Source organism: Hymenobacter sp. BT491 (assembly GCF_014349165.1).
Taxonomy (GTDB): Bacteria; Bacteroidota; Bacteroidia; order Cytophagales; family Hymenobacteraceae; genus Hymenobacter; species Hymenobacter jejuensis.
The window spans coordinates 922,741-1,153,426 of record NZ_JACSJJ010000002.1 but is presented as its reverse complement, the minus strand read 5'-3'; the positions used below and the strand labels follow the sequence as shown (position 1 = coordinate 1,153,426).

General features: G+C 56.9%; 193 protein-coding genes, 1 tRNA gene and 1 pseudogene (1 of these 195 cut by a window edge). 95 read left to right on the top strand and 100 right to left on the bottom strand.

Annotation, left to right across the window (positions count from 1 at the left end; genetic code table 11):
- Both H9I52_RS10645 and H9I52_RS10640 read left to right on the top strand, forming a co-directional pair.
- Window positions 1-293, top strand: partial view of a 2'-5' RNA ligase family protein gene (locus H9I52_RS10645; protein ID WP_187453826.1) — the 3' portion only. It extends 274 nt beyond the left edge of the window; the window shows 293 of its 567 coding nt (coding positions 275-567); its start codon lies off the left edge, out of view; its stop codon occupies window positions 291-293.
- 173 nt (window positions 294-466) lie between these two features.
- Window positions 467-775, top strand: coding sequence for a hypothetical protein (locus tag H9I52_RS10640; protein WP_187453825.1), 309 nt, complete (start codon window positions 467-469; stop codon window positions 773-775).
- Window positions 776-869: 94 nt separating this feature from the next.
- Here H9I52_RS10640 and H9I52_RS10635 read toward each other — a convergent pair whose 3' ends face one another.
- Complete coding sequence (locus tag H9I52_RS10635) at window positions 870-3,455, bottom strand: M1 family metallopeptidase (RefSeq protein WP_187453824.1); 2,586 nt, start codon at window positions 3,453-3,455, stop codon at window positions 870-872.
- Between the two features lie 169 nt (window positions 3,456-3,624).
- On the opposite strand from H9I52_RS10635, the gene pxpB reads away from it, so the two are divergent.
- Genes pxpB through H9I52_RS10615 form a run of 4 tightly spaced genes read left to right on the top strand, consistent with a single transcriptional unit; the run spans window position 3,625 to window position 7,334 of the window.
- On the top strand, window positions 3,625-4,368 hold the full coding sequence (pxpB, locus tag H9I52_RS10630; protein WP_187453823.1) for a 5-oxoprolinase subunit PxpB: 744 nt from the start codon (window positions 3,625-3,627) through the stop codon (window positions 4,366-4,368).
- Window positions 4,358-5,368, top strand: a complete 1,011-nt coding sequence (locus H9I52_RS10625) for a biotin-dependent carboxyltransferase family protein (RefSeq protein WP_187453822.1) — start codon at window positions 4,358-4,360, stop codon at window positions 5,366-5,368. The genes pxpB and H9I52_RS10625 overlap by 11 nt, the downstream gene beginning before the upstream one ends.
- On the top strand, window positions 5,365-6,147 hold the full coding sequence (locus tag H9I52_RS10620; RefSeq protein ID WP_187453821.1) for a LamB/YcsF family protein: 783 nt from the start codon (window positions 5,365-5,367) through the stop codon (window positions 6,145-6,147). Before H9I52_RS10625 ends, H9I52_RS10620 begins: the two co-directional genes overlap by 4 nt.
- A complete protein-coding gene (locus tag H9I52_RS10615) occupies window positions 6,144-7,334 on the top strand; it encodes an NRAMP family divalent metal transporter (RefSeq protein ID WP_187453820.1) in 1,191 nt (396 codons plus the stop codon). Before H9I52_RS10620 ends, H9I52_RS10615 begins: the two co-directional genes overlap by 4 nt.
- Before the next feature lie 109 nt (window positions 7,335-7,443).
- Here H9I52_RS10615 and H9I52_RS10610 read toward each other — a convergent pair whose 3' ends face one another.
- From H9I52_RS10610 to H9I52_RS10590, 5 genes are all read right to left on the bottom strand, one after another.
- On the bottom strand, window positions 7,444-7,668 hold the full coding sequence (locus tag H9I52_RS10610; protein WP_187453819.1) for a hypothetical protein: 225 nt from the start codon (window positions 7,666-7,668) through the stop codon (window positions 7,444-7,446).
- A gap of 642 nt (window positions 7,669-8,310) precedes the next feature.
- Window positions 8,311-8,871, bottom strand: a complete 561-nt coding sequence (locus H9I52_RS10605; protein ID WP_262386005.1) for a hypothetical protein — start codon at window positions 8,869-8,871, stop codon at window positions 8,311-8,313.
- Between the two features lie 11 nt (window positions 8,872-8,882).
- Window positions 8,883-10,037, bottom strand: a complete 1,155-nt coding sequence (locus H9I52_RS10600; protein ID WP_187453818.1) for a zinc-dependent alcohol dehydrogenase — start codon at window positions 10,035-10,037, stop codon at window positions 8,883-8,885.
- 222 nt (window positions 10,038-10,259) lie between these two features.
- Window positions 10,260-12,824 (bottom strand): ABC transporter permease, encoded by a 2,565-nt coding sequence (locus tag H9I52_RS10595; RefSeq protein WP_262386004.1) that lies wholly within the window; start codon window positions 12,822-12,824, stop codon window positions 10,260-10,262.
- The gene (locus tag H9I52_RS10590; RefSeq protein ID WP_316248023.1) at window positions 12,821-13,522 is read right to left on the bottom strand and encodes an ABC transporter ATP-binding protein; all 702 of its coding nucleotides are present in this window, start codon (window positions 13,520-13,522) and stop codon (window positions 12,821-12,823) included. The genes H9I52_RS10595 and H9I52_RS10590 overlap by 4 nt, the downstream gene beginning before the upstream one ends.
- A 150-nt stretch (window positions 13,523-13,672) precedes the next feature.
- Here H9I52_RS10590 and H9I52_RS10585 point away from each other — a divergent pair, with 150 nt between their 5' ends.
- Entirely contained in the window at window positions 13,673-14,398 is a 726-nt protein-coding gene (locus tag H9I52_RS10585) for an arylesterase (RefSeq protein WP_187453817.1), read from the top strand.
- A 112-nt stretch (window positions 14,399-14,510) separates the two neighbouring features.
- On the opposite strand, the gene H9I52_RS10580 is transcribed toward H9I52_RS10585, so the two are convergent.
- The 8 genes from H9I52_RS10580 to H9I52_RS10545 all read right to left on the bottom strand — a co-directional run bounded on the left by H9I52_RS10580 (window position 14,511) and on the right by H9I52_RS10545 (window position 26,328).
- Window positions 14,511-16,112 (bottom strand): amidase family protein, encoded by a 1,602-nt coding sequence (locus H9I52_RS10580; RefSeq protein WP_187453816.1) that lies wholly within the window; start codon window positions 16,110-16,112, stop codon window positions 14,511-14,513.
- Between the two features lie 75 nt (window positions 16,113-16,187).
- The gene (locus H9I52_RS10575; RefSeq protein WP_187453815.1) at window positions 16,188-17,009 is read right to left on the bottom strand and encodes an aldo/keto reductase; all 822 of its coding nucleotides are present in this window, start codon (window positions 17,007-17,009) and stop codon (window positions 16,188-16,190) included.
- 31 nt (window positions 17,010-17,040) lie between these two features.
- Window positions 17,041-17,778, bottom strand: a complete 738-nt coding sequence (locus tag H9I52_RS10570) for a 3-oxoacyl-ACP reductase family protein (RefSeq protein ID WP_139517382.1) — start codon at window positions 17,776-17,778, stop codon at window positions 17,041-17,043.
- A gap of 8 nt (window positions 17,779-17,786) precedes the next feature.
- On the bottom strand, window positions 17,787-19,295 hold the full coding sequence (locus H9I52_RS10565) for a M28 family peptidase (protein ID WP_187453814.1): 1,509 nt from the start codon (window positions 19,293-19,295) through the stop codon (window positions 17,787-17,789).
- 125 nt (window positions 19,296-19,420) lie between these two features.
- Window positions 19,421-21,097: an amidohydrolase gene (locus H9I52_RS10560; RefSeq protein ID WP_410403026.1), complete on the bottom strand. Its 1,677-nt coding sequence runs from the start codon at window positions 21,095-21,097 to the stop codon at window positions 19,421-19,423.
- Between the two features lie 163 nt (window positions 21,098-21,260).
- Complete coding sequence (locus H9I52_RS10555; protein ID WP_187453813.1) at window positions 21,261-23,720, bottom strand: M1 family metallopeptidase; 2,460 nt, start codon at window positions 23,718-23,720, stop codon at window positions 21,261-21,263.
- Between the two features lie 164 nt (window positions 23,721-23,884).
- Entirely contained in the window at window positions 23,885-24,931 is a 1,047-nt protein-coding gene (locus H9I52_RS10550) for an LLM class flavin-dependent oxidoreductase (protein WP_187453812.1), read from the bottom strand.
- Window positions 24,932-25,119: 188 nt separating this feature from the next.
- A complete protein-coding gene (locus H9I52_RS10545; protein WP_187453811.1) occupies window positions 25,120-26,328 on the bottom strand; it encodes a parallel beta-helix domain-containing protein in 1,209 nt (402 codons plus the stop codon).
- Window positions 26,329-26,855: 527 nt separating this feature from the next.
- On the opposite strand from H9I52_RS10545, the gene H9I52_RS10540 reads away from it, so the two are divergent.
- Window positions 26,856-29,060 carry an ATP-binding protein gene (locus H9I52_RS10540; protein WP_187453810.1) on the top strand — a complete coding sequence of 735 codons (2,205 nt, stop codon included), beginning with the start codon at window positions 26,856-26,858 and terminating at the stop codon, window positions 29,058-29,060.
- Between the two features lie 105 nt (window positions 29,061-29,165).
- On the opposite strand, the gene H9I52_RS10535 is transcribed toward H9I52_RS10540, so the two are convergent.
- Window positions 29,166-30,047, bottom strand: a complete 882-nt coding sequence (locus H9I52_RS10535; RefSeq protein ID WP_187453809.1) for an inositol oxygenase family protein — start codon at window positions 30,045-30,047, stop codon at window positions 29,166-29,168.
- A gap of 296 nt (window positions 30,048-30,343) precedes the next feature.
- On the opposite strand from H9I52_RS10535, the gene H9I52_RS10530 reads away from it, so the two are divergent.
- On the top strand, window positions 30,344-31,210 hold the full coding sequence (locus H9I52_RS10530) for a universal stress protein (RefSeq protein ID WP_187453808.1): 867 nt from the start codon (window positions 30,344-30,346) through the stop codon (window positions 31,208-31,210).
- A 78-nt stretch (window positions 31,211-31,288) separates the two neighbouring features.
- Here H9I52_RS10530 and H9I52_RS10525 read toward each other — a convergent pair whose 3' ends face one another.
- On the bottom strand, window positions 31,289-32,299 hold the full coding sequence (locus H9I52_RS10525) for a hypothetical protein (RefSeq protein WP_187453807.1): 1,011 nt from the start codon (window positions 32,297-32,299) through the stop codon (window positions 31,289-31,291).
- Between the two features lie 124 nt (window positions 32,300-32,423).
- Window positions 32,424-33,017: a helix-turn-helix domain-containing protein gene (locus tag H9I52_RS10520; protein ID WP_187453806.1), complete on the bottom strand. Its 594-nt coding sequence runs from the start codon at window positions 33,015-33,017 to the stop codon at window positions 32,424-32,426.
- A gap of 193 nt (window positions 33,018-33,210) precedes the next feature.
- Here H9I52_RS10520 and H9I52_RS10515 point away from each other — a divergent pair, with 193 nt between their 5' ends.
- Complete coding sequence (locus H9I52_RS10515) at window positions 33,211-33,564, top strand: hypothetical protein (RefSeq protein ID WP_187453805.1); 354 nt, start codon at window positions 33,211-33,213, stop codon at window positions 33,562-33,564.
- Between the two features lie 61 nt (window positions 33,565-33,625).
- Complete coding sequence (locus H9I52_RS10510) at window positions 33,626-35,767, top strand: hypothetical protein (RefSeq protein WP_187453804.1); 2,142 nt, start codon at window positions 33,626-33,628, stop codon at window positions 35,765-35,767.
- A gap of 87 nt (window positions 35,768-35,854) precedes the next feature.
- Here H9I52_RS10510 and H9I52_RS10505 read toward each other — a convergent pair whose 3' ends face one another.
- The 8 genes from H9I52_RS10505 to H9I52_RS10470 all read right to left on the bottom strand — a co-directional run bounded on the left by H9I52_RS10505 (window position 35,855) and on the right by H9I52_RS10470 (window position 42,388).
- Window positions 35,855-36,265 (bottom strand): DUF6691 family protein, encoded by a 411-nt coding sequence (locus H9I52_RS10505; RefSeq protein WP_187453803.1) that lies wholly within the window; start codon window positions 36,263-36,265, stop codon window positions 35,855-35,857.
- A gap of 13 nt (window positions 36,266-36,278) precedes the next feature.
- Window positions 36,279-36,839, bottom strand: a complete 561-nt coding sequence (locus H9I52_RS10500) for a YeeE/YedE family protein (protein WP_187453802.1) — start codon at window positions 36,837-36,839, stop codon at window positions 36,279-36,281.
- A gap of 33 nt (window positions 36,840-36,872) precedes the next feature.
- Window positions 36,873-37,208 (bottom strand): rhodanese-like domain-containing protein, encoded by a 336-nt coding sequence (locus H9I52_RS10495; protein ID WP_222940450.1) that lies wholly within the window; start codon window positions 37,206-37,208, stop codon window positions 36,873-36,875.
- Window positions 37,209-37,250: 42 nt separating this feature from the next.
- Window positions 37,251-38,606, bottom strand: a complete 1,356-nt coding sequence (locus tag H9I52_RS10490) for an MBL fold metallo-hydrolase (RefSeq protein ID WP_187453800.1) — start codon at window positions 38,604-38,606, stop codon at window positions 37,251-37,253.
- A gap of 54 nt (window positions 38,607-38,660) precedes the next feature.
- On the bottom strand, window positions 38,661-39,479 hold the full coding sequence (locus H9I52_RS10485) for a sulfite exporter TauE/SafE family protein (protein WP_187453799.1): 819 nt from the start codon (window positions 39,477-39,479) through the stop codon (window positions 38,661-38,663).
- A gap of 67 nt (window positions 39,480-39,546) precedes the next feature.
- The gene (locus H9I52_RS10480) at window positions 39,547-39,867 is read right to left on the bottom strand and encodes an ArsR/SmtB family transcription factor (protein ID WP_262386003.1); all 321 of its coding nucleotides are present in this window, start codon (window positions 39,865-39,867) and stop codon (window positions 39,547-39,549) included.
- A gap of 873 nt (window positions 39,868-40,740) precedes the next feature.
- On the bottom strand, window positions 40,741-41,475 hold the full coding sequence (locus tag H9I52_RS10475) for a DUF92 domain-containing protein (protein WP_187453798.1): 735 nt from the start codon (window positions 41,473-41,475) through the stop codon (window positions 40,741-40,743).
- Window positions 41,476-41,575: 100 nt separating this feature from the next.
- The gene (locus H9I52_RS10470) at window positions 41,576-42,388 is read right to left on the bottom strand and encodes an OmpA family protein (protein ID WP_187453797.1); all 813 of its coding nucleotides are present in this window, start codon (window positions 42,386-42,388) and stop codon (window positions 41,576-41,578) included.
- A 127-nt stretch (window positions 42,389-42,515) separates the two neighbouring features.
- Here H9I52_RS10470 and H9I52_RS10465 point away from each other — a divergent pair, with 127 nt between their 5' ends.
- From H9I52_RS10465 to H9I52_RS10455, 3 genes are all read left to right on the top strand, one after another.
- Complete coding sequence (locus tag H9I52_RS10465; RefSeq protein WP_187453796.1) at window positions 42,516-44,399, top strand: S8 family serine peptidase; 1,884 nt, start codon at window positions 42,516-42,518, stop codon at window positions 44,397-44,399.
- Window positions 44,396-45,118, top strand: coding sequence for a hypothetical protein (locus H9I52_RS10460; RefSeq protein WP_187453795.1), 723 nt, complete (start codon window positions 44,396-44,398; stop codon window positions 45,116-45,118). The genes H9I52_RS10465 and H9I52_RS10460 overlap by 4 nt, the downstream gene beginning before the upstream one ends.
- A gap of 238 nt (window positions 45,119-45,356) precedes the next feature.
- The gene (locus H9I52_RS10455; protein ID WP_139517362.1) at window positions 45,357-45,953 is read left to right on the top strand and encodes a hypothetical protein; all 597 of its coding nucleotides are present in this window, start codon (window positions 45,357-45,359) and stop codon (window positions 45,951-45,953) included.
- Between the two features lie 243 nt (window positions 45,954-46,196).
- Here the strand turns inward: H9I52_RS10455 and H9I52_RS10450 are convergent, their stop codons facing one another.
- Window positions 46,197-47,549 carry a M23 family metallopeptidase gene (locus tag H9I52_RS10450; RefSeq protein ID WP_187453794.1) on the bottom strand — a complete coding sequence of 451 codons (1,353 nt, stop codon included), beginning with the start codon at window positions 47,547-47,549 and terminating at the stop codon, window positions 46,197-46,199.
- A gap of 204 nt (window positions 47,550-47,753) precedes the next feature.
- Here H9I52_RS10450 and H9I52_RS10445 point away from each other — a divergent pair, with 204 nt between their 5' ends.
- Both H9I52_RS10445 and H9I52_RS10440 read left to right on the top strand, forming a co-directional pair.
- The gene (locus H9I52_RS10445; protein ID WP_187453793.1) at window positions 47,754-48,599 is read left to right on the top strand and encodes a hydroxymethylglutaryl-CoA lyase; all 846 of its coding nucleotides are present in this window, start codon (window positions 47,754-47,756) and stop codon (window positions 48,597-48,599) included.
- 122 nt (window positions 48,600-48,721) lie between these two features.
- Window positions 48,722-49,453: a (Fe-S)-binding protein gene (locus H9I52_RS10440; RefSeq protein WP_187453792.1), complete on the top strand. Its 732-nt coding sequence runs from the start codon at window positions 48,722-48,724 to the stop codon at window positions 49,451-49,453.
- 75 nt (window positions 49,454-49,528) lie between these two features.
- On the opposite strand, the gene dapA is transcribed toward H9I52_RS10440, so the two are convergent.
- The gene (gene dapA, locus H9I52_RS10435; RefSeq protein ID WP_187453791.1) at window positions 49,529-50,398 is read right to left on the bottom strand and encodes a 4-hydroxy-tetrahydrodipicolinate synthase; all 870 of its coding nucleotides are present in this window, start codon (window positions 50,396-50,398) and stop codon (window positions 49,529-49,531) included.
- Window positions 50,399-50,527: 129 nt separating this feature from the next.
- Here dapA and H9I52_RS10430 point away from each other — a divergent pair, with 129 nt between their 5' ends.
- Window positions 50,528-51,430, top strand: a complete 903-nt coding sequence (locus tag H9I52_RS10430; protein WP_187453790.1) for a polysaccharide deacetylase family protein — start codon at window positions 50,528-50,530, stop codon at window positions 51,428-51,430.
- A 235-nt stretch (window positions 51,431-51,665) separates the two neighbouring features.
- Here H9I52_RS10430 and H9I52_RS10425 read toward each other — a convergent pair whose 3' ends face one another.
- Both H9I52_RS10425 and H9I52_RS10420 read right to left on the bottom strand, forming a co-directional pair.
- Window positions 51,666-53,558, bottom strand: a complete 1,893-nt coding sequence (locus tag H9I52_RS10425) for a T9SS type A sorting domain-containing protein (RefSeq protein ID WP_187453789.1) — start codon at window positions 53,556-53,558, stop codon at window positions 51,666-51,668.
- 565 nt (window positions 53,559-54,123) lie between these two features.
- Window positions 54,124-56,646: a glycosyltransferase gene (locus H9I52_RS10420; RefSeq protein WP_262386002.1), complete on the bottom strand. Its 2,523-nt coding sequence runs from the start codon at window positions 56,644-56,646 to the stop codon at window positions 54,124-54,126.
- A gap of 291 nt (window positions 56,647-56,937) precedes the next feature.
- Here H9I52_RS10420 and H9I52_RS10415 point away from each other — a divergent pair, with 291 nt between their 5' ends.
- The gene (locus H9I52_RS10415) at window positions 56,938-58,209 is read left to right on the top strand and encodes a glycoside hydrolase family 2 TIM barrel-domain containing protein (protein WP_187453788.1); all 1,272 of its coding nucleotides are present in this window, start codon (window positions 56,938-56,940) and stop codon (window positions 58,207-58,209) included.
- A gap of 87 nt (window positions 58,210-58,296) precedes the next feature.
- Here the strand turns inward: H9I52_RS10415 and ligA are convergent, their stop codons facing one another.
- The 3 genes from ligA to H9I52_RS10400 form a co-directional block, all read right to left on the bottom strand.
- Complete coding sequence (gene ligA, locus H9I52_RS10410; RefSeq protein WP_187453787.1) at window positions 58,297-60,438, bottom strand: NAD-dependent DNA ligase LigA; 2,142 nt, start codon at window positions 60,436-60,438, stop codon at window positions 58,297-58,299.
- A gap of 174 nt (window positions 60,439-60,612) precedes the next feature.
- Window positions 60,613-61,119 (bottom strand): DUF4920 domain-containing protein, encoded by a 507-nt coding sequence (locus tag H9I52_RS10405; protein WP_187453786.1) that lies wholly within the window; start codon window positions 61,117-61,119, stop codon window positions 60,613-60,615.
- 61 nt (window positions 61,120-61,180) lie between these two features.
- Window positions 61,181-62,014, bottom strand: coding sequence for a hypothetical protein (locus H9I52_RS10400; RefSeq protein ID WP_187453785.1), 834 nt, complete (start codon window positions 62,012-62,014; stop codon window positions 61,181-61,183).
- A gap of 198 nt (window positions 62,015-62,212) precedes the next feature.
- Between H9I52_RS10400 and H9I52_RS10395 the strand changes: the two genes are divergently transcribed.
- The 3 genes from H9I52_RS10395 to H9I52_RS10385 all read left to right on the top strand — a co-directional run bounded on the left by H9I52_RS10395 (window position 62,213) and on the right by H9I52_RS10385 (window position 63,569).
- Window positions 62,213-62,458: a hypothetical protein gene (locus H9I52_RS10395; RefSeq protein ID WP_187453784.1), complete on the top strand. Its 246-nt coding sequence runs from the start codon at window positions 62,213-62,215 to the stop codon at window positions 62,456-62,458.
- Window positions 62,451-62,789, top strand: coding sequence for a hypothetical protein (locus tag H9I52_RS10390; protein WP_139517350.1), 339 nt, complete (start codon window positions 62,451-62,453; stop codon window positions 62,787-62,789). The genes H9I52_RS10395 and H9I52_RS10390 overlap by 8 nt, the downstream gene beginning before the upstream one ends.
- A 135-nt stretch (window positions 62,790-62,924) precedes the next feature.
- The gene (locus H9I52_RS10385; protein ID WP_187453783.1) at window positions 62,925-63,569 is read left to right on the top strand and encodes a heme-copper oxidase subunit III; all 645 of its coding nucleotides are present in this window, start codon (window positions 62,925-62,927) and stop codon (window positions 63,567-63,569) included.
- 98 nt (window positions 63,570-63,667) lie between these two features.
- Here H9I52_RS10385 and H9I52_RS10380 read toward each other — a convergent pair whose 3' ends face one another.
- Complete coding sequence (locus H9I52_RS10380) at window positions 63,668-65,905, bottom strand: gliding motility-associated C-terminal domain-containing protein (RefSeq protein WP_187453782.1); 2,238 nt, start codon at window positions 65,903-65,905, stop codon at window positions 63,668-63,670.
- A gap of 147 nt (window positions 65,906-66,052) precedes the next feature.
- On the opposite strand from H9I52_RS10380, the gene H9I52_RS10375 reads away from it, so the two are divergent.
- Window positions 66,053-68,035 carry a M1 family aminopeptidase gene (locus H9I52_RS10375; protein ID WP_187453781.1) on the top strand — a complete coding sequence of 661 codons (1,983 nt, stop codon included), beginning with the start codon at window positions 66,053-66,055 and terminating at the stop codon, window positions 68,033-68,035.
- Between the two features lie 82 nt (window positions 68,036-68,117).
- Here H9I52_RS10375 and H9I52_RS10370 read toward each other — a convergent pair whose 3' ends face one another.
- A complete protein-coding gene (locus tag H9I52_RS10370; protein WP_187453780.1) occupies window positions 68,118-68,750 on the bottom strand; it encodes a hypothetical protein in 633 nt (210 codons plus the stop codon).
- A gap of 126 nt (window positions 68,751-68,876) precedes the next feature.
- Between H9I52_RS10370 and H9I52_RS10365 the strand changes: the two genes are divergently transcribed.
- Window positions 68,877-69,344: a hypothetical protein gene (locus tag H9I52_RS10365; protein WP_187453779.1), complete on the top strand. Its 468-nt coding sequence runs from the start codon at window positions 68,877-68,879 to the stop codon at window positions 69,342-69,344.
- A gap of 86 nt (window positions 69,345-69,430) precedes the next feature.
- On the opposite strand, the gene H9I52_RS10360 is transcribed toward H9I52_RS10365, so the two are convergent.
- The 3 genes from H9I52_RS10360 to H9I52_RS10350 all read right to left on the bottom strand — a co-directional run bounded on the left by H9I52_RS10360 (window position 69,431) and on the right by H9I52_RS10350 (window position 71,720).
- A complete protein-coding gene (locus H9I52_RS10360) occupies window positions 69,431-69,877 on the bottom strand; it encodes a DUF2147 domain-containing protein (RefSeq protein ID WP_187453778.1) in 447 nt (148 codons plus the stop codon).
- A gap of 129 nt (window positions 69,878-70,006) precedes the next feature.
- Window positions 70,007-70,447 (bottom strand): DUF2147 domain-containing protein, encoded by a 441-nt coding sequence (locus tag H9I52_RS10355; protein ID WP_139517343.1) that lies wholly within the window; start codon window positions 70,445-70,447, stop codon window positions 70,007-70,009.
- A gap of 706 nt (window positions 70,448-71,153) precedes the next feature.
- Complete coding sequence (locus H9I52_RS10350) at window positions 71,154-71,720, bottom strand: C40 family peptidase (protein WP_187453777.1); 567 nt, start codon at window positions 71,718-71,720, stop codon at window positions 71,154-71,156.
- Between the two features lie 201 nt (window positions 71,721-71,921).
- Here H9I52_RS10350 and H9I52_RS10345 point away from each other — a divergent pair, with 201 nt between their 5' ends.
- Window positions 71,922-73,763 carry a M61 family metallopeptidase gene (locus tag H9I52_RS10345; RefSeq protein WP_262386001.1) on the top strand — a complete coding sequence of 614 codons (1,842 nt, stop codon included), beginning with the start codon at window positions 71,922-71,924 and terminating at the stop codon, window positions 73,761-73,763.
- An 85-nt stretch (window positions 73,764-73,848) separates the two neighbouring features.
- Here H9I52_RS10345 and H9I52_RS10340 read toward each other — a convergent pair whose 3' ends face one another.
- From H9I52_RS10340 to H9I52_RS10320, 5 genes are all read right to left on the bottom strand, one after another.
- On the bottom strand, window positions 73,849-75,783 hold the full coding sequence (locus H9I52_RS10340; protein ID WP_139517341.1) for a KUP/HAK/KT family potassium transporter: 1,935 nt from the start codon (window positions 75,781-75,783) through the stop codon (window positions 73,849-73,851).
- A 122-nt stretch (window positions 75,784-75,905) separates the two neighbouring features.
- The gene (locus H9I52_RS10335) at window positions 75,906-76,505 is read right to left on the bottom strand and encodes a hypothetical protein (protein WP_187453776.1); all 600 of its coding nucleotides are present in this window, start codon (window positions 76,503-76,505) and stop codon (window positions 75,906-75,908) included.
- 16 nt (window positions 76,506-76,521) lie between these two features.
- On the bottom strand, window positions 76,522-77,154 hold the full coding sequence (locus H9I52_RS10330; protein WP_187453775.1) for an FKBP-type peptidyl-prolyl cis-trans isomerase: 633 nt from the start codon (window positions 77,152-77,154) through the stop codon (window positions 76,522-76,524).
- A gap of 223 nt (window positions 77,155-77,377) precedes the next feature.
- Window positions 77,378-77,515 (bottom strand): hypothetical protein, encoded by a 138-nt coding sequence (locus H9I52_RS10325; RefSeq protein ID WP_165699464.1) that lies wholly within the window; start codon window positions 77,513-77,515, stop codon window positions 77,378-77,380.
- A 226-nt stretch (window positions 77,516-77,741) separates the two neighbouring features.
- Entirely contained in the window at window positions 77,742-78,572 is an 831-nt protein-coding gene (locus tag H9I52_RS10320) for a class I SAM-dependent methyltransferase (protein WP_187453774.1), read from the bottom strand.
- A gap of 353 nt (window positions 78,573-78,925) precedes the next feature.
- Between H9I52_RS10320 and H9I52_RS10315 the strand changes: the two genes are divergently transcribed.
- Window positions 78,926-79,471, top strand: a complete 546-nt coding sequence (locus tag H9I52_RS10315; RefSeq protein ID WP_187453773.1) for an SgcJ/EcaC family oxidoreductase — start codon at window positions 78,926-78,928, stop codon at window positions 79,469-79,471.
- Window positions 79,472-79,612: 141 nt separating this feature from the next.
- Here H9I52_RS10315 and H9I52_RS10310 read toward each other — a convergent pair whose 3' ends face one another.
- Both H9I52_RS10310 and H9I52_RS10305 read right to left on the bottom strand, forming a co-directional pair.
- Window positions 79,613-80,434: a polysaccharide deacetylase family protein gene (locus H9I52_RS10310; RefSeq protein ID WP_187453772.1), complete on the bottom strand. Its 822-nt coding sequence runs from the start codon at window positions 80,432-80,434 to the stop codon at window positions 79,613-79,615.
- Window positions 80,435-80,607: 173 nt separating this feature from the next.
- A complete protein-coding gene (locus tag H9I52_RS10305) occupies window positions 80,608-81,477 on the bottom strand; it encodes an aldo/keto reductase (protein ID WP_187453771.1) in 870 nt (289 codons plus the stop codon).
- A 173-nt stretch (window positions 81,478-81,650) separates the two neighbouring features.
- Between H9I52_RS10305 and H9I52_RS10300 the strand changes: the two genes are divergently transcribed.
- On the top strand, window positions 81,651-82,391 hold the full coding sequence (locus H9I52_RS10300; protein WP_187453770.1) for a hypothetical protein: 741 nt from the start codon (window positions 81,651-81,653) through the stop codon (window positions 82,389-82,391).
- Window positions 82,392-82,457: 66 nt separating this feature from the next.
- On the opposite strand, the gene H9I52_RS10295 is transcribed toward H9I52_RS10300, so the two are convergent.
- The 9 genes from H9I52_RS10295 to H9I52_RS10255 form a co-directional block, all read right to left on the bottom strand.
- Window positions 82,458-83,516, bottom strand: coding sequence for an OmpA family protein (locus tag H9I52_RS10295; RefSeq protein WP_187453769.1), 1,059 nt, complete (start codon window positions 83,514-83,516; stop codon window positions 82,458-82,460).
- Window positions 83,517-83,752: 236 nt separating this feature from the next.
- Window positions 83,753-85,537 carry a peptidoglycan D,D-transpeptidase FtsI family protein gene (locus H9I52_RS10290; protein WP_187453768.1) on the bottom strand — a complete coding sequence of 595 codons (1,785 nt, stop codon included), beginning with the start codon at window positions 85,535-85,537 and terminating at the stop codon, window positions 83,753-83,755.
- A 203-nt stretch (window positions 85,538-85,740) separates the two neighbouring features.
- The gene (locus tag H9I52_RS10285; protein WP_187453767.1) at window positions 85,741-86,919 is read right to left on the bottom strand and encodes an MFS transporter; all 1,179 of its coding nucleotides are present in this window, start codon (window positions 86,917-86,919) and stop codon (window positions 85,741-85,743) included.
- Window positions 86,920-87,053: 134 nt separating this feature from the next.
- A complete protein-coding gene (locus tag H9I52_RS10280) occupies window positions 87,054-87,830 on the bottom strand; it encodes a DUF1349 domain-containing protein (RefSeq protein WP_187453766.1) in 777 nt (258 codons plus the stop codon).
- A 145-nt stretch (window positions 87,831-87,975) separates the two neighbouring features.
- The gene (locus H9I52_RS10275) at window positions 87,976-88,320 is read right to left on the bottom strand and encodes a hypothetical protein (protein ID WP_187453765.1); all 345 of its coding nucleotides are present in this window, start codon (window positions 88,318-88,320) and stop codon (window positions 87,976-87,978) included.
- Between the two features lie 97 nt (window positions 88,321-88,417).
- On the bottom strand, window positions 88,418-91,888 hold the full coding sequence (locus H9I52_RS10270) for a methylmalonyl-CoA mutase family protein (protein ID WP_187453764.1): 3,471 nt from the start codon (window positions 91,886-91,888) through the stop codon (window positions 88,418-88,420).
- A 412-nt stretch (window positions 91,889-92,300) separates the two neighbouring features.
- The gene (locus H9I52_RS10265; RefSeq protein WP_222940449.1) at window positions 92,301-92,900 is read right to left on the bottom strand and encodes a Uma2 family endonuclease; all 600 of its coding nucleotides are present in this window, start codon (window positions 92,898-92,900) and stop codon (window positions 92,301-92,303) included.
- Window positions 92,901-92,996: 96 nt separating this feature from the next.
- Window positions 92,997-93,350: a hypothetical protein gene (locus tag H9I52_RS10260; protein WP_187453763.1), complete on the bottom strand. Its 354-nt coding sequence runs from the start codon at window positions 93,348-93,350 to the stop codon at window positions 92,997-92,999.
- Between the two features lie 121 nt (window positions 93,351-93,471).
- A complete protein-coding gene (locus H9I52_RS10255; protein WP_187453762.1) occupies window positions 93,472-93,879 on the bottom strand; it encodes a GlcG/HbpS family heme-binding protein in 408 nt (135 codons plus the stop codon).
- A 355-nt stretch (window positions 93,880-94,234) separates the two neighbouring features.
- Here H9I52_RS10255 and lepA point away from each other — a divergent pair, with 355 nt between their 5' ends.
- From lepA to H9I52_RS10220, 7 genes are all read left to right on the top strand, one after another.
- Window positions 94,235-96,022 (top strand): translation elongation factor 4, encoded by a 1,788-nt coding sequence (gene lepA, locus H9I52_RS10250; protein WP_187453761.1) that lies wholly within the window; start codon window positions 94,235-94,237, stop codon window positions 96,020-96,022.
- 111 nt (window positions 96,023-96,133) lie between these two features.
- Complete coding sequence (locus H9I52_RS10245) at window positions 96,134-96,313, top strand: hypothetical protein (RefSeq protein ID WP_139517319.1); 180 nt, start codon at window positions 96,134-96,136, stop codon at window positions 96,311-96,313.
- A gap of 10 nt (window positions 96,314-96,323) precedes the next feature.
- Window positions 96,324-97,238, top strand: coding sequence for a bifunctional 5,10-methylenetetrahydrofolate dehydrogenase/5,10-methenyltetrahydrofolate cyclohydrolase (locus H9I52_RS10240; protein WP_187453760.1), 915 nt, complete (start codon window positions 96,324-96,326; stop codon window positions 97,236-97,238).
- A gap of 174 nt (window positions 97,239-97,412) precedes the next feature.
- Window positions 97,413-98,033: a 7-carboxy-7-deazaguanine synthase QueE gene (locus H9I52_RS10235; RefSeq protein ID WP_187453997.1), complete on the top strand. Its 621-nt coding sequence runs from the start codon at window positions 97,413-97,415 to the stop codon at window positions 98,031-98,033.
- An 11-nt stretch (window positions 98,034-98,044) separates the two neighbouring features.
- The gene (locus H9I52_RS10230) at window positions 98,045-100,000 is read left to right on the top strand and encodes an OmpA family protein (RefSeq protein ID WP_222940447.1); all 1,956 of its coding nucleotides are present in this window, start codon (window positions 98,045-98,047) and stop codon (window positions 99,998-100,000) included.
- A gap of 301 nt (window positions 100,001-100,301) precedes the next feature.
- Window positions 100,302-100,676 carry a hypothetical protein gene (locus H9I52_RS10225; protein ID WP_187453759.1) on the top strand — a complete coding sequence of 125 codons (375 nt, stop codon included), beginning with the start codon at window positions 100,302-100,304 and terminating at the stop codon, window positions 100,674-100,676.
- A gap of 207 nt (window positions 100,677-100,883) precedes the next feature.
- Window positions 100,884-101,249, top strand: coding sequence for a hypothetical protein (locus tag H9I52_RS10220; protein WP_187453758.1), 366 nt, complete (start codon window positions 100,884-100,886; stop codon window positions 101,247-101,249).
- Window positions 101,250-101,402: 153 nt separating this feature from the next.
- Here H9I52_RS10220 and H9I52_RS10215 read toward each other — a convergent pair whose 3' ends face one another.
- The 3 genes from H9I52_RS10215 to H9I52_RS10205 all read right to left on the bottom strand — a co-directional run bounded on the left by H9I52_RS10215 (window position 101,403) and on the right by H9I52_RS10205 (window position 104,384).
- Entirely contained in the window at window positions 101,403-102,278 is an 876-nt protein-coding gene (locus tag H9I52_RS10215) for a helix-turn-helix domain-containing protein (RefSeq protein WP_187453757.1), read from the bottom strand.
- 95 nt (window positions 102,279-102,373) lie between these two features.
- Complete coding sequence (locus tag H9I52_RS10210) at window positions 102,374-102,658, bottom strand: hypothetical protein (RefSeq protein ID WP_222940446.1); 285 nt, start codon at window positions 102,656-102,658, stop codon at window positions 102,374-102,376.
- Window positions 102,659-103,097: 439 nt separating this feature from the next.
- Window positions 103,098-104,384, bottom strand: coding sequence for a citrate synthase (locus tag H9I52_RS10205; protein ID WP_139517313.1), 1,287 nt, complete (start codon window positions 104,382-104,384; stop codon window positions 103,098-103,100).
- Between the two features lie 298 nt (window positions 104,385-104,682).
- On the opposite strand from H9I52_RS10205, the gene H9I52_RS10200 reads away from it, so the two are divergent.
- A complete protein-coding gene (locus H9I52_RS10200; protein ID WP_187453756.1) occupies window positions 104,683-105,579 on the top strand; it encodes an aldo/keto reductase in 897 nt (298 codons plus the stop codon).
- Between the two features lie 71 nt (window positions 105,580-105,650).
- On the opposite strand, the gene mnmE is transcribed toward H9I52_RS10200, so the two are convergent.
- The 4 genes from mnmE to H9I52_RS10180 all read right to left on the bottom strand — a co-directional run bounded on the left by mnmE (window position 105,651) and on the right by H9I52_RS10180 (window position 110,203).
- The gene (mnmE, locus tag H9I52_RS10195) at window positions 105,651-107,042 is read right to left on the bottom strand and encodes a tRNA uridine-5-carboxymethylaminomethyl(34) synthesis GTPase MnmE (RefSeq protein ID WP_187453755.1); all 1,392 of its coding nucleotides are present in this window, start codon (window positions 107,040-107,042) and stop codon (window positions 105,651-105,653) included.
- 102 nt (window positions 107,043-107,144) lie between these two features.
- Entirely contained in the window at window positions 107,145-107,804 is a 660-nt protein-coding gene (locus H9I52_RS10190) for a metal-dependent transcriptional regulator (protein WP_187453754.1), read from the bottom strand.
- Window positions 107,805-107,948: 144 nt separating this feature from the next.
- The gene (locus H9I52_RS10185; protein WP_139517309.1) at window positions 107,949-108,959 is read right to left on the bottom strand and encodes a 3-oxoacyl-ACP synthase III family protein; all 1,011 of its coding nucleotides are present in this window, start codon (window positions 108,957-108,959) and stop codon (window positions 107,949-107,951) included.
- Between the two features lie 98 nt (window positions 108,960-109,057).
- A complete protein-coding gene (locus H9I52_RS10180) occupies window positions 109,058-110,203 on the bottom strand; it encodes a glycosyltransferase (protein ID WP_187453753.1) in 1,146 nt (381 codons plus the stop codon).
- A gap of 279 nt (window positions 110,204-110,482) precedes the next feature.
- Between H9I52_RS10180 and H9I52_RS10175 the strand changes: the two genes are divergently transcribed.
- The 4 genes from H9I52_RS10175 to H9I52_RS10160 all read left to right on the top strand — a co-directional run bounded on the left by H9I52_RS10175 (window position 110,483) and on the right by H9I52_RS10160 (window position 116,788).
- Window positions 110,483-113,626: a SusC/RagA family TonB-linked outer membrane protein gene (locus tag H9I52_RS10175; RefSeq protein ID WP_187453752.1), complete on the top strand. Its 3,144-nt coding sequence runs from the start codon at window positions 110,483-110,485 to the stop codon at window positions 113,624-113,626.
- Between the two features lie 19 nt (window positions 113,627-113,645).
- On the top strand, window positions 113,646-115,139 hold the full coding sequence (locus H9I52_RS10170; RefSeq protein WP_187453751.1) for a SusD/RagB family nutrient-binding outer membrane lipoprotein: 1,494 nt from the start codon (window positions 113,646-113,648) through the stop codon (window positions 115,137-115,139).
- 35 nt (window positions 115,140-115,174) lie between these two features.
- Window positions 115,175-115,774: a hypothetical protein gene (locus H9I52_RS10165; RefSeq protein WP_187453750.1), complete on the top strand. Its 600-nt coding sequence runs from the start codon at window positions 115,175-115,177 to the stop codon at window positions 115,772-115,774.
- Between the two features lie 189 nt (window positions 115,775-115,963).
- A complete protein-coding gene (locus H9I52_RS10160; protein WP_139517304.1) occupies window positions 115,964-116,788 on the top strand; it encodes a 2,3,4,5-tetrahydropyridine-2,6-dicarboxylate N-succinyltransferase in 825 nt (274 codons plus the stop codon).
- Window positions 116,789-116,949: 161 nt separating this feature from the next.
- On the opposite strand, the gene H9I52_RS10155 is transcribed toward H9I52_RS10160, so the two are convergent.
- The 3 genes from H9I52_RS10155 to H9I52_RS10145 form a co-directional block, all read right to left on the bottom strand.
- Window positions 116,950-117,873: an isoaspartyl peptidase/L-asparaginase family protein gene (locus tag H9I52_RS10155; protein WP_187453749.1), complete on the bottom strand. Its 924-nt coding sequence runs from the start codon at window positions 117,871-117,873 to the stop codon at window positions 116,950-116,952.
- A gap of 174 nt (window positions 117,874-118,047) precedes the next feature.
- On the bottom strand, window positions 118,048-118,590 hold the full coding sequence (msrA, locus tag H9I52_RS10150) for a peptide-methionine (S)-S-oxide reductase MsrA (protein WP_187453748.1): 543 nt from the start codon (window positions 118,588-118,590) through the stop codon (window positions 118,048-118,050).
- Window positions 118,591-118,868: 278 nt separating this feature from the next.
- Window positions 118,869-119,759 (bottom strand): 3-hydroxybutyryl-CoA dehydrogenase, encoded by an 891-nt coding sequence (locus tag H9I52_RS10145; RefSeq protein ID WP_187453747.1) that lies wholly within the window; start codon window positions 119,757-119,759, stop codon window positions 118,869-118,871.
- A 344-nt stretch (window positions 119,760-120,103) separates the two neighbouring features.
- Here H9I52_RS10145 and H9I52_RS10140 point away from each other — a divergent pair, with 344 nt between their 5' ends.
- Complete coding sequence (locus H9I52_RS10140; protein WP_139517300.1) at window positions 120,104-120,259, top strand: lmo0937 family membrane protein; 156 nt, start codon at window positions 120,104-120,106, stop codon at window positions 120,257-120,259.
- A gap of 125 nt (window positions 120,260-120,384) precedes the next feature.
- Here H9I52_RS10140 and H9I52_RS10135 read toward each other — a convergent pair whose 3' ends face one another.
- Entirely contained in the window at window positions 120,385-121,215 is an 831-nt protein-coding gene (locus tag H9I52_RS10135) for a hypothetical protein (RefSeq protein WP_139517299.1), read from the bottom strand.
- A gap of 15 nt (window positions 121,216-121,230) precedes the next feature.
- Window positions 121,231-122,853, bottom strand: a complete 1,623-nt coding sequence (locus H9I52_RS10130; RefSeq protein WP_187453746.1) for an ABC-F family ATP-binding cassette domain-containing protein — start codon at window positions 122,851-122,853, stop codon at window positions 121,231-121,233.
- Between the two features lie 353 nt (window positions 122,854-123,206).
- Here H9I52_RS10130 and H9I52_RS10125 point away from each other — a divergent pair, with 353 nt between their 5' ends.
- A complete protein-coding gene (locus tag H9I52_RS10125; RefSeq protein ID WP_139517297.1) occupies window positions 123,207-123,680 on the top strand; it encodes a DUF4199 domain-containing protein in 474 nt (157 codons plus the stop codon).
- A 275-nt stretch (window positions 123,681-123,955) separates the two neighbouring features.
- Complete coding sequence (locus H9I52_RS10120; RefSeq protein ID WP_187453745.1) at window positions 123,956-124,357, top strand: hypothetical protein; 402 nt, start codon at window positions 123,956-123,958, stop codon at window positions 124,355-124,357.
- A 100-nt stretch (window positions 124,358-124,457) separates the two neighbouring features.
- On the opposite strand, the gene H9I52_RS10115 is transcribed toward H9I52_RS10120, so the two are convergent.
- On the bottom strand, window positions 124,458-124,835 hold the full coding sequence (locus tag H9I52_RS10115) for a hypothetical protein (RefSeq protein ID WP_139517295.1): 378 nt from the start codon (window positions 124,833-124,835) through the stop codon (window positions 124,458-124,460).
- 138 nt (window positions 124,836-124,973) lie between these two features.
- Between H9I52_RS10115 and H9I52_RS10110 the strand changes: the two genes are divergently transcribed.
- Window positions 124,974-125,795, top strand: coding sequence for a murein L,D-transpeptidase catalytic domain family protein (locus H9I52_RS10110; protein WP_222940445.1), 822 nt, complete (start codon window positions 124,974-124,976; stop codon window positions 125,793-125,795).
- Between the two features lie 85 nt (window positions 125,796-125,880).
- On the opposite strand, the gene H9I52_RS10105 is transcribed toward H9I52_RS10110, so the two are convergent.
- Window positions 125,881-126,075: a hypothetical protein gene (locus H9I52_RS10105; RefSeq protein ID WP_139517294.1), complete on the bottom strand. Its 195-nt coding sequence runs from the start codon at window positions 126,073-126,075 to the stop codon at window positions 125,881-125,883.
- Window positions 126,076-126,261: 186 nt separating this feature from the next.
- Between H9I52_RS10105 and H9I52_RS10100 the strand changes: the two genes are divergently transcribed.
- Entirely contained in the window at window positions 126,262-127,071 is an 810-nt protein-coding gene (locus tag H9I52_RS10100) for a M48 family metallopeptidase (RefSeq protein WP_187453744.1), read from the top strand.
- 77 nt (window positions 127,072-127,148) lie between these two features.
- The gene (locus H9I52_RS10095) at window positions 127,149-128,093 is read left to right on the top strand and encodes a diacylglycerol/lipid kinase family protein (protein ID WP_262385999.1); all 945 of its coding nucleotides are present in this window, start codon (window positions 127,149-127,151) and stop codon (window positions 128,091-128,093) included.
- Here the strand turns inward: H9I52_RS10095 and H9I52_RS10090 are convergent.
- The gene (locus H9I52_RS10090) at window positions 128,038-129,282 is read right to left on the bottom strand and encodes a metallophosphoesterase (RefSeq protein ID WP_187453743.1); all 1,245 of its coding nucleotides are present in this window, start codon (window positions 129,280-129,282) and stop codon (window positions 128,038-128,040) included. The genes H9I52_RS10095 and H9I52_RS10090 overlap by 56 nt on opposite strands.
- 73 nt (window positions 129,283-129,355) lie before the next feature.
- On the bottom strand, window positions 129,356-129,988 hold the full coding sequence (locus tag H9I52_RS10085) for an LON peptidase substrate-binding domain-containing protein (protein WP_187453742.1): 633 nt from the start codon (window positions 129,986-129,988) through the stop codon (window positions 129,356-129,358).
- 115 nt (window positions 129,989-130,103) lie between these two features.
- Here H9I52_RS10085 and mtgA point away from each other — a divergent pair, with 115 nt between their 5' ends.
- Complete coding sequence (gene mtgA, locus H9I52_RS10080; RefSeq protein ID WP_262385998.1) at window positions 130,104-130,868, top strand: monofunctional biosynthetic peptidoglycan transglycosylase; 765 nt, start codon at window positions 130,104-130,106, stop codon at window positions 130,866-130,868.
- A 27-nt stretch (window positions 130,869-130,895) separates the two neighbouring features.
- A complete protein-coding gene (locus tag H9I52_RS10075; protein WP_187453741.1) occupies window positions 130,896-131,333 on the top strand; it encodes a YybH family protein in 438 nt (145 codons plus the stop codon).
- Between the two features lie 15 nt (window positions 131,334-131,348).
- On the opposite strand, the gene H9I52_RS10070 is transcribed toward H9I52_RS10075, so the two are convergent.
- Both H9I52_RS10070 and H9I52_RS10065 read right to left on the bottom strand, forming a co-directional pair.
- Window positions 131,349-132,515, bottom strand: coding sequence for an App1 family protein (locus H9I52_RS10070; RefSeq protein ID WP_187453740.1), 1,167 nt, complete (start codon window positions 132,513-132,515; stop codon window positions 131,349-131,351).
- Window positions 132,516-132,687: 172 nt separating this feature from the next.
- Complete coding sequence (locus H9I52_RS10065) at window positions 132,688-133,497, bottom strand: M48 family metalloprotease (RefSeq protein ID WP_139517288.1); 810 nt, start codon at window positions 133,495-133,497, stop codon at window positions 132,688-132,690.
- 436 nt (window positions 133,498-133,933) lie between these two features.
- Between H9I52_RS10065 and H9I52_RS10060 the strand changes: the two genes are divergently transcribed.
- Complete coding sequence (locus H9I52_RS10060; protein ID WP_187453739.1) at window positions 133,934-135,046, top strand: DNA topoisomerase IB; 1,113 nt, start codon at window positions 133,934-133,936, stop codon at window positions 135,044-135,046.
- Window positions 135,047-135,124: 78 nt separating this feature from the next.
- Here the strand turns inward: H9I52_RS10060 and H9I52_RS10055 are convergent, their stop codons facing one another.
- The gene (locus H9I52_RS10055) at window positions 135,125-136,717 is read right to left on the bottom strand and encodes a hypothetical protein (RefSeq protein ID WP_187453738.1); all 1,593 of its coding nucleotides are present in this window, start codon (window positions 136,715-136,717) and stop codon (window positions 135,125-135,127) included.
- A 153-nt stretch (window positions 136,718-136,870) separates the two neighbouring features.
- Here H9I52_RS10055 and H9I52_RS10050 point away from each other — a divergent pair, with 153 nt between their 5' ends.
- Window positions 136,871-138,481, top strand: a complete 1,611-nt coding sequence (locus tag H9I52_RS10050; RefSeq protein WP_187453737.1) for a hypothetical protein — start codon at window positions 136,871-136,873, stop codon at window positions 138,479-138,481.
- 30 nt (window positions 138,482-138,511) lie between these two features.
- Here H9I52_RS10050 and H9I52_RS10045 read toward each other — a convergent pair whose 3' ends face one another.
- The 4 genes from H9I52_RS10045 to H9I52_RS10030 all read right to left on the bottom strand — a co-directional run bounded on the left by H9I52_RS10045 (window position 138,512) and on the right by H9I52_RS10030 (window position 142,651).
- Window positions 138,512-138,937: an STAS/SEC14 domain-containing protein gene (locus H9I52_RS10045; protein ID WP_139517284.1), complete on the bottom strand. Its 426-nt coding sequence runs from the start codon at window positions 138,935-138,937 to the stop codon at window positions 138,512-138,514.
- A 326-nt stretch (window positions 138,938-139,263) separates the two neighbouring features.
- Complete coding sequence (locus H9I52_RS10040) at window positions 139,264-140,748, bottom strand: exonuclease domain-containing protein (RefSeq protein ID WP_187453736.1); 1,485 nt, start codon at window positions 140,746-140,748, stop codon at window positions 139,264-139,266.
- 161 nt (window positions 140,749-140,909) lie between these two features.
- On the bottom strand, window positions 140,910-141,380 hold the full coding sequence (locus H9I52_RS10035; protein ID WP_139517282.1) for a PA2169 family four-helix-bundle protein: 471 nt from the start codon (window positions 141,378-141,380) through the stop codon (window positions 140,910-140,912).
- A gap of 92 nt (window positions 141,381-141,472) precedes the next feature.
- Window positions 141,473-142,651, bottom strand: coding sequence for an AI-2E family transporter (locus H9I52_RS10030; protein WP_262385997.1), 1,179 nt, complete (start codon window positions 142,649-142,651; stop codon window positions 141,473-141,475).
- A gap of 243 nt (window positions 142,652-142,894) precedes the next feature.
- Between H9I52_RS10030 and H9I52_RS10025 the strand changes: the two genes are divergently transcribed.
- The 9 genes from H9I52_RS10025 (at window position 142,895) to rplT (ending at window position 154,714) form a co-directional block, all read left to right on the top strand.
- Window positions 142,895-144,796, top strand: coding sequence for a DNA topoisomerase IV subunit B (locus tag H9I52_RS10025; RefSeq protein WP_139517281.1), 1,902 nt, complete (start codon window positions 142,895-142,897; stop codon window positions 144,794-144,796).
- 137 nt (window positions 144,797-144,933) lie between these two features.
- Window positions 144,934-145,629 (top strand): TMEM175 family protein, encoded by a 696-nt coding sequence (locus H9I52_RS10020; protein ID WP_187453735.1) that lies wholly within the window; start codon window positions 144,934-144,936, stop codon window positions 145,627-145,629.
- Window positions 145,630-145,904: 275 nt separating this feature from the next.
- Complete coding sequence (locus H9I52_RS10015) at window positions 145,905-148,640, top strand: DNA gyrase/topoisomerase IV subunit A (protein ID WP_410403028.1); 2,736 nt, start codon at window positions 145,905-145,907, stop codon at window positions 148,638-148,640.
- Between the two features lie 210 nt (window positions 148,641-148,850).
- A complete protein-coding gene (locus H9I52_RS10010; RefSeq protein WP_187453734.1) occupies window positions 148,851-149,720 on the top strand; it encodes a tetratricopeptide repeat protein in 870 nt (289 codons plus the stop codon).
- Window positions 149,721-149,794: 74 nt separating this feature from the next.
- Window positions 149,795-150,907, top strand: a complete 1,113-nt coding sequence (locus H9I52_RS10005; RefSeq protein WP_187453733.1) for a tetratricopeptide repeat protein — start codon at window positions 149,795-149,797, stop codon at window positions 150,905-150,907.
- 266 nt (window positions 150,908-151,173) lie between these two features.
- Window positions 151,174-153,117, top strand: coding sequence for a threonine--tRNA ligase (thrS, locus tag H9I52_RS10000; protein WP_139517277.1), 1,944 nt, complete (start codon window positions 151,174-151,176; stop codon window positions 153,115-153,117).
- 251 nt (window positions 153,118-153,368) lie between these two features.
- Window positions 153,369-153,992 carry a translation initiation factor IF-3 gene (gene infC, locus H9I52_RS09995; protein WP_174805816.1) on the top strand — a complete coding sequence of 208 codons (624 nt, stop codon included), beginning with the start codon at window positions 153,369-153,371 and terminating at the stop codon, window positions 153,990-153,992.
- A 91-nt stretch (window positions 153,993-154,083) separates the two neighbouring features.
- A complete protein-coding gene (rpmI, locus tag H9I52_RS09990) occupies window positions 154,084-154,278 on the top strand; it encodes a 50S ribosomal protein L35 (protein ID WP_139517275.1) in 195 nt (64 codons plus the stop codon).
- Between the two features lie 91 nt (window positions 154,279-154,369).
- Window positions 154,370-154,714: a 50S ribosomal protein L20 gene (gene rplT, locus H9I52_RS09985; RefSeq protein ID WP_139517274.1), complete on the top strand. Its 345-nt coding sequence runs from the start codon at window positions 154,370-154,372 to the stop codon at window positions 154,712-154,714.
- Between the two features lie 96 nt (window positions 154,715-154,810).
- Here the strand turns inward: rplT and mgrA are convergent, their stop codons facing one another.
- The 4 genes from mgrA to H9I52_RS09965 all read right to left on the bottom strand — a co-directional run bounded on the left by mgrA (window position 154,811) and on the right by H9I52_RS09965 (window position 158,618).
- Window positions 154,811-155,803 carry an L-glyceraldehyde 3-phosphate reductase gene (gene mgrA / locus H9I52_RS09980; protein WP_187453732.1) on the bottom strand — a complete coding sequence of 331 codons (993 nt, stop codon included), beginning with the start codon at window positions 155,801-155,803 and terminating at the stop codon, window positions 154,811-154,813.
- 98 nt (window positions 155,804-155,901) lie between these two features.
- Complete coding sequence (gene rpiA / locus H9I52_RS09975) at window positions 155,902-156,651, bottom strand: ribose-5-phosphate isomerase RpiA (protein WP_187453731.1); 750 nt, start codon at window positions 156,649-156,651, stop codon at window positions 155,902-155,904.
- A gap of 118 nt (window positions 156,652-156,769) precedes the next feature.
- Complete coding sequence (locus tag H9I52_RS09970) at window positions 156,770-157,507, bottom strand: sterol desaturase family protein (RefSeq protein WP_187453730.1); 738 nt, start codon at window positions 157,505-157,507, stop codon at window positions 156,770-156,772.
- Window positions 157,508-157,544: 37 nt separating this feature from the next.
- Window positions 157,545-158,618 (bottom strand): fatty acid desaturase family protein, encoded by a 1,074-nt coding sequence (locus H9I52_RS09965; protein WP_187453729.1) that lies wholly within the window; start codon window positions 158,616-158,618, stop codon window positions 157,545-157,547.
- Window positions 158,619-158,936: 318 nt separating this feature from the next.
- On the opposite strand from H9I52_RS09965, the gene H9I52_RS09960 reads away from it, so the two are divergent.
- Window positions 158,937-159,938 (top strand): helix-turn-helix domain-containing protein, encoded by a 1,002-nt coding sequence (locus H9I52_RS09960; protein WP_187453728.1) that lies wholly within the window; start codon window positions 158,937-158,939, stop codon window positions 159,936-159,938.
- A 196-nt stretch (window positions 159,939-160,134) separates the two neighbouring features.
- Here H9I52_RS09960 and H9I52_RS09955 read toward each other — a convergent pair.
- Window positions 160,135-160,208, bottom strand: a tRNA-Met gene (locus H9I52_RS09955).
- Window positions 160,209-160,339: 131 nt separating this feature from the next.
- Here H9I52_RS09955 and H9I52_RS09950 point away from each other — a divergent pair.
- The 8 genes from H9I52_RS09950 (at window position 160,340) to bshB1 (ending at window position 169,176) form a co-directional block, all read left to right on the top strand.
- Window positions 160,340-160,753 (top strand): START-like domain-containing protein, encoded by a 414-nt coding sequence (locus H9I52_RS09950; protein WP_187453727.1) that lies wholly within the window; start codon window positions 160,340-160,342, stop codon window positions 160,751-160,753.
- A gap of 115 nt (window positions 160,754-160,868) precedes the next feature.
- A complete protein-coding gene (locus H9I52_RS09945) occupies window positions 160,869-162,302 on the top strand; it encodes an LptF/LptG family permease (protein WP_139517267.1) in 1,434 nt (477 codons plus the stop codon).
- 164 nt (window positions 162,303-162,466) lie between these two features.
- Window positions 162,467-162,742 (top strand): 30S ribosomal protein S15, encoded by a 276-nt coding sequence (rpsO, locus tag H9I52_RS09940; protein ID WP_139517266.1) that lies wholly within the window; start codon window positions 162,467-162,469, stop codon window positions 162,740-162,742.
- A gap of 183 nt (window positions 162,743-162,925) precedes the next feature.
- Window positions 162,926-165,085 carry a polyribonucleotide nucleotidyltransferase gene (pnp, locus tag H9I52_RS09935; RefSeq protein ID WP_187453726.1) on the top strand — a complete coding sequence of 720 codons (2,160 nt, stop codon included), beginning with the start codon at window positions 162,926-162,928 and terminating at the stop codon, window positions 165,083-165,085.
- Between the two features lie 111 nt (window positions 165,086-165,196).
- Window positions 165,197-166,060 carry an RNA polymerase sigma factor RpoD/SigA gene (locus H9I52_RS09930; protein ID WP_022823752.1) on the top strand — a complete coding sequence of 288 codons (864 nt, stop codon included), beginning with the start codon at window positions 165,197-165,199 and terminating at the stop codon, window positions 166,058-166,060.
- Between the two features lie 127 nt (window positions 166,061-166,187).
- Complete coding sequence (gene trxB, locus H9I52_RS09925) at window positions 166,188-167,132, top strand: thioredoxin-disulfide reductase (protein ID WP_187453725.1); 945 nt, start codon at window positions 166,188-166,190, stop codon at window positions 167,130-167,132.
- A 145-nt stretch (window positions 167,133-167,277) separates the two neighbouring features.
- The gene (locus H9I52_RS09920) at window positions 167,278-168,378 is read left to right on the top strand and encodes a M23 family metallopeptidase (RefSeq protein WP_316248020.1); all 1,101 of its coding nucleotides are present in this window, start codon (window positions 167,278-167,280) and stop codon (window positions 168,376-168,378) included.
- A 78-nt stretch (window positions 168,379-168,456) separates the two neighbouring features.
- Window positions 168,457-169,176 (top strand): bacillithiol biosynthesis deacetylase BshB1, encoded by a 720-nt coding sequence (bshB1, locus tag H9I52_RS09915; RefSeq protein WP_187453724.1) that lies wholly within the window; start codon window positions 168,457-168,459, stop codon window positions 169,174-169,176.
- A 188-nt stretch (window positions 169,177-169,364) separates the two neighbouring features.
- On the opposite strand, the gene accC is transcribed toward bshB1, so the two are convergent.
- Window positions 169,365-170,873, bottom strand: coding sequence for an acetyl-CoA carboxylase biotin carboxylase subunit (gene accC / locus H9I52_RS09910; protein ID WP_187453723.1), 1,509 nt, complete (start codon window positions 170,871-170,873; stop codon window positions 169,365-169,367).
- A gap of 254 nt (window positions 170,874-171,127) precedes the next feature.
- Here accC and H9I52_RS09905 point away from each other — a divergent pair, with 254 nt between their 5' ends.
- A complete protein-coding gene (locus H9I52_RS09905) occupies window positions 171,128-172,366 on the top strand; it encodes an aminotransferase class I/II-fold pyridoxal phosphate-dependent enzyme (RefSeq protein ID WP_139517261.1) in 1,239 nt (412 codons plus the stop codon).
- A 253-nt stretch (window positions 172,367-172,619) separates the two neighbouring features.
- Window positions 172,620-172,790, top strand: a pseudogene (locus H9I52_RS23235) (histone H1); the annotation flags it as partial.
- 228 nt (window positions 172,791-173,018) lie between these two features.
- On the opposite strand, the gene tyrS reads toward H9I52_RS23235, so the two are convergent.
- The gene (tyrS, locus tag H9I52_RS09895) at window positions 173,019-174,317 is read right to left on the bottom strand and encodes a tyrosine--tRNA ligase (protein ID WP_222940482.1); all 1,299 of its coding nucleotides are present in this window, start codon (window positions 174,315-174,317) and stop codon (window positions 173,019-173,021) included.
- Window positions 174,318-174,510: 193 nt separating this feature from the next.
- On the opposite strand from tyrS, the gene holA reads away from it, so the two are divergent.
- The 13 genes from holA (at window position 174,511) to H9I52_RS09830 (ending at window position 189,002) form a co-directional block, all read left to right on the top strand.
- Window positions 174,511-175,560: a DNA polymerase III subunit delta gene (gene holA / locus H9I52_RS09890; RefSeq protein WP_187453721.1), complete on the top strand. Its 1,050-nt coding sequence runs from the start codon at window positions 174,511-174,513 to the stop codon at window positions 175,558-175,560.
- A gap of 88 nt (window positions 175,561-175,648) precedes the next feature.
- Window positions 175,649-176,110: an MbcA/ParS/Xre antitoxin family protein gene (locus H9I52_RS09885; RefSeq protein WP_262385996.1), complete on the top strand. Its 462-nt coding sequence runs from the start codon at window positions 175,649-175,651 to the stop codon at window positions 176,108-176,110.
- A 3-nt stretch (window positions 176,111-176,113) separates the two neighbouring features.
- Window positions 176,114-176,572, top strand: coding sequence for an RES family NAD+ phosphorylase (locus H9I52_RS09880; RefSeq protein ID WP_187453720.1), 459 nt, complete (start codon window positions 176,114-176,116; stop codon window positions 176,570-176,572).
- 246 nt (window positions 176,573-176,818) lie between these two features.
- Window positions 176,819-177,238 (top strand): BLUF domain-containing protein, encoded by a 420-nt coding sequence (locus H9I52_RS09875; RefSeq protein ID WP_187453719.1) that lies wholly within the window; start codon window positions 176,819-176,821, stop codon window positions 177,236-177,238.
- A 275-nt stretch (window positions 177,239-177,513) separates the two neighbouring features.
- A complete protein-coding gene (locus H9I52_RS09870; protein ID WP_187453718.1) occupies window positions 177,514-180,705 on the top strand; it encodes a tetratricopeptide repeat protein in 3,192 nt (1,063 codons plus the stop codon).
- A gap of 77 nt (window positions 180,706-180,782) precedes the next feature.
- Window positions 180,783-182,528, top strand: coding sequence for a hypothetical protein (locus H9I52_RS09865; protein WP_187453717.1), 1,746 nt, complete (start codon window positions 180,783-180,785; stop codon window positions 182,526-182,528).
- Between the two features lie 169 nt (window positions 182,529-182,697).
- Window positions 182,698-183,873, top strand: a complete 1,176-nt coding sequence (locus H9I52_RS09860) for a hypothetical protein (RefSeq protein ID WP_139517252.1) — start codon at window positions 182,698-182,700, stop codon at window positions 183,871-183,873.
- Window position 183,874: 1 nt separating this feature from the next.
- Window positions 183,875-184,582, top strand: a complete 708-nt coding sequence (locus H9I52_RS09855) for a MotA/TolQ/ExbB proton channel family protein (RefSeq protein WP_139517251.1) — start codon at window positions 183,875-183,877, stop codon at window positions 184,580-184,582.
- Window positions 184,583-184,597: 15 nt separating this feature from the next.
- On the top strand, window positions 184,598-185,011 hold the full coding sequence (locus H9I52_RS09850) for an ExbD/TolR family protein (RefSeq protein WP_139517250.1): 414 nt from the start codon (window positions 184,598-184,600) through the stop codon (window positions 185,009-185,011).
- A 106-nt stretch (window positions 185,012-185,117) separates the two neighbouring features.
- Entirely contained in the window at window positions 185,118-186,008 is an 891-nt protein-coding gene (locus tag H9I52_RS09845) for a hypothetical protein (RefSeq protein WP_139517249.1), read from the top strand.
- Window positions 186,009-186,146: 138 nt separating this feature from the next.
- On the top strand, window positions 186,147-187,457 hold the full coding sequence (locus H9I52_RS09840) for a bifunctional folylpolyglutamate synthase/dihydrofolate synthase (protein WP_187453716.1): 1,311 nt from the start codon (window positions 186,147-186,149) through the stop codon (window positions 187,455-187,457).
- Window positions 187,458-187,465: 8 nt separating this feature from the next.
- Window positions 187,466-188,128: a tRNA (guanosine(46)-N7)-methyltransferase TrmB gene (gene trmB / locus H9I52_RS09835; protein ID WP_139517247.1), complete on the top strand. Its 663-nt coding sequence runs from the start codon at window positions 187,466-187,468 to the stop codon at window positions 188,126-188,128.
- Window positions 188,129-188,162: 34 nt separating this feature from the next.
- Window positions 188,163-189,002: a maleylpyruvate isomerase N-terminal domain-containing protein gene (locus H9I52_RS09830; protein WP_187453715.1), complete on the top strand. Its 840-nt coding sequence runs from the start codon at window positions 188,163-188,165 to the stop codon at window positions 189,000-189,002.
- Between the two features lie 15 nt (window positions 189,003-189,017).
- On the opposite strand, the gene H9I52_RS09825 is transcribed toward H9I52_RS09830, so the two are convergent.
- Complete coding sequence (locus H9I52_RS09825) at window positions 189,018-189,641, bottom strand: hypothetical protein (RefSeq protein WP_139517245.1); 624 nt, start codon at window positions 189,639-189,641, stop codon at window positions 189,018-189,020.
- A gap of 175 nt (window positions 189,642-189,816) precedes the next feature.
- On the opposite strand from H9I52_RS09825, the gene mnmA reads away from it, so the two are divergent.
- The 5 genes from mnmA to H9I52_RS09800 all read left to right on the top strand — a co-directional run bounded on the left by mnmA (window position 189,817) and on the right by H9I52_RS09800 (window position 197,021).
- Complete coding sequence (mnmA, locus tag H9I52_RS09820; RefSeq protein WP_187453714.1) at window positions 189,817-190,965, top strand: tRNA 2-thiouridine(34) synthase MnmA; 1,149 nt, start codon at window positions 189,817-189,819, stop codon at window positions 190,963-190,965.
- Window positions 190,962-191,714 carry a hypothetical protein gene (locus tag H9I52_RS09815; protein WP_187453713.1) on the top strand — a complete coding sequence of 251 codons (753 nt, stop codon included), beginning with the start codon at window positions 190,962-190,964 and terminating at the stop codon, window positions 191,712-191,714. Before mnmA ends, H9I52_RS09815 begins: the two co-directional genes overlap by 4 nt.
- A 240-nt stretch (window positions 191,715-191,954) precedes the next feature.
- Window positions 191,955-193,616, top strand: a complete 1,662-nt coding sequence (locus tag H9I52_RS09810) for a S8 family serine peptidase (protein ID WP_187453712.1) — start codon at window positions 191,955-191,957, stop codon at window positions 193,614-193,616.
- Between the two features lie 154 nt (window positions 193,617-193,770).
- Window positions 193,771-194,472, top strand: a complete 702-nt coding sequence (gene rpe / locus H9I52_RS09805; RefSeq protein ID WP_139517241.1) for a ribulose-phosphate 3-epimerase — start codon at window positions 193,771-193,773, stop codon at window positions 194,470-194,472.
- 50 nt (window positions 194,473-194,522) lie between these two features.
- The gene (locus tag H9I52_RS09800; RefSeq protein WP_187453711.1) at window positions 194,523-197,021 is read left to right on the top strand and encodes a carboxypeptidase-like regulatory domain-containing protein; all 2,499 of its coding nucleotides are present in this window, start codon (window positions 194,523-194,525) and stop codon (window positions 197,019-197,021) included.
- 137 nt (window positions 197,022-197,158) lie between these two features.
- Here H9I52_RS09800 and H9I52_RS09795 read toward each other — a convergent pair whose 3' ends face one another.
- The 13 genes from H9I52_RS09795 to H9I52_RS09735 form a co-directional block, all read right to left on the bottom strand.
- Entirely contained in the window at window positions 197,159-197,458 is a 300-nt protein-coding gene (locus H9I52_RS09795) for a hypothetical protein (protein ID WP_187453710.1), read from the bottom strand.
- A 283-nt stretch (window positions 197,459-197,741) separates the two neighbouring features.
- Complete coding sequence (locus H9I52_RS09790) at window positions 197,742-199,436, bottom strand: tetratricopeptide repeat protein (protein ID WP_187453709.1); 1,695 nt, start codon at window positions 199,434-199,436, stop codon at window positions 197,742-197,744.
- A 461-nt stretch (window positions 199,437-199,897) separates the two neighbouring features.
- A complete protein-coding gene (locus H9I52_RS09785) occupies window positions 199,898-200,866 on the bottom strand; it encodes a type IX secretion system membrane protein PorP/SprF (protein ID WP_139517237.1) in 969 nt (322 codons plus the stop codon).
- 54 nt (window positions 200,867-200,920) lie between these two features.
- Window positions 200,921-205,777 (bottom strand): gliding motility-associated C-terminal domain-containing protein, encoded by a 4,857-nt coding sequence (locus H9I52_RS09780; RefSeq protein WP_187453708.1) that lies wholly within the window; start codon window positions 205,775-205,777, stop codon window positions 200,921-200,923.
- Between the two features lie 488 nt (window positions 205,778-206,265).
- A complete protein-coding gene (locus tag H9I52_RS09775; protein ID WP_187453707.1) occupies window positions 206,266-207,195 on the bottom strand; it encodes a DUF2911 domain-containing protein in 930 nt (309 codons plus the stop codon).
- A gap of 291 nt (window positions 207,196-207,486) precedes the next feature.
- Complete coding sequence (locus H9I52_RS09770; protein ID WP_187453706.1) at window positions 207,487-209,256, bottom strand: sensor histidine kinase; 1,770 nt, start codon at window positions 209,254-209,256, stop codon at window positions 207,487-207,489.
- 161 nt (window positions 209,257-209,417) lie between these two features.
- Window positions 209,418-210,782 (bottom strand): sigma-54-dependent transcriptional regulator, encoded by a 1,365-nt coding sequence (locus H9I52_RS09765; protein WP_187453705.1) that lies wholly within the window; start codon window positions 210,780-210,782, stop codon window positions 209,418-209,420.
- Between the two features lie 104 nt (window positions 210,783-210,886).
- Complete coding sequence (locus tag H9I52_RS09760; protein ID WP_187453704.1) at window positions 210,887-211,711, bottom strand: ATP-binding cassette domain-containing protein; 825 nt, start codon at window positions 211,709-211,711, stop codon at window positions 210,887-210,889.
- 32 nt (window positions 211,712-211,743) lie between these two features.
- Window positions 211,744-212,520 carry an ABC transporter permease gene (locus tag H9I52_RS09755; RefSeq protein WP_139517231.1) on the bottom strand — a complete coding sequence of 259 codons (777 nt, stop codon included), beginning with the start codon at window positions 212,518-212,520 and terminating at the stop codon, window positions 211,744-211,746.
- 164 nt (window positions 212,521-212,684) lie between these two features.
- On the bottom strand, window positions 212,685-214,463 hold the full coding sequence (locus tag H9I52_RS09750; protein ID WP_187453703.1) for an OmpA family protein: 1,779 nt from the start codon (window positions 214,461-214,463) through the stop codon (window positions 212,685-212,687).
- A gap of 187 nt (window positions 214,464-214,650) precedes the next feature.
- Complete coding sequence (locus H9I52_RS09745; RefSeq protein WP_187453702.1) at window positions 214,651-215,640, bottom strand: PspA/IM30 family protein; 990 nt, start codon at window positions 215,638-215,640, stop codon at window positions 214,651-214,653.
- Window positions 215,641-215,645: 5 nt separating this feature from the next.
- Window positions 215,646-216,377: a hypothetical protein gene (locus H9I52_RS09740; protein ID WP_187453701.1), complete on the bottom strand. Its 732-nt coding sequence runs from the start codon at window positions 216,375-216,377 to the stop codon at window positions 215,646-215,648.
- A gap of 231 nt (window positions 216,378-216,608) precedes the next feature.
- Window positions 216,609-217,160 (bottom strand): hypothetical protein, encoded by a 552-nt coding sequence (locus H9I52_RS09735; protein ID WP_187453700.1) that lies wholly within the window; start codon window positions 217,158-217,160, stop codon window positions 216,609-216,611.
- 771 nt (window positions 217,161-217,931) lie between these two features.
- On the opposite strand from H9I52_RS09735, the gene hisG reads away from it, so the two are divergent.
- The 9 genes from hisG (at window position 217,932) to H9I52_RS09690 (ending at window position 225,984) form a co-directional block, all read left to right on the top strand.
- The gene (hisG, locus tag H9I52_RS09730; protein WP_139517226.1) at window positions 217,932-218,783 is read left to right on the top strand and encodes an ATP phosphoribosyltransferase; all 852 of its coding nucleotides are present in this window, start codon (window positions 217,932-217,934) and stop codon (window positions 218,781-218,783) included.
- A gap of 109 nt (window positions 218,784-218,892) precedes the next feature.
- Window positions 218,893-220,188, top strand: coding sequence for a histidinol dehydrogenase (hisD, locus tag H9I52_RS09725; protein ID WP_139517225.1), 1,296 nt, complete (start codon window positions 218,893-218,895; stop codon window positions 220,186-220,188).
- Window positions 220,189-220,279: 91 nt separating this feature from the next.
- Window positions 220,280-221,335 carry a histidinol-phosphate transaminase gene (gene hisC, locus H9I52_RS09720; protein WP_187453699.1) on the top strand — a complete coding sequence of 352 codons (1,056 nt, stop codon included), beginning with the start codon at window positions 220,280-220,282 and terminating at the stop codon, window positions 221,333-221,335.
- A 104-nt stretch (window positions 221,336-221,439) separates the two neighbouring features.
- Window positions 221,440-222,540 carry a bifunctional histidinol-phosphatase/imidazoleglycerol-phosphate dehydratase HisB gene (hisB, locus tag H9I52_RS09715; RefSeq protein ID WP_187453698.1) on the top strand — a complete coding sequence of 367 codons (1,101 nt, stop codon included), beginning with the start codon at window positions 221,440-221,442 and terminating at the stop codon, window positions 222,538-222,540.
- A gap of 143 nt (window positions 222,541-222,683) precedes the next feature.
- On the top strand, window positions 222,684-223,271 hold the full coding sequence (hisH, locus tag H9I52_RS09710; RefSeq protein ID WP_187453697.1) for an imidazole glycerol phosphate synthase subunit HisH: 588 nt from the start codon (window positions 222,684-222,686) through the stop codon (window positions 223,269-223,271).
- A gap of 13 nt (window positions 223,272-223,284) precedes the next feature.
- Complete coding sequence (gene hisA / locus H9I52_RS09705; RefSeq protein WP_187453696.1) at window positions 223,285-224,004, top strand: 1-(5-phosphoribosyl)-5-[(5-phosphoribosylamino)methylideneamino]imidazole-4-carboxamide isomerase; 720 nt, start codon at window positions 223,285-223,287, stop codon at window positions 224,002-224,004.
- Window positions 224,005-224,034: 30 nt separating this feature from the next.
- The gene (gene hisF, locus H9I52_RS09700; RefSeq protein ID WP_187453695.1) at window positions 224,035-224,793 is read left to right on the top strand and encodes an imidazole glycerol phosphate synthase subunit HisF; all 759 of its coding nucleotides are present in this window, start codon (window positions 224,035-224,037) and stop codon (window positions 224,791-224,793) included.
- A gap of 58 nt (window positions 224,794-224,851) precedes the next feature.
- Window positions 224,852-225,493, top strand: a complete 642-nt coding sequence (hisIE, locus tag H9I52_RS09695) for a bifunctional phosphoribosyl-AMP cyclohydrolase/phosphoribosyl-ATP diphosphatase HisIE (RefSeq protein ID WP_139517219.1) — start codon at window positions 224,852-224,854, stop codon at window positions 225,491-225,493.
- A gap of 212 nt (window positions 225,494-225,705) precedes the next feature.
- Complete coding sequence (locus tag H9I52_RS09690) at window positions 225,706-225,984, top strand: hypothetical protein (RefSeq protein WP_139517218.1); 279 nt, start codon at window positions 225,706-225,708, stop codon at window positions 225,982-225,984.
- A 446-nt stretch (window positions 225,985-226,430) separates the two neighbouring features.
- On the opposite strand, the gene H9I52_RS09685 is transcribed toward H9I52_RS09690, so the two are convergent.
- Genes H9I52_RS09685 through H9I52_RS09675 form a run of 3 tightly spaced genes read right to left on the bottom strand, consistent with a single transcriptional unit; the run spans window position 226,431 to window position 230,457 of the window.
- Window positions 226,431-228,779 carry a xanthine dehydrogenase family protein molybdopterin-binding subunit gene (locus tag H9I52_RS09685; protein WP_187453694.1) on the bottom strand — a complete coding sequence of 783 codons (2,349 nt, stop codon included), beginning with the start codon at window positions 228,777-228,779 and terminating at the stop codon, window positions 226,431-226,433.
- A gap of 41 nt (window positions 228,780-228,820) precedes the next feature.
- Window positions 228,821-229,804 (bottom strand): FAD binding domain-containing protein, encoded by a 984-nt coding sequence (locus tag H9I52_RS09680; protein ID WP_187453693.1) that lies wholly within the window; start codon window positions 229,802-229,804, stop codon window positions 228,821-228,823.
- A gap of 5 nt (window positions 229,805-229,809) precedes the next feature.
- Window positions 229,810-230,457: a (2Fe-2S)-binding protein gene (locus H9I52_RS09675; RefSeq protein WP_187453692.1), complete on the bottom strand. Its 648-nt coding sequence runs from the start codon at window positions 230,455-230,457 to the stop codon at window positions 229,810-229,812.
- Between the last annotated feature and the right edge of the window lie 229 nt (window positions 230,458-230,686).

Here is a 230,686-nt window from a genome sequence, read left to right as displayed (position 1 = left end):
ACCAACCTGCTGGCATACAGGCTTTTCAGGCGCAGCTTGAGGCATGGTGCGCCACTCATTTGCCCGAGGTGCCCCGCGAAAAGCGGTCTTTCACCCCACACATGACCTTGGCCACGCGCGATTTGTCTTCGACACAAGTACCCGAACTACGCACGCTTTTTGCAGCCCGGCATTTCGAAGCGGAATTTTCGGTTCAGGCCTTCCAACTCTTTCGCCACGATGGTCGGGCGTGGCACGTAATAGAGGAGTTTGGTTTAAACGGCCCGACAAACCAATTAAGTAGGGAAATCTGATAGTAAGAAAGAATATATTTAGCGCTATGTATTAATTTTACTTGTTGAGCTTTAGTGTACTTCGTGCCTTTTATCAGGATAGTGATAACAATTCTTTCGGATAGGAGTATTAAATAAAAATGATTGTAAATCAATCGTATTCCCAGTTTGTGCTGCTATAAAGTCGCATCGTTATGAGTGAACGATATATTTTCCATGTGCCAAAGGTATATGCAACGATTATAAGCAAAGCTATATTCTTAGTAAATACAAAGGATGGCTTGCAAACGACTGAAAATGAGCAAGTTATGTCTGATTTGCGAAAGTTATATGATACATTGCAGCGTCAGGAAAGCATTAGTCTTTCAAAGGCGGAATTGTTGAGCTTAATTGACATTCTACAACCGGCTTTGTCGCCAGAATTGACTTTTGAGCAAATAGGAATCACTCGGCTATTTTTGCAGGATGTAATGGTCGAGCAGATGGCGTTTGCTCGGCTTTAGAATTTAATTGCGAATTTTATTACTTGTATATTTTTTAGTTTTATCGACTGAATGTAAATCTGGTAATCTGAATTATTATTGGCAGTTATATTACCTATAACATTAGTTTTTCGGCACGGAAAAGATCATCGGTGGCCTGTAGTATTTTGGCACGCAGCTTAGGATTGTAGTCGGGGTGTTGCTGCAGAAAAGTGCGAACCGTAGCGGCTGCCGTAGGGCTTTGGTAAGCCCCAAATGTGGCTTGCAGCCACGAATACGGAAAGAAAATATCGCCCGTCAGCTGAATTTCTTCCAGCAAAGCCAAACTTTTGGGTAGGTATTTTTCGGAAGTCGCGAGGCGCAACGGATGATGCAAGTAGCCCAAAGCCGCCACGACCCACGCTTCCTTTTCCCGGTTTTGGGCATCCTGCAACGAAGCAAAAAACGCATCGCGGGTTTTCTCGTCTGCCGAGAGTGCGGGCATCAGAAACTCCATGCGCTTACGCCGGTCGGGGTTTTTGATGCGGGCCAATTGCTTGGTCAGGAGTTGCCCATCGGCGGCATAATCGCGCACGGCTAGGGCCAGGGCCAGGGCAGTGTAGTCGTCCTCCGTTAGCTTCACGCCGGCCGGCGCCTGCTCTTTCTCCCACACCCGATACAACTGGCTTTGAGCCGCCGCGGTGAGCGCTACGGATTGGTAAGCCTTGAATAACAGCTTCTTGGAGTTGGGGGCTGCCTGTTGCTGCATGGTTTGCCAAAGCTCTTTCTCCAGACTCGGAGCGAGTGCTACGCGAGCGGGCGGCGGCAAAAACTTCCAGAAAATATCGCTGATTTGCCCGGTTAGCAGTTTCAGGTTCAGTTCTTCGGTCTCGCTGGTTAGCGCCTGCCGGTACACGGCCAGCAACTGCGCCGGAGCCAAAGCCCGGCGGTTGAGCATGTTTTCGTAGAGGTTGATGTAGACCGAAGCCCGCGCCACCGGATTTGACAATGCCGCCATGCCAGCGGCCATGGGCTTTTCGACCGGGAAAACGCCGTAGCCCAACCCCGACGAGTTGAATAAAATGTACGAAGGCGCCGGCGCGCCCGCCGCGGAAGGAACTGTTACCTGCCGCTGGTTCATGTTCACAGTTAGCTCTTTAGCGCCGTTGGGGTACACCAAGGTAACCTCAAATAGTTGGGGCCAGATTCGGTCGGAACCGTCTTCGGCCTTTTGCGTGAGGGTGAGCTCGGTAATGTGGCCGCTTTGCGTTTTTAAGCTGTAATCGAAGACGGGGCGGCCGGGCTCGTTGACCCACACCTGATTCCAGGCCTGCAAATCGGCGGGTGTGCGGGCATCCAGAATCGCGATCAGATCGGGCCAGGTGGCGTTGCCGTGCGCGTACTTCTTTAGGTATTCCTGCAAGCCTTGCTTAAAGGCTTCCGCGCCCATAAGCCGTTCCAGCTGCCGCATCATGATGGGCGCTTTGTGGTAGATAATGTTGCCGTAAAGCGAGCCTGCATCTTGTAAGTTGTTGAGCGGCTGGCGAATAGCGTTGGCCCCGCTGGTGCGGTCGATACCGTAGGCGGCGGGGTAATGGTCGATGACGAACTTGAGGTCGTAGTTGGAATTAGCCACGGCCACCTGCGTGATTTTGTCGGCCATGAAATTGGCGAACACCTCCTTCATCCACACGTCGTTGAACCACTGCATGGTTACGAGGTCCCCGAACCACATGTGGGCGGTTTCGTGGGCGATCAGGTTGGAGCGCGCAATCTTTTGGTCCTGCGTCGCGCCTTCGTCCAAAAACAGCGTGGAGGCCATATAATCGATGGCGCCCACATGCTCCATGCCGCCGTACTGAAAATCAGGAATCGCGACGAAATCGAATTTGCGGAACGGATACGGAAGGCCGGTATACTGCTGCATAAACGCCAGCGCATCTGCATGAATCTGGAAGATGGGGTCCAGGCTCAGGCGCAGCTTGTCCTGGTCGGTTTCGCGGTGCAAAAATTGCATTTGGCGGCCGGCCATCGTGCGGGAAACCCGCGTAAACTTGCCCGCCACAAACGAAAACAAGTAAGTGCTGATCGTATCGGACGGGGCGAAGCGGTACGTTTTGGTACTGCCAACGACTGCCGAATCTTGCAGTGGTCCGTTCCCAACGGCTTGCCAGTCAAGCGGTAAGGTTAAGGAAAGCCGGAACGTCGCTTTCAGGTTAGGTTGATCGAAAACGGGAAATACCGTGCGAGCGCGCTCCGGCACCAATAAGGTATAGAGATAGTCGTCGCTGCGGTTGAGCGACAGATTGCCGGCGATAAAGTCAATTTTTACCTCATTTTGGCCGGTTTTGAGCGCCGCCGCGGGCAATACCAAGTGTTCGTTGCGGTGATCAATGGTAACTTGCTTCTGATTGATAGTCAACAACTTAACATGATCAGCTTTTTCCTTGAAATCGAGCTGTACCGGAGTTTGAGAATCGCGCAGGCGGAACGCCACCGTTTCAGAAGCGAGAATTGGGTCGTCTTTGCGGGCCGGAACCGTAAACTGAAGCGCATACGCTATGTCGCTGATCCGTTGCTTGCGGCTGTCGGCCAGTTCCTTGGAGACGCCGTTTTCAACCGGCTGATTATCAGTTATAATCATTTTCTTGCTGCAAGCCGCAGTACCAAGCGCCAAACCAAGAAACCCGGCTTTGGCGTACGCAAATTGGCTGTTTTTCATTCTGAACCGGAGTTGATCACTGAATAGCAGTGCAGTCTTTGTGTCGAATCGTGGTATACTTGTAAACTGCACGTCGGGTGGTCGGTGCGCCGCTTTTGCCCGTTATTTTAGGCCCAAGATACCAACGCCAGCTTTCGCAGCTAACCCCCAACTCCGAACGGACGCAAGAATGGAAAACCCGCAGCGGAACCCGAGCCGCGCACCAGCCGCGCACCTAGCGCCCGTAGGTGATTCGGGGCTGGTAGTGCAGTTTGGCGACGCCATCGAGCTACCGACGCACCTGCGGGTGCAGGCCTTCAGCGCCTGCCTGCGCGAGCACCCTTTTCCGGGCCTCATCGAATATGTGCCGGCTTTTGCGAGCGTCACGGTTTACTATGATCCGTGGGTGCTGAGCCAGGCGGGCCGCTACAATCCGTACGAAGAAGTAACGCGCTTTATTCATGATCTGCTGCGCCAGGCCGAATTGCGGAAGGAGAAGTTGCGATCCAAAGTGGTAGAGATTCCGGTGTGGTACGGGGGCAAGTTTGGGCCCGATCTGGAGTTTGTAGCAGATTACGCCCAACTATCTGTCAAGCAAGTAATTAGCTTGCATACGCATGGCGAATACCTGGTGTACATGATCGGGTTTGCGCCCGGCTTTCCGTACATAGGTGGGCTGAACGAGAAGATTGCGGTGCCGCGTAAAGACAAGCCGCGCACCAAAGTGCCGGCCGGCTCAGTCGGGATAGGCGGGCTGCAAACGGGCGTTTACCCGATTCAGACGCCCGGCGGCTGGCAGCTCATTGGTCGCACGCCGCTTCAGCTATTCAATCCGCAGGCTGCGTCGCCGAGCTTGTTGCAGGCCGGCGACCGGGTGCGGTTTGTGGCCATCACAGAAAAGGAATTCGAACGCCGCCGCGAGTATGAGTTTTAACATTCTTAGTCCGGGGCTGCTGACCACGGTGCAGGACTTGGGCCGGCACGGCTACCAAAAGCAGGGCATTTTGGTAAGCGGCGCCATGGATGCCGTGGCCCTGCGCGTGGCCAACCTGCTGGTGGGCAACCCGGAAGACAGCGCCGGCCTGGAAATCACTTACTTAGGTCCACGCATTCGCTTCGAAGCCGATCATTTGATTGCCCTCATGGGCGCCGATTTGTCGCCGGTGCTCAACGGCGAACGCGTAAAAATGGGCCGGCCCGTGTGGGTCCGGCGCGGCAGTGTGCTGGAATTTAGCACCCCGCGCTCGGGCATCCGGGCGTATCTGGCCGTTGCCGGAAGCTTCGCCATTCCGAAGGTGCTGGGCAGCTATTCTACCTACCTGCGCGCCGAAATCGGTGGGTTCAGAGGCCGCGCCCTGAAAACCGGTGATCTGCTGCCTTGCGTTGGCCTTTCGCCGCAGGGGCAGAAGCTCTGGCGGGTCTTAGCCGGCGCTTATCCCGCCAAAGATTGGGGGCAGGCCAAGTGGACTCCCGACCCGCAGCTCTACCCGCAGCCCGTGGCGAGCCCGGTTATTCGGGTTTTGCAAGGCCCTGATTACGAATTGTTTACCGAAAGCAGTCAACACGCTTTCTGGCACCAGGAATTCACCGTTACCTCCGACTCCGACCGCATGGGCTACCGGTTGCAAGGGCCGGCCTTGTTTCGGGACGAGCCGCGCGAGCTGCTGTCCAGCGCCGTTACTTTTGGCACCATTCAGGTGCCGCCCGAAGGCCACCCCATTGCGTTGCTGGCCGACCATCAAACGACCGGTGGCTACCCGCGCATTGCGCAGGTGATCACGGCCGATTTCTCGCGCTTGGCACAGGTGCCGCTGGGGCAAAAAATCCGGTTTCAGAGGATTTCACTGGAAGATGCACAGTACCTGTACATCAAGCAAGAGCAAGATATTCAGCAGATTAAGAAGAGTTTACAGTTTAAAATCGAGAATGCATGACACCACCCTTGCAGGTTGACCTCAACTGCGACATGGGCGAGAGCTACGGCGCTTACCAGCTTGGGCACGACGCGGCTATTCTGCCTTTTGTGACCTCGGCCAACATTGCCTGCGGCTTCCATGCCGGCGACCCGGCCGTAATGAAAAAAACCGTTCGGCTGTGCCTGCAACACAACGTAGCGATCGGGGCGCACCCCGGTCTGCCCGATCTGGTGGGGTTTGGCCGCCGCGAAATGGCAGTTTCGCCGGAAGAAGCTTTCGACATGGTGGTCTACCAATTAGGGGCATTGGCTGGGTTTGTAGCCTCCGAAGGCGGCACCTTGCACCACCTGAAACCCCACGGCGCCCTCTACAACATGGCCGCCGTAAATGTGACCCTCGCCGAGGCCATTGCGGAAGCCCTGTATCGCGTCAATCCGGAATTGGTGCTGTATGGGCTGGCCGGCAGCGAACTGATCAGGGCCGGGCAAAAGCTGGGCCTTCGGACGGCACAGGAGGTTTTCGCCGACCGCACGTATCAGCCCAACGGCACCCTGACTTCGCGCCGGCTGCCCCAGGCGCTGATCACCGACCCCAACGAAGCCATCCGGCAGGTGGTGCGCATGGTAAAAGAAGGAAAAGTCCGGACGCTCCCCGGAGAAGATCTTACGATTCAGGCCGATACGGTATGCATTCACGGCGACGGCGCACACGCATTGGCGTTTGCCCAGCAAATTAATCAAGTGCTTGCAGATGAAGGAGTTGTGCTAGAGGCTGCGTTGCTTACAAAGCCTGTATGAAGCAACGAAAAGATTGGAGCGTACTGCTCGGAGCCGCGTTTCTGATGGCGACATCGGCAGTCGGGCCCGGCTTCCTCACCCAGACCACCGTTTTCACCCAATCCTTGGGGGCCAGTTTTGGCTTCGTTATTCTGGCCTCCGTGCTCATCGACTTGGGCGTCCAGCTGAATATCTGGCGCATCATTGCCGTAGCCGAGAAGCGGGCGCCTGACATTGCCAACATTGTGCTGCCGGGGCTGGGGAGCTTGATCGCGGTGCTCATTGTGCTCGGCGGGTTGGCCTTCAATATTGGCAATGTGGCCGGGGCAGGGTTGGGCTTGGAAGTGCTGTTTGGCATCACGCCCCAAACGGGCGCCCTGCTTACAGCGGCTATGGCCATCGCTATTTTTCTGGTGAAGGAAGCCGGCAAAGCCATGGACCGGTTTGCGCAACTCATGGGCCTGCTCATGATCATAAGCATTGTGTATGTGGCCGTTACGTCGGGTCCACCGGTGGGCGAGGCGCTGGTGCGCACGGTGGCACCTATCAAAATCGACTTTATGTCCATCATCACGTTGGTGGGGGGCACGGTGGGCGGCTACATCACGTTTGCCGGCGGGCATCGGCTGCTTGATGCGGGCGTGAAAGGGCAGACCGCCTTGCCGCAGGTTACGTCGAGCGCCGCGTCGGGCATTACGGTGGCCTCTATTATCCGGGTGTTCCTGTTTTTGGCCTCACTCGGCGTGATCAGCCAAGGGCTTGCCATCGACGCCGGCAACCCAACGGCTTCGGTATTTAAGTTGGCTGCCGGGCAGATAGGCTATAAGCTTTTCGGAGTGGTAATGTTCTCAGCCGCAATCACTTCGGTGATTGGGTCGGCTTACACTTCCGTAACGTTTCTCCGGTCCTTTCATCCCGGCATTGGTCGCAACGAAAACCGAATCATCATCGGATTTATCCTGTTGTCGACACTCATTTTCGTGCTAGTTGGCAAGCCAGTAAGCCTGCTGATTCTTGCTGGAGCGCTCAACGGCTTTATTTTGCCCATTACCCTCGGCACAATGCTGGTAGCGGCCCACCGCAAATCGGTGGTAGGCGAGTACCGGCACCCGTTGTTCCTGACTTTTTGCGGCCTGTTGGTCGTGCTGGTGATGGCTTGGATGAGCAGCCGGGTTTTTATCGAACAGGCGCATACTCTGTTCGCGTAGCCTCCGTATTGACTTGTTTATATCTATTTGATAATTAGATAGATATAAATTAAAAATCCCCAATTCGCAACGAAGCGGATTGGGGATGAAGCTTAAGTCAGGAGCGGATTTAGTACCCAGCCGTTACCAACATGGTGTGCATGTGGTCTTCGTTGACGGGGTTGCCGACTACAATGCCGCCCGGCCCTTCGATAAACAGGCCGCGGGTCGGGCTGTTGTCGCTGCGGTGAACGCTGATTTTTCCTTTAGTCGTGACCTGGCAATAGACATTCGTGGCAGGGTCCACGTTGAAACCCAGGCGCATTAGCGCCTGCTGAATTTGCGTAAGGTGCATGAGGTAGAGTTGTGGCAAATAGTTGTGGAACGGTGAAAGACAAACATACAAAATATTGCTTCTACAATATGTATTTTTTTATTGTTTTTCCACGAGGCTAGAAGTGTAATTTGTACCTATGCACTTATACAAATGATGTATCATGATAGCACGGCATTTATATAACATATTGAATTTCAATTAGTTGTGTAAAAAAATATTTTGTAATATATTGACTATCAATCCAATGTGGTGAATTGTATTGGAATGGATAAGATACAAAATTGTTCATTGCTAACTAAGACGCTTGATAAATTAGGACGCCTACTGAACCTTAGTATATATATTTACTAATGTTTTTTATTGTAAGTTGTTGATTTACTTATGATTATGCGTAAGTTTGATGTAAACAACAAATCTTTGAATCAGTAATAGCTATAACTATACTAACAAAAGAACTTTAAAGCTCAAGTATAATACTATACTTGGTATTGCTTCTACCGATTACGGATTTTGAAGGTGTTTTCTGGCTTTAGCTCTTCCTAGCTGCGTCAGGTCCAAGATGCCTTAGAGATATTCAGTACTGGCAACAAAAAGCCCTGCATCACGCTTTGCGGATGCAGGGCTTTTGCTTGCCAGTACTGTTGTTGTTGCTATCGCGATTTAAGAAGGATAGACGGTCCTGGATTTTGGCTTTTTGCCCCGCTTATTCTTAGGCCACGCCAAGTAAGCCAAGCCGGCCGTTATCGCTAGGGTAGTCCCAAGAGAGACAATCAGACCTTTGCGGTCGTGTTGCCAAGAAGCTTTGTAGCCTTTCTCCTTGAAGATGTTGGGCACATGGCCGCTGGCCAAATCGTCGAGGACGCATTCAACCACGTTGATCTTGTCGGCTAGCACGAGCGTGAACCAGTGCCGGTTGTCGTTTTCGCTGTAGTTGGCGTAGGCATGGCGACGAAGCATGCCACTCAAACCGCTAGGCGGCGTGGACGTGCCGAACACAGCTGTCAGGTTGGGCCGTTCCATCGACTTAAGCACTTCCACGTCAGGCTGTTGCAAAGTGGGTCTTTCCCAACTGATGCCCGTGTGCTCCGCGTCGGTGCGTTGCTTCATGGGGTAGGTAGGGTCATTTTTGGGGTCCGCGTCGATGCCCCAGCCGGGCAGGTCAGTCGGCGGAGTTTGGGTGCGCGCGCGAGATGGCTTGCTGTTGTTGGTAGTCGGTTCCATGGTTGTGGGAGTTATCTGGCGGATGGGGGAATCAGGACAGGCTTGATGCAATTGTCGAGCTTGTCGGAAAAGATGCGGTAGCCTTCCGCAACTTCTTCCAGCGGAATCCGGTGCGTGATCAGGGCCTTGGGGTTGAGTACACCGTTTTGGACGTGCTCAATCAGGCGGGGTAGCAGGCGCTTCACGGAGGTTTGGTTACCGCGCATTGTCAAGCCTTTGTTCATGAAGTTACCCAGCGGAATCAGGTTGTCCGTGGGGCCATAAACGCCAACTACGGAAATGATGCCGCCTTTTTTCACCGAGTTGATGGCCCAGTGCATTGCCGTAGCCGAGCCGCCTTGCAGCAGAAGCTTGCGGCCCGTGATGGTCTGGGCTGTGTTGCCGGCGGCTTCCGCGCCCACGGCATCGATGCAACAGTCGGCGCCTAGCCAGTCGGTCTGTTTCTTGATGAACATGGCTACGTCGTCCATGTCCTTTTTGAAGTTGTAAGCCTCGCACTTGGCGTAGTTTTTTACAAACTCCAAGCGGTAGTCGTACTCGTCGAGCACGATGACGCGGCCGGCCCCAAACAGCCAGGCGCACCGCGCCGCCATGATGCCGACCGGGCCGGCTCCGAATACCACTACCGTGTCGCCGGGCTGAATGCCAGCCATTTCGGCGGCTTGGTAGCCTGTCGGAACTACGTCGGTGAGCAGCACCGCGTCGTCGGGGTCCATGCCTTCCGGAATTACCGTTGGGCTGACGTTAGCGTACGGAACGCGGGCGTATTCGGCCTGACCGCCGTCGTAGCCGCCCCCCACGTGGGCGTAGCCGAAAAAGCCGCCCACAGCTGTTGCTTCGGGGTTGGCTTCGTGGCAGTTGCCGAACATGCCTTGTTTGCAAAAATGACACCGACCGCAAGCCACGTTAAATGGCACGATTACCATGTCGCCCACTTTGAGCTTGGTAACTTCCGAGCCGATTTCTACAACTTCGCCAATGAATTCGTGGCCAAAGGTCATGCCTACGCGGGTGTCCGGGACGTTGCCGTTGTATAAATGTAAGTCGGAGCCGCAGATGCAGGAGCGCGTTACCCGTACAATCGCATCCTCCGGATGCTTGATCTCGGGCATGGGTTTCTGCTGTACGCGGACCCGCTGCGGGCCGCGAAAACTCATTGCTAGCATATATTCGTTGCTTTAAAGGGTGAGGAGAAAGTAACCCGATTCCCAGCACTTTTCTTAAGTGATAAGCCACGTCATGTGGCAACACTCAAATGCCCTCCGAACCTGAGTCATTTACTGTCCCTCACCCGCAAGGTTGTAGCATGACGCGCAATTGCCGGTAAACCCGTATTCGCCCGAAAATTATCGGTGATAAATACGTAGTATGAAGCAGATTTCCCGTATTTATCCCGCTTCGCCGCGCAACACCTCCAGCGGCGGGCGCGTGAGCACCTCTCGGCTGTTAAGCAATCCGATCAGGACGGTAAGAATCGTTGTGAAGGCGGCCAGCAGCAATAGTGGCCCCGGCTCGGGAGCAAAATTGACCTCAAATACCCAGTAGGCCAGCGCCCACGCTGCCGCACTCGCCAGCACCAAGCCTGCCGAAGCGGCCAAGAGCCCCAATACCGCGTATTCGACCAACGTAATGCGCAAAATCTGGCGCCGGCTGGCGCCCAGCGTGCGCAGCAACACGCTTTCCTGTACCCGCTGGTAGCGACTCACAACCACCGAACTGGCCAGCACCAGCAACCCCGTAGCGATGCTGAACAGGGCCATAAAGCGGATAACGAAGGAGATCTTGCCCAGAATGTCGTCCAGCGTTTGCAGAATCAGGCCCAGGTCGATGGCCGACACGTTGGGATAACGGCTTACCAGCGCGCGCTGCACCGAGCCTAGTACGGCGTTGTTGGGAACGCGGGTCATAAGGGCGTAGAACTGCGGTGCCGCTTCCAACACCCCGCTCGGAAACACAACTAAAAAGTTGGTTTGAATCTGCGTCCAGTCGACGATGCGCGTGCCGCCAACGATGGTGGTAATGGGCACACCCTGCACGTTAAACGTCAGCGTGTCGCCGAGCTTGAGCTTGAGGCGTTTGAAATAGCCATCTTCAATGGAAATACGCGGCGTTCCATCTGCCGCCAGCGCTGGGCGCTGCCCAGCTTCCAACTTCTCCGACGTGATGAGCTTGTTGCGGTACGTGACGCGGTATTCGCGGCTAAAAGCCCATTTGGGCACACCCCGGGCGCTGTCTTTCTGAAAATAGGCTCCCGAGCGTCCGTTGATGGCGGTCAGCCGCATGGTCACCACGGGCACTTGCTGCAGAATGGGCAAGTGCTGGTTCTGAATGATTTGGTTGACGCCCACCCGCTGCTCCGGCTGAATGTCGAACAATACTAAGTTGGGTTGTTGGCCACCGCCGGCCAACTGCACCCGGCCCAGCAGCAGACCTTGGAGCATGTACAGCGTCGCCAGCAGGAACACGCCAAGCCCAATCGAAACAGTTAAAGTAATCGTCTGATTATTAGGGCGATATAAATTGGCTAGTCCTTGCCGCCAGACGTAGCTCCAGGAGGTAGGGAAGTAGCGGCGCACCAATAAGCGCAACCCCTGCGCCAAGCCTGCCAGCGCCCCGAAGGCCACTACCAGCCCGGCCGCAAACCCTAGCGCTTGCTTCCACTCGCGGGTTTGCAGGTACGCGAAGCCCGTAATGAAGACCGCAATCAGCAGGAACACCGCCAGGCGCAGCGGATCGGGGCGGGAGGAGTCTTCCTCAAACGACGCCCGCAGCGTCCGCAACGGCGACACGCGCCGGATGCTCAACAGGGGCAGCAGCGCAAACAGCACCGCCACCAGCACGCCGGTCAGCACGCCTTGCAGCACCGCCGACCACGAGATGGCCACCCGCACCGCCACCGGTAAAAATCCGGCAAACACCTGGGGCAGAAGTAGTTGTACGGCGGTGCCCAATGCCGCACCTACCACAGCGCCCAGCAAGCCCATGAGAGCCGTTTGGAGCAGATAAATCAGCAAAGCCTGCTGGCCGCTGGCTCCTAGGCAGCGCAGTATCGCCACAGCGGACACTTTTTCGCGCACGTACAGGCTCACGGCGCTGGCCACGCCCACGCACCCCAGCAGCAGTGCCACAAACGCCACCAGATTCAGAAAGCGCGTCAGGTCGGCGAAGGACCGGCCCGTTTGCTTCTTGCGGCTGGCCACGGTATCGGTGTCGATGTTGGCCTTGTCGAAACGAGCTTCGAAAGGTTTGATGAGGCGATCGACATCAGTGCCTGCTGCAAACTGGTAGTAGGTGCGGTATTGAATACGGCTACCGCGCTGCACCAGACCGGTTTGGCTGAGCAAAGAACCCGGAATGAAAACCGTCGGGGCTACGGCCGCGCTGAAACCCGACTGCCCCGGTGTTTTGCGCACGCGTCCCGCAATCAGGAAGGTCAGCTTCCCAACTTTAATGGAATCGCCGGGCTGGGCGCCAAACTGAACCAACAGCGCATCATCGACCAACGCCACGCGCTGCTGCGAAGCCGACGCCTGCCGGAAGGCCGCTACCGCTGCTGCGGGCTCCAGCACCCAGTCGCCGTAGTAAGGAAAGCCGCCCGTAAGCGCCCGAATTTGCGCTAAGCGAACTCCTTGTCCCTTAGGGAATTGCACCATCGAGGCAAAAGCTACCTCGTTGCTGCGCGTCGGGCTCAGCTTGCGCAGCGTGGGTTGCAGGCCGGGTTCGAAGGGTTGCGTCGACGATACCACTAAGTCGGCGCCCAGCAGTTCGCGTGCCTGCTCATCGATGCTGCGGGCAAGGTTGTCGCCGAAGCCGTTGATGCCTACCAGCGCCGCAATGCCCAGCACAATGGCCGAGATAAAGAGCAGCAACCGCGAGCGGCTGCGGCGGCTGTCGCGCCAGGCCATGCGCCAGAGCCAAGCTACGCCGGGGCGGGCCGAAGGTAGGTTACTCATGAGGCCGAAACAGGCGCAACTGCCTGCTGGACAAGTGAATCGGAAACTACCGCGCCGCCCTTAATGCGCACGACGCGCTGGGTTTTGGCGGCCAGTTCCAAGTCGTGCGTGACGAGTACCAGCGTTGTGCCGGCCTCGCGGTTTAGCTCAAACAGCAACTCTACCACCGTGGCGCTGGTGTCGGCGTCGAGGTTGCCGGTGGGCTCGTCGGCAAACAGAATCTTGGGCCGATTGGCGAAGGCCCGCGCCAGGGAAACGCGCTGTTGCTCACCGCCGGAAAGCTGAGTCGGGTAGTGGTGGCCGCGGCCGCCCAACCCCACGCGCTCCAGCAGCGCCTGCGCCGTGTTGGCGCCGCCCTTCACGCCGCGTAACTCCAAGGGTACCAGCACGTTCTCGAGGGCAGTAAGGGTGGGCAGCAACTGGAAATTCTGAAAGATGAAGCCCACATGTTCGTTGCGCACGGCTGCCCGTTGGTCTTCGCTGAGGTCGTCGAGCCGAATGCCGTTTAGCCACACGCTCCCCGACGAGGCCCGGTCGAGGCCGGCGCACAAGCCCAGAAGCGTGGTTTTGCCGCTGCCGCTGGGGCCCACAATGGAAAAGGTGTCGCCGGGTTGCAGCTCGAAGCTGACGGACTCCAGCACGGTCAGGGAACGGCCGCCGCTGGTGTATGATTTGGTGAGGTTTTCTACTTTCAGCACGAATGAGGAAGGAATAAACCGCTGCGAGGCGGTGCTAAAACAAAGAATAAGAGCGAGATAACGGGTTGATCAAACGGTAACTTACAAGACGTTTCAACCTTTGGGATACTTTCCACCGTTACGCATATACCCAAAAAAATCGTTGTCCGCATGAAAACAGTTCCGTCCATACTTAGTTGCGGGTTGCTGCTCGCCCTTTGCATTAGTTGCGGCAGCAACAGCTCCCAGCCCGCCGCCGATGTAGTCACCGCACCGGCCGAAAACGCAGCTCCACCGCCTGCGAAGCCGGCGTCCGCCTCAGCCAAGCAAACCATTCTTTTCTTCGGCAACAGCATCACGGCTGGCCTCGGCGTGGAGCCCGAACAGGCTTTTCCGGCGTTGGTGGGACAAAAAATTGATTCGGTCGGCTTGGGCTATACCGTCGTGAACGCGGGCCTGAGCGGCGAAACCACGGCCGGGGGGCGAAGCCGCGTGGGATGGGTGCTGCGCCGCCCGGTGGCCGTATTTGTGCTCGAATTGGGTGGCAACGACGGCCTGCGCGGCCTGCCACTTTCCGCGACCCGCCGCAACCTGCAAGCCATCATCGATACGGTGCGCCGTCGCAGTCCGCAGGCGCGTATTGTGCTGGCTGGCATGCAGATACCGCCCAACTTAGGCGCCGACTACGCCGCCGATTTCAAAAAGCTCTACGGCGATTTGGCCCGCGAAAACAAGCTCACCCTGATCCCATTTCTGCTAGAAGGCGTCGGTGGGGTGGCGCGCTTAAACCAGCGCGACGGCATCCATCCCACGCCGGCGGGGCACCGACTGGTCGCCCGCACCGTTTGGGGCGTATTGCAGCCGCTGTTGCGCCAGCCGGTGCCGGCAACTCCCTAACGCAGACCTAAGTGCGCCGCAGTTACTTCGGCGTTCGGCGTTTGCACAGCACATTCGCGCTCTTCAGATAGCCCTTAGGCAAGTATTTGACAATCAAATACTTGCCTAAGGGCTATCTTTTTTGTTTATCCGGCGCCTCAGCAGGCAATGCGGGAAAGAGTTTGGGCGCTTGGCGGTGGTGGGTGGCTTGTTCGTAGGCGAAGGTGTACTTGATAAGCGTGGGCTCGTCGAACGGGCGCCCTAAAAATTGCAGCCCGGCCGGCAAATTATCGTAGGTAAATCCCATCGGCACGGTGAAAGCGGGCTGGCCGGTATGCGGCGCAATAAGCTGACTGTTATCGCCTTTGTAGCCTTTGAAATCGCCTACTTTGGCGGGCGGGTTGTTCCAGGTGGGGTAGATGAGCGCGTTCACTTTGTAGCGGTCCATCACGTCGGTAATGGCTTTGCGGAAGGCAATGCGCTTGGGATCGGTGTAGGCATCGGCGCAGGAAGTGCCCTGCTGCACCTCGGCGTGCTGCTGATGGTAGGTGAGGTTTTCGGCGATGTACGGCGCGAATTTGCCGGAAGCAATGATCTCGTTTAAGTTCTTAACCGGCACGTTTGGCCCCAAAGACGCGAGGTATTCGTTGATGTCGTGCTGAAAAACCGAGCACCACTGATCCTTGCTTACGCTGGCGAAGTCAGGAACCTCGATGGGGTCGATGATGTCGGCGCCGGCTTTCTTCAAATCGGCGATTGACTGCTCAAACAGCGCTTTTACCTGCGGATCGGGGTTGCGTTCGCTGAGCGTGCGCAACACCCCGATGCGAGCGCCTTTCAGGCCGTTTTTGTCGAGAAACTGCTGGTAGCTTTTCGGAATTTTGCCCTCGCTGTACTTGGTGAGCGGGTCGGCTGGGTCGAAGCCGGCCATCACTTCCAGCAGCCGCGTGGCGTCGGCGACGGTGCGGGTCATGGGGCCGCCGGTGTCGTTGCGCAAATAAAGCGGCGCGATGCCCGCCCGGCTAACCAGCCCCAGCGTCGGCCGAAACCCAACCAGCGCGTTGTGCGACGATGGCCCGCGGATGGAATTGCCGGTGTCGCTGCCCAGGCCTGCCGTACCGAAATTGGCTGCCACCGCCGCGGCCGTGCCGCCGCTGGAGCCCGCCGGTACGTGCAGCAGGTTGTATGGGTTGAGCGTTTCGCCCGCAATCGAACTGATCGAAACCATTGGGCTAAAGGCCCATTCGGCCATGTTGGATTTGGCCAGCACAATGGCTCCGGCCGCCTTCAACGACTTGACGACGGTAGCGTCTTCGGCGGGTTCAAAGCCCTTGAGAGCCAACGAGCCCGCCGTAGTTTGCAAACCCGCCGTGTTGTAGTTGTCTTTGACAATGAGCGGGATACAATGCAGCGGCCGCAGCTTTTTGGTTTTTTGATACTCCGCGTCCAGCTGCCTGGCCGTCGTGAGGGCCTGCGGGTTGGTCAGGATAATGGCGTTGAGCTTGGTCGGTTGGTCGTAGGCGGCGATGCGCCGGAGGTATTCCGTCACCAGCTGCTCGCAGTTGCAATCGCCTTTCCGAAACGCCTGATGGATGTCGGCGATGGTCGTTTCCAGAAGCGGAAATTTTTCTTTCAGGAGCGCCGGGGCGGAGTGTGGCCGACTGTAGCTGTTGGGCACCAAAGTGCTGAGTAACAGCAGAAAAAAGCAAACAGGAAACTGTAGAATTCTGCTCATGCCGAACGGGAAAGTAAACTTGAGGTTCTAAATTTGAGACCAGATTATCTTTATAATTGATTGATTATCAATTAATTATAAAGCCTGCACAAATGCCGCCATTCGCTCGCGCGTCTTTTCATCGGGCAGCTCGCCTTCGCCTGCTTTCAGGTTGTCGGCCAAATGCGCTGGGTCGCGGGTGCCGGGGATGACGCACGTAACGGCCGGGTGGGAGAGGATGAATTTCAGGAAAAACTGCGGCCAGCTGCTGATTCCCAGCTCATTGGCCCACGCGGGCAGCGCCTTGCCTTTCACGCGCGCCAGCAGGTTGCCTTCGGTAAAAGGCCGGTTGATGAGCGTGGCAACGCCACGATCTGCGGCGGCCGGCAACAGGCTTTTCTCGGCGTGGCGATCCAGGATGGAGTAGTTAAACTGCACAAAGTCAACGGGTTCTTTGCGTAGGATGCGCTCCAGTTCGGCGTGCATGGAATCGGTGTAGTGCGTCAGGCCGATGTACCGGATTTTGCCCGCCTCCTTCCAATCGCGCAGGGTGTCGAGGTGGGTTTTCCAGTCCGTGAGGTTGTGGATTTGCATCAGATCGAGGCGGGCGCGCCGCATTTTGCGCAGCGAGGCTTCCATTTGCTGAATACCTGCCTGCCGGCCCGTCGTCCAGACTTTGGTGGCGTAAAAAAACGAATCCCGCGCTGCCAACTCCGCCGTAAGATCACCAATAACTTCCTCCGACCGCCCGTACATCGGCGACGAGTCGATAACCGAGCCGCCAGCAACGTGCAGTGTGTCAAGCGTTTGGGAAAGCTGCGAATAAGCGGCTTTGCCGGAGGCATCGAACGTCTGCCAAGTGCCGAGGCCGATCACGGGAAGTGGCTCTTGGCTGGAAGGAATGAGGCGGGTAAGCATGACGCAGAAGTAGATGACGAGCGAATTGGAGCTAGCTCATGTACAAGCCGCCGTTCACGTTGAGGGTCTGGCCGTTGATGTAGCCGTTGGTAGCCAGCAAAAGCACCGCGTCGGCAACTTCCTGCGGCTGGCCGAAGCGCTTCATCGGAATCAGATCGGGCGTGATCTTGGGGTTGTCTTTGATCATGTCCGTCTCAATAAGGGCCGGTGCCACCGCGTTGGCCGTGATGCCGTGCTGCGCCAGCAAGGAAGCGTACGAGTGCACCAACCCAAGCAGGCCTGCTTTGGAAGCCGTGTAATGCGGCCCGATGACGCCACCCGTTTGGGCTGCCGTCGACGAGATCATGATGAGGCGCCCGAAACGTTTGGCCATCATGGCCGGAATTGCGGCCTGGCTAACCAGGAAAGCCGACGTCAGGTTGGTTTGCAGCACCTGCTGCCAATCGTCGAGCGTGACTTCCAGAAACGGCTTTGGCACGCCAATTCCTGCGTTGTTCACCAGAATATCCACGGCCCCAACCCGTTCCCGGATCTGACGAAAAAGCCTTTCTACGGCCGCGGTGTCGGCTACATCGGCCTGAATAGCAAAGGCTTGGCCCTTGTGGCGCGTAATGTCCTGCACTACGGCGTCGGCTGCTGCCGGGCTGCTGTGGTAATTGACGATGACGGTGGCGCCGGCCTGGGCCAGCGTGCGTGCGATACTGTGGCCCAGGCCGCGGCTGGCGCCCGTCACCAAGGCCACTTTCCCGCTGAGAGGTTGGGTTTCCATCCGACTGGCTAGCGTTCCAGCTTGAAATCTTTGTCCGGCGTGGGGCGCTGATCGCGGTTGGCTACGGCCCATCCCGTGAGGTAAATCCAGCGGGTGACGTTGGCCATTTTGGCGATGTTGATGCGGTCGGGCTCGTCTTTGGGCGTGTGGTAGTCCTTGTGCAACAGCGTGGTATAGCAAATGGCGGGGATGCCCAGGCGCGCATAAGGCAGGTGGTCGCTGCGGAAATACCAGCCTTCGGGGTGCGTGGCCTTGTCCCAGAGCGTGTCGAGCTTAAACTTCGGGCCGGTTTGGTTGGCGGTCATCGCCAGGTTTACCAAATCCTGGGAGTTGCGGTGGGGGCGTTGCGAGCCCAGCAGCGCGGCGCTGTCGGGTGCGTTGCGACCGATCATCTCGGCGTTCAGCACGGCCACAATGGATTCTTTGGGCACCGTCGGCGTGGCCGAATAGTAGCGCGAGCCCAGCAAACCCCGTTCTTCGGCGCCGTGAAACACAAACAGCGCCGTGCGGCGGCCGGGCTTTTTGACAAAAGCGCGCATCACGGCCAACGTGCCCGCGCAGCCGGTGGCGTTGTCGTCGGCGCCGTTCCAGATGGAGTCGCCGGCCACGGCGCGGCGCACGCCGTCGTGGTCTTGGTGGGTGCTGAAGAGCACGTTTTCGGCCTTCAACTTGGCGTCGGTGCCAGGCACTTTGGCCACGATGTTGACGGACGGATAGCTGAAGCTTTCCACGTTGATGCTGGCCACCAGTTGCTGGCCGGCCTGCTGCACCCAAGAAAGCGCGGATTCTGGCAACCAGATAGTTGGCGCCTGCTCCGCTACTTTGGTATTGGGGCCGCCGGGCAGGTCGTAGCGGCCGCGCTCGTAGATGGTGCCCCAGCGGTTAAAAATCTCCTGTGCCCGCGCATCCGATACATACACCACGGCCACCGCGCCAGCCTTCACCAGTTCGGCCGAGCGGGTGCGCATGGTCGTGTTCAGGAAGTAGCGAAAAATTGTGCTGGCCGGCGGCGTGCCCGAAAACACCAGCGCCACGGCTTTGCCTTTGATATCGACTTTGGCGACTTCCTCCGGTGTGCCGGTGCCCACAAACACCATGGGTGCATTCACCGAGGAAATGCCTGGTACCGTGATGATTGCATCTTCATTCACCTTGAGCTGGTGGTTGCCGATGCTCAGGCGGCTGCCCTTGGTGATGCGGGTGCGCTGGATGTGGAAAAACTGAAAATACGTGCCGTCGTCGCCGGCGGGTTGGGCCCCGATGGCGCGCATCTGCTCGGCAATCCAGGCGGAAGCGCGCAATTCGTCGAGCGTGCCGCCTTCGCGGCCGCGGTAGTGATCGCCGGCCAGCGCAAACAAATCGCGCTTCAGGTCGCTCTCGCGGATGGCGTCGCGCGCATCGGCGGAGGTTGTTTTTTTGGGTGCCGGCTTTTTCTGTTGGGCCGATCCGCTCAGCGGCATCGCGATTGTCAGGCCCGACACCAGCAGGCCAATTGTGGTTCTGTACACTTGGTTCATGCGGAAGAATACGTGACAAGTTGAGCGCTCGGCGTCGTGCGGACGCTTTTTAGATGTACTTGATAACCAGTTGATTTAAAATATTCTCATAACTATTTTACAATCAAATAGTTATGAGAAATAGGTTATTCGCCGCCGGCACCAGCGGCTGGCACATTATCCGTGCGGATGGTCGGGTACTTGATACCCAACTGCTCTAGGTAGGTTTTGTATTTACTGGGATTGTAGTAGTACTTCTTCATCTGCGGCCGGTATTCCGCCATGATGCTCTTGTTCAGGGTGATAGCGGGCTTATCGGTCTTGGAAACCAGCGGCGTGTACTTGACTTCCTTAGTCTGAACATCCTTGAAATACGTCCAAGCGTCCTTGATGATCTCCGGCTTCACCAGCATGTCCAAAAGCGTCAGGGCTTCGGCTTTGGCGCCCGCCGTGACCCCCTTGTGGGCGATGGGCGTGGCCATGGCAATTGCGTTGGCCCAGTGGTGGCCGGGCAAACCGGGAATGTTGGCCGGGTAGCTCAATACCACCGTAGGCACGTTCCAGGAGATGTCCGCGATGTCATCGGAGCCGCCGCCGATGGAGAACGTTTCGGGCTTTTTGAGCGAATCCAGCTGGGTAGCCAAGCCGTCGATGGGCTTGTTGCGGCGGTCGGTTTTGGGCGCTTTGGTTTCTTTCTGGGCAGCTCGGGCCAGAATCTGATCGGCCTCGCTCCAAGTGGGCAGCCCCACCGTTTGGATGTTTTTGTACATCGCCTCCGCGATCGGTTTGTTCATATGGCCCGGCCACGCGCTACCCAGTACTTCGTAAGTCATTGTGGTATTGGTCATTAGCGTAGCACCTTCGGCCATTTTGATGCCGTCTTGGTACATCTGCTGAATCTTGGGGTAGGTACGGTCGCGGAAATAATACCACACCGACGCCTTCGAGGGCACGACGTTGGGCTGGTCGCCGCCGTCGGTGATTACGTAGTGCGAGCGCTGCGTGACCTCCATGTGCTCGCGGTGGTAATTCCAGCCGATGTCCATCAATTCCACGGCGTCGAGGGCGCTGCGGCCCCGCCACGGCGCGCCGGCCGCGTGGGCAGCAGCCCCTTCAAAATTGAACTTGACCGAAACCAGCCCGTTGTTGCCCGCGTCGCCGTACGCCACGCTCAGGTTATCGCCGACGTGGGTGAAAATGCAGGCATCCACGTTTTTGAAGTAGCCATCGCGGACGAAGTAGGCTTTCGCGCCCACCAATTCTTCGGCCACGCCCGGCCAGAGCATCAGCGTGCCGGGAATTTTCTCGCGCTCCATGATTTTCTTGAGCGCCAGCACGGCCGTGATGTTGAGGGGCACGCCCGAGTTGTGGCCTTCGCCGTGGCCCGGCGCCCCCACGATAATGGGGTCGTGGTACGCGACGCCCGGCTTTTGCGAGGCTTTCGGAATGCAGTCGATGTCGCTGCCCACGGCGATCAGCGGCTTGCCCGAACCCCAGGTGGCCGTCCAGGCCGTGGGGATACCCGCAATGCCCTGTTCGATTTTGAAGCCGTTTTTCTTCAGAATATCGGTCAGGTAGCGCGAGGTTTCTACTTCCTGAAAGCCCAGCTCGCCAAAGCTGAAGACCATATCCACCATCTGCTGCGTCGACTTCTGCTGCTTGTCGATTTCGGCGGTCAGCTCTTTCTTGAGGGCTTCCAGCTTAGCGGGCGACATGCTGGTTTGAGCGGCTGCTGGGCTGGGTGCCACGGCGAGCAAGCCCAACATACAAGCCGCGGCACCAGACAACAGCGGACGGCGAAAGGAAGTAGAGGGTTTTGTCATGAGAAGCGGAGTTAGGCGAAACAGAATGCCGGAAGCAGCTTGTAATAATCCGGATAATATATTGGGTTTCACTGGGATTGGCATAGCCCGTTTGTGCATTGCCCAAATAATTCCGTTTCCTACTGCTCCTCAGAGCTTGCTATTAGCCGAAACCCAACCGCCGCTACTTGGCCGCCTGAATCTCTGCCACAGCCTGCTCGACTAGCGTAGTTGTTTCGGCCGCATTGGGGCGAGTAGCTTGGTGCTGTTGCAATTCGCGCAGCAACGCGATGAGGCGGGCATCCACACCGTAAGGCTTGTAGCGCACCGCCAAGTCTTTGATGCGCGTAATGCCTTGGCGTAAAGCCGTTGGGTCGTCGAGGCGTCCGAGCAGTGCAGCGAATCCCGACAGCATGTTGAAGCGCCCGTTTGCGTCGGCCGCGTCGAACTTGGCCAAGACCAGCGGCCACTTCGCCGGGCCGCCGGCCTGGCCGTACACTTCCACCAAAGCCACCGTCAAGGCGCCCTTGTTGTCAGCCTCGAAGGCCGTGGCGCGCGCTAGCGCTTGCTTCGGATCCAGAGGCAACATCGCCTGCAACGCCGCGCCCTGCACCCGGTACGATTTGCTTTCCAGCGCTTTACCAAACAGCTTGGCGTAGCGTTTCTCTTTCAGCGTACCCAACGCTAGCAGGGCCGCCGCTTGCACCTGCACCACTGAATCGTTGGTCGCCAGTTTCGCCAAAACGGGTGCCGCGGCTTTGCGCAGGGCTGGGTTCTGAAGGTCGAGCTGGTCGATGGCCAAGCTGCGCAGCGCGGGCGACTTGTCGAGCAGACCTGCTACTAAAATCTTCTGTGCCAATGGGTTGGCTATTTGGGCTTTGGCGGCTGCTAAGGCTTCGCGGCGGTCGAGGTAGCGGGGCGCGTGGCGAAATTGATAGGCAAATTCTGCCAGCGATTTATTGTCCTGCTTTTGCCAGAGCAGCACTTTTTCGGCGTCCACGTTCACCAGATCAGGCCTAGTGGCCGACGGGAAGTAAAGCGTATCCACGGCACGGCGCAGCGTGACGGGGTAGTGCTGCGTGCGCCCGCCGGCATAAACATCCACCGTAAGCGGAAGGATAAACGGCTCGCCGGCCTGCGTCTGATGCACGATCACGGCTTGCTGCTTTCGAGTCGCATCCCATTGGTAATCAAGGGTTACGGTAGGGTGGCCGGCGCGGTAATACCACTGATTGAAAAACCAGTTGAGATCCTGGCCCGAAACTTCTTCCAAGGCCAGCCGCAGTTGGTGGGGTTCGCCGGTGCCGAAAGCATTTTGCGTCAGGTAGCGCTGCAAGCCCTTGAAAAACACGTCCTCGCCCAAGTAGTGCCGCAGCATGTTCAGGATGGTGCCGCCCTTTTGGTAGGTCACGGCATCGAACATGTCCTCTTTGTCGTCGTAGTGAAAGCGGACTAGCGGCTTGGTGTAGTTGGCGGGGGTGCGCAGGTAAGTGCTTTGGCTGCGCTCGGCCTGGGCGGCGCCGGCGTCGGGACCGTATTCGTGCTCGGCCCACACCACTTCGCAAAAGTTGGCAAACGACTCGTTCATCGTCAGGTTGCTCCAGCTTTCGGCCGTTACGTAGTCGCCAAACCAGTGGTGAAACAGCTCGTGGGCAATTTCGCGCTCCACGCCGGCGTATTCCCAATCCAGCAGCTCGCGGGCCGTGCCCTGGGCCTGCTCGCCAAACAGAGAAGCCGTGGTGTTTTCCATGGCCCCACTCACGTAGTCGCGGGCGACTATTTGGGAATATTTATTCCACGGAAACGCTACGCCAAGGCGCTCGGAAAAGAACTCGAGCATGCGGGGCGTCTTGCCAAAAACCTGCCGGGCCTGGGCCGTATACCGGGGTTCGAGGTAATACGCCACTTCCTTGCCGCGCCACGTATCCTTGGTGATGCGGAAGTCGCCGATGGCCATCATGACCAGATACGGCGCATGGGGCTCGTCCATTTTCCAGGTATCGGTGCGCAGACCGGGGCCGGCTGCCGCTTGGCCCACTAACTTGCCGTTGGAGAGCGTGACGTACTTGCTCGGCACGGTTAGGCTGATTTCGGAGGTCGTTTTCTGGTTAGGCTTGTCGATGGTCGGAAACCAGGCCGAGTTGGCCTCCGATTCGCCCTGCGTCCAAATCTGGACCGGCTTGCCCGCCACCGCGCTGTCGGGGTTGATGAAATACAGGCCTTTTGCGCCCGTAATGGCCGCGCTGCCTTTGGCCTTGAGCTCGTCGGGCTTGGCGGTGTATTCAATATAGATGGTGTACGCCTCGCCGGCCGGTACTATCCGCCCCAAGTGCACCAGCAGTTGCTGCTGATTGTAGTCGTATTTCAGGGGCTGCGATGCATTGCCCTGCACCAACGCAATCGCCTTGATATCCATGCCCTTGGCATCCAGGCGCAGCGAATCGGTGGGGTAGCCGTGGGGCTTGAGCGTCACCCATTCCTTGCCGTAGAGGTAGCGCTTGGCGTAGTCGAAGCGCACATCCAACTTGGTATGCACCAAGTCGTTGACTTTGCGCTGGGTGGCGCGGTAAAGGGTGTTGGGTTGCTGGGCCAGCACCGGGGCAGCGGTAAGCAGGCCGAGGGTCAGCAGGAGAAGGGTTCGCATAGGAGCACAAGGTAGGGAGCCTTGGCGTTGCCGCAATTCATCCTGCACAGACTCGCCAAGCGGCAAGCTGAAATCGGTGGGGTTTGTATTTATATCAATGCATAAAAAACATAGCTATAAACACTTGATTATCAAGTATTTATAGCTATGTTTTTTATGTTATTCTAGTTCAGCTGAGACGCGGCAACGGGCATTGTGGCAGCTGTTTCGACTTTCGTAAGATCTTTGAGAATCTCGTAGGAACGGAGGCGCGCTGCGTGGTCGTAGATGTGCGAAACCACCACCAGTTCGTTTACTTGCGTACCCTTCACGAAGGCTTCGAGTTGCTTCTGTACCGTGGCCGGTCCGCCTACAAACGAGTAGGCCATCATCTGTTCGACGGCTTCTTTCTCCATCTCGCTCCAGAGGCCGCGCATGCTATCGACCGGGGCCTGCAAGGGTTTGGTCGAACCGCGGATAACGCCCAAGGCAAACTGATGAAAGGAAGTTGTGAGACGTTTGGCTTCGGCGTCCGTATCGGCGGCAATGACGTTCACGCACGCAGCCGCATACGGCTCGGACAGGTATTCAGAAGGCTGAAAATGAGCCCGGTAGAGGTGCAGCGCCGCCTGCAAATGCGTGGGTGCGAAATGGCTGGCGAAGGCAAAGCGCAAGCCCAGCATGCCGGCTAATTGCGCGCTGTACGTGCTGGAACCCAGCAGCCAGATCGGAATGTCCAGCCCCTCACCGGGAATGGCGCGTACTTTACTGCCACGGTTTTCGGCCGACAGATAAGCTTGCAGCTCCTGCACGTTCTGCGGGAAGTCGTTTACCGAACCCTGCAAATCGCGCCGTAGGGCCATGGCCGTGAGCTGGTCGGTTCCGGGCGCGCGGCCCAGGCCCAGGTCGATGCGGCCAGGATACAGCGTGGCTAGGGTGCCAAACTGCTCGGCCACCACCAGCGGCGCGTGGTTGGGCAGCATCACCCCGCCCGAGCCAACCCGAATGGTGGACGTGCCCCCGGCGATGTACCCGATCAGGACGGACGTGGCGGAGCTGGCAATGCTGGCCATATTGTGGTGCTCGGCCAGCCAAAAGCGTTTGTAGCCCCATTGCTCGGCGTGCTGTGCCAAATCGAGGCTGTTGCGAAATGTATCGGCAGGCGTTTTTCCTTCTAAAATGGCTGCCAGGTCGAGGACCGATAAGGGCAGCGCAGCAAGTGGTGTTGACATAGTATTGAGAGCTAGCCGGTAAAACAACCTGCTAAGGGCGGTTGTTCGCTTTGCTATCGAATACTGTCACAACTAATTGCGAGTGAGGTGTTTACCTGCAATGTTTCTGAAAAAGGGTGGTTTGAGCATACCAGTGGTAGCTCAAACCACCCTTTTTCGTTTTGCATCTGGTCGTGCGTCTTTTTGACTTACCGCCCTTGGGCGTAGGCGTTTCCGGCGCACGCCGGCAATGCTGCAGGGTAGCTGGTGGCGTAGGCATTGTCGCGCCAGCAGTTGTCGGCACCGGTACCGTCCCAGAGCAAGTCGACGCCGGGCAGCGGAATGCCGGCGGGCGGGGCCATGCCGTTGTGCACCAACCGGTTTCTGACAATCTGCGCGCCATCCGGGTCGGGGTTGATGAGCGCGAAAGCCTCATCCGGCAAGCCCGCCAAACCGCCCAGCAGCTTCGTGCTGACCACCGCAATGCCCAGGAAATTGTTGTCCTGCACCCAGTTTTGCGCCACGCGGGTGCCATCAGTACCCACGACCAAAATGCCGGAGCCACTAGGCACAAAGCTCTCAAACCCCGCGCCCGGCTCGGCAAAATTGATGTGGTTGTTTTTGTACACGCGGTTCTTTTCCACCACAATATCCGCGGAAGTTGTCACGCGTAGGCCCGGCAACAGCACCACCAATATGCCCGCTACGTTGTCGTAGCACTGGTTGTTGGTGGCCACCACATGCGAGCAGTTTTCGATTTCGAGGCCGTTGACGTTCGCAAAAGCCTTGTTGTTGCGCATTTTTATGTTCTCCGACTGGCCCACGTAAATGCCCGTATCGGTGTGGCCGCTGGCCGTGCAAAACTCAATCAGGCCGCCGTTGCTGAACAGCGGAAAAAGGCCGTATTCGCCACAGTTGATGGTAGTTACGTGGCTGAGCACAAAGTCATTCACCCGAATTAAGATCACGCCGTTTTCCTCAAACCCACGCAGCGTCACGTTGTACAGCTCGAAGCCATCAGCGTTGCTGGGTTCGGGGCTGCGGCCGCCCACGAAAATGCCATCCTCGGCCTCGCCGGGGTTTTCAATGACCACAAACGGGCTCCCGACGATCTTGATATGGGGCTTATTGACCTGAAAAGATTCGCGGTAGGTGCCGGGCAAAATCAGGATCAGATCGCCGGCTTCGGCCTTGTCGATGGCCGCCTGAATGGATTTGCCGGGCTTCACTATCAAGTCGGGCTTCTTCAGCTTCAGGTCGCTTTGCGCTTCCAGTTGGTACGTGTCGGGCGCTATCTCGTGCTGGGCGCCGTCTTTGCAACTTGCTAATAATAAAATGCTTAGCCAAAGTAGGATGCTGGCTGGCTGGTCGCAAAGAACGCTAAGGGCCGTGGGCAGATTGCCAATAAATTTTTTCATAAAAATTTATTCGAATGGGGTGAGCGGCATGGGTCGGATACATCTGGCGAATGAATTATTCGGACACGCTAGCTCGTTCCGGCGCTTGGCAACATAGTAGCCGCCCGGTCGGGTAAAGGACTGGTAGGCAAGTGCTTGTTGCAAGCAAGGCGGCCCGCCATCTTAGCTGCCAGATGGCCAAAGGGCCTGTCGGAAGAACAAAGGGTGCCAACCGAAGCATTTTCGGCACAACAGGGCAGTTTTCCGGCAGCACCAACTGTTGTGGGCCCATCGGCGCTGCCTTCTAGCGCCACAACCGGCTGCTCAGCAGCAGCGCGCACAGGAGGAGTTGGGCATAGGCAAAGTGCGTTAGGGAGATGAATATTAGAAAGTACGAATTTATGTGCAGACGGCCAAGAGCGCGGGTTTTGGCCCTGCATCCAAGTTCCGCAGTAGGCGCGCGGGCGGCAATCCGAGCTTTTTTTGTTTAGCAAATAATTTATAATCAATATCTTATTAGTGAGTTGCCTCCTAACGTGCTGCTCCCTATGAAAACCCTGTGGCTCTTTTGCTGGCTTAGCTTCCTGACTGTGCAGGCAGGTATGGGAGCGCAAGACCCGGCGGCCGAGCGGTTGCAAGCGGCTGTACAGGCCAATTCACAGCCCGATACGGCACGTGTAAACCTCCTCAACAAATTGGCTTTTGCGTTGCGGGCTAACGCTTCCAAGCGCAGTCTGGCGGCTTACCAACAGGCCCTGAGCCTGGCGCGCAAGCTGGGCTACATGGAGGGCGAGGCCACGGCGCTGCTGGGGCTGGGCTTTTACTATCGGTTTCGCAACGAGTACGGGCTGGGGCTGACGTACACCAAGCAGGCCCAAAAGCTGTTTCAGGAGCTCGGCGACGAGCTTAGCCAGATCGCGTGCCTGTATAATTTGTCGTATGCGGTGTCGGGGCAGGGGCAGTTTTCCCAAGCTATGGCCTACAGCCTCGAAGGCCTGCACATCGCGACGGCCCTGCACAGCCAGAAATGGATCACGTTGCTTAACAGCCAGTTAGGCAACACCTGCCTAACCGTAGGCGAATACGGCAAAGCCGAGCAATACCTGCTGCACGGCCTGCGCCTGGCCCAGCAAGCCGGCGACCAAGACGGTATCGTGCATTGCCTGTCGGGGCTGGGCGAGCTGTACGGCCGGCAGCGGAAATGGCCCGAAGCCCTGCGGTACCAAGAGCAACAACTAGCCCTTGCTGAGCAGGCTGGCAACCAAGGCTGGATCACCATTGCCCAGTTGGCCATTGCCGAAGTCAATGAGCGCATAGGCGACTACCCGAAGGCTTTCGCCGGGTTGTTTCAGTGTCTGAAGCGGTTGCGGAAGCTCGATGCGGTCGGGAGCCTGCCGCGGGCGCACCTCATCCTGGCGCGGGCCTATCTGCACACCGATCGCCCGGACAGCGCCCTGATTTACGGTCAGAAGAGTTTGCAAGCCAGCCAAAGCAACGGCACCAAGAGCGTAAGCCGCGATGCCAGCTCGGTGCTGGCCGAGGCAAACGCCCGGTTGGGCCGCTTCCCTGAGGCCTACCGCTATCATGTGCTGTTCATGTCTTACAAAGACAGCCTCAACAGCCAGGACTTGCTGCGCCGCACGGCCGCCTTGCAGTACACCTACGAGCTCGACAAGCAGCAGTCGCAGATTCGGCTGCTCACGCGCAACGAGCAGCTCAGCCGCCAACGCGCCAACCAGCAGCGGCTGCTGCTCTTCGGCTCGCTGGCTGCCCTCACGATTGTGGCCGGCTTGAGTGTGCTGCTGTGGCGCAACAACCAGCAAAAGCAGCGCGCCAACGCGTTGCTTAGCCAGCAGAAAGAGGAAATGCAGGCCCAGCGCGACCAGATTCACCAAGCCCTTACCGAGCTTCGAGCCACGCAGGCGCAGTTGGTGCAACAGGAAAAAATGGCGTCACTGGGCGAGCTGACGGCCGGTATTGCCCACGAAATGCAAAACCCGCTCAACTTCGTCACCAACTTCTCCGAAGTAAGCGCCGAGTTGGTAGCCGAGCTCCGAGCCGCCCACGCCAACGAGGCCGCGCCGGCGCAGGAAACGGACCTGTGGGCCTCCCTGACCCAAAATCTTTACAAGATCAAACAGCACGGGCAACAGGCGTCGCGCATTGTGCGGGGCATGCTCGAACACGCTCGTCGGCCAGGCGGCGTGCGTCAGCCGACCAACCTCAACACGGTCTGTATCGAGTATTTGCGCCTGGCCTATCACGGCTGGCGCGCCCACGGCCCGGCGTGTTCCGTGGAAGTCCGGACCGAGTGGGCACCGACCCTTCCGCCCGTGCCTATTGTCGTGGCCGAGCTAGGGCGGGTGTTGCTTAATATTTTGGCCAATGCGTTTTACGCCGTCGAGCAGCGCAAACTACAGGAGGGAGCCGGGTACGAACCGTGGGTGCGGATCAGCACGCACTGGGTTGGCGATCAGGTGCTTATTAAGGTGCGCGACAACGGCGTAGGCATCCCGGAGTCCATTCAGCGCAAGATCTTCCAACCCTTCTTCACGACCAAGCCGCCGGGCGAAGGCACGGGCCTGGGCCTGTCGCTCAGTTATGACATTGTTACTCAAGGCTATGGCGGCTCACTCACCGTTGAGAGCCAAGAAGGCGAGTACACCGAATTCACAATCGCCCTGCCTCTGACCGTATTGGATAACGCCCCGTTGCGCTACCAAGCCCAACCCGAAACGACCGAAGGAAACTGAGCAGTATACGCCGGTACACCCGCATTTATAAAAAAAAAGCCATATAAATAACTAATTGATTATCAATTAGTTATTTATATGGCTTTAAAGCTTTAATCTGCTCTTTTAGAACTTCAGCGTGGGCGGCAAATACTTGGCAACCAACTCCTCATAATACGGTCGAAGCTCAGACCAGTTGGGCGGTGTGGGGCTTTTCGAGTAGAGGTCGTAGGGGTTAAACAGATCGACCCACTTGAACATTGCGCGGTCGTGGGCGTCGAGTAGGTGCGCGTAGGCGTTTTCGCGGTGCTGCGGGTAAAAGGAGTGGTAGCGCAGCATGTACAGGGCCGGCTCGGGCAGGTAGTCCTTCACCATATGGTACACGTATTCGTCGTGGCCCCACGACATGTGCACGTTGCGCAGTCCGTAATGTCGCTCATACACACCAAGTTGCGTGTTGTAGCGCGGGTCGTGCGCGTCGGGGTTGTGTTGGAAGAATTCCGCATACACGATTTTATCGGAGAAAGCGCAGCCCACTGGAAACGTGTCGCCCACCACGGCCCACTGCGCTTCGCCAAACAGGCACAGCACCTTGCCCATATCGTGCAGCAGCCCCACCAGCACAAACCAGTCGGGATGCCCGTCCTGCCGAATCGCTTCCGCAGTTTGCAGCAAGTGCTGAAACTGGTCGAGGTCGGTGTCGGGGTCCGAGTCGTCCACGAGCTGGTTCAGGAACTGAAACGCATCCCACACCGGCATTTCGCGCTTGTCGAAGCCCAGAAACTCCTGGCGCTTGGCCTGCACAAAGTCGTAGGTCTGGTGCAGGTGGTTGAGGCGGTAAAACTCCCGTACCGAATCGCGGGCGGGCTCCGCGTAATTGCGGTACGCCTCCTTAGCGCGGCCTTGTGCAATCGCGTCCGGGTCGGGGTAGCGGTTCAGCAGGTCGTCTTCCCAAAGCTCGAGGCTTTCGAGTGGGGTTTTGTCGGGTGAGCTGGGGCTGTTTTTCATAGAGCGTCAACTACTTAGCACCGGTGCGGCGCCACTTAGTAAAAATGCTCATTCTCGGGCAGCTTTGCTTGGAAAGGGCTGACTTTCTTTACGCAAATGCTTTCGTAATCAGCGAGTTTGCTTTCAAATCCGAGGCCTTTGCACCCCAGCCGCTAGTAGCCGCGCATCTGTGAGAGAACGTCGCAGCAGTACAAGTAATATAAACACGGTTTTACAACAATATTTTCGTAAATTATCCTGCCGGCGTTACCGAGGCAGGCCGCCTGGGTACGGCTTACTTTACACCAGCCCCAGCCATGCAAAACATCCTTGTTCCTACCGATTTTTCGCCCGAAGCGCACAACGCGTTTGAAGTAGCTACGCAGTTGGCCCACCGCACCGGCGGCCACATCACCCTGCTCCACGTGGTGGATGCCCCCGCGGCTTCCGGCATGATCACGACCGGCGGGGTAGTGGGGGGCTCGTCGCGGCATGGTGTGTACATGGTGCAGCTGCTGCAACAAACCAAGCGGCGCATGCACGAGCTGATGTATGAAGTAGCCCGCAAGTTTCCGGAGGTGCAGGTGCAGGATCGCATTGCTACCGGTCACATCGACGACTCGATTCTGGAGGTGATTCAGGAGCACCAGATTGATTTGGTGGTGGTAGGGGCGCAGGAGCACCACGCCGTAACGCACTTATTCACGCCCGACTCGCACGCCGAGCGCCTAGTGCGGCTTTCGCCTTGCCCGGTGCTGACGGTGAAACACCCGGCGCCCAATTTCGACGTGCACTCGATTGTTTTCGCTTCCGATTTCGCCGCCGAAGCCGATTTGGCTGTGCCCAGCCTGCGGCAAGTGTGCACGGCGTTTCCCGAAGCCGAGCTGCATCTGCTCGACGTGGTGACGAGCGCCGAACAGGCCGATGCCGCCCTCGAGCGCATCAAAGCCTTTGCCCAGCGCCACCAACTAGCTGCATATCAACCCGATGTGTACAATGCTCCAAAAGTGCGCGCCGGCATTCCGCGCTACGTCGAGCAAGCCCATCCCGACCTGGTTGTGATGCTGAGCCACGGCCACACGGGCCTGCGGCATTTTCTGCAAGGCAGCGTGGCCGAAGCCGTAGCGGTAGAAACCGCAGCGCCGGTTCTGACCTTTCACCCTCCGGTTGAGGTAACTCGTTAATTGTCAAATGATTAACAAGGACCGGAAAGGTGTAGATTAGCGCACCTTTCCGGTCCTTGTTCTATCTATATTATAACATTATAACCCGCCGGAGATTGGCGTTGCGGTATCGGGCTGCGGGATAATGCCAAATCGAGCGCCCCGGACATCCACAATAACGGTGTGGTCGCGGAAGACCTCATTGCCGAGCATGCCGCCCATGCCCGAGAAGCGCATTAAGGTGCTCTGCCACAGGCTCATGCCTTCAACATAGGTGACGGTGCGCAACGGTACGGCCGTATTGCCCAGCTGCAAAGCCGCCGCCGTTGAGATGGTGTGGTTCGTCAGGGTTTTGCCCCACGAATTGACGGCATCGGTGCGTTCGGTGGCGGCGGGTTTCGCCAGCGCCTGCCAGATCGTTTTGCTGGTCAGGAGGGCAAAAGCACTGCTGCCGGAGTCGAAGAGCAACTGCTCCGTTTTGCCTTGCAACCCGGCTTCCAGCAGGAGCCGACGACTCTTGTACGCAAGGGGCACAAACGCGGCGCGGCGCACCAGGCTATCGGGCACTTGCGGAAGGAGGCGGAATTGTTGGCGGCCGTAATCGAGCACCAGCGCCCGGCCGTCCAGCACGTCGGCTCCCAGCGTACCAATGATTATGGGGGCGGTACTATCGGCTGGTAATTCCTGAGCGCCGTAGCGCAGCACGCGCAGCCGGCGGGCCTGCACTTGGGCCTCGCCCAATGCAAAGCCGAAGTTGTGCAGCGTGTCGGCCTGGGGCAGCAGGGCTTGCTGCGTAGCTGGGTAGCGGGCCCGCAGCGCCGCCAGCGGATTAGCGTAAAGCACCGACGAAGGCGCCCCGGTATCGAACTGAAAGTAGCAGGTGCGCGGGCACCCGGTGATGCGTACAGGCACGAGCAACGCGGCGTGGGGCAGGGCAGGTTGGGCTTTCGTATCGGCCAGCCAGACGAAGTCACACGTGGCGGGGAGCCCCGTTACTACGAGCTGGTTGGGGGCCGGCTCAAACTGGTTGCGGAAGTAAAAATAGCCACCAATGCCACCCGCAACGAGCAGCAGCAACAGGGAAATCAGGACTTTGAAAAGGAGTTTCATAGGGCGCTAGCCGGGGGGGTGAAGGATTGCGTCAAAAGTAGGAGCCCCAACTGCCTCGCCCGTGCGCCATATTACCGACATTTTGCCGCCATTATGGATAAGTATTTGTGTGTCAATGAATTATCTATAGTCGGATGCGATATACGTCGATGCGGCCCCGGCGCAATTGCAGGGCGTAGTACCCAATGGTAAGCGCGTTAAGCGCATACGTGACCACCATCACGCCCACAAAAAGCCCCGGCACAACTACCTTAAAATACCGGGCTGCCACCAGCTGCCCTACCACTGCCAGCAGGAAGGCAAAGAAGCTCCCGGCTTGCCACAAAATCTGGAAGCCGAGCACGCGCCGGCCCAGGTCGGCGACGTGCGCTGTGTCGTGGCGACGGGCCCGCCACAGCAGCAGCGGCACCACCAAGTTGAGCAGCGGCACGACCAGAAAGCTCAGGGCGCTCAGGTTAAGCAATTGCAAAAATTCAGGGTCGGAGCGCAGGGCCGGCGCCGGCACGGCCGCGGGTTCGGGCGCGGCCTGCAACGCTTCGAGCGGCACGTCGAGGGCGGCGGCCAGCGCCTGTACCGTGTGGCCGCGCGGAATGGTGTGGCCCTGCTCCACGCGCTGGATGGTGCGCAGGCTCACGCCCGATTCTTCGGCCAACAGTTCCTGCGATAAGCCTTTGCTTTTGCGAAGGTCGGAGATGCGGGCGGCGGAAAACGTAGACATGAAGTAGAATTTCTATCAAAAGGAACGAGGAAAGATTACGCCGCCTGCCTGTGCCGGCTGTGCGATTTCTGCTTCTAAAGCTATCGTTTTTCGTTGCGACGGTTAGAAAAAATTACGGGCACTACTAAGCATTGGGCACGAATGTTAGAGCTGGTCGCTGTTCCGCTTGGCTGGCCTTTCGTACTTTGCCCGCATGATGAAATCTTTCGCCTTGCTGTTGGCACTCGGGACCATTTTCGGATTGGGGAACTGCCAGCAAACGCCCTCCGCGGCCGACCAGTCTGCTCAATCCACTCCGCCTTCTGCGCCTGCAGCCGTTTCGGCTGGTGCTCCTACCGAAGCCGAAGCCCGCGCCGCCGTTGCGCGCTACCTGCAAAAGGAGCCCAACGTCGCCCTTTTTCAGCTCGATTCAGCGCGGGTCGTGGACGTAGACACGCATTGGCAGGTACTCGTGCCCCGCACCGATTGGGCGAAGCGCATGCCCAATGCCGCCGCCTTCGACGTCGATAAACAAACCGGCAACGTCACGACCCTTCGCGTGAAGTAGGGAATACCCTTGCCAGCCAGTCGTTCTGCTACAGGAATAGATGTAACGATAAGTTATTGTAATGCAATACTTTACGAAAGTGCTTTCGCCGCTACTGCTCACCTTCGGTAGCTTTTCGCTGGCTGCTCAATCCACGCCCATCGACCGCAAAGCGCTGGTGGAGCGGCATAAAGTCGTGCTGACCTCCACGGATACGCTGTCTTCGCTGTCGGTGGGCAATGGGGCGTTCGCTTTTACTGTGGATGTAACTGGTTTGCAGACCTTTCCGGCATATTATGAGAAGGGCGTGCCGCTGGGTACGGAGTCGGAGTGGGGCTGGCATTCGTTTCCGAACACGAAGGGCTACAAGTTTGACCAAAGCTTGCGCGACTACCCCCTGAACGGCCGCAAAGTCAGCTATTCGGTGCAGGTGAAAACGCCGGGTGACCAAGAAGCGGTGGAGTATTTTCGGGCCAATCCGCACCGGTTGCAACTGGGCAACCTGGGGTTCGTTATTCTGAAAAAGAACGGGCAGGCGGCCGGGATCAAGGATATTCGCAATATCCAGCAGGAACTCAACCCGTGGACCGGCGAAATCAAAAGTCACTTCACGGTGGAAAATGTGCCTGTCGAGGTCGTGACCGTGGGGCATCAGCAGCAGGACGCGGTGGCCGTGCGCATCGAATCGGCGCTGCTGAAAACCGGGCGGCTGAAAGTGGCACTGCGTTTCCCGTTTCCGACCGCCGCCTGGGCCGATATGGGCACCAACTACGCCCACAGCGACCAGCACAAATCGGCCATTGCGGCGCAGCAGAAAGGCACTGCCTTGGTGTTGCACCAACTCGACACCACCAAATATTACGCCGCCCTGAACTGGCAACAGACCGCCACGCTGGCGGCAGGCCGGGCCCACGAGTTCGTCCTGACGCCAGGCAAAACCGAGCAGGTGCTGGAGGTCAGCTGCCGTTTTTCGCCCCGCCCGCGCTCTGCGGCGGCTCCGGCATTTGCGGCCACCCGCCAAAACAGCCAGCAGCAGTGGCAGGCCTTCTGGAAAAGCGGCGGGGCCGTGGATTTTGGCGGTACCACCGACCCGCGTGCCACGGAGTTGGAGCGCCGCATCGTGCTGTCGCAGTACCTGACCAAGCTTCAGGGGGCTGGCTCCGTACCGCCGCAGGAAACCGGGCTAGTGTTCAACAGCTGGTATGGGCGGCCGCACATGGAGATGATTTGGTGGCATTCGGCGCATTTTGCGCTGTGGGGCCGCTCCGCGCTGCTCGAAAAAACCCTGACGTGGTACGCCCGCCCCGACGTGCAGGCTGTGGCGCGCGGCATTGCGCAGCGCCAGGGCTACGAGGGCCTGCGGTGGCAGAAAATGACCGATCCGTGGGGGCAGGAGGGGCCGTCGTCGGTGGGGGCATTTCTGATCTGGCAGGAGCCGCACTTTATTTATATGGCCGAAGAATGCTACCGTGCGCACCCCGACGCGGCCACGCTGAAGCTGTACCAAGACCGCGTGTCAGCTACGGCCGACTTTATGGCGTCGTTCCCGTTTTTCGAGCAAGGCAAAGACCGCTACATACTTGGCAAAGGCGTAATTCCGGCCCAGGAACGCTTCAAGCCCGAAGAAACCTTCAACCCGACGTTTGAGCTGGTATATTGGAATTGGGCCCTGAATACGGCTCAGCAATGGCGTGTGCGCCAAGGACTTGCGCGCAATGCCAAGTGGGAGGCCGTGCTGCAAAAGCTCGCCAAGCTGCCCCAAGCCGACGGCGTGTACCTGGCCGCCGAGAGCGCTCCGGATTCGTACACCAACCCCGAGTTCAAAACCGATCATCCGTCGGTGCTGGCGGCGCTGGGCATGATGCCCGCCACCGGCCAGCAGGACGCCGCCACCATGCGCCGCACCTTCGACCTGATCTGGAAAGATTGGAGCTGGGACAAAACCTGGGGCTGGGACTTCCCCATGACCGCCATGACCGCCACCCGCCTCGGCCTGCCCGACAAAGCCGTTGATGCCCTGCTAATGAAAGTGCGCACCAACACTTATCTGCCCAGCGGCCACAACTACCAAGAAGGCCGGCTGCCCATCTACCTGCCCGGCAACGGCGGATTGCTGACCGCCGTTGCGCTCATGTGCGCCGGCTACGACGGCTGCAAAGAAGCTAACCCCGGCATCCCGAAAAGCTGGAAAGTAAAGTGGGAGGGCTTAAACAAAATGCCCTAGCATTACATAAGCGATTGACTATAAAGTATTTATAGGTGGGTCGCTAATTCCCGGATTGCTGCATGATGTGTTCTCTGTCGTCGGGCGCTACAGGGGCAGTTTGTCGCGCAGGGCGCTGTAGGTCCAGGTGCCGGCCAAGGCAGCTACAATTAGCACGGCGGCCGAGGTCACACCGCTGCCGAGTTGGGCAAACAGCGGGCCGGGGCAGGCGCCCGTCAGGGCCCAGCCTAGCCCGAAGATAAGGCCCCCGATCCAGGTGCCGTGGGTGAATTTTTTATCGGTGAGGGTGATGGGCTCGCCGTGGATGGTTTTGAGCCGGTTGCGTTTGATGAGCTGAATGGAGAGCAGCCCTACCACGATGGCCGAGCCGATTATGCCATACATGTGGAAGCTCTGAAATCGAAACATCTCCTGAATCCGGAACCAGCTGATCACTTCGCTCTTGGTCAGGATGATGCCGAATAACGTACCCAGTATCAAGTACTTGCTGTTTTTCATGGCGCTGCCCGAATTAAAATAACAGCGGATAAATGACCCACGTCATCAGCAGACCACCCGCGAAGAAACCAACTACAGCCACCAGCGATACCCACTGCAAATTTGATAGGCCCGAAATGGCGTGGCCCGAGGTGCAGCCCCCGGCGTAGCGCGTGCCAAAACCAACCAAAAAGCCGCCTAGCACCAGAAATACCCAACCTTTCCAGTTGGCAAGGTTCTCAATCGCAAACAGCTCCTTGGGCAGCAGGCCCGAAAAATCGGTCAGGTGCATTTGCGCTTGCAGGTCGCGGACGGTGTCGGGCGAAATGGCCACTACGTTGGGGTGCCCCAGCACGCGGTAGCCCACAAAGCCGCCAAGGGCAATGCCGAGCACAAACCACAGGTTCCAGCTTTCGGCGCGCCAGTTGTAAGTCAGAAAAGGAATGTTGGCCGGTACGCAGGCCGCGCACATGTGGCGCAGTGAGCTGCTGATACCCAACGCTTTGTTGCCAACGAGTAGCAGCGCGGGCACAGTCAGCCCGATCAGGGGGCCAGCCACGTACCAAGGCCACGGCTGGCGAAGTAAGTCAAGCATGCAATAGAAATTCGGGCAGGAAATAGGGAAAGGCTAGCGCACCAGCGGTTCGGGCCAGTCGAGCACGCCCCCGAGCAGATTGCGCACGTGCGCAAAGCCCGCCGAGCCAAGCTGGCCCGCAGCGCTGGCAGAGCGGGCGCCGCTGCGGCAGTACACATAGGTCGGCTGGGTTTTGTCGAGGGCGGCCACGCGTTGCGCAAAATCCGGGGCCGTCACGTCGAGGTTGAGGGCACCCGGCAGATGGCCCGCGGCAAACTCATCGGGGCGGCGCACGTCAAGCAGCATTGCGCCGGGTTCACGTAGTCCTTCGGCAAACTGAGCGGGTGTCAGGTTCTGGTAATTCGAAGATGATTTCAAAAAGTCAAACATGGTATGCTGATGGCGTTTTATAAATCTCAGTGAATGAGACCTTTAGTGGATGACCGCAGTCGGCTGGAAGGACTTCACCGCTTCGCCTAAGTCGAACACCCACGTGGCAGGCAGAACCGGGGCCACGATGCTAGCACCGGCGGCGGAGCGGTAGCCGCCGGCACAATGGACCACCACCGGCTTACCGGCCGGAATCTCTCCGGCTCGCTCGCGCAGTTCGGGCACGGGGATGTTCAGCGCGCCTTCAAATAAAGGCTCCGCTTTGGCTTCCGCGGCATTGCGGATGTCGACAACGGTATAGTTTTCCGGGTGCCTACGGAAGGCGTTCACGTCAAGGGGCGGCAGCGTGGCTTCGGCCGAAGGCGAGCCCACCAGCGCGCCTTTAATCAGGGCCTCGTAGCCGATTTTGGCCGTTTTCCGAATCAGGTTTTCCAGATTCTTTTCGTCAGCCGCTACCAAATAAAACGACTCTTCGGGCCCCACGATGGAGCCCAGCCAGGTTTCAAATTTGCCGCCTTGCTGAATGTTAAGCGCGCCGGCCGCGTGCCCCTGCTTGAACTCGGCTTCGGGGCGGGTGTCCACCACCAGGACACCGGGCTCTAGGGGAGCGCCAGATGCCGGGCGCTCCACCTGCTGCACGCTCGGAGCGTAGGCCGGGGCGCCGGCTTTGTTGAGGGCCACGTCGTAGCCGAAGTACTTAGGAATGAAAGGCTGATCGGCCAGCAGCTCCTGCACGAAATCCTCCTTATTCAGTGGGCGCAATGCGTAGTTGCCGGCTTTTTCAGCCCCGATGGTACTGCTGTTGGCCCCGCTCAGAGCCTTGCCGCAGAGGCTGCCCGCGCCGTGGGCTGGATACACCAACACCTCATCGGCCAGCGGCATGAGCTTCTCGCGCAGGGAGTGGTACATCTGGCGGGCGAGTTCCTCGCGCTTGGCCGTCAGGTTGCCGGCTTTCTCGCGCAGGTCAGGGCGGCCTACATCGCCAATAAACAGGGTATCGCCCGTAAACACGGCCACGTCCTGTCCCTCGCGGCTGAGCACAATGCTAATCGAGTCGGGTGAGTGGCCGGGGGTATTTAGGGCACGGAAGGTGAGTTTGCCAATAGCGAACGAATCGCCCTCGTCAAACGGTTCGTGGGCGTAGTCGGCTCCGAGTAGCTTGCTCACGCGGATGGTGGCGCCGGTCTGCCGGGCAATTTCCAGGTGGCTGCTCACAAAGTCGGCATGCGGGTGCGTTTCGATCACGCTGATAATCTTCGCGTCGTTTGCCTGGGCAAAGTCATAGTAGGGCTGCGGGTCGCGGGCCGGGTCGATGAGCACAATTTCGCGGGCGCATTCGCTCAGGATGGCGTAGGAAAAATGCGCCAGGCCCTTGTCTTCAAACTGTTCGATTTTCATGGAAACTTCCAAAGTAAAGAGTTTTGTTCGTATAAGTGCCTTGTAATCAGATAGTTACTTATGAATAAAAACTAGCTCCCGTAGCAAGATGAAAGTCCCCATAGCCAGCGTAAACCAGCCAAAAGCCGGCTTGAGCTTGGCCCCCGGAATAAAGCGGGCCAGGTAAGTGCCCAGCACAATGCCGCCCAGGGCGAAAGCCAGAAAACCCAGCAGAAATGCCCAGGCGATGGGCGTGCCCGCGCTCAAATCGCCCGTAAAGCCGATCAGGGAGTTGAAGGCAATAATGGCCAGCGACGTGCCCACGGCCAGCTTCATGGGCAGCCGCGCGCCCAGCACCAGGGCCGGAATAATCAGAAAGCCGCCGCCCGCACCTACAAAGCCCGTGAGCAGACCCACCACCAGACCGATGCCCAAAATGAGAAAGTAATTGAAGGCGTGCTTGTGGTGCAACTCTTCATCAAGTATCGTCTCGGCCTGCTGGCTGCGAATCATGGAGGTGGCCGCCACCACCATCAGCACGGCGAAGGCCACCAGCACCAGCAAGTCTTTGGTAAACACCACCTTGCCCACCGTGAACAATTCGTGCGGGATGGCGGGCAGCAAGACTTTGCGTACCAAAAACACGGCCGCTAACGAAGGCAGCAAAAACACCACGGCCGTTTTCACCGACACCATTCCTTTGCGGAAGTAGCCCGAAGCCCCCACCGCCGCCGTGGAGCCCACCACAAACAAGGAGTAAGCCGTGCTCAGCACCGGGCTCACGCCCATTAAGTACACCAGCACCGGCACCGTCAGGATGGAGCCGCCGCCGCCCATGATGCCCAGGGAGAGGCCAATAAAAATGGCGGCGAAGTAGCCGAAATAATGAAGCATGCGGGGTGGAAGAACGTATGAAATTATGAATGGGTGTTCATGTATTGCGCTAAAAAAGCCTTGCTTCTTACAGAAATGTGCAGGCGGCCAAGCACTGGATCACATCGATCACTTCGCGCATTTTCAGCGAATAAAACACGTTTTTGCCGTCGCGGTGGCTGCTCAGGATGCCTTTGAGCTTCATGCCCGAGAGGTGGTGCGAGGCCAGGCTTTGTTCCACCCCTAGCTTTTCGCTGATGTCGTTGACCGACATGCTTTCCTGCGCGGCCAGCAGTTGCACGATACCAATGCGAGTGGGGTGGGCCGTCGTTTTGAGAATGAAGGCCACCTTTTCCATCTTTTCAATGGAAAGGTTCAGGTCGATAGAAGCGGGGATGGGAGGTGTCATATTCTGCTGCAAATGTATGGTCATTTGTTCATATGTACAACTGTTCATACTTGCCTAGTTCCATGCTTGCTCACACTACTGCTTCGGTGGCCGGGTATTCGCGTTGTGTAGTAAGTCTTGGAGGGTAAGCGCGCCGAACTTTACTGGCAGTAGGGCTTCGCAGCCCTGTTCAACGTGGCGGCGGAAAAGCAGAGGGCCCACACCGCCTAATGCGGGTTGTGAATGTATAAGCAATTTAAATTCAATAAGTTATGTGGGCTTGTTTGGATTTTATGAGTTACCTTATGTTCTCGGTATGTTGACTCGAACTCGGTGAAAAGGTTCTTTTATACGTTTGTTGAAATAGGTTCACTCGCAGATGTGCGGCTGAAAACCTTCCTTCTATTTGCGCTCGCACTGGTTTTGTTTGTGTTGATGGAGCGGCGGCGGCTGCGCGAAAAATAGAAGAAAAAAGGCCCCGGCACTAGCAGGAACGGCCCGCAAACCTTTTCGGAAATTCCGCTGTATAGTATTGTGTATGAGGTACGAGCGAAGAAGGGTTGAGTATAGTCTCAAGTGGGGCACCGTACGCACTGCGTTGGTGCTGTTGTTTATTTTCCTGATGCTGGGAGCAGGTCTGGTTTGGTGGCTCCGCACGTAGGCGGTGCATCAGCAATAGAAGCAGATAGTAGGAAGGCTGGCTGAAAACGAGTTGGTAAATTCGCTTAACCCTAGTGCTATGTCCATGGCCAGAGGATATTACTTCGGCTATCGGCAAGAAGCGACTTGGCTAACCTGTTGCCAATCAAGGGAATAGTGCTGGGCGGTCCGCGCGCTACCGGTTTTAGCTTCGCCGGCAGGAAATGCCTCGCGGACCATCCATTGTTTCAGAACCTACGGGAGCCCCAGTAGCGCATATCCGACTGCAGCCGTGACGGCGCCAGTAAGAGTATTGAGCAGGTTGACCGTGTCGTTGGAAAGTATGCCACGCCGCTCGAGCGTAGCTCCCAACACCGAATCGGCTAGGTTGCCCACCGTGCCGGCCAGCGCCACTACCCAGAAGCTGTATGCTTGGGGCCAGCCAAAGCCCAAGGTGGCCACACCCGCTAGGAGGATGCTGCCTGTTAACCCCAACAGCGTGCCTTCGGCGCTGACTACGCCATCGCGGCCACGCGTATCGGGGCGCAAGGTCAGGATGTTATAAAACCGGCGGCCGTAGACGGTGCCCAGCTCCGAGGAGAGCGTGTCGGCGGTGGCTGCCGCCAGGCTACCGGCCAAAAGAAGCTGGCAGAGTGGGGCATGGGCGGGCAACACCCAACTCGCCAAGGCCGCAGCGCCAGCCACCCCGGCGTTGGCCACTACCTGGGCCGCGGTGCGCCGGCCGTGGTGCGCTTCCGCTACTCCCCAGCGTTGCTTGGTTGCGCGTTGCCAGACCGTCGCGCCTGAGCCCAGCAGGAAAAACAAAATCAGCAGCCCCAGGCCCGTATAACCGGTGCCTAGGAAAATCAATAGCCCGAGTGCCCCACCAGTGCCGGCTCCAGCGCGCGTGAGCTTGCCGGTTTGTAGGCTGTAAGTCATGCCCAAGCCGAGCAGCAACAGTACAGCACCCAAGGAAATCAACGGAGGCATTGCAGGAACTACAGGGGAGAGAAGCTGTAAGGTAGCCAAGAACCGCAAAGCCCATGCTCGATGGCTGTTTTCCTCACCATTTCTCTTGGTAAATCCTGCGCTAGTTCTGCTCCAGAATCTGGAATAGCTCGTCGAGCTTGGGCGTCAGGATGATTTCGGTGCGGCGGTTCAGGGCTTTGTTGGCGGGCGTATCGTTGGTAGCGACAGGCAAGTATTGTGCTCTGCCAGAAGGAGTTACCTGGCTGGCTGGCAAGCCTGCCGTCGTCAGGATGCGCGTGATTTCGGTGGCGCGCAGCACACTCAGATCCCAGTTGTCGCGCATACCGGCGGTGCCGCGGGCGATGGGCACGTTATCGGTGTGGCCTTCCACCAGTACGTTCACGTCTTGGTTTCCTTTGAGGGCCGTGGCCAGTTTCTTGAGTGCTTCTTGGCCTTTGGGATCAACTTTGGTAGAGCCTGATTTGAACAGCAGCTGCTCCGACAACGACACGTATACTTTGCCGTTTTTGAGATTTACCTGCAAGTCGTTGGCATTGAAACCGAGTAGCGCGTCTGCTACTTTTTGGCGTAAGTTCTTCACTGCCTGATCTTTCTGTTCGAGCACGCGCTGCATTTCGGCGAGTCGGGCTTCGCGCTCTTTCAATTGTTCCTGCGTCGAGCCAAGGTTGGCATTGAGTTGGTTTACCTGCTGATTCTTGCTGAGCAGGTTGTTGCGCAACTGTTCTTCGCTTTGGGCTTTCTCTTGCTCCAGCGCCGCTTTTTCGGCCTGCAATTGATCTCTGGATTTGGTCAGCTCGTCGCGCTGAGTTTGCAGGGCCATGTATTTCTTCTGCGATACGCACGACGGAGTGCCGGTCAGGATACCTGCGCTTAACAAAGTCAGCAGCGCGGTACGAGGGAGGTTCAGATTCATAAGGAAAGGGAGAAAGGGTTGGGGATTGGGCCTTCAAACGGACGAGCTTCCTGCCGAGTTGCCGAGGGCGCACCACCAAGAAGCCCAGCGTTGACAACCACCAAAGGTGCGGCAACTTAGCGTGGGCTTGCGAGAATTGCTATACATCTGCGACGGCCGTCGTACCTTCCGCCGCATATTGGCTGTGTTTCCCGTGTTGTTTTTCTTTCCTCGCTTACGTATTTCGTTCCGGGTCCGGCATTGGCAGCTGTTCGCATCGATTGCGAGCGCTGTATGCCTGGGTATTACTTCGCAGGCCGCGGCCGAACCGATGCCGCAAACGGCCCGTTATTGGGTGCAGTTGCGCGACAAGCGGGACGTTCGGTTTGATCCCGCTACCTACTTTTCATCCCAGGCTCAGGCCCGGCGACTGCGGCAGCACCTGCCCGCCGCCGACAGCAGTGATTTTCCGGTGCGCCCCGATTACGTGAGTCGCGTACAGGCTGGGGTCGATTCGGTGATTTTCGTAAGCCGTTGGTTTAATGCAATTTCCTGTTGGGCAACCCCCCTGCAGGCGACGAGACTGCGGCATTTGCCGGGCGTACGCGCCGTGACGCGGCAGCCCGACGCCTCCTTGTCACCGGCTGCCCGGACTGGCTTGCCTGACCTCGGCAACGAGGCAATTAGTGCGGAAGACCGACAACTGGCTCGTCGCCAAACGGCCAGCCTGGGAGCCGCTGATTTTCAGACAGCTACCCTCGATGGACGCGGCCTACGCATTGCCATTTTCGACGTGGGCTTCAACGGGGCTGACCGCCATCCGGCATTTGAACATCTGGTGCGCGACAGGCGCATTGTGGCCACCTATGATTTTGTGAAGCGCCGGAACTCCGTATTCACGGGCGGCACGCATGGCACGGAAGTGCTCTCGTGCATTGCCGGTTTGCTGCCCGATGGTACCCCTTTGGGACTAGCACCCAAGGCGGAATTCCTGTTGGCTCGCACTGAGCGGCTCCACCGGGAGATCTATGCCGAGGAAGAAGCCTGGTTGGCTGCCGCCGAATGGGCCGATCGCAACGGCGCCGACATCATTAATTCATCTTTGGGCTACACGAATCGTCGGTATTTTCCTGAGCAGATGAACGGCTACACCAGCTTGGTGGCCCGCGCGGCGGAGCTAGCCGTGCGCAAAGGCATCTTGGTAGTGAATGCCGCCGGCAACGACGGCGATAACGAAGACTGGCACACCGTGGGCACGCCTGCCGACGGCGACTCGGTACTGGCTGTCGGGGGCCTCGACCCCGATACGTTCCTGCACGTCGACTTCAGCAGTTACGGGCCCAGCGCCGACCGCCAGGTTAAGCCCAACGTCACGGCATTCGGAACGGTGCTGGCCGCCGCGCCCGGCGGGTATGTGCGCACACAGGGTACCTCGTTTGCTAGTCCGTTGGTTGTGGGCTTTGCTGCCTGCGCCTGGCAGCAAAACCGGCAACTGACGGTGATGCAGCTATTTGCCAAGATTCAGGAATCAGCCGACTTGTATCCGTATTTTGACTACGCGCACGGCTATGGTTTGCCGCGGGCATCGGCTTTGCTCCAAGAGCGAAAGCCCAGAACAGAGGCCGCGTTCGACTTGGTGCGGGAAGATTCAGTGCTTTCGGTAATCATCAGACCTACAGCTGCTTACGTGTCGGCGCGTACGTTGCCGCTTTACGCCGATTCGGTGGTGCGCGTAACGACCTTGGCCCCCAAAACGCCTTCGGTGCCCCGCGTAGGGCGCGAGGAGCTGAAGCCACCTTTGTCGGGCGAGCCCAAGCATGGCGAAGCCGCCGGGGAAGCGGCGCCGCAGCCTCCGACGCACCCCGACTACCTGTACTGGCACATTGCCGACCGCTACGGCGTATTGCGCACCTACGAAGTGCTGGAAGTCACGCAGCGAGCTGTGTTGCGGCTGCCGCTCAGCCGTTTGCGGCCAGGCGATACGGTGCGCGTGCATTACCGCGGCTTCACCCAAAGCTACTCTGTGCAATGAAGGCTTCGACTGTTCTCCTTATCGGGGCGGCGCTGGTGTTGGGGCTTACGCCCGCGGCCCGGGCCCAGCGAGTGCTCTTGCGCGCCAACGTAGCCGAAGACACCATTCGGAGCTCCTTCGGCCCTAACCGGACGTATTACAACCACTTTTATCTGGGTTATGCGGCCGTGGTTGGGGCTCCGGCCAGGGCGGGAGCCGCGTTGGAGTATGGCAAGTCGGGTGAGTTGTTTCTGGGCCTGCGCAACAAGTTTCGGCTGAGCCAGGCTGCTTCTGTCGGGCTGGATTTGCGCTATGCCCGCCTGAGCTATCACCTCAAGCAGAACAGCCAGAAGGTATTGCCCGATGCCCAAACGCATTACCGCGAATACGTGGCCTTGCCTCAGTTGCAAAGCGAAGCCTTTGTGCGACTCAACTACGGGCGGCGGGGTAACGCCATCGGGCGCTACCTCGACCTCACGGGGTGGGGCGGCTGGGTAGCAAGTTCCGTGCATCACTACGAAGATCGGGCCGGGGCTGCCGGCGCCAAGCGTACGGTAGTAAGCGAGCGCGGCCTCAGCTACGTGCGGCGGTGGACGTATGGCGTAGGTGCCCGGCTGGGTTCGGGGCGATACGCGCTGGTGGGGCGATATCGCCTCTCCGATACTTTTACCCGCGCCGCCCGCCCCGCATACCCGGAGTTGCCCCGCTGGACAGTAGGCATAGAGCTGGGCTGGCTGTAAAAAATCGTTGGAATTCAAATCTCAAGCCTTAAGCTTGCGCCGGGTACTGCAAGGGCAGATTGTAGCTCGGAATTTCGCATTCATTTTTTAGCATCAGACTATAACCTTGCGACTTATTTTCCGGTAAAAAGCCCCGAATTCGAGCTTTGGTACAAAATTAGCTGCCTGAGCGAACCCTCCCGATGGGCTGACGAGTTTACCATCTTGCCCACAAGTACTAATGGACGATTGCCCGATAATGAAGAAACTTCTCCTCCTTGCTTCTTTCGCAACCTTGTTGCAAACCACTTCCTGTATCAATACCGAGCGCGAAATGGGCACTGCCAAGAGTCCGCAGGTGTTTACGCCCACGCCGGAAGCGCAACGCAGCCGCCTCAACAGCCGCAGCGTGCTCAACGCCGTCCGGACGACGCATTATTTTTCCAATACCAAAGCCAAGGACAACTTCGTGCTGTTGCTGCAAGGGCCGAAAATCGCGACGGCCCAGGCGCGCTTCCTGATTCTGAGCAGCAAAGGCGACACGCTCCGCAACGAAGTAATTCCGGCCACTGCCCTGATGAGCGACTCCGACTTGGGGGATGCCCCCGCTACCACGGTACGCGACAAAGAGTTGGCCATTCTGAAAGCGATGAATAGCTTCTTCAAGGAAGACCGCTTTGTCCAACCCGCCGTGGCCCGCTCGGCTGCCCAACCCGCCGAAATTGACCCGCAGGCCTGGGCCTCGGTAAAAGAAGATTCCAAAGCCGTGGGGTTCGATTACATCAGCAACAACGGCCGGGAACGTCGGATTGCCTACGCCAAAAAGCTTCAGAAAGCCGTTGTGATCGCGGAATAAAGCGCTGTTTTATAAGTATTTGATTATCAAATACTTATAAAAAATATGTTTACTCAATCAACAGGAAAGGCCTTGCGTAAGCAAGGCCTTTCCTGTTGATTTTCATTTCCGCGAGGTACACATGCCCAAACAGAAAAACGCGACACAACTTCTTTTGCAAGAAGTCATGCCGCGTTTACTCCAATCACCACTGCAAACTAACGCCAGCCATATGAACGGCGGGTGAAGAATGCACAAAGTTTGCTACGAATGCGGGGCGGGCTTGGCAAGCAGCCAACCTATCTCTCCTCTAGGACTTTGCACCAGCCGAAACCCGCGAAACTCGCCCAGCACGGCCACCCGCGTCTGGGCCGGCAGCGTATCCAGTGAGGCTGCGTCGGCGGAAGGCTGGCTGTACAAATCCGTAGCAGCAGCCAGCGATTCGCGGCGCAATGGGTCGGCAGCCGCGACCACCGATTTCGCCAATACGTAGCCCATCGTGCCGTCGGGGCGCTGCACGCGGTACCAGTCGGTTTGGCTGCCTACTACCATCAGGGGCGTATTGCGGGCCAGCGCCGTTACGGTGCCAGTTCGAGGAGAAGGGGTCCGACGAAGCTCGGCGCTTTTGTCGCGCACGCGCACCCACTGGCCCAGACGCTCGGGGTTGGTGCGTGGTGCCGGTGGCGTGGCATCGGCGTGGCGTACAAACGGAAACGGATCGACGGCGCCGCGCCCGCCGCGGTAAATGCCAAAGTGCAGGTGAGGCATAGTGGTGCGGGCATTGCCCGTGTTGCCGACTAGCCCCAGCGTGTCGCCGATGCGTACCATTTGGCCGGGCTGCACAAGCTGCTTATCGAGGTGGGCGTAGTAAAGGTGTTGCCCGTGTTGGGTATCAGCCAGCCACACCACGTTGCCGCCCAGCGGCGTCACATCCACGCGCGTGATCAGGCCCGGTGCGGCAGCTACGGCGGGGGTGCCGCGCTTGGCAAATATGTCGATGCCTTCGTGGCGACGAGCGCCCCGGTCGCGGTCGGCGCCCCAGAAGCTACCCACCGCAACGTCGCTTTTGCCTCGCACCGGAAAACCCAAGGAAGGCTCGCGCTGAATGCGGAGGGTGTAGCGCCCCGAGCGCAACAATTCGGGCTGAACCCGTAGCAAATGCTGCTGGTCGTCCTCCACTACATAATTGAATGACAGGGCCGTAGTGTCGGCCGAAGCCAGAGGCTTCGGCGCCGGACGGTCGGGGCGTAGCTCAAAGGCATCCAGAAACACGCGGGCATCGGTGCCAGCACCCAGCGCCAGCGTGATGCGCACAGTTTCGCCCTCGCGCACGGCATAGCGATAGGAGGCAGCCGTGGCCCGATCGGCGCGGAAATACCCGGTTTCCTGAAAGGGAAGCGTAACCACCAGCGAGTCACGCAACGCGCGGTCAGCGGCCGCGAGCCAGTCGTGGCCCAGGGCCGTTTGGTCGAGGCCCGTTTGCCGCAGGCGGCGGGCGTAGGCCTCGTGCGGCGTCACTTTTTGAAAGATGCCTTGCAGCGTTTGTTGCTTGCCGCAAGCCGTGAGAAGAAGTAGCAGGAGTAGCCCCGAGGCGTAGGAACGAAAACCAGAAATCATTCGAAGAAAATAGAATCAAGCGCTTTATATGGCGTTATAACCTTTGACGAAAGCACGGAGTTCGTTGTCAACTTGCCGAAGTTTCAGATTGCCCGCCGCAACCTTCGTATGCAGCCTGTCGAGCTATAAGTGAGGAGCACTCCGGTTTTCGCCCTATCTTTTACTTTTGTCCGATACGCCCTCCACTTCCACGCACCTTTTTTTATGAAACTCATCGAATGCCCCCGCGATGCCATGCAGGGCTTACCCGAGTTTATCCCGACGGCTACCAAAACCGCTTACCTGAACCAATTGCTGCAAGTCGGCTTCGATACCCTCGATTTCGGCAGCTTCGTGTCGCCCAAAGCCATTCCGCAGCTTCGCGATACGGCCGAAGTGCTGGCCGGCCTAGACCTGAGCACTACCCGCACCAAACTGCTGGCCATTGTGGCCAACCTGCGCGGTGCTGAAACGGCCGCTTCTTTCCCTGAAATCAGCTATTTGGGCTTCCCACTATCGGTTTCCGAGACGTTCCAGCTGCGTAACACCAACAAGACGATTGCGGAGGCGCTTACCGAGCTGGCGCACATGCAGGACCTCTGCGAAAAAAACGATAAAACGCTCGTTACCTACCTTTCCATGGGCTTTGGCAATCCTTACGGCGATCCGTGGGGCCCCGAAACGGTTGCTGAGTTTACGCAAAACCTCGCCGACATGGGCGTGCGCGTTGTGGCCTTATCCGATACCGTTGGCGTTTCGTCGCCGGACACGATCGCGCCATTGTTCAGCCAACTCATTCCCGAGTTTCCGACCATCGAATTCGGGGCTCATTTGCACACGATCCCGACTACGTGGCAAGAAAAGGTCGAAGCCGCGTATCTGGCCGGTTGTCGCCGTTTCGACGGGGCCATTGGCGGCATCGGTGGCTGCCCCATGGCCGCCGACCAGCTGACCGGCAACATGCCCACCGAAAATATGGTGGCTTTTTTCAGCAGCCATCACGTAGATTTGGGGCTAGACCTGGAGGCTTTCGCCGCCGCCCAGTCTTACGCCCAATCTGTTTTTAACTAGTTATCTATAAGTAATTGATTATCAATTACTTATAGATATATTGAAAAATTCATCTCGGTGGATTTTTAGCTTGATTTCACTTCCCTCTGAGCTTGCTCACCGGCTACTCCCAACCGATTCTCATGCCCGCTGTCGATTTATTTATTCCTTGCTTCGTCGATCAATTGTTTCCGCAAACGGCCATGAACATGGTGAAAGTGTTGGAGTCAGTGGGGTGCGAAGTGCATTACAACGCCAACCAGACTTGCTGCGGCCAGCCAGCCTATAATGCTGGGTATAAGCAGGAAAGCCACCAGGTAGCCTGTAAGTTTTTAGACGATTTCCCCAACCAACCCGACCGCTACATCGTGAGCCCGTCGGGGTCGTGCGTGGGCATGGTGCGCAACGCCTACGCCGAGCTGTTCGACGGCACCGCCGACCAAGCGCGTTACCACGGCTTGCAGCGCCGCATTTTCGAAATGACGGAGTTTCTGGTGGATGTGTTGGGCGTGAAACAGATCGCGGGGGCGCAGCTGCCGGGCAAATACACCTACCACGATTCGTGCTCGGCCCTGCGCGAGTGCGGCATCAAGGAAGCGCCGCGGCTCTTGCTGGATGCAGTGCAAGGCCTCGAACGCGTGGAAATGAGCGAAAGCGAAACCTGCTGCGGGTTCGGCGGCACGTTTGCCGTCAAATTTGAAGCGATTTCTGTCGCCATGGCCGAGCAGAAAGTGGAAAATGCGCTGGCCACCGGCGCCGACTACGTCGTGAGCACCGACACGAGCTGCCTCATGCACCTCGACGCCTACATTCGCCGCGAGAAAAAGCCTATCAAAACCATGCACGTCGCCGATGTGCTCGCCAGCGGCTGGTAGCCAATTTGATCATCAGACATAAAAAAGCCCTGTCGGACAACCGGCAGGGCTTTTCTGTTATGGTAATTTATTGTCTTACAGCAACTTCTGAATGCGATCTTTGAGGCTTGCCGACGCTTCCAATAACGGCAACCGCGCTGCTGCCGAGCATAAGCCCAAGGCTTCTAAGGCTGCTTTCACGCCCACGGGGTTGCTTTCCTCGTACATCAGCGGGTTCAGAGGGAGGAATTCGTAGAGCAGCTTGCTGGCCTCGGCATACTGACCGTCGAGGGCCAAGCGCGTCATGTCGCTCATGCGCTTCGGAAAAGCATTGCCCAACACCGAAATCACGCCCTCGGCCCCAAAAGAAACCAAGGAAGTAGTGAGCAAGTCGTCGCCGCTGATGAGCAAGAAACCCGCCGGGCGACGTGCCGCAATGGTCATGCATTGCTCCATGTTGCCGCTGGCTTCCTTGATGCCGATGATGTTGTGGTGTTGCGCCAGCCGGAGGGTGGTTTCGGCGGTCATGTTGGAGCTGGTCCGGCCGGGTACGTTGTAGAGGATGATCGGCAACGCGCTGCTGTCGGCCAGCCGCAGATAGTGCTGAATGATACCGGCTTGTGAAGGCTTGTTATAAGCCGGGCTGGCCGACAAAATCGCAGTGATGCCGGTGAGGTCAGTTGAGCGAAAAGTGGCTTCGACGCCGGCCGTGTCGTTGCCGCCGATGCCGTACACGAGCGGTACACGGCCTGCTACGTGCTCTTTCACCACCCGCAGGATTTCGTTTTTTTCGTCGGGGGTAACGGTGGGCGATTCGGCCGTGGTGCCGTTGATGACGAGGTATTCGACGCCGCCTTCAATCGTGAAATCGAGCAAGCGCCGCAAAGCCGCATAATCTACGGCGTGGTCGGGGGCGGGAGTAAAGGGCGTAACGAGCGCAACGCCCGTGCCTCGGAGTTTGTCCATGCGGAAAAGAAGCTGTTGATTTGTAACCCGTAAGGTCAACGCGAAGGTACAAAGTCAGTCGTTGCGGCTTTTCATCACCTCTTTTTCTTTTCAAAGATTCTCTTGCGCTCGCTTTGCAGCGCCGTTCACATGGTAATAACCCGTAGTGCGTTCCTCGCTGCCGCCCTGGCCGCAACTTTTTCCATCTCTTCCTGCGAAACCAAATCCGCTACGGCTTCCGCAACGATGAGCAAATCCGCCGTTGAGTCTGCCAAAGATTCATCGGCTACCACTGCGGCTCCGGCATCCGCGTCGGCCCCCGACCCGAGCAGCATTCCGGCCGGCAAAATTGCCAGCGCCGAAACCATTTTGGGCCGCGACCAAGTACCGATTTTGTGCTACCACCAGATCCGGGACTGGCGTCCGCGCGACTCCAAAGGCGCGAAGGATTACATCGTGCCGGTAGCCAACTTCCGCGAGCAGATTAAGATGCTGGCCGACAGCGGCTATCACACCATCCTGCCCGATCAGTTGTATGCTTACTTGGCTACCGGCGCACCGCTGCCCAGCAAGCCAGTAATGCTCACCTTCGACGACACCGACCTGGATCAGTTCACGATCGCGCGCCCAACGCTGGAGAAATACGGCTTCAAAGGCGTATATTTTGTGATGACCGTTTCGCTGGGCCGCCCCAATTACATGAGCAAGGCACAGGTAAAACAGCTTTCCGACGAAGGCAACGTAATCGGTTCGCACACTTGGGATCACCACAACGTGAAGAAATACCAAGGCCAGGATTGGGTGACGCAGATCGACAAGCCCACCAAAACGCTCGAAGAAATCACGGGCAAGGACATCAAATACTTCGCATACCCATTCGGCCTTTGGAACCCAGAAGCCATTCCGGAGTTGAAAAAGCGCGGTTTTGTAGGGGCTTTTGTCCTCGCCGAAAAGCGCGATCAGCAAGATCCGCTTTATACCATCCGCCGGATCATCGCCAGCGGCTATTGGTCGCCGCGTACCTTGCATAACAGCATGGTAAATAGCTTTTAGTACATTGATAGAGAGCTCGTTGTAAAAGCTAAAAATGCACCTAGGACTTTCCAGGCGCCTTTTTAGCTTTTACACATCTTCATACTTGTTGTTTTTTAGAAGTGCATACTTCAGCGAATCAGGATAAAAAAAGAAGGCCCCAGCGCAAGCGCCGGGGCCTTCTTTGATAAATGATAAATGCTTGATATAGAATGTGTTGTAAAATATGATGTATAAACTGTTGCGTATGAGAAGCTTATAGGCTAGAGCCAATGATTACTTTTTGACCGAAACGCTGCGCACCGCTTTCAACCTGAAGGAAATAATTGCCCGCTTGCAAGTCTCTTACCGGAATGAGCAGGTCGTTAGAGCGGCCTGTGTGTGTGCGGCACAAGCGGCCCAGCCCGTCGTAAAGGCGCACCGTGATCGAGCCAGAAGCAGGGGTATTAGTCGTGATATGCAGCGCATCCTGAACAGGGTTAGGATAAGCGGAACACCAAATTGTTGGCGTTGTGGAAGAGTTGTGAGCTGCCTGTACAACGCGGTTGCTTTCGTAAGCGCCAACGTTGCCCGTCAGGCCTACCTGCGGGGTAGGCGTGCCGTAGAAGTCGCGTGGGCCGGGCGAGTAGCTAAACAGCGCATTCAAGTCAAGCGCCGCCCCGATCAGAGCCGAGGTAGGCTGTAATACATAAGCTGCTAAGGCCGAATTAGGAGAACGGTTCAGGGTGCCACCCGAGCCGGGCGCTGTGAACTTCGGGTCGATGTTGAAGCCAACTGCGTGGCCGCCAACATATTCCTGCCCAGAAGCAGTCCGCCACTCAGTGAGTGAGTTGAAAGTGCTTCCTCCCCATTGCAGCGTCAGCGCCTGGTCGGTGCCCCAGTAACAGTTGCCTTGGAAACGCACGCCTTGCGTAGTCTGGGAGCTTACGACTGAAAGACCATCAGTAGTTTGTAAGATATTATTAGTAACGGCAACGTCAGAAATCCCTCCACTTATAATCGCTACAGCCTTCGGCTTGGATCCGTCTGCACTTGGAGTAATAAAGACCGTGTTGTTGTGAATGCTAGCCCGCCGAATTCCACCGCTTGCTCCGGTTGACCAAAGCATAATGGCTCCTTGTCCTTGTTTCCGTGCATCGTTTTCGCTGATATTATAACGAACAGTCACGTCACTAAATTCCGGAGCGCCATCGTACTGGCATAGGAGATAGCCGCCGCCGTCATTATCATGCGAATAATTGTACTGCATAATAGAGTTAGTGCAGCCGCCATCCAGATCGAATCCACCGCCATCGATGGTACCCGAGCGGTTATGGTGGGACTCGCATTCTTGGATAACAAGGTTGTTGCAGCAATACGCCCAGATGCCTACGGGGCCGCCACCAGGGTTGGCATTTAGCCAGCCGTTATTATAGGCTTCGCAATGCTCGATGATTCCTCCGTCCAGTCCCGCCACTACAAGACCACTTCCCGTGTGGGTGTATGTCACTTCAGCTCGCCCAGCATTATCGTAGAACTTGCAGGTGCCAAAGTACCAGTTGCGATGGGCTTTTAGGGCTTCGGAGTACGAACAAAAGCCGGCTTCTCCGTTCTCGTGTGTTGTGCAGTTTGTGACCCGAACATTATCGTACCCGCTTGCTCCTTTCCAGCTTCCGATCGAAATTCCTGATGAGCGATAGCCCTTCACATCAAGGCTGTCTAGAACCAAATGGTTGAAGTGGGTATCGACAGAGTCAAGGTAAAAACTAACTCCTGATTCGGTATTAGAAAGGCGACCAGATCCTTCAAAATTCAGGCTCCGTAACTCAATTCCGCCGACGTTGTAGGCGTAGAACCCAGACGATTTGCCGCTGGCAATGGTGGCGCGGCTTTTACCGTAGGAACTGATCACAATAGGCTGGGCTTTCGTTCCCTGAATTTTGCTCCCTAGATAAATACTACCCGTAAAGGTGCGGTTCCCTTCAAACAGGACGCGGTCGCCAGCGTGCAAACTGGCAGTGTTTACCCGCTCAATCGTTTGCCACGCCGTCGCGACAGAAGTGCCAGCGCCCTTATCATTGCCATTTGCACTTACGTAATACGTAGTTGCTTGCGCACGGTAGGAAATAAGGCAGGTGAAAAGTAAGAGAAAATGTAGCGGTGTCTTCATGCTTGAACCCTTATTGTTTTCAGGCTCAATATTATAGCATAGCTGTCGATATTAAAATATGAACATTTTTCAAAGATTTTAAGAACAGGTTCAGAATGTTAAAATCTAATATTTGCATCATCCTATTTTGGATGATTTTTAGGTCATTGATCTTGAATTTAGCATTTAAGAAATAATTTTTGGGATACTTGTTAACGGATGCAAAGTCTTATACAGCTAAAAAGTTACATGATGAGTTTAGCGTTGTTGAGAATGCCGTATTATTAAAATCACAGTTTGTCGCTTGTATAAATTTTTTAGAAGAGAGGTAGCCGGCGTAAGCAGTTATAGTTTATTACCGAGGTAGGCGCTTATTATAGCAATTGACACTAGAAGAATATATTATTGTATTAATATAAGAATAGAGAGTTGCTAACTTCCTTGTTCTTCCGACTACAAACAGGTGGTTCAGCTTTTAAGCAGGGAAATGTGGGTGGGATAAGTTGGATAAGGATAAGATACAAGGGCGGTGGGCCGGAAGTACTTGAAGCGCCCGGCCCACCGCCCTTGAACAAGTTATTGAATATCAATTATTTATATTTCTGGCTAAGACGGGCTCAAGAATAGGGGTAGTGCCAAAAATGACAGCCTTAATTTCTGGGTAAGATTTGCCGAGGGTTTGCGTTTGCTGGGCCAACCGGTCCGGTCTGATGGCAGGACCAACTACCAGTACAGGCTTGCCATGCAAATCTTCGCATTGTGCGATGCTTGCTCGAAACTGCTCGTAGCGGGTTTGCAGGGCCGCCAGAGAATCGGAGGTAGGGCGTTCGTTGCGAAATGGTTTGGAACAGTCTATGCTCACCCAATCGACGTAGCGTTCGCCGGGGTAGTAAAACCGCATAGAATCTGGCTGGGCAGGCGCATCCCACACCCAGAGAATATTGGAGTCATTGCCGCGCCTACAGCGCTCCACCACATGGCGCCAAGCCTCAATGTTGGCTGCGGACGTAATAGAAGGGGATTGGTTGCGCAAGGCAGGGTCCCAAGCCAACCGGATCAGGACGGGCCGCTGTAGGCTTTGCAGGGCTTGCAAACAATGGTCCCAATATGCATCTAGCTGGCCAAGAGCCACAGAACCGGGAGAGATAGGAGCGGTGGCAGTGCCTAAGGAAAAGGTTAGTAATGGTACTTGCTCATTCGTAAGCTGGCTGCGCACCCAATCGGTTGGGAAGGAGGTAACGGAGTCGGGGGAAGGGGATACGGAAATAGCCAGTGCTACCACGTCGGGACGAGTTGTGACGGGTTGCCAGGCTGCTGAATGGGCTTTTAGATTTAGCGCAATCCCTGTGTGAAGCGTAGGCCCGCCATCCAAGGCCCAGTTGGTGGGCGATTCAACGTACTGATTTGCATGCCAATGCAACGCTAAGGTGCCCGTAAGCATCAACCCCATAATCATGACGGCCGAAGTTGCGGCCACTGCGGGGCGCCGCAGTAAGGCTTTCACTCCGTCGTTGGCCGCTTGCAGCAAGCCGAGCACGCGGCCAGCTATCGGTAATTCCGACACCCGGGTTGCGAGCCGCGCCAGGGAAAGGTGCACACGATGCAAGCCAAGGCCGACAGACGCAAAAATGGAAGCCGCGTTGAACAAGCAAAAGGCCGTCATAGCCAACGAATACACATTATGGCGATCCTCGTGCGTCAACGTGAGAACCACCAACAAGTTGAGCAAGCCTGCCGCAATATTGGGGGCCGAAACACGCCACTCGTTGGGCAGCGCGCTTTCCTTGGGTGTAGGAATATACGGCACCTTGATGCCCAGAATAGCATACACAAAGCCCACCGTGTAGACCCACCATGTGCCCGCTCGCAGAAATCCGCCTACTAGGTGCAGGCCCACTTCTCGCGGATCGCGTAGCCACCTTTGGGAATACAGTCTGATTACCAAGGCGATAGCAACCAGCGGTAGAAAATGCGCTGCGAAACCGGTCATCTCAATCGACCATGGAAACCGTCCGATAAGCAGCGCAATGCCCGGCACTACCAGATCGATCAGGGTAATGACCCCCGCCAAAAAATAAAGTGGCAGAGTAGCATAGTGGAGCTTCTGGCTCCAAGTAAGACGGCTGAATAAGCGTGGATAGACGCGAAACAGCAGGTCGAAGGCGCCGCGCGACCATTTGAGTTGCTGGGCATAAAACGAGGCCAGCGAAGAAGGAACTAAGCCGCGGCTGAGCACTTCGGGCACATACACGCTTTGCCAGCCGTGGGCGTGCAGACGCATCGCCGTGTGCATATCCTCCGTCAGACCGGGTGCGTGCCCACCGATGGAGTCAAGCGCAGTGCGTCGGAAAGTGCAGTTGGCCCCAATGGCCAAGGCCGTACCGAAACGATTCATCCCCATCATCAGAGGGCCGTAGAAATGGTACGTCTGCTCGGCAGCACCTTGGGCAACTAAACTATCTGCTTGATTACCATAAGCTTGCACAACCTGCGCAAAGCCCACTTTCGGATCAACAAAGTAAGGCACCACCCGGTCCAGAAAATCGGGTGTGGGCACGTGGTCGGGGTCGAGCACCACGCACAGCTCGCCCGTCGCCTGGCGCAGGGCGTTGTTGATGTTGCCTGCTTTGGCGTCAACTTTAACCTGTCGCGTGACGTGAACAACGCCCAGCTCGGCGCAAAGCCGGCGCAGCACAGGATCGTCGCCTTCGTCGCAGAGGTAGCTGGTATGCGGGTATGTAATGGCTTGCATCGCCCGCAGCGTCTTCTCGAACATTGCCAGCGGCTCGCCGGGGCAGGCCGTGGTGAGTACATCGACGGTAAAACGGTGCTGCTTCACTACGTCCGGCGCCGCGTCGGGGCGCACCAGTTCGCTTACCCCGCAGTAATGCACCCACTCGTGCACCATGCGCAGAAGCTTAAAGCCCATGGACAGGGTCAGGAGCCAGAAAAGTGGCGCATAGCCGATGTGTTGCTTATCGCAAAACCACCACAGAAAGTTGATTAGCAACAGAATCCCGGTGGCCACCAAAAAATGCATGACCCGCAAGCCCGACGCATTTCGGGATTGGATTTGAGGAACAGAAGCAAGGGGCTTTGCCAAGTTCATTCGAGCCGATAGTTCTGTTAATGGCATTGCCACGTAATTTAAAATAGCTGTTCTTCAGAGCTTTACAATAGTATTAACCACTTGATTCTCCATACATACACAGAGTAATCCGTATACAAAGTAGCGTAAAAATAGTAATAATCGAAATTAAGATATAACTTTATCAGGTTTTAATTTGCATTACTCTGCCTAAGAAGAATACTCTCCATGATAGCGCTGCATAATCTGCTCACTCTGTGTGGGATAAGCCTCAGCTTGCTGACTTGCCAAAGTGCAAATACCGTGTCAGAAGTGAGCGAAGCTGACCCCCGCGAGGTTGCAAGCAAGCAAAATTTGCCGATGGTTGTGAAAGTGGCGCGCACAGCTAAGGGCTTTCAGTTGCTGTGTAATGGAAAACCTTTTCAGATAAAAGGAGCGGCTGGTTATGAGCATTATGATTTGCTGCACAAGGCCGGCGGCAATTCGGTGCGTTTGTGGAGCACCGATTATGCCAGCACGTTGCTCGATGAGGCCGAACGCAATCAACTGAAAGTGACTTTGGGCCTGTGGATGGGCACGGGGCAGCAGGGCTTCGATTATTACGATAAGGTGGCTGTCAAACACCAACTAGCCGAACTGCGTGAGCAGGTGCTGCGGTACCGCAACCACCCCGCCTTGTTGATGTGGGGCGTCAGCAACGAGCTCGACAACACTTCGAAGGGCCGCGTGCAGGTGTGGGAGGCCGTAGAAGAAGTGGCCCGCATGGTGCACGAACTCGACCCCAACCACCCGACTGTGCTGGTGCTTTCGTCAGCGCTGCGCGACTTTGCCTTGATGCGCAAAACCTGCCCTAGTATCGATATTATTGCCACCAACGCCTTCCGGAATCTGTATAAAGTGCCGCTGAAATTTGAGCGCAACGGGTGGGATGGTCCGTACCTGATCACGGAATTTGGGGCGGCGGGCTACTGGGAATCGCAGGCGGCGGAGTGGAAGACGGCTTTTGAGCAGAGCAGCTCCGCCAAGGCCGAGTTTGTGCGCCTCAATTACGAAAACGTCATCGCCAATAATCCGCGCTGCTTGGGCTCGTACGTGTTTTACTGGGGCCAAAAGCAGGAATACACGTCGTCGTGGTTTAGCACGTTTTCGGCGACGGGGCAAAAAACTGCGCTGGCCGACGAGATGCAACACCTCTGGACCGGGCGCTATCCTGCCAACCGCGCCCCGTATATCGGGACAGTCAGCCTAAACAAAAAGATTGATACTGAGAATATTATCCTGAAGCCCAATACACCGTATCAGGCCACCATTACCGCTTTCGACCCCGAAAACGACCCGCTCACGATCCGGTGGAGCGTTGTGCCCGACTACGACCAACCTGCGCTTTCCATCGAGCCGGCGGAGCTGCATACAGCGCCCCTGCCGGTGCCCAACGCGGTGCAAGCCTCCGAAGGCTTGAGTGCTACCATCCGAACGCCGGCCAAAGCGGGCCCCTATCGTTTGATGGTGACGGTCGCGGATGACCAAGGCAGTATCGGAACGGCTAACGTGCCTTTTTACGTGGGTAAATTACTAAATAATTGATTGTCAGATATTTGCATAAAAAAGTTGCTCCGGCCATTCACGTCAAAGGTGCGAACGATCGGAGCACTCTACTTTTAAGGCAAATGCCTAGAACAACGAACCCTGCTTGCCTGGTTCGGCGGCAGAATCGGCAGGCGCAGTTAGTGTTGGGTCGCCAGTCGGGGAAAGCGCATCGGCATCAGCGCCGGCAACATCGTCTTCGGCTTCGAGGTCAGAAGGAATCATGGCCAGCAAATCGGTTTCGCTGATGATGGGCACTTTCAGTTCGGTAGCTTTCTCGCGTTTGGCAGGGCCCATTTTGTCGCCGGCTACTAAGTAACTGAGCTTCTTGCTGATAGAGCCCGTTACTTTGCCGCCGTGCTGCTGAATCAGGTGTTGCAGCTCTTCGCGGCTGTGCTGCTCAAATACACCTGACAACACAAAGGTGAGGCCGGCCAACCGGTCGCTTTGGGCACGGGGCGGCTCGCCGGTCAGGGCAAGCTGCACGCCCGCCGCGCGCAGCCGCTCAATTAGCTCGCGGTTGTTGGCGTCGGAAAACCATTCGGCCAGCGATTCGGCAATAACGCCGCCCACTTCGGGCGTAGCGGCGAGCTCACCGGCTGAGGCGGCTGCCATGGCATCGATGGTGCGGTAATGCGCAGCCAACTTTTCGGCCACCGTTTCGCCCACATAGCGAATGCCCAACCCAAACAGCACCCGATCAAACGGAACTTGCTTGCTGGCCTCGACGCCTTTGAGCAGGTTGTTGATGGATTTTTCGCCCAGCCGCTCTAGGCCCGTCAGCGTAGCGGCGGTGAGGTCATAAATGTCGGCCGGCGTCCGGACCAACCCCAAGTCGAAGAAGCGACCCACCGTTTCGGTTCCCAATCCATCGATATTCAAGGCTTTACGGGAAACGTAGTGTTCGAGCTTTGCTTTCAATTGCGGCGGGCATCCTTCGTCGTTGGGGCAGCGGAAGTGCGCTTCGCCTTCGGGGCGTATGAGCGGCGTGCCGCAAGCCGGGCACTCGGTGGGGTACTTGATCGGTTCGCTGTCGGCCGGGCGTGCGGTGAGATCAACCCCCGTGATTTTAGGAATGATTTCGCCACCCTTCTCCACAAACACCATGTCGCCGATGCGCAAGTCGAGGGCAGCTATCTGGTTGGCGTTGTGTACGGAAGCCCGTTTTACCACCGTTCCGGCCAGCGGCACGGGCGTAAGCATGGCTACTGGCGTCACGGCGCCGGTGCGCCCCACTTGGTATTGAATGGAATTGAGGCGCGTACGGGCTTTTTCGGCCGGGTATTTATAGGCAATGGCCCACCGCGGACTCTTCGAGGTGAAGCCCAAAACTTCCTGTTGGCGCAGGTCATCGACCTTGATCACGATGCCGTCGGTGGCCACGGGCAGCTCGAAACGCTTCTTTTCCCAGTGATGCACAAAGTCCAACACCTCGTTGATGGAATGGCATAGGCGCCACGTATCCGACACCGGCAACCCCCAGGCTTTCAGGGCTTCCAGCGACGCGCTGTGCGTGGGGAAGGTGCGGCCGCTGCTCAGAAAGCTGTACGCAAAAAATCGCAGCCGTCGTGCGGCCACCATCGCCGAATCTTGAAGCTTGAGGGTGCCACTAGCAGCATTGCGGGGGTTGGCCAGCAAAGCCTCGCCGTTTTGCTCGCGCTCCGCGTTCAGATCGTCGAAAACGTTAATGGGCATGAAGATCTCGCCGCGCACCTCAAACTCGGCCGGTTGGTTTGGGGCTGGGCGCAGATGGAGAGGTAAGTTCTTGATTGTGCGCACGTTATTGGTGACCACGTCGCCGCGGGTACCGTCGCCGCGCGTGACGCCCTGGGTGAGTTCGCCGTTTTCGTAGGTTAGGCTCATGGCCACGCCGTCGAACTTCATTTCGCACACGTACGTGTAGTCGGCGCCTTCCAGGCCGCGGCTCACCCGCTCGTCGAAGTCACGCAGATCGGCCTCCGAGTACGTGTTGCCCAGCGACAGCATGGGGTAGCGGTGCAAGGCCGTCGGAAACTGCTTGGTGACGGTGCCCCCAACGCGCTGGGTGGGCGAATTGGGCAGCACAAACTCTGGGAATTCTTTTTCCAAGGCCTGAAGCTCTGCCAGCATGTGGTCGAACTCCTGATCCGGAACTTCCGACACGTCGTTCTGATAGTATTGATAATTAAGGTGATGCAGACGCTGGGTGAGGGTCTTTATTCTTTCCTGCGGGGAAGTTGGGTCGGACATAACAAGTGCGTCTGAACGGCGGGTGAACAAAAGGACAAAGGAAAACGAAGATTCAGACGCTTAAAAATACGGCAGTCGGCTTGGTTTAAGCCATGCGTTTTGGCGTTGGGGCAAAAAAGAAGGCTACCGTTTCGGGTAGCCTCAGGGGAGTAGGTCGTCGGAAAAGTCGGGTGGTTACTCCTGTACCAACACGCCATCTGCCTCAAAATTAAGCTGTTGCTCAGGTTTGGTGATGGCGGCAATTTCCTTCGCCGATTTGCCGGCGTCTTTGGCGTAGTGCTGCAAATTTTCGACGGGCACTTCTTCGCGGTGCGCCCAGCCGTTGATGACCACGGTTTTGCCGGCGATGTCTTTGGGTACGAAAAAGGCGTAATTCTTAAAGCGCACGCGCATTTGCTTGCCACTGGCCGTTTGCATCGTGAGCCAGCAGCCTTTGGCTTGGCACACTTCGCTGGCTTTGCCAATCAGCTTGACCTGCGCCGAATCCTGTGTGCCGAGTACTTTGGCCAATTCGGTTGCCGGAATTGCGCCCGCGCTGGTGATGGCGGCGCCGTAGGTTTTGCCCGTTACGGCCTTTTCCGTTGTGCTTGCGGCTGCCGTCGCGCTTTGGGGCGGCGTGTTTGATTGGCAGCCCAGTAAGCCGATTAGTAATGCATTGACAATAAAGGTGTTGCGCAGCATGGGCGGGAAAGTAAGGGCGTGGTCAGAAGAACAGTCGCCCTAAAATAGCGTTTTTGCGCTACTACTGCCCGCCGCTCCGCGATACCAGCGTAAGCGTCTGCTCCAGTTTATTGTTTTTGTTATACACTTCCGTCTTCACGATGCCCACGGCGGGCGCGTAATAATCGATTACTCTGCCCACACTACGTAGCACCAGATCGGCGTGCGGGGCAGTGCCTTGCTCGCGCTCGGCTTCTACTCGGTAGCACTCAAACGTGCCAGCCGGCGTGCTGATTTTCTCGGGGCCGCTCACCACCCGCCGGTTGCGCAGGGTGGTATATACTTTCGCGATGGCCACTACCGAGCTGCTCACGTCGATGGTGACGCCGCCGCTGGGCAACTGGCTGCCGACTGTGGGCTGATTGGGCCACGCCAGCGGCACAGGCGTGTAGGCAAGGCGGCGGTCGCGGAAGGACTTCAGCGCGTCGTAGTTGATCTGGGCCATGCCATCGGTAAAGCTCGTGTCGCGGCGGCAGAAGAAGGTAAGGTCCTGAAGATGAAGAAGTTTATTTTTTTCATCATAGGTGCCGCTCTTCAGCAACACATTGTTCAGCGTCACGGTCTGCTTTTTCTCTTTGCTGGTATCAGTGCTGGGGCGCACCACGCGGTTGTGCACTTGGCCGGCGGGTTTGCCAGCGGCATCTCTGATTTCATACACAACCTCCATGTTGTCGGAGAGGCCAAAAGGGTGCGCGCAGTCGACGGCTGTGGGCAGTGCCGCTTGCGGAGTGTGGGCCGCTACCGGCTCGCTGACGGCCCGCACCTGCTCGGATGAGGTCGCGGGTTTGGTGCAGCAAACGGCACCAGTCAGTGCAAAGCCGGCAACTAAGGGGCGGAAGGAGCGGGGGCGGGGCATAACGAAAGGAAGAGGGATCGCGGCAAGGGTGCGTAAAACGCTTACGTAAGTAGAATTATTTGGATTAAGCTAAACCACGGATTTAATAATGTTGTGGGGAAAGCACCGAACATTGAAATTGTACCTACAACTTGCGCTTTTCCGTAAGCGAAAGCGCAACTTTTCTCTACCGCCACTACCCCTTACTTTTTCTCTTTCATGGCTGATTCTTCTCAACAACCCGCCGCTAACTGGGCCGACACAGCGGCCGCTTTACTTTCCAAGCTTTCGGGCAGCGTAGAACTCTCGTTTACGTTCGATCAGATGGAATTGCAAGTTCCTAATAGTCAGAATGTTAATGCAGCGCCTGCGACGTGGCGCCTCAACGGCTCGTTGCGCATCCGCACGCGCGGTGAAAATCCATCGGCGGCGTTGCCCCAAGCTACTCCTTCGTCCCTTGGCTAACGCGCTCGAAATTGAGGCGCGGCTAGTCATTTCGCACGACGGCGACGACATTCAGGTGGCGGCTTCGGGCACGTACCTGATCGTTAATATACCGAGCCAGCGCGTACTCGACAAGCTCACCAGTACGCCCAAAGGAGCGCCAAAAAAGCCCAAGGCCGCCAACGCGCCCGACCCCTTGCAGCAGCTCAACGACCTGGCCCGGCGGTTGGGCTTGGTGCTCGACTTGCGGGTGGCCGGCAAAACCTACGTGACCTTCGGCGTCGGGCGTAGTCCGAAGATTACGCTCAACGCCGTTTTGGGTAAACTAGGCTCGTTTTTTCGGGGCGAGTAACCGCGAAAAGAGCTAGCCATCCGCTCGTTTTTTGCGTACCTTGTTCAGAAGGCCTACGGTGCGGTTGGAGAGGTCCGGCTCGGAACTAAAGGCCCGTTTTTTGGTTTGCCAAGACATACGCGCCATCACCACCCGATGAATTCTGACAAAGAACATAAAGACAAAGTAGGGGCAGGCCGTCCACCCTCTGCCTTTGCCCGCATGGAGCGGGTGCCACCGCTGCTCATGCTCCTGTACCTGGGCATGATCGGCATCACCGTGCTCTTCGCCATTCTGATGGTGATGTACGTCCGGACGCGCATTTTTAGCGGCATTCCTACGGGCTTGCACCCGTTTCCGCGCTACTTTTCCATTAGCACAATCGTTTTACTAGTAAGTAGTTACACGCTCAGCCAAGCCCGGCGCCTGTACCAGCAAGACGACGTTACCAACTTGGCCCGGTGCCTGGGCGCGACCCTGATTCTGGGGCTGACGTTTGCCGGGCTGCAAGTGCTGGGCTGGCACGACCTGATGACGCAGCGTGTCCTGTTTACGGGCGAGGCCAGCGGCACGTACGTCTACATCATTTCGGCCTTGCACGTGGCTCACTTGCTAGGCGGCGTATTGTTCCTGACGGTGCTTTCCTTGCGTACCCTGCACGCCTCCCGCGACGGCGTCCGGACGTTGGTGTTTATCCGCAATCCGTACCGCCGGCTCCAGCTGCGCATGGTCAGCATCTACTGGCACTTCATCGACGGGTTGTGGGTATTGCTGTTTGCGATGTTCCTCTTCTTATATTGAAGCAAATCAACTGCATAAAAAAAGCTCCGGTGCCGACACGCTGGAGCTTTTTTATACAATTAATTCAAAGTTAAGTACTTGATATATAAGTATTTATTTTATCGCGCAATGGTGACCAAACCCTTAAAGCGTTTTTTATTCGTGTACTCAATCAGATAGAGATACGCGCCGGAGGGCAACTGACCGCCATCCCAACTGAAGGTGCGGTCGGTGGTGCGGTATACTTCGTTGCCCCAGCGCGTGAATATCCGGATGACGGCAAAGCGCGAATCGCAAAAGTCGGGGGGCAGGGCCGGCATGGTGAAAAAGTCGTTTTTGCCGTCGTTGTTGGGCGTGAACACGTTGGGCGGCAAGAAGCTGGCGGTATCCGTATTTGTGACTTCAAAGCGCACCATGCGTATCTGGGGTTTGGGCAGGCAAGTGGCTTCCTGAAGCTGAAACGTAACTTCCAGCGCACCCAGCGCAGTCACCGCATCGCAACTGGCCTGCCACCGGAAGACGCCGGTAGCACGGCCAGCCCCGTTGTGAGGCTCGAAGCTCATGCCCGCCGCGGCCAAATCGAAGTCTTTGCCGGCGGCCGTAAGCGTCAGCTGGTCGGCGTCGGCATCCAGGCCCTCCAGCGTTACTTCGTACGTCCCGCCCAGCGGCCGTCGTACCACCACGGGGGCTTCCCCGGTCAGGGCAAGCGGCTGCGAGCTGGTCAGCGTAGGGCCCACGTTCTGATAATCAATCTGGATGGGGACAACCACGCTGGCTGTTTGCTTGGTGTTGCAGGGCGATGCCGCCGCCGTAAATTCAAATTCATACAGCGACTTGCTGGCCGTTGGGCAGGGCGCGCGCCACGTAAAGCGACCCCGTAGCTGGTTGTTGCTGATGCCCTGCACCAATTGCGCGCCCAAACTAGTGGGCGCAAATCCGCGGCCGGTCATCTCCAGGGTCAGTGGGTCGTTTTCGGGGTCGGTGGCGGTTAGGTCGAAGGTGATGGTAGCGCCTGGCCGCACGTGCAGCGGAAACGTGGGGCCGGCTGTGCTGACCAGCGAGGGCGCTGCATTGGGGTCGGGCTGCGACGTAAATGCCACCTGCACCGTGTCGCGTTTGGGCAGGCTACAGCCGTCGTCGGCCACAATTACGTCCAGTAAATACACCTTGCCCTTGGTATCGAGGCAAGCCGGAAAGCACAGCTGCGAAACCAGCGTGTCGGGTGCGCCCTGCGTCCGGACGGTGCCTTGCGCAAGGGACAACTCCGGCAGTGCGCCCGTAAAATTGACCGGATGCAACGACAAACTCAGTCGTGAAGCTGGGTCGAGGTCGGTGAAACGCAGGGTTGCGCAGCGGTTGCTGGTGGTCAGCCGCAACGTATCGATGCCCTCGCGGTAGGCCCTCGTACGACCCGTCGTGCGCACCGTCAGGGAAGGCGCTTGGTTTTGCGGACAGTTGAGCACCTTCAACTGAAAATCGCGGCGCACTTCCCCAATTTTCTCTCCCTTGCGGTATTCCGAGCACCGGATGCCGAACACAAACAAGCCGAGCTGCGACGGCCGCACCTCCAAGCGCCCCGTTTGCCGGCCAATGCTGAGCGTGGGCGTACCCGGAATTTGGTTGGTAGCACTTAGGCCCGCATTCCAGGTGATGTTGCCGTAGGGGGCAGGCAGCGCCAGTGGCTTGGAGTTGGTAGGATCCGCCGTGGAGTGGCCGTTCAGCGGGGTAACCAACTCATACACAAGCGAATCGCCGTCTATATCCTGGCCGCCGAAGTTGTAGTAGAACAGCTCGCCGCGGCAGGCATAATCGCTCAGGGGCGGAAAAATGCGCGGCGTCGAGTCGATGAAGGGCTGGCCCCGGCGCGACACGGCCGGAAACTCCAGGTAAAACGTCTGGCCGGCATCGCCGGGCGCCACGATGTTGCTGATGCCGTTGTTGCGGCAGCAGCGCTCCACAGCCACGTAATAGCCCGTGCCGTTGGAGTATGAGGCAGCCGGCAAGTCAATCGCGCGACTGTAAATAAGCTGGCGGGTGCTGAGCGAGGGCGAGGTACAGGCCGGGTTGGTATAGGCCACGAACGTATTATTAGTCAGCGGCAACACGATGTCCTGCATCCGGCGGTTGGTCCCTTTTTCGAAGATGGTGGCTGTCAGGTCGTTGTCCAGCGCGCCGGGGCTGCCATTGATCGCGTCGAAATACAGCGTCAGGGTCAGCTGGTAGCTGCCGCCCGATTTGTATTGCAAGTCCAGCTCGCCGCCGACAATGTGCGTGGCGTAGGCTACTTGGCTCATTAGCAGCAAAAGCAGCAAGCCCGCGTACTTTCGGAACGAAAACCGTTGTAAAAATGCGTTCATGCAGAAGACAATAAGGTAAGTTGCGTTCTCCTTACAAGATACAAAATCGCGTTCCGACCTCGTACTTTCGTAGTCGGTATTTTGATTAAGGTAACTATCTGTAATATAAGATGTTAACTGGGGAGTGCTATACTTCCTAACGCTTGCATGAAGCCTAACCTATCCCTATTGCTGACCCTGCTGTTGTGGACGCTGATGACAGCCGCCCGCGCCCAGACGCGTACGCCAGTGCCTGTGCCCGACGCTGCCCTGATGTGTGCACAGTCTCGCTCGACTACGGCGCTGCTCAAACCCGCGACCACCGTGAGCCACCGGCGGAAGATGGACCGCTACGACGTAACCTATTACAAGCTCGACATCGCGCTCGAAAACACGTCCCGCAACGTGGCCGGCTACGCCCGCATGCAGGCCCGCGCCACGCAGGCCCTCGACTCGCTGGCTTTTGAGCTGTATCCTTCGCTGGTCATTGATTCGGTGGTGGTGAATGGCCGCCGGAGCCTGGGCGTGCGCCGCAGTGTCGGTGATGTAACGGTGGGGATGGCCCAGGCAGTGCCCGCAGCTTCGCTGTTCAACGCCTACATCTATTACCACGGCGCGGCGGTGCCCAACGGCCAACTGCCACCCGCAGTCGATTACGCGCTCAATACAGCTTTGGTGGCGCAGTACAACACCAACGTCACCTGGAGCTTGTCGGAGCCCTTTTATGCTTACGAATGGTGGCCCTGCAAGCAGGTGCTCACCGACAAAGCCGATTCGTCGGACGTGTGGGTGACCACCACCAACCCCAACAAGGTGGGCTCCAATGGCGTGCTCGACCGCGTTACACCCTTGGCCAACAACAAAAGCCGCTACGAGTGGAAGCAGCGCTATCCCATTGATTACTACCTTATTTCGGTGGCCGTGGCGCCTTATGCGGAGTATGTAAACTACGCCAACCCCGTCGGGGGCGCACGCATCCCGATTGTCAACTATGTCTACAATCAGGCGGCACTCAACGACTTTCGCGCCGAGATCGATCGCACGCCGGGTTTCATCGAAAACTACTCAAAGCTGGTTGGTCCGTACCCGTTTGCCAAGGAGAAATACGGGCACAGCATGGCGCCCATCGGCGGGGGCATGGAGCACCAAACCATGACCACGCAAAGTGGCTTCAGCTTCACCCTCACGGCCCACGAGCTGTTTCACCAGTGGTTTGGCGACAACGTAACCTGCGCTTCGTGGGAAGACATCTGGCTTAACGAAGGCTTCGCGTCCTATGGCGAGTACCTGTCGTATGAGGCATTGGGCACCCCGGCGCAAGCCCGCGCCTGGATGGACGACGCCCACAACACTACGCAACGGGTGCCCAATGGCAGCGTGCGCGTAAGCGACACTACCTTCACGAGTCGCATTTTTGATAGCCGTCTGAGTTACAAGAAAGGGGCGGCCGTTATTCATATGCTGCGCTACCTGCTCAACGACGACGCCAAGTTTTTTCACGCGCTGCGTACGTACCAAACCACCTACGGCGGTCGGACGGCGCGCACCACCGATTTGCAGAAAGTATTTGAGGCCGAAGCCGGCCGGCCGCTGGGTTACTTTTTCGAGCAGTGGTACCGTGGGCAAGGCTATCCTTCGTTTAACATCTTCTGGAATCAAGTGGGGGATAAGCTGTATGTGCGCTCCGTGGAGATTGCTTCCTGGCCCACGACCACCCCCTTTTTCGACACCGATCTTGACCTGGGCATCACCACCAGCGCCGGAGTGCAGGTCGTCCGGTTTCACCAGAATCAGCCCACTACGCAAGTCGTGTTGCCTGTCACCGGCACCGCAATCAGTCTCCAGATCGACCCAAACCAGTGGGTGCTCGAAGGGTCCTCGACGGTGCAACGAGATGAAACGCTGGGGATTCCCGTCGAGGTCGAGTTTGCTATCTATCCCAATCCCTGCTTCGATTATTTGAAGGTAGCCGGCTTGCCAGCCGCCGCACACGCCGAGGTGATTGACGCCTTGGGCCGGACAGTATTACAGCAGAATTTGCAAGTAATTGATAGTCAAATAGATACACGTAATCTTGCTTCGGGCCTTTACCAACTGCGGCTGACTACCGACGCAGGGCAAGTACTGAAGAGCCGGTTTGTGCGCCTCTAAACGCTCTTCTAAATCCAGCAAAAAGCCCGATCGACATCAGTGGATCGGGCTTTTTTAGTGTGAAAAGCAGAGTTAAAGCTGCTTACGCTTTGGCGTACTCCTTGATGCGGGCCTGCACTTCGGCGTCGGCGGGCGGCAGGTTAAACACCGCGTCCATGAGTTCATCAAACGATTTGGCCACCGTAAAAATGTTGTCTTGGTAAGGATTGCTGAAAAAGCGAATGAAGCCCGGCTGCCCGTTGATGCTCACCAGATCGACGGTAACGGTGCCGAATCGCTGGTTGCAGCGGCCCGTCACGGTGCAGTCTTTGGGCTGGGGCTTGAGGAAATGCTTCTCGATGGTTTCGGTGTAGCGCGGGTGGTGCAGCACGCGGCGGTCGGAGGTAGAGAGGTTATAACCCAGGGCCAGCACCCGATCGCGAATAAAATCGAACAAGTGGCGAAAGTTGCCCGGCCCGATGCTCGGATCGAAAAAAAACAGTGCCCCGTACCGGCCACATTCATCGGCAAGCTGCACCCGAAACCCCCGATCCGTGACGCCCGCCTTGCGGAAATGGTAGGCTTTGAAAAACGGCCCCATCCAGTTAAGGTATACGCGTTGGTGCACCCACTGCGAGTGGGCGGTCTGCTCGGCGGGGGTGCGCTCCAACGGTTGCCAGTTGGTAAAGTCAGCCCCGCGGTCAGCGGATAAGAGCTTTTTTAGAAAATTCAACAAAACGGGAGAGAGATTCGCGATCTGAGTGCAAACACGGGCCCAGCAAAATAGTTTCTAAGAAGAAAGAGCAACTTGGTTTGAGAAGGCTCGTCTTTATGACTTGATCTATCTGTTAATCAGCAACCTATGACTGTCACACAACGCACTACACTCAAACAACAACTCTTAGCCGAATGCCGCCGCGTGCAGCAGCAGAAAGCCGACACCGCCCGCCAAGCTATGCTCGACGTGCAGGAAAGCGCCAACGAAAGTCAGGGCGCCATCGAAGATAAGTTTGAGTCGTTTCGCGAGGCCTGTCATATTCAGCGCGACTTGTATGCACGCCAACTCGACGAAGCGCTTTCGGGCCTGCAAGTGTTGCAGCGCGTGCCCGAAGCCCGTCCGCCCAAAGACCAGCCGGGACTGGGCTCAGTAGTTGTCACCAACGACCAGCGCTTTTATATTTCGGTGAGCATTGGCGAAATCCAGGTCGAAGGCGAGCCGTATTGCGCCATTTCGGCCTTCTCGCCGCTCTTTCAGGCCATGTCGTCGAGCCGCACCGGGGAGTCCTTCGACTTCCGCGGCAAGCGTTATTGCATCGAGGAGATTTATTAAGCACCCAGAAGGCTATATTGATAACTATCTTATTGTCAAATAGTTATTAAATTTCCTTCTGGAATTCGATACGTCTTAGCCGCACTTCACTTCGCGACCCGCGACCAGTAGTGGGAGCGGCCGATCATGGAAAAACCGATGTATCCCTTGATTTCCAGCCGGTCTTGGCGGTCCAGGCGCAGGAAACAGGAATAGGTATGGCCGTTGTGCGGGTCGTAGATTTCGCCGCCGTCCCAGAGGTCATCGCTGGCGTTGTACGTCAGGTTTTGCACCACTACCAAGTTGAGCAGCGGTCGGCTGCGCTTTTCGGGGTCGGGGTTGCGTAGGTCGGTCTTGGGCCGCCCCGTTACGGAATCCTGTGGCTGATTCAGCCAGACGATGCGGCCGCATAGCTTCTCCCCACACCGATAAATTTCGATGTGCGATTCGGCTACGTCGTCAACCCAGATGCCAACCGGCGATGCCGATTGGGCCCAGCCCACTTGGGGCGCCGCCGCCCACCACAGCAACAACCCCACCCACAGATATTTCAACAGCGTACCGGCTTTACTACACGAATGGACTGCGCATTGGCAGGTCCCAGTATTTGCGCAAGATAAAAAAACAGCGACCACCCGAGCTGGGAAGTCGCTGTATAAATACGAGCAGAAGCCGCCGTTGGGTTACTTCACGCGCGTCCAAGATTGTGAGCGCCCGATCAGCGAAAAGCCGATGTAGCCTTTCACTTCCATCGAGTTGGCGCCCAGCATTTTCATGTAGCAGGAGTAGGTTTTGCCGCTCTCCGGATCGTAGATTTTGCCGTCGTCCCACTTGTTGTCCGAGTCGTACACAAAGTCCTTCATAAACACGAGGCCCAGGCGGGGGCGCGAGCGCAGCTTGGGGTCGGGGTTTTCCGAGTCGGTTTTGGGCTTGCCGGTTTTGGGGTCGTTGGGCACGGTCAGCGCCACGATCTTGCCGCACAGCTTGTTGCCGCACTGGTAGATCTCAAAATTGGCTTTTTTCTCGCCGTTGGTCCATACGCCCAGCGGCGAAAGAGTTTGTGCGCTGGCTACGCCAACGAAGCCTAACAGCATCGTTAGACACAGGAGCAGGGTTTTTTTCATGGGAGGGAAGATGACTGGTTTGGGGGAAAAGATAGGGGAAAACTCCTGAATCTGGATGGCTCGCGGAGGAGGCAAGCGTTGCAAGCACAATTGCAAGTTTGAGGCCAAGCCTGGAAGGCATACAGATTTAGCAATATTTGCTAGTTTGCTTGGAGAAAATGTACCTGATAATCAGCCATATGGGCCAAATAGGGCCCCTTCGCTATAAAAAATGGCCTTTTAATTTTGAACCTTCCCGCGCTCTTTTAACTTTACCCACCAGTAGTGAGTGCTACGCCCCCGACCCACGCCGCCCTAAGGTACTGGGAAGCCCGGCCGGGGTTATGTGAAACGTAAAGAAAGGAGGTACAAAATGTCTAGTAGTCCCAACCAAATCCTGCCAAGCCTGTCGAATGTAGTCCGCTTCACCGCCGGACGCGCTTAACAACAGCTTAGCGCGGATTTAGCCTTTCTTTACGGCTCTTTCCCGCATTACGGCATGGTCTTACCTATATAAGGAGATGACGGGGCTGTACCCCAGACTCGTCGCTTGGTAAGATTTGAAGGATTAGATACCCGGTTTGCCCAGCAACTCTTCTGTAGAGTGTGCATAGGCAAACCGGGTATCGCTTTTTCAGGGGTACCCATCCTCTATAACAGCAAGAGCCGCCCTTTCGGAACGGCTCTTTTATGTGCTTGATAATCAATATCTTATATTAAATCGAATTTATAGCACCCGGCGCACCCCCATAAAGCGGCGCTCGTAATCGGTGTTCTCAACGGTGCTGATCTTGACGCCCGACTCCTTGCGGGCCGACGACGAATGCACAAACCGCAGCGGCTGACCCGGCTCCGAAATCACAATGCCTGCGTGCCCGGCCGTGGTAGAAGTGGTGGCTGTGCCTGTAAATACCACAATGTCGCCTTTGCGGGCTTCTTCGCGCGGCACTGGCCGGCCCGTATTGATCAGCAGCGCCGTAGAATGAGGCACCGGCACGCCGAAATGGGCAAACACGTAATTGACAAAGCCTGAGCAATCGAAGCCCGTTTCGGGGGTGCTGCCCGCGTAGCAATAATTGGTGCCAATGTGCTGAAGCGCATACTGCACTACGCTATCGGCGCGGACCGCCGGGCGGTTGTCAACCCAAACGGCGGTACGGGCCGGCGCTTCGACGGGTATACGCTGCACCAACGGCGCCGATTTCGTCGAGCCAGCCGGATACAACCGCTGCCGGCCTAATAGTGCCAGCAACACGACCGCAAAACTCAGAAAAGCAATCCAGACGTAGCGCATAGGTGAAAATGGTGGTAGATAAACGATTGCTTCGGCCTTGCTAACGGCAGAGCTTGGCCGTGGGTTCCGCCGGGTATGCTGCGCAAGGCAGCCCTTTGCGTTGAAAACGCTGGCAAGGGGCCCATTTTCAGCCGTACCTTGCAACCTCTGCCGGCTTTTGCCGTCGGAATGAATTTACTTCTTTCACTCTTATCACTTTTCATGCCCCACTCTCGTTTCCGCCTCTTGCTGGCGGCCGTGCTGGTGTTGGCGCTGGGCCAGTTTGGGCCAGCCGTCGCGGCTTCTTCGCTGCGCTACACCCTCTCGATGCCGGCCCCACAAACCCACTATTTTGAAGTCGAAATGGCCCTCAGTGGCTTCGGCAAACAATTCACCGACGTAAAAATGCCCGTGTGGGCACCCGGCTCGTACTTGGTGCGGGAATTTGCCAAAAACGTCGAAGGCTTTCAGGCAACGGCTGCCGGTAAAGCGCTCCGCACCGAAAAAATCAACAAGAATACCTGGCGCGTGTACCACGCTGGTACGAAAGACTTTGCGGTAAAATACAGCGTCTATGCCTTCGAGCTAAGCGTGCGTACCAGCTTCATTGATGCTTCGCACGGCTACCTCAACGGTACTAGCGTATTTATGTATCCGGCTGATAGCAAGCAACTTGCAAGTACACTCACGGTAAAGCCCGCCGCGGGCTGGGGGCAGGTTTCGACCAGCCTGAAGCCGGTTTCCGGCGCCGCGCCGTTTACCTTTCAGTCGAGCAATTACGACGAGCTGGCCGATTCGCCTATCGAAATCGGCAATCAGAAAATCCTGTCGTTTGTAGCCAATGGCACCCCGCACACGGTGGCCATGTACGGCGACGCTCGCTACGACGAACAGCGCCTGCTAGGCGACATGAAGCGCGTGTGCGAATCGGCGCAGAGCGTTGTGGGACAGAACCCCTTGGATCGCTACCTATTCATTGTGCACAACATCGACCGTGGCACCGGGGGCTTAGAGCATCTTTTCTCCACCACATTGTCTGTTTCGCGCAACTCGTATGCTACTGAAGCGGGCTATAAAGGATTTTTGGGCTTGGTGGCGCACGAGTATTTCCACCTCTGGAACGTGAAGCGCATTCGGCCAATTGCCTTAGGGCCATTCGATTACGATACCGAGAACTACACGCACATGCTTTGGCTCAGCGAAGGCGGCACCAGCTACTTTGGCGACCAAATTGTGCAACGAGCCGGCTTTACCACGCCCGAAAACTACTTGGCTAGCCTCAGCAACACCATTACCCGCGTCGAAAATACGCCCGGCAACAAGGTGCAGTCGGCCGCCGAATCGAGCTTTGATTCGTGGATCAAGCAGTATCGGCCCAACGAAAACTCCAACAACATCGGCATCAGCTACTACGACAAGGGACAACTCCTTGTAGGGCAGCTTGATCTGATGGTGCTGAACGCAACCAACGGCGAAAAACGCTTCGACGACGTGCTGCGCTACCTCTACGCCGAGTATTACCAGAAGCGCAAGCGCGGCTTCACCGACGAGGAGTTTCAGGATGCCGTAGCCAAAGTGGCCGGCCGCCGTTTCGACGATTTCTTCCGCACCCGCGTCTACGGCACCCAAACGCTGGACTACAACACGGTACTGGGCTACGCTGGCCTGAAGGTGACCCAGACGCCTGCTTCGGCCGATGGCATGCTGGGGGCTACTGTCACGGCTACGGGCGCCAACGTTAGCGCATTGGGTGCCGCCACGGGTGGTAAATACATCGTAACCAGCGTAGTACGCGACGGCAGTGCCTGGCAGGGCGGCCTCAGCGTAAACGACGAGATCCTTGCCATCGACGGCAACCGCCTCGCCGACGATCCCGGCAAAGCGCTCGCAGGGCGTCCGGCGGGCACTAAAGTCACGGTGCTGGTGACCCGCGAGGGGCAGATCAAAGAGCTCACGTTCCCGCTGCTGGCCAGCACCAATCAGCGTTACCGGATCGAGCAGCTTCCGAACCCTACGGAGGCGCAACTGCGTGTCCTGGGCAAATGGTTGAAGAACAATAAGTAACGGCAACTAGCCACAGGCAACCAACAAAAAGGCCTCCCAAATCACGTTTGGGAGGCCTTTTTACAACTATTTGCTAATCAAATAATTACATAACGCGCTTGAGTGCTACATCGCGTACAGGCGTAATGACCAACGGTACCTTCTCCACTTTCACTGAGCTGGTATCGAGGCCGAAGTACTTGTCTTCGGAGGCGATGAACTGCTTGATGTAGAAATAGGCCTGCATCACGAGCTTTTCCATGAGCGGGAATTCGTTTTCGACTGACAGGAATTTCTCCAGTACCACGAAGCGGAAGTCGCCCGTAACGTGCTGTTTGCTAAGTGATTCGTAGCGCGAGGTGATGTCCACTTCCTTGTTGCGCACCAGGTCTTCGACCACTTTGCGGAAGTAGAGGTTGATGCGCTGCTCGACCCGGAAACCCAACCGGAAGGTGATGCGGAAGGCGTCGTCGGGGGCCAGCTCCACCACCTTGTACTCCATGGTATACGGCTCGTCGGTGGTGTCGACGTGCACAAACCAATAGATGTCGGCGCGCTTCGGACGCTTTTGGAAGATGGAGTAAATGATCTTGGACTCGATTTCCGAAGGCCGCTCCGCCGACGTCATGAACACCAAGTGCGTTGAATATTTTGGCACCGAGTCGTCGTCGCTGAGCTCTTTCAGCGCATCCATATACGGCTCAATCTTAACGAATTCCGTCAGGCGGCGCTTGATGTAGAAAGCCCGCAGCCACGTGTACATCACGCTCATCAGGGCCAAGCCAATAGCCAGCGAAACCCAGCCGCCATGCGGAAACTTGATGAGGTTGGCGATTAAGAAGGCCCCTTCGATAACGCCGTACACGAGGGCGAATAACACCACAACTGCCATGGGTACCCGCTTGGAGCGCAACCACATCGTGAGCAGCAGGGTGGTCATGAGCATGGTGAGCGTAATAGCCAGACCGTAAGCGGCTTCCATGTGTTCGGAGCGCTTGAAGTAGAGCACCACCCCGATGCAGCCCAGCAGCAGCAGCCGGTTCATGCTGGGTACATACAGCTGGCCCTTCACGTCGGTGGGGTAGTTGAGCTTCACTTTGGGCCACATGTTCAGCCGGATGGCTTCGGCCACCAGCGTAAACGAGCCCGTAATCAGGGCCTGCGACGCGATAATGGCCGCAATGGTGGCAATGCCAATGCCGATGAGCAAAAACCACGGCGGCATGAGTTCATAAAACGGATTGCGTCCGCTGAGCTGCTCGCCTTGGTGAGCCAATAGCCACGCGCCCTGTCCGAAGTAGTTGAGCAGCAAGCAGGTTTTCACAAACATCCAGCTGATGCGGATGTTGCCCTTGCCGCAGTGCCCCAGGTCCGAATACAAGGCCTCGGCTCCGGTCGTGCACAAGAAAACCGCACCCAGCAGCCAGAACCCACCCGGATACATCACTAGCAACTCGTAGGCATAGTAGGGGTTGGCGGCTTTCAGGATCTCCGGGTGTTTTGCAATCCAAGAGCCTCCCAGTACGGCCAACATGGTAAACCACACAAACATAATCGGCCCGAATGCTTTGCCAACTATCTGAGTACCAAAGCTTTGTAGCAAGAACAATCCCATTATAATGGCGATAACGATGGGCACCGTCGGGATGTGCGGGTACACCGTTTCCAGACCTTCAATGGCCGAGGACACCGAGATGGGAGGAGTGATGACACCATCGGCGAGCAGGGCCGCGCCGCCGACAATGGCCGGAATCGTGAGCCAGAATGCCCGGCGCCGTACCAAGGCAAACAACGAGAAAATGCCACCCTCCCCGTTGTTGTCGGCGTTCAGGGTGAGCAATACGTACTTAACGGTGGTTTGCAGCGTCAGGGTCCAGAGCACGCAGGAGATGCCACCGTACACGAGGCGCGGATCAATTTCCTTAGGCACAATGGCTTTCATCACATACAGCGGCGAAGTGCCGATGTCGCCGTAAATAATGCCCAGGGCAATGAGCAAGCCGGCAGTCGAGATGGCGGTGTGCCGATGTTTGGCGTCCATAGTAAGAAATAGAAGGAGAAATCTTCCCGGCGAAAAAGCGCCTAAAGGTAGGGTACGCAGAGCAAATCGGGGACTCCGTTTCCCAAGTGGTTTGGTAGAAAGAAAAGAGGTAAGTAAAGCTCCTAAGCAGATGGCTCGGCGCCTGGCGGCAGCTCCTCGTACGTGGGCGGAGGAAGCAAGGCCGCAGCCGCCGCAGCCGCGGCCTCGTCGTGCCGACGACGGATGCGGCGATTGGTTTCGCGGGCCAGTTGCTGCCAGCGTTCGGGCTCGCCGGGAAGCGCAAAGTGTACGGCCTCGCGCCCTAGCCTGTGCAGGCGCAAACGGTTGGTGCCGCGCTGCCCATACACGAACAATAAAGCGCTGGCCGCCAGACCTAGCATGGCTGGCATCGTGCGAAGCCAGTTTTGCAAAAAGGCTAGCGCAAAACCCGCCAGCGCAAACCCGCCCAGCAAATACCACAGCAGCCACCGCACCGGGGTTAACTCTACCGCTTCAAGCTCTAGCAACAGAAAGCGCTGGCCATTTACGGTCAGCGTATCGGCTGTGAGTTCCAGCCGCCCATCGGAGCTGCGCAGCGGAGGGAGCGAAGGCTCAAGAGGTTCGGGGGCGTTTAGCGGAACGCTTTCTTCGGAAGGCATGGGGGCAGGTGGGGCCACCGACCCGGTCGTGGACGTACGCACCCAAGTCGGGAACGTGCCGGTAGCGGTTGGGTCGGTGGTCATCCTTTGGTTGGAAGCGCTAGTTGTTGACGCGCAATAACTCTACATCAAAAATCAAGGCAGAGTTCGGGCCGATGTCGCGGCCCGCACCGCGCGTGCCGTACGCCAGCTCCGACGGAATGTAAAGGCGCCACTTCGAGCCTTCGGGCATCAGCTGAAGCGCTTCCGTCCATCCCGCGATTACGCCGTTGACTGGGAACGTAGCGGGTTCGCCGCGCTGGTAGCTGCTGTCGAACACGGTGCCGTCGATGAGGGTGCCGTGGTAGTGCGTCGTGACGGAGCTGCTGCGTGTGGGCTTTTTGCCGGTGCCTTCCGTCAGGATTTCGTATTGCAAGCCGCTGGGTAGGGTGGTCACGCCGGGCTTGTTTTGGTTTTCGGCCAGGAAAGCTTCACCGGCCTCCTTGGCATCGCCACCGCCCTGAGGCTGGCCACCACCATTTTGGGCCTCCTGCGCCTCCATCTGGGCTTGCAGTTGGGCCATGGCGTCGCGCATTTGCTCTTGGGTCAGGCGGCTGGGCTGGCCGGCAATGCCTTCTTTCAGGCTGTCAGCCAGCACGTCGATGTTTAGGTCGAGGCCCTGCTGGGCGAAGTTGCGAGCTAAATCGCGGCCAATGATGTAGCTGATTTGCTCCTTGAGGGTGTTTAGGTTCATGGGAAAAAGGAAGAGTGAGAAATACACGGGCGCGGCCCCTTCCGAGCCGTCCGTACTGTGAAGTACCGAAAACCGCTCGGAATGGATGTGGTTTTTTTCGGCCGCGCAAGGTAAGGCCCTGATTATGACGTTCAGATGGTTTTTGGGCAAAATAAAAAGGCTCCGCTGCAAAGCGGAGCCCTCCGAATAATCGCGCGGCGACCAAGCCGCTCAGCCAGAAAAACTAGCAGTAGTGAAACTCTTCTTCGTCCCGCAGGTCAAAAAACAGGTTCAGGTCCAGCACCTGAGCGGCTAGGTACCCCAGCGAGCCAAGGCCCCCCAGTACCAATAGCGACGAAACAGCGGCAGTGCTCTTTTTCATGGCAAAAATGTATGTAGTAGTGAATCAGGTTCTTGAGTGCAAAGGTACTACGCAACTGTTGTAAAATTGTTATGCAAGCATCATTTATTTGTGACCAAGTAGCTTGCACAAAGCCACGTTAACTTCTGTTTTGAAGTACAACTAAACAACCTCCGCAACGACTCAACCGCCCCGGCGGTAGCTTCGCTGCCGCGTCCCCTCCTCGGCTGAGGAGAGGAGTTTTTGTTTAGGCGCCGTTTTCCTTAGGGGCTTTGCCGGCGGTGAAATTGAGGCCGAAAAACAGGTTTTCTTTCAGGAAAGAATTGCGGCGCCACAGCTTGTTTTCGCGCTCAACCAGTTGCTGGGCGTTGTCATCCTTGAACATAAACGGCGGAAACAGCCGGATATACTGCACGTCGGCGGGGTAAATGTGCAGGCCTTGGCGGGCCAGCTCACGGCGCCAAGTGGCGAGATTGCGAATGTTTTCGTTGCCCAGCAGGATTTTTTTATCGAGCTGCGGGTCGTGGATTTCGATGATGCGCTTGTTGCCCCGGCGCAGGTATAATTTGGTGTTTTGCACCACATTGCCGCCGTTTTCCTCTACGATGATAAGCGTGCCAGCCGGTCGCAGCGCTTCCCGGAAAATGCGCAGCGCATCCTGGAGCGGTTCGAGGTGGTGGAGGGTGTCCTGAATGATGATATGGTCGTAGGAAGCCGGGGCTGGAGGCGAGTCGAAGAGGTTTTCGTAGCTGTAGGTAAAGCCCGATACGTCGCCAAACTGCGACCAGTAGCGCAGCCGCTCCGGGATGTGCTCAAAGTAAAATTCCAACGTCGTGCCGTGGACTTTGTAGCCGTTCAGAGCCAGAAAAATAGCCGTGGTGCCGTAGCCACAGCCGCAGTCCCAGATGGCGGCCTCGGTGTTGGGCAGCCGATCCAGGATGTAGTGCAGGCGCTGCGTAACATACACTTTCCGAAACTCAAAGCTGGCCGGATTGGCCAAAAACTTATAGTAGCTGGTGAGCTTGGGGTTGCTTCGTAATTCGTCCAGAAATAACGCAAAGAATTGATCAACAGTCATATCGGGAGCGGAGGAAGCCGGTTGGGTAAGACAAAACGCAGCATGCTGCTCGGCAAATGTACGGGCTTGAAAGAGTTTGGTAAAAGCCAGGCCCAGCGCCTCCCCGCCGACTCAACAAGCCTCCTGCATCGAATAACCTACCCGCGAGTGTGCCGATGGCTTGGTATCTGGCTCAATATTAGTAACTTATAATATATAAGAAAGTGGTAGTAGGCGACGCAACAGAAACGCTTCGCAGGGTGCCTGACTAGGCCGGAAAGTGGATGAGGTTGCGCGGGAGCCGAGATGCGCCGGCTGGCTTTGGTGCCCGAAGCAGGGTGCTGATGTGAATGTTTATTTTTACCTACACTCCTATGAAAACACTTCTGTTAGTCATTTTGTGCTTGATTTCCAGTCGTTTGACTTTGGCCCAAATGGCGCCGGCTCACCTCACGCCTACGGACGAAAAGGGCATCCGTGAGTCGGTTAATCACTGGGAGGCCAACCTGAACAACCACCGCTTTCAGGAAATGACCGCTTACACGACCAAAGACATAAGCTTCGTTACACCCATCGGCATGCTATGGCGCGGCCAGCAGCAGCTGGTGCAGGAGCATTTGAAGCTTTTTACCAAGATGTATAAAGGCGTGCCTTTCAAATCTTCGGAAATGACCATTCGGGCTATTGCCCCAGACGTGGCAGTAATGAACCAGATTATGGCGATCGGCGTCGCCTACCCACCCGACGGGGTCAACAGGGGGACGAACAAGATAGGCCCGACTCGTGATAGAGTAACCATGACTTTGGTGAAGCAAAACGGACACTGGCTGGTCGCGGCGGGTCAGGTTACAGCTATTGATGAAGAGGCCATCAAAGGCTCTGCTCCTAAAGTAGCCTCCGTCAAAACCAATCCGAAGTAAGCGCCGGGTCTGTTGTGCCGGTTTTGTAACCCACCAATCCCAACTGCTGCGGTAGCTGCATTAGCTACCGCAGCAGTTGGGATTGGTGGTTTTTATAAGTATTTGATTACGAAATACTTATAAACATGGCTTTTGTAAGGCTTACCCTTGTTTTTTGCCGGCACTCAGTTGGTACGCTTTGATTTTTTCGGCCACCTCGACCATCGGCGCCACCCAGATATCTTTTTCGTGGGCTTTGAGGTAGCGCAGCAACTGACGATGCGCCTTCAGATCGACATTCAGCGAGTGGCCGCCGCCTACGCCGTGAAATAGAAACACCAGAAGCGTGTGCGACTGCTGGGCCTTCTTTACCAGATCAATCAGATAATCAGCCGATTGTCCGTTGATCATGTAGCTGTCGATGTTGGTCAGGTCGACTTGCGCGGGCGTTTGCAGACCGCCGGTTACACCCCGCGCGGCCACGAAATCCTTTTGCAGTTGGTCGTAAAACTTGACGCCGCCAATGGTGAGATCGCCGCACGGGTAGGCAAAGGTGCGGGCCGTTTTGCCGTCGATGGCGCTGAGCAAGGTGTTGTTGGCGCGGGCCTCACTCACGGCCCTGCTGACGGTGTATTTGCTCAGGTCGTTGTCGGGGGTGACGAAACTGCGGCCGGGCAAGCTGCCATCACAAGGGTGCATCAGGGCGTGGTTGCCTAGTTCGTGTCCGCGTTTCGCCGCCTGTCGCCACTCGCCAAGCCGGCGCGCCACCACCGGCGAGGAGCCAATCAGGTAAAACGTGCCCCGCAGCTTGAGGGAGTCGAGGGCCGGCACCGCGTTGTCCAGGTCCACGTCGATGGCGTCGTCGTAGGTCAGCACAACGGCGCATTGTTTGTTATTCCAGGTACTGGTGGTTTGGGCGAAGCTGGTGGCGGGGCCCGCAAGCAGGAGGGCCGCGGCCAAGGAAAGTCTGCGGGGGGTATTCATCGGGTAGGAGTTACGGAATGAGCGTAAAGATGGGGCCTTTGAAACGGTGTGGGCGCACGCTTCGCACAAGGTAGGAGCCCCGTTGCCGAAAACCGTGCGTTCCCATGCTCAAGGCGCTCGGCTGAGCGTATACCGGTCTGCACGCAATTTTCTGAAGGGAAAGCGCTTTGGGCTTATCCTAGGTACTCTAAGTCTTCCTGGCTCAGCTGGATATCGGCTGCTTTCAGGTTTTCGCGCAAATGGGCCACGGAAGAGGTACCGGGAATCGGCAAAATCCAGGGTGACTTGTGCAGCAGCCAAGCCAGGTTGAGCTGTGCTTCTGAGGCGTTATGCTTCTGGGCTATTTCCGCAATTTTGGCGCTAGCTTTTGGCAGTGAGTTCACTAAGGAGAAATAGGGAATAAGCGGAATGCCGTGTTGCTCGCAGAGGGCCAGCACTTCCTCGCCGCCGCGGTCTTCGCCGTGCGGAGTCTTCACGGTGGTGCGTTGCCCGTAGCCATACATGTTCTCCACCGTAGCAATTGCCCCCATTTTGAGGCCCGCTTCTAACTCCTCGCGGCTTACGTTGCTGAGGCCCACGTGCAGAATTTTTCCTTCCCGCTGCATCTCAAACATGGCCCCCAGCGACTCGTCAAACGGCACTTCGCTGTGGGGCATGATGCGGAAGTGTACCAGCTGAATTTGCTCCTGCTTCAGGGTGCGCAGGTTGTTGTCGATGCTGGTACGCAGGTTTTCAGGGGAGTTAAACACCACCCAGCTTTTATCGGGCTTGCGGGTAGCGCCTACTTTCGTACAGATAACCAAGTCGTTTGGGTAAGGGTGCAGGGCTTCGGCGATGAGTCGATTGGTGACGTCTTCGCCGTAGTAGTCGGCGGTATCCAGAAAATTCACGCCTTCGGCAATGGCTGTTTTCAGTACTTCAAGCGCTTCAGGTCGCTTGGCGGGCTCGCCCCAAATACCGGGACCCGTGAGGCGCATGGTGCCATATCCTAGGCGGTTGACGGTAAGGGGATGCGCAGAATTTTGGGCGATGGTAATGGTCATGGTAGTGGTTTGGGGCGAATGGACTTTAAGCTTTGGTAGTAGTAACTGCTCTGTGGGCGATAGGTTATGCTCCGGCGCAAGGCCCAATGGCCCTGCTGATCACATGTAGATGTGAAACACGCTGACTATCAGCCAGGCTACATTTGCCCCGACGCTGAACTGCCCTGCCTGCTATGAAAATCCTGTTCTTTTTATGCTGCCTGCTGCCCGTAGTGGCCGCGGCCCAATCCCGCGCTGAGTACGATGTGTGCTACTCGCCACACTTGGCAAGTGAGGGCTTGGAGGTGCAAGTCAGCGTGCGCACTCCAAAGCCCGATGATTCAACGGCATTCCGTTTCTCCAACGAAGTATGGGGCGAGCACGACCTGATGCGCTGCCTAAGCGGTTTTCGCGGCGAAAACGCTCAGTATCGCTTTCGCCTGATGCCCGATAGCAACCGCATTGTGGTGTACCACCCGCGCGCCAAGTCGGTGCGCTTTGCTTACCGCGTAAAGCAGGACGCACACGAGTATTCGGAAAACAGCTCCAATCGCCCGCGCGTCACGGATACCTGCTTTCACGTGCTCGGCGAAACGCTGTTTGTAGTGCCGGAAGCCGCGATTGGCCCGTCTGGTGATTCCGACTACGCTGCGACCATTCGGCGGGTGGGCTTTCCCAAAGACTACGTGCTGCACAACGCGTTTGCCTCCGGCGCGACCTCCCAAACCTTTCGTGGCAAGCTCTGGATGCAGTTTTACTGCTCGCTGTACGTGGGCGGCGCCGACCTGCCCCTAACCCAACAGGACTTGATCGAAGGCTTCGAGTTAGATACATCGCAACCGGCGCCGGTACTCAAAGCCACTATCCCAAGTACTGCCTTGTGTGAGCGGTATTTGAACCCTAAAGCTGGAGTGAAACCTGTGGCTGTGCACTGATTAGGCAGATTAAGCGAAACCCTACTTGTGCATAAATACTTGATAATCAAATATTTGTATATTTATCTATTTTGCCTCCGATACTTCCACGCGGCGGTTACGGGCATCGGGTGCGGGGTAAAGTGGGTAGGTGTCGCCATAGCCCACGGTGCTGATACGGTCGGGCGCAATGCCCGCCTTTACAAGGTATTCCTTTACCGCCGCGGCGCGCTGCTCCGACAACGTCAGGTTTTTCTGAGGCTCGCCAATACGGTCAGTGTGGCCCGCAACCTGCAACCGCAGCGCAGGCCGCTCGCGGAGTTCTGCTGCTAGCTGATCCAGAGCCGGAATGGCCTCCGGCAACAGCTCCGGCGTACCCAGCTTGAACAGCACCGTCGGCAGCGCCACAGGCTTAGCCGATACTATGGGTGCCGGCACCGAGCGGGCGGTATCGGCTGGTGGGGGCGCGGGGGCTTGTTTGGGTTCGGCCTTGGCTACAGCTCCTTTTACTTGAATGGTGATGGGCACCACGGCGCCTTCGCGGGTAGGATAGTAGCCTTGCGTCAGGTAGAAGGTAGTGGCTTTGCTGAGCTTGGTGCGGTACTCGTTGCCGCTGTTTACCGGTTGTTTCAGGTCCGCGTCGGCGTACCAGCGCACGTTGCGGCCCGATACACGAAGGGTGGTTTCGGTGCCTGCCAGCACAGTAGGCGCCGATTTTAGTTTGATGCGGTAAAGCGTGTAAGTGCCTTTGTCGCAATTGCCGACGGGGTCGTAGTCAGCGCGGCCGGTCAGCTTTTCCAGTTTGGGGTCGTAGGTGAACACGATGATGCCTTCGCACCAGTAGGTGAAGGGGGTGGCCCCGGTTTCGTTTAGCTTACGCACGTGTTCGAGGCGCATGCCGCCGGGAGTTTGGGTGGCCCGAACCTGAAACGTTACCGTAGCGTCCGGCCGCTCCGTTGCCTCCTGATACATCACGCCAAACAAGCCCGTGCCCTTGCCGTTCTGCACCCGCAGCACCGACGGCCAGGTGGCTCCCGGCTCATCAGGGTCTGTTTCTACACCTTGCCAAATGCCTGCCAGGCCTTGGGCTTTCACGGATCCCGCCAGCAGCAGGGCCGCCACGCCGAGCCAAATGCTACGTTTCATGAAGCTATGCAAAGCTGATTTCAACGAAAAAGCGAATGTGCCACTCAGAATGTAAGTACAACGAACAATTTCTGCTGGTATTGGCTAGATAATTTTTCTAGAAACGTATGGCGGCGAGGAGCGCGTAAATGCGTCGAGAAATATCCATTTCTTCCAAACTGGATCTGCTTTACTTAACTGATCGCGCTGGGCTCAGTTCTGACACCCGCTTCCTGCTGATCTCTGGCTAGCCTCGCTTAATACCCGTTCTGCGCCCTGCGCCGAATGCGCGCTTCCCACCGCTTACGGCGCGGGGCAATGCTGCCGCGCAAGTATTTCTCCATCACCAGTACGGCACAGGGGGCAGCGGCCGTAGCCCCGAAACCTGCATTTTCGACGTAAACTGCTACGACGATCTGGGGGTTGTCAGCCGGCGCGAAGCCGACAAACGCGGCGTGATCATCGCCTTCGTCGTTTTCCACGGTACCGGTCTTGCCCGCCACCGTGATGCCCACATCGGCCAGGCTGGAAGCATCGGCAGTGCCGCCGCGCTGCATCACGGCCACCATGCCGGGCACCAGCGCGGCAAAGTTGGCGCTGTCGATGAGGGTGTGGTGCCTTTCGGTGAAGCGCGGCAGCGGTCCGCCTGCTCCGATGCTGCGTACCAGGTGGGGCGTGTAGTACCAGCCGCGGTTGGCAACGATGGCCGCCATGTTGGCCATTTGCAGGCCCGTGAGGTTAATTTCACCCTGCCCGATGCTAAGTGAATAAATGGAGCGATACGTCCAGAAGGGCGTGCGGCGAGCCTTATCGTAATAAGCCGGGGTGGGTAAGAAGCCGGGCGCTTCACGCGGGATGTCCACACCCAGTACCGAATCCAGGCCAAACGACCGGGCGTAGCGGCGCCAGAGCGCTAGATTGGCATGGCGGGCGGCTGCCGAATCCAGGGCCAGGCTGTCGGGCGTGCGGTTGATGACGTTCCGCAGCACTTGGTAGAAGTAGGGGTTGCAGCTGTACTTCAGGCCCAGCGTCAGGCTTTGGGCCTGCGGATGGCGGTGCACGCAACTGATAAGCGATTGGTCGCAGCGAAAAGAGGTAGAGGTGCTGATGGCACCCATCTGCAACGCCACGGCGGCATTTACCAGCTTAAACACCGAGCCGGGCGGATTGGCCAACATGGCCGGCCGGTTGAGCAGCGGCATGTCTTCGCTTTCCAGCAGTTTAGCTCGCACGCCCGCTTGGTCGGGCGCGGTGAGGGTGGCCGCCTTGTATACGGGCGCCGACACGAAGCACAGAATTTCTCCGGTGCGCGGGTCCAGGGCCACCAGGTACCCTTTGCGGTTTCCCAGCAGTTTTTCTGCATAGGCCTGTAGCTTCACATCAATAGTCAAGTGCAGGTCCTGGCCTTGCTGAAAGGTGGTGTCGCGGGCCCAGGTGCCGTGCTCTTTGCCCTTTGCATCCACCAAAGGGTGCAGGTAGCCCCAGTGGCCGTTGAGCAGGCCGTTGTAGTAGGTTTCGACCCCGCCGCTGCGCAGCCTATAAAAGCGGCCGCGCCGGTAGCGCTTGGCTTGGCGGAAAAAGGCCTGCGCCTCCGCACCCGTGTAGCCCAGCACCGCCGCACCCGCGCTGGTGGTGTAGGCGCGCTGGTGACGCTCGGTCAACGTTAGGTTGGGCCAGTCGGTGCTGTCGCGGCGCACACGTTTGGCTTCGGCCGCCGTGAGGCTAAGCTGAACCGGGTAACCGGCTGGGGCTTCTTCGTAAGGCAAAGCGTCGGCAATGCGGCGGTGGACGGTCACCGAGTCCCAGCCCAGCAGCTGGCCCAAGGCCAGGGTATCGAGTGGGGGGCGGCGCGGCAGCTTCAGCAGGTATTGCAGGCGGGTGTCCACCAGCACCGAGTCGTACCGGTCGAGCACGCGGCCCCGGTACAACGAGTCGGATACCACGACGCGGCGCCGGGCGTAGACTTCACCCGTGGTTGGGTCTTTAGTGGGTGCGCCATTTTGCTGTTCGGGTGATGAGCAGGCAGCCAGCGCTACTAGCACGGCTAGTAGATTCTGTCTCCAATTCCAACTATTGAAAGCCCTACGCATGGAGTAAAGCTAGACATTTACCGTTCTCTTGTGCCTAGTATCCGATCAAATGTATAGTTGTCCGAAGCAGGATGGGATCCGGAAGGCCTGTTCCAGGCGCGAACAGATGAGAACTGCTTCTGCATTTTGCTTCTCTGGCTGCATCACCACGGCCGCTACGATGCCGTTGCTTCTGCTTTGCGGCTGCCTAGCTGGGCCAGCACCCCCAGTGCCGGCCCCAAAGCGAGCATGAAGAAGAGATCATGCGTATTTACGTAGCTGGAGAGCCACCGCGTAACTTCTATGCTAACAATGGTAATCGCAAAACCCAGGCAGTTCACGATGGTCAGGGCAGTGCCACGCGATGTTTCCGGCGCGCTTTGGGCCACCAAGGTGGAGAACAAGGGAGAATCGGCGACCACCATCAGCCCCCAAAAAAACAGAAAACACAGGAGCAGGGCCGCTGAGTTGCTGCGCAGCACCAGCGGCGAGAGCAGGCAGCACGCGCCCGACAAGGCCAGCGCCGTCGTGGCTACCTTGCGCGGGGGCACCACCCGCGAAAGCAGCCCGCTACTCACGCAGGCCAAGCCGCCGGCCCCGATCAGCAAAAACGACAACAGGGACACCGGCAGCTCGGCGTTGGGGTGCGCGCGGTTGTAGGTGGTCAGGATAAGGGGCAGGAATGCCCAGAAGGTGTAAAGCTCCCACATGTGGCCGAAGTAGCCGAAAGCCGCGACCCGGAAGCTCGGCTGCCGGAACCCCGCCGCAAAGGCCGTAAGCTGCAACCGTTGCCCCTTTTTGCGGTAAGGCCCATCCGGCACGAGCAGTAGCATGGCCACGCCGCCCAGCACCGCCAGCCCCGAGGTGGTGAGCGTTACGTAGTGCCACGGCAGCTGCGCCGTGACGCTCTTGAGCAAGTGCGGAAAAGCCGTGCCCACAACCAGCGCGCCCACCAGGAAGCCCAGCCATTTGCCCAGGCCTGCCTGCACGTAATCGGCGGCGATTTTCATCCCCACGGGGTAAATACCGGCCAGGAAAAAACCAGTCAGAAACCGGAAGGCGAGCAAGTTGCCCGCTTCCAGGCTGCCCAGGTTGATGCCCAGATTGCATAGGGCCGCCGCCAGGGCGCTGAGGAAGAATACCCGCGAAGGGGAAAAGCGATCGGCAATGGCGAGCAGGGCAAAAACCAGCGTGCCGGTGATAAATCCCAATTGCACAGCGCTGGTCAGGTGCGCTACAAACGTGGGCGGCTGCTGCAACGCCGCCGCCAGATCGACCGCAATGGCATTGCCCGCAAACCAGAGCGAGGTGCAAAAGAACTGGGCCAGCACAATGACCGGTAAAATTCTGGACATGGTGGGAGAGATGACCCGGTGCATGGCTTGTGCTTGGGTGAATGGCTGAGTATTATGAATAATGAGTTTTTAAAAGTTTGTAAATGTCAGACTATCAATAAGTTGTATTTGTTTAACTCCGGCAGATCAAGGGGCTATTTCCCCATCCGAAAATCAGTGACGCTGTTTTGCGTTAGGCTTATCTGCTCAAAATGGCTTACGGTGCCCGTATCAACGGGGCACTGCGCACTAACTCCCATCCAGATTTCGGCGGGGTAGTTGTTTTTGTAGAGCCGTACCAGTTGCCAGGTTTTATTATCCAGCGAATAGTAGCTGGCCACCGTGCGCGTGTCCGACGAGATTTTCATGTACGCCGACGGGCTTTTCACCACGTCGTGGTTGTTGTCGTCGGAAGTGCCCTGGGTGCGCACCGTCACAATCCGGTGGTTGCCACGCTCGTCCTGCTCGAAGCAGTGCTTTTGCCAAAACTTATCGTTTACGTAGATGTACAGCACGCCGGCATTGTAAAGCCCTTTAGGCGTAAAGCCCGGAATCACTTTGGCTACCAGCGTAAAGGGCTTGGTGTTGTCCACTTTCGCCAGCAGGATGGGCGCCGTGTTGTTCGACAGTTTGCCGTCGTTGGGATCACAGAAAAAGTCTTTCTTCGCGCCGACCCGAAATGCCATGCGCCCCTGTTGATCCACCTTCGTCAAGGTATCGGCACCATTGATGGCCTTAGTAAAATGGATGTTATCCAGCTTGATGTCGCAAGGCTTGCCACTCACCCGTGCAGAGTCGCCGGCGCTAGCCTGGGAGGCCGCCGGAGCGGACCTGTCGTTCGTTGCCGACTCACCCTGCGTTTTGTTTTCAGAGCAGCTCCCAAACAGGAGCGTTGCTAGTACCACCTGACAAAAAGGAAGCTTTTGTTTCATGTGCGCTAGTTGACAAAAAGGGTGAGTTGCTCTGCGAAGAAACATGTGAAATAAATCAATGGATTGATAGCCAAGTTATTGTATAATGGGTGCAGCCTTTTTGTCATGTCTAGGCACGAGTTACACTGCGGCAATTTGTGGGTCCTTATGCAAGTGATTCTTCAATAAACTGTAAAGCTTCAGCGTAGGGATCTAATGCCCAAGTGCCAATTTCGTGGTGTAAACCTTTTAAATTCCAAAGGCAAATCACTTCGCAATCCGGGTCCAACTGAACGGCAAAAGATAGTTCTCCTTTTTCGTAAACGGCATACAAATCCTCCGTTTGAGAAGTGGTGGAACGGAAGAAGCGGAAAGCAGAAATTACTCCTGGAATAGTTTGTTCAAGGTGCTTAAATATGTCTTTGCCAAAACCTGAATACTGCTGCATAGCCTGACCATAATCTGTTTCGACGAACTTCCAACCATTAGGGCCTGGCAATAGGGAATGCATTTCTTTAGGATTAAGTATTAAACAATAAGTATTAAACAAATAAAAGGGTGCTGCCTCAATAAGGTAGCACCCTTTTACATTAGCATAAACGAGCTAATTACATATTCCTTCTATACTGCCCACCTACCTCAAACAGCGCATTCGTAATCTGCCCCAACGAGCAGAACTTTACCGTTTCCATCAGCTCCTCGAATAAGTTGCCATTTGCTACGGCTACTTGCTGCAAGTGCTTCAGGCGCTGCGGAGCTTCGGCTGCGTTGCGGGCGTGAAGGTTGCCGAGCATCGTAATCTGATACTGTTTTTCCTCCTCCGTGGCCCGGATAACCTCGGCCGGAATGATAGTGGGAGAGCCCTTCGACGACAGGAACGTGTTTACGCCGATGATGGGGTACTCGCCAGTGTGCTTCAGCATCTCGTAGTGCAGGCTTTCCTCCTGAATCTTGCCGCGCTGGTACATGGTTTCCATGGCGCCCAGCACGCCGCCGCGCTCCGTGATGCGGTCAAACTCCAGTAACACAGCCTCTTCCACTAAGTCCGTTAGCTCTTCGATAATGAAAGAGCCTTGCAGCGGGTTCTCGTTTTTGGCCAAGCCCAGTTCGCGGTTGATGATGAGCTGAATAGCCATAGCCCGGCGCACCGACTCCTCGGTGGGCGTCGTGATGGCTTCGTCGTAGGCGTTGGTATGTAACGAGTTGCAGTTGTCGTAGATGGCGTAGAGAGCCTGCAACGTCGTGCGAATGTCGTTGAAGTCGATTTCCTGGGCGTGCAGCGAGCGGCCTGAGGTCTGGATGTGGTACTTCAACATCTGCGAGCGGGCGTTAGCGCCGTACTTCAGCTTCATGGCCTTGGCCCAAATGCGGCGCGCCACCCGGCCGATCACCGAGTATTCGGGGTCGATGCCGTTGGAGAAGAAGAAGGACAGGTTGGGCGCGAAGTCGTTCACGTCCATGCCACGGCTCACGTAGTACTCCACAAACGTAAAGCCGTTGCTCAGCGTAAGCGCCAACTGCGTGAGCGGGTTAGCCCCAGCTTCGGCAATGTGGTAGCCCGAAATCGAGACCGAATAGAAGTTGCGAACCTTCTCCTTGATGAAGTATTCCTGCACGTCGCCCATGAGGCGCAGGGCAAACTCCGTGGAGAAGATGCAGGTGTTCTGCGCCTGATCTTCCTTCAGGATGTCGGCTTGCACCGTGCCGCGCACTTGCGAAAGCGTGCGGGCCTTGATCTGCTGGTACACATCGGCAGGCAGTACCTGATCGCCGGTAACGCCGAGCAGCATCAGGCCGAGGCCGTCGTTGCCGGTGGGTAGCTCGCCCTGGTAGTGGGGGCGGGCCGTGCCTTTAGCTTGATAAATCTCATTAATCTTGGCATCAACCTCGGCTTCCAGTCCGTGTTGCTTTATATACAACTCGCATTGCTGGTCGATGGCCGCGTTCATGAAGAAAGCTGCCAGCGTCGCGGCGGGCCCATTGATGGTCATCGAAACCGACGTCATGGGGTCGGCGAGGTTGAAGCCGGAATACAGCTTCTTGGCATCGTCGAGGCAAGCGATGCTCACGCCGGAGTTGCCGATTTTGCCGTAGATGTCGGGCCGCATGTCGGGGTCTTCGCCGTAGAGCGTCACCGAGTCGAAGGCCGTGCTCAGGCGCTTGGCTGGCAAGCCCGCCGATACGTAGTGGAAGCGACGGTTGGTGCGCTCGGGGCCACCTTCGCCCGCAAACATGCGGGTCGGGTCTTCGCCTTCGCGTTTAAACGGAAACACGCCGGCCGTGTACGGAAACTCGCCGGGCACGTTTTCCTGCAACTGCCACTTCAAAAGGTCGCCCCAGGCCGTGTAGCGCGGCAGCGACACCTTCGGAATCTGGAGGTGCGAAAGACTTTCGGTGTGCGTCTTGATGCGGATTTCTTTATCGCGCACCTTGAAGATGAACTCCGGGTCGCGGTAGGCTTTTACCTTTTGCGGCCAGGTTTCCAGGAGCTTCCAGTTCTGGCCGTCCAGCCGGAGCTTGATTTCCTGGAATGCTTTCTCCAGGCCGGCCACGATTGATCCGGCGTTTGGTTGATCGCTGCGGCTCCCGCTGCTTCCGTTAGATCCTCCGGTTTCGAGGCTGCGGACGGCGGCGATACTTTGGTCGAGTCCGAAAAGCTGCTGGGCCACTTCGGACTGTTTCTGAACCCATTGGTCATATTGGCGATTGGTTTCGGCGATTTCGGAAAGGTAACGCGTGCGGTGAGGCGGAATGATGTAAATCTTCTCCGAGTCCTCCTTGGTGGTTTCGAGGTGGGAGGCGAAAGCGATGCCAGTCTTCTGGCTAATTACCTCAATCACAGCCCGATACAGGCGGTTCATGCCCGGGTCGTTGAACTGCGAGGCGATGGTGCCATACACGGGCATCTCGTCCAGGGGCTTGTCCCAGAGCTGGTGGTTGCGCTGATACTGCTTGCGTACGTCGCGCAGGGCATCGAGAGCACCGCGCTTGTCGAACTTGTTGAGGGCAATGACATCGGCAAAATCGAGCATGTCGATCTTTTCGAGTTGCGTGGCCGCGCCGTACTCGGGCGTCATCACGTACAGGCTCGCGTCGGAGTGCTCGATAATCTCAGTGTCTGATTGACCAATACCGCTGGTTTCCAGGATGATCAGGTCGAACTGGGCCGCACGCACCACATCTACGGCGTCTTGCACGTAGCGGCTCAGGGCGAGGTTACTTTGGCGCGTGGCCAGCGAGCGCATGTACACCCGTGGCGAGTTGATGGCGTTCATCCGGATGCGGTCGCCGAGCAGGGCGCCGCCGGTTTTGCGCTTCGACGGATCGACGGAAATAATGGCGATCGTCTTGTCGGGGAAGTCATTCAGGAAACGCCGCACCAGCTCGTCCACCAAGCTTGACTTGCCGGCGCCGCCGGTGCCCGTAATTCCTAAAATCGGGGCTCTATGTGTATTTTGTTGATTATCAAGTAGTTGTGATTCATTGCTTTCGCGCTCCTGAAAATCGGCTACGAGTTGGTTCTTGACGCGCTCAAACTCCTGAGGGAAGTTTTCGGCGGCCGAAATCAGGCGGCCAATGCTGCGGGCGTCTTTCTCCTTGAGGTGCCCGGCTTCGCCGTTCAGGTTTTGGCCCGTTGGGAAATCGCAGCGCGCAAGCAAGTCGTTGATCATGCCCTGTAGGCCCATGGCGCGGCCGTCGTCGGGCGAGTACAGGCGCTCAATGCCGTAGGCTTGCAACTCGGCAATTTCGGTGGGCAGAATCACGCCGCCGCCGCCGCCAAAGATGCGCACGTGGCCGGCGCCGCGCTCGTTGAGCAGGTCATACATGTACTTAAAGTACTCGTTATGACCACCTTGGTACGAGGTAATGGCAATGGCCTGCGCATCTTCCTGAATGGCACAATCCACGATTTCCTGCACCGAGCGGTTGTGGCCCAGGTGAATAACTTCGGCGCCGCTGCTCTGGATCACGCGGCGCATGATGTTGATGGCTGCATCGTGACCGTCGAACAGCGCCGCCGCTGTCACGATGCGAATGTGGTTTTGGGGTTTGTAGGGAGCTACAGGAGCTACTTGCATAGCGGAGTGGGTGGGGTGAAAATAGGAGGGCTAAGGTACGAAAAAAGCCCCGGCGGGGTGGCGCGGGGCTTTTGTTGCAAATGATTTTAATTGAGTTGTGTAAAGTGTAGGTTCATTCTGTACATATAAATTCATAGTATATATTCTCGTTTATTGCCTCCAAGAAGTCTATGGCTAACTCGTAAGCATCGTCGGAGTGTGGGTATATTGAGGATAAATCCAGTATGTATTCAGAACTTAATTCGAGACAGCTATTTTCAATACGAACTCCGTCGATTCCCCAAATGCCTATTTCTTCGGTTCTACATGCATTTATAAATTTCAAGGCGGCTTCTTTCTGAAAAAGGAGTACAGACCCTATCGATTCGCCTAGATATCTCAGTTCTCTTTCGACCTTGTTCATTACTACTACCTACCGCAGTTCCGCTAACCGCAGGTGAAACCCCTGTAATACATTCTCTCCAAAGAGCTCATTGTCAAACCCCTGCACCACTTCCGGCTCCGTACGGTCGGGGCGGTATATATACGCGGTTTCCGTTTCGGGCACGATAAGCCACGCAAGTTGCGCCCCGTTGCGCAGCCAGTCTAGCATTTTGGCTTGCAATGTTTTTATGGAATCAGAAGCGGACTTTAGCTCAACCACGAACTCCGGGCATACCGGCGCAAATTTGTCCTGCTGCTCCGTAGTAGGCGCATTCCATTTGGCGGCCGAAACCCACGAAGCATCCGGCGACAGCATGGAGCCATCGGGGAGGATGAAGTCAGTGTTCGAGTCGAATATTTCGCCTGTTTTAGCTGTAATAAACCATGTATAAAGCTGCCCATTGAGGCGAGCATGGCGTTTGCCGGAGCGGCTGCCGGTGGGCGAAATAATTAAGATTTCGTGGTTAGCGGTGCGCTCAATGCGCAGATCGGAGTTAAGCTGGCAGAAGTCGAAAAACTCGTCGTCCGACATCTTCGCTAACACCGGGCTGCGGAGCGTAATAACGCCTTCGGTGATTGTAGGGCGCATAAGCACAAAAGGAAATACCTGCTTCAAGATACGCAAAAACGCCACAGTCGGGCGGCTCGAAAGCTGCCTAGCTGTGGCGTTTAAAGGCTTGGTTATTTACTTCGCGGCCTTCTTTTCAAGCGCTTGCAAAAGCTCGTCGGCGGCCTTTTCAATGTCGGAGTAGCCTTGCTGGGCGGCGCGCTCCTTGGCGGCAATCAGACCGTCGCGGTGCACGGTTTTGAAGTCGCCGTAGGGAAAATGGTAGCGGCCTTTGGTGTCTTCGCCCTTGCTTTTGTCGAGGCCGAGGTGCCACTGGCTATACTCGGCAATTTCGTGCTTGTCCAAAAACTTGTTTTCGGCGCTCGAATCGGGGTTGTGCTGGCCCCAATGGCCTTGGTCGTTTTTCAGTTTGCCGTCGGCAATCAGCTTTTTGGCAAACGCGACGGCATCGGGATTCAGTTGTACGCTCATGGCAGGAAGAGTTTAGGTGAATAGGAAAGAACGGCAGCTTTGCCTACGCACTGTGATGCAGGAGGTTAAAGTCCAGCTAGGGCGTCGGGGCCCGTCAATCTTGACAAACCAAACTTGCGCGTTACAGTCCCGAAATGGCCTCTACGCCGGCCTGCGCCACCGCGTAGTCGTCTTCGACGGTGCTGCCCGATACGCCAATGGCTCCGACTACGCGGCCGGTGCTGTCTTTAATCGGCAGGCCGCCGGGAAAGGTGATCAGGCCGCCGTTGGAGTGCTCGATGTTGTAGAGCGAGCCGCCGGGTTGCGACGCCTTGCCCAGATCGCCGGTAGGCATATCGAAGAAGCGGGCGGTTTTGGCTTTCCGGATGGCGATATCCACCGAGCCTAGCCACGCGTCGTCCATCCGAACAAAAGCCGTAAGGTTGGCGCCGGCATCCACAACGGCAATATTCATCTTGACGCCCATGTCGAGGGCTTTTTGGTGAGCAGCCTGAATGGCGGTTTGTGCTTGTTCGAGAGTGATACCCATGTTGGTTGTAGTTTTTAAAAAGAATGGTCAGAAGTAAGCTACGAAAGCATTGTTTTATAAATAATTGACAACCAATTACTTGTAAAATAACACTGATTTTTAAGTGATGCGGCCCTGCTGCTTTATTAGGAAAGCGGACCTTCTCAACAACGGAATTTTCCGGGTAGTGGTCGGTTTTTTCGGCGTAACCAGCATAATACAGCGCGGCAACTGCTAGAAAAAGTAACCGGGTCGGCCGGGAATCGGCCTTGTTTTGAAGCTGGGGTTGCATACCTCCTGAGCCAGTGCTTCGGTGGGTCTGCTTAGCATTTCCAGCCCGTTTTGCCTACCTTTGCAGTTGGAAAATAGCCCACTAGTGAAGAACATTCGCAATTTCTGCATCATTGCTCATATAGACCACGGCAAGAGCACCCTCGCCGACCGACTGCTGGAATTTACCAGCACGGTGGCGAAGCGCGACATGCAAGCCCAGTTGCTCGACAACATGGACCTGGAGCGCGAGCGGGGCATCACCATCAAGAGCCACGCCATCCAGATGCAGTATCAGTACAAGGGTGAGCAGTACACGCTCAACCTGATTGATACGCCCGGCCACGTCGATTTTAGCTACGAAGTATCCCGCTCTATTGCCGCCTGCGAAGGCGCTTTGCTGATTGTGGATTCTTCGCAAGGTATTGAAGCTCAGACAATTAGCAATCTTTACCTAGCCATTGGTTCCGACCTGACCATTATCCCGGTTCTCAACAAGATCGATTTGCCGCACTCCATGCCGGAGGAAGTTTCGGACGAGATTGTGGACCTCATTGGCTGCGACCGCGAAGAAATTATTCCGGCTTCGGGCAAGGCTGGCATTGGCATCAAGGAAATTCTGGATGCCATCTGCGACCGGATTCCGGCACCCAAAGGCGACCCTGATGCGCCGTTGCAGGCTCTGATCTTCGACTCGGTATTTAACTCATACCGCGGCATCGAAGTGCTTTTCCGCATCAAGAACGGCACCATGCGCAAAGGCGATAAGCTGCGCTTCATGGCTACCGGCAAGGAATACGGCGCCGACGAAATCGGCATTCTGGGTCTCAACCAGGAGCCCCGCCCCGAGATGGCGGCGGGCAACGTAGGCTACCTGATTTCGGGCATTAAGGAAGCCCGCGAGGTAAAAGTCGGCGACACGATCACGCACGTACTCAACCCCACGGCCGAAGCTATCCATGGCTTCGAGGATGTGAAACCCATGGTATTTGCCGGTATTTATCCGGTTGAAACCAGCGAATACGAAGAGCTGCGCGGGGCCATGGAAAAACTCCAGCTCAACGACGCTGCTTTGGTGTGGGAGCCCGAAACGTCGGCTGCTCTTGGCTTTGGCTTCCGTTGCGGTTTTCTGGGCATGCTGCACATGGAAATTGTGCAGGAGCGCCTGGAGCGCGAGTTCAACATGACCGTGATCACGACGGTGCCCTCGGTGCAGTTCCATGCTATTGGTAACAAAGACCAGCAACTGATCGTGAATGCGCCTTCGGAAATGCCGGAGCCGAACCTGATGAAATACATCGAGGAGCCTTTCATCAAGGCCCAGATCATCACGGCATCGGAATACGTGGGGGCCATCATCACGCTGTGCATGGACAAGCGCGGCATCATCAAGAACCAGAGCTATCTGACTTCCGAGCGAGTAGAGCTGACGTTCGAGCTGCCGCTGTCGGAAATTGTGTTCGACTTCTTCGACAAGCTCAAAACCATCAGCCGCGGCTACGCTTCGCTCGACTACGAGCTGATCGGCTTCCGCGAGTCGGATATGGTGAAGCTTGACGTGATGCTCAATGGCGAGAAGGTGGATGCACTTTCGGCCATTGTGCACCGCTCCAAGAGCTATGACTGGGGCCGGCGTCTGTGCGAAAAGCTGCGCGAGTTGCTGCCCCGCCAGATGTTCGACATTGCCATCCAAGCCTCTATCGGCCAGAAGATCATTGCTCGCGAGACGGTGAAAGCTTTGCGCAAAAACGTTATTGCCAAGTGCTACGGCGGCGACATTTCGCGGAAGCGGAAGCTGCTCGAAAAGCAGAAAGAAGGCAAAAAGCGGATGCGCCAAGTAGGCTCCGTCGAAATCCCGCAGGAAGCCTTTTTAGCCGTTCTTAAAATTGACTAAAGTCAGAAACGCGCCTCTCAAGGGCGCGTTTTTTTATGCTTGTTTCTGATTCAAATTTTCTTTTCACCTCATACAATTCTTGAAAGGGCAGCGTATGATTATTCCCAACACATGTCCAAAGAACTCACCAAGAACTGTACGAGCGAAGCACAGCTAGAAAAGATACGCAAGGGACAAGAGCGCAAGTTTCGGTGGCGCGATGATTGGCCGGAGATGGAAAAAGCCATTCTGGCTGAAGGTGCCGCTGCTATTACTTCCCACGAAGCCAAACATAAAACGGACCAAGTATAAAGCAACACGCATGACCACTACTCCCGAAGTTTCGACTACCTACCAGCTCATCGACGGCAAGAAAACGGCTGAAGATATCAAGGTTGAAATCGCTGCTGAGGTAGCGCAGCTGAAAGCGGCTGGAAAGAAAGTGCCGCACTTGGCGGCTATTCTTGTTGGGCACGACGGCGGCTCCGAAACCTACGTGCGCAACAAGGTGCTGGCCTGTGAGCGCGTGGGATTCGAGTCAACGCTGATTCGCTACGAAGACGACGTTACCGAAGCGGAATTGCTGGCGAAAGTAGAGGAGCTTAACCACGACCCAAGCATCGACGGCTTTATTGTGCAGTTGCCGCTGCCGGCCCACATCTCTTCCGAAAAAGTCATCGAAACGATTCGGCCGGAGAAAGATGTGGACGGTTTCCACCCGATGAACATTGGGCGAATGGTAGCGGGGCTGCCGGCGCTGCTGCCTGCTACGCCTTCTGGAATCGTGGAGCTGCTAAGCCGCTATGGCATCGAAACCAATGGTCGTCATTGCGTAGTGATCGGGCGTAGCAACATCGTGGGTACTCCGGTTAGCATTCTATTAGCCAAGAACTTAGAGCCTGGTAACTGTACCGTTACCTTATGCCATTCCCGTACGCGTAACTTGGCCGAAATCACCCGTACAGCTGATATCGTGGTAGCCGCGCTAGGCCGGCCCGAGTTTGTGACGGCCGATATGGTAAGCCCCGGTGCAGTAGTGATTGATGTGGGCACTACGCGAGTAGAGGATGCTTCCAAAAAGTCGGGCTTTACTTTGAAGGGCGACGTGAATTTTGCCGAAGTGGCTCCTAAAACTTCCTACATCACTCCGGTGCCGGGTGGAGTCGGGCCCATGACCATTGCTATGCTGCTGCTCAATACGTTGCGGGCAGCAAAAGGCGAAGTGTATCCCCGGTAGAGTCCTATTTTTTTGTTTCCAGGCTTTCAACTAGCCTGATTATGTGCTACTTTGTAAAGGCTAACCGGAAGTAAGGGAACTTGCTGCGGTTGGTTGGCAGTTGCTTTACTTTCGATTCGGCACATCTGTTTATTTTTTGCTTTGCTGCACGAACTTCCCGTAACGTCGACGCCCATGCTTTCCTCCGGGACAGGGGCGCTTGCACTGCCCCTTATGGAGCAGTTTTATACCATTCAAGGCGAAGGCTATAACACCGGCCGGGCTGCCTATTTTGTGCGTTTAGGTGGCTGTGACGTCGGTTGTCACTGGTGCGACGTCAAGGAGTCGTGGGACGCCGACCAGCACCCACGCGTTGCCATTCCCGAGATCGTGGAGGCCGCAACATCCTATCCGGGTCGCAACGTAGTGATTACCGGGGGCGAGCCTCTCATGCACGACTTGACCTCGCTTACGCACGCTTTGCACGAGGCTGGCTGCCAGACGTGGCTTGAAACCTCTGGGGCGCATCCGCTTTCGGGCGAGTGGGACTGGATCTGCTTGTCACCCAAGAAGTTCAAGGCCCCCTTGCCCGACGTGCTGCGTCAGGCTCACGAATTAAAGGTGGTCATATTCAACAAAAGTGACTTTGCGTGGGCCGAGGAACATGCTGCGCAGGTTAGTTCGGATTGCCGCCTGTACCTGCAACCTGAGTGGGGCCGCGCCGCCCAAATGACGCCCCTGATCGTGGATTACGTCAAGCAAAATCCGCGTTGGCAGGTATCCTTGCAGACGCACAAGTATCTTGATATTCCGTAGCTTCCCGCCCTATGCGTTGTTTGCTACCCATTCCGGTATGGCTGTTACTTGCGTTCGGTGCGTTATCTGCTTCTCAGGCGATGGCGCAAACGCAATTGTCAACTACCAACTCCAAAGCCCGCAATCTGTGGGAAAAAGCTCAGTCGCAGGCGAAGGGCCGTGACTTCAACAAGGCAATCGAAACGCTGGACTTGCTCAATCAAAAGTTCCCCTCGCTGGGGGAGCCGTATGTGCTGAAGGGGTCTCTGCTGAAGGCAATGGGGGAAAACAAGCCGGCCTTTGAAGCCTACCGCGATGGCTTGGCAAAAATGTCATTCAACCCGGCGCGCTCCAACGATTATTACACCCTAGGCGAATTGGCGATGAGCTTCGGGGAGTACCAAGTGGCTGCTGACAGCTACAAGAAATACCTCAAAACGGCCTCCAAAGCGCAACGCAGCACCGTTCGGGCCCAGCGCCAGCTCGAAAACTGCACTTTTGCGCTGAGCGCGATGGCTAAACCCGTGGGAATCACCCCGGTACGTTTGGGCGGGCCACTCAACACGTTTTATTACCAATACTTCCCAGCGCTCACGGCAGACAATCAGTTCCTGATTTTCACAGCCAAAGCCAGTCCTGATGACTCCGCCGACGAGAACATTATGGTCGCCCGGCAGAACAAAGATGGTTCGATGGGCACGCCGGCTTCGATTTCCCCCATCATTAATTCACCCTATAACGAGGGCGCAGGCTCGATTTCAGGGGATGGCAAAACGTTGGTCTTTACTTCCTGTAATCGCCCTAACTCATTGGGTAGCTGTGACTTATATATTTCACGGCGCACGGGTAATACTTGGAGTAATCCGCAAAACCTGGGCCGCAATGTGAACTCTGTGGAGTGGGATTCGCAGCCTACGCTCTCGGCCGACGGTCGTACGCTTTACTTTACCTCGACCCGACGTGGAGGAAAGGGGCAGGAAGATATTTATGTCACCACCCTTCAGGCCGATGGCACCTGGAGCCCGGCCCGCAACTTGGGCGCTCCGGTGAACACTTCCGGCAAAGACATGGCGCCTTTTATCCACGCCAGCGGCACCACGCTTTACTATGTCACCGACGGGTTAGTCGGTATGGGTGGGCTTGACGTGTATCGGTGCGAAATGCAACCCAACAAGAATTGGAGTGATCCCCAAAACCTAGGCTATCCGCTCAATACTTTTGAAAACGAAGCCTCGCTTTTCATCACTTCTGACAACCGTCGCGGATTTTGTTCGCGCTCGCGGGCCTCAGAGCCGGGCGTTAAAGCGGAGCGGGACCGACCCGTCGAGCTGTTTGGGTTTGAGGTGCCGCCAGAAGTTCGCGCCCGCGAAACCAGTACCTACACCCAAGGCCGGGTGTACGATGCCCAAACCAAAAAGCCCATTCAGGCCGATGTGCAGCTCTACGATCTGGGCACTGACGAGCTTACGCAATACGTAACCTCCGACCCGGAAAACGGCGACTATACGGTTGTGCTCAACGAAGGACGGCAATACGCCATGTACGCCGCTGCCGACAAGTATCTCATGAAGAGCTTGAGCTTCGACTACACCGATAAGCGCACGTTCGACCCGCTTACGCTGGATATTTATTTGGAGCCCATGCGCGCCGGGCGCAGTATTGTGCTCAATAACCTGTTTTTCGATACCAAGCAGTACACCTTGAAGCCGAAATCCCGCACGGAGCTGAATCGCCTTATTCAGTTTATGCAGCAGTACAAAGACGTGCAAGTGGAGATTTCGGGCCACACCGACGACGTAGGCGCCGACGCTGACAATATTGTGTTGTCGCAGAACCGGGCGCGCTCGGTGTATGATTACTTAGTGAGCCATGGGGTAGCCGCGGCCCGCTTGCGCTACAAAGGATACGGTGAGACCAAACCGCTAACCGCAAACGATTCAGACGCGCATCGGCAGCAGAACCGCCGCATTGAATTTCGAATCCTCTGAGAGAATTCTATTTTCTGTCTTATTCTAAGCCCAGCCCAATTAAAGCTGGGCTTTTTTATATTGTAGTATTCCTTCTTTATATCACTAATATCATTCTGGTAACCAGACAATTATACTGCTATTGTTCAATTTTTACTGGTAAATAGTTATAAAAAATCCTTTTTTTGTTAAAATAAAGTGTTATGTTTGAGCATTCACTAGCGATAGTGATAGAAGGCAGACGGACTTAATCCAAATGCATTCTTAGCACATTCAAAAACCGAGTTTTTAACTTTTCAAGCTTCCTCCACCGTTCTGTAATATGAAAAAAATTTACATTCTGGCTAGTCTCTTCCTGAGCTTGCAGGCGACTGTCGTTGCGCACGCCGAAACGGAACCCGAGGTTCCTACCACCATTCAAGCCCGCGCCGTTACCCTCACGCGCGCCATGGCTGATAAGATGCACTTGGATGAGGGCCAGTACGTCAAGCTGAAGCAGGTCAATATGCGGATGCTAGTAGAAATGGACGAACTCAAATCGCGTTACGCCGCCGATCCGGCTGTCTTGGATCAACAGCTGGCTACCGCTCAGGGACGTTACCAACAGGAGACTGCGGCTTTGTTGCGGCCTACGCAGCTTATCGCTTACGAGCAACTCCGCAACAGCCAGATGGCATTAAGCAGCGCCAGCAAATAAACTGAGAAAAACACACGTTGCGCAGGAACACAGCCTTCTGCGCAGCGTGAAGTTTTGCTACAGTACTTGGTTGCTGAACGAGGCTGATTTTTCTTGCTATCGTGATAAAAATCAGGATTTAACGATGATCTGAGTATTCAAATACTCGTATACATCAATTCTAGTCTCAGTCTACTTTCACTTTATCCATCCCACATTCCAACTCCTATGAAAAATACTCTTTACTCTCTTCTGTTGGTAGGTGCCTTTTTCAGCACGTCGGTGCTCGCAACGGCCGCTACGAATGACACCCCTGCAGTGGCAGCCCGCGCTAAAACGCTGACTCGCCAAATTGCCGACAAAACCCGCCTGAGCGAAGGTCAGTATGTGAAGGTAAAGCAGTTGAACCTGCGGATGTTGTCGGAAGTAGAAAACGTGAAAAAGCAACTTGCGGCCGATCCGGCTGCTCTCGACCAGCGGTTGGCCGAAGTGCAGGATCACTACGAGTGGGATTTGGCAGCTATTCTGTGGCCCCGTCAAATGGCGGTGTACTCGGAGGCAAAAGCCAGTATGACGGCTCTTAATGTTCGCTAGTAACTTATTGATAGTAAAAGCGTTACAAAATATTTTGTGCGCCTTGTCACATCATAAAAAAACGCCAGCCTTATCAGCTGGCGTTTTTTTATGTCTGTATGTTGTCGATTTGTTGAGTAGCATATATACCGCAACAGAGATGCTTGTTATTTCTCACGCTGCTTGGCGAAACGCTAGAGGCGTGGTGCCCGTGTGTAGCTTGAAAAACCGATGAAAATAGGTGGCATACTCGAATCCTAGGCGATCGGCGATGTCTCCTACGCTCCAGTCGGTGTGGTGCAGAAGCAGCTTGGCTTCGCGGGTGAAGCGCTCAGCAATATGAGCCGTAGTAGGCTTGCCGGTGACTTCTTTTACCGACCTGTTGAGGCTGTTGACATGGATTGCCAGCCGGTCAGCAAACTCCTGCGCATTTTTCAGGATGGGCTCGTGGTAGGACATAGTTACCGGAAACTGGATTTCTAACAAGCTCATAAACAGGTTTGTGACGCGCTCAGCCGCGTTGGTGGCTACGGTAGGATAGGGGCTAGCCGGCTGCAGCCGAGCTGCCTCGTGGACGAGGAGCGCGAGCTGGTTCCGCAACAGGTCGTCTTTATGTGCATAGTCGGAGTCGAAGTCTCGGCGCATGCGGGCAAAAACCTCGCTCAGGTAGCGCCGCGGCTCGTCGTCGAGGTAATACACGGGGTTGCCATCTACACGGTACAACATTGACTCCTTGAGGCTGATACCGCGCATGGCCGAGTGCAGGAAGGGTTCGGTGAAGGCGCAGATATACCCTTCCTGTTCTACCGAGCCCTGAACGGGTTCCCACGAAAAGGGCACCAAGCGATTAGTAAATACCAGCGCGGGCTGGTCGATGGCATAGCTGCGCGTGGCGTAGTGGAGCGCGTTAGCCCCTTTTACAACCAATACACACTTGAACACGTCGCGCCGGTCGTAATGCCCCATCCCACACTCCGCTTCCTGCATGGTCAGGACTGTGATTTCGCCGCCGCTGAGCGAAGAGAGCGGAAAGATATCCGGAGCTTGCATGAGGGTTCAACGTTGTTGGGTGGAGTAGCCATGAGTTGATTTACGTACGGGTATTCCGCTTCCTTGGTCCTCCAGCAGCACTAATTGCTGGCAGTTTATTGGTCGTAACCAAGAGAAGAAGACGGATCCCGGTAGGCGTCGGTTTGCTGCTGTAGATCGCGAGCTACTTGGTCGGCAGTGCCTACGGCATCAGCCCCAGCCAGAAAGCGGCGAGGAGGCGTTGATTGGCTGGCGATCGACAATAGAGCCTGGGCGAGTTTGGCCGGGTCGCCGGCCTGCTGGCCGTTATAGCCTTTCCAGAACTCCATTTGCGCTTCGCGGCGGCCATCGTAATCTGTAATGGGGTTGTTTGCGAAGTTAGTAGACTCCTCCGTCAGCAACTCAGTGCGGAAGAAACCTGGAGCGGCCGGTAGCTACTACGGCGTGGCTAGCAGCCAGCACGGCTTTCGTTATGTCGAGACCCAGGCCCCGACCCGCGCCGGTTATTAGCCATACTTTTTTGTCTGCCATGATGCTGTTTTGGGCCAATAGGCCCGCTGAGGTGGATGGTATCACGTCTTTAAGCCAAGCTAGCGCTAGCTTGGCTTAAAGACGTGATACAAAGGTCTTCAACACACTCACCAACAGGAAATAAGAATCAAACAGCTTTGTATACAAATCAAACAGGCAAGTATAATTGAGGTTAGTGCCTTTTGATTGGGTCCGGCATATTCAACCTACCCTTACAACACAAACGCCTCGGCCATTTGGCCGAGGCGTTTGCTCAAGTAGGAGTAAATACAAGTTGGGGAGCGGGTTTCTAGAACGCTCTAAACTTGCTTAACGCTTCTCTACGGGAACGTAGTCGCGCTCCAACTCACCTACATAAATCTGGCGCGGACGGCCAATTGGCTCCTTGTTCTCGCGCATTTCCTTCCATTGGGCAATCCAGCCCGGCAGGCGGCCCATGGCAAACAGCACCGTAAACATCTCCGTTGGAATGCCGATGGCGCGGTAGATAATGCCCGAGTAGAAGTCGACGTTCGGATACAGCTTGCGCTCAACGAAATAAGGATCGGTGAGAGCCGCTTGCTCTAGCTCCTGCGCGATGGTCAGCAACGGGTCGTTGATGCCCAGCGCCGTTAGTACATCGTCGGCGGCCTTCTTGATAATTTTGGCGCGCGGGTCGAAGTTCTTGTACACGCGGTGGCCAAAGCCCATCAGACGGAATGAGTCGTTCTTGTCCTTGGCTTTATCGATCCATTTCTGCGTGTTGCCGCCGTCGGCCTGAATGGCTTCCAGCATTTCCATCACTTCTTGGTTGGCCCCGCCGTGTAGCGGGCCCCACAGCGCGTTTACACCGGCCGAAACCGAACCGTAAAGGCTGGCATTGGCCGAGCCCACTAGACGCACCGTGGAAGTCGAGCAGTTTTGCTCATGGTCGGCGTGTAGAATGAGCAATTTGTTTAAAGCACTCACTACCACCGGGTTGATTTCGTACTTCTCCGTAGGGAAGGCGAACATCATGTATAGGAAGTTCGAGCAGTAGTCGAGGTCGTTGCGGGGGTAGTTGAGCGGGTGGCCCACCGAATTTTTATACGACCAAGCCGCAATCGTCGAGATTTTGGCAATGAGGCGGATGATGTTCAGGTTGGTCTCTTCCGGGCTCTGGTTCGGATCAAGGCTTTTGGGGTAAAAAGCAGTGAGCGAGCAAATTAAGCTCGAAAGGATGCCCATGGGGTGAGCCCCCGATGGAAAGCCGTCGAAGATCTTCCGTACATCTTCGTGCACCAAGGTGTGCGTCGTGATTTGGTGAGCGAAGCTATCAAGTTCAGCTTGGGTGGGCAGCGTGCCATAGATCAGCAGATACGCTACTTCCAGGAAGTTTGACTTTTCGGCTAGCTGCTCAATCGGGTAGCCCCGGTAGCGCAAAATGCCTTCTTCGCCGTCGAGAAACGTAATGGCGCTCTTGGTAGCGCCGGTGTTCTTGTAGCCCGAATCGATGGTAACATAGCCCGTTTGGTCGCGAAGCTTGGCAATGTCAATTGCCTTTTCGTGCTCGGTGCCTTCAAAAACGGGGAAGGGATAGGATTTCCCGTCGAGGATAATCTCAGCAGACTCTGCCATAAGAGTTGGTTAGAGGGTGGTTGCGGGGCGAAACTAAAGAATTACCGGCAAGCCGGAAAGCGCAAGGAGCGCTTGCACTCTATACTGTAGTTTACCCAACGGTGTTGTTAGAAAAAAGGACTGAAAAAAGGGAAGCCGTAAAATTAGGCTTGCAGTTGGTTATTTAAATGAAATCCTGAAAAACCTATGAAAATGAACTCCATTTAGCATGGCAAATCCTTATAAGTAGAGGGCTTAAAACAGGAATTAGCCATCGCCGGAGCCGTTTTCGTAAGCCTCCTTCTCAATTCAACAGCTCATGAAGTATAAACAAATAGGAAAGTCCGGCCTGCGGGTGAGTCAGGTGAGTTTTGGGTGCATGTCGTTGGGCGATGATCCGAGGGACAATGCTGCCTTATTGCATCAGGCTTTGGATCAGGGAGTTAACTTTTTTGATACGGCCGATTTGTACCAAAAAGGCGACAACGAAGTCACGGTTGGACGGGCCTTCCGCGGCCTGCGCGACCAAGTGATCATTGCCACCAAAGTGGGCAACCAATGGCGCCCCGACGGCAGCGGCTGGGACTGGAACCCGCGTAAAGAGTACATTCTCAAGGCCGTAGAGCACAGCCTGCAACGGCTCCAAACCGATTACATCGACCTCTACCAGCTGCACGGGGGCACCTTGGAAGACCCCATCGACGAAACCATTGAGGCCTTTGAACTACTGGTACATCAAGGGAAAATCCGGTATTACGGCATTTCCTCTATCCGGCCCAACGTGATTCGGGAGTACGTGCAGCGCTCGCAGATTGCCAGCGTCATGATGCAATACAGCTTGCTAGATCGGCGACCCGAGGAAACTATATTGGCGCTGCTGCAAGAGCATCAGATTGGCGTGCTGGCCCGCGGCAGCTTCGCCCAGGGGCTGCTGGTGAAGAAGCCGGCCACGGCCTACCTCGGGTATGCGCAGGAGGAAGTAGCACAGGCCGCCTCGGCCGTGCGCGCCGTAGCAGACCCTGCCCGTACTGCTGCCGAAGTGGTTATTCAGTTTGCTCTGGCCCAACCCGCCATTACGTCGGCTGTGGTAGGCATTCGAACGGAGATGCAATTGCTGGATGCCGTGCAAGCGGCTGCGGGACAGTCGCTTAACGCGGAAGAGCTGCAAGGATTACGACAGGCCGCAAAACCCAAGTTCTACGATCAGCACCGCTGAAGCACTTGCGATTAAGTAAAAAGCGCCTTCGTATAATGACTTGATTATCAATGTATTATATAAAGGTGCTTTTACTTGCCAATACAAAACTGGGTGAAGATGCTGCTCAGCAGGTCGTCGGAAGAAATTTCGCCGGTGATTTCGCCCAGCGCGGCCAGCGCGTGCCGTAGGTCAGCGGCCAGTAGCTCGGTGCCGGTGCCGTGGCTCAGACCGGCAAGCACGGCGTTGAGCGCGGCTTGGGTGGTTTCGAGGCTGCGGGCATGGCGCAGGTTGGTGACAATGGTAGACGAGCCAATCTGGTCGAGGCCTTCGCCGCGTACGCGTTGGAGCAGAATTTCGCGCAATTCATCTAAGCCATCGCCGCGGGAAGCGGCAATCAGCACGGTGTTCGTGAGGCGTTGGAAGGCTGCGATTTCGTCATCGGAAGCGACGTCGAGCTTATTGCCAATGGCCAAAACCGGTACGTGACGCGGGACTTCCAGGGCTTCGATCTCTGCTTGAATCTGAGTGGGGCTAGTGCTCGTCAAATCAAAGAGATATAACACGAATGCGGCTTGCTGCACGCGCTGCTTAGTGCGCTCGACACCAATGGATTCGACCACATCGGTGGTGTCGCGCAGACCTGCCGTATCGACGAAACGGAAGCGGATATCGTCGATGGTTACCTCGTCTTCGATCATGTCGCGAGTGGTGCCGGCGATGGCCGACACGATGGCGCGGTCTTCGTTGAGCAGCGCGTTGAGCAGCGTCGATTTGCCAGCGTTTGGCTTGCCGGCAATAACCGTTGTCACGCCGTTTTTGATCACGTTGCCCAGCTCAAAAGAGCGCAGCAGCCGCTGTACCAGCGTCTGGACTTCCTGTAGCAGCTTCACCAAACCCGTGCGGTCGGCAAATTCTACATCTTCCTCGCCGAAGTCCAGCTCCAGCTCTAGCAAGGCGGCAAATTGCACCAGCCGGGCGCGCAGATCGCGCAGCTCCTGCGCAAAGCCACCGCGCATTTGCTGCATGGCCACCCGATGCGACAGCGCCGAATCGGAAGCAATCAGGTCTGCGACGGCTTCTGCTTGGGTAAGGTCGAAGGCTCCATGTAAAAAGGCCCGTTTGGTAAATTCACCGGCTTCGGCCAGCCGGGCGCCGCGCCGCACCAACAGGGCCAGCAGTTGCTGCACGATGTAGCGCGAGCCGTGGCACGAAATCTCAACCACATCTTCGCGGGTGTAGGAGTTCGGCCCGCGAAACAGCGACACCACTACTTCGTCCAGGATCTGATCGCCGTCGCGGATGGTGCCGAAATGCAGGGTGTGGGTGGCTTGGTCGCGCAGGCGGCGGCCCGCAAAAACGGCATCCGCAATCGGAATTGCATCGGGTCCGGAAAGCCGGATGACGGCAATTGCGCCCGCACCCGACGGCGTTGAAAGGGCTACAATTGTGTCGGAAAGGGCAAGAGGCAGGGGAGAAGGCACGGCGCAACAAGTATGATTGCCGCAAAGGTAAGCAACTCTAAAGTGCGCCTGCGTGGGGGCAAAAACTGGTCAAACAGTACGAAGGCTTAGCACTGAATTGTGCTAGGCCGTCACGAAAATATTGCGGCTTACTTCCGCGGATACCAAAACGACTTGGTTTTGGTTTACTTTGATTTCCAGAGAGTTATCAAACTCTACTTTATCCAGTACTTCAAATAATGAACCTAGCCCCATCCCGACTTTGTCGAGGTATTGTAAGAACAGCGGAGAGGTGTTTTTGACGGCTACCACCGTGCCGCATTCGCCGGGCGCGAGGTCGCCGAGCAAGCGGTGCTGCGGGCGGTGCATGGCACCGTCTTCGGAAGGGATGGGGTCGCCGTGCGGATCAAGTTGCGGAAACCCCAGGAACTCGTCGAGCCGGCGGATCAGCAAGGGCGATTGCAGATGCTCCATCTCTTCGGCAACTTCGTGCACTTCGTCCCAATTGAAACCCAGCTTCTGCACCAGAAACACTTCCCACAGGCGATGTTTGCGAATGGTCTGGAGCGCCAGCCGCCGGCCTTCCGCCGTGAGCGACACACCGCGGTAGCGCTGGTAGTGCAGCAAGCCCTTCTCACCCAGGCGCCGCAGCATATCCGTAACCGAGGCGGCGCGGGTTTGCATGACGTCGGCGATACGATTGGTGCTGACTTCCTCACCCGGCGTGGCTTCGGCCAGTTTATAGATCGCTTTCAGGTAATTTTCCTCGGTATAGCTGGGCACTGTTAGAATGCTGAAGGATGTGTGCGGAATGCGTAATTCAAATCTGAAACTGCCGCTTAAAATCTAAGAAACAAGCCTCATTATCTAAGTAATTGATTGTTAATTACTTAGATAATGAGGCTTGTGCACGAAGCTCCCAAGTAATTACCAGCGAATGAGCGCCGAGGCCCACGTAAAGCCACTGCCGAACGCAGCCAGACATACCAGATCGCCGCGCTTGATTTTGCCTTCGCCAACGGCCTCGCTCAGGGCAATGGGCACGGAAGCGGCCGTGGTGTTGCCGTAGCGCTGGATGTTGCTGTACACTTTATCGTCGCTGAGACCCATTTTCTGCTGCACAAACTGCGTAATGCGCAGGTTGGCTTGGTGCGGAATCAGCATGTCGATGTCCGAAGACTTATAGCCGTTTTGCTCCAGTGCCTCGTTGATCACCTGCGGAAACCGCACCACAGCGTGCTTGAATACGTTGGTGCCGTTCATGTAAGGATACATGTCCAAGGGGTTGGCCAGGGCCACTTCCACCCGGCCTTCGCGGTTGGAGCCGGGTTCTTTCACGATCAATTCCTCGGCGTATTCGCCTTGCGCGTGCAAATGAGTGCTCAGGATGCCGTGGCCTTCGCGGGAGCTAGGGCGCAGCACCACTGCCCCGGCGCCGTCGCCAAAAATGACGGAAACGGCGCGTCCGCGGGTTGTTTTGTCGAGGCCCGAAGAATGGATTTCGGAGCCCACAACCAATACGGTGTCGTACATGCCGGTGCGCACAAACTGGTCGCCGACCGACAGGCCGTAAATAAAGCCTGAGCACTGGTTGCGCACGTCCAGGGCCGGAATGTTGTCTTTGATGCCTAACTCACGTTGCAGCAGTACGCCCGATCCGGGAAATATGTAATCGGGTGATAACGTAGCAAATACAATGAGCTGCACATCGTCGGGGGTGAGACCGGCCTGTTCGAGCGCGCGCCGGGCGGCCTGGGCGCCCATGTTGGCCGTGGTATCGACGCCTTCGGTGAAATAGCGCCGTTCGCGAATCCCCGTACGCTCCTGAATCCACGCGTCGGTGGTTTCCATGATTTGTTCGAGGTCGGCATTTTTCACCACGCGTTCAGGCACATAGTGGCCAACGCCGGCAATTTCGGAGTAGCGGAGAGTATTCATCAAGTAGGGAATTTAGCGGGCAAAAAAGAGCAGGGGAAGAGAGGCGAATGTAAAGCAAAACGGCACTTTTCTCCTAAACGGGGTGCGAAGGTCGGCAGTTACTGCAAAGAATCTACTATTGCCCACAATTTTGTCGCCTCCGATTGCCACAATACGTCGGCCGGAATTCCGTGGGGGTAAAAACGGGTTTTGGAAAGCGCCGCAGCTACGTCCTGCACGGCTTCCATCGAAGTAAAATCCCGGCAGACTACCGCAATGCCATCGTTTTGTAAATAATTGATCCATAGAGTGTTATCGGGGATGATAACAGGCAGGCCATGCGCCACATATTCAAAGAGCTTGGTCGGCAGGCAGCGCCACGTACTCGGATGCGGCCGGTAAGGCAACAGCCCAACATGCGCCCGCCGGATGGCGGAAATAATGTCTGCGTGCGGTACCAGCCGGTCGCCGCCGATGAGGGTGACGGACCCCGGTGCGTTGGCAATCGCGGCTTGCAGGCGCGCCAATAACGCCGGCTGCTGGCAGAAGCCGACAATAGTAAGGTGAGCGCCGGGCCAAATCGTGCGCAACTGACGGGTGAATTCAAGGGCCTCCAGCACGCCGTTTAGCTCCGAAATAGTGCCGGAGTATAGCAGGTGAAGCGGCTCGTGAGGTGCTGGAAGACGTTGTTTGGGTTGGGGCGCGACCTCGTGGGGTTGGGGTTGGTATTTGTTTTCCAGAATCACAGTGCGTTCCGGCAAAGCAAAAGGCAACTCCTCGGCGTAGCTGCGTTCAGCTAATATGACTTTGTAAGCCTGTCGGGCAGCCTTCGTTTCTGCCCAGCGCACCAGCTTAGCCAGCACCTGCCGAACTAGATGCGGGTACACCTGCTGCGTGAGGATGTTGAGCGCATAATTTTCGCGCACGTCATACAGAAACCGGCGACCACGGCCGAAGCGCTGCCATAGCAGCGTGAGCGGCAGCAATTCCGGGGCGTGCACCACCACCAGCGCCGGTTGCAGCGTGCGTAGCAGCTTCCAGTAGCGCCATTGGGCTGCCAGGCGCCGCCAGCTCAGGCGCGAGCCATCCAGCAGCTCGTGGGTGTGGAGGTTGCTCGGGGCGTTGCGTGGGTATGGGGCGCGGCGGCCGGCTATGTGTACCGCTAGGTCAGGTCGGCTGGCGAGGGTGCGCCCAAATTTTTCAAACATGCGCGTGTCGTCCACGGGCTTGAGTACGGAAGCTAAAAGCAGGGGAGACGACGCCATTGGTGGAGCCAAAGATGCCGGTTTTTATACTTACACAGGAGTTGGCCGGCGCAAAAAGCAGCGAAAAGCATTAGCTATTTCTGACAGGCGTTTCAACGGCGGAGCTTCGACTCGAAAAACATATCTACTTAAAACAGAACATTATAGCCTTTCGTGGTTTATGGGGAGAGAACGTCGTGTAAAATTGAGGGAGTAATTTTTTCAAGAAAAAATTTACCTCTAGCTTACGACTTGGTGCCTGTTCATTTTGCTCAATTTTCCAACCTTAACAACCTCTGCATGAAAAAAATCTTACTCATGAGTATTCTACTCATGGTCACGTTGCTACAGCAAGTGACAGCTCAAAACCGGACCGTCACTGGTCGGGTCACCGATCGTACTTCTGGTGAAGGATTGCCTGGGGTAACCGTATTATTGAAAGGCTCTACCAACGGGGTTTCTACCAATTCGGACGGGACCTACTCCTTGAGTGTGCCGGCTACCGGCGGCACTTTGGTCTTCAGCTCGATTAGCTATACTTCCGCCGAACGCGCCATTGGTACTGAGTCTCAAATTAATGTGGCGCTGGTCACCGATTCCAAGCAGCTGAACGAAGTAGTCGTGACGGCTTTGGGCATTGAAAAAGACAAGCGCACGCTGGGCTACGCCACACAGGAGCTAAAGGGAAATGAACTGGCCCAGAAATCGGAGCCTAACGTCGTGAATGCGTTGCAGGGCAAGGTTTCCGGGGTGAATATCACCGGGGCCAGCGGCCTGGCCGGCTCTTCTACCAACATCAACATCCGGGGTATTACCTCGCTTGGGGGCAGCAACCAGCCGTTGTTTGTAGTTGATGGCATCCCGATCAGCAACGATGCCGACCGCACGAACGGCGGGGCCGCCGGTACGTTGTACGGCGCCCAGACCTCAAACCGGGCAGCTGACATCGATCCCGAGAACATCGCCAGCATCAGCATTCTGAAGGGACCCGCTGCGGCTGCCCTTTACGGCTCGCGGGCTTCTTCCGGCGCTATCCTGATTACAACCAAATCGGGCGCGAACGTCACGAAGAAGCTGGAAATCAACGTTACCTCGGGTATCAACTTCCAGACTGTACTAGGTCTGCCCGATTTTCAGAACGATTATGGCCAAGGCACCGGCGGCGTAAACACGACCGCCAACGGCGCTGGCGACATCTTTACGGGTAGCGTAAACTCCTGGGGGCCACGCTTCGGTACCACTCCGACCCGGCCCAACGGCTTATTGCTTGCCGATGGTACAAACCTTCCTTATCGGGCCTACCCCGACAATATCCGTGATTTTTTTCGGCGTGGGCGCATTTTGACCAATGGCGTACAGCTAGCCGGCAACAACGGCACGTCGAACTTTTCGCTCAACGTAAACAACACCGACCAAACCGGTATTACGGCCGTTTCGACCTTGAAGCGTACCAACGTGCAGCTGGGTGGCGGCACTACCCTGCAAAACAAAGTGAAGCTGACTGGGTCGGTAAATTTTTCCCAAACCGATCAGCTGGGCCCCCAAACGGGTAACGGCGGCAGCGCCTTTGGTACCCTCTCGTCGGTGCCGCGCAGCTTCGACTTGCAAGGCCAGCCTTACCAGACGGCTACGGGCGCTAATCTGTTTTTTCCGGCCCGCGACAACCCCAACTGGAACCTGCGGAATGCTAACACTGCCAGCAACGTCACGCGCTTCATCAACGTGGCCAGCATCGGCTACGACTTCTTCCCGTGGTTGAGCGTTACGTACCGGGCCGGCCTCGACGCCTACACCGATCGCCGCAAGCAGATTGCCGCCATTAGTTCGGCACGTAACCCAAGCGGGCTGATTTTTCAGGATAACTACCAGTATGCCGAATTCACCGGCGACCTGCTGATCACGGCCAAGAAGGAGAACATCTTCATGGATCGGTTGAATGCCACGTTGCTGGTGGGTCAGCAAACCAACCAACGCCGGCGCAACCGGCAATATGTGTCGGCCTCCACGCTTTCGCAGCCCGGCTTTTACAATCCCATCAACGCGGCCAATTTCACCGGCAGCGGTGAGTTTTCGTCGGTGCGCCGGCTGTTGGGCTACTACGCCGATCTTTCCCTCGCCTACGACAACTACCTGTTTCTGGAGGGCACGGCGCGGGTAGACCAGTCTTCTACGCTGCCCAAAAGCAACAATACGTACCTGTATCCTTCGCTTTCGGCAGGCTTCGTCTTCTCCGATGCTTTTAACATCGATTCGGACATCTTCTCGTACGGCAAAATTCGGGCAAACGTAGCCCGCGTTGGCCGCGACGCCGATCCGTATGCCCTTGATAACTACTTTGTTTCGGCAGGCCAAGGCAACAACGTAGCCAACGTCACGTTCCCTTTCAACGGCGTTGTGGGTTTCACGCCCAGCACCTCCATCGGGGGCGGCAATGCCCTGAAGCCGGAATTTACCAAATCGGCGGAGGTAGGGGTGAACTTGGGGTTCTTCAACAACCGGTTTACCATCGATGCTACGTACTTCAAAACCATTAGCTCCAACCAGATCTTGCCGGTTACGCTTCCCGGTACTACGGGCTACGTGAGCTTTGTGACGAATGCGGGTCGCCTCGACAACAAAGGCATTGAATTGCTGGCCACGATCACGCCCGTAAAAACCAAGTCGGGCTTCAACTGGGACATTACGGCCAACTTTACTCGGCTCCGCAACAAAGTCGTGTCGATTTACCCGGGCGTAACGAGTTCGTCTATTGCAGGTAGCTCCTTTATCGGTTCGGTGCCCTCGTATGTAGTCGGGCAGCCGTACGGCGTTATTTTGGGGCAAAAGAAGGCTACGGCGCCCGATGGGCAGTATCTGATTAACGGCAAAACCGGGCTGTGGGTACCCGAGCTTAGCTCGCAGGTTACGGCCAACCCGAACGTCGATTGGCAGGGTGGCGTGACCAATACCATGAGCTTCAAAGGCGTTACGTTCTCGTTTTTGATTGACGCCATCGTGGGCGGCGACATCCTGTCCTTCACCCAGGCCGCTTACAAATCGGCGGGCATGCTGAAAGAAACGGGCAAAGACCGCGAGCTTCCGCGCATCATTCCGGGCGTAATTCAGAATGCCGATGGCACCTACCGCCCCAACAACATTCAGGTGGATGCGCAAAGCTTCTGGAGCAACCAAGGCTTGCAGAGCGACCTGGCCATCTTCGATGGGACGCACTACACCCTGCGGGAGGTTTCCCTGGGCTATTCGCTGCCCAAATCGCTGCTGGATCGCACGCCCTTTGGTAATGTCACCTTCTCGCTGTCGGGGCGCAACCTGTTCTACATCGCTCCGAATGCCAACTTCTTCCCGGAGGTAAATACGCAAGGCGCCGGCAACATCCGCAGCCTCGACCTGCAAGGTCCGCCAAGCGTCCGCAGCTATGGCGCTTACCTGCGTTTTACTCTCTAACGGAACCCCGAAAGCACACATGAAGAATCTATCCATTCTCCGATACTCTGCGTTTGCTGCCGCTGCCTTGGCGGCCGCCAGCTGCTCCCCCGATAAGTTTCTGGATGTAAACGCCAGTCCCAACAATCCGACCACCGTTCAGCCTTCCGTTCAGCTGCCCACCATCACCATCGGTACAGGCTTCGTACTGGGCAACACGCTGGGCCGCGACGCCGATCTGTTTGTGCAGCATTATGCTGGCCTGGCCAACCAGCCCGCCACAGAAGACCGCTACGTGATCAACGGCAACTACGACAATGAGTGGCGTAACGACTTGTATAGCAATAACTTAAACGGTGCTCAGACACTGATTGCCAGCTCGCAGGAAACCAGCCCGGCGTATGCGGGCATTGCCAAGCTGATCAAGGCGTACAACTTTGCGCTCACCACCGATCTGTGGGGCGATGTGCCGTATTCGCAAGCGTTGCAAGGGCTGGCAAACATTCATCCGGCCTTCGACAAGCAGCAGGACATTTACGAAGGCGCTTCGGGCATCCAGAGCCTGTTTGACCTTGTGCGCGAAGGCTTAGCCGACCTGGACAAAGCCAGCGTACTCAAGCCCGGAGCCGACGATTTCGTTTATAAAGGTGACCTCACGAAGTGGAAAAAAGTAGGCAACATGCTGTTGCTGAAATTTGCCAATACCGTGAGCCGCAAAGATCCGGCCCTGGCTACGAAAGTGATCAACGAAGTATTGGCCAAGGGAGCCGCCGGCAGTGCCGCCATCAACGCCAACGCCGACGACTTTGAGGTGCCTTTCGCTACGGCGGTCGGCAACACCAATCCGTTTTACTCTTACAACATCACCAACCGGCCCGACGATCAGATGGCCAGCTCGCGCTTCCTCGATTCGTTGGCGGCGTTCAGTGACCCGCGGCTGCCCAAGTACTTCACCACGACGCCCAACAACACGGCCGCTACCCAAACCACGCCGTATGGCAAGTTTTCGGGCTTCGAGAACGGAAACACCGTAACGCCGCCCGTGCGGGCCAATCGCTCGGTGTACAGCACCTACGTGCTGGGCTCGGCCGGGCAGGCTCCGGTTCGGCTGCTCACCAATTTTCAACGGGCGTTTATTCTGGCCGAGTCGGCGATAACGCTGAAAACGGCCGGCGATGCCAATGCGCTCTACCAAGAAGGCATTCGGCGCTCGATGGAAAAAACCGGTCTGACGACCACGGAAATTGATGCTTATTTCGCGGCCAACCCCAAAATTGTAACCCTGGCCGGCACCGACGCGCACAAAATCAATCAGATCATCCGGCAGAAGTGGATGGCCTGGGTTGGCAACGGTTACGAAGCCTACAACGACTATCGCCGGACGGGCTACCCACGCCTGCAACCGGCTCTGAATGTGTCGGTTACGCCAAACATTCCAAACCGGCTTCTCTATCCGCCATCCGAAGTCGCTGGCAATGGAGAAAATATTCCGTCGGTCGTTATTACCGACCGTGTTTGGTGGGATGTTGATTAACTCCCGGCCTCGTTAACTTTCACTCGCCTTGCATCATGAAAAAAATAGCCTCTAAGTTTTTCGTTCTTCTGCTTCTCGCCACCAGCTTTGCGGCCTGCAAAAAAGACTACGGCAACGTGCTGGGTCCGCTGGAAGACAGCATTGCCCCAATACCAGTTACGGTCACCAATCAAGAGTATTTCGAGCGCTTCCCGGTCGTGACTACGAAAGTGGATGCGTCGGCCAACGGCACTTTTTCCATCGTGTTCAGCATTCCGGCCGACAAAGGCAAGATTAAGGAGATTACGAAGGTGGCCACCGGTAACGGGGGCGTCGAGTACGTGCAGGATTCCAGCTACCCAAATTACCTGACCGCGCCCGTGGCCGGAAACGGCTCCAATACCATCACTTTCAACTCGGATCTGAACGCCGTACGAGACTACGCCAAGCGCCTGACGGCGGCTTTCGCCACCCTGCCGGCCAGCGCTACCAAAGCCCCGGCATTTGCCTTTACGGGCACCTCGACGGGAGGCGCGGGCACGCTGACCCCCAACACGAACCCGCAGACGCCCAATCAGTTGCGCTTCTTTTTCCTGCTTACGCTGGAAGACGGCCAGAAACTTATTCCGACCGAGGTGGACGTTCGCTTGTTGTAACGTCAGCAACTGGCAATCGCAAGCAAAAAGCCCTGGCAGTCGCCGGGGCTTTTTTGTGGTCTTGTCGGCAATGGGCAAGGGCGGCGGTCGGGGGCAGGCGTATGTTTTACCGCTTTCCGGTGCCCGCTTTTGGCCGATAGCTTAGTTTAAGGTGCTATTTTGCGGCCCGTATTTTTGAACCTTGAAGCCATGAACAACCTGCAAGCTACCATCGAAGCTGCCTGGGCCGACCGCAGCCTGCTGCAACAAGCCGCCACCACCGACGCCATTCACGCCGTCATTGAAGAGCTCGACAAAGGCCGCCTCCGCGTAGCCGAACCCGGCGCCACCGATGCCGACGAGTGGAAAGTAAATGACTGGGTGAAGAAAGCCGTCATCCTCTATTTTCCCATTCAGCAGATGGAAACCATTGAGCTGAAGCCCTTTGAGTACCGCGACAAAATGCGCCTCAAGACCGGTTACGAAGCACAAGGCGTCCGCGTGGTGCCACCGGCTACGGCCCGCTATGGCGCATACTTGGCCCCCGGCGTTATCATGATGCCCAGCTACGTGAACATTGGCGCTTGGGTAGGAGAGGGCACGATGGTCGATACGTGGGCTACGGTGGGCTCGTGCGCCCAAGTAGGTTCGGGGGTGCACCTGAGCGGCGGCGTAGGCTTGGGCGGCGTACTAGAGCCTGTGCAGGCGGCGCCCGTTATCATCGAAGACGGCGCTTTTATCGGCTCCCGTAGCATTCTGGTGGAAGGGTGCCGCGTGGGCAAAGAAGCCGTAATTGGCGCCGGCGTAACCATTACCGGCAGCACCCGCATCATAGATGTAACGGGTTCAGAGCCAAAAGAGTACCGTGGTTACGTGCCCGCGCGTTCGGTAGTCATTCCGGGTAGCTTGCCCAAGCAGTTCCCGGCCGGCGAATACCACGTGCCCTGCGCCCTCATCATCGGTCAGCGCAAGCCCAGCACCGATTTGAAGACCTCTCTAAACGATGCCCTGCGGGAATACAACGTTTCGGTCTGATCCACGAATTCGAATGGATTTTCGATTTCGAGAAATTTGCAGTCTGTTCAGCCTAACAAAAAAGCCTTTGCGCAAGCAAGGGCTTTTTTGTTAAATAACTGATTATAAGATAATTATATGAATGAGTTGAAGTTGGCCTAAAACCCCGCTGGGCCTGGGGTTCAGGCCTTCTTATCCATCCAAATGTCCACGAACGGCTCTTCCTCATTGATGCGGTAAGCGCGGCGCATGACGTTGGTGTTCGATTCTAGGGCGAAGTTGCCTTGCGGGTCGAGGGCGATGATGCCGCGGTCGCCTTCCAGCTTGTCGGCATACATACTGATTGCTTCCCGGGCGGCCTCTGCAATGGGTAGGTCTTTGTATTTGCACAGGGCGTACACCTCATGGGCTAACGCGCCGAGCATGATGATTTCGCCGTCGCCGGTGCACGAGGCCGCGCACACTTCGTTGTTGGCGTAGGTGCCACCGCCGTAAATGCAGCTATCGCCGACGCGGCCCTTGAGCTTGCCTGCGATGCCGCCGGTTGAAGTAGCCACGGCCAAGTTCCCTTCCTGATCCAAAGCCACGGCCCCGACCGTGTCGTGGCGGTCAGCGTGCTCTACCGCTTGCTCTTGCAGGATTTCCATCCATTCTTGGCGCTGCGGCTCGGTTTTGAAGTAGTGAGGCGTTTCTAACGGCAGCCCTTGGGCCAGCGCAAATTCCTGGGCACCTTCGGCCGTCAGAAAGGTATGCTTGCAGTTTTCCATCACCGCCCGCGCCAGGCTAATGGGGTTTTTTACCAGCTTAACGCAGCTCACGGCGCCGCCTTGTAAGGTGGCACCGTCCATGATAGAGGCTTCCGTTTCGACTTCCCCGTTGAGGGTAAACATCCCACCGCGGCCGGCATTGAAATCTTCGTTGTCTTCCATGGCGCGCACCGCAGCCTCCACCGCATCCAGTGCGCTGCCGCCTTTGTGCAGAATTTCCCAGCCGGCGTGCAGCGCTTGCGCCAGCCCTTCCTTAAGCTTGGCTTCCTTCTCGGGCGGAATAGTCGAGGGATCGGTTTGAACAGCGCCTCCGTGAATGATAATAACGTATTTGCCCATGCCAGTCGTAGAAATATGCGTGGTATGCGCTTCTACTCGGAACCAGCAATTTGGTTAGGTCGAGCTACGTTGTGGCCAATGCCGAAATTACTCTTAACATGTCGATGCAACGCACAAAAAAGCCGTTTCGCAGTTAAGCGAAACGGCTTTCATAAATACTTGATTAGCAAATACTTATGATTTAGCGGTGGCTTTAAGCTTCTCGCCAAATACCTGCCGCACCTTGTCGACTTTGGGTTTTACCACAAACTGGCAATAAGGCTGGTTGCCATTTTGGTTGAAGTAATTCTGATGATAGTCCTCGGCCGGATAGAATGCCTTCAGGGGCAGAATTTCCGTTACGATGGGCTTTTCGAAAGCGTGCGCGTCGTTGAGTTTTTGCTTGTACTCTTCGGCGATGCGGCGCTGCTCATCGTTGTGGTAATAAATGCCGGAGCGGTACTGCGTGCCCACGTCGTTGCCTTGCCGGTTGAGCGAGGTAGGGTCGTGGGTTTTCCAGAACACTTCCAACAACTCCTCAAAGCTGATGACGGCCGGGTCAAACGTAATCTGGGCGACCTCGTTGTGGCCCGTCAGGCCGCTGCATACTTCCTTGTAGGTGGGGTTGGCGATGCGTCCGCCGGTATAGCCCGACACTACTTTCTCCACGCCGTTGAGGTTCTGAAAAACCGCCTCGACGCACCAAAAGCAGCCGGCCCCAAATGTTGCTTGTTCCATGTTTTATAGATGCTTGAGATTCAATTAGGTATTAGGCAACCACTACATTGGCCCTTGCAGCTGAACAGTAAGGGCAGAATGTAGTACGTATTCACAAAGAGAGCCGCCTAAATGTTTTGCCACGGGCTCCGTGACGCCCTCTAGATTGCAGGATTGGCCATAGAGAGACAAGTTTATAAACACCATTTCTGGGCGTTAAGTGCGCCGGGAGGCTACGCACAAAAAGCCCCGGCATCTTAGTGAACGCCGGGGCTTTTTCTATCGGAGAGAGCAGGGCTTTATTTCCTAAACCGTTCTGCCACGACCAACTCCTTGGTGCCGTGCGTCCAGGAGTAAAAGCCTTCGCCCGACTTACTGCCCAGCCGGCCCGCCATGACCATGTTTACCAGCAACGGGCAAGGGGCGTATTTGGGGTTGCCCAATCCGTCGTGCAGCACGCGCAGGATGGCCAAGCACACATCTAGCCCGATAAAGTCGGCCAGTTGCAGCGGGCCCATGGGGTGGGCCATGCCCAGCTTCATCACCGTGTCAATTTCTTCCACACCGGCCACGCCTTCAAACAGGCTATAAATGGCCTCGTTGATCATCGGCATCAGGATGCGGTTGGCCACAAACCCCGGATAATCATTGACTTCTGTAGGCGTTTTGCCCAGTTGCCGCGAAATCTCCATGATGTGCGCCGTCACTGCGTTGGAGGTCGCGTAGCCGCGGATCACTTCTACCAGCTTCATGACCGGCACCGGGTTCATGAAGTGCATGCCGATGACCTTGTCGGCGCGCTTCGTAACGGCGGCAATTTTGGTAATAGAAATGGACGACGTGTTGGATGCCAAAATTGCCTCCTGCGGCGCGTGCTGGTCGAGGTCGCGGAAGATTTGCAGCTTCAGATCTACATTTTCCGTGGCAGCTTCGACCACCAATTCTGCTTCGCGCACGCCATCGGCAATGGACGTAAACGTGGTGATGCGGCCGAGGGTAGCCGATTTGTCGGCTTCGCTGAGGCTGCCTTTGGCTACCTGCCGATCGAGGTTTTTGCCGATGGTGCCGAGGGCCTTGTCTAGCGCGGGCTGGTTGATGTCGATGAGGGCAACTGCAAATCCGTGTTGGGCAAACACGTGGGCAATGCCGTTGCCCATAGTACCCGAGCCGATAACGGCGACGTTAGTCATGTGAGGGTGGTAAAAGTGGGTGGGAATACGAGAGCGCGCCTCTGAAAAAGCGCGTGGCTGCAAAGCTAGCGCGAAAATACCCGCCTCCAAAGCGCCGTCAATCGCAGCGTTGTCCTACAAATGAAAAAATAAGTAAAACTAAAAAAGGCCTCAATTTGCTCAAAATGGCATGTTTCAAAAAAAATAACTCCCCGGTATATCTAATTCTTTTAGTCGAATATATCCTTTTCAAAACGTTAGCGTACAAATCCGCAAATCGCCTTTCCAAACTAATCCATCCCGATTAGACCCTTCCAGGCGCTTCGTTCTCTCCCTTCCTTTCATCAAACCTAATTCCAACCACCATGGGAAATCTGCTGTATCTTATTGCCGTCATTTTAGTAATCATTTGGGCTATTAGCTTCTTCGGCGGCTTCTACACCGGCGGAATCATTCACGTTCTGCTTGTTATAGCCATTGTAGCCGTGTTGCTACGTCTGATTAGAGGCAACGCGGTGTAGCGTATTTATTTCGGCTTTTACGAGTTGAAATAAATTCTATTTAGTCTGAAAAAACGCAAATAAAAAAAGCTGCTCCAGCAATGGAGCAGCTTTTTTTATTTGTCGATTCGGGAGCCGAAAATGCGTTATCGCCCGATGTCGAATAAAAAGCTAAAGCGAATTACCGGTTGGCCGTAAGGCGACAACGGATAGCCAGCCGTATCATAACCGTCATTAAAATTATAAAGCACGGTAATATCGCCGGCGGCCCGCTGCCCAAATTGCTGACGGTAGCCCAGACCCAGCAAAGGCGTGTTGAGGGTACGCTTTACCTTCACAACTTCGTACTGCTGCTGAGGGATCACTTCGTACACGTTGTACGATTCGGCGCGGGTAACTTCGTATTCGGCATGAATGAAGAATTCGCGGTAGAACATGTACTGCGCGAACCCTTTGATACCCAAGCTGTTAAGCTGTACGCTGTTCGGGAACCCTATCGTGCGGTAATCACTCGGGAACGACACGCTGTTGAAGGCGTAGCTGATACCGGGGCCAAATGAGAACTTATCGGTGAGGCGATACCCAATGGCCGGCGCCAGACTAGCGCTAAACTGGCCTCCGCTGTACGGGTTGCTGCTGTAGCCCAGCCCGAAGTTGGTGTAAAGAAAGTACTTCGACTTGGGCTCATCAGCCTTTAGTTTAGCTCCTACCGGAAAATCGAGGCCGGAGGGGCTGTCGCTTCGCGGGGCTGTTTGCGACGGCAACGGCTGATCGACGGGCGGCGGAGCCGGCACGGGCACCGCAGGCCGGGCCGCGGGCTGATCAGCCGGGCGCGGCGCGGGGGTTGGCGGCCCGGGAGGCGCCGTATTCAGCTGCGGTTTGACGGTGGTGCGGGTCGTGTCGGTTTGGGCCGATGCCGTAGGCGCCAGCCACAGCGCCGAGCCACCCAATACCAACAGGCAGAAGAGTCGTTTCATAACGTTACAACGTGCTTAAGACACAAGTTGATACATGCGCTTGCGCTGCGTTTTGATTTGGTCGTCGGCCAGATATTCTTCGTAGTTCATGCGCCGGTCGATGATGCCGTCGGGCGTGAGTTCGATGATGCGGTTAGCTACCGTTTCAATAAACTGCAAGTCGTGTGAAGAGAAAATGAGCGTGCCCGTATAATCGCGCAGGCTGTTGTTGAGGGCCTGAATACTTTCCAGATCGAGGTGGTTGGTCGGGTCGTCGAGCACAAGCACGTTGCCCGATTCCATCATAATCTTGGAGAGCATGCAGCGGACTTTTTCCCCGCCGCTCAGTACGTTCGCCTTCTTCAAAGACTCTTCGCCCGAAAACAGCATCCGGCCCAAAAAGCCCCGGATAAAGCTCTCGTCCTTCTCGGCCGAATATTGCCGCAGCCAGTCTACCAAATTGAGGTCAGACTCGAAGAATTCGCTGTTTTCCCTCGGGAAGTACGACGGCGTAATGGTCGTGCCCCACTTGAATTCGCCGGTGTCGGGCTTGGCTTGCTCGAACAGAATGTCAAATAGGAGGGAGGCCGCCCGGTCGTCGCGACCGACAATGGCAATCTTGTCTTTCTTATCCAGCGAGAAGCTAACGTTGCGGAAAACGGTCTGCCCGTCCACCGATTTCGACAGATTCTCGACGGTCAGCAGTTGGTTGCCGGCTTCGCGCTCGGGTTTGAAGGCGATGTAGGGATACTTGCGCGACGAGGGCTTAATGTCCTCAAGGGTAAGCTTTTGTAACAACTTCTGCCGTGAGGTAGCCTGCTTGCTTTTCGAAGCATTGGCCGAAAAGCGCCGCACAAACTCTTCGAGTTCCTTGCGCTTGTCTTCGGTTTTCTTGTTGGCTTCCTGCCGCTGCTTGAGCACCAGCTGCGAGCTTTCGTACCAGAACGAGTAGTTGCCCGGATACATGGTGATTTTCGAGAAATCCAGGTCGGCCATGTAGTTACACACCGCGTCGAGAAAGTGGCGGTCGTGCGATACCACAATTACCGTGTTCTGGAAATTGTCGAGGAAGTTTTCCAGCCACAACACCGATTCGGCGTCGAGGTTGTTGGTCGGCTCGTCGAGCAGCAGCACGTCGGGGTTGCCAAACAGGGCTTGTGCCAGCAGCACCCGCACCTTTTCCGAGCCGCCCAAGTCCGACATAAGCGTGTAGTGCTTGTCTTCCGTAATGCCCAGACCACTAAGCAATTCTGCGGCTTCGTATTCGGCGTTCCAGCCTTCCAAGTCGGCAAATTCGCCCTCCAACACGGCCGCGCGCTCGCCGTCGGCATCCGAAAAGTCGGGTTTGGCGTAGAGGGCGTCTTTTTCCTCCATCACGCTCCACAGGCGCTGGTGGCCCATGATTACGGTTTGGAGTACGGGAAACTCATCATAGGCAAACTGGTTCTGCTTCAGCACCGCCAAGCGCTGCCCGGCCGGCAAATCCACGGTGCCAGTGTTCGGCTCGATTTCGCCCGAAAGAATCTTCAGGAAGGTCGATTTGCCGGCGCCGTTGGCCCCGATCAGGCCGTAGCAGTTGCCCGGCAAAAATTTGATGGTTACGTCTTCGAACAAGATACGCTTGCCGTAGCGGAGGCTTACGTTGGAAGTGCTGATCATATGATAAAGCGGAGAAACGAAAATTAAACGGAAAGCCGGCCTGAGAAACGGCGCGCGAAATTACGCAAAATGCCTCGGGGCACGTTAAATACTCTTGCGCAATTAAATAGCTGATACGAACCCAAATGAAAATTTCAGACTCATTTTCAGCGCATTGCCAAGCCGGTAAATTGAATCGGGATTATCGAAAACAAAAAAAATAAGTAGCTGCACAACATCCATTTGCTGAAAAGAGTATAGGAAATCAGCATTGAACTGCGCGCAGCCTGCGAGTCGTATAACATCGGACGGCTGGCCTGCAGTTCCTAAGTTTTCATTCTGATCCTCTTCCTAACCCCTTTTTTCTGACCTATATGGCTGACGCTCGCATTACTGCCGAAAACAATGGTTTCCGCTACGGCCTCCTGACAGCAGCAGTCCTGATTGTGTACACGCTCATTGCCGTGCTGGCCGACTTTTTTAGGAATATGAGCGCCGGAGCCCTCGATCTCGTTATTCTGGCCGTAGGGGTGATCCTGGCCATCATGAATTTGAAACGGGCCAAAGACGACCGGTTGCCGTACCTGCAGGGCTTTGGCACGGGCATTATTACGGCGATGGTAGCGTCGATTGCGCTGGGCTTCTTCTTCATTATTCTTAGCGTCATCAAGCCCGACATTTTGCAGCAACTCACACGAGCTCGCGATCTGTTCGGATCCGACCTGTCGGTAGTGATTGCTTTTCTGGCAATTATCCTGATGGGCAGTATGGGCGGGATGATCATTTCGCTGGTGGCTATGCAATATTTCAAGAGCCCTGATCACAAACCCATGGAAGGGGTTGAGTAACCTGCCTTCTTGCTGTGAAAGCCGATTCCAATCTGGAATCGGCTTTTTTTATGCCTTCTGAGGTCGCTCACGCTAGCTGTAAACTCCAAGGCTGAGTTCAGGAAATGTCTGGTTTGATAAAAATTTTCATAAAAAGTTTGCTATTACATTAATCCAATATATATTTGGACTATCAAAAAAGAGATTAATAAATAATCTAAGTTTAAGATCTTTTATTAAGCTCTTCCGTAAGAGTACCGTAGTTCTACCCCGCCAACCTTTCTACCACCGTTTTTATGAAATCTGCTTTAGTAACCTGCCTGTTCTTTCTGGGAGTTGTTGGTTCCGCTGCTGCCCAAAGAAGTGATCGCCACGCCGAACTGCCCGGCACCGGCGAGCCCGCCGAAAATCGGGTGACTTCCCTTACCCGCGATATGAGTGGCAAATTGCAACTCAATGAGGGTCAATATATTAAGCTCCGCAACATCAACCGCATCAAGCTGGCCCAGGCCGACGAGATCCAGTGGCAGTACCGCGATAACAGCTCACTGCGCCAAGCCAAAATGGCTGAGCTAGAAGCGCAATACGAAAGCGAATGCAGCCGCATCCTGACGCCTACTCAGCTGAGCTTGCTCCGCAACGAGCAGCCACAGGACGAGCAGCCCAAGTCTGACTCCGGCGAAAATGGCGTCGGCTAATTCGCACCGAAAGCTTTACTAGCCTTATAGGCAAAAAGGCGGCTCCGAGGTTCGGAGCCGCCTTTTTGCCTATAAGGCTAGTTGAAAATCGATACCCAACTCAGCGCAGGTACTGTACTTCGATCACGGTGCCGGTAGCGCTAAAGCGCAACGTGAATTTGCGGGCAGACGAGTGGAGATGAGCCGGCTCACATTGTGGGCCAGGTTCTACGTAATAGGTATACACGCGCTGGTTCTGGTCGGCTAGCTCCTCCTCGTCGGGGTGGCCCAAGATGCCGTCGATGTCGCTGGTACGGCTATCGTAAAGCTGGTCACGCGATTTTTCGAGGGCGGGCAGCAGCGCAGCGCGCTTGTTTTGGCAGGCAAAACGATCGCTGCGCCACGCGGCCGCGTCGAAGCCGGGCAGTTCGGAAAGCGAGTGACCACAGCCGGCAAACACCAAGGCTGGGAGGACTAGCAACAATCGGCGAAACAACATAACAAATTGAGGAATAGGAACTGACGCGGATACTATGACGGTTAGGAGGGCCGTTATAATGACACGAAAGTACTATTTTCGTTTTGCTTGCCCGGAGCTGCCACTACTTAAAACAACCTGTTGCGACTGCCCCAACCCATGAATTCCTTTCGAACAGCCTTTGTCAGCGCTTTTATTTCGCTGTCTTCCATACTATTACCGGCCGCGACTTCGCCGGCTGCCAACCGTCCGGCTTCCTCCTCAGGCTCGGGTGCTGCCGCGGTCCGCATCGAGAACGAAGCGCGCCGCACGTTATACCTGGCTTCGTTTGAGCAGCACGTCATGCGCAGCTACGCGCAATCGAAATTGGTAACCGCTGATTTGGCTCCCGATGTGTACCGCGAAGCTTTGGTGGGGTTTTACAACTTGCAGCAGCGCGGCGTAATATCGCCCTCGCAGCATGTGCTTACCATCATCGACTTCAACCGTTCTAGCCGCCTAAAGCGGCTGTGGGTAATTGATTTGCGTGAGCAGCGGCTGTTGTTTCACAGCTTGGTTGCCCACGGCAAAAATACCGGCGAAGAGTTTGCCACTGCTTTTTCCAACCGCGAAGGCTCCGAAATGAGCAGCCTGGGCTTTTATGTCACGGGCCACACCTACACGGGCAAGCACGGCTTGTCGCTGAAGCTAAAAGGCGTAGATCCCGGCTATAACACCAACGCCGCTACCCGCGCCGTGGTGGTGCACGGCGCCGATTACGTGAGCGAAGATTTTGTGCGCGAGCACGGCCGTTTGGGCCGCAGCCAGGGTTGCCCGGCTTTGCCTTCCAACGAAAGCTCCGACATCATCCGCGCTATTTATGGCGGCTCGGTGGTGTATGCACATGCGCCGCGGGGCGTGGCGTATCAATCGAATTGGCTCCAACTGGACCCCGCTCTGCTGGCCTTTGCCCGCAGCCAGGGAATTGATTCGCACGGCTAGCCGGCCGTACTTACAAACAAAAAAGCCTCGGCAACCGCCGAGGCTTTTTTGTTTGTAAGTATCTTGTAATCAAATGATTGTGAACTTAGGCTCTGTCGCCGGTGGCTTTCACCAAGTTGATGCCGGCGAAGAAGAAAATAAGGCCGACCGCGAAGGGTACAATGGCATTTACAGTGCTGAGCTTGACGCCGGCCACGTGCATAAAGCCGAGTGCGCCGTAAATGATGCCGATGATGCCCAAGATGGTCAGAATAGCTCCGAAGGTGCGTTTCTGGTTCATATACAAAGGGTTGTGAGTAGTGGAGAAAAGAAAAAGGAGAGGGGCCCCAAGGCCTGTTGAGCCTGATACGGTAGTTACAGAATTTTGGCTGCCTTCGGCGGGGGCAACCCTGCGCACAAGGCCGCGTTACAAGCCAATACCCCCTACTCTTACCTTTTTCAACTCCCTTTCCACACCTGACGACTCATGAGAGGAAACCTTCGTTTTATCATTGGCGGCCTGATGGCACTGTTTACCTTCCTGACTTACTACTGTAAGCGCTCGGTAAACGATGTGACCGGTGAAGTGCAGCACGTCGACATGACGGCCCAGCAGGAAATTGCGCTGGGACTGCAAGCCGCCCCCGAAATGGCCCAACAATACGGCGGCATTCACCCCGACCAGCAAGCAGGCGCCGCCGTTGAGCGTATCGGCCAGCAGATTGTGCGCAGCACCAAAGCTTCCCAGACGCCTTACAAGTTTCAATTTCACCTGTTGGCCGACGAAAACACCATCAATGCCTTTGCGTTGCCGGGCGGGCAGGTATTCATCACGGCTGGCCTGCTGAAAAACCTGAAGACGGAAGGCCAAGTAGCCGGCGTGCTGGCCCACGAAATCGGGCACGTAGTAGCCCGGCACTCGGCCGAGCAGATCGCCAAATCGCAGCTGACGCAAGGCCTGAGCGGTGCCGCCGCTATCGCCGCTTACGACCCCAACAACCCGCGCTCGGCAGTAGGCTCGGCGGCGGCCCTGATGATCGGCAAGCTTGTAACTCTGCGTTTCGGCCGCGAAGATGAGCTGGAAGCCGATAAGCTCGCCGTAGATTTTACACCCAAAGCCGGATTCGACCCGCGCTCGATGATTCAGGTAATGAACATCCTCGATCAGGAAAGCAAGGGCAGCAATCCGCCGGAGTTTTTGAGTACGCATCCGAATCCGGGCAACCGTATCGGACACTTGCAGGAAGAAATTACTGCCGAGTTTCCGGGGGGCGTGCCCGCTGGGTTGAAACCTTAAAGGATTCATTGAGATCCCTATCGCCAAAATGGCCGAGCTCTGTCGAGCTCGGCCATTTTGTTTATTTGCACGTACTAATGACCGTTTTCCCAGCCGCGCATTCCTTCGCTATGTCCACCCAAAATCCTGAAGTACTGTTTGTTCTGAATCCTGTTTCGGGCGACATCGATAAGTCAGAGCTAGAACACACCATCGCCGGCATTTGCGCGGAGCACGGGCGCCACGCGCGATTCTTTCACACCACCGGCGAGCAAGATGTGACTCAGCTTGAGCGCACGCTACAAGAAGGAAATTACCAAGCCGTGTTTGCGGCCGGCGGCGACGGTACGGCCAATTTGGTAGCGCAGGTGGCGCGGCAAGTAGCTGTGCCCATGGGGATTATCCCGTTGGGCTCCGGCAACGGCCTGTCGAAAGATTTGGGCATTACGCAGGATGTGGTGCAGGCCCTGGAACTCGTCTGGAGCCACCGCGAGCGGGCCATTGATACGTTGAGCGTCAGCGGGCACTTCTCGGTGCACTTAGCCGATTTGGGCTTCAACGCATTGGTGGTCGAGCGCTTTAGCCACGGCGACACGCGCGGGCCCGGCGCCTACGTGCGCATTGCCATGCAGGAGTTTTTGTCATACGAGCCCGCCGTGTATCGCATCGAAACCGATCAGGAAACCTTTGAGGGTCCGGCGTTTATGGTGACCATTGCCAACGGCAATACCTTCGGCAGCAACGTCATCATCAACCCCGAAGGCAAGCTGGACGACGGCTGGTTTGAAATCTGTTTGATTGAGCCTTTTCCGGGCACCGCGGCCTTGGGCATTCTCTACCAGCTCTACACCGAAAACTTCGATTCCTCGGCCTATACGCGCCGGCTGCGCTGCCAGCGGGCCAGTATTTCGGTGCCCGGCCAGCAGCAAGTGCTGGTGCAGGTAGATGGCGAACCGCTGACGGTGGCTTCCCCTGTAACGGTAGAAATCAGCTCGCGGAGCTTGCAGGTGTTGGGGCCTGATTCGGAACAAGTTGATTACTAAGTAGTTGGCGAAAGGCTTCTGGTGCCCGCTCGGTGCCATCGGTGTTGCCGGGCTCCAGGGTCCGCAGCCACACATCGCCGTTTTCGTAGTACTCGATCACAAAAAAACCCTTGTGCTCGTGCGTAAAGGTGGCTTTGCCGCCCTTGCCCACGAAGGCCGTTTTGCTGCCTGATCCGCTGACTAAGTAGTGGCCACCTTTGTAGTTGAAATACTGGAGGTTATGATCGTGGCCGGCGGCGTAAATCAGGTTCGGAAACTGCCGCAGCACCCGTAGCAAACGCTTGCGCATGGTGCGGTAGCGGGGGTGGGCCATATCTTCCTCGGCCCCCACGAGTTTGCGGTATATGGGAAACAGCGAGCCCAGGCCCGGCAGCGGCACATAGGCCTGCTTGTGCATCTGGGTAAGCGGAAAAACGTGCTGTTTGGTGGTAAACTGGCCCCCGTGCATGGCGTTGGAATACAGCGGATGATGGCCGGCAATCAACACCTGCTGGTGGCGGTTCTGCTCCAGAATTTCCTGAAGCTGCACGAAAGGCATGCGGCTGTCGGTGGCGGTGCAACCGTTTTCCTTGCCCAGTGGGCGAGGCCCGTGCTGCACCCACCACTGCGTATTGAGCACTACCAAAAGCACGTTTTCGGCGAGTTGCATCGTAACCGGGCCGGGGCAGCCGTTGGGCGGCAAGTAGTAGGCGCCCGGCAGGTGGGTCAGCACGTATTCTTCCTGACGCAGCAAGTATTCGTAGCCGTCGCGGCGGCCCTTGTTCCAATCGTGGTTGCCGCTCAAAAAGATTACCCGCCCGTCGTAGCTGCGTAAGGTATCCAACTGAATGTCAAGGCGAAACTCGGCGTTGCTGCGCCCGTGGTGCCCGACGGCGGGCAGGCCGGTTGGGTACACGTTGTCGCCGAGCACCACTACTGTGCTGGCGGGGCCGGCTTCCTGGAGCCAGCCTTGCAGCAGGTTCAGCACCGGGTCGTGGCCGTCGGTGGCTACGGCGCCCAAGTCGCCAACCAAGGCCACCCGATGTCGCACCGCAGCCGCCGGATCGGGCTGGTGGCTGGCCCAGGCGCGGGCAGTTGGCGCCACGTAGGGTTTACGACGAAAGTTGCGTTCGCGTCGGTAGCGGTAGGCAAACCAGCCACACAGCAACAAAAAAGCAACTATCAGTAAGTGAGGCAGATACGTAGGCAAGGCTTTGGAGCTTGAAGGTCAGGCTTTAGGTACGAGAAAAGGCCACAAAACGCTCAAGCCTACTTGGCCTCGGCTAAAAATTAGGGGGCGTCAGGTTTTTAAAGTGTCCGTTGAGGCGCACCCGGTCCTTGAGGCGCTCGGTTTCGAGCAGCACCGGCAGAATGTGGTCGAGGTGCTCGCGCACGATTTCCTGGCGCTCGTGTTCGCTGGTGGCCTCCAGCAGCTGGTATTCCTGATCGATATTGAAGCCTAGGTGATGGGCAATGTCGTAGATTTTGTAGTCGGGCGGCAGGTCCAGAAACAGCTTGCGCAGCCCCAGAATGTCGTAGAGCTTGCGCACCTGCTCGGTAATATGGGTTTTCAGCACCGCATCTTCCTCCGAATCGTCTACAATGTCTTCCACCTGACCCGCGGCGTAAAGCTTACCCGGCGCCTGCCGGAAAAACTCCTGCACCCGAAACACGCGCAGCCCGCGCGTCCGAATGTCCATTTCGCCGTTGTCATACACCTTCTCAACGCCCACCAAACGCACTTCGGTGCCCAGCAGGCTCACGCTGTCCTGGATATAAGGTGGGATGCCAAAAGTCATGTCTGTTTCGAGGCAGTCGTGCACTAGCTGCCGGTAGCGGGGCTCGAAGATGCGCAGATTGAGTTTCTCGCCGGGGTACACCACAATGTTGAGCGGGAAGAGCGGAAGAAGGCGCATAAGACGTCGGGGTTGGGGCTAGTAGGCTTGGTAATATAACAAGCCTCCGCCGCAGATGGCTTGGGAAGGCAACGAATCCGCTACTTTTGCGGCTTCCCTTTCTTACCTATTCCGCTTGAAGAAGGCTTTTTTACGCGTGGCGAATTACAAACAACTATGGCAGCGGACGTGGCGCATCGGACTGCAAGTGATAGCCGCGTTATTTCTGACCTCGCTGGCGTGGGTGCTTGTGTATCGGTGGGTAGCGCCCCCTGCCACCTGGATCATGCTGGAACGCCGGGCGCACCCGCCCGTGGGCAAAGGCTATTACGGCATCGTGCAGGACGGCCGCCGCATTCGCTACGATTTCAAAACCATTGGGGAGGTGACGCCGCAGCTGCCGCTGGCCCTGATCGCGGCCGAAGACCAGCGCTTTCTGCTGCACCACGGCTTCGATTTCGATGCCTTAGTGAAAGCCGCCAAGCGCAACATGAAGAGCGACGATAAGGTCGTGGGGGGCAGCACCATTTCGCAGCAGGTTGCCAAAAACGTGTTTCTCTGGCACGGCCGCAGCTACGTGCGCAAAGGCCTGGAAGCCTACTTCACGGTGCTCATTGAACTGCTCTGGAACAAGCGCCGCATCATGGAGATGTACATGAACGTGGCCGAAATGGGCGATTGCACGTTTGGGGCCGAAGCCGCTTCGCAGCGTTACTTTCACAAATCGGCCAATCGGCTCACACCGCCGGAAGCGGCCTTGCTGGCCGGCGTGCTACCCAATCCGCTGCGGTTTCGGGCCAGCAACCCCGGCCCGGCGGCGCGTGCCAAGCAGCAACGCGTCCTGCGCAACATGCGCCGCCTAGGGGGCACAACTTACGTGAAAGAGATTCTGGAGAATTAAGTATAACTAATTTATAATCAAATACTTATGAAGAAGCTTTTTTGGGTTCTCATTTGTGGCGTGCTGCTAAGCGCCTGCTCGCAGGTGCCTGCTGCCACCTCGCTGCGCCGCGACATTACCCAAGTGCTCACTACGCAAACCGCCGCCTGGAACCGCGGCGACGTGGCGGGCTTTATGCAAGGCTATTGGCAATCCGATTCGTTGGTGTTCATTGGCAAGCGCGGGCTTACCTACGGCTGGCAGCCCACCCTCGATAACTACAAGCGCAATTATCCCGACGCTGCCGCTATGGGCCAGCTGGTGTTCTCCAACCTGCGCATTACGCCCCTCGGCGACGAGGCCGCGCACGTAGTGGGCAAGTGGCACCTAACGCGCCCCAAGGCCGGCGATTTGGAAGGGCATTTTCTGCTGGTTTTTCGTAGGCTGAACGGGCAGTGGGTGATTGTCGCCGACCATTCAAGCTAGCTTTCTGTACTGCGTTTAACCTTCTTTTTGTACCTCGCCGGGGTCGTCGGGAGTGGTTTCGTCTTTGTGCTTTTCCTGCTCCACGGCCGGAATGGCTTCGGTGAAGATGAGCCCCGCGCGGGCGGCGTGCTCGGCGGCCTGCACCGTGTCCTGCACGAGCAACATTTCTACTTTGTCGGCCCGCAGCTCCTCCGACACGCTTTCCACCAACGTGGCGCGGTCGGGCCGGAGCACGTCGCGGATGTAGATGGCCAGAATGCGGCCGGGGTGACGCCGCACTACTTCACGGTAGATATTAGCGTCTTCCTGTCCGCTATCACCAATAAGCACAAAAGGAAGCTGGGGATAGGTAAGTAGCAGGTTATCAATCTCTTTGAGCTTGTGCCCATGATGCTCCGACGCATCGCCGGCTTTCTGGCGCACCAACGCCATGTCGCGCAGCAACAACGGGCCCGGCGGAATCTGATTTAGGGTCAGAAAGTCTTCCAGCAGGTCGTATAGGTTCCAGGGACTGCTGCTTACGTAGAAAAACGGGTTGTTGCGCTTGCCGTTGCGGCCCAGCTGCAAGGCCCGATAAAACTCCGCCACTCCTTTGAAAGGCAGCCGCGAGCGGGCATTGCGCAGCAGCACCGTGCGGGCCATGCGCAACATGTCGGTGGCCGAAGTCTGGATAACCGTGTCGTCGAGGTCACTGATGATGCCGTATTCCGCATCGGCTGGCGGGATAAGCACCGGCGCCTGCGTACGCAGGCCCGCCGCCATCGGGATGGGAGCCGGCACCGACTGCAACAGCACGTCCACCGGATACCACATAAAATCGATGGGTTCGGGCAGCGCCTGGGGTTCGATGTTAAGCGTAAAGTAGCCTTCTTCGTCGGTGACTACAGCGTGCTCGGTGCCGTCGGCGGGCCTGATAATGAGCTGCGCTCCGCTGATTTCGTTGCTTTCGAAGCGCCGGTACATGTTCAGCAGGTTATGCCAGCGCGAGTCAGAAGCGTCGGGCTCGCCGATGCCTTTGTCGGTCAGCAAACGGCCTTTAACATAAAGCCGTGTGGGCGTACCGTAGCTGCGATACGGCACAATTTGCAGCGGATCAAGCAGTCCCAGGCGCGTGCGGGTACGCAGAATGAGGTTGTCGGCCCGCTCGGCCCAGTCGCTGAATTTATCAAGAAAGGAAGGCATACAGGCAGGATAAAGGCCAAAGCTATGGAAATCCATACGCACGGAGCGGCCCCCGATGTTGTGGAGTCGCCTTAAGAGGCCGATGCTACTAAGTCCGGGCTAAGCTCGTCTATTTATGCAAAAAGGGCCTGCAACTTCGGTTACAGGCCCTTTCAAACGGTAAGCTATTGATTTACAGCAGCGATTTCAACTTGTCGAAATTGGTGTTGTCGACGGTGCGGCCGGTGCAGCCTTCGGTTTGGGCTTCGGTATTGATGGCCTCCACGCGCGAACCCGGATCGGGGTGGGTGCTGAGGAACTCGGGCGTACCGCCCGTTTGGCCTTCTTTCTGCGCTTTCTCAAAAAAGCCCGCCGTGCCGTTGCAGGCGTAATAGCCGGTGCCGTTGAGGTATTTCACAGAATACAAATCGGCTTCGCGCTCGAAGTCGCGGCTAAACTTCAACTGGCCCAATTCGCTGGCGATGGTAACCAGTTGGTTGGGGTTTTCGCCTAGTACTAGGCTCAGCAGCAACGAGATACCGTATTGCTGCTGAAGCTGCTTGGACGTATGGCGGCGGTCGGCATGGGCAATTTCGTGGCCCAACACCCCCGCCAGCTGCGATTCGTTGTCGAGGTATTTAATCAGCCCCGTGAATACGTAAATGTGGCCGCCGGGCGTCGCAAACGCGTTTTGGATGTTGTCGTCTTTGATGATTTTGACATCCCACGGAAACTCATTGCGGTAGGTAAGCTGACCCGAATTCAAAACCCGGTTTACCACCCCGTCGAGCAACTGGTACACCTGAGGATTGGCGCTGCGCTGAAGCAACTGGCCGCTGGCCTGATACGTGGAATCGGTTTTGGCCGCCACCTTGGTGCCGAGGGCTTTGTCGTCGTCGACGGAGAAGAGCACCACGCCATCGCCACTGCCCGAACAGGCCGAGGTAGCAAGAGAAGCAGCCAGAGATAACAGAAGCCAGGGTTTGGAAAGGAAGCGGATCATGAGTAAGGATGCAATTGGTATATAAGAAAGGGCGGGCTGAAAAGTGCAAGAGAGAAAACGGTGCCAAAACCACCGGAACCGCATACGGAAAGGCCACCAGAAGTGTTATTGATTTGCTTTAATCTTTCGTAGAGGCCAAAAAATCAGCGCATAATATTTTTGACGTTTTTAATTATTCTAATTTCTGGGGTGTTCGAGCGGCTCAATACTGCCGGTGCCTGGTCGGAAAGGAGACACTGGTACAATGAAAACGTCGGAAGTAGCTTGTTATTCTGTGGTTCTTGAATTGATTTATATAATATATTGATAATCAATATATTATGAAAAGGCGTGAATTGCGCTTGCGGCCTAGGTTGGCGAGTGCGTTACTTTCTGCCGGGTTCTGCGTAGAGAAAATCCCGCTGGCTATGTTGGTCAGCAGGCTTATCCTGTTACGATGCCCGCTACAACCCACCCACGCCCCAAAGTCAAGAAAAAGAACCTAGTCCCCGACGACGAAGCACACGTTCTCTACAAAGATCCGGCCCGCCAAGCCGAACTTGCCGGCCTGCGCTACCTCACCGATGCCAAGCCCGGCCTGACCCGCGTAGCCGGCCCCGATGGCACCTTCAACTATCTGAATGCCAAAGGGGAAGCGATCACGGATGAAAAAATCTTAAGCCGCATCAGCAGCTTTGTGATTCCGCCGGCCTGGACCGACGTCTGGATCTCGCCCTCCGCCAATTCTCACCTGCAAGTGACCGGCCGCGACGCCAAGGGCCGCAAGCAGTACATCTACCACACGGCCTGGGACCAGGCGCGCAGCCTGACGAAGTTTAGCCGTTTGCAGGCGTTCGGCGAGAAGTTGCCCGCCCTGCGGCAGCGCATTCAGCAAGACTTGAAGCACCCTAAGCTCGACCGCGAAAAAGTGATTGCCATCGTGCTCACCCTCATGGACCAGTCGTTTATTCGGGTGGGGAACAAGGAATACGCCAAGAAAAACAAAAGCTACGGCCTGACCACCCTGCGCGACCGCCACGTGCAAGTAGAAGGCGACGAGGTCAGGTTTTCGTTTGTGGGCAAAAAAGGCGTTCCGCACGACGTAACGCTGCACGATCGCCGTCTGGCCCGCATGGTGCAGAAGTGCAAAGAGATTCCGGGGCAGCACCTGTTTCAGTACTATTCTGCCGATGGCCACCGCCAGGAGCTGGAGTCGGGCGACGTAAATGCGTATCTGCAAGAAGTAACGGGTATCAATCTGTCGGCCAAGGACTTCCGGACGTGGGGCGGCACCGTGAAAATGGTGGAATGCCTCGAAAGTGTGCTGCACGAAGAACCCGACCTGCCCAAAGACAAAGTGCTGAAGCGCGCCGTGAAAAACGTGGCTGCCGGCTTGGGCAACACGCCCACCGTGTGCAGCAAATACTACATTCACCCGCAGGTGGTGGAACTTTTCAACTCCGATAAGCTGATTGACTACCTGCGCAAACACGACGTCGATCCGGAAGAAAACGACCTGCTCACACCCACCGAGCACATGGTGCTGGAAATGCTGAGCGAGATAGCTTAAGCACAAACTAAAGCAATTGCATTATTAGTAACTCACTGTCTATAAACGAGTTACTAATAATGCAATTGCTTTAGTTTGCTAGTAGCCTTCGCGGTCGTAAGCGTGCATAAGCACGCCTTTTTCGGTTTTGTCCTTGGTTTCAGAGCCTTTGGTGAGTTCGTTGCCGCGGTTGGTGTCGTAGTAGCGCGTCTTTTTGCTCCAGCCGCGTACGTGAGAGGTGTCCAGCACTGTGTCCTCGTTGGGGCCGCCGTAGATGTCGGTGCGGATGCCGCGCTTTACGTTGCCGCGCACCTCAAACACATCTTTCCCGTCGAGGCCATGCAGAACGAGACGCTTGGTTTCGTTGGTGCGGAACAGGCGCCGATAGAGCAGCGTGTCGGCGGGCGCTTTCTCACTTTCATCGGGAATGCGGTACATGCTGACTTGGGTAGTTGAGTCGCTAAGGCGCTCTACCACAAAGTGTTCGTCGGCATCGGTGCCGACCACCGTGACTTGTTCGGCCAGCAGCCGATAAAAGGTATGGGCGGCCGCGGGCAGGTTGCTACGCCGCTTTTTTAGCGCCTTTATCGTGCGGGCACCCTCCAAGGCATACACCGACGGTGGCATCCGGCGAATGGCTTTCTCAATCACGTTGTCGGTAAGGCGCTGCTGCAAATTGGTGGCAAGTTGCTGGAATTGTTGGGCGGTGACTTCGCTCAGGGCCCGCGCATCAATAAAGCGGGCATTGCGGACCAAGCCAGCAATGTCTTCATACTCCGGCTTGAAGGTGCGAAACTTGCGCACGCCCCATTTGCGGCTCGCCAGCCACGGAATCAGGCCGTCGTCGAAGCGGTAAAAAACTTGGTCGCGGTCTTTGGGGATGGGGCAGTACTGCGTGCGTCCTCCAGCCTGCTCGTACACGGCCCACTGCCATTGGCCCTCGTGCCGATCCCAGTCGCCCAGCCAGATGTCGAGCAAGCGTGCGCGCGCAAAGGCCAGCTGATCAACCTGATGCGTAGGATCGGTGTAGCGCTTGCGCAGCATGTCTTCGGTGTCCTTCAGGTCGGTGGCCTTACCGAACGCGGGGGTGAGGTTGGCAGGGCCGTTGTACTTTTCTTCCAGCATCACCACCTTGCCCCGAAAGCGCTCGGAGTATGGCCCCAAGGCTGTTTCTTTCGGACTTATATAATAAAGTTGCGGATTGGTGTGAAACACGCCGGCTGCTTCGGCCAGCGGCGGCACCACAAACGCTGCGTAGGGGTTGGCCGCAGAAGTCGCATCGCGTACCACATTGAGTACGAACGTCTTCTGAAAAATCTTGGGTAGCGTTTTGTACGGGTCTTTGTCGAGGGTACGCAGGGCGTAGGCGCGCCCGTTGTGGCCATCCAGCGTCATGCTGGTGCTCTGAAAGCCGCCACCCATCTTGCCCGCTTCCACACCGCCCGCCACGGCTGTCTGCGGATTAAAAGTAGGCACTACAACGGGCGAAGCCCACACCGAGCGGTAGTGCGCACCCATAAACACGTTGTAGAGCCTGCCATGCAAATAATGGCGTCCTGCCACCACCCGCGCGCTGTCGGTAGGGGCGGCAGGGCCGTCGGAAAGGCGGGCATCGGTTTGAAAAAACGCTTTTCGTGCGCAGCCGCTCGCCAGCAACAAGAGCAACGAGCAAGAGAGGTAGCGGTGGGGCATCAAGTGGGAATTGAGAACACAACGTCCATCCTTCAACGCAACTTTACAATAAAAGTGGACAGCTAGCTCAACACAACCCCTGCCGGGCCGTTTGCGCTATAAGTCCGGGTAACTGTTCTGGTTACTGGGTCCCGAAGCCTTACTCCCGATCACGTGCCTCTCTATTGTCTTCTTACGCCGCAAGGCCGACTGGTTTCCTGCCTCAGCGGCGCGCTGATGCTGTATTCGTGTTCGGCGCCGGCGGCTTCCAATTCTGCTCCGCCCGTCATCGCCCCCGACTCGACGGTGCAGGTGGCCGCCGGGCCGCAGTACCTGCGCGGGCCGGTGCACCAATTTTTTTGGGGCCGTCATTACCGAAAGGTATGGGCCGAGCCCGTGCGCGCGCCGGTGCTCAACCTGCGCACCGCCGTGCCCGGTGGCCTGACGCCCATCCAAGAAGGAGGCAGCTTCCAAACCAAAAACCTACGCCTCGTCGATCGCAACGGGGTGCAATACGTACTGCGCTCCGTCGATAAAGATGCGACCAAAGCCTTGCCGGCGCGCCTGCAAAATGGCCCCATCGGAAAGCTCATGAAAGACCAAACCAGCGTCATTCATCCGTATGGAGCCTACATTGTGCCGCCGCTGGCCGAGGCGGCGGGCATTTATTCTACCAATCCGCGGCTGGTGTACGTGGCCGATGATCCGGCGCTGGGGAAGTTTCGCAAGTCGTTTGCCAATGCCCTGTACCTGTTGGAGGAGCGCCCCGAAGGCGACCAAAGCCTGGTCAGTAGCTTCGGTCACTCTGCCAAAGTGGAGAGTTCGCGCAAGGTTTTTACCAACATCAGATATCGCCCTGATTACGAAATAGATACGCGCCAATACCTGCGTTCGCGGTTGTTCGATATGTGGCTGGGCGACTGGAGCCGGCGCGAAGACCAATGGCGCTGGGCCAGCTTCCTGACGCCCGACGGCACCACGCGCTACCGCGCCATTCCGCGCGACCGCGACCACGCGTTCTTTAAGTTCGACGACGGATTTCTGACCAAGATCATCAGTTGGGTGAAGTCCAACTACCAGAGCTTTCACAAGGAAATCCTCCTCAGCGACGTCGAGGGCCTCAACCGGGCCGCCGAACCCATGGACAAAACGCTGCTGGTGTACCTGACGGCCGACGATTTTCGGCAGGTGGCCGACTCGATGCGGCACCAGCTCTCGGATGCGGTCATAAAGAAATCGCTAACCGTGTGGCCCGCAAACATTTACAAATTATCCGGTGCCGAGTTTGAAGAAAAGCTGCGCAGTCGCCGTGATCAGCTGCCGGCGGTGGCGGCGAAGTTCTATGAGTTGCTTTCGCGCGACATCGAGTTGCCCGGCACCGACAAGCCCGAGCGCTTTGTGATTGAGCCAGCCGGCGAGGGCAAGGTGCGCGTACGCGTGTACCAACAGCACATGCAGCACGCCGACAGCCTCTCGGGGCAGCGCGTGTTCGACGTGAGCCAGACGCGCTCCATTAAGTTGTACGGCTTGGGTGGCGACGATATTTTTGAGCTGGAAGGCCTGCCCGACAAGCGCTTTGCCATTGGCATTTACGATGGAGCGGGGCAAGACATCATTCGTCAAAAGCTTGATACTCCGTCGGATATCGAGACGTCCGTTACCGTATTCGACAGTGGCGACGGCAACACTCTCAACGTGAGCAAAGCCATCAAAATTGAGCCGTATCAGCCCCGCGCCAACGAATTCGACGCTGCTGGCTGGCTGCTGCGCCACCGTTTGTTTTAATTACTTGATAATCAAATAATTGTGAAATAATTAAGCGCAGCACAGCCAGCGCACGGCCGCCTGCTGATCTTCGAACTGGCCTACCTCCAGTGCCAAGTGATTTATGGCATGGGTTATATGCTTGGTATACAAATAGTTGGCGGAATCCTGAGTTTGGACCACCGCGCAGCGTTTGTAGCCGCCTTCGTGCACGGCGCGGGGCGCCCAGCAGCGCGCCAGCCATTCTTTGTCCTCGGGCAGAATGGGCGGCATACTCCGATGGTCGGTCAGGACTTTGGTGTACCCTTTATTTTTGAGCAGCGCCAATACTTGCTCGTACACCATCCGAAACTCGGAGCTGCGCACGGGCACAATTTGCCATTCAATGCGCACAAACTTGGCGGGATGCTCAATAACGCTGGCTAGTTCATTATGAAAATACAGCGATTCGTCGGTAGGATATAGCAGGTCAGCCATGTGGCAGTAACGGTGGTTACATACAGGGATCGGGGTGACACGTGCAATAGGAGGGTAGATGGGGGAGCAGTATTGGCTTTTAAACGGGCAGGGCAAGCAGAAGGATAGCTTTTTTGGGCTTAAACGAGATTTTTTGTCACAAAAAAATACAGGCCGAATGTAACTGCTTGAATACTTGTGAAATAGGATAAAATCGCGGCGTAGGTAATCGAGTCTCCGAAACTAAGTAGTTCGGATAGGACTGCCTAAACTTTTCGTCCAACACAAAAAAAGCATCGCCGAAACGATGCTTTTTGTAGCTGACATAATTGGCCCGACCGGAAGAATCACCGAAAGATTTTCACTTTGTCTTTGTGCGGTGTGCGCAGGTACTGACGGATGATCTGCTGGACGTCTTTATTGTCGTTGTAGCGCGTGATCGCATCTTTAAAATCACCGATTCGCCGCGCCGAAAACTCGCCGTCGACGTAACCAAACCCCAAGTACCGGCCGTTTTCGACCAGCACGATGGATTTTTCGTCTTCGCGACGTCCTTTGCCGATGACCACAAACGAGCCGTGCTCAAACGTAAACGACTCAATGGCTTCTTCTACGCGCTTGTTGTATTCTTCGGGCGGCTCCAGGCCCACGCAGGCGCCTTTGCAGCGATGTACCTGATAATCAAAGCAGGAGCCCTGGGTTTTGTACAGATCGCAGAGCTTTTGGCAGAGCCCGAACTTCGATACTTTGTGAAACAGGAATCCCTTGGCTTTGAACTGGTTACCCAGCGCAATCAACGGATGTGACTCGGCGTGGTCGTCGGCCCGACCGTAGTAAAGGCGCAGGTAGCCGTTTTCGTCGGTGCGCAGAAAAATGCCCGCCGGAAACACCGAGCGGCGCTGAGCGCGGTTGTAGAGTGGCTTGAGGCGCTTGATTTCGTCGGATTCGTACAACAACGCAACTAGCTCAGAGCCAGTTAGATGCCAAGTAATATCCGAAATCGAGTTTTTGAATTCCAGCGACTTGCGCGACTTATAATCAACGGCAAAGTGCTGCTGAATGCGTTTGTAGATGTTGATGCTTTTGCCCACATAAATCACTTCGCCTTCCTCGTTGTGGAAGTAATACACGCCGGCTTCCTGGGGCAGCGAAGCTACTTTTTCGGGTGTGATGTTGGGTGGGAGCAAGGCCGTCTTGATGGCTTCCTGCACGGCCGAAACGCGCTTGGGGCTGGGTTGCTTAGCGGCCTTGGGCTGGCGGCCACTGGGCGCCACCGCGTCGACGGCGGCCAGCGTATCGGCTGGGCTGATGCCGGGCTGGGTCAGGGATTCGCTTTGCTGCGTGATTTTGAGCAGACGATCAAACAGGATGGCGGTAGCTTCGGCGTCGCCGGCGGCGCGGTGCCGGTTGTTCAGCGGGATGCCAATATTCTGGCACAACTTGCCTAGGCTGTAGCTCGGCTGACCCGGAATCAGGGAGCGGCTCAGGCGCACGGTACACAGGGTTTTGCGCGAGTAATTGTAGCCTAAATCGGCAAATTCCTTCTTCATGAAGGAGTAATCAAACCGCACGTTGTGGGCCACAAACACGCAGCCTTCGGTCATCTCGACGATCTTGCGGGCCACCTCATGAAACTTGGGCGCATCGCGCACCATGTCGTCGTTGATGCCGGTCAACTGGCTGATAAAGAAAGGAATAGGCCGCCCCGGATTCAAGAGGGTTTCGTACTGGTCGATGACCTGTTCGCCGTCGTGAATAAAAATGGCAATCTCGGTGATGCGGTCCTGGGTTGGCTGCCCACCGGTGGTCTCAAGGTCGATGATAGCGTACAAAAGCGAAGCGGCTGATAAGTGCTAATAAGAATGGTAACAAAGATAACCGGCCGAATGGTTGCACAAGATTTTGTCCGGCGCCGAGGAGTTTAGTGAACGCCAGCGCACAAAAAAAGGCGGCCTGCCGAAGCAAACCGCCTTTCATCGAAAGGAAAAACCAATTAATGAGTCTGACCCTTCAGCGTGGTAATCTGGTTCTTAGCCGCCAAGATTTCGCTGTGCTGCTTCTGAATTACGTTTTTAGCTTCGGCTGGCAACCCAGTGCTCATGGCCTTTTCATAGGCTTCGAGGGCTACTTTATCGCCGGTTTCGCACTCGCCCAAAATAGCCGAGTCGTCTTGGCCGGTGATGGCCGATTTGATGTTGATCCAACCGCGGTGTACGGCAGCAGCGGCATCGGCTACTACGCCTTCCACAGTGCTTTCGTTCTGCGGGCTAATGCCATATTGCTGAGCATGTTGCTCGAGGTCGGAGGCAAATTGGGCGCGCTGCTGGCTGAAGCGGCTCAGCTCCGATTTCAACTGGGGATTGCTTACGCCTTCAGCGGCTTCTTGGTAGCCCTTAGCGCCGGTTTTATTGATTTCAACGAGGTCGTTATATGCGCGGGCGATGTCTTCTGTGATAGCAGCCATTGTGTTGGGTGTTTGGTATGATGAATAGATCAGGTTAGCAAAGACCGCAGATGCAGACTCTTGGCTCTTATACTGTTCTACTTGGCGTGGGGTTACGCCTGGCCCCGCAGCCGTCCCCAGAGCCGCCCGAAAAAGCCCGGCTCATTTTTGTCCGACGGGATGGTGTCTTCCCCTTCGGCAATGTCACCGAGCAGGAAGCCCCACGGCTCCGTCGATTTGGAGGCGTCCAGTACCACTTTCAGCACGGCAATCAGCGGAATGCTCAGGATCATGCCCGGCGTGCCCCAGAGCTCGCCACCCAGAATCAGGGCGATGATGGCGGCCATCGGGTTGATGCTCACTTTAGAGCCCGTTATCATAGGCGTAATAAAGTTGCCTTCCAGAAACTGCACCACCAAAAACACGCCCACCACGCCCGCCGCCCGCAGGGGCGAACCCGTTTCCACCAGCGTCACGATGGCCGGCACGGCCGCCCCGATCATGATGCCGATGTAGGGAATGATGGCCAGCACCGAAGCAAAAATGGCAAAGAAGATGGCAAACTTCACGCCCAGTACCAACAAGCCAATGGCATTAAGCACTGATACTATGATGATTACCGTGAAAAGCCCCGTGATGTACGCCTGCACCACCACCTGAATGTTGTCGATGGTCGTCAGCACGGTGGTGCGCTTATCCGGCGCCACGAAGCGGAACATAAACTGGCGCAGGTGATCGCGGTAGAGCAGCAAGCAGAAGATGTAAATAATAACCAGCGTCAGGTTGCTAAACACCGCCGTAGTCGTGTTGAAGGTGGTGCCCAGCACCCCGCCGGCCGACTTCTTCATGGACTTTACAATAGAGTCCGTAAGCTCGTCTTTGCTAATGGGTTGAATACCAAACTTTTGGTAGATAATCTGCTGGATTTGGTTGAAGTACTGATTTAGCTGACTTTGCAGCTTCGGCAGCTCGCTCTGAAACTGAATAATCTGCGAAGCAAAGGCATACATAATGCCAGCAATGGTCAGAATCACTAGTAGCAACACCAAGATAATAGCCAGAATGCGAGGCACTTTGCGCGTTTCCAGCCACCGACACAGGGGCAGCAGCAGGATCGACAGCAAGCCAGCAAACGCGATGGGCAGCAGAATATCGTCGAGCCGATTTAGGACGAACACGAGCAACGACAAGCCAATCAGCATGAACGTGTAGTAAATCACCGGTTGCTGGCGCACCTCAGACGTTGGATTGGGATGCCGCGGCTGATTAAAATTGTTGGGAGGGGGTAACATTAGCTAATAAAATTGGGAAGTTTTGTGAGAGGAAAATAGCCGGATATTGGCTATATTTGAAGAATCGCAGATGAACTCTGAGGGCGGCGTGTGGGTTAGGCTAATACGGTTTTGCCAACCAGGTTAGTTGTGCCCGCGCCCGCCCAGATTACAACAATCCTATTGGTCGGGCTTTACGGACGGTACCGGGAAAAAGCCGATTTTCTGCGTTATTTTACATCAAATTTGACTTACCCATTTCCGATGGCTGACGAAGAACTACCCCAAGCCCCACACGCTTATACCGAAGACAGCATCCGTTCCCTCGACTGGCGCGAACACATACGCCTTCGGCCCGGCATGTACATCGGCAAGCTCGGCGATGGTTCGGCGTACGATGACGGTATATATGTGCTTGTAAAAGAGGTTATTGACAATTCCATTGACGAGCACGTAATGGGCTACGGCCGCACCATCGACATCAAGATCAGCGACAGCCGCGTGCAAGTGCGCGACTACGGCCGGGGCATTCCGTTGGGCAAAGTCGTGGACGTGGTCAGCAAGATCAACACCGGCGGCAAGTACGATTCGAAGGTGTTTCAGAAATCGGTGGGCCTGAATGGCGTTGGTACGAAAGCCGTGAATGCGCTTAGCAGCTATTTCCTAGTGCAAAGCGTACGCGAAGGCCTGATGAAAGCTGCCGAGTTTGAGCAAGGTCAGCTCAAGAGCGATCCTAAGCCGGTGAAAACCTCGCAGCGCAACGGCACGCTGATGGTCTTTCAACCCGACGAAAGCATTTTCCGCAATTACCGCTTCATTCCGGAGTACCTGGAAAACCAGATCTGGAACTACGTCTATCTGAATGCGGGCCTCACCATCAACTTCAACGGCCAGAAATACCACTCTGAAAACGGCCTGAAAGACTTGCTGGCTCGCAAAGCCGACGAGGAGAGCGTACGCTACCCGATTATCCATCTGAAAGGAGAGGACATCGAGTTGGCCATGACCCACGGCAACGACTACGGCGAGGAATACTACTCGTTCGTAAACGGCCAGTACACCACACAGGGCGGTACCCACTTGGCGGCCTTCCGCGAGGCGGTGGTGAAAACCCTGCGCGAGTTCTACCGCAAAGACTACGACGCCAGCGACATTCGGGGCAGCATTGTGGCCGCCATTTCGGTGCGGGTGCAAGAGCCGGTGTTTGAATCGCAGACCAAAACCAAGCTGGGTTCTTTCAACATGGGACCTGACGGACCCACGGTGCGCGGCTTTATTGTTGATTTCGTTAAAGAGCAGCTCGACAACTACTTACACAAAAATCCGGAAGTAGCGGAAGCGCTCAAAAAGCGCATCGAGCAAAACGAGCGCGAGCGCAAAGACATGGCTGGCGTGAAAAAGCTGGCCAACCAGCGCGCCAAAAAAGCCAACCTGCACAACCGCAAGCTCCGCGACTGCCGCCTCCACCTCGACGACCACAAACACGAAAACGAAGCCCTCACCACGCTCTTCATTACGGAAGGCGACTCGGCCTCTGGCTCGATTACCAAGTCGCGGAACGTTGAGACCGAAGCCGTGTTCAGCTTGCGCGGTAAGCCCCTGAACTGCTTTGGGTTGAAGAAAAAAGTCGTTTACGAAAACGAAGAGCTGAACCTGTTGCAGCACGCCCTTAACATCGAAGAGGGCATCGAGAACCTGCGCTACAACCGGGTGGTAGTGGCCACCGACGCCGACGTAGATGGCATGCACATCCGGCTGCTGCTGCTCACGTTCTTCCTGCAGTTCTTCCCCGATCTGGTGCGTAATGGCCACGTATTCATCCTGGAAACGCCGCTGTTTCGGGTGCGCAACAAGAAGCAAACTATTTATTGCTACAACGAGCAAGAGAAGCAACAAGCCATGCGGCAATTGGGCCGTAACCCGGAGATTACGCGCTTCAAAGGCCTGGGTGAAATCTCGCCCGATGAGTTTGGTAAGTTCATTGGCGAAAACATTCGCTTAGAGCCAGTTATCCTGCAATCGGATCGCTCGATTCAGCAAGTGCTGACGTATTACATGGGCAAGAACACCCCGGCCCGTCAGGAATTCATCATCGACAATCTTCGTTTGGAAAAAGACTTGGTAACCAGTGACGTGCTGCCCGTGGAGGAGGCAGTAGAGGTGTAAATCGCTGTGTGGCTGTGTACAGGTCCGTTTACGGCTGATGCGGCAGATTTGCGGAAGGTTGAATGGTTGTAGTGTGCAGAACTCACCCGTGCCGGGCACTGCTCTTTTGAACAGCCCGACCCTCACAATCTCTGTTTATGTTTGCCCTGCTGGACTTGTTACGCCGCGGCAATTTGCACCGCACCCGCGTGGAGGCGTTCTCCGACGGCGTCTTTGCCATCATCGTCACCCTGTTGATCTTGGAGATCAAGGTGCCGCATCTGGCGCACGGTTCCGCCGCCGAACTGCTCCACGGTCTGCGGGTGCTGGTACCGAAATTTTTGAGCTGGGCCATTAGCTTTATTGTGGTCAGTAAATTTTGGGTCAATCATTCGTACATTTTCAGCCTCGCCCGATGCTGCAGCTACGCGGCCATGTGGATCAACGCTTTGTTTTTGATGGCTCAGGCCTTCATTCCGTTTCCGACGGCGCTGCTGGGCGAGTACCCGTACAATCCGGTGGCCGTGAGCTTTTTTGGTATCGTAATGGTTGTCAATACGTTGCTGTTTGTGTGGCTGCACAGCTACATCAACGACAACTTGCTGCGCGACGCCTCGCATTACGTGCCCAAGCGCACGCTGCTGGGGCGCTCGCTGGTAGGCCCGATTTGTTACGCGTTGGGAGCCGCCCTGGCGTGGGTGAGCGTATGGGCCGCATTTGCCGTGTACCTGCTGACCCCGCTGTTTTTTGTGGTACCCCTGCAACCCAACCACGGTTTGGCCGTCGCCGAAGGCGTAGTTGACGAGCACGAGCATACCGTTAGCGCCGCTTCGGCGGTGCCTTCGCACCGATAGTTTTTTGTTTGGAAGTGGCAAGTCCGCCACACTTTATTACTGCTGTGTCAAAAGAGAATAATCCACAAGACCCGAATCCACACGCTTTGCCCGCTGATCTGTTTGCGGCCGGCGACACCATTGATTTCGGGTCAGCCCCCGCCACGGGCGACGAGGCACCTGCGGAGCAGTCCGCGACGGAAGAAACTGTTATTTATTCACAAGTATCTGATTTTGAGATACTTATTGAAGATACTAGCACCGGTGATCATGGTGCGCCTGTGGACGAAAAGCCGGTGCTTGAGCCAGCCGAAGAGTCGGAGGAAGAGCCCAAATTTGCGCCCGGCGAAACCATTCACGACGTGGCCACCGTCAACGGAATGTACCAGAACTGGTTTCTAGACTACGCTTCGTACGTGATTTTGGAGCGCGCCGTGCCCGCCATCGAAGACGGCCTGAAGCCGGTGCAGCGCCGCATCCTGCACGCGATGAAGGAAATGGATGACGGCCGTTTCAACAAGGTTGCCAACGTCATCGGCCAGACGATGCAGTTCCATCCGCACGGCGACGCCAGCATCGGCGACGCGATGGTAAACTTGGGCCAAAAGGATTTGCTCATCGAAACGCAGGGTAACTGGGGCGACATCCGCACCGGCGACGGCGCGGCCGCCCCGCGTTACATAGAGGCGCGCCTCTCGAAGTTTGCGCTCGACGTTGTATTTAACCCCGACATCACCGACTGGCAGCTCAGCTACGACGGCCGCAAGCGCGAGCCCGTGACGTTGCCGGTGAAGTTTCCGCTGCTGCTCGCGCAGGGTGTCGAAGGCATCGCTGTGGGCCTGAGCACTAAGATTATGCCCCACAACTTCCGCGAGTTGTGCAAAGCCAGCATCGACGTGCTAAAAGGGCGTGATATTGAGCTGTATCCGGATTTCCCGACCGGCGGCCTTTGCGACATCACCAACTACAACAACGGCCAGCGCGGCGCCAAAATCCGCTTGCGCGCCACCATCGAGAAGGCCGACAAGACCATGCTCGTCATTCGCGACATTCCGTACGGCACCACCACCACGGCGCTGATGGAAAGCATCGTGAAGGCCTCGGAAGCGAATAAAATCAAGATTAAGAAAGTCGTGGACAACACGGCAGCCGAAGTCGAGATTCAGGTGCACCTGCCCACGGGCGTGTCGCCGGACCTGACGATGGACGCGCTCTATGCCTTCACCGACTGCGAAGTCTCGATTTCGCCCAATACCTGCGTCATCATCGAAGACAAGCCGCGCTTCGTGATGGTGGAGGACATGCTGCGCCTGAGCACCCAGAAAACGGTGCGCTTGCTGGAGCGTGAGTTGGAAATCCGGCAGGACGAGCTGCACGAAAAATGGCACTCGGCTTCGCTGGAAAAAATCTTCATCGAGAACCGCATCTACCGCAAAATCGAGGAATGCGAGACGTGGGAAGAGATTTTGGAAACGATCGATGCCGGCCTGAAAAAGTTTGTGCGCATCGACGGCGAGAAGCAAAAGGCCAACGATACACGCATTGTGCTGCGTCGCGCAATCACGGAAGATGACCTAACGCGCCTGACGGAAATTCGCATCAAGCGCATTTCGAAGTACGACGGCTTTAAAGCTGACGAATACATCCAACGTCTCGAAGCTGAATTAACAGAAGTGGCTGATAATCTGGCAAATATCACTCGCTACGCCATCCATTACTTCGAAAACCTACTGAAGAAATACGGCGCGGGGCGCGAACGCAAAACGCAGCTGCGCACCTTCGACGTGGTATCGGCGCAGAAAGTAGCCGTAGCCAACCAGAAGCTCTACGTCAACCGCCAAGATGGTTTTGTGGGCTACGGGCTGAAAAAGGACGAATTCGTGTGCGATTGCTCCGACATGGACGACATCATTGCCATCCGGCGCGACGGCTCGTTTATGGTGGTCAAAATCGCGGAGAAAACCTTCGTTGGCAAGGACATTCTGCATGTAGGTATCTACAACAAAAACGATGACCGCTTAGTGTACAACATGGTTTACCTCGACGGCGGCTCGCAGATAAGCTATGCCAAGCGCTTCCTGGTGACGGGCATCACGCGCGATAAAACCTACGATCTTACCAAGGGCTCGAAGGGCTCGAAAGTGCTGTATCTGACGGCGAATCCCAATTCCGAGTCGGAGATTGTCAGCATTCAATTGTCGGACAAAGCACCCGCGCGGGTGAAGCAATTCGACTTCGATTTCGCGGAGCTTTCCATCAAAGGCAAAGGCTCGATGGGCAACATCGTGACCAAGCAGCCTGTCAAGAAGATTACGCAAAAAGCCTTGGGTGACAGCACGTTGGGCGGACGCGAAATCTTCTATGATGAAGTAATCGGTCGCCTCAACACCGAAGGCCGCGGTCGTTACCTAGGCTCCTTCGACACCGATAATACGATTGTGGTGGTGTACAAAGACGGCAGCTACGAACTGACCTCTTTCGATGTTGGCAACCACTACGAAACCGGCAACATTGCTTTACTGCGCAAAAATGAGCCCGATCTGGTGCTCTCAGCGGTGTACATGGAGGGCGACACGAAAGTGCATTACGTCAAGCGATTCCACATCGAAACCACCACAATTGGCAAGCGCTTTACGTTCATCTCCGAAACCAAAGGCTCGAAGCTCTTGGCCGTAACGGCGCACCCAGAACCACAAATTGAGGTGAAGCTGCAGCGGGACAAAAAGTCCGACAAAGAGACCGAGAAAATCCAGCTCCACGAGTTCATCGACGTGAAAGGGTGGAAGGCAATGGGCAACAAGCTGAATTACTTCAAGATCCACGCAATCACGCTCCTGACGGCCGAAGCGCCCGAGCCAGAACGCCGAGTTGTGGCCAAAAAGCGCGGTCCGGCCACCATTCCGCGGCCTCAAGCAACGGCAGCGCCCGAAGCTTCCCTAGAGCTGGCTGGCCCCGTCGATATTACGGCTGAAGATGTGGAGCGAGCGCAAGCGTTGCTTCGGCGACCCAAATCGCAACTAAAGTTGTTTTAAGAAATGCCCCGGACGATAAGCCGGGGCTTTTTCTTGCCAAATTGGGCGCACCTGGTCAGCTTTATGCCGCGAGTGGGCGTTGGCCTAGAAGTTTTGGTTTGGCAGATCGTTATTTGCAAAAGTCGCGAGTAATTATATTTGCATAAATATTTGATAGTCAATGTTTTATACTGAAATGCTTTCGTTAAGCGTTTTTGAGTAAGATTCGGTATGGGTTCGTCTCTGCGTGTTGGCCTTCTCTTTCTCGTTCTTCTGCTCGTAGGCAGGGGCAAGACCGCACGGGCGCAAGCTACAGGCGAGGGAACCGAAGCCAACGCCGCACAGCCGGCGCCTGTCAGCATTCCAAAACTGCTGGCCGAAGCACGCGTATTGCAGCGCGAGTACCGCGAATCGGAGGCATTGGCCAAGTACGAGGAGGTTCTGGCCCGCGATCCCCGGCGTTACGATGCGTTGTGGCAAGCCTCGCTGCTGAGTATGAAAATAGGCGGCCGTTACAGCGACGAAACCCGCAAAAACGCCTATTTCGTGCTGGCTCGCCAATATGCCGACCGCTCGCTGGCCGTCAACCCAGATGGGGCGGAAGCTAACTATGCCGTGGCACTGTCATTGGTAACTCAGGCCACGTTGCGCACGGCCTATGGGCGGCTGTACGCCTATAAGGAAATGCAACCGTATGTGTTTATGGCTGTGGCGCGCCGCCCCGATTGGGCCGATGCGTGGGCACTCCTGGGGCGCTGGCACTTTCGCGTGGATCATTATAACATCCTGGAACGCGCCTTTAGTAGTTTGTTTTTGGGAGGTATGCCCAACGGTGCCAGCAGCCGAAAAGCTGTCGATGCGTTGGTACGCGCGCATCAGCTTGACCCCAAGCGCTTGCAATTTTGCTACGATCTGGCCCGCGTGCACATCAACCGTAAGCAGTTCAGTCGGGCGTATAAAGTGCTGGAAGAGGCCAATGCCATTCAGCCTATCACGAGCGAGGATCTGGAGCTAAGCCGTCGTTGCCGCCTTCTCTACGATCAGATGCGACGCAAGCTTAAGATTTCATCTCCGGAAGCGCCCGCGGCACCCAGCCGATAAGGCACACGTGGAGCATCCGGAGCCAGACGCTTATCTTTGCAGTACTAGTATTTGCCTTCCATTTTATAGTTGCCATGCGCTTTTCCTGGCTTTTGTGGCCGCTGTCCGTTACAATGCTGTCGGCTTGCGGTTCCTCTGAACCAACCGAGCAGCCGGATGTGATGGTGAACATCGCCACTGTGCAGAGCGGGCCCAAAATTCAGGCAGATGAGCTCGACGGTGCCATTGCCCGCCAGCCCCGCAACGCAGGCCTCTATGCCCGTCGGGCCGCGTTTCGCCTCGATGCTGGCCAGACTGCCGCCGCCCTGCAGGATATTAACCAGGCGCTGGAGCTCGACGATTCGCCGGGGGAGTTTTACTTTATCAAAGCACGGGCCTTGCGGGCTCAGAATACGCTGCCGGCAGCCTTGGCAGCAGCGGAAGAAGCTTCGCGCCATGGCTATTCGTCGCCGGAACTCAACCTGCTCGTAGGCGAAACCAACTTGGCTGCTCGCCGCTACGAAGCCGCCCTCGACCACCTCGACCGCACACTTCAACAGGAGCCTGATCACCCGGCGGCGCTATTTTATAAAGGCATCGCTTACGCCGCCACCGCCGACACGGTGCAGGCGCTGAATTATTTGCGGGCCAGCCTGAGCCGCGATCCGCGCCAACCCGAGATTCTGCACCAGTTGGCGTTCCTGTCGAATGCCTACCGCTTGCCTGCTGAGGCGGCTACCTACGCTGCCCGCGGGCTACGCTTGGCGCCGGGCTATGCCGCTCTGTGGTATGATTACGGGCGTCAGTTTGAGTTACAAAATCTGCCCGACAGTGCCGCTCGCCGCTACTCCCGGGCCGTGCAACTCGATTCGACCCAGTATCGCGCCGATTATCGGTTGGCCCTTATGGCTTATAAGCAACGCAAATACGCCGAAGCAGTGCCGCATTTGCAGCGTGCTTTACGCCGTGCGCCGCGCCTGGCCGGTGCCCGCCAAATGTTGGCCGAAAGCTACGAGAGTCTCGGGCAAGTGCCCGAAGCCCAGGCACAATATCGGTTGTTGGTTGCCGACAACCCCGGCAACAAGCACTGGACCTATAAAGTCTGGAAGCTAGGTGAACATGGCCGCCAACCTGCTGCCGACGCGAACCGCCCCGCCGCGATTGAGCCGATTGCGCCCCTCTCCGGCAGGCCCCCGGCAGGTTATTAGGTAGAAGGTTGTATAACGAATGCACTGTTCTTAAATTATTGATAATCAACTACTTACAAACAATACCTCTGCGTCTGTTAAAAGATCGGTAACGGATTCGAAACTGGCTGTGTTTAGAGCTGTAACCCTGAAGAAAAGTCGTTAGTCCACGTTTCAGCGCCCGAATTCGCCTTCCGCTGCGGGGCTAATCCTATTATTTTCGCTCATCAAATCCGCCCCAAGCTGCTAACTTGCGGGCCACCGCCTCTTTTTGTAACCACTCGAACATGATTGATATTACGCTCCCCGACGGCTCCGTGCGCCAATTCGAAGCCGGAACTTCCGGTTATGATGTCGCTGCCAGCATTAGCGAAGGCTTGGCTCGCAATGCATTGGCCGTCCGCGTCAACGGTGAGGTGCGTGATCTGCACCGCCCACTCGACGAAAGCGCAAACCTTGAAATCCTGACCTGGAACGACACGGCTGGCAAGGCTACTTTCTGGCATTCTTCGGCTCACCTGATGGCAGAGGCGCTGGAAGCGCTGTATCCCGGCGTGAAGTTGGGCATTGGGCCGGCAATCGAAAACGGCTTTTACTACGACATTGATTTGGGTGAAGGCCGCACAATTTCGACCGATGACTTCCCCGAAATCGAGAAGAAAATGCTGGAACTGGCCCGGAAGAAAAGCCAGTACGAGCGCCGTGCCGTGCCCAAGGCCGAAGCCATTGCCTACTTTACCGAAAAAGCCGATCCGTATAAGCTAGACTTGCTCGAGCGCTTGGAAGATGGCAGCATCACGTTCTATACCCAAGGCGATTTCACTGATCTCTGCCGTGGGCCGCACATCCCGGATACCAGCCCGATCAAGGCGGTGAAGCTGCTGAACGTAGCCGGCGCTTACTGGCGCGGCGATGAGAAAAATAAGCAGCTAACCCGCATCTACGGCATCACGTTCCCGAAAGCCAAGGAGCTGACCGAGTACCTAGAAAAGCTGGAAGAGGCCAAGCGCCGCGACCACCGCAAGCTAGGCAAAGAACTGGAGCTATTTGCGTTTTCGGAGCGGGTAGGAGCCGGCTTGCCTTTATGGCTGCCCAAAGGCACGGCTTTGCGCGAGCGCCTTGAGCAGTTTATGCGTAAGGCACAAGTGAAAGCAGGTTATTTGCCGGTCGTGACGCCGCACATCGGTGCGAAGGAGTTGTACGTAACCTCAGGCCACTATGAGAAGTACGGCGCCGACTCCTTCCAGCCAATCAAGACGCCAAATCCGGGCGAGGAATTCTTCCTCAAGCCGATGAACTGCCCGCATCACTGCGAAATTTATAAGACGAAACCCCGCTCGTACCGCGACCTACCGCTGCGCTTGGCCGAGTTTGGTACGGTGTATCGCTACGAGCAATCGGGCGAGTTGCACGGCCTGACCCGCGTGCGTGGCTTTACGCAGGACGACGCGCATATCTTCTGCCGCCCCGATCAGGTGAAGGAGGAGTTTTTGAAGGTAATCGACATCGTGCTTTACGTATTGAAAGCACTCGATTTCCCCAACTTTACAGCTCAGATTTCGCTCCGCGATCCCGAAAACAAAGCCAAATACATCGGCTCGGATGAAAACTGGGCCCGTGCCGAAGCTGCTATTCAGGAAGCCGCTGCCGAGAAAGGACTCACCACCGTAACCGAGTTGGGCGAAGCCGCTTTCTATGGTCCGAAGCTCGACTTCATGGTTCGCGATGCTTTGGGGCGGAAGTGGCAGCTCGGCACAATTCAGGTAGATTACAACCTGCCCGAACGCTTCGAGCTGGAATATGTAGCTCCCGACAACTCGCGTCAGCGGCCCGTTATGATCCACCGTGCCCCGTTTGGCTCGCTGGAGCGCTTTGTGGCAGTTCTGATCGAGCACTGCGCTGGTAATTTCCCTCTATGGCTGTCGCCTGAGCAGTTTGCTGTGCTTCCCATTTCGGAGAAGTACCAAGACTATGCCCAGCAAGTATACGACCGACTTGTGCAGGCTGAATTACGGGGTTCACTCGACAATCGCGACGAGAAGATTGGCCGCAAAATTCGGGATGCCGAAGTAGCGAAGGTACCTTATATGCTCATCGTAGGCGAAAAAGAACAGGAAAACGGCATCGTAGCTGTGCGCAAGCACGGGGAGGGCGACTTAGGCAGCATGCCTATTGAGGCCTTTATCCGCAGCTTCCAGGCTCAGGTAGCCGAGATGATGGAAGCAAAATAAAGGTGTTCAGCACTTAGGCTTGGACGATGATTTGAACAATGTCGACGTGATAATTGTCTTCAAGGTCCGTTCAAGCCTAAGTTGCTACATCCCCGATGGCCGCAAGCAGATAGGGGATTTTATATAGCTACTTTTTTAGATTCCAAAAAAATACAGGATATTTGCCCGCTGATAGCCCTCGTGAGGTCCGCCTCACATGGGAAATCCCGGAAAATTGACTTTTTCTCACCTTTCAGAAGGAGGACCAACTCATAGCAACCCCGAATCGCCGCTACATCCCCCGTGCTCAGGTGGAGGAGCCGTTCAAAATCAACCAGAAGATCACGGCTCGCGAAGTGCGCCTCGTCGGTGAAAACATCGAACAGGGCATTTATCCAGTCGAACAAGCTCGTCGTATGGCGCAGGAGCAAAACCTCGATCTCGTCGAGATTTCTCCTACCGCCGTACCGCCCGTTTGCCGCGTCATCGACTACTCGAAATTTAAGTACGAGCAGAAGAAGAAAACCCGCGAACTGAAAGCCAAGCAAACCAAAGTCATCATCAAAGAGATCCGCTTCGGACCTAATACAGATGACCACGACTTTGCTTTCAAGCTCAAGCACGCGCAGGAATTCCTGAAAGAAGGCGCCAAGATCAAAGCGTATGTGCACTTTGTAGGCCGTTCGATCGTGTTCAAAGAGCGCGGTGAGATTCTGCTGCTCAAGTTTGCGCAGGCGCTAGAAGATCTGGCCAAAGTTGAGCAGTTGCCCAAGCTCGAAGGCAAACGCATGTTCCTGTACCTAGCTCCAAAGGCCGTTGTGGTTGCCAAACCCAAGTCTGCGGCTCCCAAGGAAGTACCGGTCGGCGCTAGCAAAGAGGGCAAAGAGTCATCGTAGCCATCTTTTGTAACTACTTGATATAGAAGTAGTTACATGCGGAAGTTTTGATGGCCCAAACCAGCATTTCATTTCTCCAATACATATTCCAATGCCAAAAGTAAAGACGAAATCCGGTGCTAAGAAGCGTTTTACGCTCACCGGCTCGGGCAAGGTGAAGCGGAAGCACGCCTTCAAAAGCCACATCCTCACGAAAAAAGGCACCAAGCAAAAGCGCAACCTGACGCACGTAACCTTGGTAAGCACGGCCGACATGTCGCGCGTGAAGGACATGCTGAACATCTAATCAGCAAGTGGTAAGTAAATTTTAAACCCGGCGTCCGGTTTTGTAAGACTTCCGAGAAAGGGAGTCGCCAGCCGCCAAAAAAAAGTAGGTTATGCCAAGAAGTGTAAACCATGTGGCTTCGCGCCACCGTCGGAAGAAAGTAATGCGTCTGGCGAAAGGCTATTTCGGCCGTCGCAAGAACGTTTGGACCGTTGCCAAAAACGCAGTTGAGAAAGGCCTTCTCTATGCGTACCGCGACCGCAAGACCAAGAAGCGTGAGTTCCGTGCTTTGTGGATTCAGCGTATCAACGCAGGTGCTCGCGAGCACGGTCTGTCATATTCGCAGTTCATGGGCGGCTTAAAGAAAGCCGGAATCGATCTGAACCGTAAGGTGCTTGCCGATTTGGCCATGAACCATCCTGCTGCTTTCAAAGGCATTGTAGAGAAAATCAAATAGATTTTCTCTTAAAAAAAAGTAAAAAAGCCCACTTCGAAAGAAGTGGGCTTTTTGTTTTACTAGATATTTCTTGCTGAGAAGGTACCGATTGGTGCGCTATTTTCCTGATTCTTTGTCGATCGCGGCTAGTTCTTCGGCGCTAAATTTAATATTGGCTAGGCAACCTAAGGAGTCCGTGAGTTGTTCGGGCTTGCTAGCACCGATGAGTACCGAGGTAATGCGCTCGTCTTTTAGAATCCAGGCCAGTGCCATTTGGGCCAAGCTTTGGTTGCGCGTTAGAGCCAAGTCATTCAGCCGGCTGATCTGGCCGAGCCGTTCGGGGGTGAGCTGATTTTCTTGCAGAAAGCCTACGCCTTTTGCCACCCGTGAGTCGGCAGGGATGCTGCCCAAATACTTGTTTGTGAGTAATCCTTGGGCCAAAGGAGAAAACGGAATGCAGCCGACACCTTGTTGATCCAGTACATCCAGAAGGCCATTTTCTACCCAACGTTCGAATACGGAGTACTTGGGCTGGTGAATTAGGCAAGGTGTGCCCAGTTCGCGCAGCAACCGGATGGCCTCTGCGGCCTGCTCTGCCGGGTAATTTGAAATGCCAACATATAAGGCTTTGCCTTGCCTGACCATTAGGTCAAGCGCCGACATGGTTTCTTCTAGCGGCGTGTCGGGGTCGGGGCGGTGGTGATAAAAGATGTCCACGTAATCGAGCCGCATGCGCCGTAGGCTCTGATCAAGGCTGGAAACCAAGTATTTCTTCGAGCCCCAGTCCCCATAGGGGCCGTCCCACATTGTGTAGCCCGCTTTGGAAGAAATGATCAGCTCATCACGGTAGCCTCGAAAATCTTCGCGCAGAATGCGCCCAAAGTTCGTTTCTGCCGAGCCGGGCGGAGGGCCGTAATTGTTGGCTAAGTCGAAATGAGTGATGCCGCTGTCGAAGGCGCGGTGCAGAATCGCACGGAAGTTCGCTAGCTGGTCTACGTCTCCGAAATTATGCCACAGCCCCAAAGACACGGCGGGTAGCTTGAGGCCGCTGCGGCCGCAACGGCGATAGATCATGTCGTGGTAGCGGGAGGGAGCCGGCAGATAATGCATAGAAATGCTTGGAAGGTTGGGTTAAAAGGAAAGGCCGAGTTAATACTTTTCTTCCGTTCAGTATTCAGCTCTTCGGGCATTAAAGCGAACTTGAATTTTTAGAGAAGTTCAGAAACCGAGGCGGCGGGGACAGGCTCGAGGCCGGGGCGCAGCAACATTACGCCTTCTTCGCGGGCTACGACCGCGGCGCGCGCCAAACCCAAAAACAGGCCGTGCTCTACAATGCCGGGGATGCGTTGCAGGTGTTCGGCAAGCTGCGCAGGGTCAGGGAGCGCGTTGAAATGGCAGTCAACTAAGAGGTTGCCTTGGTCTGACTGCACGGCCGTCTGCGCATCGTTCGGATCGGTGCGCAGGACTGGAGCCCCACCAAGTGCGTCCACGGCGTCCAGCACCCAAGGCAGCGCGAACGGCACTATTTCCAGCGGTAGCGGAAAGCGGCCCAACTGCGGCACTGCTTTGGACGAATCGGCGATGATGAGCAGGGCATCGGAAGCAGTTGCTATAATTTTTTCACGCAGCAAAGCACCGCCGCCGCCTTTTATGAGCCGCAATTGCGGGTCGAGCTCGTCGGCGCCGTCCACGGTCAGATCGAAGCGCAACCCACGGCGGGGCTCGAGCATGGCAATGCCGGCCTTGCGGGCCAAGGCGTCGCTGGCGTGTGATGTGGCAGTGGCCTGCACCTGTAACTGGCCGTTGCGCACGGCTTCCCCTAAGGAGTTGATAAAATAAGCGGCCGTACTGCCGCTGCCCAATCCTAAGAGCATACCATCGCGTATCCAGCGTAACGCGGTCGCGGCAGCAAGCTGCTTTTCCTTCTCTCGTTGGGTTTGATCTTCGGAGGCTACCATTAGCGCATGCAGGGTTGGGGTCGATCGTGTCTACGGTTTTATCCCTATACAAGTATATATTTTTGTATAAACAATTGATAATCAAATAATTGCATGGTTATACTGGGTTTCTGCCCGGCTAGCGCTTACGGGGACGTTTGTCCTGCGCAGTCTTCATCCATATATCCCAGTGCGTGAAATAGTAGCCGTAGTTCTTATTGAATAGCTGGTGGTGTAAGTTGTGGTGCGTGGAGCAGGTCAGGTGCTTGCCCAGCAGGCTGCGCCGCACTCTTTCCGGCAGAAACTCATACCCAAGATGCCCTACAATATTGGCGGCCAGCACGAGCACGAGAAAGCAGCCAAAAACATACACATGCACGGGCAAAATCAGGATTATAGGAAACACAACGGCGCCCTCCAGCAGCGCCTCAACGGGGTGAAAGGAGTAGGCCGCCCAGGGGGTGGGGTTGGTGGAGTGATGATGAACAATGTGGACGTGTCGATACAGCCACCGGGTATGCAGCAACCGATGCGACCAATAAAAATACGCATCGTGAAAAACCAGAACCAGCAGGAACGAAGCGCCGAAGTAGGCCCAGCCCTGTAGGGCAATATCGGTATATAGTGTAGTGTACCCGTGGGTAAATAGCCAGTATACCACCACTCCGAGCAAGGAAAAGATGCAGGCCGTCGAACTGGAATACAGCAGTTCGTGCTGAATGTGGCGGGCCGAAGGCTGTTTGGGCTGAATCTTAAATCGTTGTAGGGATTGGAGACCCGGCCGGTAGCACAAAGCGTAACTCAGGCCCGCCAGCAGCGCATAACGCGCGAGGGCAAAAGCTACCACGGCCAATACCATCTCTCCTTCGTCTTCCATGACTGTGTGTGGTCAAAGGGTTGTTTGATTTACTGAGCTATCTGCGGGCCGTGCTCATCTTCTTGAGCAACCGGAAATGTGAGCTAAGTGCCCCAAACAAAGAATTGTAGCGGTACCGCAAGCCGAACTCCTCGGCAGTGGCCCGCACAATCTTGGTGATGGCCGGATAATGGACGTGGCAGTAGCGCGGAAATAGATGGTGCGCTACGTGGTGGTTGAGGCCACTGAACAAAAAGCTAATTATTTGTGAATCAGGGCTGTAATCGTCGGTGGTGCGCAGCTGGTGCTCGCCCCAGCTACAATGGATGCGTCCATCGGGGTCGGGCACCACAAACACGGAGTCTTCGACGGCATGGTTGGCCAGCAGCGCAAACATGGCCACTACGCCCGAGCCCAGGTGCATGCACACAAACCCTGCGGCGATCTGCCAGAACGCGACGGGTAGCACCAAGGCCGGCACCACGAGCATGTAGAAAAAGTAAAACGCTTTGGTAGCGAACAGCGTCACCCACTGCACGACCGGATGGTGCGCCGTGACCGGCCCGATTTTTTCGCGCTGGTAGTATTTGAAATCCCGGAACAAGACCCAAAACAGGATATAAAACGGGTACAGCACCCGCATGTAGCGGTGTTGGTACTGGTGCTCCGACCGGGAGGCGGTGAAGGGCGTCACGCGCACCATGGTGCTTTGCTCCAAGTCGATGTCCAAGCCCTGAATGTTGGTGTAGGCGTGGTGCGATACGGTGTGTTTGTATTTGTACATATAGCCGTCGCCGCCGACCAAGTTGGCAAACCGCAGCAGGACCATATTAACCCAGGGCCGGGCCGAAAACACGCCGTGGGCGGCATCGTGCACAATGCTCATGGCGGCCAGAATGATGAACACACCCATCGCAAACCACAGCAGCAAAAACGGCCCTAAGGGCATTGCTACGAGCAGGAGCGTTGCGTAGCTGGCCGCAAACAATCCCGCAAACAGTATGGCTTTTCCCACGGCTCCGGCCGTAGCATATCGGGGCAGCGCCTGCTGCTCAAAATGGGCATTCACGCGGCACTTGAGCGTGTTGTAAAATCCGTTGGCCGGCTCCGGCTGAAATCTGATCCTATCCATATCCGTGGGTTGAGTTGGTGGAAGCAAAAATCTGCCGTACTGCATCGTGCTTGCGGCCAGCACAGCCCCGTGACGGGCTAAAGGAAAGGCCAGGGGAATCATCGATGGACTAGCTATGAAAAGGTACCGCCCGCGGTAAGAGGGAACTAATCGACCTCTGCGGAGTCATTTTTTTATTGCTGCTAATCCTGCGTTGCGCAGCCTACAACAGACAGCGCGTAAGTAATTAGGTGCTAGGCCAAGACCTTGGTTTTGAAATAATTGCAATTTTTACTAACTCTTGAAAAAGTGTAGCAATACCTGCTACTCGCCTTTCATATGGACGCTCCCAACGCGCAAGTGCAATTTTTCCAGCACCTCAAAGTCAAGTTGTTGCCTCACCAATCCTTAGTGGAGGAAGTGGCCGACGTGCTGGACATCAGTACCGACAGTGCGTACCGGCGAATCCGAGGCGAAAAGCCCATCGACTTGACGGAAGTGCAGAAAATCGGCTCCCACTTCAAGGTATCCATCGATCAATTTCTGTTTCCCCAAACCGAGTGGCTCCTGTTCACGGGCCGCCCCGACATGCAGCCCGAAAACCGCATGGAGCGCTGGATGCTGGACGTAGAAAAACAGCTTGTGCTGATCAATAGCTTTCCTGCTGCGCATATCTATTTCTTAATCAAGGATATACCGCTTTTCTATCACTTCCAGATTCCGGAATTAGCCGAGTTTAAGTTCTACTTCTGGATGAAGTCCATTCTCCACGACGAGAAGTTGAAAGGGGTGAAGTTCAGGATCGGCGACGAGCGCTATCGACCTTTGCACGCGATCAGTCAGCGCATCATCCGGCTATATAATAAAGTGCCCACCACTGAAATATGGAACGCGGAAAGCCTGAACAGCACCTTGCGCCAGATTACCTTTTTCAGGGACTACGGCGCATTTGCTTCCGACGATGACGTAGCCCTGCTCTACGAAAAGGTGGCCGAACTCATCGACTACATCGAAGCGCAGGCCGAGCTTGGTGCTAAGTTTATTCTGGGCAAAGGGCCGACTTCGCCCGGGCCAGCGTATCGCTTGTTTGTCAATGAGTTAATCCTGGGCGACAACACCTTCGCTGCCGATTTGGGCCCAACTCGCCTGACGTTTCTCAACCATAGCGTACTCTACTTTGTAGGCACCGCCGACAAAGGCTTCAATGACTTCATGTTTTCCAACTTGGAGAACCTCATGAAAAAATCGACCCTTATTAGCGGCACCGGCGAAAAGGAGAGGGCACAGTTTTTCAACAGCTTACGTCGCACTGTGCAGGCGCATACGGTTTCTATTCGCTAGCGTAAATCGGGGCGCACACCCCTTGTTTGATCACTTGCTTCTTCGCAAGCTTACAACGGCATGCCTACGTCTCATGGCACTTACCCCAAGCCTGCTGACAGCGCAACAATGTACAGCTTAGGGATCATAATTGGCTCAAAAACGCACATTGTCGAAAACAGAAAAGGCCTCCCTGTTGCTGGAAGGCCTTTTCTTGTAGCGGGGACGAGAGTTGAACTCGTGACCTCAGGGTTATGAATCCTGTGCTCTAACCAACTGAGCTACCCCGCCGGGTTTTTGGTGCCGCAAAGGTAGGCACAAGATTTGATGCAGCGCAACCCTTGCGCAAAAAAAATCCCGTGTATATTGGCTCCTATCTATCCTTTTGAGGACGCCTTTCCGCTCTTACCTAATTATTACCTATGCCGCTTTCTGCAACTCGTTCTAAACATCGCTTTACGGTAGAATACCCTGTAAACGCGTCGCCCAAGATTCTCTATCCTTATCTAGCTTCTGCTTCCGGCTTGTCGCAGTGGTTTTGTCAGGACGTACGCATCGACGAGGATCATCGTTACAATTTCATCTGGGACAACCAAAGTCATTTTGCGGAGATGAACTCGCATCGTACCAACCGGTCGGTACGCTTCGTGTTTCTGGACCACAACAAGCGACCCATGCCCGATGCCAATTACCTGGACTTCTCCTTAGAAGAGTCGCAGCTGACTCAGGAAGTGTACCTGCGTATAGTTGACTACTCGGAAGAAACCGACGACGAAGAGCTGCAGGAAATGTGGGAAAGCCTCATCCAGAAACTACGCGAGCAAGTGGGGGGGTAAATTTCTACACTACAATTTGGCGGGAGCGGGAGCGAAACGAGTCTTACCTTCGTTTTACTTTCGCTCCTTACTTTTTCTCGGCTACAGCCGTTAGTAGGGCTTGCGCTGAACCACCATGAAAAAACTCGATAAACTGATTCTAAAGGCCTTCGCGGGACCTTTTCTGCTCACGTTTGCGGTAGTAGAATTTATTCTGCTGACCCAGTACATGCTCAAGTATCTCGATGACTTGGTAGGTAAAGACTTGGGTATGAGCGTGATAGGCCAGTTGTTGTTTTACTTCAGCGTGCTGATGATCCCGATATCGCTGCCGCTGGCCGTATTGCTGTCGTCGCTGATGACTTACGGCACGCTCGGAGAGCACCACGAATTAACGGCGATCAAAACATCCGGCATTTCCCTGACGCGGATCTTGCGTCCGGTCATGCTGGTGAGCGTGGTGTTGTCACTGGGGGCATTTTGGTTTAATAACACCATTGTGCCCATTGCTAACCTCAACGCCTACAGCCTGTTATGGGATTTGCGGCAACAGAAGCTGGCCTTGGATATCCGGGAGGGCGTTTTCTACAACGGCATTCCGGGATACACCATTAAAGTGAATAAAAAGCTGGGCGACGATGGCGACATTCTGATGGGCGTAATGATTTACGACCATACCCAGGGCAGCGGCAACGCCCGTGTCATTCTGGCCGATTCGGGGCGGATGTTTACCCGCTTTGATGGACAATACCTTAGCTTAGAGTTGTATCGGGGCAAAACCTACGTGGAGCAACCCGACGCTCGTGACCGAGCTGGGGCTACTTTTGTTCGGCAAGCATTTGACCGCAACATGATCACGTTTTCGCTGGCTTCCTTCGACCTCAACCGGACGAAGAAGGAACTGTTTACCGAAAACAAAATGATGAAAAACATCCCCGAGTTGCACGCCTACAGCGACTCGCTGCACAACCGCCTGATGATCGAGCGCAAGCAGATGATCATGCAGTTGAATCCGTACTACACTTACGTGCGGTTTGATACGACCGGCGCAGCCGCCAACCGACGCGTTGCAGGGTGGAAGGTACACACCAAAAAATTGCCGCCGCCTCAGGCCGGGTACGTCGAGCAGGCCCTGAACCGGGCCCGCAACGTGCGCGCTTTTGCCAGCAGCAATACCGAGCGCCTCACGACATTAGCCAAAGACACTGCTGGTTATCGCATCGAGATATATCGTAAATACACGCAATCGGCGGCGATTTTGCTGATGTTTTTGATCGGAGCACCCTTAGGCTCCATTATCAAGAAAGGCGGGCTGGGCGTTCCCATTCTGATCGCTATTACCTTTTTCATTGTCTACTACGTCATCTCCATTCTGGGCGAGAAATGGGGGCGCGAAACGATTATGCCCGTAGGCCTAAGCATGTGGATGGCCAATGCAATTCTGCTCCCGATGGGCTTGTTCTTTCTGTATCAAGCTCGTCACGACTCAGGGTTGTTGGAAGTGGATTTCTGGCGCCGTCTGCCGGCTAAAATTCGCTGGCCGTTTCGCGGGTACCAGCGTTCTTCCTAACGATGGGGTTTAGCCACTATTTGCATTATTTTTGCCGGCTTATACTCTTAAACTAAGGGCTATTGGCTAACAACCAACGGCGAAATTCCTTACCTTTGCGGCCAACCCGAAATGCGGGCCATATTTTTTCACATTTAATCCAAGACGGGGAAACCTATCTGCCGATGAAACTCACTACCGAAGTAAAACAGGCTATTTTCGAAAAGAACAGCCTGCAGAAAACTGCAACCGATACGGGTTCTGCTGAATCGCAAATTGCGCTCTTCACGCACCGCATCAACCACCTCACTGAGCACCTGAAAGAAAACAAGAAGGACTTCTCGACCCGTCTGGGCTTGTTGAAGCTTGTTGGTAAGCGTCGCCGCCTGTTGGATTACCTGCAGCACCGCGAGATCAACCGCTACCGTGCAATTATTAAGGAGTTGGGCATCCGCAAGTAACCCACCCCACGAGAGTAGGGAGCCCTTCGTTAAGGGTTCCCTACTCTTTTTTTATTCGGTTCGGTCACTTTTTAGGCCTGTTCCGTTGTTTATCCTTCAGAAGTACATGAGCAAAGCAGTGTCGTAGGGCACTGTTTTTTTGGCTGCTCGCCCGCTGTCGCTTTTTCAAGCAACCCCTAGAAGATGCCCAATTACAACGCTGTTACCAAATCTATTACGCTGCCCGATGGCCGGCAAATCACGATCGAAACCGGCAAGCTGGCCAAATTCGCCGACGGCGCCGTAGTCGTACGCCTTGGCGATGCCATGCTGCTGGCTACAGTCGTGTCGCAGCCCAGCGCTCGCGGTGAGGTTGACTTCCTGCCGCTGTCAGTCGATTATCAGGAGAAATTTGGAGGTGCCGGTAATATTCCCGGTTCGTTTCAGCGCCGCGAAGGCCGCCTGTCGGACTACGAAATCTTGGTTTCTCGTCTTGTAGACCGCATTTTGCGGCCGATGTTCCCTAAGGATTATCACTACGAAGTACAAGTGATGATCACGCTGATCTCGGCCGACAAAGCCGTTCAGCCCGATGCGTTGGCAGCCCTGGCTGCTTCGGCTGCCCTTTCGGTTTCGGACATTCCTTTTGCCGGCCCGATTTCGGAAGTACGCGTAGCCCGTATCGACGGCAAGCTGCAAATTAACCCCCTGACCGTTGACATTGCCCGCGCCGACATCGACCTGATCGTAGGTGCTACTGCCGATTCGGTGGCTATGGTGGAAGGCGAGATGAACGAAGTGAGCGAAGAGGAAATGGTGGAAGCCATTGCCTACGCTCATGAAGCCATTAAAGAGCAAGTACGCGTACAGCAAGAGCTGGCCGCTGCCGTGGAGAAATCGCACGTAAAGCGCGAGTATCCGAAGTACGAAGAAAACGAAGAGCTGAAAAAGCGCGTTCTCGATGAGGTGTATCAGCAGGCATACGAGATTGCCAAATCTGGCAACACCAGCAAGTCAGGTCGTAAGGATGCTTTCGGCGCTGTGAAGAAGTCACTGACGGAGAAGCTGTTGGAAGAGCAGCCTGAGCTGGACATGAAAATGTTTGGTCGCTACTACGCTTCCGCTGAAAAGAAGGCCATCCGCGACATGATGATCAAAGAGCGCACGCGCCTCGACGGCCGCGCGCTAACGCAAATTCGTCCGATCTGGAGTGAAGTGAACTACTTGCCCGGAGCTCATGGCTCGGCTTTGTTTACCCGCGGCGAAACCCAATCGTTGACTACCGTAGCGCTGGGTACCAAACTCGATGAGCAAATCATCGATACGGCTATGCAATCGGGGTATAACAAATTCATGCTGCACTACAACTTCCCGGCCTTCTCGACCGGCGAAGTGAAGCCTAACCGCGGCCCCGGCCGCCGGGAAATTGGTCACGGCAACTTGGCCATGCGTTCGCTGAAGAAGGTATTGCCTTCGGAAGATGAAAACCCTTACACCATTCGCGTAGTTTCGGACATTCTGGAATCGAATGGCTCGTCATCGATGGCGACGGTTTGCGCGGGTTCGCTGGCGCTGATGGACGCGGGCATTAAAGTGCGGGCGGCCGTTTCGGGTATTGCCATGGGCCTTGTGCAGGACAAAGAAACCGGCGATTACGCTGTGCTTTCAGACATTCTGGGCGATGAGGATCACCTCGGTGATATGGACTTTAAAGTAACCGGCACGGAAAAAGGCATTGTGGCTTGCCAGATGGATATCAAAATCCAGGGCTTGAGCAACGAAATCATGACGGCCGCGCTGCACCAAGCCCGTGAGGGCCGGTTGCACATCTTAGGTGAAATGGCCAAGACCATCTCGGCGCCCGCTGCCGAGCTGAAGCCGCATACGCCTCGTTCGCATAAAATGCTGATTGACAAAGAGTTCATCGGTGCGGTAATTGGGCCAGGCGGTAAAGTCATTCAGCAGATTCAGAAGGATACCAACGCTACGGTTATCATCGAGGAGAAAGACGAAAAAGGCCACGTAAGCATTTTCGCTTCCAACCAAGACGATATGGAAGCGGCCATTGGCCGCATCCGGGCTATTGCAGCTCAGCCCGAAGTAGGCGAAACCTACAAAGGCAAAGTGCGCAGCATCCAGCCTTACGGCGCTTTCGTAGAAATCATGCCGGGCAAAGACGGCCTGCTGCACATTTCGGAAGTAGCCCACGAGCGTCTTGCCACGCTAGAAGGCGTGCTCGAAGTAGGCCAGGATATTGACGTTAAGCTGCTCGACATTGACAAGAAGACGGGCAAGTACCGTCTCTCGCGCAAGGCACTGCTTCCGAAGCCTGAAAAGGCCCAGGCTAATGGCGAAGCCCAGTAGCAACTAGCCGAACTTTCGCGGGTACTAAAACGTTGCTCACGATTAGTACCCGCGTATAGGTGGAATACCGATGTTAAATTTGATTCAAAACAATTTCTTTCCGCGCCCGCAATGAGACAGCTTAAAATCAGCAAGCAGATCACCAACCGCGAAAGCCAATCGCTGGATAAATACCTCCAGGAAATCGGCAAGGTCGATCTGCTCACTCCCGACGAGGAGGTAACGCTGGCGCAGCGCATTAAAGAGGGTGACCAGCAAGCTCTGGAGAAACTGACCAAAGCCAACCTTCGCTTTGTAGTGTCGGTGGCCAAGCAGTACCAAAACCAAGGTCTTTCGCTCGGTGACCTGATCAATGAAGGTAACCTGGGTCTGATCAAAGCAGCTAAGCGCTTCGATGAAACCCGTGGTTTCAAGTTCATTTCCTACGCCGTTTGGTGGATTCGCCAGTCCATTCTGCAGGCTTTGGCTGAGCAGTCGCGTATTGTGCGTTTGCCGCTGAACCGGGTAGGCTCTTTAAATAAAATTTCCAAGTCGTTTTCCGAACTGGAGCAAAAATTCGAGCGTGAACCTTCACCCGAAGAAATTGCCGAGGTATTGGAACTGACGACTTCCGAAGTCGTTGATACGCTGAAGATTTCGGGCCGCCACGTATCTGTGGATGCGCCGTTTGTGCAAGGCGAAGAAAACCGCCTGCTCGACGTGCTCGAAAACGAAGATGAAGAAAGCCCCGACACGGGCTTGATGAACGATTCGCTGCGCAAAGAAGTACAACGTGCACTCTCTACGCTCACCAAGCGTGAAGCAGACGTAATTACACTGTACTTCGGCCTGAACGGCGAGCATTCGCTGACCCTCGAAGAAATCGGGGAGAAGTTCAACCTGACGCGTGAGCGCGTACGCCAGATCAAGGAGAAAGCCATCCGTCGTCTGCGCCACACGTCGCGCTCGAAAGCCCTGAAGCCTTACCTGGGATAAATTTTTACTCCCTCGCTTTAAAAACCCCAGCCCAGCAGTTGGGGTTTTTCTTTTATGTACTGCTGCTTAGTCCGCGACTGCGGAGCCGCGGCGTACCTTTGCCCACTCAACCTGCTTTTAGTAGCAAATGAATACGACCACTGAACACGTTCATTGTTTGATAATTGGCTCAGGGCCAGCTGGTTATACAGCAGCTATTTATGCCGCTCGTGCCAACCTCAAACCTGTAATGTACCAAGGCCTGCAACCCGGCGGCCAACTGACCATCACCAACGACGTCGAAAACTTTCCGGGCTACCCGGATGGCGTAATGGGCCCGGAGATGATGGAAGATTTGAAAAAGCAAGCCGAGCGCTTCGGTACCGATATCCGTTATGGCTTGGCAACAGCTGTTGACTTCTCCGGCCATCCACACCGCGTTACAATCGACGAAAACAAAGAAATTACGGCGGATGCCGTGATTATTGCCACTGGTGCTTCGGCCAAATGGCTCGGAATCGAGTCGGAGGCCCGCCTGAACGGCATGGGCGTTTCGGCCTGCGCCGTTTGCGATGGGTTCTTCTACCGCGGTCAGGATGTGGCCATTGTAGGCGCCGGCGACACAGCCGCGGAAGAAGCCACGTATCTGGCCAACTTGTGCAACAAAGTGTACATGCTAGTGCGCAAAGGGGAGATGCGGGCTTCGAAAATCATGCAGAAACGCGTCGTTGACAACCCCAAGATCGAAGTGCTTTGGAACACGGCCACAGATGAAATTTTGGGCCAGGATGGCGTGGAAGCGGTTCGAGTGAAGAATATTCTGACGCACGAAACCCGCGAGATTCCGATCAAAGGCTTTTTCGTGGCTATTGGTCATGAGCCCAATTCCAAGATTTTCCAGCCCTATCTGCACCACGACGAGCAGGGCTACCTGAAGACTATTCCAGGCTCGGCCAAGACCAACGTCGATGGCGTGTTTGCCTGCGGCGACGTGCAGGATTACACGTATCGCCAAGCCGTGACGGCAGCGGGTAGCGGCTGCATGGCTGCCCTCGACGCAGAGCGTTACTTGGCCGCGTTAGGCGACCATTAAGCACAAAAATTTATCCCGAGCGAGAAGACAGCGTACGGTGGCCTGTGTGCACTAGCTGCCGTACCTTTCTCGTTTCGTTGGTTACCTTGCCGCGTCATCAAGCTGAAGCGCGGCTCCTCAACATCTATTGTCCTTGCTGAAATTCGTGAAATATTGGCTGGTGCCGTTCGTGCTGCTGGTGCTGTCGTTGGCGCCTGGGCGCGTACTGGCACAACAGCGCAAAGCGCCCCAGACGAAGGCCAAGTCCGGTGATGCCCGCAAGCGGAAAGATTTCTTCCGCATCAAATCACCATCCATTCGGTATGTCCGGCCAGATACGACGGTGCTGATTGAAACCGAGGAATTGCCCGACGACAACTCCGACGCGTCGAAGTCCATTTTCTTCAATCCGGCCAAAAAGCTGTCCATCGTGAGTGAGGATACGACCACGCTCAACGAAGGTGGCCAGCAGATTGTGGAGATGGCGGAACAAGTGCTAATCGACAGCTCTTGGATTCAGGTAGCGGGCTACTATTCGATTTGGGACACGCACAACATCAACCCGTATCGTGTGGATGGGCGGCGCCTGCGCGATACGCTGAGCCTGCAACTGACCGATCCACAGCGTAAGCGCTTTGCCAAGATGCCGCTTAACAGCACGCCCATCACCTCGGATTTTGGCTTTCGCGGATACCGTTGGCACTACGGCGACGACCTCGACCTGGAAACCGGCGACTCGGTAAAAGCTGCCTTCGACGGCGTAGTGCGCATTTCGAAATGGGACGGCTCGGGCTACGGCAACTATCTGTTGGTCAGGCACTACAACGGCATTGAAACTTTGTATGGCCATCTGCAGAAAGCCTTGGTCACGCCCGGTACCTTCGTGAAGGCGGGCCAGTTGATCGGGTACGGCGGCAGCACGGGCCGCAGCACGGGCTCGCATTTGCACTTCGAGGTACGCTACGAAGGCAATCCCATCGATCCTGAGAAGATGTACGACTTCCCGGATTACAAACTCTGGAAAGACAATTTTCAGATCACGTCGGCACTTTTTAGCTATTACAGCCAAGCCTTACGCGCCAAAGCCGCCGCCCGCAGCCATCCCAGCAAACCATCGGCGGCCCGCCGGGTAGTAACGCACCGCATTCGCAGCGGCGACACGCTTTCCGAAATCGCGGAAAAATACGGCGTGTCGGTTGGGCAGCTGAAGCGCCTGAACGGCAGCACCTCAACCTTGCGGCCGGGACGTGCACTACGAATCAAATAATTTAGCTTTAACCAAGCCTCAATCATAAGTAATTAGTAATCAATTACTTATGATTGAGGCTTCTTGCTTGCTGAACCTATGAAACTCGATATTCTGGCCATTGCCGCGCACCCCGACGACGTCGAAATGACCTGCGGCGGTACGTTGGCCGCCGCCGTAGCCCAAGGCAAGAAAGTGGGCATTCTGGACCTGACGCGGGGTGAGTTGGGCACCCGGGGCACGCCGGAAATTCGGGCAGCGGAAGCGGAAGCTGCGGCCAACATACTGGGCGTGCACGTGCGCGAAAACCTAGGGCTGCCCGACGGCTTTTTCCAAAACGACCGTGAGCACCAGCTGCCTATCATTGCGGCGTTGCGCCGGTTTCAGCCGGATATCGTGCTCTCCAACGCCATCCACGACCGCCACCCCGACCACGGCCGCGGTGCCCAGCTCACCTCAGAAGCGTGCTTTCTGGCGGGCCTGCGCATGATTGAAACGCTCGATGCCGCCGGCCAGCCCCAGGTCGCGTGGCGCCCCAAGTACGTCTACCATTACATTCAGGATCGCCTCATCATGCCCGACTTTGTAGTCGATGTTTCGGCGTATTGGGATAAGAAAAAGGCTTCGATTGAAGCGTTTCAGTCGCAGTTCTTCAACATCGACGGCAAAGAGCCAAACACCTACCTGACGACGCCCGGCTTTCAGAATTTCCTCGAAGCCCGCGGCCGCGAAATGGGCCACCTCATCGGCGTAGAATTCGGCGAGGGCTTCACCCGCGAGCGCATGATCGGCGTGCGTGATTTGTCTGATTTGATATAGGCACGGTAGACTTCATTACTGGACATATACCAAGCTGTCTCCAATTGTGTGGGCTTTTCCAAAGGAAAGCTCACACAATTGTAAGCCATTCGTTGGATGAGCCATGCACAATTACTAGTTGATGAACGAGCAGGTGCCACAAGCAAAAAGCCCGGCCTTAAGGCCGGGCTTTTTTCATTAAAGGGTCTTTATCTCGTTCCCAATCGGTTGCGTCGCCACTTTGATTCCGGCGCAACCGATTCAGTTGTAGCGGACGCTACCGGGAGCTTTTTCGTTTCCAGCAGCATGGCGCCGAGCACTGCAACTAGTTTGCTGGTGGCTTCGTCCAGGGGCGCAGGAGCGAGGTCGGCGGGGGTGAAGTGGTCGCGGATGAAATTGGTGTCGAAGTTGCCGCTTACGAAGGCCGGGTGCTGGAGCACGTAGCGGCCGAAGGGCAGCGTGGTTTCGATGCCGGTGATCTGGTACTCGTCGATGGCGCGGAGCATGCGCTCGATGGCCTCCGTGCGGTCTTTTCCGAAGGTGACGAGCTTGGCAATCATTGGGTCGTAATAGATTGGAATGTCCATGCCTTGCTCGAAGCCGTCGTCGACGCGCACGCCGGGGCCTTGCGGTCGCACGTAAGTCGTGAGCGTACCGATGTCGGGCAGGAAGTTGTTCTGCGGGTCTTCGGCGTACACCCGCAATTCTAGGGCATGGCCGTTGATAGCCAAATCCTCCTGCGCAAAGGAAAGGGGCTCGCCCTGTGCCACCTTGATTTGCTCTTTCACGAGGTCAAGGCCCGTAATTTGCTCCGTTACAGGGTGTTCTACTTGGAGGCGCGTGTTCATCTCCAGGAAGTAGAAATTCTTGTTTTCGTCGAGCAGGAACTCGACCGTGCCGGCTCCGGTGTAGTTGCAAGCGCGGGCCACGTCCACGGCGCAGCGACCCATGGCTTCGCGCAACTCCGGCGTGAGCACCGACGACGGAGCTTCTTCGATTACCTTCTGGTGGCGACGCTGAATCGAGCACTCGCGCTCAAATAAGTGCACGATATTGCCGTGCTCGTCGCCCAACACCTGAATCTCGATGTGGCGCGGCGAGCCGATGTATTTCTCTATAAATACGGATCCATCGCCGAATGCACTAACTGCTTCTGATACAGCTAGTTGCATTTGCTCTTCAAATTCCTCTTGGCGGTTGACGATCCGCATGCCTTTGCCGCCGCCGCCCGCGGAAGCTTTAATCAGGATGGGAAAACCGACCTCGCCCGCAATGCGCTTGGCCGCTGCCACATCGGTGATGGCTTCTTCGGTGCCGGGCACCAGCGGAATATTGTAGTTGGCCACGGCTGCTTTGGCCGCCAGCTTCGAGCCCATCAGCTCCATAGCTTCGGGCGACGGGCCGACGAAGATCAAACCGGCCTCTTTTACCATGCGCGCAAAGCCGGCATTTTCGGACAGGAAGCCGTAGCCAGGATGAATGGCATCGACGCCAAGGCGGCGGCACACGTCCAGGATCACGTCGCCGCGCAGGTAACTTTCGCTCGATTGGGGTCCGCCGACGCAGACGGCTTCGTCGGCGTAGCGCACGTGCAAGGCATTGCGGTCGGCTTCGCTGAAGATCGCGACGGTTTCAAGGCCCATCTCGTGGGCCGAACGCAGCACGCGCAACGCAATTTCGCCGCGGTTGGCGACCAGCAATTTCCGGATTTTCTTCATGGGTGGTGGGTTGGCGGGCGCCAGTCGGTGGTTTGCAGGGAATTTTTTTTGCCGATCGACCCCGGATATTTACCCAAAGAAACGCCATTCTAACGGCTCCCAAAAGCACTGCGGATGTTTTATACGGCAAGCCGAATAAGTTGGAAGCCAAGCCATGAGGGCGTACTTTTGCGGTTTCCTGTAACTTTAGCATCATAGGTAGGGTGTGCCAGCTGCATAACCGCCTGTTTCTTCAACACTTAAATCATTCCCCCGTGGATCTTTTCGAGAAGATTGCCTCTAACCGCGGCCCGCTGGGCAGCCACTCGCACTACGCACACGGCTACTTTACTTTCCCTAAGCTGGAAGGCGAGATTAAGCCCCGCATGATTTTCCGTGGCAAAGAGGTACTCACCTGGAGCCTGAACAACTATTTGGGGCTGGCCAACCACCCCGAAGTGCGCAAGGCCGATGCCGAAGCGGCGGCCGAATGGGGCATGGCCATGCCGATGGGCGCCCGGATCATGTCGGGTAACTCGAACCTGCACGAACAACTGGAAGCCGAGCTGGCCGATTTCATCAAGAAGCCGGATGTGCTGCTGCTCAACTTCGGTTACCAGGGCGTGGTATCCATCATCGATGCGCTCGTGAATCGCCATGACGTGATCGTGTACGACGCCGAGTCGCATGCCTGCATCATCGACGGCGTACGGTTGCACCAGGGCAAGCGCTTTGTGTATCCGCACAACGACATGGAGAGCCTCGAAAAGCAGCTGCAGCGCGCCAAGCGCATGACCGACGAAACCGGTGGCGGTATCCTCGTGATTACGGAGGGAGTGTTTGGCATGTCGGGCAACATGGGCAACCTGAAAGGCGTGATCGCGCTGAAGGAAAAATACGAGTTCCGCTTGTTCGTTGACGATGCCCACGGCTTCGGTACAATGGGTGCTACAGGCGCCGGAACAGGCGAAGAACAAGGCGTTCAGGACGGCATTGACCTATATTTTTCGACGTTTGCTAAGTCGATGGCAAGCATCGGCGCCTTCGTCGGCGGACCCGAGAGCGTAATTGAATATTTGCGTTACAATATGCGTAGCCAAATTTTCGCAAAATCGCTGCCTATGCCGCTTGTAGTGGGTGCTTTGAAGCGTTTGGAGCTCCTGCGTACCAAGCCGGAATTGAAAGAAAACCTCTGGACGGTGGTGCGCGCCCTGCAAAGTGGCCTGCGCGAAAAAGGCTTCAATATCGGGACAACCGAGTCGCCTGTGACACCGGTTTTCCTCAACGGCGAAATCCCCGATGCTACCCAAATAACCTTCGATTTGCGCGAGAATCACGGTATTTTCTGCTCAATCGTGGTTTATCCGGTCGTGCCAAAGGGCGTGATTATGCTGCGTTTGATCCCGACGGCGTCGCACACGCTCGAGGACGTACGCGAAACCATTGTGGCTTTCGAGACCGTAGCTGAAAAGCTGGACAAGGGCTTGTACTCAAAAACGCAGGTTCCGGCCTAAACGCCGCCTATTACGGATCTTCTCTTACCAGACGCCGGAAGCAAAAGATGCTTTCGGCGTTTTGTTTTTGTACTTTAGCTATATGAGGTGGGCTGGTGCAACTAGAGACGAAGGCAATAATTAGCCAAAAAACTGCCCGTAATAGCGCAGAAAGGGCTTTTGAAAAAAAAGTTGAACTATTGCTTGTATTTGAAATCCCTGTATATTAGAGCCGGTCAAACACATTGTTCCACACCAAACAAACCCCTCTAAAATGAGTAATTTTGGCAAATTGAAGGACCTCGTAATGTCGCTGGAAGGTGACTTCGAAAAGTTCTACGACAAGAACAACTCGGCCGCCGGCACTCGCGTGCGCAAAGGCATGCAGGAGTTGAAAAACATGGCCCAGCAAATCCGTACGGAAGTGCAGGACATGAAAAATACGGCTGGTGGTGCTGCTCCTGCGGCTGCTAGCGGTACCAAGAAAGCGGCCGGTGCTGCTGGTGGTGCCAAGAAAGCGGCCGGTGCTGCTGCTGGCGGTGCCAAGAAAGCTACTGGCACAGCCAAGAAAAAGTAATCAGATGCAGCCTCAACGCTGCATTTTGTATTACAAACGAAAAGGGAGCCCGCTTGCGGGCTCCCTTTTTAGTTGCATTTACCGACGGCTAACGCCTTAGGTTAGGGCAATGAGGTAGTAATTCTTCTTGCCTTTTTGCGCTACCAAGTACTTATCCAGCACGAGCGGCAATTCCCCAACTTGCTGGTCGGCGCCGGATACTTTCTGGCGGTTGAGGCTTACCCCGCCGCCCTGAATCATCTTCTTTGCTTCGCCCTTGGAGCTAAATATTTGATAATCAGTCACTTCGCTTAGTAGGTCGGCGGCGGTCAGCGAGGCTGCTTGGGCGCGGGTTACCTGCAATTGCGGTACGCCTTCAAAAACGGAAAGCAGCGTTTTCTCGTCTAGGCTTTGCAGCGTGGCCAGATCGCCTTTGCCGAACAGAATCTCGGAGGCCGCCACCGCAGCTTCGTACTCGGCGGCCGAGTGTACGCGCGTGGTTACGTCCTTGGCCAGCGCCTTTTGCAAGGTGCGCAGGTGCGGAGCCTGGGCGTGCTCGGTTTCGAGGGCCGTAATTTCGTCTTCCGAAAGCAGCGTAAACACCCGAATCAGGCGCGGGGCATCGGCGTCGGTGGCATTCAGCCAGAATTGGTAGAACTGATAAGGCGAAGTTAACTCCGGTGAGAGCCACACGTTGCCGCTTTCCGATTTCCCGAATTTCGAGCCGTCGGCCTTCGTGACCAGCGGGCATGTGAGCGCGTAGGCCTTGGCCTCGCTGCCCGCCAGCCGGCGGATCAGCTCGGTGCCGGTGGTGATGTTGCCCCACTGATCGGAGCCGCCCATTTGCAGCGTGCAGTTGAGCGTTTTGTATAGGTGCAGAAAATCGTAGCCTTGCAGCAGCTGATAGCTGAATTCGGTAAACGACAGCCCTTCCGCGCGTTGCTCAGGCGCGTCGCTGCCGTCGTTATCGGCAGTGCCTAGGCGGCGTTTTACCGAGTCCTTGGCCATCATATAATTGACAGTCAGGTGCTTGCCTACATCGCGCAGGAATTGCAGAAAGCCGAACTCCTTAAACCAGTCGTAATTGTTCACGACCACGGCCGCCGTCGGGCCGGGCGTGAAGTCCAGAAACTTCTCCAATTGCTGCCGAATGCCGTCTTGGTTGCGGCGCAACGTTTCTTCGTCCAGCAAGTTGCGCTCCGACGATTTGCCCGACGGGTCGCCGATCATGCCCGTCGCGCCACCCACGAGCGCCACCGGCCGGTGGCCGGCCCGTTGCAGATGCACCAGCAGCATGATCGTGGCCAGATTGCCAATATGCAGGGAAGCTGCGGTGGGGTCGAAGCCGATGTAGCCGGTAATGGGTTGATTAGCAGCCAGATGCTCGGCCGTGCCGGGCATGGCATCGTGCAGCATTCCGCGCCAGCGGAGTTCGTCGAGTAAAGCCAAGGGAATTCTGAATTATGAATTTTAAATCCTGAATGCGCAAAGCAATGGAGGCGCTTTGCACAGCACAAAGGTAAGCGGCGGATGCGGTACCTTTGTGCTACGGCTGCTTAGTCTGTGCAACCCCGCCCGCAGCCTTTCTACTTCCTAAATTCAGCAAGCAGTGCCCCAGTACAGTCCCGACGAGATTCTGCAGCAATTGCGCCAACGGCAATTTCAGCCTATTTACTTTTTGCAGGGCGAAGAGCCGTATTATATCGATCTGATTGCCAACATCTTAGAGCAAAATGTAATGCCGGAGCACGAGCGCGGCTTCAACCAAGTGGTGCTCTACGGCAAGGACACCGATGCGGCCACCGTGCTGGGGCAGGCCCGCCGCTTCCCGATGATGGCCGAACGCTCCGTTGTGATCGTGAAAGAGGCGCAGGCCATCGCCGATCTGGAAAGCGAGAAAGCTTTTCCTTTTCTGGAAGCTTACCTAAAAAACCCGCTTCAGAGCACCGTGCTGGTGTTTTGCTACAAACACAAAACGCTGGACGCGCGCAAAAAGCTGGGCAAACTAATGGGGGAGAAGGCCGCGCTGCTCACCAGCAAAAAGCTCTACGACAACCAGGTGCCGGGCTGGCTGACGGCCTACGTGCGCTCGAAGCAGCAGCAGATTACGGGGCAGGCGACGGCCATGCTTTCGGAGTACATCGGTGCCGATTTGAGCCGGCTGACCAACGAGGTCGATAAGCTGCTGCTCAACGTAGCGCCTGGCCAGCCCATCGACGAGGACTTGGTGCAGAAGATGGTGGGCATCAGCAAGGAGTACAACATCTTCGAGCTGCAAAAGGCGCTGGTACAGCGCGATGTGCTGAAGGCCAACCGTATTTTGCAGTACTTCGAAGCCAACCCCAAGGCCAATCCGCTCATCCCGAACCTGACGCTGCTCTTTGGCTTTTTTACCAAGCTGCTGGTGTTGCACCAGGCGCCCAATCCTTCGGACGCCGATTTTAAGAAGCTGGGCATCAACAACAGCTTTGCTCAAAAGGAATACCAGCAGGCGCTGCGCGTGTATAATTTTCCCCGCACCCGCGATATCATTCACCTGATCCGGCGAGCCGATTTACAGAGCAAAGGCATTGAATCGGGCTCGATGACGGAAGGAGAAATCCTGCGGGAGTTGGTTTTTCTGATTTTGCACCCAGTGCCGCTGAGCGTGCTGGCGTAGGAGGCGGGAATAAAATGGAACCTACGGAAATTTTTCTGCGTTACCTGGAAAAATTTCCGTAGGTTTCATCTCGCAAAATTCAAGTTGTATGGCCGTTGCCGCAGTAAAAGCCAAAAGCCCTTCTGCCTTGCCCACCGCGATGCGGAAGAAATGGGAGGCCTGGAGCCAGGCCGGGCAGGATTCGTTTGCTTTGGTAATGGCGGCGCGCAAAGGCATTCCGGCCGCTACGGCGTTTGAAGTCGCGGAGGCGTTTCAGCTACAGGCCAGCGAATTGGAGGCGATTTATGAGCTTTCGACCAAAACGCTGCGCACGTATTCGCAGGAAAAAAAGAACCTGAACGCCTCCAGCAGCGAGAAAACGTTGAAAATAATTTCGCTCTATACGCTTGGTACCGAGGTATTTGGCGATGCCGCGGCGTTTTTGCGGTGGCTGGGCAAGCCGGCGTATGGCCTCGACAACGAAGTGCCCCTGCGGCTGCTCGAAACCAGCGGCGGCATCGATCTGGTGGAGGAAGAGCTAACGCGCATCGCGTACGGCGACCTGGCGTAGCGCATGCAAATTTACCGCATCTGCCTGGCCAAGTATGCCGACGATCTGTTTGCATCGGGGCGGCGGGCGCGCTGGAACACGCAAGACAAGTTTGTGATCTATGCTGCGGCCTCGCGGGCGCTGGCCTGCCTGGAAAACGTAGTGCACCGAAGCGGCGAAGGTCTGAACGGCCAGTTTCGGGTGCTGGTTATCGACGTGCCCGACGACGTCGCCATCGAAGAAATAACCCCGGATCAGTTGCCGGCAGGCTGGGAGAAAGCCAGCCGCTATGCCGTGTGCCAGCCGCTGGGTGACGCGTGGTACGAGCACCGCTCGTCGGCCGTGCTGCGGGTGCCGTCGTCGATTGTGCCCCAAGAATCGAATTTTATCCTGAACACCCGCCACCCCGATTTTAAGCGGATACGCATCTTGGCGCAGGAAGAATTCAGCTTTGATGCCCGCATTAAAGCTGATGATTTATAATTACATAAGTAATTTATAATCAAATACTTATGTAATTATACAGACAGGTGTAATTTGAGATATTTCGCCGATAGAGTTTATTTCTGTGTTCCGAGCAGCTGAACGGTACGTGCGATTTAGCGTGTGCCACAAGGCCGGCGCGTCGGTGCATAGCCGTCGTAAGTGCGCCAGAAGTTGTATCTTCTCTTACGCCAAGCACGGCCCAGCTTGTTTTGGAATCCACTACCTGTTGTGCTTGGAAAGGCCATGTTTTATCAACTCATCTACGTCAGCGTGGCTTTTGCACCCTTCACCAATCCTGAATTGCATGCCCTTGCAGCCCAGGCCCGGGCGCACAACAGCCAACGCCACATCACCGGCATCCTGTTCTACGGAGAGGGCTACTTTGCGCAGGTCCTGGAGGGCGCGCAGGAGGAAGTAGAGTCGTTGTATGCGTCTATTAAGCGCGATACGCGCCACCACCACGTAACGCTGGTAGTTCGTGGTACCCGCCCGCGCCGGGAGTTTCCGCACTGGAGCATGGCGTGCCGTCAGCTGACCTACCCAGCCTTTGCCCAACTGGTCAAATGCCTGCCGGAAACGGCGCACGAAGTGAAAACTGCGACCGGATCGCACTCGTTGGGGGCCCGGATCGCGCCTTACGTGGAGCAAGGGGTGCGGCTGTAGCAACGGCGAGAGGCTAGAATAGTCATTCAGTACAAAATGCTGATAGCTAGAGCAGAAAGCGTGGTTTCGGTGACAATGCCAATTCCTGAATTAAGTACCAGCAAGCTAAATCAGACGGAAATCGCTCTGTTGTGAGCCCTCTTTCTATACCAAATCTTCTTGAAAAGGCGTTTAGCCGGTAAGGAAAGCAGATTTCAGCGCAAGCTGCGCCGAACTTTTCGTTACTTTTGGCCAATTCCCGGGCCTTCGGCTCCCTTACCTCGTAACGCCCCGCAATGAAGTTTATTCCCCGCATGGCGCTGGCCGCCACGCTCAGTGCCGCGGCGCCGCTGGCCGCCCAAGCGCAACAAACGCAGGTATTTGCCAACGACCAACGGTTTTTTCAGGAAGGCCTTGAGCTTTTTGACCGCGGCAAGTACGGCGCCGCCCAGCAGTCGTTCCAACGCTACCTCGACCTCACCCAGCGCCGCAGCGGCGAATTGCCCGCCAGCCATACCACCGACGCGGAATATTACTACGCCGTATCGGGCCTTTACTTGTTTCACCCCGACGCCGAGGATCGCATTCTGGCCTTTGCCGCCAACCACCCGGCGCATCCCAAGGCACCCGAAGCCTTTTTTCAGCTCGGGAAGTTTTACTTCGACAAGAAGGACTATGTGCGGGCCGTTGATTACCTGCAACGCGTAGGGGCCGACAACCTGACCGGCGAGCAGCGGGCCGAATCGGAGTTTAAGCTGGCTTACAGCTACTTCGCTCAGAAGGAATTCGACAAAGCCAAGCTGCTATTCGACCGCACCAAGCAAGGCAGCACCGAGTACCGCTTCGCCAGCAGCTACTACGCAGGCTACCTCGCGTACCGCGCCGGTGACTATGCCGGCGCCCGGCGCGACTTAGCCGTAGCCGAGCAAAACGACGCCTACCGCCCGGTAGTGCCGGCCGTGATGAGCCAGATTTATTACAAAGAGGGCGACTTCGACGGCCTCATCGGCTACGGTACGAAAGCGTTGGCCCAAACGCCACCGCCCCAGAGCGCCGACGAGATTCAGTTGCTCGTGGGCGATGCGTACTACCAGAAGCAAGATTTCAAAAAAGCCGCCGAATACTTTGATCGGTACGCGGCCGGCCGCAAGAAGATTGACCCCGAAGTCCAGTACAAAATTGGGTACGCCAACTACAAAATGGGCGACTTCAAGGGGGCCATCGGCAGCCTGAAAGGCGTAGCCGCCCGCCGCGACTCGCTGGGGCAGAATGCTGCCTACCATTTGGGCCTGAGCTACTTGCAGTCGAACCAGAAGCAATTGGCACTCAACTCTTTCGATGCGGCGCGCAAAGCCAATTACGACAAGAACATTACCGAAAACGCCACGGTGAAGTATGCGCAGGTAAACTACGAGCTAGGCAACGCGCCCGAAGTAGTGGCTTCGCTGAAGGACTTCAGCAAGCGCTTCCCACGCTCGAAAAACCAGGCCGTGGTGGATGATATTCTGAGCGAAAGCTTCCTGAACTCGTCGGATTACGCCCAGGCACTCAATTACTTGGATAACCTCGACGAGCGCAGCTCCAAGCTCAACGCCACTTACCAGCGGGTGTCGTACCTACAGGCGGCCACGCTTTACAACAACGGGCGCTTCAACGATGCCCTGCCCTTACTTGACAAATCGTTGAAATATCCGCAGGACGATGCGTTGCGCGCTGCTGCGCAAGTGCTTAAGGGTGAGATATATAGCATTGGGCAGAAATACCCCGAAGCCATTCAGAGCTATACGGCCGCGGCCCGCACGGCGCGTTCGGGCTCGGCAGCCGAAGCGGATTTCGACCAGCGCGCGCGCTACGGCCTTGGGTATGCCTATTACAACACCAAGCAGTATGACCGCGCCCGGCCGCAGTTTCAGGCTTATTTGAGCGATCCGCAGGCCAAGCCCACCGATCCGAACTACTACGACGTGACCTTGCGCTTGGCCGACACCTACTACGTGGCCAAAAACTACCAGCAGGCGCTGGATCTGTACGACAAAGCCATTCAAGCCAACGCGCAGGACAAGGATTACGCCTACTATCAGAAAAGCCTGACGCTGGGCCTAATGGGCCGGCGCGACGAAGCTTCGCGCAACCTGAGCACGCTGCTGAAAACTAACCCCAACTCGCGCTACGCCGACGATGCCGTCTACCAGCAAGCGCAGCTGGATTTTGAAAGCGGGAATTTCCAACCTGCCGTCGATGGCTTCACCCGCCTGATTCAGAACCGGCCGAACAGCCCCCTGATTCCGCAGGCGTTGCAGAAGCGGGGCGTGGCCTATGCCAACCTCAACCAGCACGAAAAAGCCGTGGCCGATTACCGGCAGGTACTGACGCAGTATCCGCAAACCAAATCGGCCAATACGGCGCTTTACAGCCTTCAGGAAAGCCTGACGGCGCTGGGCCGCACCGAGGAATTTGACCAATATCTGGCGCAGTACAAGCAGCAGAATCCCAGCAGCAACGCTACCGAAAGCGTAGAGTTTGAGGCGGCTAAATCGCTGTATCTGGCCGAAAAATACCAGCAGGCCATTCCGCGACTGGAGTCGTACCTGAAGCAATACCCCGGCAATGCGCTGGCCGCAGATGGTCGCTATTTCCTGGCTGATTCGTATCTGAAGCTCAACAACAAAACGGAAGCGTTGCCGCGTCTGCGGGCCGTGGTAGAAGAGGGCAAAAGCGAGTTCGTCAACCGCGCCGTGGGTCGGGTAGCCGATCTGGAGTTTGAAAACAAAAACTACGCGGAGGCTGCCAAGTATTACACGCGCCTGCGGGAAGTTTCGCAAAACAAGCGCGAGGTGGCCAATGCTGGCCTGGGGCTGATGAAGAGCTACTATGAAAGCGGCGACTTTGTCGGCACGCGCCGTGTGGCCGAGGAACTGCGGGCGCAGGGTAATGCTTCGCCAACGGCCAGCAACGCTGCGTTGCTGTACCTGGGCAAAGCCAGCTACAAAGCCGGCAACCTCGACCAGGCTATCCCCGAGCTGACAACCGCCGCCGCTGCTGCCGACGAAAGCGGCGCGGAGGCGCAGTACCTGATCGCCGACGTGCTGTATCAGCAAAAGAAATACCCTGAAGCTTTGGATGCGGCCTACAAAACCAACGCGTCAAACTACGAGCTCTGGCAGGGCCGCGGCTTTTTGCTGATTGCCGACATCTACGCGGCGCAGGGCGAAACCTTCCAGGCGCGGGCCACGCTCAACTCCATCATCGACAACAAATTCCCGCTGGCGGAAATCATCGAAGGAGCGAAGCAACGCCTGTCGGCTTTGCCCGCCGACGCCACGCCAGCGCCAGCGGCTCCTAGCAAAGCAGCGCCGGGCAAGACGCCCACTACCTCGAAGCCGGGTACCACTACGGCTCCGACCAGCAAGAAAGCGCCGGGCCGCAACTCCCTTGTGCCCACACCCGCGCAGCCCGCTGACTCTACTAGTACGACGGTAGAGCCATAGTTTGTAAATATCTGATTATCAAATAGTTATTTGCATGCATATAAAGTGGTGCTTGCAAATAACTTAACCTAGTTCACATGACGTTTCGCTCCCCCCAAACGTTGGCTTTTGCCGCTCTACTAGCCGCCGTTGCGCCGCATGCATCTGCGTGGGCCCAACGGACACCGGCCAAAACTGGCGGTAAGATTGAAGATGCCGAAATCGAAATTGTAAAGGAGCGGGTCAATCAGTTGCCCGAAGCCACGCGCAACTACGAGAAGATCAAGATCGAGCCGCCGACCAAGCAGAAGCAGAACGTTGGCTATACGTTTCCGGATTTTCGCCTGCCCGCCGACCGCCTCAACCCGTCGGTGCGCGTGCTCACGATTAAGCAGGAAGAACTCTCGCCGCTGACCGGCAACTATGTGAAAGGTGCCGTGGGTAACTACGGCACACTGTATGGGAAGGCATATTTGCATAACACGCGCAGCGATGCCGCTTCCTATGGCCTGGATTTCAGTCACTTGTCCTCCACGCGCGGTTCTGTTGACAAGGCCAATTCCGGCAGCAGCCAGACCAGCCTCGGCCTCAACGGCGAAACCTACAGCGGCCCAATGACCTTGGGTGCCAAGCTCGACTTGGGCAGGGAACGGTACAATTTCTACGGTTACAACCGCAACGTGCCGCGTCTGCCGCCCGAAGCCGACAGCATCAAGCAGGTGTTCCAGCGGGCCGCCGTGAAGGTTTACGCCCGCAACCGCGACAAAGACGCGGCTTTGCAATACGACTTTGGCGTCGGCTTCAATTTCTGGAAAGACCGGTTTCAGGCCCGCGAAAACAACTTCAACGCCTCGTTGCGCTCTACCTACAACATGAGCGAGAAGGGCCACGTGGTTGTAAACGGCGATGTGTCATTCATTTCTTACAAGGACTCGGCGACCACCAGCCGGCCCTTTGTGCAGATTACGCCGTCTTACGAGCTGACGCTGAACCGGTTAGCCGTATCGGTCGGAGCGACCTTGGGCTATTCGGGCGATACCATCAATGATGTCAGCCAGTTCAACGTCTATCCCGCAATTCGACTGGGCTACACCGTCACAGAGGATAAATTCTTGGTATTTGCCGGCTTGGGCGGTGCTATTCAGCGGGTTACGATGTACGACCTGACGACCGAAATGCCGTGGCTCGGATCCAACCAGCGGGTGGCAGACACGCACCGCGGGCCAACGCTTTATTTTGGTTTCAACGCTACGCCGGTGCGGGCCCTGGAACTCAACGCGAAGGTGACGGTATCCAACGATCGCAATCTGTACTTCTACAACAACGGCGGCGCAGTCGTGCCCGGCGCGATTACCAACGGCATCTTCCGCGGCGATTCGACCCGGTTCGACTTGGTGTATGACAAGAAAGCCACGCAGTTGCTGAACGTGCACGGCGAGGCGCTCTACAACGCCACCGAACAATTTCGCCTCGGCTTCAAGGCCGACTACAACGGTTACAAAGTACACACGCTCGAAAAGGCATACCACCGGCCGGCGTTCCAAACCGGATTGTTCGCCACGTATAACATGTACAGCAAGTTGCTGTTGGGCGCGGAGTTATACACCTACAGTTCCAGCTACGGTTCAACCTACAAACGCCAGGATACGCTGGTTGGCTACCGCAAACTGCCCCGCGCCACCGACTCTGTTGTCGACCTAAACCTGCGCGGAGATTATCGTTTCTCGGAAAATCTGTCAATATTTGCTTTAGGCAACAATTTGCTGGGCCGCAAGTACGAGCGCTTCCTCAACTATCCGGTGAAAGGAATCAATCTGCTGGCGGGCGTAACGTACGATTTCTAGAACCCGTTTGCGTTGATGCAACAACCGCTGTCCTCGTAGTGCACATGCAGGACCTTTTGGCCGCCCATTCTCCTTTCTTTCGATTGGCAAAGAAGGAGTTGGCTGGCTGAAAGGTCTTTTGTATTGTTCTGCTAATCAGATGGTTATAAAACAAAGCAAACCATAACCTTTGACGCCTTTGCAGCTCTCCGACCACATCCGAACCCTGCTTCGGGACCACGACTGCGTCATCATTCCCGATTTCGGCGGCCTGATTGCCGATTACGCCCCAGCGCAGGTACACCCGGTCCGGCATACGCTGGCGCCGCCGGCTAAGCGCGTGGCCTTCAACCAGTCGCTCACGCGCAACGACGGCCTGCTGGTCGATGCTATGGTGCGGGCTCTGAACGTGCCAGCAGCGCAGGCCCGGCAGCTCATCCGCGATGCCGTGGCCGCTTTGCAAGCGGAGTTGACGGCAACCCAGCGCACCGAATTGCCCGGCATCGGCGTTTTCCGCCGGGCGGTAGGCCGTGGTTTGGAGTTTGAGTATACGGGCACCCAAAATCTGTTGCCAGCTAGCTACGGGTTGCCTGAACTGGTATCGCGGCCAGTGCGCGCTACCGATGCCCTGCTGGCCCGCGACCGCAAGCCGGCCACACCGATGATGGCCGCGGCTCGTTCGCGCCGCACTATGCGCGCTTTCAAAATTGCCGCCGGCATTGTCATTGCGGGATTAGTACTGACGGCCAACTACATGTTTGCCTGGCAAACAGATTATTTGCCCAACGACTGGAAGCTCAGTGTTCTACAGCCACATGCTCAGTCTGTTGCAACGCCTGCCGAGAAAGTAGCCCGTCAGCAAGCGACGCTGGCCAACAACGGTTGGAGCGAAGAGTTCGTCCCGGACGGGGCCGCAGATAGCAAAGAAGCTGCCCCCGTAGCGCCGGAAGTAAAAGTTGCTAAAACACCGACTGTTGCTGCCCGCCCTGTAAAGCCAGCTGCACCCGCTAAGGGGACTGCGTCGGTAGCCAAAACCGCTGCGGCACCTAAAGCCGTAGCCCCAGCCGCCGCACTAGCCAAGCCGACCGTAGCACCTGCTGCTCTTGCTGCAGAACCAACAATTAAAGCGCGAACGGGACGTTACTACGTTATCGCCGGCGTTTATACCTCGCTAAAGCATGCGTTGGTAGGTCGGAAAGCGTTGGTAGACCATGGGCATCGGGATGCGCGCGTGATTCTGCCGGGACCGGGCAGCCGTCAATATCGTCTTTCGGCCGTCGATTTCCCGGACCGAACTACTGCCTACAACCAAGTCAATAAGCTGCGTCCGCACTTAGGAAAAGATCTCTGGGTTCTCAATTACTAGCATGACCTCATTTCTGCTGCAGATTACCACTGCCGCCACCACTGCCCCCGCCGATACTGCCGCTGCCGCGGTAGGTCTGCCCACCGCTGCTACCACCGATCTCTCACTCATTGATCTGATTCTGAAAGGGGGCTGGATTATGCTCCCCATCTTCCTGCTTTTCGCAGTTTCGGTTTACATCATTCTGGAGCGCTATTTCACCATTCGCCGTGCCGCCGGCAACCCCGACTCGTTCATGTCGGGCATCAAAGGACTGATGGTGAAAGGCGACTTACAAGGTGCCAAAATGCTGTGTGCACAAAACCCGTCGCCGCTGGCCCGCATGGTCGAAAAAGGCATTCGCCGCATTGGTCTGCCACTGCAAGAGATTGAGGCCAGCGTAGAAAACGTGGGTAAAATCGAGATTGCCCGCCTCGAAAAAGGCATTGGCGTGCTGGGCATCATTGCCGGCATCGCCCCAATGCTGGGCTTCGTGGGCACCATTATCGGCGTTATCAAAATCTTCTACTCGATTTCCACTACCGGCGACTTCGGCATCGCTCAGATTTCGGGCGGTCTGTACACCAAAATGGTGACTTCAGCGGCCGGTCTGATTGTGGGTATCGTGGCCCACATCGGTTACCACTGGCTCAGCATCATGGTCGAGAACATCGTGCTACGCATGGAAAACTCAGCCGTGGAGTTCATGGATATTTTGCAGGATAACTAATTAGCGGTCAGTCTCATGAACCTCAGCCGCCGCCGCAAGCTTTCGTCCCACGTCGAGACGAGCTCCATGAACGACATCATGTTCTTTCTGATGTTGTTCTTCCTGATTGTGAGCACGATGGTCAACCCCAACGTTATTAAGCTCATGCTGCCCAACGCACGGTCGGGAAAGGCGGTGATGAAGCAAACCATCAACGTATCGGTCGACGCCGCGGGCAAGTATTTCATTGATCGCCAGCCGGTTGCACCCGATGGGTTGGAGCAGGCCTTGGGTCAGCGCGTGGCAGGCCTCGAAGCGCCTACCGTCGTGCTGCGAGTGGATGCCGGCCTGAATGTGCAGAAGCTGGTCGATATTCTGGAAATTGGTAATCGCTTGAAAATCAAGATGGTCATGGCAACCCAATCGCAGCAGGCGGCGGGTAAAGGCTAAACTGCCCGCGGAACAAGCAAGCGCGGGTTTCCGTTGTATTTCAATACTCATCCGTTCGCGGCGCGGTTTTTCCCGCGCCGTCGTGCGTTTCTACAGTTGCTCACTTATGGCAGTTGAATTTCGCGAAGAAAGCCGCCGCGAGGCCATTATCGGAACGGTAGCGATTCATGCGCTGCTGGCGGCCATCTTTTTCTTTACGGTTTTCAAGGGTCCCGATCCGCCCCTGACTTTCGGCGGCGACGGCGTAGAACTCAACTACGGCGTGGACGAAGCCGGTTCGGGCGACATCCAAAGCATGGCGCCCGCCAATGCTTCCAAAAACCGCGAAGACAGCCGCCCGCCAGCCTCAAATCCCGATCCGCAGCCCCGGCCGGCTCCGGTAGCGACGCCCGTGCGCGAACAGCCTTCCCAAGAGAAAATCGTGACCAGTGAAGCCGAGGAAAGCCCGGTAAAAGTGCCACCCGTTACGACGCCTTCGCCGCCAAAAGAAGAGGTGGCCGAAACGCCTGCACCTCCCAAGCCCGTAGAGCGCCCCCGGACGCTTTACACGCCCAAAGGCAGCGCCAATGGGGGCGGTAATGGCTCTAACGGCACCAGCAACACGCCTACCGGCAACAACAACGGCGATCGTGCCGGCGCCGTCGGGGATCAAGGCAACCCCAATGGCTCGCTAGATGCCAAAGCACTTTACGGCCAACCTGGCAGCGGCGGCAGCGGCAGCAGCCCCGGTTCGGGCGGCCTGGAAATGAGCGGGTGGGCCTTCGATACGCGCCCGCGCCCACCCATGATCGGCAACGAGAACGGCTACGTACGCTTCCGGGTCAAAATCAACGAAGACGGCGAAGTAGAAAGCGTGCAAAAAGTAGGCGGTAACGTCTCACCAGCGCAAGTGCAGGCATGCATCGACGAGATAAACCGCACGGCTTCGTTCAAGCGTACGCAGTCTGGCAATACGGGGGCCACGGGGTACATCACCTTCAAATTCGAAACCCGCTAGTAGTTTCAGGTTCGATTTCTATGGGCCGTCGGTCGGTTTTCTCCGGCCGGCGGCTTTGTTTTGTAGCCACTTCTTAAGGGCAGGAACAGTCAATTAGTTGCTTTTGTGTAAATAATTGACAATCAAATACTTATAAAAATGACTTACAACGAAACGCTCACATACCTCTACGAGCAACTGCCGATGTTCCAGAAAGTAGGGGCGGCAGGCTTCAAAAAAGGGCTGGGCAATACCGAAGCGTTGGTCGCCGCGATGGGCCATCCGGAGCGGCGTTTTCGGGCCGTGCACGTGGCGGGCACCAACGGCAAAGGTAGCAGTTCCAACTTATTGGCGGCAGTGCTGCAAGCCGCTGGGTATCGGGTTGGGCTGTACACGTCGCCGCATTTGCGGGAATTCACGGAGCGAATTCGGTTGAACGGGCAGGAACTGCCCGCCGACTACCTGGTGAACTGGGTAGCCAAATGGCGGCCACTGTTTGACGAAATTGAGCCTTCCTTTTTCGAAATGTGTGTGGCGTTGGCATATTGCTACTTTGCTGACAGTCAGGTAGATATTGCTATCGTAGAAGTCGGCTTGGGCGGCCGATTAGATTCGACAAACATCATCACGCCGCTGGTTTCGCTGATCACCAACATCAGCTTCGACCATCAGGCACTGCTGGGCAATACGCTGCCCGAGATTGCTGCCGAAAAGGCTGGAATTATCAAGCCCGGCGTGCCTGCAATAGTTAGCCAGAGCCAGCCAGAGGTGCTTTCTGTGTTTGAGAAAGTTGCCCGCGAAGCAGCGGCTCCCCTCACGTTTGCGGACCAACAGTACCAGGTTGAACTGGCCGTACCTACGCGCCCGGAGAGCACAAGCCAGCTTCTCAACATCAGCCGCAGTGGCGCGGAGTATCTGGAAAAGCTGGAATTGTCGCTGATTGGAGAGTATCAACTGCTGAACGTGCCGGGCGTGTTGGCCGTGCTGGACGAGTTGCGTCAGCAAGGCTTTAGCATACCGGAAACGGCGGTGCGGGAAGGCTTCCGGCACACACGCAAGCTTACAGGTTTCCGCGGGCGCTGGACGGTGCTGGGGCAACGCCCCTTGGTAATTTGCGATACGGGTCACAACGAAGCGGGTCTGCGCCTGGTGATGGCCCAATTGAGCCGCATACCCAAGCAGCAGCTGCACATCGTGCTGGGCGTGGTCAACGACAAAGACGTGACCAAAATGCTGACGCTGTTGCCCACCGAGGCCATGTATTACTTTTGTCAGGCCAACATCCCGCGGGCGCTGCCAGCCACGGAACTCGCCCAACGGGCGGCAGCCGTGGGGTTGCACGGCACAGCCTACGGACCCGTGATGGCAGCCGTAAGGGCCGCGCGAGCCGCGGCTACGGCCGAAGACGTCGTGTTCATTGGCGGCAGTACGTTTGTGGTGGCTGAAGTAGAAGAGTTGTATTCCGAGTAAAACCCAGCATGAGTCGAGTAAAATTGAAGCGCTTTGCGCATAACGCCGAGCGCGCGGACATTGTCGAGCCCGGAAAAGACACTTACGAAAACCTGCGCGGACGCTGGCAGGAAGACTTTTTTCACACCTCAAACCCGATTACGCTCGAAATGGGTTGCGGCAAAGGCGAGTACACCGTGGGGCTGGCGGCGCGTTACCCGGAGCGTAGCTTTCTGGGGTTGGACATCAAAGGCGACCGCATCTGGAAGGGCAGCAACCGGGCGGAAGCGCTAGGGCTGCAAAACGTAGGCTTCCTGCGCACGCGCGGCCAGGCCTTGCTCGATCATTTTGGGGCCGGCGAGCTAAGTGAAATCTGGATTACGTTTCCCGATCCGCGCCCGCGCCTCGGCGACGCCAAGCGCCGCCTGACCTCGCCGCGCTTTCTTGACCTGTACCAACAGGTGCTGCGCCCCGGTGGGCTGGTGCATCTGAAAACCGACGACGAGCCCTTGTTCGACTACACACTAGAAGTGGTGAATAATCGGTTAGGAGCCAATGTGTTAGCGCACACCAAGGATCTTTACGCTACTCCGGAACTGCTGCCACACGCAGAAGACATTCAGACGCACTACGAGCGTAGGTTTCGCGGGGAAGGCATTCCGATTAAGTATGTGCAATTCACTCTGAGTTAGCAACTTATCTTTCGGTCATTTTTCAACCTCTAAGATGACTGCGTTAGCGCCCCTGCATACGATCCATCTGTTTCCGGTGCTCGATCAGCATTTGGGCGAGTTGCTGCGTTCACTGACTCCCGCCGATTGGGAGCGGCCCACGGTGGCGCCCAAATGGCGAGTGCGGGATGTGGCCCTGCACCTGCTCGACGTTAACCTGCGCACGCTGTCGATGCTGCGCGATGGACACTACGGCAGTCCGGGGCCCAGCGGCGATTCCTACGCGGAGATTGTCGCCTACCTCAACCGCTTGAATGCCGAGTGGGTAATGGTAGGGCAACGGCTTAGCCCACAAGTGATTACGTGGTTGCTGGAACTGTCAGGACCAACCTGCCATACGTTCTTGAGCCAGCTAGACCCGCTAGCGCCCGCTACGTTCGCAGTTGGCTGGGCCGGCGATACGGTATCGCCTAACTGGTTTCACATTGCCCGCGATTACACCGAAAAGTGGCATCACCAGCAGCAGATTCGGCAGGCGGTGGGGCAGGAAGCGCCGTTGCTGCAGGCCGAGCTATACCAGCCTTTTCTGGCTACCAGCGTGCGGGCTTTGCCGCACCACTATCGCCACATAGCCGCTGAGCCGGGCCAGGTGGTGCAGGTGACGATAACCGGAAGTGGGGGCGATACATGGTATCTTAACCAAGAAGCAACAGGCTGGATTTTGACGCAAGAGCCTGTAGGAGAAGTTGTTACGAAAATAACTTTGGAGGGCGCTGTGGCCTGGCGACTTTTTACCAAGAGCCTGCCGCGCCCTCAAGCCCAGCGTCATATTCAAATTGCAGGTGAGCAACGGCTGGGCGAGCCAATATTCGATTTGCTGGCCGTAATGGCTTAACCGCCGTGGTTAGGCTTATTCTTCTTCGAGCTGCTCGAACATGGCCTCCAACTCGGTGAAGTCGCGCAGACCGGGCTTAATCTCTTCGCCGCCTTCCAGGAGCAACCCGGCCGGCCGAACGCTATGGATCATGTTGCGAACAGGATTCTGGAGCAGGTTGCTGCCAATCCAGAGCGGAAACTTGCGGGCCAGATCGGTGAGATAGGTGAGTTGCAGGCCGTCGAGTGGGCGTTCGGGCAAGCCGGTCATCAGGAAGCCGGCAACGTGCGGGCTGTACTGCCGAAATACTACTTCCACGTCTTCGCGCAGAAAATCCGGAATCCACTGCATATTCAGCAGCACGGGCCGCGAAAGCTCGGCAATGGCATCAACCGAGCGCAGACGGCGCAGCAGCACGTATTTCAAGCCGCAAGTCTGGGCCAGGGCGTTGATGTCGGGGGCAGGGAGCGTATCAAATTCGCCCACCAGATCGACCCCGGCTACCCAGCCGCTGAGTTCCTGGGCGGCTTCCGGGGTGAGGTGGCCCGGCGTGGCAGGGTCGAGGTTGAAGGCGAGGCGATCGGCACCCATGCCGGCGCAGTAGCGGGCATCGGAAAGGTTGTTAATGCCGCGCACCAACACCGGAACAATCAAAGCCATACGGATATGGAGAAAGGTGGGGAAGTAAGGAACAGCTAGTTTCGGGCCGCAATATCCGGCTAAAATTCCTTTTTTATCCAAATGCACATGCAGTAACCGCCAAGAATGGAACTACCGCGGGCAACTTGTATCTTTGCAATTCGGCCGAAACTTTCACCTTCTGGGCGGACACAATATGAACAATTCAAAAGGACGCGTGCTGGTCGCCATGAGCGGCGGCATCGACAGCTCAGTAGCCGCCGTGCTGCTGCATGAACAAGGATACGAGGTAGTGGGCATGACCATGAAAACATGGGATTATGCCTCGGCCGGCGGATCGAAGAAGGAAACGGGCTGCTGCTCGCTCGACTCCATCAACGACGCCCGCGACATCGCCGTGCAGCTCGGCTTTCCGCACTACATCATTGACATTCGCGACGAGTTCGGCGATTTTGTCATCAATAATTTCACCGACGAGTACTTAGCCGGCCGCACGCCCAATCCGTGCGTGCTCTGCAACACCCACATCAAGTGGGATGCCTTGCTGCGCCGTGCCGATCAGCTTGGTTGCCAGTACATTGCGACGGGGCACTACGCCAACGTACGCCACGAAAACGGCCGCTACGTGATCAGCAAAGGCCTCGACGAAAACAAAGATCAGTCGTACGCGCTGTGGGGGGTGTCGCAAGAGAGCTTGGCGCGTACCATGTTTCCGTTGGGTTCGCTGCGCAAAACCGAGATCTACCAAATGGCCCGCGACCGTGGTTTCACGGAACTGGTGAACAAGCCGGAGAGCTACGAAATCTGCTTTATCCCCGACAACGACTACCGCGGCTTTCTGCGGCGTCGGGTGGAAGGGCTGGAGGCGCGCGTAGCCGGCGGCGAGTTTGTGCTCCGCGACGGCACCGTGATCGGCAAGCACGAAGGCTATCCGTTTTACACCATCGGGCAGCGCAAAGGCTTGGGCGTAGCGCTGGGATTTCCGGTGTACGTGACGGAAATCCGGCCGGAAACCAACCAAGTAGTACTCGGCAACTTTGAGGAACTGGCTAGTACCCAAACGGTTGTGGGTAAACTCAACTTGGGGAAATACGCTTCGCTGGAAGGCCGTGGTCTGGTGCCCAGCACCACCAAAATCCGCTATAACCACGACGGCGCAACGGCTTTTCTGGAACAAAAAGGCGACAAAATCTACGTGTATTTCGAAGAGCCGGTACACGCCATCACGCCCGGACAAGCGGCCGTATTCTACGACGGCAACGATGTATTGGGCGGCGGCTGGATAGAACGGCACACTATTGGTGAGGTCCCCGAACATTCGGCGTCCGTTAGTGCTACTGTATGAACCGTTGGGGTAAATTATTGACTAGTAAGTATTTGTATTTTGCGTCGGTAGGGTTGTTGGCCTTTGCTGTGGACGCCTGTAAAAACGAAAGTGAGGCCGGTCCGGACCTCGGCACCGATTATTATCCGGTGGCGGTAAAGGATTTTCGCATCTACGACGTCGTGGACAGCACCTGGCAGGAAAACGTCGGGACGGCCCGTAAATACCAGCTGCGCGAGCGGGTGGAAGAGGCTTTTACAGATGCCGCCGGCCAACAGGCGTACCGCATTGTGCGCTCGAAACGGGCTAATGCCGCTGCTAACTGGCTCGACGACAGTACGATCGTGGTCAATCCCAGCCAGCAGACGTTGCTGCTTACTACCCAGAACCGCCGTACCGTGGAGCTGGTCTTTCCGGTACGCAGCAACCGCGCCTGGAACCTGAATGCTTACAACAGCCTCTCCGATACGATCACGGCCGAAACGCGGCGGTATGCCGAAGTCGGTGCGCCGTTCAAAATCAACTCGAATGGCAAAACGTATTCGTACCCGACCACGGTGACAACCACCGCCGACGACACGGAAAACAAGTTTTACCCCACCGTGTACCGGCGCGTGTTTGCCAAATCCGTGGGCTTGGTGTACCGGGTAGCGCGGCGCTACAACTACGGCTGCCCACCCGGTGCGCCCGCCGGGTGCGCCAAAGTCGACGGCTACATCAAATCGGGTTATTCGCGCACCGAAGTGCTCGTAGAATCGGGTAGGATGTAACAGCAAAGTGAGTTTTGTGCAATTAAAGGCGTTAGTTATAAGGCAAGAGTGGGCTGATAGTCATATCAGCCCACTCTTGTTTTTGTGCTTATAAGTAATTGATAATCAACTGCTTGCGTTTGAATTGTTTTGTGTATTTGTCGCTGCCTAAACATAAGGGAGTGCTGCTACGGAAAAAGCGTTGGCGGAGCGGGGCAAAAAAGTCGTAAATCCGTATCTTCCCTGCTATAATCTGATTAGATGCGAGTTTTTCAGCTAGTGCTGGTGTATTTGCTAGGAAGCGGCTTGCTGGCCCAAGCGGCAGGGGCCTCGGCGCCGCCGGTCACGGCGATCCGCAAGCACTTACTTTATTTTCGCGATAAAGCCAATTCGCCTTATAAGCTCACGCAGCCCCAGACTTTTCTGTCGGCGCGGGCGTTGCAGCGGCGTACCCGGCAGGGCATCGCCCTGAGCGTGCGCGATTTGCCCGTTAATCCCAGTTATGTAGCCCAGGTGAAAGCCGTGCCGGGCGCACAATTGTGGTATACGTCGCGGTGGTTTAATGCTGCCGTGGTAGCCTGCGATTCGGCTACTTTGGCCAAGCTCAACGCCTTGCCGTGCGTGCAAAGCGCCCGCACGCTCAACCGCGGCCTGCCCGGCACCCACAAGCGCGATCCCGAAGCGGCCTCCGATGTGCAGGCCCGTGCCCTAAGCCGATCTGACTACGGGCAGGCATTTACGCAGGCCCAAATGATCGGGGCCGTGGACATGCACAACGCCGGCTTCCGGGGCGAAGGCATGCAGATTGCCGTGTTTGATGGCGGCTTTCCCGGCGTCGACAAAATTCCGGCTTTCACGCCGTTGTTCGGAGAAAAGCGCTTGGCCAGTACCTTCAATTTTGTTGAGAAAAACAAGTCGGTCTTCATTCGCGACAGCCACGGTACCAATACGTTATCGACGTTGGCCGCCAATCAGCCGGGCTTTTTCATGGGTACGGCGCCCAAGGCCACGTATCACCTGTGCCTGACTGAGGACGTGAACTCGGAGCACCCGGTGGAAGAGGTCAACTGGCTCATTGCGGCTGAATACGCCGATTCGGTAGGCGTGGACGTGATCAGCTCTTCGCTGGGCTACAACAGCTTCGACTACCCGTCCATCGACTATACCTACAACGACATGAACGGCCGCACGGCCATTTCTACGCGGGCGGCGACTATTGCGGCGCGCGTAGGCATGCTGGTGGTGAGCAGCGCCGGCAACGAAGGCGGCAACTCCTGGCGCTACATCACGGCCCCCGCCGACGCCGACTCTATTCTGACGGTGGGGGCCGTGGATTCCCTGCGGATCCGCGCTTCGTTCAGCTCCATCGGCCCCACGGCTGACGGCCGCATCAAGCCCTCGCTCATGGCCCAGGGCCGCGCTTCCGCCATTCTGACCAGCAACGGCAGCGTCGTCCGCGGCAACGGTACGTCCTTTTCGTGCCCGATTCTGGCCGGAATGGCCGCCGGGTTCTGGCAAGCCAACCCGACGCTGACGGCTCAGCAGGTCATCAGCTTTCTGGAGCGCTCGGCCAGCCGGGCGAAAATGCCCAACGACGAATACGGGTTTGGTATTCCCAACTTTGTGCAGGCCAACGACTTAGTGGCCATCGACCGCGACGAGTTTTCTAACGATGTGGTGCTGTATCCGAACCCTACGCGCGACGAGGAGCTGTTTCTGCAATTGCCCAAGGAGCTACAGGCCGTGCCGCTGTACGTGCGAATTATCGATACCCACGGCGCCCTGGTAGCGCAGCAAGACGTGCCCGCCGCCAACGCCGCGGCCGTGCGTTTGCAGCCCATAAGCCTGGCCAAGGGCGTGTATTTGTGCCTGGTTAAGGCAAGTGGCAAGCGACAACGCACCGTGCGATTTGTTAAACTGTAACTATTTGATCAATAGTTAGTTGTGAAGAATTGGGCTTTCGGTGGCGGAGTGATGCCATGCGCCCGGCAAACGCATGATCCCTCAGCACGGCAAGTATAGCTAGTTGCCCAAGGAACTCCTTCCGCATTCTCTTTCACCTGCTTACCTTCGCGGTATGACTTCTTCCCGCCGCATAGCGCCGCTGCTGGCGCCGTCCTTTCTGGCCGCTGATTTTGCCAATCTGCAATTCGAAACCGAGCGTTTGGCCAACAGTGCCGCCGATTGGCTGCATTGCGACATCATGGACGGCCGGTTTGTGCCCAATATTTCGTTTGGTATCCCGGTGCTGCAAGCCATCAGCCGTTACGCCAAGCAGCCCCTGGACGTGCACCTGATGATCGAAGATCCGCAGAACTACCTGAGTGCTTTCCGCGATGCGGGAGCCACCAACATTACGGTGCATTACGAAGCCTGTACGCACCTGCACCGCGTGGTGCAGCAGATCAAGGCCTTGGGTTGCCGAGCCGGCGTGGCCCTGAACCCGCACACGCCGGTGTGGGTGTTGGAAGACATTGCCGCCGATCTGGATCAGGTGCTGGTCATGTCGGTCAACCCAGGGTTTGGCGGCCAGTCGTTTATTCCGAATACGCTGCGTAAAGTGGCGGCGCTAAAGGAGCTGCTGGTCGACAACGGCTCGCCGGCCCTGATTGAAGTCGACGGCGGCGTAACTAGTGAAAACGCCACGGCCTTGGTTGAAGCGGGTGCCGATGTGCTGGTAGCTGGCAGCTTCGTATTTCATTCCCCCGACCCGGTAGCCACCTTGGCGGAGATGCGCTCGTTGCTCTCGGCCACCATCGGGACGGAAGAGCAAGACTAATGCAAGAGCACAACCAGATGAAACAGTGCTTGCTTTGTAAAGCACTGATAATGTTTTGGTTACTTTGTCTTAGCTATTCCACTGCTTTAGCTCAGCCGACTGCGAGCCGAGTGCCCGTATCGGGCACAGTCCGCGACGCCGACGGCCATCCGCTGGACCTGGTTGGCATTGGCGTGGAAGGACAGCCCGGTGGGACGACCACCGATGAACAAGGGCATTTTTCCTTGAACGTGGGGCGGCCAGCTGGCAGCCGTACGCCCGTGCTTATCGCGCGGCGCTTGGGTTTTCATACCCTGCGCGTGCCGCTCAATCTTAGTGAGCCGCGCGAACTCACCCTGACGTTGCAACCTGATTCGCGGGCCATCGGCAACGTCACGGTGCGCGGCCGCTCCGACAACACCGACACCCGCGAGCAGGTCAGCATTACGCCCCTCGACCCGCGGGCTGCGAAGGAACTGCCGTCGGCTTTCGGTGATTTCAACAAAATTCTGACGACGCTGCCGGGCGTAGTGGCCAACAACGAACTGACCAGCACCTACTCGGTTCGCGGCGGCAACTACGACGAAAACCTCGTGTACGTCAATGGCATTGAGGTGTACCGGCCGTTTCTGGTGACCTCGGCGCAGCAAGAGGGCTTGAGCTTCGTGAACCCCGATCTAGTGAGCAAAGTCGAGTTTTCGAGTGGCGGCTGGCAGCCGAAGTACGGCGACAAGCTTTCGTCGGTACTGAGTCTGGATTACAAGACGCCCCAACGGTTTGAAGCTTCGGCCACCGGGAGTCTGGTGGGCGGCACGGCCCACGTGGGCGCAATTTCGGCCAACAAGCGCATCAGCTACCTGGCCGGCGTGCGTTACAAAAACGCCCAGTATGTGCTCAACTCGCTGAAGCAAAACCAGGGCGGCTACAACCCCACGTTTTACGACGGCCAAGCTTACGTAAGCGCGGCCCTGGGCCCGCAGGATAACCCCGAGCGCACGACACTTGGCCTACTTACCACGTTCGCCCACAACGCCTTCCGCTTCACGCCGGAGTCGGGGCAGAGCACATTTAGCACCTCCGTCAATCAATTTTCTCGCCTGACCATCTTCTACGACGGCCACGAGCGGATGCAGTACGACACGTACCAGGGCGGCCTAAATCTGCGGCATAATTTTACGCCCAAGCTGCAAGGCGAGCTGCTGGCCGGTGCCATGATTTCGCGCGAGCTGGAATACCGCGATGTCGAGGCCAATTACCTCTTGTCAGACATCAACCGCGACCCCAACTCCCCGGATTTCAACCTGCCCACACGGGTGCGCGACCTGGGTTCGCGCTTCAATAACTCGCGCAACAACCTCACCGCCCGCATTGCCACCCTCGAAGCCCGCGGCCGCTGGACGCCCGGCACGCGCCACGTGGTGCGGTGGGGCGCCAAGGCCGGCCGCGAAAAAATAGAGGATACGCTCAACGAATACAGCTTTGCCGATTCGGCCGATTACGTACCCGACGCTCGCCGGACGCGGTTGCTTTCCAACCTTAACCTGAGCAGCTACCGCTACCAAGGCTATGCGCAACACACCATCGAGCTGGATTCGATGCAAACGTTGACCTATGGCGTACGCTTTCACTATTGGACTGTCAATCAACAACTTGTGATTAGTCCGCGCGTGCAGTATGCGTATACTTCGCCGCGCCATCCCAACGTGTCGTGGAAGGCGGCAACGGGGGTATACTACCAGCCGCCTTTTTACCGCGAGTTGCGCAGCCAGGTAGGCACGCGCCTCAGCGCCAGCGATCCGCTCGTTATCCAAGCACAGCTCAACCCGGAGCTGCGGGCCCAGCGGTCGTTGCACTTCATCGTGGGCAACGAGATTCGGTTCAAGCAATTTGGCCGCGATTTTCGCTTTACCGGCGAGGCTTATTACAAGTATCTGACTGATGTGGTGCCCTACGACATCGACAACGTGCGGCTGCGCTACTTCGCCAAAAACAACGCCCGGGCTTACGCGGCAGGTGTTGACGCGCGGGTAAGCGGCGAGTTTGTGAAAGGGGCCGAATCGTGGTTTAGCCTGGGCGTGCTCACCACCCGCGAAAACCTCGACGGCGATTCCATCAACACCTACAACGACGCCGGCCAAAAAACCGGTCGCGTGCCGAAAGGCTACATTCGCCGGCCTTCCGACCAACGCCTCAACTTGGGTATTTTCTTCCAAGATCACCTGCCCGATAATCCCTCGGTGCGGGGCTATGTGAACGTAGTGTTTGGTACCGGATTGCCGTTTAGCCCTCCCGACTTGCCCGATTTGCGGGGCACCAGCAAGCTCAGCCGCTCGTACAAGCGCGTCGATTTGGGCTTCTCCAAGGTGATTTCCTTGCGTAACGCAACGGAAGCAACCCGCAAACCTGGCCAGCTAGAAAGCCTATGGATAGGATTGGAACTGCTTAATGTGCTGGCAGCCAACAACGTAGCGGGCTACAACTACGTGCAGGATATCAACGGCGTTACGTATTCGGTGCCCAACTATCTTTCGCAAAGGCTTGTTAATCTGAGAGTTATAGCAAGGTTTTAGGCCGGTTGTCAAGGTGTTATTCTAGCTTGACAAGATTGAAATGGCGCATTGTTTAGCTCTATTGCTTTACATAACGATTACTTATACGACCAGCAATAATGACCGTGAATTACCCTTGGTTAGAGCCGTGGGCGGGCTTACCGGAAAGTCAACACGCCAGCGTCCAGCACGAACTGCGCCACGAGCTCGCCCCGGGCCATCCCGTATATGGCATCCCCCTTACCCCCATTGGCAAACATGAGGGTACCGATGATGTTCTCTTCCACCTCCCGGACCAGCGGCTGGTGCTCGTACACCTCACGTGGGCCGGACGCGGCGATGGCGTCTATCCCCGCACGGATTTCTTCGAGAGCTGGGCTGACTTTGCCACCAACCGCATGGAGCCCGATCACGTCGGGTATGAGGAGGCGGTTTAGCACCTTTCCGATAAACAGCATCAGGGTATAAGGTACCTGAACTCTAGAAAAAGTCGCTTGACATAATGCAAGTTATACAGCGTCCCCTCCTACGATTCTATTTTCTTCCCATGGATTACTGCTCCGGGAAAAGAGAATATTTCCATGATAAGTGGGTTGCAAGGGCGTTGCCTTGTCAGGTTCGGGCATGGCAATGAGCTTCTTTAGTATCGGCTATATCGACGCGCTAAGCTTGTAGTTTCAAACCTGGCTAATAGGCACTCGTTTGCCACTCTGATAGGGCTGAGCGCATCTTACAGCGCCCTTATTGCTGTGCGCGCACGTAAAGGCGGGCCGCCGTTAGTTCGGACCTGGGGGAGCTTCCCAAGGGGGCAACAGCGAGCAATTGCCTGAAATAGCTGCTTGCTTTGCCTTGCTCACCCGCCTTTTCGGCTGCTGACCCGGCACCATATAGGCTATTAAGCCGGTTGGGGTGCCTTTTTAAACTGGCTTCGTACGCGACCAGGGCTTGTGCTGGCTGCTGTACCTGCATGAGCATATCTCCGAGTAGCTCGCGGGCCGGAAGCACCTCCCCGGGCGTAACCGGATGTTTTTCGGTGTGGTCCTCCAGGTTGGCAGCGAGCGTCATCAGCCGTACGGCAGCGTTTTGCCGTCCTTCCTTCAGCCGGATCCACGCTTCGCCGGTGGTTATCTGAATTTGCACCTGTTGGGCTTTGTAAGTGTCTTTTTGTTGCGTTAGGCGGGCTTGCAGCCGTTTGAGTTCCTGCAATTCGGTGTTTGCGGCCGGTAGCTGATCGGTGTGAACATCACCCAAAAGTCGCGTAAAATGGACAATGGCATTCTGCCACGGAAACTCCTCCCAGCTGAAATTAGCCTGGGGGCTCGGCAGGGCAGCAGCTTCGCGCCACTGCTTGTTTTCCAATACATACCGGGAAGGAATAGCGGCAAAAGCGTAGGCCACTTTAAAGTTGGCGGGGTGAACCTCGCGGATGGTATTGAGGTACTCCCACTGCCGTTTGGCGAGCGCGTTGTCGCCTTTTTGCAAATAGGCATACATGAGGTAGTCCATGCCGTGCAACTCCTCGTCCCAATGTCCTTTGATGCCGGTCGCCTCTGCATAGCACTGCGCCGAAGCAACCGACTCCAGATTGGACTTGAGGCATTCATCCCACAGGCCCAGCCGCGTGAAGATGTGCGAAGGCATGTGCAGCGCATGGGCGGAGGAAGGAGCGACCGCCGCATATTTTCGGGCCGCAGGCAACGCTAGTTTGGCTAGCGCCGGACTGTCGTAGGCATGAATGAGGTAGTGAATGATGCCGGGGTGGTTGGGCGCCTTGGGGTAGAGCGCCGTCAGAATGGCGCCCGCTTTCTTCTGCTTGGTAAAAGTGGTGTCCGACGGGTCGGCGGCGGCGGTGAGCGCCAGCGCGTGCAAGATGGCAGCTTCTTGGTCGTCGGGGAAGCGGGCCGATAGCTGCTCCATGGCTTTTTCAAAAGCAAGACACCGGGCAGCATGGCTTTCCGTATTCCACCCTTGGTAAAAAGCACCGATTGCCTCCAGATACGCCGCTTCCTTCGGGGACTTACGGGGGAGGCTTTGGGCCAGCGCAATCGCTTTGGCCCCCTTTTGCAATTCGGCTTCGGAAGGGGGCGACCACAAGGGGTGAAAATTGCTCATGGCCACGCCCCAATACGCCATGGCGCAATCCGGGCGCACATGGATGATCTGGGCGAACACTTTCTCCGCTTCCTCATACTCAAAGGAATGCAACAGCTTGAGGGCTAAGTTGAAGTCGGCTTGCGTTTCCGAGGGGCAGGAAGTCGCGAAGTTGAGGGTTCCGAACTGCTGGTCTGCGGGGCCGCAGGTAATTTGCGGTCCTGCTTTCAGGTGTAGGCTAGAAATTGCTTCCTGAGAGGGAATGGCCTTTTTCTCTTTGCAGGTCCAGCTCAGCAGGGCCAAGAAAATAAGAGCGAACCGGGAGATCAACCGTGCGTTTTGCATGACCAGAACCTGCGAAAGGATGGGAGTTGATCGAAATGTAGCTGCCTAATTTAGGATGTTATCAATAAATAATGTAACATTATTTCGTCAATAAAGCAGCTCCCGTATTGGGATGGCCGGCGTAGGCGGCAAAAAAGTAAAGTGGGCGGTCCTGCTAGGGTTGAGAAAGCAGGCAGTGATCGGGGTAGCAAGACGTACGTGCTCCTCTACAGCATCTTAGGAAACATTGCAGCCCAGATTGACCGATGTTCTTGGTGCTTGCAATCCTTTACTAAAGACAGAAGCGCAGCGCTTTGCCAGAATCGAGCAAAGCACTGCGCTTCTTGGGTCTCACTAGTAGCAGCACGGTAAGCATACGGTTTGAACCCTGTCTGGCGTATTGACGCAATAGCGGAACATGTGCTTTATAACACGTTGATTGTCAAATGGTTGTAAGGATGGAGATTTGTCAAGCGTAAAGCTTACCAAAACCGGTTGGTGCACACGACTTGCGCCTTTTTCTTAAGCCTTAAACCCAGCAGCACTTCGTGGCTGCCGCCGTGGTAGCCGGACAGCCCAGAGATGCCGGCATCGTAGGAATAGCCTAGCGTGAGCTGCTCGTAGCTGAAGCCCACCATCGCCACAACCGAGTCGAAGGCGCGCCACGACACGCCGGCCCACAGCAGGTCTTGATACTTGAGTTTGGCGTTGAGGTCGACAGAGAGCGGGGCCGGGTTCACAGCCTTAACCAGCACCGACGGCACCAGCGACCAATCTTTGCTGAGCGGCACCCGCACGCCGGCCGTAGCGAAGTAGTGGCGCTTCAGGGAGTTTTCGCCCGCGTCCACTCCGTTGGGGCTCCCATAAGAGAAGTCGAGCTTGTTGGCCAGCAATTGCGCACCCGACACCCCCACGTAGAAATCAGAGCTGTACACCCACAAGCCTACCGACCCATCCAGCACCCGCGAGGCAGAGCTGGCCGCCTGAGTCGTGGGGTCGAAGAAGTGCAGCATCTGCCCATCAACAGCAAACTGCTGCATGCCCGCCGACACGCCCAGCGCCGCTCGGAGGTTGGGCCTCAGAACCATGTTGTAGGCGTAGGAAACATAGGCGCCTTTGCGGCTCGTGGGCCCGGTGACGTCGTTGTACACCAGGGCCCCCAACGCGTGAAACGGCCGGCGCCGGTCGCGGAGGGTGCGCTTGCTGGTGGTGCGCCACTTGCCGAGCGAGGAGCTGATGCTGGCGTAGTAGGTTTTGGGTGCCCCTTCCAGGCCCGTCCACTGCGTCCGGTAGCTGAACTTAACGTCGATGTAATCCTCCACGCCGGTGGCGCCCGGGTTTAGGATGTAGTTGTTATTCATGTACTGGCTGTACTGCGCCTGCTGCTGGGCCAGAGCCGGAGCGGCAGCTAGGAGCAGTGGGAGCAGCAGTAGAATTAGAGATCTTTTCATAACAGCAATTGCCTTATTGTCAATTGATTATACAAGCCCAGTAAGCCGGCCTAATTAATACAGAATCGTAATCGAACCACTGTAGGACTTGCCCAGCGGGCCTTTCGTGACGACGACGTAGTAGTAAGTACCGACCGGAGCAGGCTGGCCGTTGATGTCGCCGCGCCACTCGTTGGCCCGGCTGTAATTGTTGACCGAGAAAATCCGGTTGCCCCAGCGGTTATACACGCTCACGGTATTGTCGGGAAACTGCTCGATGAACTCAATCTGCCAGGTATCGTCGCGGCCGTCGCCATTGGGCGTGAAGGCGTTGGGAATGCGGATGGGCGGGCGCACAGTCACGGTCACTTGGTCGGCGTCGGCGCAGCCGCCTTCCCCAGCTGAGAGGGTGTAAGTCGTGGTCACCGTGGGCGAGGCCAATGGCCGCAGTGGCTCGTTGCTCGGGAAAGTCAGCCCCGCCGCCGGCGTCCACGTCACGGGATAATTGCCATCGGCCCGCCCTTCCAGCCTCACGGAGGTGCCGGCCAGAATTTCCAGATCGGGACCAGCATCTACATCAACCGGCGGTTGAATCCGTACGGGGATGCCATTAGAAACAGCCGTAACGGGCTGTCCGCACGCGTTAGTTGTGCGCAGGCGCAGCGTCACGGTCTGTCCCGCGCGCAGCGTCGTGCTGGTGAAGACCGGGCCCGTCGCTCCGGCCACGTCATTGCCATTGACCTGCCATTGGTATTCAGGGGCCGGTCCGGCCTCGGTCACGCTGGCGATGTTGAACGTAAGCGGCGCGCCCAAGCAAACGGGGCCGCCCGGTTGCACGGCAATGGCGAGCGTAGGCAGCGGTGTCGGCGTGCGCGTGACGGTTACCGTGGCCACCGCAGGCCCCGAGCTGCACAACCCGGCCGTGGGAGTCACTTCAACCCGAACCTGATCGCCGGTGACCAGCGTGCTGCTGGTGAACGTAGGCCCGCTGGCCACGGCCACGTTGTTGACGAACCAGCGGAAAGTAGGCGCGGCGCCCGCGTTCGTAGCCACTGCCGTGAAGGTCAGGGGCGTACCAGGGCATTGCACGGGCGGGGGCGCCAGAGTCACGCCAGGCGTTACGAGGGGCTGCACCTGCACCGCCACAACATTCGAAACTCCCGTGGAGCAGGTACCCGTGCCCGAAGTCACCCGGCGCCGGAAGTAGGTCGTGGCTGTAAGGGAGCCGGGTGCGTAAGTGGAGGCAGTAGCGCCGCCGATGGGCGTCCAGTTTACATTGTCGGCTGATGATTCCCATTGGTAAGCATAGGTGCCCGTGCCGCCGCTGGCATCGCCGCTGTTGGTGAGCGGCGCCGGCGTAGCGCCCGCACAGATGACCTGGTCGACGGCGATGCTGCCAGCAACTAGTGTCGGTAACACCGTCACCGTCACTGTGTTAGAAGGCGCAGTGGTGCAACCTCCCGAAGTCACCTGCCGGCGGAAATACGTGGTAGTCGTCAGCGGACCGGGTGTGAATGTCGGGCCAGTGGCCCCGCTAATAGCTGTCCAGGTTGTATTATCTGCGGATGATTGCCACTGGTAGCTGTAGCTACCCGTACCGCCTCCGGCGCCCGCAGTGCTGGTAAGGGGAGCAGGTGTGCCGCCAGGGCACACGGATTGGTCCGCGGCGATGGTGCCGGCCGTCAATTCAGGCAACACGGTCACAGTCACCACATTAGAAGGTGCAGTGGTGCAGGCTCCTGAGGTCACCAAGCGGCGGAAGTAAGTAGTGGCCGCGAGCGGACCGGGCGCGAAGGTGTCGCCGGTAGCGCTGGGAATTGCGGTCCAGGTCGCGTTGTCAGCCGACGACTGCCACTGGTAAGCATACGTGCCCGTGCCGCCCGTGGCGCCCGCGGTGCTCGTGAGCGGGGCGGGATTAACTCCAGAGCACAGCGTCTGGTTGGCCGCAATGCTGCCGGCCGTCAGGGCCGGCGCTACGGTGATGGTGACAACATTGGACACGGCCGGAGCGCAGCCACCACCCGAACTCGCTTGGCGGCGGAAGAAGGTAGTAACCGTCAGCGGACCAGGGGCATACGTCGGGTTGGTGGCGCCGGGGATGGCCGTCCAGGTGGTGTTGTCGACTGAGGACTCCCACTGATACGCATACGTACCCGTGCCGCCCGTCGCTGGGGCAACACTGGTAAAGGGGGAGGGTGTGGCGCCTGAGCAAATGTTCTGGTCGGCTGTGATGCTGCCGGCCGTTAGGGCAGGCAATACGGTCAGGGTTACCACATTGGAAGGCGCAGTAGTACAGCCTCCCGAAGTCACCTGCCGGCGTAAGTACGTGGTAGCCGTCAGCGGACCAAGGGCAAGTGTCGGGGTGGTAGCGCCAGGTATTGCGGTCCAAGTATTGTTGTCGATTGAAGCTTCCCACTGATAAGCAAACGTACCCGTGCCACCACCAGCCGGAGCCGCGCTCGTGAGCGGGGCGGGGGTAGCGCCAGGGCACAACGTTTGGTCGGCCGCGATGCTGCCCGCCGTCAAGGCCGGCAGAACCGTGATGGTAACGACGTTGGACGCGGCAGGCGAGCAGCCTCCTGAACTTGCAAGGCGGCGGAAATACGTGGTGGCCGTGAGTTGGCCGGGGGCATAAGTCGGATTCGTGGCCCCGTTTATGGCCGCCCAGGTCGCGTTGTCGGCCGATGATTGCCACTGGTAGGCAACCGCACCCGCGCCGCCGGTAGCGTCCGCTGTGCTGGTGAGCGGGGCCGGCGTAGCACCGGCGCAGACGGCTTGGTCCGCGGCAATACTGCCGACCGCCAAAGCAGGCAATACGTTGATGGTCAATGTATTAGATGCTGCAGCGCAGGGGCCCGAAATTGCCAGGCGGCGAAAGTAGGTAGTGGCCGCGAGCGGGCCGGGCGTGTAGGTGTCGGCGGTGGCGTTCGGGATGGAAGCCCAAGTGGCGTTGTCCGAAGACGACTGCCACTGGTAGGCAACCGTGCCCGTACCGCCCGTGGCGGGGGCCGTGCTGGTGAGCGGGGCTGCCGGACTGCCGGCGCACAGCGTCTGGTTGGCCGTGATGCTGCCCGCCGTCAGGGCCGGCAGAACCGTGATGGCTACCGAAGCAGTAAAGCGGGGTTCGCAGTAAGGACCTGATTGATTAGGCAGCAGCAACTGCGCGCGCCGACGGAAATAGGTCGTGCCGGCTGGCAGTGAACTTGATGGTTGGTAAGTAGCGCCAGTGGCTCCTCCTATAGCCGTGAAAGTGGCATTATCCGTTGACGATTCCCACTGATAAACGAGCGGCAAACCGGCGTCGCTGGAACCATTGGCGGTGCTGGTAAGAGCGGCCGGCGCGGTTCCGGCGCACAGCGTCTGAGGAGCAGCAATGCTACCCGGCACAGGCAAATCCGGCACCAGAATACCGCCCGAGCTTTCGCGACAGAAGCACGCAGTCGTGATGCGTAATGTCACGGTGTAATTGCCGGGCGTAGCATACGTGTGAACGGGATTTTCAAGTGTTGAGGTAGCACCGTCACCAAAGGTCCAGGCGTAGGTTTTTCCGTCGAACTCAATGGGCGGGGCCCTGAAAGTGATTTGCCTGCAACCCGTTATCTCCGCGCTAGGGCCCACGCGCAGCAGCGAGCTTTGGTTGAAGTTGACCAGGCCCAGGCCACTCAGGCGGCCGCCCAGTTGCAGGCTGTCGTCGGCATAGCGCGCTTTGGCCCCCAGCGAGTCGGGGTAGGCGATGAAGCCCAGCGCCGGCTGGTTGTCGCGGGCCACGTAAATCTTGCCATCGGGCGCGGCTTGCATAGACCCCAGGTTGACAGTGGTTTTCTGCTTGAGCGGAACATCCTGCTTGGTAACCGGCCCGTTGCCGCTGATGTCGAATTGCAGCAGCTTGGGCGGATTTAACACCGTGGCGTAGAGGTAGTTGCCGCCCGAAAACTCGACCCCGTAGTATTTGCCCTCGCCCTTGTCAACAATATACGGAACCTGCGGGTTGACGCTAACCTGACCCGTGCCGGTATCGAAACCAAACAGCTCGACGGTGCTGGTGCTGTCGTTTAGGGTCTCGCTGTAGCGGGCTAGGGCCAAGCGTTGGCCATCGGGGGTGACCTTCATCTGGCCTTTGTAGCCCAGGGTGTTCGTTGCACTTAGCGCGTGCACGGAACCCACCGTCGAGACGACGGGTACGTCGATGAGGACCGGACCTACATAGCCGGCTGCTTGCCGCACGCGGTAGGCCAGAAAGGCATCGCCCCGGTTGTCATTGCCGGCTTTGGCATCACCCCAGCCGTGCGTGATCACCCAGATATCGCAGCCGTTTTTATGGAATACACCCGTTATTTTTTCCGCCGTGCCGCGGGCCAGGGGGGTATTCTTGGTAGCGGCTATGACGGTACCCGGCCCACCACCCGCGGGAATGTCTATTTCCGAGTAACTAAGGCCCACGGTACTGTTCAGGGTGAAGAGCAGGTAGCGCGTCGGTTGGCCCGGCACAGGTATGCCCGGCATCTTGATGGGAAGCGGGCCATCGGTATTGAAGCGGCTGCCCGCCAGCCCCGTACCGTTGGTCATCACGGTGCCGTCGGCGTTCCAGACGGTTTCGCCGTTGCTGTAGAAGAGAATCTTACCGTTGCGATCCGACATCACGCCGGAGCCGGCGGGGGCATCCATCGCCCCATCGGTCAGCACCGTGGGCGGAATGGAATCGGTGGCCTGGTTGAAGTCGAGGCCCGCCTTGAAGCCGAAGTACCAGGTGTTGGCGAACTTCTCGTCCGCCGCGCATTCTGGCGGGGGCGGAGGGGCCGTTTGCGCGCGGGCCGTCGTGGCCGCGCCACTCAGCAGCACAAGCAACAGCATCAGCAGCCAACACGCAGCCGGCCGCACCCGCCTGGCCGGGTGCCGTCCGCTGACGCCAGCCGGCTGGGTAGGCTCAGGCATATATAGGCAGGTACTAGTAGTAGAAGATAGGGCAGGATGCGATAGCTCTGCGGGCATAGTGGGGCAGGTAAGTGGGTGGACAGGTAAGCAGCTCTCAAAAAGAGAAACACCACTCACCGCCCTTGAGGAACGGAGCCTAATGGCCAGTTACCACTAAAAAAGCGTCGCTAGCCAGTTCCACTAAAGTTACACACTACCGGCTAGGTTTATGCAAATCATTGTCCGAATAGTGATAAAGGTTTCCGCCAGCAGCTCCTTTCGGACCAGCTTAATCTGTCAGCTCCTCAATACTGCCTGTTTTTACCGCGAAGCAATGCCTTGATGTTCCGTAACGGAGTCCTATTAGCTTCATTTTGGGAGCTTCACGATGAACACTTCCCGGATAGTAGATAGATGTTGCCCACCCGTCAGCCAAGGACCAAGCAACAAAAAAGGGGTCCTGCGCAGCATGCTGCGCAGGACCCCTTTTTTGTTGCCTGTACTAGGACCTAGTATGCTTTTGATTGCCACTCCGTAAGGGCGATGCGCATGTTAGGCTGTTGGGCTTTGAACGAGGCGTCGTCTTTGTCGCCGAGCTTGAGGGCTTTGCGGGCGTACACAACGGCCGTGCCGAAGTCTTGTTGGGCGGCCAGCAGGCGGGCTTTGATCCAATTGTTGGCGTAGGTATCGTTTAGCTTGATCGACTCGTTGATGTAACGAAGGGCCAGCTCAGCTTGTAAGTTATTCTGTACCAAGTAGTCAGCGGCTTGCGCCAAAAGCTGCCAGTCGTCGGGTTTGGCGCTCAGCGTCTTTTCGATTCCGGCCAGCACTTGGTTGTGCACCTGCGTTTCGATGAGCAGCGTGAGGGTACGTTTTTCCCAAGTAAGGTTGAGGTGCGCGCCGGTAGGCTGAACTTCCGAAAACCAGTAAAGCAGGGTTTCGTGAAACGGAGCCGGTTCGGGCATGGCCGCTACCCGCAGCTGGTCGTCTTTGGCATCGTAGCCTTCGTTGCCCCAATGCGTCGTGACGCGGTTGAGGATGATTTCCCAATCCTTATCGGCGTGCGGAATGACGTAGAACGAGTACCGGCCGGCTGGCACGGCTTTGCCATTGAGCGTGATAGGTTGGGAAAAGCTGATCACCGTGTTTTCGTTGGCGCCCGCTCGCCAAACTTGCTCATACGGCACGAGCTGGCCCCAAACCGGCCGGTTTTTCACGCCCGGCGCGTGGTAGTCAATGCCTACTTCCGTCAGGCCGATGGTTTGGGTAAGGACAGCGTGCGGACTGACTTGCGGCAACGGAAGCTGCGGGGGCGTGGCAGTTGTTGTAGCCGCCGGAGCCCCGGCCGCGGGCGTTTCCGAGCCTTGGGCCAGCGCACCATTGCCCGCTAGTAAGCACTGAAAACCAAGGAATAAGCCAACGAGATGATACGTACGCATGGATGCAAAGAGGTGATGAGCAGGCAACGCAGAACAGAAAAACAGGCTACAGCACACCGAAACAATGGTGCCAACCCTGAAAAACAGATGAAGAAAACAGCTTAGCTACTAACGCAGAAGCACATAGCCTGTTGTTCGACTATAACTAAATCTTAGCAATTGCACGGGTCACCGCCTGCCAAGCGGTGACCCGTGATGCCGCAAAAATAGCAGAATTGCTATAAATTATCTATAGACAAGAATCTATTGAACATTGTATAGAAAGCACAGGGCGAAGGCAGCCTATCTGCTTCAGGATACAATGGGCAGCGTAAAATGAAAGTTGCTGCCGCTGCCGGGGGCGCTTTCTACCCAGAGTTTGCCGCCTTGTGCCGCGATGAATTCCCGCGAAATGCTCAGCCCCAGCCCAGAGCTGCCGGGGTGGTCGCTCACATTCGGGATGTGCGCAAACCGCTGGAAGATGCGTTCATGGTGCTCGGCCGCAATGCCGGGCCCGCAATCCTGTACGCTCACCTGCACCATATCTTCCTGTAACGTAGCCCGAACCATAAGGCGCTCACCCAGAGGCGAATAGCGAATGGCGTTAGCCAGCAGATTAATCAGCACCCACGTGGTCTTTTCTACGTCGGCGCGCACGGTGGGCAAGTCGGGGGCCAAGTGCGCTTCGAGGCTGAGCTGCTTGTCGTCGAGTTGGGCGCGCACGGTGTCAGTGGCGTAACGCACGACGTCGGTTAGAGGCACGGCCTGCTTGTTGAGCTTGATGCCGGCGCCCGCGTCGAGGCGGGCTACGTCGAGCAACTCGCCGACCATGCGCAACAGGCGCTGGGTTTCCTGTCGGATGCCGCTGGCAATCCGTTGGCGCTCGGCCACGTCGGTGCGCTCGTCTTGTAAGAGCTTCAGGCTCAGGTTAATACTGGCAAGCGGAGTTTTGAATTCGTGCGAGACCGTCGCCAGAAAGTTCGACTTTACCTGGTCCAGCTTTTTGAAGTCCGACACGTTGCGTAGCGACAGAATATAGCCCGCAAACTCGGTTTTGTCGACGGCTTCGTTGAAGGAGACAATGTTGCTGACCGACACGCGGTAAAAGGTTTCTTCGCCCTTGCGCATGATCGTAATCAGGGGCAAGTTAGCCACGGCTTCCTGCGGGCGGGGCGCGTTGAGGGGCGTGAGCAGCTCGCGCAACAGGTCGCTTTCCTGGGCCACTTCTTCGGCCGGCCTCCCAACCAAGGCCTCGACGGGCTTCTCAAACAGGGCACACGCGACGGGGTTGGCCAAGATAATGCGCCGGTTCTGGTCGACGAGCAGCAGGCCTTCGTCGAGGCTGTGCACGATGCTTTCCATGCGGTTGCGCTCCGTAATCAGCTCGGCGCGGGTGGCGCTGCGTAAGTCCTGCATCTGGCCCAGCATGCGGTTGAAGGCTTGCGCTACGGTGCCTACCTCGTCGTGTTTTTCAATCGGGACGCCGTTGCTAAGATCCTGATCAGTAGCGTATTCGATGCCCGCACTCAGGCGACGCAGGGGCCGCACCACCACGCGCGGCAGCCGCACCACCAACGATACCCCCAGCAAGGTGCTCAGGCCCATCAGCAGCAGAATAGCGCGGCGCGAATCCGCCGCTTTTTGGGAAAGGCGACGCATGCGGGTTTCGAACGCTGCCGCGTTGAGGTTGTCGAGGCGGTGCGCCTCTTTGCGCAGCGTTTGCAGCTTGGCAGTTTGCTCCGAAAGCGGCGCACTGTGATCCAGAAGGCGCTGAAACCCCGACAGGTTCTGGGCCAGGCTGTCGGCTAAGGCTTGCTCGCCGGGCTCGGTGATGTTGCGGGCTTCGCGGATCAGTGCCCGGCCAAACTGCGTCAGGCCGCTGGGCGCCGTGGCTGGGGTTTCCATCAGGTCCAGGGCTTGCAGCATTTGCTGGCCTTGCAGCATGGAGTAAAAGTTGGCTTGCTCCAGGGTGTGCGTAGCCCGTTCGAGGTTGCGGATGGCGAAGAAGGCATACGCCCCCAGGCCCAGCAGGAGACCGAGCATCGTCAGAATGCTCAGCCTTATTTTGATTTTCAGGCTCATGAAAATGCCGTTTGCGGCCAATAGGGCGAATAGAAGGAGGGTGCAGCGCCTGCTCCGCTTACCGGCGCCAGGCAAGGATTAGAAATTACAGCGCGTACGCGTATAAGTTAAGTATTTGATATACAAATAGTTATAGTAGTAACGCGGTTGCATAGCGTCGCTTAACCGGCCAGGTCGTACTCTTGCAGCTTGCGGTACAGTGTCGTCAGGCCGATGCCGAGTTGGCGGGCCGCTTCGGTTTTGTTGCCTTGCACGTCGTGGAGCACCTGCCGGATGTGGCGTGCTTCCACGGCCCGCAGGCTCACACTGTCTGGGTCGGCGTCGGGGCTGGCGGCGCGGGGCAATACGTGAAACTCGTCGGGCAGGAAGCCGGCCGCCAGCGGCTCGCCGCCGGGGGCCAGAATGGCGGCGCGCTCCAGTACATTTTTGAGTTCGCGCACGTTGCCGGGCCATTCGTATTGCTGGAGCAGACGCAGGCATTCGTCGTCGAGGCCGGGCAGACGCTTCTTGAGCTTGGCCGCAAAATATTGCAGAAAGTAGCTGGCCAGCACGGGCACGTCGGTTGCGCGCTCTTTAAGCGAGGGCACCGGAATGGTAAATACCGACAGGCGGTAATACAGATCGGGGCGAAACCGGCTTTCGGCGGCTTCCTGCCGCAGGTTGCGGTTGGTGGCCGCCACCAGGCGCACGTTTACGCCCATGGGTTTGGTGTCACCGAGCTTGGTAAACTGCTGCAACTCCAACACCCGCAAGAACTTAGCTTGTACGTTCAGTTCCAGCTCCCCGATCTCATCCAGAAACAGCGTGCCGCCGTTAGCTTCTTCCAACAGGCCTTTTTTGTCGGCCATGGCCCCGGTGAAAGCGCCTTTGCGGTAGCCGAACAGCTCCGATTCGAGCAAATCGCGTGGGAAAGCACTGCAATTGACGGCCACAAACGGCTTGCTGCGGCGCTGGCTCGCCTCGTGAATGGCCTGGGCAAACAGTTCTTTGCCCGAGCCCGTGGGGCCTTCCAGCAGCACGGTGCTGTCGGTGGGAGCCACTTGCTCGCCCAAGCGCTGGGCCCGCCGCAACGCCGGCGAACTGCCAATCATCGACTCGAAGCTGTGCAGGCGGCCCACTTGCCGCTCTAGTTCGGCCACGCGGTGGCGCAGCCGGGCTTTTTCGGCCGCTCGCTCTACAATTACCAGGAGTTGATCGTCAGAATCGCCTTTGGTCAGGTAATCGAAAGCGCCGTGCTTCATGGCCCGCACCCCGTCGGGGATGGTGCCGTAGGCCGTCATCAGAATTACTTCTGCATCAGGGGCTTTGGCCTTGAGCTTAGGCAACAGCTCCAGGCCGTTGGAGTCGGGCAGGCGCACGTCGGAGAGCACCACGAGCACTTCCTGGGCGTGCTGCTCCAGGATTTCCAGCCCCCGCCGCCCGTCGATGGCTTGCAGCACCGTGTAGCCTTCCAGCTCCAAGACCCGCGCCAGCAGCTGCCGCAGCCGGGTTTCTTCGTCGATGATGAGCAGCGTACCGGTGGGCATGGCGTGGGGAATGTTAGATGTTGAAGGTAGAGCTGGAGAAGGGAAGGTTGCCCCAGGAGCGCGTGGCGTTCCTTCCGCATTCAAAATTCAACATTTAAAATTTCTTAACTGTGGCGAATCTCGTCTTTGAGATGCTCCACGAAGCGGGCAAACTCCGGTTCGGCCTCTACGTTCGGGTGCCAGGCCAGGCCCATTTCGGCGAGGTTGTACTGGTGGTCTTGGTTGATGGTGGCGCCGGGCAGCGGGTTACCGGCCGCGTCGCGTTCGTAGCCCAGCAGCCAGAGGCGGTCGGCGAGGGCCGTGGTGGTCACGATGTCGTGGGACACGATGATGACCGTGTTGAGCTCGTCCATGGTGGTCACCTCCACAATAATCTTTTTTACTTCGTCGATCATGGCGATGTCGAGGCCCGAAAACGGCTCGTCGAGCAGAATCAGGTGGTCGGAGCAGAGGAGCTGCTGGGCGATGGCGGCGCGTTGGCGCTGGCCGCCGGAAAGGTGGGCCGGGTACTTTTTGCGGTGCGGCGCCAGGCAAAAGCGTTCCAGATACGTTTCGACCTGCTGGCGGGCCTCGTCGGGGTTGTACTTGCGCTCGGCGGCCACCAGCAGGTTGTCGAAGAGCGTGCGGTGGTTGAACAACGGGTAGCGCTGCTGCACGAAGCCCACCGCGCCCGGCTGCACAAGTGTTTGATCAACACCTACTTGCACGGTGCCCTTCGTGGGCTGCACCAGGCCGGCCATGATGCGGCACAGCACCGATTTGCCAATGCCCGAGCGGCCGTAGAACCCCACGACCTGGCCCTGGTTCATGTTGGGCCGCACCACGTCGAGCACCTGGGCGTCGATGTCGCGCAGGATGAGTTCGCCGTTGAACTCCATCGACACGTTGTGCAGCGTCAGGACGGGTTCTTTATAAAAATAAGGAGTCATGGCTTTGGAAGGAACCTGAAAAGTGGAGACAATTACTTGGCCGTGGTCAGCGAGGAATAAGGAAAAAACACGCGGCGCAGGAGCACAAACACGTAATCTTGAAGCGCGCCCGTGGCCAGAATTACCAGTTGAATGGCCACCACACCGTCAAGGTGCAGGTAGCGGTTTTGCTTGTAGAGCAGGAGCCCGATGCCCCCTTCCGATTGATAAAGCGTTTCGACCAGCGTGATCATGGTCCAGATGATGGCAAAGTTCTGGCGCACGACTTCCAGCATTTCGTCGAGCTTGCCCAGCACCACCACTTCCCAGAAGCTGCGCCACTCGCTCATGCCCAGAGTGCGGGCGTGGTCCATTTCTTCCTGCGTGGTGGTCAGAATGACGCTGGTCATGCCCGTCACGAGGTACACCGTAGCGCCGAAAATGAGCACCGAAAGCTTCACCTCGTGGCCCGAACTCACCATCAGGGCCATGAAAAACGTAAGGCCCGTGAGCGTGAGGTAGCGCATTTTGGTGGCCGCGTAGGCGATGGGCCGGAAGAACGGCAACGCCGTCAGGTACGAGATCAGCAGCGCCAGCACCGTGGCAATGGCCAAGGATTGCAGGGCCGTGGTCATGCTGGCCCACAACTCCTGTATAAGTCCTTGACTGCTAATTAGATCGCCTAAGGAGCGAAACACATCGCCCAGACTCGGGAACAGTTGCAGCGGATAAAACAGCCACAGCAAGAGCAGCACCACTGCCTGCGCGGCCACCATCGAGGTAAACACCAGCCGGCGCGGATTGGCATTGGGGGAGAATAGTTCTTTCATGGACGATAGAGGAAAGACACCTGAAAAAATCTGGCATCCTGAGCAGAGCGAAGGACCTTGTCACGGCCGCATTCGGCAGCAAACGGGAGGTGTTCTTCGGTGAGAAGGTCCTTCGCTTTGCTCAGGATGCCAGTACTTTATTTTGCCTTGTCAGAAGCTGGTTTTTAGTTGCCCAGCACAATCTCCACGCGGCGGTTTTGGGCGCGGCCTTCGGGCGTGGCGTTGCTGGCGACGGGCTCGGTAGCGCCGTGGGCGTACACCTGCACGCGGCCGGCGGGGAAGGCGCTGGCGCTTTTTTGTTCCAGCCAGTGCTCCACGGCCAGGGCGCGGTCTTCGGAAAGCTGCTGGTTGCGTTGCGGATCGCCTTGGTTGTCGGTGTGGCCGTGGACGGCTACTTTGAGGCGGCCCGCAACTACCAGATCGTCAAATAGTTGGTTGAGCTGGCGCTGCGTTTCGGCCGTGAACGTGCTCTTGCCGGTTTCAAACTCGATGTTCCAGGCCCGCCTGCTCACGCTCTGGCGGATCTCGTCGTCGGCGGCAAACTTCTGCGTTTCGGCCGGCGCGATGGCTTTGCCTTTGTACTGCTCCTGGAGTTGGCGTAGTGGCGTCAGGTCGAGCATTTCGTCGAGGGGCACGTAGCCGGGCAGCTCTTTGGGGTACAACCGGCTTTGCACGTCGCCGAAGGTCTTATAAACGGAAGCGTAGATGTTGGTGCCGCCGTTGTCGAGGCCGAACAAGGTCAGGTTGTCGGCGAAGTTAAAGGCCTTACTACCACCGAGTTCCACTACTTCGCCGTTGCGGTCGGTTTCGCTCACGCCTTTGTAGTACTTAAGCCAGTAAGCACCGGGCTTGTCTTGGTCGGCGTACACGGCGGCCGAAATGTCGGCGGCGCGTTGCAAAGCTTCGGGGTGCGATTTTACCTGGTCACCGGCCACGGCCATGGCCGTCATGATGCCGGTAACTTCCTTCTGATGAGCATCATACCACCGCTTGGTCGTGACCATGATGTTGGGCATCTGGTTGGAGTAGTCTTTGGTCGAGACAATGGTCACGAGGCCGCCTTTTTGCTTGGCAATGTTCACGTCGCCGGGCGTCCAGGTGGCCACGCCGTCGGCGACTACATCGATTTTCACGCCGGTGTTTTTGCCGTTCACCACTTTGGTGCGCGACTCGGGCTTGCCCACAATGTACTTTTCGGCGGCTACCAGGAAGTCGCTGGCGGCCATGAAGTTGACGGCTTCGGGGTCGTAGGTGGTTTCGTCGGGGTTGACTTTCAAGCCGTTGTCGGCGCACCATTTAAGGGCGATGTTCTGGTCGCCGTCGCGCAGGTAGCAGGCAATGGTTTTGCCCAGCGCCGATTTCGGGTTGTCAAGCCATTCTTTGGGACCCATCAGCTTGTCTTCGCCGAAGGATTTGCCGCAGCTGTAAGGCAGGATTTGCAGGCCGGTACCAGCCTTTTGCAGTTGCACTTGCACGGCCGAGAAAGCCGGCAGTCCGTCGCCCATGATGCTGACAATCAGGCCCGGCGTTTCCGGGTTGTTTTTCAGGTCAAGGGCGTTTTTGACCAAATCGGCCTGCATTTTCGATACGTCATCTTGCCGCACAATCTGTAGGTCAATACCGTTGGCGGCCATGCTCGACCCCACCGTGGTGCGCGGCCCGCCGTTGGCCAGCATGCCGGCCATCTGTGAGTTCCAGGCCATTACTTCCCACACCACAGGCGTGCCCTTGTCAGCGGGCTGGGTGCCGGGCAGCGGCGCGAGCGGCACCGCAATGTTGGCGCGGGAGCCCCCCGTAGCGGTAGGCAGTTCGATGGAGTTGAGCAGCACCGATTGGGTTTCGGCTTTTTTGAAGACGGCACCGCTGGAAACCAGCTTGTTGATGCCGAAGTAAAGGAGTGCCACGATGAGGGCGCCAATTACAATTTTACCGCGGGTTGTCATTTTCGTAAGGGCAAAAGGAGGGTGGTGCGCCGGTTTGGGCGCAGAAATTTTAGGTTGATTTTGGGGTGCAGGTCAGCTCACCGAGGTTGGGGAGAGACCCGCTTGGGCATGCTTGGCATGCGAGGAAGTAGGATGGGCAACAGGGGCTTCGCCGGCAAGGCAAGTCAGCCCTATGCCAATTAGCAGACTAATCAAGGAGGCTAGAATAGGCATCGTCGGTGGCTTTGCGGGTTTGGGCCGCGTTGAGGTTGCTGATGGGTTTTTCGTCGAGAATGGCGTTGAAATCGCCTTTCTGGTATTTCTCCAGCAGGCGCTGGCCTTTCTCGCTCATCACGCCGTTCTGGATGTCCATTTCCTTCACGAACTCCTGCGAGTAGCGCATGGCCTGCTTGATCTGGCCGAGTTGCTGGGCCATGTCCTGGGCCACGCGGTCGGTGGCGAGGTCGAAGAAGTACTTTTTGTCGGGGTCGCCGCGCAGGATGTTCATGGCGGCCCGCATGCCCGAGCTAGTGCGCTTCACCAGTTCGTACTCGTCTTTCAGCAGGTTGACTTTGAACTTGCTGCCGTCGATCTGGCGCAGGGCCGCTTTCAAGATCTGGCGCATGACCAAGGTCACGTTGGCCGTGGTGGTGAGCATGGGTTGCAGGCGCTGGTTGTACTCCTGGAGCTGCGCGGCCCGCGAGGCGTACGATTCGGCGGCGTCTTTTTCGCCTTGGCGGCTGGCCGAGCTGGCCAGCGAGAGATACTCTTGCATCTGCTCGGTGTTGGCGCTCATCTTGCGCTTTACCAACTGGTGCGCGCCCTCGATGTGGCCGACTTCGGCGTTCATTTTGTGGGCTTCCTGCTCGGTGTTGCGGATGTAGTCTTCCATGATGCCGATCGGGTCGGTGTTGACAAAAATCCCGGCGGCGGTGCGGAAGATGCGCTGCCCGGCGTACCACAATCCGGCCTTGATGCGCTTGTTGGTGACTAGCAAGAACAGCGCAAACAACGCTCCCAGGCCGATACCCAGCTTCACCGTATCGAACACAATGTCAACCAGGTACGGCACAATCTGGCCCCAGAAGTACACGCCCGTGGCGGCAGCACCCGCCAGAAATACCCAGCCGGCGGCTTTCTCCGGCTTTTGCCACTTGGGCAAACCGGCATCTTGAGAAGAAGGAAGGAAAGTGTTCATCGGGGTCATTTGGTTGAAGTGGTGAAGGGTGAGGTAGGTCCGGCGAGGAAAGATTGCGTGGCCTGCCGGTGGGCCTGCAACTCGGTGGCGGCCGTAGCGTTGGCCAGCTCGTAGGAGGCGAGGGCCGCCCCGGCTTTCTGGCGCTCCTCTTGCAGGTGTTGTTGAGCCGCAAGGAGTTGTTGGCTCTTTAATTCCAGCTGCCGCGTGAGTTCGGCGAGGTCGGCTTGCAGCTGCTTTTCTTGTTGGAGCAACTGCACAATCGGGCCGGGCGGCGCCTTCGGAATCTGGATTTCGCCGATCTTTTCGCGGTGGCGTTCGAGCACTTTGTTGCGGTCGGCCACCAGTTTTTGCTCAAACTGTTCGGCCGAAGCCAGCAGCGTAGCCAGGTCGAGGCCGGTGACGGCGGCGAAGGCGTTGAAGGCCGTTTGGTAGAGCACCGGGCCACTCAACCCGCTGGCCGACATGCTTTTTACCATTTTGGTGTAGGCCATGAAGTCCTTGCCGTCGCCGGCCAGCAGCGACTGGATGTGGTCGAGGTGGCGCTGCTCGGCTTGCGTGACCGTTGTGGGCGCGGCTGGTGTTCCGGCGCCTGCTGGTGTAGGTGGCACGGCAGGCGTATAAGGCGGTTGCGCCGCCCCGGGCAGCGGGCGGGCGGCTTCGGCCTTGGCCGGACCCTGCGCGTCGTCTTCGATGAAGAAGTCTTTCGCGGCTTTGGCGAGGTTGTCTAGAATAGCCATGATCGGGGCAGCTTGGTGGTTGGTGACGTGAGCCTAAAGCCAAGACCAATGCCGTTCCCGGATATATGCTTTTGGTTTTATTATATAGTGTTGATTACCAGCTGATTAAAAATAAAAACCCGCCCGGTGCTACACCGGGCGGGGTAAGGTACCCTTCCATTTTGGTAGGGTTGGTTTTCCATTACGGTAGCCGTGCACGCTGCAAGCCCACCACACGATCACCGGGAAATGCTATGACAAAGCAGGCAACAGCTGCTGCACCTGCGTTTGCAGGTCGGTGAGCGAACCGGTATTGTGGAGCACGGCGGCAAAATGCGGATAGTCGTCGAGGGAGGTTTCGCTGGGGTGCGCGTCGTCGCGGGTACCGTCGCCGCGCTGGCCGAGCGGGTCGCCTTCCACGCGCAGCATCAGGCCGCCGCGCTCGCGGATGCGGTCGGCTTCGCCGGGGAAGCGCACGTCGGGCACCAGCACAAACCCCTCGGCGGGCAAGTTGGCAAAGAAGGCTTTTACCCAGATTTCGGGCTCCCACACGCGCAGGGCTTGCCCAACTTGCTGCAGCATTTCGCCGCGCGTCCGACCGAACACGGGCAGCAACTCGGCTTTGCCCGGCTGCTCGTAATAGGGCGCCACGTCTTCGCCGGCCAGGGCCGCGCACACCGCTTTGATGGCGTCGCCGAAGGAGCGCGTCTGCCACTGCCGCTCGGGTTGGAGTTGCTGGAGCAAGCGTGCCACGGTGTCTTTGCCGCTGCCGCGGCGGCCCGAAAGCCCAAGTAATCGAATCATACACTAGAAAAATGAGCGAGAGAACCGGCGCCGGGCGCCGAGCTAAGTCCGCCCGGTGGGCCAGTACTTATACCTTATAGTATAGGGTGCCTAAAGTCAAAATAGGGAGTAGCGAAAACTTACAACTCCGAATCGACCAGACCCTGCACAGTTTTAAGGGAGCACAAAGTACAGGCGTAAGTCCGCTGGAAAGCAACGAAATTTTCTGACGGAGCAGCCAACTCGTGTTATTTCCTGGCTATGTCAAAGCGATTCTCAGGTTGTATAATTTATAACTAATTTATTATAAGATACTTGTGAATAAGGCCCTTGCTTAAACAAAGCCGCACGGCTGTGGGTTACTACTGCATCTCAAAGAGGTTCAATGACGCTAGAGCCGCAACTTTTTGCGGAAAAAGTTTTCTTACGTCGTTGGCGCTCTTACTTTTGCCCTGAATTCTACGCTATGCTCGCTGCCGCGCCTGTCTTCTGCCACCTCCGCCCATTGGCCGCCGCCCCCGTTGTGGGCGTTGCCGCCTCGGAGCTGCGCATGGCGCATCCTCATCAGCACGGGCACCATTCCTCTTGCTAGAGGAATGATACACGCATATTGACCCCGTGGGGCGAGCCGCTTTGGCTCCCCGGCCGCCCAAACCAGGCGGCCCCGCTGCTTGTTGCCTGTGCGACGCGGCGAAGGGGTCAGGTTTTCCGTAAGCCTTTCCGGGGCAGTCGCTGAAACCAGCTGCTCCGCCCGAGTTTTCCCTCCGCTTTTATCCTTTTAATTTCCATAGCATGATTCGTCTGGCCATCCAGAAATCGGGCCGTTTGAGCGAAGACTCGCTGAACCTGATCCGGGAGTGCGGCATTTCCTTTGTCAGCAGCACCTACAAGCTCAAAACCGAAGCCACCAATTTTCCGCTCGAAATCCTGTTTCTGCGCGACGACGACATTCCGGGCTACGTGCAAGACGGCGTTGCCGACCTGGGTATTGTGGGGCAGAACGTATTGGTCGAGGCCGGATTTCCGGCCCTAGAGGTCGAAACGTTGGGCTTCAGCAAATGCCGCCTGTCGTTGGCCGTGCCGCGGTCGGTGGCCTACGCCTCCGTGGCCGATCTGCAGGACAAAAACATCGCCACTTCGTACCCCGAAATTCTGGGCCGTTACCTGGCCGGGCAGGGCGTACAGGCGCAGCTGCACACAATCAGCGGATCGGTGGAAATAGCCCCTAGCATTGGGCTGGCCGACGCCATCTGCGACATCGTTTCGTCGGGCTCCACGTTGCTGGGCAACGGCCTGCGCGAAGTCGAAACGGTGTTTCGCTCGGAAGCCGTCCTGATTGCCAACCAAAACCTGAGCGCCGAAAAGCAGGAAATCCTGGAGCAGTTGCGCTTCCGGATGCAGGCCGTGCGCCGCGCCCGCCGCAATAAATACATTTTGCTCAATGCCCCTGCCGCCTCACTCGACGCGGTGCGGGCGCTGCTGCCCGGCATCAAGTCGCCCACGGTGACGCCGCTAGCAGAAGAAGGCTGGGTGTCGGTGCAGTCGGTGGTGAACGAAGACGATTTCTGGCACATCACGGGCCAGCTCAAGGCCGTGGGCGCCGAAGGCATTCTGGTGCTCCCGATCGAGAAAATGATCAGCTAAGGACAGCTTCGACCTCGTTTGCCTTGTTTTAATAAGTACTTGATTGTTAAGTGGTTATAAATAGCTTCTTGTTTGCTTTTAACTGCTTAACCGTTTGATAGCCAACCCTATGCAAATCATTCAATATCCCAGCCTGAGCGAATGGGCCGCGTTGCAACAGCGGCCGGCCGCCGCCGAAGCCCAGCAGGTGGAGCAGCGCGTGCGCCAGATTTTCGACGACGTGCGCGCCCGGGGCGATGCCGCGCTGTTCGACTACGCCGCCGAGCTCGACAAGGCCACGCTGACGCAACTGCGCGTGACGCCCGAAGAGCTGGCCGCGTCGATTTCGCAGGTGCCCGCCGAATTGCAGACCGCCATCCGGCAGGCCCACGCCAATCTGTGGAAGTTTCATGCCAGCCAGCGCGAGGAAGAAAAGCGCGTGGAAACGATGCCTGGGGTGGTGTGCTGGCGCAAGGCGGTGCCGGTGCAGCGCGTGGGTTTGTACATTCCGGGTGGTTCGGCGCCGTTGTTCAGCACCTTGTTAATGCTGGGCGTGCCGGCGCGGTTGGCGGCTTGTCCGGAAATCGTGTTGTGCACGCCGCCAAGCCCGGATGGCTCGGTGAACCCCGTGATTTTGTTTACGGCTCAACTGCTCGGCATCGCCACCATAATCAAGGCGGGGGGGGCGCAGGCCGTGGCCGCGCTGGCCGGCGGCACCGACAGCGTGCCGGCTGTGGATAAAATTTTCGGTCCCGGCAACCGCTACGTCACGGCGGCCAAGCAGTTGGCCGCCCAGCGCGGCGTAGCTATTGACTTGCCGGCCGGACCGTCGGAAGTATTGGTCATTGCCGACAACACGGCGAACCCGGCGTTCGTGGCGGCCGATTTGCTGTCGCAAGCTGAGCACGGCCCCGATTCGCAGGTGGTGGTGCTGACGGATTCTTTTGAGTTGCTGCTGCAAGTCAAAGAAGAAGTTGATCGGCAATTGTTGGAATTGCCGCGGCAAGCAGTGGCTACGCTGGCCTTGCGCGAGAGCCGGGCGATTTTGCTGCGGACGCCGGAGGAAATGCTGTTTTTCTCGAACCAATACGCCCCCGAGCACCTGATTCTGGCTGTGCGCAACCCCGAGGAGCTTGCGGCCGGCGTCACCAGTGCGGGCTCCGTGTTTCTGGGGCACTACACGCCCGAGGCTGCCGGCGATTATGCCTCCGGCACCAACCACACGCTGCCCACCAACGGCTACGCCCGCAACTACAGTGGCGTATCGCTCGATTCGTTTCTGAAGAAAATTACCTTCCAGCGCATCTCCGCCGAAGGCCTGCACCACGTGGGCCCGGTAGTCGAAACGATGGCCGAAGCCGAAGGGCTGCGTGCCCACGCCCGCGCCGTGACCCTGCGGCTGGAAGCCTTGTCGGCGGCAGAATAAGCTCACGCTTTGGGTACCTTATAATAAGGAGTAACCAAGCGCTGCGGCAAGAGGCCGCGAAATCATTCTTATCAGCGTCAAATCGCGATTTATGTTCAAGCTAGAAAGCCTCGTGCGGCCCAACATCCGGGCTATGAAACCTTACTCGTCGGCCCGCGACGAGTTTCAGGGCGAGGCGCGCGTCATGCTCGACGCGAACGAAAACAGCCTCGGTTCGGCCGGCCCAAGCCAGTTCAACCGCTACCCCGATCCCTTGCAGCGCGAGGTAAAGCAGGCCCTCGCGCCGCTGAAGGGCGTGGCCGCGGACCAGATTTTTCTGGGCAACGGCTCCGACGAAGCCATCGACCTGTTGGTGCGCCTGACCTGCGTACCCGGCCACGACCACATCCTGATTCTGCCGCCGACCTACGGCATGTACGAAGTGGCCGCTAACCTCAATGACGTAGGCATCGAGCGCATTGCGCTGACCGCTGATTTTCAAATTTCACAAGAGTCTGTTAATCACATACTTGCTTCAGAGGCAAAATTGGTCTTTCTGTGCTCGCCTAATAACCCTACCGGCAACCTGCTGCACGCCGACGCCGTGGAGCAAATTCTGCGCGGCTTTCGCGGCCTGGTGATCGTGGACGAAGCATACGCCGATTTCGCCGACGCCCCGAGCTGGACGACGCGCCTGGCAGAATTCCCGAACCTGGTGGTGCTCCAAACGTTTTCCAAGGCTTGGGGCCTGGCGGGGCTGCGCCTGGGCATGGCTTTCGCCTCGCCGGAAATCATTGGCTACCTCAACAAAATCAAGCCGCCCTACAACGTGTCGGAAGTAACCCAGCGGCATGCCTTGCAGGCCTTGCAAGCGGCTGCGCATTTTGAGGAATTGCGCCACACGCTGCTCCGCGGCCGTGCGTGGCTGGCTGAGCGCCTGCCCGCCGTGCCCATCGTCGAGCACGTGTTTCCTTCGGATGCCAACTTCCTGCTGACAAGGTTCAAACCCGATGCGACCGCGGTGTACAACTACTTACTGGGCAAAGGCATCGTGGTCCGCAACCGGACTACCCAGCCGGGGTGCGCCGGCACGCTCCGGCTAACGGTGGGCACGCCCGAAGAAAACGAGCAACTGCTTGAGGCGTTGCAAGAATACCGGCCATCCTAGTTTTGTCAGCTGCGCGCGATCTTTGATGCGCAAAGCCGGACAGACGGACCCGCTTGAGTTTTTTCTCCTTGACTGCGCACGCTAGGCCGGCGCTACTTTACCCCATGAAAAAAGTTCTCTTTATAGATCGCGACGGCACCATCCTAGTCGAGCCGCAGCCGAGTCAGCAAGTCGACAGCCTGGAGAAATTTCAGTTTGTGCCGGGCAGCATCACGGGCCTGGCCCGGATTGCCCGCGAGCTCGACTACGAGTTGGTATTGGTAAGCAACCAGGATGGCCTCGGTACCGACAGCTTCCCGGAGCCTACCTTTTGGCCCGCGCACAATTTGATGTACGATATTCTGCGCGGCGAAGGAGTGGAGTTTGCGCGCGAGCACATCGACCGCAGCTTTCCGCACGAAAACCTCCCGACGCGCAAGCCCGGCATTGGCATGCTGGCCGAGTACCTCGATCCGGCCAACGGCTACGACTTGCCGAACTCCTTAGTAATCGGCGACCGGCTCACCGACGTGGAGTTGGCCCAGAACCTAGGGTGTCAATCCATCCTGATTCGGGAGGAGGCTGACGAGCGCGCCGCCCTGACCACAACCAGTTGGGAAGCGATCTATCAGTTCCTGCGTTTGCCTGCCCGCAAGGCCGTGGTGCAGCGCGACACGAACGAAACCAAAATCCGCATCGAACTCAACCTTGACGGACAAGGCCGCCCCCAGATGCACACTGGCCTGGGTTTCTTCGACCACATGCTCGACCAACTCAGCAAGCACTCGGGCGTCGACATGAACATCACGGTGCAAGGCGACCTGCACATCGACGAGCACCACACCATCGAGGACACCGCGATTGCCTTGGGCGAAGCATTTGCCCAAGCGGTCGGGGATAAGCGGGGTTTATCGCGCTACGGTTTTGTACTCCCCATGGACGACGTGTTGGCACAAGCAGCCATAGACTTCTCAGGCCGGCCGTGGCTGGTGTGGGATGCCGAGTTCAAACGTGAGCGAATCGGAGATATGCCAACCGAAATGTTTTACCACTTTTTTAAGAGCTTTTCCGACGCTGCCCGCTGCAATCTCAACATCAAATGTGAAGGGCAGAACGAGCACCACAAGATCGAAGCCATCTTTAAAGCCGTTGCCAAATCCATCAAAATGGCGCTGGTGAGGGATGCCAATAAGATGGAAATTCCGAGCACGAAAGGGGTGTTGTAAGGGTATCCAAATGTTTAAACATTTGGATAAAGGGCTGGCTGGCTGGAAATAACGCTACCTTCTTTATCTTGAATCTTGACGAAGAGGCATGCCTGAAGGAACGTCTTTGTATAAACAAATGAGTAATAAACATATTTATTCAAATGGAAATAGCGGTAGTTGATTACAAAGGCGGCAACGTGCAATCGGTCCTGTTTGCACTGGAGCGATTGGGCGTGCGGGCTACCCTTACGGCCGACGCCGAGGCAATCCGGCGGGCCGATAAGATTCTGTTTCCGGGAGAAGGCGAGGCCGCTTCAGCCATGCAGGAGTTGCGCGCTCAAGGGCTCGACCAACTATTGCCAACCCTGACGCAGCCCTTCCTGGGTATATGTTTGGGGATGCAACTACTGGGGACGCACAGCGAAGAAAACGACACCGACCTGTTGGGCATCCTGCCGTTTGAAGTAAAACGCTTTCCCAAAGACCACGCCTACAAGGTGCCGCACATGGGGTGGAACAACCTGCACCGCCTCCGTTCGCCGCTGTTCGACGGGCTGCAGGACGAAGATTACGTGTACTTCGTGCACAGCTATTACGCTCCGGTCGGCGACTACACCATTGCCGAAGGCGAGTATCCGACGCCTTTTAGCGCGGCTGTGCAGCACCGCAACTTTTACGCCGTGCAATTTCATACCGAGAAGAGCGGCCCGGTGGGCACGCGCATCCTGGAAAACTTCCTGAACCTGTAGCCGCCTTTCTCCTATGGAAATCATCCCCGCCATTGACCTCATCAACGGCCAGTGCGTGCGCCTCACCGAAGGCGACTTTGCCCAGCAAACCACCTACGATTCGGACCCGCTGGCCGTAGCGCAACGCTTCGAGCAACACGGTGTGCGCCGGTTGCACCTCGTCGACCTCGACGGGGCGCGGGCCAAGCAGCCGGTCAATCTGCCGGTGCTCGAGCGCATTGCCCGCCACACCCAACTGACCATTGATTTTGGCGGCGGTTTGCAAAGCAACACGGCGGTGCGGCAGGCTTTCGACGCGGGCGCGGCGCAGATCACGGCCGGCAGCATTGCCGTGCGCGAGCCCGACACGGTGGGAGAGTGGCTGCGCACGTTCGGGGCCGAACGCATCCTGATCGGGGCCGATTTTCGGGACAACCACATTTCCATCAACGCCTGGGCCGAGCAGAGTGAGCGCACGCTGGTAGAGTTTATCGAGCAGTACCTCGCGGCCGGCGCCACTACCTTTGTGTGTACCGATGTCAGCAAAGACGGCAAGCTGCAAGGCCCGGCCCTTGCCACCTACCAGCAATTGCGGCAGCGGGTGCCCCACGCGCAGCTCGTGGCCAGCGGCGGCGTGACCACCCTGGCCGACGTAGAAGCCTTGCAAGCCGCCGGGTTGCACGGGGCCATCATTGGCAAGGCCATCTACGAAGGCACGATTAGTCTGGAAGAGCTGCGCCCGTTTTTGAGCTAGGAATGATTTTTATAAATAATTGATAATCAAGTGCTTACAAAACGAATCATTCCCTGCCTTGACGTCAAAGATGGCCGCACGGTAAAAGGGGTGCAGTTTGAAGGGCTGCGCGACGCCGGCGACCCGGTGGCGTTGGCCGCGCGCTACGCCCAGGAAGGCGCCGACGAGCTGGTGTTTCTGGACATCACGGCCACCAACCAAAAGCGTACAACGTTGGTGGCCTTGGTGCGCGAAGTAGCCGCCACGCTGGACATCCCGTTTACGGTAGGCGGCGGCATCGGCACCGTAACCGATGTGGAGGCGCTGCTGCTGAACGGGGCCGATAAGGTGAGCATCAATTCGGCCGCGCTGCACCGCCCGGAGCTGATCGATGAGCTGGCGCGCCGCTTTGGCTCGCAGTGCATCGTGGTGGCCGCCGATGCCCGCTACACGGCCGAACACGGCTGGCAGATTTACACCCGCGCCGGCACGCACAACACCGGGCGCAACGCCGTGGAGTGGTGCCGCGAAGCCGCCGAACGCGGCGCGGGCGAAATCCTGCTCACCTCCATGAGCAACGACGGCACCAAAGACGGCTTTGCCCTGGACCTCACGGGCGACGTATCGCGGGCCGTGTCGGTGCCAGTGGTAGCGTCGGGCGGGGCCGGCAGCATTGCGCATTTCACGCAGGTGTTTCGGCAGGCGCAGGCCGATGCGGGCTTGGCGGCCAGCATCTTTCACTTCGGCGAGATCGGGATTCGCGAACTCAAAGAGCAGCTGCGCGCCGAAGGCATTCCGGTTCGTTTGTAAGATTATTTTATAAGTAATTGATAGTCAATTACTTATGTTAATACGTAGTTGTTGAACCATGACTCTTGATTTCGCGAAAATGGACGGCCTGCTGCCGGTGGTCGTGCAGGATGCCGCCACCGGCCAGGTGCTGATGCTGGGCTACATGAACCAGCAAGCGCTGGACCAAACCCAAGCCGAAGGACGCGTGACGTTTTTTTCGCGCTCCAAAAACCGTCTTTGGACCAAGGGCGAAACCAGCGGCCACTTTCTGACCGTGGTAAGCCTGCACCCCGACTGCGACGGCGACGCCCTTCTGATTCGGGCCATTCCCGACGGGCCCACCTGCCACCGCGGCACTACCAGTTGCTTTGAGCAGCCCGAGCAAACGGCGTATCCGGCCGCGCCGGTGGGATTCATTGCCGAACTAGAGCGCCTCGTGCAGCGCCGCCGCGATTTTCCGGACGAAGACCCCAACTCGTACACGGCCTCGCTTTTCCGCAAAGGAATGCCCAAAATCGCCCAGAAAGTAGGCGAGGAGGCCGTCGAAACGGTGATCGACGCCGTGGGTGGCAACCTCGAAGGCCTGAAAGGCGAAGCCGCCGATCTGCTGTATCACTTGCTGGTGCTGCTGGCCGCCGCGCAGCTTACCCTCGACGACGTGGTGGCGGTGCTGCGGCAGCGGCACACCACGATTTCGGCCGGCCAGCGGCGGGAGTAAGCGCCCAAAATACTGGCGTAGGCCAATGTCGCTGGGAAAGTTCTATTGAGTCTTGCCTTATTGCACTAGTAGCTAAGTAGTTCGCTTATGTGCCTGTTTATTTAAACATATTTGTTGGTTGAATGCCCTTGAATCCGAAAAGGCGGTTATCTTGCCTTGCAGCTGGTCTGTAAACGGCCGACTGCTTTGTTTTTCGAGCTAGTTCAACTCTTATGGTTCCTTCCCCGATTGCACACGCGATGCGGCTTTGGCAAGATATGCTGGGCCGAGAACACGAAACGCCCCGCTCTTTTCTCTGGCAGAATGTAGAAGACATGGAACCCGACGAAGGGGGCGCCATTGAGTGGAAAAACCAGCAAACCAAGACGCGTATTTACTTCAAGGGCGATAAAGTCATTTGCGTACTGGGCGATTACAGCACCTGGCGTCGGCAGTGGATGGCCTTTGCCAAGTGGCACAAAGTTCCCCTAAAACAGATGGGCCTGAATTAACGGCTTGGCGCAGGCCGGGCGAAATAGCGTTATCAATAGGTATTTACTTGCATCCAATATTTTAGACGATCACCAAAGCATTAGCGAATAGCCAATCGTCCGCCCCCGTATTTCCCTGGATTCCGAGGAATGCCGTGACTAGGCGCATAGTGCGCGCTTTCTCAGTAACGAGCAAACGCCCATCGGGTAGACTGGCGACACCCCATGGGCTGGCCAGGGACGACGTGAGCACGGTGGCCCGGTAGCTACTGGCCGCCGTATTCACGCTCCCAATTCGGGTATGGCCCGTAAAGGCTGGCTGATAAGAGGCGTTGGGAGCGTTGGTTTCTACCGGGGGGCCGGTGCGAACACGAGAGCAGGGACAGCGAACAGCCAGCGAGGATTAGCAGGTGCAGTTTCATAAGCACCCAGTGAAGGGGTGGATAGAGTGAAATTGCCGCTCCTACCTAAGCTGGCCCCCGCAGGGCGGCCAGCACCCGGTCAGGCGTCATGGGCAGGTCGCGCAGGCGGCGGCCGGTGGCGTGGAAAATGGCGTTGCTCACGGCCGCAGCCACGCCTACGATGGCAATTTCTCCGATGCCTTTTACGCCCATGGCATTGACGTAGGGGTCTTTTTCGTCGATAAATTCCACCGTCATGTCGGGGATGTCGGCGTTGACGGGCACGTGGTAGTCGGCCAGCGAGGCGTTGGTGTAGCGGGCCAGGTGGGGGTCGCGCACGGTTTGCTCCATCAAGGCCGCGCCGATGCCCATGATGGCGCCGCCCATGATTTGCGAGCGGGCCGTTTTGGGGTTGAGGATGCGGCCGCCGGCCACCACGCTCACCCAGCGCGTGACGCGCACCGTGCCCAGCTCGGGGTCGACGTGGACTTCGCAGAAGTGCGCTCCGAACGAGTGCATGGAGTGCGAACCGCGGGCTTCCTTGCCGGCATCGTCGGACTTGGCCGCACCGGCCAGACCGGATTCGTAGCCCGCGCCGTACTTGCCATGCCCGCTGCCTTCCAGGTCCAGCATGTCGGCGCACTTCATCAGGTCGGCAAAGCCTTCGCCCTTGCTTGGGTTGGCTTTGAGCTGCAAGCGGCCTTTGACCACTTCTACGTCCGTGGCCTTGGCACGGTAGAGGGGGGATTTGGCATCCTGCACCGCCAGCTTGGTGAGCTTCTGCCACACGTCCTGTGCGGCCACGTACACCGATGAGGAGAACGTGCCCGCGCCCATCGAGCCGCCCGAGATGTTGGTGGTCGGCAACATCGTGTCGCCCAGCTCGAAGCGCACTTTGTCGGGCGCGAGGCCCAGCGCGTCGGCCGCGACTTGCGTGATGATGGTGTAGGTGCCGGTGCCCAAATCGGTGGCGCCGGCCTGCACCACGGCGTGGCCGTCGGCGTAGAGGCGCACGCGGGCGTTGCCCTGCGAGCTGTGGACGGGGTAGCTGGCCGTGGCCATGCCGTAGCCCACCAGCAGCTTGCCGGCGCGAGTAGCCCCATTTTGGGGGTTGCGCTTGTTCCAGCCAAACAGCTCGGCGCCACGGGCATAGCACTGTTTCAGGCTTTTGCTGCTCCAGGGCTTACCCGTGTCGGGGTCTTTGTCGGCGTAGTTGCGCAGGCGCACCCGGATGGGGTCGAGGCCCAGCTGCGCGGCCAAATCGTCCATCGCACACTCGATGGCGAACGAGCCGGGCATGTCGCCAGGCGCGCGCATCCAGCTGGGGGTAAGCACGTTGGCTCGGCCCAGCTTGGTAGTGGCTTCGAAAGCGGGACACTGGTAGAGCATCCCGATGATTTTGCTGTTGCTCTCGGCGTACTGGTCCCAGGGCGAGGTGGTGGCGCGCTTTTCGTGCAGCAGGGCCAGCAGCTTGCCTTCTTTGGTGGCGCCCAGGCGCAGGGTTTGCTCCTGGTCTTCGCGGTGACCCATGCTGGTAAACATCTGGGGGCGGGTGAGTACCAGCTTCACGGGCCGGCCCACGGCTTTGGCCGTGAGGGCCGTCAGCACGGTGTGGGGCCAGATGGGGCCTTTGCAGCCGAAGCCGCCGCCGAGGTACTTAGTAATTACCCGTACCTGGTCGGTGGGCAGGCCCAAAAACGCGGCCACGGCCCGCTGCTGCCACGACACGCCCTGGGCCGCGTCGTAGAGGGTGAGGCGGTCGGCGGCTTCCCAGTGGACGATGGTGGCACCCGGCTCCATGGGGTTGTGGTGGTTGGTGGCGTGGGTGTAGGTGGCCGTGAGCTGCACCGGCGCGGCGGCAAAAGCGGCAGCGGCCTGGCCCCGGCGTTTGGTGCCCTCAGCATCGGCATCGGGCTTGCCGCCCGGATTGAACAGCTCGGTCTTCGGGTCCTGGTACGAAGCCACGGGCGTTTCCGGCGCTACCGTGATGCGCAGCTTGGCGGCGGCGTACTGAGCGTGCTCCAGCGTGTCGGCCACCACGATGGCCACGGGCTGGGCGGCGTAGAAAATCTGGTCGGACTGCAGGGGCAGAAACGACATCTGCACCGAGGGGCCAATGGCTTTTTTGCCTTCCTCCGATTCGGCCGTGAGGGCTGGTTTAGGCAGGTTCTGGTGCGTTAGAATAGCCAGTACTCCCGGTTCGCGCTGGGCCGCGCTGGCATCAATGCCGGTGATGCGGCCCTTGGCCACATCGCTGGTTTTGAGCACGGCGTGCACCAAGCCCGGCAGATGGTTGAATTCAGCCGAATACTTGGCCGCGCCCGTCACTTTGGCCCGGCCATCGACGCGGCTCAGCGGCTGGCCGACGGTGGCGGCCTGCGGATAGGTTTGGGAGAATGTCGGTTCGCTGTCCATGAGTAGGCGGCTGAATGAGGAAGGAAAAGGCAAGAAAGACCCTAGGCGCCGGCCACTTGCTGCAGGGCACGCACCAGCGTATTCTGCGCCAGCTCCACCTTGTAGGCGTTATGCTCGCGGGGCTTGGCCCCTTGCAGCGCGGCGGCGGCGGCTTTGAACGTGGCCTCCGTAGCCGGCTGACCCACTAATACTTTTTCAGCCTCGCTGGAGCGCCAGGGCTGGGCGCCAACTCCGCCCAGGGCCACGCGGGCCGAACGGATGGTACCAGATTGCACGTCGAGCCCCACCGCGGCCGAAGCCAGCGCATAGGCGTAGGAGGCCCGCTCGCGCACCTTCAGGTACGTGGAGCGCTGGGCGTGGGTCGCCGTGGGTATCGTCACGGCCACAATCAGCTCGCCGGGCTCCAGCACGTTTTCCTTCTGGGGCGTCGTGCCGGGCAGCAGGTAAAACTCGGTGATGGGCACGCGGCGCTGCTTGCCTTTGGCATTTTCCAGCGTCAGCACCGCGTCAAAGGCCGACAGGGCCACCGCTAGGTCGCCGGGGTAGGCGTTGGCAATGCAGGTATCGCTCACGCCCAGAATAGCCAGGTTGTGGTTATCGCCCGTCAGGGCCGGGCAGCCCGAGCCGGGCACGCGCTTGTTGCACGGAAACGCCGGGTCGCGGAAATAGCCGCAGCGGGTGCGCTGCAGAATGTTGCCGCCGATGCTGGCCATGTTGCGCAGCTGGGGCGAAGCCGCCAGCAGCAGCGACTCCGACACGGCCGGAAACTGCTGTACCACCAGCGGGTGCTCGCCCACGGCGTTCATGCGCTCCATCGCCCCGATGCGCAGCCCGTCTTTGGTCTGCTCGATGCCCTTGAAAGGCAGTCGGGTGATATCGACCAGCAGCGGGGGCTCCGCCAGATTGGCCTTCATCAAGTCCAGCAGCGTAGTGCCGCCGGCGATGTAGGCGGCCTGGGGCGTGTCTTTGAGCCGGCCGGTGGCTTCTTTGGCCGTGGCGGCCTGGGTATAGCTGAAGTCGTTCATCGGAGTTAGCCTTTTGCTTGTTGGCCAGCTACTTCGCGCACGGCAGCCAGAATATTAGGGTAGGCGCCGCAGCGGCAGATGTTGCCGCTCATCCACTCCCGGGCCTGTGGGTCGGTGGTGGCGTGGCCTTCTTTCACGCAGGCCACGCCCGACATGATTTGGCCCGGCGTACAATAGCCGCACTGAAAGCCGTCGTGCTTGAGGAAGGACTCCTGCATGGGGTGCAGTTTGTCGCCCTCGGCCAGGCCCTCGATGGTGGTAATTTCCTTGCCTTTGGCCATCACGGCCAGCGTCATGCAGGAGTTGACGCGCTGGCCGTCCACATGCACGGTGCAGGCCCCGCACTGGCCATGGTCGCAGCCTTTCTTGGTGCCGGTCAAATCCAGGTACTCGCGCAGCGCGTCGAGCAGGGTCACGCGCGGCTCCAGGGTCAGGTTCCTGACCTGGCCGTTGATGGTGAGCTGCAGGGGACTGGCCCCCGACACCACGGGGTTGACCGGAGCGAGCTTCTCGGCCAGGGTTTCGGCCTGGCTGGCAATGGGTGAGGCCAGGGCAAAACTCAAGATGCCCCCGGCTTGCTGCATAAACGTGCGGCGGGAGCCATCGGCCGGCCGCGACGCCTCCGGCTGGACGTCAGGAAATAAATCAGACATGGGATGGGGACTACGTGACAAGAAAAATTCACTTCAGACCGGAACGCGCCGGCTACTCGGGGCATCGAAGTGGCTAGTGAGGGTGTACGGCCCGTTTTAGTAAAAGTATTGGCCCCTTACCCCCACATTTGTACAGCTTTCAAATGGATTAGTACACTTTTCAAAGAGTGTGACGTCATGCGGCCGTTTTGCCCCGCGATTCTACCCCGGCAGCCCGGTTAATCCGACG

Coding starts and splice junctions, on each gene's coding strand:
- H9I52_RS10640 (WP_187453825.1), top strand. CDS start 467: ATGAGTGAACGATATATTTTCCATGTGCCAAAGGTATATGCAACGATT.
- H9I52_RS10635 (WP_187453824.1), bottom strand. CDS start 3,455: ATGAAAAACAGCCAATTTGCGTACGCCAAAGCCGGGTTTCTTGGTTTG.
- pxpB (WP_187453823.1), top strand. CDS start 3,625: ATGGAAAACCCGCAGCGGAACCCGAGCCGCGCACCAGCCGCGCACCTA.
- H9I52_RS10625 (WP_187453822.1), top strand. CDS start 4,358: ATGAGTTTTAACATTCTTAGTCCGGGGCTGCTGACCACGGTGCAGGAC.
- H9I52_RS10620 (WP_187453821.1), top strand. CDS start 5,365: ATGACACCACCCTTGCAGGTTGACCTCAACTGCGACATGGGCGAGAGC.
- H9I52_RS10615 (WP_187453820.1), top strand. CDS start 6,144: ATGAAGCAACGAAAAGATTGGAGCGTACTGCTCGGAGCCGCGTTTCTG.
- H9I52_RS10610 (WP_187453819.1), bottom strand. CDS start 7,668: ATGCACCTTACGCAAATTCAGCAGGCGCTAATGCGCCTGGGTTTCAAC.
- H9I52_RS10605 (WP_262386005.1), bottom strand. CDS start 8,871: ATGGAACCGACTACCAACAACAGCAAGCCATCTCGCGCGCGCACCCAA.
- H9I52_RS10600 (WP_187453818.1), bottom strand. CDS start 10,037: ATGCTAGCAATGAGTTTTCGCGGCCCGCAGCGGGTCCGCGTACAGCAG.
- H9I52_RS10595 (WP_262386004.1), bottom strand. CDS start 12,824: ATGAGTAACCTACCTTCGGCCCGCCCCGGCGTAGCTTGGCTCTGGCGC.
- H9I52_RS10585 (WP_187453817.1), top strand. CDS start 13,673: ATGAAAACAGTTCCGTCCATACTTAGTTGCGGGTTGCTGCTCGCCCTT.
- H9I52_RS10580 (WP_187453816.1), bottom strand. CDS start 16,112: ATGAGCAGAATTCTACAGTTTCCTGTTTGCTTTTTTCTGCTGTTACTC.
- H9I52_RS10575 (WP_187453815.1), bottom strand. CDS start 17,009: ATGCTTACCCGCCTCATTCCTTCCAGCCAAGAGCCACTTCCCGTGATC.
- H9I52_RS10570 (WP_139517382.1), bottom strand. CDS start 17,778: ATGGAAACCCAACCTCTCAGCGGGAAAGTGGCCTTGGTGACGGGCGCC.
- H9I52_RS10565 (WP_187453814.1), bottom strand. CDS start 19,295: ATGAACCAAGTGTACAGAACCACAATTGGCCTGCTGGTGTCGGGCCTG.
- H9I52_RS10560 (WP_410403026.1), bottom strand. CDS start 21,097: ATGACAAAACCCTCTACTTCCTTTCGCCGTCCGCTGTTGTCTGGTGCC.
- H9I52_RS10555 (WP_187453813.1), bottom strand. CDS start 23,720: ATGCGAACCCTTCTCCTGCTGACCCTCGGCCTGCTTACCGCTGCCCCG.
- H9I52_RS10550 (WP_187453812.1), bottom strand. CDS start 24,931: ATGTCAACACCACTTGCTGCGCTGCCCTTATCGGTCCTCGACCTGGCA.
- H9I52_RS10545 (WP_187453811.1), bottom strand. CDS start 26,328: ATGAAAAAATTTATTGGCAATCTGCCCACGGCCCTTAGCGTTCTTTGC.
- H9I52_RS10540 (WP_187453810.1), top strand. CDS start 26,856: ATGAAAACCCTGTGGCTCTTTTGCTGGCTTAGCTTCCTGACTGTGCAG.
- H9I52_RS10535 (WP_187453809.1), bottom strand. CDS start 30,047: ATGAAAAACAGCCCCAGCTCACCCGACAAAACCCCACTCGAAAGCCTC.
- H9I52_RS10530 (WP_187453808.1), top strand. CDS start 30,344: ATGCAAAACATCCTTGTTCCTACCGATTTTTCGCCCGAAGCGCACAAC.
- H9I52_RS10525 (WP_187453807.1), bottom strand. CDS start 32,299: ATGAAACTCCTTTTCAAAGTCCTGATTTCCCTGTTGCTGCTGCTCGTT.
- H9I52_RS10520 (WP_187453806.1), bottom strand. CDS start 33,017: ATGTCTACGTTTTCCGCCGCCCGCATCTCCGACCTTCGCAAAAGCAAA.
- H9I52_RS10515 (WP_187453805.1), top strand. CDS start 33,211: ATGATGAAATCTTTCGCCTTGCTGTTGGCACTCGGGACCATTTTCGGA.
- H9I52_RS10510 (WP_187453804.1), top strand. CDS start 33,626: ATGCAATACTTTACGAAAGTGCTTTCGCCGCTACTGCTCACCTTCGGT.
- H9I52_RS10505 (WP_187453803.1), bottom strand. CDS start 36,265: ATGAAAAACAGCAAGTACTTGATACTGGGTACGTTATTCGGCATCATC.
- H9I52_RS10500 (WP_187453802.1), bottom strand. CDS start 36,839: ATGCTTGACTTACTTCGCCAGCCGTGGCCTTGGTACGTGGCTGGCCCC.
- H9I52_RS10495 (WP_222940450.1), bottom strand. CDS start 37,208: ATGTTTGACTTTTTGAAATCATCTTCGAATTACCAGAACCTGACACCC.
- H9I52_RS10490 (WP_187453800.1), bottom strand. CDS start 38,606: ATGAAAATCGAACAGTTTGAAGACAAGGGCCTGGCGCATTTTTCCTAC.
- H9I52_RS10485 (WP_187453799.1), bottom strand. CDS start 39,479: ATGCTTCATTATTTCGGCTACTTCGCCGCCATTTTTATTGGCCTCTCC.
- H9I52_RS10480 (WP_262386003.1), bottom strand. CDS start 39,867: ATGACACCTCCCATCCCCGCTTCTATCGACCTGAACCTTTCCATTGAA.
- H9I52_RS10475 (WP_187453798.1), bottom strand. CDS start 41,475: ATGCCTCCGTTGATTTCCTTGGGTGCTGTACTGTTGCTGCTCGGCTTG.
- H9I52_RS10470 (WP_187453797.1), bottom strand. CDS start 42,388: ATGAATCTGAACCTCCCTCGTACCGCGCTGCTGACTTTGTTAAGCGCA.
- H9I52_RS10460 (WP_187453795.1), top strand. CDS start 44,396: ATGAAGGCTTCGACTGTTCTCCTTATCGGGGCGGCGCTGGTGTTGGGG.
- H9I52_RS10455 (WP_139517362.1), top strand. CDS start 45,357: ATGAAGAAACTTCTCCTCCTTGCTTCTTTCGCAACCTTGTTGCAAACC.
- H9I52_RS10450 (WP_187453794.1), bottom strand. CDS start 47,549: ATGATTTCTGGTTTTCGTTCCTACGCCTCGGGGCTACTCCTGCTACTT.
- H9I52_RS10445 (WP_187453793.1), top strand. CDS start 47,754: ATGAAACTCATCGAATGCCCCCGCGATGCCATGCAGGGCTTACCCGAG.
- H9I52_RS10440 (WP_187453792.1), top strand. CDS start 48,722: ATGCCCGCTGTCGATTTATTTATTCCTTGCTTCGTCGATCAATTGTTT.
- dapA (WP_187453791.1), bottom strand. CDS start 50,398: ATGGACAAACTCCGAGGCACGGGCGTTGCGCTCGTTACGCCCTTTACT.
- H9I52_RS10430 (WP_187453790.1), top strand. CDS start 50,528: ATGGTAATAACCCGTAGTGCGTTCCTCGCTGCCGCCCTGGCCGCAACT.
- H9I52_RS10425 (WP_187453789.1), bottom strand. CDS start 53,558: ATGAAGACACCGCTACATTTTCTCTTACTTTTCACCTGCCTTATTTCC.
- H9I52_RS10420 (WP_262386002.1), bottom strand. CDS start 56,646: ATGAACTTGGCAAAGCCCCTTGCTTCTGTTCCTCAAATCCAATCCCGA.
- ligA (WP_187453787.1), bottom strand. CDS start 60,438: ATGTCCGACCCAACTTCCCCGCAGGAAAGAATAAAGACCCTCACCCAG.
- H9I52_RS10405 (WP_187453786.1), bottom strand. CDS start 61,119: ATGCTGCGCAACACCTTTATTGTCAATGCATTACTAATCGGCTTACTG.
- H9I52_RS10400 (WP_187453785.1), bottom strand. CDS start 62,014: ATGCCCCGCCCCCGCTCCTTCCGCCCCTTAGTTGCCGGCTTTGCACTG.
- H9I52_RS10395 (WP_187453784.1), top strand. CDS start 62,213: ATGGCTGATTCTTCTCAACAACCCGCCGCTAACTGGGCCGACACAGCG.
- H9I52_RS10385 (WP_187453783.1), top strand. CDS start 62,925: ATGAATTCTGACAAAGAACATAAAGACAAAGTAGGGGCAGGCCGTCCA.
- H9I52_RS10380 (WP_187453782.1), bottom strand. CDS start 65,905: ATGAACGCATTTTTACAACGGTTTTCGTTCCGAAAGTACGCGGGCTTG.
- H9I52_RS10375 (WP_187453781.1), top strand. CDS start 66,053: ATGAAGCCTAACCTATCCCTATTGCTGACCCTGCTGTTGTGGACGCTG.
- H9I52_RS10365 (WP_187453779.1), top strand. CDS start 68,877: ATGACTGTCACACAACGCACTACACTCAAACAACAACTCTTAGCCGAA.
- H9I52_RS10355 (WP_139517343.1), bottom strand. CDS start 70,447: ATGAAAAAAACCCTGCTCCTGTGTCTAACGATGCTGTTAGGCTTCGTT.
- H9I52_RS10350 (WP_187453777.1), bottom strand. CDS start 71,720: ATGCGCTACGTCTGGATTGCTTTTCTGAGTTTTGCGGTCGTGTTGCTG.
- H9I52_RS10345 (WP_262386001.1), top strand. CDS start 71,922: ATGCCCCACTCTCGTTTCCGCCTCTTGCTGGCGGCCGTGCTGGTGTTG.
- H9I52_RS10340 (WP_139517341.1), bottom strand. CDS start 75,783: ATGGACGCCAAACATCGGCACACCGCCATCTCGACTGCCGGCTTGCTC.
- H9I52_RS10335 (WP_187453776.1), bottom strand. CDS start 76,505: ATGACCACCGACCCAACCGCTACCGGCACGTTCCCGACTTGGGTGCGT.
- H9I52_RS10330 (WP_187453775.1), bottom strand. CDS start 77,154: ATGAACCTAAACACCCTCAAGGAGCAAATCAGCTACATCATTGGCCGC.
- H9I52_RS10325 (WP_165699464.1), bottom strand. CDS start 77,515: ATGAAAAAGAGCACTGCCGCTGTTTCGTCGCTATTGGTACTGGGGGGC.
- H9I52_RS10320 (WP_187453774.1), bottom strand. CDS start 78,572: ATGACTGTTGATCAATTCTTTGCGTTATTTCTGGACGAATTACGAAGC.
- H9I52_RS10315 (WP_187453773.1), top strand. CDS start 78,926: ATGAAAACACTTCTGTTAGTCATTTTGTGCTTGATTTCCAGTCGTTTG.
- H9I52_RS10310 (WP_187453772.1), bottom strand. CDS start 80,434: ATGAATACCCCCCGCAGACTTTCCTTGGCCGCGGCCCTCCTGCTTGCG.
- H9I52_RS10305 (WP_187453771.1), bottom strand. CDS start 81,477: ATGACCATTACCATCGCCCAAAATTCTGCGCATCCCCTTACCGTCAAC.
- H9I52_RS10300 (WP_187453770.1), top strand. CDS start 81,651: ATGAAAATCCTGTTCTTTTTATGCTGCCTGCTGCCCGTAGTGGCCGCG.
- H9I52_RS10295 (WP_187453769.1), bottom strand. CDS start 83,516: ATGAAACGTAGCATTTGGCTCGGCGTGGCGGCCCTGCTGCTGGCGGGA.
- H9I52_RS10285 (WP_187453767.1), bottom strand. CDS start 86,919: ATGTCCAGAATTTTACCGGTCATTGTGCTGGCCCAGTTCTTTTGCACC.
- H9I52_RS10280 (WP_187453766.1), bottom strand. CDS start 87,830: ATGAAACAAAAGCTTCCTTTTTGTCAGGTGGTACTAGCAACGCTCCTG.
- H9I52_RS10275 (WP_187453765.1), bottom strand. CDS start 88,320: ATGCATTCCCTATTGCCAGGCCCTAATGGTTGGAAGTTCGTCGAAACA.
- H9I52_RS10270 (WP_187453764.1), bottom strand. CDS start 91,888: ATGCAAGTAGCTCCTGTAGCTCCCTACAAACCCCAAAACCACATTCGC.
- H9I52_RS10265 (WP_222940449.1), bottom strand. CDS start 92,900: ATGCGCCCTACAATCACCGAAGGCGTTATTACGCTCCGCAGCCCGGTG.
- H9I52_RS10260 (WP_187453763.1), bottom strand. CDS start 93,350: ATGAGCGTACAACTGAATCCCGATGCCGTCGCGTTTGCCAAAAAGCTG.
- H9I52_RS10255 (WP_187453762.1), bottom strand. CDS start 93,879: ATGGGTATCACTCTCGAACAAGCACAAACCGCCATTCAGGCTGCTCAC.
- H9I52_RS10245 (WP_139517319.1), top strand. CDS start 96,134: ATGTCCAAAGAACTCACCAAGAACTGTACGAGCGAAGCACAGCTAGAA.
- H9I52_RS10240 (WP_187453760.1), top strand. CDS start 96,324: ATGACCACTACTCCCGAAGTTTCGACTACCTACCAGCTCATCGACGGC.
- H9I52_RS10235 (WP_187453997.1), top strand. CDS start 97,413: ATGCTTTCCTCCGGGACAGGGGCGCTTGCACTGCCCCTTATGGAGCAG.
- H9I52_RS10230 (WP_222940447.1), top strand. CDS start 98,045: ATGCGTTGTTTGCTACCCATTCCGGTATGGCTGTTACTTGCGTTCGGT.
- H9I52_RS10225 (WP_187453759.1), top strand. CDS start 100,302: ATGAAAAAAATTTACATTCTGGCTAGTCTCTTCCTGAGCTTGCAGGCG.
- H9I52_RS10220 (WP_187453758.1), top strand. CDS start 100,884: ATGAAAAATACTCTTTACTCTCTTCTGTTGGTAGGTGCCTTTTTCAGC.
- H9I52_RS10215 (WP_187453757.1), bottom strand. CDS start 102,278: ATGCAAGCTCCGGATATCTTTCCGCTCTCTTCGCTCAGCGGCGGCGAA.
- H9I52_RS10205 (WP_139517313.1), bottom strand. CDS start 104,384: ATGGCAGAGTCTGCTGAGATTATCCTCGACGGGAAATCCTATCCCTTC.
- H9I52_RS10200 (WP_187453756.1), top strand. CDS start 104,683: ATGAAGTATAAACAAATAGGAAAGTCCGGCCTGCGGGTGAGTCAGGTG.
- H9I52_RS10185 (WP_139517309.1), bottom strand. CDS start 108,959: ATGAATACTCTCCGCTACTCCGAAATTGCCGGCGTTGGCCACTATGTG.
- H9I52_RS10180 (WP_187453753.1), bottom strand. CDS start 110,203: ATGGCGTCGTCTCCCCTGCTTTTAGCTTCCGTACTCAAGCCCGTGGAC.
- H9I52_RS10175 (WP_187453752.1), top strand. CDS start 110,483: ATGAAAAAAATCTTACTCATGAGTATTCTACTCATGGTCACGTTGCTA.
- H9I52_RS10170 (WP_187453751.1), top strand. CDS start 113,646: ATGAAGAATCTATCCATTCTCCGATACTCTGCGTTTGCTGCCGCTGCC.
- H9I52_RS10165 (WP_187453750.1), top strand. CDS start 115,175: ATGAAAAAAATAGCCTCTAAGTTTTTCGTTCTTCTGCTTCTCGCCACC.
- H9I52_RS10160 (WP_139517304.1), top strand. CDS start 115,964: ATGAACAACCTGCAAGCTACCATCGAAGCTGCCTGGGCCGACCGCAGC.
- H9I52_RS10155 (WP_187453749.1), bottom strand. CDS start 117,873: ATGGGCAAATACGTTATTATCATTCACGGAGGCGCTGTTCAAACCGAT.
- msrA (WP_187453748.1), bottom strand. CDS start 118,590: ATGGAACAAGCAACATTTGGGGCCGGCTGCTTTTGGTGCGTCGAGGCG.
- H9I52_RS10145 (WP_187453747.1), bottom strand. CDS start 119,759: ATGACTAACGTCGCCGTTATCGGCTCGGGTACTATGGGCAACGGCATT.
- H9I52_RS10140 (WP_139517300.1), top strand. CDS start 120,104: ATGGGAAATCTGCTGTATCTTATTGCCGTCATTTTAGTAATCATTTGG.
- H9I52_RS10135 (WP_139517299.1), bottom strand. CDS start 121,215: ATGAAACGACTCTTCTGCCTGTTGGTATTGGGTGGCTCGGCGCTGTGG.
- H9I52_RS10130 (WP_187453746.1), bottom strand. CDS start 122,853: ATGATCAGCACTTCCAACGTAAGCCTCCGCTACGGCAAGCGTATCTTG.
- H9I52_RS10125 (WP_139517297.1), top strand. CDS start 123,207: ATGGCTGACGCTCGCATTACTGCCGAAAACAATGGTTTCCGCTACGGC.
- H9I52_RS10120 (WP_187453745.1), top strand. CDS start 123,956: ATGAAATCTGCTTTAGTAACCTGCCTGTTCTTTCTGGGAGTTGTTGGT.
- H9I52_RS10115 (WP_139517295.1), bottom strand. CDS start 124,835: ATGTTGTTTCGCCGATTGTTGCTAGTCCTCCCAGCCTTGGTGTTTGCC.
- H9I52_RS10110 (WP_222940445.1), top strand. CDS start 124,974: ATGAATTCCTTTCGAACAGCCTTTGTCAGCGCTTTTATTTCGCTGTCT.
- H9I52_RS10105 (WP_139517294.1), bottom strand. CDS start 126,075: ATGAACCAGAAACGCACCTTCGGAGCTATTCTGACCATCTTGGGCATC.
- H9I52_RS10100 (WP_187453744.1), top strand. CDS start 126,262: ATGAGAGGAAACCTTCGTTTTATCATTGGCGGCCTGATGGCACTGTTT.
- H9I52_RS10095 (WP_262385999.1), top strand. CDS start 127,149: ATGACCGTTTTCCCAGCCGCGCATTCCTTCGCTATGTCCACCCAAAAT.
- H9I52_RS10085 (WP_187453742.1), bottom strand. CDS start 129,988: ATGCGCCTTCTTCCGCTCTTCCCGCTCAACATTGTGGTGTACCCCGGC.
- H9I52_RS10075 (WP_187453741.1), top strand. CDS start 130,896: ATGAAGAAGCTTTTTTGGGTTCTCATTTGTGGCGTGCTGCTAAGCGCC.
- H9I52_RS10070 (WP_187453740.1), bottom strand. CDS start 132,515: ATGCCTTCCTTTCTTGATAAATTCAGCGACTGGGCCGAGCGGGCCGAC.
- H9I52_RS10065 (WP_139517288.1), bottom strand. CDS start 133,497: ATGATCCGCTTCCTTTCCAAACCCTGGCTTCTGTTATCTCTGGCTGCT.
- H9I52_RS10060 (WP_187453739.1), top strand. CDS start 133,934: ATGCCCGCTACAACCCACCCACGCCCCAAAGTCAAGAAAAAGAACCTA.
- H9I52_RS10055 (WP_187453738.1), bottom strand. CDS start 136,717: ATGCCCCACCGCTACCTCTCTTGCTCGTTGCTCTTGTTGCTGGCGAGC.
- H9I52_RS10045 (WP_139517284.1), bottom strand. CDS start 138,937: ATGGCTGACCTGCTATATCCTACCGACGAATCGCTGTATTTTCATAAT.
- H9I52_RS10035 (WP_139517282.1), bottom strand. CDS start 141,380: ATGGCTGCTATCACAGAAGACATCGCCCGCGCATATAACGACCTCGTT.
- H9I52_RS10030 (WP_262385997.1), bottom strand. CDS start 142,651: ATGTTACCCCCTCCCAACAATTTTAATCAGCCGCGGCATCCCAATCCA.
- H9I52_RS10025 (WP_139517281.1), top strand. CDS start 142,895: ATGGCTGACGAAGAACTACCCCAAGCCCCACACGCTTATACCGAAGAC.
- H9I52_RS10020 (WP_187453735.1), top strand. CDS start 144,934: ATGTTTGCCCTGCTGGACTTGTTACGCCGCGGCAATTTGCACCGCACC.
- H9I52_RS10010 (WP_187453734.1), top strand. CDS start 148,851: ATGGGTTCGTCTCTGCGTGTTGGCCTTCTCTTTCTCGTTCTTCTGCTC.
- H9I52_RS10005 (WP_187453733.1), top strand. CDS start 149,795: ATGCGCTTTTCCTGGCTTTTGTGGCCGCTGTCCGTTACAATGCTGTCG.
- thrS (WP_139517277.1), top strand. CDS start 151,174: ATGATTGATATTACGCTCCCCGACGGCTCCGTGCGCCAATTCGAAGCC.
- rpmI (WP_139517275.1), top strand. CDS start 154,084: ATGCCAAAAGTAAAGACGAAATCCGGTGCTAAGAAGCGTTTTACGCTC.
- rplT (WP_139517274.1), top strand. CDS start 154,370: ATGCCAAGAAGTGTAAACCATGTGGCTTCGCGCCACCGTCGGAAGAAA.
- mgrA (WP_187453732.1), bottom strand. CDS start 155,803: ATGCATTATCTGCCGGCTCCCTCCCGCTACCACGACATGATCTATCGC.
- rpiA (WP_187453731.1), bottom strand. CDS start 156,651: ATGGTAGCCTCCGAAGATCAAACCCAACGAGAGAAGGAAAAGCAGCTT.
- H9I52_RS09970 (WP_187453730.1), bottom strand. CDS start 157,507: ATGGAAGACGAAGGAGAGATGGTATTGGCCGTGGTAGCTTTTGCCCTC.
- H9I52_RS09965 (WP_187453729.1), bottom strand. CDS start 158,618: ATGGATAGGATCAGATTTCAGCCGGAGCCGGCCAACGGATTTTACAAC.
- H9I52_RS09960 (WP_187453728.1), top strand. CDS start 158,937: ATGGACGCTCCCAACGCGCAAGTGCAATTTTTCCAGCACCTCAAAGTC.
- H9I52_RS09950 (WP_187453727.1), top strand. CDS start 160,340: ATGCCGCTTTCTGCAACTCGTTCTAAACATCGCTTTACGGTAGAATAC.
- H9I52_RS09945 (WP_139517267.1), top strand. CDS start 160,869: ATGAAAAAACTCGATAAACTGATTCTAAAGGCCTTCGCGGGACCTTTT.
- rpsO (WP_139517266.1), top strand. CDS start 162,467: ATGAAACTCACTACCGAAGTAAAACAGGCTATTTTCGAAAAGAACAGC.
- pnp (WP_187453726.1), top strand. CDS start 162,926: ATGCCCAATTACAACGCTGTTACCAAATCTATTACGCTGCCCGATGGC.
- H9I52_RS09930 (WP_022823752.1), top strand. CDS start 165,197: ATGAGACAGCTTAAAATCAGCAAGCAGATCACCAACCGCGAAAGCCAA.
- trxB (WP_187453725.1), top strand. CDS start 166,188: ATGAATACGACCACTGAACACGTTCATTGTTTGATAATTGGCTCAGGG.
- bshB1 (WP_187453724.1), top strand. CDS start 168,457: ATGAAACTCGATATTCTGGCCATTGCCGCGCACCCCGACGACGTCGAA.
- accC (WP_187453723.1), bottom strand. CDS start 170,873: ATGAAGAAAATCCGGAAATTGCTGGTCGCCAACCGCGGCGAAATTGCG.
- tyrS (WP_222940482.1), bottom strand. CDS start 174,317: ATGCTGCACGATGCCATGCCCGGCACGGCCGAGCATCTGGCTGCTAAT.
- H9I52_RS09885 (WP_262385996.1), top strand. CDS start 175,649: ATGGCCGTTGCCGCAGTAAAAGCCAAAAGCCCTTCTGCCTTGCCCACC.
- H9I52_RS09880 (WP_187453720.1), top strand. CDS start 176,114: ATGCAAATTTACCGCATCTGCCTGGCCAAGTATGCCGACGATCTGTTT.
- H9I52_RS09875 (WP_187453719.1), top strand. CDS start 176,819: ATGTTTTATCAACTCATCTACGTCAGCGTGGCTTTTGCACCCTTCACC.
- H9I52_RS09870 (WP_187453718.1), top strand. CDS start 177,514: ATGAAGTTTATTCCCCGCATGGCGCTGGCCGCCACGCTCAGTGCCGCG.
- H9I52_RS09865 (WP_187453717.1), top strand. CDS start 180,783: ATGACGTTTCGCTCCCCCCAAACGTTGGCTTTTGCCGCTCTACTAGCC.
- H9I52_RS09855 (WP_139517251.1), top strand. CDS start 183,875: ATGACCTCATTTCTGCTGCAGATTACCACTGCCGCCACCACTGCCCCC.
- H9I52_RS09850 (WP_139517250.1), top strand. CDS start 184,598: ATGAACCTCAGCCGCCGCCGCAAGCTTTCGTCCCACGTCGAGACGAGC.
- H9I52_RS09845 (WP_139517249.1), top strand. CDS start 185,118: ATGGCAGTTGAATTTCGCGAAGAAAGCCGCCGCGAGGCCATTATCGGA.
- H9I52_RS09840 (WP_187453716.1), top strand. CDS start 186,147: ATGACTTACAACGAAACGCTCACATACCTCTACGAGCAACTGCCGATG.
- trmB (WP_139517247.1), top strand. CDS start 187,466: ATGAGTCGAGTAAAATTGAAGCGCTTTGCGCATAACGCCGAGCGCGCG.
- H9I52_RS09830 (WP_187453715.1), top strand. CDS start 188,163: ATGACTGCGTTAGCGCCCCTGCATACGATCCATCTGTTTCCGGTGCTC.
- H9I52_RS09825 (WP_139517245.1), bottom strand. CDS start 189,641: ATGGCTTTGATTGTTCCGGTGTTGGTGCGCGGCATTAACAACCTTTCC.
- mnmA (WP_187453714.1), top strand. CDS start 189,817: ATGAACAATTCAAAAGGACGCGTGCTGGTCGCCATGAGCGGCGGCATC.
- H9I52_RS09815 (WP_187453713.1), top strand. CDS start 190,962: ATGAACCGTTGGGGTAAATTATTGACTAGTAAGTATTTGTATTTTGCG.
- H9I52_RS09810 (WP_187453712.1), top strand. CDS start 191,955: ATGCGAGTTTTTCAGCTAGTGCTGGTGTATTTGCTAGGAAGCGGCTTG.
- rpe (WP_139517241.1), top strand. CDS start 193,771: ATGACTTCTTCCCGCCGCATAGCGCCGCTGCTGGCGCCGTCCTTTCTG.
- H9I52_RS09800 (WP_187453711.1), top strand. CDS start 194,523: ATGTTTTGGTTACTTTGTCTTAGCTATTCCACTGCTTTAGCTCAGCCG.
- H9I52_RS09795 (WP_187453710.1), bottom strand. CDS start 197,458: ATGCTGTTTATCGGAAAGGTGCTAAACCGCCTCCTCATACCCGACGTG.
- H9I52_RS09790 (WP_187453709.1), bottom strand. CDS start 199,436: ATGCAAAACGCACGGTTGATCTCCCGGTTCGCTCTTATTTTCTTGGCC.
- H9I52_RS09785 (WP_139517237.1), bottom strand. CDS start 200,866: ATGAAAAGATCTCTAATTCTACTGCTGCTCCCACTGCTCCTAGCTGCC.
- H9I52_RS09780 (WP_187453708.1), bottom strand. CDS start 205,777: ATGCCTGAGCCTACCCAGCCGGCTGGCGTCAGCGGACGGCACCCGGCC.
- H9I52_RS09775 (WP_187453707.1), bottom strand. CDS start 207,195: ATGCGTACGTATCATCTCGTTGGCTTATTCCTTGGTTTTCAGTGCTTA.
- H9I52_RS09770 (WP_187453706.1), bottom strand. CDS start 209,256: ATGAGCCTGAAAATCAAAATAAGGCTGAGCATTCTGACGATGCTCGGT.
- H9I52_RS09765 (WP_187453705.1), bottom strand. CDS start 210,782: ATGCCCACCGGTACGCTGCTCATCATCGACGAAGAAACCCGGCTGCGG.
- H9I52_RS09760 (WP_187453704.1), bottom strand. CDS start 211,711: ATGACTCCTTATTTTTATAAAGAACCCGTCCTGACGCTGCACAACGTG.
- H9I52_RS09755 (WP_139517231.1), bottom strand. CDS start 212,520: ATGAAAGAACTATTCTCCCCCAATGCCAATCCGCGCCGGCTGGTGTTT.
- H9I52_RS09750 (WP_187453703.1), bottom strand. CDS start 214,463: ATGACAACCCGCGGTAAAATTGTAATTGGCGCCCTCATCGTGGCACTC.
- H9I52_RS09745 (WP_187453702.1), bottom strand. CDS start 215,640: ATGAACACTTTCCTTCCTTCTTCTCAAGATGCCGGTTTGCCCAAGTGG.
- H9I52_RS09740 (WP_187453701.1), bottom strand. CDS start 216,377: ATGGCTATTCTAGACAACCTCGCCAAAGCCGCGAAAGACTTCTTCATC.
- H9I52_RS09735 (WP_187453700.1), bottom strand. CDS start 217,160: ATGATTCGATTACTTGGGCTTTCGGGCCGCCGCGGCAGCGGCAAAGAC.
- hisG (WP_139517226.1), top strand. CDS start 217,932: ATGATTCGTCTGGCCATCCAGAAATCGGGCCGTTTGAGCGAAGACTCG.
- hisD (WP_139517225.1), top strand. CDS start 218,893: ATGCAAATCATTCAATATCCCAGCCTGAGCGAATGGGCCGCGTTGCAA.
- hisC (WP_187453699.1), top strand. CDS start 220,280: ATGTTCAAGCTAGAAAGCCTCGTGCGGCCCAACATCCGGGCTATGAAA.
- hisB (WP_187453698.1), top strand. CDS start 221,440: ATGAAAAAAGTTCTCTTTATAGATCGCGACGGCACCATCCTAGTCGAG.
- hisH (WP_187453697.1), top strand. CDS start 222,684: ATGGAAATAGCGGTAGTTGATTACAAAGGCGGCAACGTGCAATCGGTC.
- hisA (WP_187453696.1), top strand. CDS start 223,285: ATGGAAATCATCCCCGCCATTGACCTCATCAACGGCCAGTGCGTGCGC.
- hisIE (WP_139517219.1), top strand. CDS start 224,852: ATGACTCTTGATTTCGCGAAAATGGACGGCCTGCTGCCGGTGGTCGTG.
- H9I52_RS09690 (WP_139517218.1), top strand. CDS start 225,706: ATGGTTCCTTCCCCGATTGCACACGCGATGCGGCTTTGGCAAGATATG.
- H9I52_RS09685 (WP_187453694.1), bottom strand. CDS start 228,779: ATGGACAGCGAACCGACATTCTCCCAAACCTATCCGCAGGCCGCCACC.
- H9I52_RS09680 (WP_187453693.1), bottom strand. CDS start 229,804: ATGAACGACTTCAGCTATACCCAGGCCGCCACGGCCAAAGAAGCCACC.
- H9I52_RS09675 (WP_187453692.1), bottom strand. CDS start 230,457: ATGTCTGATTTATTTCCTGACGTCCAGCCGGAGGCGTCGCGGCCGGCC.